This is a genomic window from Pseudolysinimonas sp. (assembly GCF_039912695.1).
Lineage (GTDB): Bacteria > Actinomycetota > Actinomycetes > Actinomycetales > Microbacteriaceae > Pseudolysinimonas_A.
Genome location: NZ_JBDSPJ010000024.1, coordinates 56,095 through 269,632 on the forward strand (window position 1 = coordinate 56,095; position 213,538 = coordinate 269,632).

General features: G+C 66.5%; 224 protein-coding genes, 2 tRNA genes, 1 other RNA gene and 2 pseudogenes (1 of these 229 cut by a window edge). 152 read left to right on the forward strand and 77 right to left on the reverse strand.

The window, feature by feature from the left end; all coding sequences use genetic code 11:
* Positions 1–243, forward strand: partial view of a type II secretion system F family protein gene (locus tag ABIR17_RS11760; protein ID WP_348004587.1) — the 3' end only. It extends 696 nt beyond the left edge of the window; the window shows 243 of its 939 coding nt (coding positions 697–939); its start codon lies off the left edge, out of view; its stop codon occupies positions 241–243.
* Between the two features lie 12 nt (positions 244–255).
* On the opposite strand, the gene ABIR17_RS11765 is transcribed toward ABIR17_RS11760, so the two are convergent.
* Positions 256–558 (reverse strand): hypothetical protein, encoded by a 303-nt coding sequence (locus ABIR17_RS11765; protein ID WP_348004588.1) that lies wholly within the window; start codon positions 556–558, stop codon positions 256–258.
* Positions 559–776: 218 nt separating this feature from the next.
* On the opposite strand from ABIR17_RS11765, the gene ABIR17_RS11770 reads away from it, so the two are divergent.
* Positions 777–1,730, forward strand: coding sequence for an NAD-dependent epimerase/dehydratase family protein (locus tag ABIR17_RS11770; protein WP_348004589.1), 954 nt, complete (start codon positions 777–779; stop codon positions 1,728–1,730).
* 86 nt (positions 1,731–1,816) lie between these two features.
* On the opposite strand, the gene ABIR17_RS11775 is transcribed toward ABIR17_RS11770, so the two are convergent.
* A complete protein-coding gene (locus ABIR17_RS11775) occupies positions 1,817–2,107 on the reverse strand; it encodes a hypothetical protein (protein WP_348004590.1) in 291 nt (96 codons plus the stop codon).
* A 129-nt stretch (positions 2,108–2,236) separates the two neighbouring features.
* On the opposite strand from ABIR17_RS11775, the gene ABIR17_RS11780 reads away from it, so the two are divergent.
* Positions 2,237–2,866 carry a hypothetical protein gene (locus ABIR17_RS11780; protein ID WP_348004591.1) on the forward strand — a complete coding sequence of 210 codons (630 nt, stop codon included), beginning with the start codon at positions 2,237–2,239 and terminating at the stop codon, positions 2,864–2,866.
* Between the two features lie 123 nt (positions 2,867–2,989).
* Positions 2,990–3,442, forward strand: coding sequence for a GNAT family N-acetyltransferase (locus ABIR17_RS11785; RefSeq protein WP_348004592.1), 453 nt, complete (start codon positions 2,990–2,992; stop codon positions 3,440–3,442).
* On the opposite strand, the gene ABIR17_RS11790 is transcribed toward ABIR17_RS11785, so the two are convergent.
* Together ABIR17_RS11790 and ABIR17_RS11795 are read right to left on the reverse strand one after the other, a co-directional pair.
* On the reverse strand, positions 3,414–3,971 hold the full coding sequence (locus ABIR17_RS11790; protein ID WP_348004593.1) for a hypothetical protein: 558 nt from the start codon (positions 3,969–3,971) through the stop codon (positions 3,414–3,416). The two genes, ABIR17_RS11785 and ABIR17_RS11790, sit on opposite strands and share 29 nt — an antisense overlap.
* 72 nt (positions 3,972–4,043) lie before the next feature.
* On the reverse strand, positions 4,044–4,262 hold the full coding sequence (locus ABIR17_RS11795) for a CGNR zinc finger domain-containing protein (protein WP_348004594.1): 219 nt from the start codon (positions 4,260–4,262) through the stop codon (positions 4,044–4,046).
* Positions 4,263–4,389: 127 nt separating this feature from the next.
* Between ABIR17_RS11795 and ABIR17_RS11800 the strand changes: the two genes are divergently transcribed.
* Both ABIR17_RS11800 and ABIR17_RS11805 read left to right on the forward strand, forming a co-directional pair.
* Positions 4,390–4,959: a helix-turn-helix domain-containing protein gene (locus tag ABIR17_RS11800; protein ID WP_348004595.1), complete on the forward strand. Its 570-nt coding sequence runs from the start codon at positions 4,390–4,392 to the stop codon at positions 4,957–4,959.
* A gap of 6 nt (positions 4,960–4,965) precedes the next feature.
* On the forward strand, positions 4,966–5,514 hold the full coding sequence (locus tag ABIR17_RS11805) for a PIN domain-containing protein (protein WP_348004596.1): 549 nt from the start codon (positions 4,966–4,968) through the stop codon (positions 5,512–5,514).
* Between the two features lie 36 nt (positions 5,515–5,550).
* Here the strand turns inward: ABIR17_RS11805 and ABIR17_RS11810 are convergent, their stop codons facing one another.
* Positions 5,551–6,096, reverse strand: a complete 546-nt coding sequence (locus ABIR17_RS11810; protein ID WP_348004597.1) for a CGNR zinc finger domain-containing protein — start codon at positions 6,094–6,096, stop codon at positions 5,551–5,553.
* Positions 6,097–6,180: 84 nt separating this feature from the next.
* Here ABIR17_RS11810 and ABIR17_RS11815 point away from each other — a divergent pair, with 84 nt between their 5' ends.
* The 6 genes from ABIR17_RS11815 to ABIR17_RS11840 all read left to right on the forward strand — a co-directional run bounded on the left by ABIR17_RS11815 (position 6,181) and on the right by ABIR17_RS11840 (position 11,325).
* Positions 6,181–7,128: a DMT family transporter gene (locus ABIR17_RS11815; RefSeq protein WP_348004598.1), complete on the forward strand. Its 948-nt coding sequence runs from the start codon at positions 6,181–6,183 to the stop codon at positions 7,126–7,128.
* Between the two features lie 120 nt (positions 7,129–7,248).
* A complete protein-coding gene (locus tag ABIR17_RS11820; RefSeq protein ID WP_348004599.1) occupies positions 7,249–7,635 on the forward strand; it encodes a RidA family protein in 387 nt (128 codons plus the stop codon).
* Positions 7,636–7,637: 2 nt separating this feature from the next.
* Entirely contained in the window at positions 7,638–8,225 is a 588-nt protein-coding gene (locus tag ABIR17_RS11825; protein WP_348004600.1) for a 3'-5' exonuclease, read from the forward strand.
* Entirely contained in the window at positions 8,222–9,541 is a 1,320-nt protein-coding gene (locus ABIR17_RS11830; RefSeq protein ID WP_348004601.1) for a hypothetical protein, read from the forward strand. Before ABIR17_RS11825 ends, ABIR17_RS11830 begins: the two co-directional genes overlap by 4 nt.
* A 52-nt stretch (positions 9,542–9,593) precedes the next feature.
* A complete protein-coding gene (locus ABIR17_RS11835; protein ID WP_348004602.1) occupies positions 9,594–9,962 on the forward strand; it encodes a helix-turn-helix transcriptional regulator in 369 nt (122 codons plus the stop codon).
* Position 9,963: 1 nt separating this feature from the next.
* Positions 9,964–11,325: a permease prefix domain 1-containing protein gene (locus ABIR17_RS11840; RefSeq protein WP_348004603.1), complete on the forward strand. Its 1,362-nt coding sequence runs from the start codon at positions 9,964–9,966 to the stop codon at positions 11,323–11,325.
* A gap of 6 nt (positions 11,326–11,331) precedes the next feature.
* Here ABIR17_RS11840 and ABIR17_RS11845 read toward each other — a convergent pair whose 3' ends face one another.
* Positions 11,332–11,973, reverse strand: a complete 642-nt coding sequence (locus tag ABIR17_RS11845) for a hypothetical protein (protein WP_348004604.1) — start codon at positions 11,971–11,973, stop codon at positions 11,332–11,334.
* A gap of 135 nt (positions 11,974–12,108) precedes the next feature.
* Here ABIR17_RS11845 and ABIR17_RS11850 point away from each other — a divergent pair, with 135 nt between their 5' ends.
* From ABIR17_RS11850 to ABIR17_RS11865, 4 genes are read left to right on the forward strand one after another with little or no spacing between them, the layout of a single operon-like run.
* Complete coding sequence (locus ABIR17_RS11850; protein ID WP_348004605.1) at positions 12,109–12,288, forward strand: hypothetical protein; 180 nt, start codon at positions 12,109–12,111, stop codon at positions 12,286–12,288.
* 10 nt (positions 12,289–12,298) lie between these two features.
* On the forward strand, positions 12,299–12,676 hold the full coding sequence (locus ABIR17_RS11855) for a TadE/TadG family type IV pilus assembly protein (RefSeq protein WP_348004606.1): 378 nt from the start codon (positions 12,299–12,301) through the stop codon (positions 12,674–12,676).
* Entirely contained in the window at positions 12,651–13,097 is a 447-nt protein-coding gene (locus tag ABIR17_RS11860; RefSeq protein ID WP_348004607.1) for a hypothetical protein, read from the forward strand. Before ABIR17_RS11855 ends, ABIR17_RS11860 begins: the two co-directional genes overlap by 26 nt.
* Positions 13,094–13,537, forward strand: a complete 444-nt coding sequence (locus ABIR17_RS11865; RefSeq protein ID WP_348004608.1) for a pilus assembly protein TadG-related protein — start codon at positions 13,094–13,096, stop codon at positions 13,535–13,537. The genes ABIR17_RS11860 and ABIR17_RS11865 overlap by 4 nt, the downstream gene beginning before the upstream one ends.
* Positions 13,538–13,584: 47 nt before the next feature.
* On the opposite strand, the gene ABIR17_RS11870 is transcribed toward ABIR17_RS11865, so the two are convergent.
* A complete protein-coding gene (locus ABIR17_RS11870) occupies positions 13,585–14,835 on the reverse strand; it encodes an MFS transporter (RefSeq protein ID WP_348004609.1) in 1,251 nt (416 codons plus the stop codon).
* Positions 14,836–14,868: 33 nt separating this feature from the next.
* Here ABIR17_RS11870 and prfB point away from each other — a divergent pair, with 33 nt between their 5' ends.
* The 6 genes from prfB (at position 14,869) to smpB (ending at position 20,961) form a co-directional block, all read left to right on the forward strand.
* Positions 14,869–15,978 (forward strand): peptide chain release factor 2, encoded by a 1,110-nt coding sequence (prfB, locus tag ABIR17_RS11875; protein WP_348004610.1) that lies wholly within the window; start codon positions 14,869–14,871, stop codon positions 15,976–15,978.
* Positions 15,951–17,159: an MFS transporter gene (locus ABIR17_RS11880; protein ID WP_348004611.1), complete on the forward strand. Its 1,209-nt coding sequence runs from the start codon at positions 15,951–15,953 to the stop codon at positions 17,157–17,159. The genes prfB and ABIR17_RS11880 overlap by 28 nt, the downstream gene beginning before the upstream one ends.
* A gap of 4 nt (positions 17,160–17,163) precedes the next feature.
* Complete coding sequence (locus ABIR17_RS11885; RefSeq protein ID WP_348004612.1) at positions 17,164–18,417, forward strand: low temperature requirement protein A; 1,254 nt, start codon at positions 17,164–17,166, stop codon at positions 18,415–18,417.
* A gap of 63 nt (positions 18,418–18,480) precedes the next feature.
* Positions 18,481–19,500 (forward strand): cell division ATP-binding protein FtsE, encoded by a 1,020-nt coding sequence (gene ftsE / locus ABIR17_RS11890; RefSeq protein WP_348004613.1) that lies wholly within the window; start codon positions 18,481–18,483, stop codon positions 19,498–19,500.
* Complete coding sequence (ftsX, locus tag ABIR17_RS11895; RefSeq protein WP_348004614.1) at positions 19,497–20,411, forward strand: permease-like cell division protein FtsX; 915 nt, start codon at positions 19,497–19,499, stop codon at positions 20,409–20,411. Before ftsE ends, ftsX begins: the two co-directional genes overlap by 4 nt.
* A gap of 73 nt (positions 20,412–20,484) precedes the next feature.
* Positions 20,485–20,961 (forward strand): SsrA-binding protein SmpB, encoded by a 477-nt coding sequence (smpB, locus tag ABIR17_RS11900; RefSeq protein ID WP_348004615.1) that lies wholly within the window; start codon positions 20,485–20,487, stop codon positions 20,959–20,961.
* A 6-nt stretch (positions 20,962–20,967) separates the two neighbouring features.
* Here smpB and ABIR17_RS11905 read toward each other — a convergent pair whose 3' ends face one another.
* The gene (locus ABIR17_RS11905) at positions 20,968–21,495 is read right to left on the reverse strand and encodes a hypothetical protein (RefSeq protein WP_348004616.1); all 528 of its coding nucleotides are present in this window, start codon (positions 21,493–21,495) and stop codon (positions 20,968–20,970) included.
* An 18-nt stretch (positions 21,496–21,513) separates the two neighbouring features.
* Here ABIR17_RS11905 and ABIR17_RS11910 point away from each other — a divergent pair, with 18 nt between their 5' ends.
* A complete protein-coding gene (locus ABIR17_RS11910; RefSeq protein WP_348004617.1) occupies positions 21,514–22,161 on the forward strand; it encodes a hypothetical protein in 648 nt (215 codons plus the stop codon).
* Complete coding sequence (locus tag ABIR17_RS11915) at positions 22,161–22,802, forward strand: hypothetical protein (RefSeq protein WP_348004618.1); 642 nt, start codon at positions 22,161–22,163, stop codon at positions 22,800–22,802. The genes ABIR17_RS11910 and ABIR17_RS11915 overlap by 1 nt, the downstream gene beginning before the upstream one ends.
* A 30-nt stretch (positions 22,803–22,832) precedes the next feature.
* On the opposite strand, the gene ABIR17_RS11920 is transcribed toward ABIR17_RS11915, so the two are convergent.
* Entirely contained in the window at positions 22,833–23,729 is an 897-nt protein-coding gene (locus ABIR17_RS11920; RefSeq protein WP_348004619.1) for an SDR family oxidoreductase, read from the reverse strand.
* A gap of 88 nt (positions 23,730–23,817) precedes the next feature.
* Here ABIR17_RS11920 and ABIR17_RS11925 point away from each other — a divergent pair, with 88 nt between their 5' ends.
* On the forward strand, positions 23,818–24,396 hold the full coding sequence (locus ABIR17_RS11925) for a TetR family transcriptional regulator (RefSeq protein WP_348004620.1): 579 nt from the start codon (positions 23,818–23,820) through the stop codon (positions 24,394–24,396).
* A gap of 19 nt (positions 24,397–24,415) precedes the next feature.
* Here ABIR17_RS11925 and ABIR17_RS11930 read toward each other — a convergent pair whose 3' ends face one another.
* On the reverse strand, positions 24,416–25,105 hold the full coding sequence (locus ABIR17_RS11930) for an SIMPL domain-containing protein (protein WP_348004621.1): 690 nt from the start codon (positions 25,103–25,105) through the stop codon (positions 24,416–24,418).
* A 404-nt stretch (positions 25,106–25,509) separates the two neighbouring features.
* On the opposite strand from ABIR17_RS11930, the gene ABIR17_RS11935 reads away from it, so the two are divergent.
* Positions 25,510–25,689, forward strand: coding sequence for a hypothetical protein (locus ABIR17_RS11935; protein ID WP_348004622.1), 180 nt, complete (start codon positions 25,510–25,512; stop codon positions 25,687–25,689).
* A gap of 37 nt (positions 25,690–25,726) precedes the next feature.
* Here the strand turns inward: ABIR17_RS11935 and ABIR17_RS11940 are convergent, their stop codons facing one another.
* Positions 25,727–26,086, reverse strand: coding sequence for a hypothetical protein (locus ABIR17_RS11940; protein WP_348004623.1), 360 nt, complete (start codon positions 26,084–26,086; stop codon positions 25,727–25,729).
* Positions 26,087–26,235: 149 nt separating this feature from the next.
* On the opposite strand from ABIR17_RS11940, the gene ssrA reads away from it, so the two are divergent.
* Positions 26,236–26,605: a transfer-messenger RNA gene (ssrA, locus tag ABIR17_RS11945) on the forward strand.
* A 24-nt stretch (positions 26,606–26,629) separates the two neighbouring features.
* Here ssrA and ABIR17_RS11950 read toward each other — a convergent pair.
* Both ABIR17_RS11950 and ABIR17_RS11955 read right to left on the reverse strand, forming a co-directional pair.
* Positions 26,630–27,025: a hypothetical protein gene (locus tag ABIR17_RS11950; RefSeq protein WP_348004624.1), complete on the reverse strand. Its 396-nt coding sequence runs from the start codon at positions 27,023–27,025 to the stop codon at positions 26,630–26,632.
* A complete protein-coding gene (locus ABIR17_RS11955; RefSeq protein ID WP_348004625.1) occupies positions 27,022–27,636 on the reverse strand; it encodes a nucleotidyltransferase domain-containing protein in 615 nt (204 codons plus the stop codon). Before ABIR17_RS11955 ends, ABIR17_RS11950 begins: the two co-directional genes overlap by 4 nt.
* 634 nt (positions 27,637–28,270) lie before the next feature.
* Here ABIR17_RS11955 and ABIR17_RS11960 point away from each other — a divergent pair.
* The 5 genes from ABIR17_RS11960 to ABIR17_RS11980 all read left to right on the forward strand — a co-directional run bounded on the left by ABIR17_RS11960 (position 28,271) and on the right by ABIR17_RS11980 (position 33,644).
* Entirely contained in the window at positions 28,271–29,155 is an 885-nt protein-coding gene (locus tag ABIR17_RS11960) for a hypothetical protein (protein ID WP_348004626.1), read from the forward strand.
* Entirely contained in the window at positions 29,152–30,249 is a 1,098-nt protein-coding gene (locus ABIR17_RS11965) for a hypothetical protein (RefSeq protein WP_348004627.1), read from the forward strand. Before ABIR17_RS11960 ends, ABIR17_RS11965 begins: the two co-directional genes overlap by 4 nt.
* A 2-nt stretch (positions 30,250–30,251) precedes the next feature.
* Positions 30,252–32,027, forward strand: a complete 1,776-nt coding sequence (locus ABIR17_RS11970) for an Hsp70 family protein (protein ID WP_348004801.1) — start codon at positions 30,252–30,254, stop codon at positions 32,025–32,027.
* 3 nt (positions 32,028–32,030) lie between these two features.
* Positions 32,031–33,359 (forward strand): hypothetical protein, encoded by a 1,329-nt coding sequence (locus ABIR17_RS11975; protein WP_348004628.1) that lies wholly within the window; start codon positions 32,031–32,033, stop codon positions 33,357–33,359.
* Between the two features lie 84 nt (positions 33,360–33,443).
* Positions 33,444–33,644 (forward strand): hypothetical protein, encoded by a 201-nt coding sequence (locus tag ABIR17_RS11980; protein ID WP_348004629.1) that lies wholly within the window; start codon positions 33,444–33,446, stop codon positions 33,642–33,644.
* On the opposite strand, the gene ABIR17_RS11985 is transcribed toward ABIR17_RS11980, so the two are convergent.
* Positions 33,641–34,327, reverse strand: coding sequence for a hypothetical protein (locus ABIR17_RS11985; RefSeq protein ID WP_348004630.1), 687 nt, complete (start codon positions 34,325–34,327; stop codon positions 33,641–33,643). The two genes, ABIR17_RS11980 and ABIR17_RS11985, sit on opposite strands and share 4 nt — an antisense overlap.
* Positions 34,328–34,474: 147 nt before the next feature.
* Entirely contained in the window at positions 34,475–34,726 is a 252-nt protein-coding gene (locus tag ABIR17_RS11990; protein WP_348004802.1) for an aminotransferase class III-fold pyridoxal phosphate-dependent enzyme, read from the reverse strand.
* Between ABIR17_RS11990 and ABIR17_RS11995 the strand changes: the two genes are divergently transcribed.
* Positions 34,695–34,826 carry a hypothetical protein gene (locus tag ABIR17_RS11995; protein WP_348004631.1) on the forward strand — a complete coding sequence of 44 codons (132 nt, stop codon included), beginning with the start codon at positions 34,695–34,697 and terminating at the stop codon, positions 34,824–34,826. The two genes, ABIR17_RS11990 and ABIR17_RS11995, sit on opposite strands and share 32 nt — an antisense overlap.
* Here the strand turns inward: ABIR17_RS11995 and ABIR17_RS12000 are convergent.
* From ABIR17_RS12000 to ABIR17_RS12015, 4 genes are read right to left on the reverse strand one after another with little or no spacing between them, the layout of a single operon-like run.
* Positions 34,823–35,581, reverse strand: coding sequence for a triose-phosphate isomerase family protein (locus tag ABIR17_RS12000; RefSeq protein ID WP_348004632.1), 759 nt, complete (start codon positions 35,579–35,581; stop codon positions 34,823–34,825). The two genes, ABIR17_RS11995 and ABIR17_RS12000, sit on opposite strands and share 4 nt — an antisense overlap.
* A complete protein-coding gene (locus ABIR17_RS12005; protein ID WP_348004633.1) occupies positions 35,581–36,051 on the reverse strand; it encodes a ribose-5-phosphate isomerase in 471 nt (156 codons plus the stop codon). The genes ABIR17_RS12000 and ABIR17_RS12005 overlap by 1 nt, the downstream gene beginning before the upstream one ends.
* Positions 36,044–37,777 (reverse strand): dihydroxyacetone kinase family protein, encoded by a 1,734-nt coding sequence (locus tag ABIR17_RS12010; protein WP_348004634.1) that lies wholly within the window; start codon positions 37,775–37,777, stop codon positions 36,044–36,046. Before ABIR17_RS12010 ends, ABIR17_RS12005 begins: the two co-directional genes overlap by 8 nt.
* Entirely contained in the window at positions 37,774–38,502 is a 729-nt protein-coding gene (locus ABIR17_RS12015; RefSeq protein ID WP_348004635.1) for a FadR/GntR family transcriptional regulator, read from the reverse strand. Before ABIR17_RS12015 ends, ABIR17_RS12010 begins: the two co-directional genes overlap by 4 nt.
* A 121-nt stretch (positions 38,503–38,623) precedes the next feature.
* Here ABIR17_RS12015 and ABIR17_RS12020 point away from each other — a divergent pair, with 121 nt between their 5' ends.
* Genes ABIR17_RS12020 through ABIR17_RS12045 form a run of 6 tightly spaced genes read left to right on the forward strand, consistent with a single transcriptional unit; the run spans position 38,624 to position 45,741 of the window.
* Positions 38,624–39,520 carry a sugar phosphate isomerase/epimerase family protein gene (locus ABIR17_RS12020; RefSeq protein WP_348004636.1) on the forward strand — a complete coding sequence of 299 codons (897 nt, stop codon included), beginning with the start codon at positions 38,624–38,626 and terminating at the stop codon, positions 39,518–39,520.
* A gap of 28 nt (positions 39,521–39,548) precedes the next feature.
* Positions 39,549–40,544: a 3-hydroxyacyl-CoA dehydrogenase family protein gene (locus ABIR17_RS12025; RefSeq protein WP_348004637.1), complete on the forward strand. Its 996-nt coding sequence runs from the start codon at positions 39,549–39,551 to the stop codon at positions 40,542–40,544.
* A 3-nt stretch (positions 40,545–40,547) separates the two neighbouring features.
* Positions 40,548–41,420 carry an SMP-30/gluconolactonase/LRE family protein gene (locus ABIR17_RS12030; RefSeq protein WP_348004638.1) on the forward strand — a complete coding sequence of 291 codons (873 nt, stop codon included), beginning with the start codon at positions 40,548–40,550 and terminating at the stop codon, positions 41,418–41,420.
* A gap of 45 nt (positions 41,421–41,465) precedes the next feature.
* A complete protein-coding gene (locus tag ABIR17_RS12035) occupies positions 41,466–42,728 on the forward strand; it encodes an FAD-binding protein (protein ID WP_348004639.1) in 1,263 nt (420 codons plus the stop codon).
* Positions 42,729–42,769: 41 nt separating this feature from the next.
* Positions 42,770–43,753 (forward strand): squalene cyclase, encoded by a 984-nt coding sequence (locus ABIR17_RS12040; protein WP_348004640.1) that lies wholly within the window; start codon positions 42,770–42,772, stop codon positions 43,751–43,753.
* Positions 43,754–43,800: 47 nt separating this feature from the next.
* Positions 43,801–45,741: a beta-galactosidase gene (locus ABIR17_RS12045; protein ID WP_348004641.1), complete on the forward strand. Its 1,941-nt coding sequence runs from the start codon at positions 43,801–43,803 to the stop codon at positions 45,739–45,741.
* Here ABIR17_RS12045 and ABIR17_RS12050 read toward each other — a convergent pair.
* The 3 genes from ABIR17_RS12050 to ABIR17_RS12060 are packed head-to-tail and all read right to left on the reverse strand — an operon-like array spanning position 45,731 to position 50,495.
* Entirely contained in the window at positions 45,731–47,371 is a 1,641-nt protein-coding gene (locus ABIR17_RS12050; protein WP_348004642.1) for an acyltransferase, read from the reverse strand. The two genes, ABIR17_RS12045 and ABIR17_RS12050, sit on opposite strands and share 11 nt — an antisense overlap.
* A gap of 47 nt (positions 47,372–47,418) precedes the next feature.
* A complete protein-coding gene (locus tag ABIR17_RS12055; protein WP_348004643.1) occupies positions 47,419–48,546 on the reverse strand; it encodes a substrate-binding domain-containing protein in 1,128 nt (375 codons plus the stop codon).
* A complete protein-coding gene (locus ABIR17_RS12060; protein ID WP_348004644.1) occupies positions 48,543–50,495 on the reverse strand; it encodes a heparinase II/III family protein in 1,953 nt (650 codons plus the stop codon). The genes ABIR17_RS12055 and ABIR17_RS12060 overlap by 4 nt, the downstream gene beginning before the upstream one ends.
* Positions 50,496–50,620: 125 nt before the next feature.
* On the opposite strand from ABIR17_RS12060, the gene ABIR17_RS12065 reads away from it, so the two are divergent.
* The 8 genes from ABIR17_RS12065 (at position 50,621) to kduI (ending at position 59,403) form a co-directional block, all read left to right on the forward strand.
* Positions 50,621–52,612 carry a DUF2264 domain-containing protein gene (locus ABIR17_RS12065; protein ID WP_348004645.1) on the forward strand — a complete coding sequence of 664 codons (1,992 nt, stop codon included), beginning with the start codon at positions 50,621–50,623 and terminating at the stop codon, positions 52,610–52,612.
* A gap of 32 nt (positions 52,613–52,644) precedes the next feature.
* On the forward strand, positions 52,645–53,898 hold the full coding sequence (locus tag ABIR17_RS12070; RefSeq protein WP_348004646.1) for an extracellular solute-binding protein: 1,254 nt from the start codon (positions 52,645–52,647) through the stop codon (positions 53,896–53,898).
* A 78-nt stretch (positions 53,899–53,976) separates the two neighbouring features.
* Entirely contained in the window at positions 53,977–54,909 is a 933-nt protein-coding gene (locus ABIR17_RS12075; RefSeq protein ID WP_348004647.1) for a sugar ABC transporter permease, read from the forward strand.
* Positions 54,909–55,826: a carbohydrate ABC transporter permease gene (locus tag ABIR17_RS12080; protein WP_348004648.1), complete on the forward strand. Its 918-nt coding sequence runs from the start codon at positions 54,909–54,911 to the stop codon at positions 55,824–55,826. Before ABIR17_RS12075 ends, ABIR17_RS12080 begins: the two co-directional genes overlap by 1 nt.
* Before the next feature lie 3 nt (positions 55,827–55,829).
* Complete coding sequence (locus ABIR17_RS12085) at positions 55,830–56,489, forward strand: ferredoxin-NADPH reductase (protein WP_348004649.1); 660 nt, start codon at positions 55,830–55,832, stop codon at positions 56,487–56,489.
* Between the two features lie 14 nt (positions 56,490–56,503).
* Positions 56,504–57,691, forward strand: a complete 1,188-nt coding sequence (locus ABIR17_RS12090) for a glycoside hydrolase family 88 protein (RefSeq protein WP_348004650.1) — start codon at positions 56,504–56,506, stop codon at positions 57,689–57,691.
* Positions 57,692–57,695: 4 nt separating this feature from the next.
* Positions 57,696–58,538 carry a fumarylacetoacetate hydrolase family protein gene (locus ABIR17_RS12095; protein ID WP_348004651.1) on the forward strand — a complete coding sequence of 281 codons (843 nt, stop codon included), beginning with the start codon at positions 57,696–57,698 and terminating at the stop codon, positions 58,536–58,538.
* 28 nt (positions 58,539–58,566) lie between these two features.
* Positions 58,567–59,403, forward strand: coding sequence for a 5-dehydro-4-deoxy-D-glucuronate isomerase (gene kduI / locus ABIR17_RS12100; RefSeq protein WP_348004652.1), 837 nt, complete (start codon positions 58,567–58,569; stop codon positions 59,401–59,403).
* Here the strand turns inward: kduI and ABIR17_RS12105 are convergent.
* Both ABIR17_RS12105 and ABIR17_RS12110 read right to left on the reverse strand, forming a co-directional pair.
* The gene (locus ABIR17_RS12105; protein WP_348004653.1) at positions 59,387–60,322 is read right to left on the reverse strand and encodes an EamA family transporter; all 936 of its coding nucleotides are present in this window, start codon (positions 60,320–60,322) and stop codon (positions 59,387–59,389) included. The genes kduI and ABIR17_RS12105 overlap by 17 nt on opposite strands.
* An 89-nt stretch (positions 60,323–60,411) precedes the next feature.
* Positions 60,412–62,199, reverse strand: coding sequence for a glycoside hydrolase family 15 protein (locus ABIR17_RS12110; protein ID WP_348004654.1), 1,788 nt, complete (start codon positions 62,197–62,199; stop codon positions 60,412–60,414).
* Positions 62,200–62,317: 118 nt separating this feature from the next.
* On the opposite strand from ABIR17_RS12110, the gene ABIR17_RS12115 reads away from it, so the two are divergent.
* Positions 62,318–63,001, forward strand: coding sequence for a lysophospholipid acyltransferase family protein (locus tag ABIR17_RS12115; RefSeq protein ID WP_348004655.1), 684 nt, complete (start codon positions 62,318–62,320; stop codon positions 62,999–63,001).
* A 19-nt stretch (positions 63,002–63,020) separates the two neighbouring features.
* The gene (locus tag ABIR17_RS12120; RefSeq protein WP_348004656.1) at positions 63,021–63,599 is read left to right on the forward strand and encodes a hypothetical protein; all 579 of its coding nucleotides are present in this window, start codon (positions 63,021–63,023) and stop codon (positions 63,597–63,599) included.
* Here the strand turns inward: ABIR17_RS12120 and ABIR17_RS12125 are convergent.
* Both ABIR17_RS12125 and dapD read right to left on the reverse strand, forming a co-directional pair.
* Positions 63,590–63,991 carry a hypothetical protein gene (locus ABIR17_RS12125; protein ID WP_348004657.1) on the reverse strand — a complete coding sequence of 134 codons (402 nt, stop codon included), beginning with the start codon at positions 63,989–63,991 and terminating at the stop codon, positions 63,590–63,592. The two genes, ABIR17_RS12120 and ABIR17_RS12125, sit on opposite strands and share 10 nt — an antisense overlap.
* Positions 63,992–64,096: 105 nt before the next feature.
* Complete coding sequence (dapD, locus tag ABIR17_RS12130; RefSeq protein WP_348004658.1) at positions 64,097–65,035, reverse strand: 2,3,4,5-tetrahydropyridine-2,6-dicarboxylate N-succinyltransferase; 939 nt, start codon at positions 65,033–65,035, stop codon at positions 64,097–64,099.
* Between the two features lie 23 nt (positions 65,036–65,058).
* On the opposite strand from dapD, the gene ABIR17_RS12135 reads away from it, so the two are divergent.
* From ABIR17_RS12135 to ABIR17_RS12150, 4 genes are all read left to right on the forward strand, one after another.
* Positions 65,059–65,397, forward strand: a complete 339-nt coding sequence (locus ABIR17_RS12135; RefSeq protein ID WP_348004659.1) for a gamma-glutamylcyclotransferase family protein — start codon at positions 65,059–65,061, stop codon at positions 65,395–65,397.
* Positions 65,398–65,423: 26 nt separating this feature from the next.
* Positions 65,424–66,485, forward strand: coding sequence for a succinyl-diaminopimelate desuccinylase (gene dapE / locus ABIR17_RS12140; RefSeq protein ID WP_348004660.1), 1,062 nt, complete (start codon positions 65,424–65,426; stop codon positions 66,483–66,485).
* A complete protein-coding gene (locus tag ABIR17_RS12145; RefSeq protein WP_348004661.1) occupies positions 66,470–67,681 on the forward strand; it encodes a hypothetical protein in 1,212 nt (403 codons plus the stop codon). Before dapE ends, ABIR17_RS12145 begins: the two co-directional genes overlap by 16 nt.
* Before the next feature lie 104 nt (positions 67,682–67,785).
* Entirely contained in the window at positions 67,786–67,959 is a 174-nt protein-coding gene (locus ABIR17_RS12150; RefSeq protein WP_348004662.1) for a DUF3117 domain-containing protein, read from the forward strand.
* Between the two features lie 37 nt (positions 67,960–67,996).
* Here the strand turns inward: ABIR17_RS12150 and ABIR17_RS12155 are convergent, their stop codons facing one another.
* Positions 67,997–68,629: a class I SAM-dependent methyltransferase gene (locus tag ABIR17_RS12155; protein WP_348004663.1), complete on the reverse strand. Its 633-nt coding sequence runs from the start codon at positions 68,627–68,629 to the stop codon at positions 67,997–67,999.
* A gap of 57 nt (positions 68,630–68,686) precedes the next feature.
* On the opposite strand from ABIR17_RS12155, the gene ABIR17_RS12160 reads away from it, so the two are divergent.
* On the forward strand, positions 68,687–69,073 hold the full coding sequence (locus ABIR17_RS12160) for a twin-arginine translocase TatA/TatE family subunit (protein WP_348004664.1): 387 nt from the start codon (positions 68,687–68,689) through the stop codon (positions 69,071–69,073).
* Between the two features lie 204 nt (positions 69,074–69,277).
* On the opposite strand, the gene ABIR17_RS12165 is transcribed toward ABIR17_RS12160, so the two are convergent.
* Positions 69,278–70,828, reverse strand: coding sequence for a succinic semialdehyde dehydrogenase (locus ABIR17_RS12165; protein WP_348004665.1), 1,551 nt, complete (start codon positions 70,826–70,828; stop codon positions 69,278–69,280).
* 32 nt (positions 70,829–70,860) lie between these two features.
* Between ABIR17_RS12165 and ABIR17_RS12170 the strand changes: the two genes are divergently transcribed.
* The 3 genes from ABIR17_RS12170 to ABIR17_RS12180 are packed head-to-tail and all read left to right on the forward strand — an operon-like array spanning position 70,861 to position 75,234.
* The gene (locus ABIR17_RS12170; RefSeq protein ID WP_348004666.1) at positions 70,861–72,291 is read left to right on the forward strand and encodes an MFS transporter; all 1,431 of its coding nucleotides are present in this window, start codon (positions 70,861–70,863) and stop codon (positions 72,289–72,291) included.
* Positions 72,288–73,742, forward strand: a complete 1,455-nt coding sequence (locus tag ABIR17_RS12175) for an aminotransferase class V-fold PLP-dependent enzyme (protein WP_348004667.1) — start codon at positions 72,288–72,290, stop codon at positions 73,740–73,742. The genes ABIR17_RS12170 and ABIR17_RS12175 overlap by 4 nt, the downstream gene beginning before the upstream one ends.
* 10 nt (positions 73,743–73,752) lie before the next feature.
* Positions 73,753–75,234 carry an MFS transporter gene (locus ABIR17_RS12180; RefSeq protein WP_348004668.1) on the forward strand — a complete coding sequence of 494 codons (1,482 nt, stop codon included), beginning with the start codon at positions 73,753–73,755 and terminating at the stop codon, positions 75,232–75,234.
* A 2-nt stretch (positions 75,235–75,236) separates the two neighbouring features.
* Here ABIR17_RS12180 and ABIR17_RS12185 read toward each other — a convergent pair whose 3' ends face one another.
* From ABIR17_RS12185 to ABIR17_RS12200, 4 genes are all read right to left on the reverse strand, one after another.
* Positions 75,237–75,812 (reverse strand): helix-turn-helix domain-containing protein, encoded by a 576-nt coding sequence (locus ABIR17_RS12185; protein WP_348004669.1) that lies wholly within the window; start codon positions 75,810–75,812, stop codon positions 75,237–75,239.
* A gap of 93 nt (positions 75,813–75,905) precedes the next feature.
* Positions 75,906–76,967 (reverse strand): Mrp/NBP35 family ATP-binding protein, encoded by a 1,062-nt coding sequence (locus tag ABIR17_RS12190; RefSeq protein ID WP_348004670.1) that lies wholly within the window; start codon positions 76,965–76,967, stop codon positions 75,906–75,908.
* Entirely contained in the window at positions 76,964–77,509 is a 546-nt protein-coding gene (locus ABIR17_RS12195) for a DUF1003 domain-containing protein (RefSeq protein WP_348004671.1), read from the reverse strand. Before ABIR17_RS12195 ends, ABIR17_RS12190 begins: the two co-directional genes overlap by 4 nt.
* On the reverse strand, positions 77,487–78,809 hold the full coding sequence (locus ABIR17_RS12200) for a CBS domain-containing protein (RefSeq protein WP_348004672.1): 1,323 nt from the start codon (positions 78,807–78,809) through the stop codon (positions 77,487–77,489). Before ABIR17_RS12200 ends, ABIR17_RS12195 begins: the two co-directional genes overlap by 23 nt.
* A 120-nt stretch (positions 78,810–78,929) precedes the next feature.
* Between ABIR17_RS12200 and ABIR17_RS12205 the strand changes: the two genes are divergently transcribed.
* Both ABIR17_RS12205 and ABIR17_RS12210 read left to right on the forward strand, forming a co-directional pair.
* The gene (locus ABIR17_RS12205; RefSeq protein ID WP_348004673.1) at positions 78,930–80,348 is read left to right on the forward strand and encodes an MFS transporter; all 1,419 of its coding nucleotides are present in this window, start codon (positions 78,930–78,932) and stop codon (positions 80,346–80,348) included.
* A gap of 31 nt (positions 80,349–80,379) precedes the next feature.
* Positions 80,380–80,871, forward strand: coding sequence for a general stress protein (locus ABIR17_RS12210; protein WP_348004674.1), 492 nt, complete (start codon positions 80,380–80,382; stop codon positions 80,869–80,871).
* Positions 80,872–80,880: 9 nt separating this feature from the next.
* Here ABIR17_RS12210 and ABIR17_RS12215 read toward each other — a convergent pair whose 3' ends face one another.
* Together ABIR17_RS12215 and ABIR17_RS12220 are read right to left on the reverse strand one after the other, a co-directional pair.
* Positions 80,881–82,374 carry an aminopeptidase P family protein gene (locus tag ABIR17_RS12215; RefSeq protein ID WP_348004675.1) on the reverse strand — a complete coding sequence of 498 codons (1,494 nt, stop codon included), beginning with the start codon at positions 82,372–82,374 and terminating at the stop codon, positions 80,881–80,883.
* Positions 82,375–82,425: 51 nt separating this feature from the next.
* Positions 82,426–83,445, reverse strand: coding sequence for an endonuclease/exonuclease/phosphatase family protein (locus ABIR17_RS12220; protein WP_348004676.1), 1,020 nt, complete (start codon positions 83,443–83,445; stop codon positions 82,426–82,428).
* 25 nt (positions 83,446–83,470) lie between these two features.
* On the opposite strand from ABIR17_RS12220, the gene ABIR17_RS12225 reads away from it, so the two are divergent.
* Entirely contained in the window at positions 83,471–84,325 is an 855-nt protein-coding gene (locus tag ABIR17_RS12225) for a PHP domain-containing protein (RefSeq protein ID WP_348004677.1), read from the forward strand.
* A gap of 220 nt (positions 84,326–84,545) precedes the next feature.
* Here the strand turns inward: ABIR17_RS12225 and ABIR17_RS12230 are convergent, their stop codons facing one another.
* Positions 84,546–85,976 (reverse strand): DEAD/DEAH box helicase, encoded by a 1,431-nt coding sequence (locus tag ABIR17_RS12230; protein ID WP_348004678.1) that lies wholly within the window; start codon positions 85,974–85,976, stop codon positions 84,546–84,548.
* 217 nt (positions 85,977–86,193) lie between these two features.
* On the opposite strand from ABIR17_RS12230, the gene ABIR17_RS12235 reads away from it, so the two are divergent.
* A complete protein-coding gene (locus tag ABIR17_RS12235; protein ID WP_348004803.1) occupies positions 86,194–86,784 on the forward strand; it encodes a ferritin-like fold-containing protein in 591 nt (196 codons plus the stop codon).
* Between the two features lie 10 nt (positions 86,785–86,794).
* Positions 86,795–87,196: a hypothetical protein gene (locus ABIR17_RS12240; RefSeq protein WP_348004679.1), complete on the forward strand. Its 402-nt coding sequence runs from the start codon at positions 86,795–86,797 to the stop codon at positions 87,194–87,196.
* Here ABIR17_RS12240 and ABIR17_RS12245 read toward each other — a convergent pair.
* The 3 genes from ABIR17_RS12245 to ABIR17_RS12255 are packed head-to-tail and all read right to left on the reverse strand — an operon-like array spanning position 87,117 to position 88,961.
* Positions 87,117–88,388: a leucine-rich repeat protein gene (locus tag ABIR17_RS12245; protein ID WP_348004680.1), complete on the reverse strand. Its 1,272-nt coding sequence runs from the start codon at positions 88,386–88,388 to the stop codon at positions 87,117–87,119. The two genes, ABIR17_RS12240 and ABIR17_RS12245, sit on opposite strands and share 80 nt — an antisense overlap.
* Before the next feature lie 52 nt (positions 88,389–88,440).
* A complete protein-coding gene (locus ABIR17_RS12250) occupies positions 88,441–88,737 on the reverse strand; it encodes a hypothetical protein (protein ID WP_348004681.1) in 297 nt (98 codons plus the stop codon).
* Entirely contained in the window at positions 88,737–88,961 is a 225-nt protein-coding gene (locus ABIR17_RS12255) for a DUF3107 domain-containing protein (RefSeq protein WP_348004682.1), read from the reverse strand. Before ABIR17_RS12255 ends, ABIR17_RS12250 begins: the two co-directional genes overlap by 1 nt.
* 107 nt (positions 88,962–89,068) lie before the next feature.
* Here ABIR17_RS12255 and ABIR17_RS12260 point away from each other — a divergent pair, with 107 nt between their 5' ends.
* The 3 genes from ABIR17_RS12260 to ABIR17_RS12270 are packed head-to-tail and all read left to right on the forward strand — an operon-like array spanning position 89,069 to position 96,893.
* On the forward strand, positions 89,069–92,233 hold the full coding sequence (locus tag ABIR17_RS12260) for an ATP-dependent DNA helicase (RefSeq protein ID WP_348004683.1): 3,165 nt from the start codon (positions 89,069–89,071) through the stop codon (positions 92,231–92,233).
* Positions 92,230–95,451 carry an ATP-dependent DNA helicase gene (locus ABIR17_RS12265; RefSeq protein ID WP_348004684.1) on the forward strand — a complete coding sequence of 1,074 codons (3,222 nt, stop codon included), beginning with the start codon at positions 92,230–92,232 and terminating at the stop codon, positions 95,449–95,451. Before ABIR17_RS12260 ends, ABIR17_RS12265 begins: the two co-directional genes overlap by 4 nt.
* A gap of 11 nt (positions 95,452–95,462) precedes the next feature.
* On the forward strand, positions 95,463–96,893 hold the full coding sequence (locus ABIR17_RS12270; protein WP_348004685.1) for an MFS transporter: 1,431 nt from the start codon (positions 95,463–95,465) through the stop codon (positions 96,891–96,893).
* A gap of 12 nt (positions 96,894–96,905) precedes the next feature.
* Here the strand turns inward: ABIR17_RS12270 and ABIR17_RS12275 are convergent, their stop codons facing one another.
* Positions 96,906–97,568 (reverse strand): hypothetical protein, encoded by a 663-nt coding sequence (locus ABIR17_RS12275; protein ID WP_348004686.1) that lies wholly within the window; start codon positions 97,566–97,568, stop codon positions 96,906–96,908.
* A 121-nt stretch (positions 97,569–97,689) separates the two neighbouring features.
* Here ABIR17_RS12275 and ABIR17_RS12280 point away from each other — a divergent pair, with 121 nt between their 5' ends.
* Positions 97,690–98,190 (forward strand): hypothetical protein, encoded by a 501-nt coding sequence (locus tag ABIR17_RS12280; RefSeq protein WP_348004687.1) that lies wholly within the window; start codon positions 97,690–97,692, stop codon positions 98,188–98,190.
* Positions 98,187–98,489 carry a hypothetical protein gene (locus ABIR17_RS12285; protein ID WP_348004688.1) on the forward strand — a complete coding sequence of 101 codons (303 nt, stop codon included), beginning with the start codon at positions 98,187–98,189 and terminating at the stop codon, positions 98,487–98,489. The genes ABIR17_RS12280 and ABIR17_RS12285 overlap by 4 nt, the downstream gene beginning before the upstream one ends.
* A gap of 33 nt (positions 98,490–98,522) precedes the next feature.
* On the opposite strand, the gene ABIR17_RS12290 is transcribed toward ABIR17_RS12285, so the two are convergent.
* Positions 98,523–98,918, reverse strand: a complete 396-nt coding sequence (locus ABIR17_RS12290) for a DoxX family protein (protein ID WP_348004689.1) — start codon at positions 98,916–98,918, stop codon at positions 98,523–98,525.
* Positions 98,919–99,019: 101 nt separating this feature from the next.
* Between ABIR17_RS12290 and serA the strand changes: the two genes are divergently transcribed.
* The 5 genes from serA (at position 99,020) to ABIR17_RS12315 (ending at position 104,095) form a co-directional block, all read left to right on the forward strand.
* On the forward strand, positions 99,020–100,615 hold the full coding sequence (serA, locus tag ABIR17_RS12295) for a phosphoglycerate dehydrogenase (RefSeq protein ID WP_348004690.1): 1,596 nt from the start codon (positions 99,020–99,022) through the stop codon (positions 100,613–100,615).
* A gap of 146 nt (positions 100,616–100,761) precedes the next feature.
* On the forward strand, positions 100,762–101,739 hold the full coding sequence (locus ABIR17_RS12300; RefSeq protein WP_348004691.1) for a hypothetical protein: 978 nt from the start codon (positions 100,762–100,764) through the stop codon (positions 101,737–101,739).
* Between the two features lie 33 nt (positions 101,740–101,772).
* Positions 101,773–102,825, forward strand: a complete 1,053-nt coding sequence (locus tag ABIR17_RS12305; RefSeq protein ID WP_348004692.1) for a 3-isopropylmalate dehydrogenase — start codon at positions 101,773–101,775, stop codon at positions 102,823–102,825.
* A gap of 44 nt (positions 102,826–102,869) precedes the next feature.
* On the forward strand, positions 102,870–103,970 hold the full coding sequence (locus ABIR17_RS12310) for a branched-chain amino acid aminotransferase (RefSeq protein WP_348004804.1): 1,101 nt from the start codon (positions 102,870–102,872) through the stop codon (positions 103,968–103,970).
* Entirely contained in the window at positions 103,970–104,095 is a 126-nt protein-coding gene (locus tag ABIR17_RS12315) for an LPXTG cell wall anchor domain-containing protein (protein WP_348004693.1), read from the forward strand. Before ABIR17_RS12310 ends, ABIR17_RS12315 begins: the two co-directional genes overlap by 1 nt.
* Here ABIR17_RS12315 and ABIR17_RS12320 read toward each other — a convergent pair.
* A complete protein-coding gene (locus tag ABIR17_RS12320) occupies positions 104,092–104,733 on the reverse strand; it encodes an alpha/beta family hydrolase (protein WP_348004694.1) in 642 nt (213 codons plus the stop codon). The two genes, ABIR17_RS12315 and ABIR17_RS12320, sit on opposite strands and share 4 nt — an antisense overlap.
* Before the next feature lie 39 nt (positions 104,734–104,772).
* Here ABIR17_RS12320 and ABIR17_RS12325 point away from each other — a divergent pair, with 39 nt between their 5' ends.
* The 7 genes from ABIR17_RS12325 to ABIR17_RS12355 all read left to right on the forward strand — a co-directional run bounded on the left by ABIR17_RS12325 (position 104,773) and on the right by ABIR17_RS12355 (position 110,189).
* The gene (locus tag ABIR17_RS12325) at positions 104,773–105,564 is read left to right on the forward strand and encodes a fumarylacetoacetate hydrolase family protein (RefSeq protein WP_348004695.1); all 792 of its coding nucleotides are present in this window, start codon (positions 104,773–104,775) and stop codon (positions 105,562–105,564) included.
* A gap of 10 nt (positions 105,565–105,574) precedes the next feature.
* Complete coding sequence (locus tag ABIR17_RS12330) at positions 105,575–106,453, forward strand: EamA family transporter (RefSeq protein WP_348004696.1); 879 nt, start codon at positions 105,575–105,577, stop codon at positions 106,451–106,453.
* Entirely contained in the window at positions 106,450–107,682 is a 1,233-nt protein-coding gene (locus ABIR17_RS12335; protein ID WP_348004697.1) for an MFS transporter, read from the forward strand. Before ABIR17_RS12330 ends, ABIR17_RS12335 begins: the two co-directional genes overlap by 4 nt.
* A gap of 31 nt (positions 107,683–107,713) precedes the next feature.
* Positions 107,714–109,222 carry a glutamate--tRNA ligase gene (gltX, locus tag ABIR17_RS12340; RefSeq protein WP_348004698.1) on the forward strand — a complete coding sequence of 503 codons (1,509 nt, stop codon included), beginning with the start codon at positions 107,714–107,716 and terminating at the stop codon, positions 109,220–109,222.
* 55 nt (positions 109,223–109,277) lie between these two features.
* A tRNA-Gln gene (locus ABIR17_RS12345) sits at positions 109,278–109,349 on the forward strand.
* Between the two features lie 55 nt (positions 109,350–109,404).
* On the forward strand, positions 109,405–109,680 hold the full coding sequence (locus ABIR17_RS12350; protein WP_348004699.1) for a DUF1778 domain-containing protein: 276 nt from the start codon (positions 109,405–109,407) through the stop codon (positions 109,678–109,680).
* Positions 109,677–110,189 (forward strand): GNAT family N-acetyltransferase, encoded by a 513-nt coding sequence (locus tag ABIR17_RS12355; RefSeq protein WP_348004700.1) that lies wholly within the window; start codon positions 109,677–109,679, stop codon positions 110,187–110,189. The genes ABIR17_RS12350 and ABIR17_RS12355 overlap by 4 nt, the downstream gene beginning before the upstream one ends.
* A gap of 28 nt (positions 110,190–110,217) precedes the next feature.
* Here ABIR17_RS12355 and ABIR17_RS12360 read toward each other — a convergent pair whose 3' ends face one another.
* Entirely contained in the window at positions 110,218–111,018 is an 801-nt protein-coding gene (locus ABIR17_RS12360; RefSeq protein ID WP_348004701.1) for a rhomboid family intramembrane serine protease, read from the reverse strand.
* On the reverse strand, positions 111,015–111,488 hold the full coding sequence (locus ABIR17_RS12365) for a RimK/LysX family protein (RefSeq protein WP_348004805.1): 474 nt from the start codon (positions 111,486–111,488) through the stop codon (positions 111,015–111,017). The genes ABIR17_RS12360 and ABIR17_RS12365 overlap by 4 nt, the downstream gene beginning before the upstream one ends.
* A gap of 79 nt (positions 111,489–111,567) precedes the next feature.
* Here ABIR17_RS12365 and ABIR17_RS12370 point away from each other — a divergent pair, with 79 nt between their 5' ends.
* Positions 111,568–112,782: a RimK family alpha-L-glutamate ligase gene (locus ABIR17_RS12370; RefSeq protein ID WP_348004702.1), complete on the forward strand. Its 1,215-nt coding sequence runs from the start codon at positions 111,568–111,570 to the stop codon at positions 112,780–112,782.
* On the opposite strand, the gene ABIR17_RS12375 is transcribed toward ABIR17_RS12370, so the two are convergent.
* Positions 112,779–113,255, reverse strand: coding sequence for a heme-binding protein (locus ABIR17_RS12375; RefSeq protein WP_348004703.1), 477 nt, complete (start codon positions 113,253–113,255; stop codon positions 112,779–112,781). The genes ABIR17_RS12370 and ABIR17_RS12375 overlap by 4 nt on opposite strands.
* On the reverse strand, positions 113,252–114,151 hold the full coding sequence (locus ABIR17_RS12380) for a hypothetical protein (RefSeq protein ID WP_348004704.1): 900 nt from the start codon (positions 114,149–114,151) through the stop codon (positions 113,252–113,254). Before ABIR17_RS12380 ends, ABIR17_RS12375 begins: the two co-directional genes overlap by 4 nt.
* 79 nt (positions 114,152–114,230) lie before the next feature.
* Between ABIR17_RS12380 and ABIR17_RS12385 the strand changes: the two genes are divergently transcribed.
* The 5 genes from ABIR17_RS12385 (at position 114,231) to ABIR17_RS12405 (ending at position 119,808) form a co-directional block, all read left to right on the forward strand.
* Positions 114,231–115,022, forward strand: a complete 792-nt coding sequence (locus tag ABIR17_RS12385) for a sulfite exporter TauE/SafE family protein (protein WP_348004806.1) — start codon at positions 114,231–114,233, stop codon at positions 115,020–115,022.
* Positions 115,023–115,097: 75 nt separating this feature from the next.
* Complete coding sequence (locus ABIR17_RS12390; protein WP_348004705.1) at positions 115,098–116,273, forward strand: hypothetical protein; 1,176 nt, start codon at positions 115,098–115,100, stop codon at positions 116,271–116,273.
* Positions 116,274–116,295: 22 nt separating this feature from the next.
* The gene (locus ABIR17_RS12395) at positions 116,296–117,561 is read left to right on the forward strand and encodes a toxic anion resistance protein (RefSeq protein WP_348004706.1); all 1,266 of its coding nucleotides are present in this window, start codon (positions 116,296–116,298) and stop codon (positions 117,559–117,561) included.
* 5 nt (positions 117,562–117,566) lie between these two features.
* Positions 117,567–119,162 carry a VWA domain-containing protein gene (locus ABIR17_RS12400; RefSeq protein ID WP_348004707.1) on the forward strand — a complete coding sequence of 532 codons (1,596 nt, stop codon included), beginning with the start codon at positions 117,567–117,569 and terminating at the stop codon, positions 119,160–119,162.
* Positions 119,149–119,808: a hypothetical protein gene (locus tag ABIR17_RS12405; protein WP_348004708.1), complete on the forward strand. Its 660-nt coding sequence runs from the start codon at positions 119,149–119,151 to the stop codon at positions 119,806–119,808. Before ABIR17_RS12400 ends, ABIR17_RS12405 begins: the two co-directional genes overlap by 14 nt.
* Here ABIR17_RS12405 and ABIR17_RS12410 read toward each other — a convergent pair.
* Positions 119,805–120,437: an MBL fold metallo-hydrolase gene (locus ABIR17_RS12410; RefSeq protein WP_348004709.1), complete on the reverse strand. Its 633-nt coding sequence runs from the start codon at positions 120,435–120,437 to the stop codon at positions 119,805–119,807. The genes ABIR17_RS12405 and ABIR17_RS12410 overlap by 4 nt on opposite strands.
* A 71-nt stretch (positions 120,438–120,508) precedes the next feature.
* Here ABIR17_RS12410 and ABIR17_RS12415 point away from each other — a divergent pair, with 71 nt between their 5' ends.
* The 3 genes from ABIR17_RS12415 to ABIR17_RS12425 are packed head-to-tail and all read left to right on the forward strand — an operon-like array spanning position 120,509 to position 123,797.
* Positions 120,509–120,787, forward strand: coding sequence for a metal-sensitive transcriptional regulator (locus ABIR17_RS12415; protein WP_348004710.1), 279 nt, complete (start codon positions 120,509–120,511; stop codon positions 120,785–120,787).
* 26 nt (positions 120,788–120,813) lie between these two features.
* Positions 120,814–122,835 carry a copper-translocating P-type ATPase gene (locus ABIR17_RS12420; RefSeq protein ID WP_348004711.1) on the forward strand — a complete coding sequence of 674 codons (2,022 nt, stop codon included), beginning with the start codon at positions 120,814–120,816 and terminating at the stop codon, positions 122,833–122,835.
* 29 nt (positions 122,836–122,864) lie between these two features.
* Positions 122,865–123,797, forward strand: coding sequence for a diacylglycerol kinase family protein (locus ABIR17_RS12425; RefSeq protein ID WP_348004712.1), 933 nt, complete (start codon positions 122,865–122,867; stop codon positions 123,795–123,797).
* A gap of 23 nt (positions 123,798–123,820) precedes the next feature.
* On the opposite strand, the gene ABIR17_RS12430 is transcribed toward ABIR17_RS12425, so the two are convergent.
* Positions 123,821–124,948 (reverse strand): hypothetical protein, encoded by a 1,128-nt coding sequence (locus tag ABIR17_RS12430; protein WP_348004713.1) that lies wholly within the window; start codon positions 124,946–124,948, stop codon positions 123,821–123,823.
* Between the two features lie 84 nt (positions 124,949–125,032).
* On the opposite strand from ABIR17_RS12430, the gene ABIR17_RS12435 reads away from it, so the two are divergent.
* Positions 125,033–125,105 (forward strand) — tRNA-Glu (locus ABIR17_RS12435).
* A gap of 209 nt (positions 125,106–125,314) precedes the next feature.
* Positions 125,315–125,926, forward strand: coding sequence for a hypothetical protein (locus ABIR17_RS12440; RefSeq protein ID WP_348004714.1), 612 nt, complete (start codon positions 125,315–125,317; stop codon positions 125,924–125,926).
* 36 nt (positions 125,927–125,962) lie between these two features.
* On the opposite strand, the gene ABIR17_RS12445 is transcribed toward ABIR17_RS12440, so the two are convergent.
* Positions 125,963–126,586: a hypothetical protein gene (locus ABIR17_RS12445; protein ID WP_348004715.1), complete on the reverse strand. Its 624-nt coding sequence runs from the start codon at positions 126,584–126,586 to the stop codon at positions 125,963–125,965.
* 124 nt (positions 126,587–126,710) lie between these two features.
* On the opposite strand from ABIR17_RS12445, the gene ABIR17_RS12450 reads away from it, so the two are divergent.
* From ABIR17_RS12450 to ABIR17_RS12460, 3 genes are all read left to right on the forward strand, one after another.
* Positions 126,711–127,385 carry an SOS response-associated peptidase family protein gene (locus ABIR17_RS12450; protein ID WP_348004716.1) on the forward strand — a complete coding sequence of 225 codons (675 nt, stop codon included), beginning with the start codon at positions 126,711–126,713 and terminating at the stop codon, positions 127,383–127,385.
* Between the two features lie 165 nt (positions 127,386–127,550).
* Positions 127,551–128,579 carry a TerC family protein gene (locus ABIR17_RS12455; protein ID WP_348004717.1) on the forward strand — a complete coding sequence of 343 codons (1,029 nt, stop codon included), beginning with the start codon at positions 127,551–127,553 and terminating at the stop codon, positions 128,577–128,579.
* A gap of 79 nt (positions 128,580–128,658) precedes the next feature.
* Positions 128,659–129,393, forward strand: coding sequence for a hypothetical protein (locus ABIR17_RS12460; RefSeq protein WP_348004718.1), 735 nt, complete (start codon positions 128,659–128,661; stop codon positions 129,391–129,393).
* Here ABIR17_RS12460 and ABIR17_RS12465 read toward each other — a convergent pair.
* From ABIR17_RS12465 to ABIR17_RS12475, 3 genes are read right to left on the reverse strand one after another with little or no spacing between them, the layout of a single operon-like run.
* Positions 129,344–130,405 carry a hypothetical protein gene (locus ABIR17_RS12465; RefSeq protein ID WP_348004719.1) on the reverse strand — a complete coding sequence of 354 codons (1,062 nt, stop codon included), beginning with the start codon at positions 130,403–130,405 and terminating at the stop codon, positions 129,344–129,346. The genes ABIR17_RS12460 and ABIR17_RS12465 overlap by 50 nt on opposite strands.
* Positions 130,402–131,586 (reverse strand): ATP-binding protein, encoded by a 1,185-nt coding sequence (locus tag ABIR17_RS12470; protein ID WP_348004720.1) that lies wholly within the window; start codon positions 131,584–131,586, stop codon positions 130,402–130,404. Before ABIR17_RS12470 ends, ABIR17_RS12465 begins: the two co-directional genes overlap by 4 nt.
* Positions 131,583–132,230, reverse strand: coding sequence for a LuxR C-terminal-related transcriptional regulator (locus ABIR17_RS12475; protein ID WP_348004721.1), 648 nt, complete (start codon positions 132,228–132,230; stop codon positions 131,583–131,585). Before ABIR17_RS12475 ends, ABIR17_RS12470 begins: the two co-directional genes overlap by 4 nt.
* Positions 132,231–132,409: 179 nt before the next feature.
* Here ABIR17_RS12475 and ABIR17_RS12480 point away from each other — a divergent pair, with 179 nt between their 5' ends.
* On the forward strand, positions 132,410–133,108 hold the full coding sequence (locus ABIR17_RS12480; RefSeq protein WP_348004722.1) for a hypothetical protein: 699 nt from the start codon (positions 132,410–132,412) through the stop codon (positions 133,106–133,108).
* Between the two features lie 98 nt (positions 133,109–133,206).
* On the opposite strand, the gene ABIR17_RS12485 is transcribed toward ABIR17_RS12480, so the two are convergent.
* On the reverse strand, positions 133,207–133,551 hold the full coding sequence (locus ABIR17_RS12485; RefSeq protein ID WP_348004723.1) for a hypothetical protein: 345 nt from the start codon (positions 133,549–133,551) through the stop codon (positions 133,207–133,209).
* Between the two features lie 152 nt (positions 133,552–133,703).
* Here ABIR17_RS12485 and ABIR17_RS12490 point away from each other — a divergent pair, with 152 nt between their 5' ends.
* From ABIR17_RS12490 to ABIR17_RS12510, 5 genes are all read left to right on the forward strand, one after another.
* A complete protein-coding gene (locus ABIR17_RS12490) occupies positions 133,704–134,060 on the forward strand; it encodes an FHA domain-containing protein (RefSeq protein ID WP_348004724.1) in 357 nt (118 codons plus the stop codon).
* A gap of 165 nt (positions 134,061–134,225) precedes the next feature.
* Positions 134,226–135,767, forward strand: a complete 1,542-nt coding sequence (gene leuC, locus ABIR17_RS12495) for a 3-isopropylmalate dehydratase large subunit (protein ID WP_348004725.1) — start codon at positions 134,226–134,228, stop codon at positions 135,765–135,767.
* Positions 135,767–136,363, forward strand: a complete 597-nt coding sequence (leuD, locus tag ABIR17_RS12500; protein ID WP_348004726.1) for a 3-isopropylmalate dehydratase small subunit — start codon at positions 135,767–135,769, stop codon at positions 136,361–136,363. The genes leuC and leuD overlap by 1 nt, the downstream gene beginning before the upstream one ends.
* A gap of 94 nt (positions 136,364–136,457) precedes the next feature.
* Positions 136,458–137,819 carry a UDP-N-acetylglucosamine 1-carboxyvinyltransferase gene (murA, locus tag ABIR17_RS12505; protein WP_348004807.1) on the forward strand — a complete coding sequence of 454 codons (1,362 nt, stop codon included), beginning with the start codon at positions 136,458–136,460 and terminating at the stop codon, positions 137,817–137,819.
* Between the two features lie 113 nt (positions 137,820–137,932).
* On the forward strand, positions 137,933–138,571 hold the full coding sequence (locus ABIR17_RS12510) for a lysophospholipid acyltransferase family protein (RefSeq protein WP_348004727.1): 639 nt from the start codon (positions 137,933–137,935) through the stop codon (positions 138,569–138,571).
* On the opposite strand, the gene ABIR17_RS12515 is transcribed toward ABIR17_RS12510, so the two are convergent.
* A complete protein-coding gene (locus ABIR17_RS12515) occupies positions 138,547–139,374 on the reverse strand; it encodes an EI24 domain-containing protein (RefSeq protein ID WP_348004728.1) in 828 nt (275 codons plus the stop codon). The genes ABIR17_RS12510 and ABIR17_RS12515 overlap by 25 nt on opposite strands.
* 51 nt (positions 139,375–139,425) lie before the next feature.
* Between ABIR17_RS12515 and ABIR17_RS12520 the strand changes: the two genes are divergently transcribed.
* Together ABIR17_RS12520 and ABIR17_RS12525 are read left to right on the forward strand one after the other, a co-directional pair.
* Complete coding sequence (locus tag ABIR17_RS12520; RefSeq protein WP_348004729.1) at positions 139,426–140,475, forward strand: NAD(P)H-dependent glycerol-3-phosphate dehydrogenase; 1,050 nt, start codon at positions 139,426–139,428, stop codon at positions 140,473–140,475.
* Positions 140,468–141,589 (forward strand): D-alanine--D-alanine ligase family protein, encoded by a 1,122-nt coding sequence (locus ABIR17_RS12525; RefSeq protein ID WP_348004730.1) that lies wholly within the window; start codon positions 140,468–140,470, stop codon positions 141,587–141,589. The genes ABIR17_RS12520 and ABIR17_RS12525 overlap by 8 nt, the downstream gene beginning before the upstream one ends.
* Before the next feature lie 9 nt (positions 141,590–141,598).
* On the opposite strand, the gene ABIR17_RS12530 is transcribed toward ABIR17_RS12525, so the two are convergent.
* Positions 141,599–142,150 carry a DUF3515 family protein gene (locus ABIR17_RS12530; RefSeq protein ID WP_348004731.1) on the reverse strand — a complete coding sequence of 184 codons (552 nt, stop codon included), beginning with the start codon at positions 142,148–142,150 and terminating at the stop codon, positions 141,599–141,601.
* Positions 142,151–142,195: 45 nt separating this feature from the next.
* Here ABIR17_RS12530 and thiL point away from each other — a divergent pair, with 45 nt between their 5' ends.
* Positions 142,196–143,158 (forward strand): thiamine-phosphate kinase, encoded by a 963-nt coding sequence (gene thiL / locus ABIR17_RS12535; protein WP_348004732.1) that lies wholly within the window; start codon positions 142,196–142,198, stop codon positions 143,156–143,158.
* Here thiL and rsmD read toward each other — a convergent pair.
* On the reverse strand, positions 143,131–143,706 hold the full coding sequence (rsmD, locus tag ABIR17_RS12540) for a 16S rRNA (guanine(966)-N(2))-methyltransferase RsmD (protein WP_348004733.1): 576 nt from the start codon (positions 143,704–143,706) through the stop codon (positions 143,131–143,133). The two genes, thiL and rsmD, sit on opposite strands and share 28 nt — an antisense overlap.
* A 66-nt stretch (positions 143,707–143,772) precedes the next feature.
* On the opposite strand from rsmD, the gene ABIR17_RS12545 reads away from it, so the two are divergent.
* The 6 genes from ABIR17_RS12545 (at position 143,773) to ABIR17_RS12570 (ending at position 149,728) form a co-directional block, all read left to right on the forward strand.
* A complete protein-coding gene (locus ABIR17_RS12545) occupies positions 143,773–144,807 on the forward strand; it encodes a magnesium and cobalt transport protein CorA (RefSeq protein ID WP_348004734.1) in 1,035 nt (344 codons plus the stop codon).
* Between the two features lie 13 nt (positions 144,808–144,820).
* On the forward strand, positions 144,821–146,980 hold the full coding sequence (locus ABIR17_RS12550; RefSeq protein ID WP_348004808.1) for an ATP-dependent DNA helicase RecG: 2,160 nt from the start codon (positions 144,821–144,823) through the stop codon (positions 146,978–146,980).
* Between the two features lie 57 nt (positions 146,981–147,037).
* A complete protein-coding gene (gene coaD / locus ABIR17_RS12555; protein ID WP_348004735.1) occupies positions 147,038–147,526 on the forward strand; it encodes a pantetheine-phosphate adenylyltransferase in 489 nt (162 codons plus the stop codon).
* A 181-nt stretch (positions 147,527–147,707) separates the two neighbouring features.
* A complete protein-coding gene (locus ABIR17_RS12560; RefSeq protein ID WP_348004736.1) occupies positions 147,708–148,373 on the forward strand; it encodes a hypothetical protein in 666 nt (221 codons plus the stop codon).
* Between the two features lie 10 nt (positions 148,374–148,383).
* Positions 148,384–148,974 (forward strand): ATP/GTP-binding protein, encoded by a 591-nt coding sequence (locus tag ABIR17_RS12565; RefSeq protein WP_348004737.1) that lies wholly within the window; start codon positions 148,384–148,386, stop codon positions 148,972–148,974.
* A gap of 28 nt (positions 148,975–149,002) precedes the next feature.
* Positions 149,003–149,728 carry a VOC family protein gene (locus ABIR17_RS12570; protein ID WP_348004738.1) on the forward strand — a complete coding sequence of 242 codons (726 nt, stop codon included), beginning with the start codon at positions 149,003–149,005 and terminating at the stop codon, positions 149,726–149,728.
* On the opposite strand, the gene ABIR17_RS12575 is transcribed toward ABIR17_RS12570, so the two are convergent.
* Positions 149,721–150,101 (reverse strand): VOC family protein, encoded by a 381-nt coding sequence (locus ABIR17_RS12575; protein WP_348004739.1) that lies wholly within the window; start codon positions 150,099–150,101, stop codon positions 149,721–149,723. The two genes, ABIR17_RS12570 and ABIR17_RS12575, sit on opposite strands and share 8 nt — an antisense overlap.
* Before the next feature lie 104 nt (positions 150,102–150,205).
* Here ABIR17_RS12575 and ABIR17_RS12580 point away from each other — a divergent pair, with 104 nt between their 5' ends.
* Together ABIR17_RS12580 and ABIR17_RS12585 are read left to right on the forward strand one after the other, a co-directional pair.
* Complete coding sequence (locus ABIR17_RS12580; protein WP_348004740.1) at positions 150,206–151,198, forward strand: TIGR03557 family F420-dependent LLM class oxidoreductase; 993 nt, start codon at positions 150,206–150,208, stop codon at positions 151,196–151,198.
* Positions 151,195–151,965 (forward strand): coenzyme F420-0:L-glutamate ligase, encoded by a 771-nt coding sequence (locus ABIR17_RS12585; protein ID WP_348004741.1) that lies wholly within the window; start codon positions 151,195–151,197, stop codon positions 151,963–151,965. Before ABIR17_RS12580 ends, ABIR17_RS12585 begins: the two co-directional genes overlap by 4 nt.
* Before the next feature lie 10 nt (positions 151,966–151,975).
* Here the strand turns inward: ABIR17_RS12585 and ABIR17_RS12590 are convergent, their stop codons facing one another.
* Positions 151,976–153,595 carry a PQQ-binding-like beta-propeller repeat protein gene (locus tag ABIR17_RS12590; protein ID WP_348004742.1) on the reverse strand — a complete coding sequence of 540 codons (1,620 nt, stop codon included), beginning with the start codon at positions 153,593–153,595 and terminating at the stop codon, positions 151,976–151,978.
* Between the two features lie 282 nt (positions 153,596–153,877).
* Between ABIR17_RS12590 and ABIR17_RS12595 the strand changes: the two genes are divergently transcribed.
* From ABIR17_RS12595 to ABIR17_RS12605, 3 genes are read left to right on the forward strand one after another with little or no spacing between them, the layout of a single operon-like run.
* Positions 153,878–154,810 carry a MoxR family ATPase gene (locus tag ABIR17_RS12595; protein WP_348004809.1) on the forward strand — a complete coding sequence of 311 codons (933 nt, stop codon included), beginning with the start codon at positions 153,878–153,880 and terminating at the stop codon, positions 154,808–154,810.
* Positions 154,811–154,831: 21 nt separating this feature from the next.
* Entirely contained in the window at positions 154,832–156,130 is a 1,299-nt protein-coding gene (locus ABIR17_RS12600; protein WP_348004743.1) for a DUF58 domain-containing protein, read from the forward strand.
* Positions 156,123–158,435, forward strand: a complete 2,313-nt coding sequence (locus tag ABIR17_RS12605) for a DUF3488 and transglutaminase-like domain-containing protein (protein ID WP_348004744.1) — start codon at positions 156,123–156,125, stop codon at positions 158,433–158,435. Before ABIR17_RS12600 ends, ABIR17_RS12605 begins: the two co-directional genes overlap by 8 nt.
* On the opposite strand, the gene ABIR17_RS12610 is transcribed toward ABIR17_RS12605, so the two are convergent.
* The 4 genes from ABIR17_RS12610 to ABIR17_RS12625 all read right to left on the reverse strand — a co-directional run bounded on the left by ABIR17_RS12610 (position 158,343) and on the right by ABIR17_RS12625 (position 162,674).
* Positions 158,343–159,212: an ATP-binding cassette domain-containing protein gene (locus ABIR17_RS12610; protein ID WP_348004745.1), complete on the reverse strand. Its 870-nt coding sequence runs from the start codon at positions 159,210–159,212 to the stop codon at positions 158,343–158,345. The genes ABIR17_RS12605 and ABIR17_RS12610 overlap by 93 nt on opposite strands.
* The gene (locus ABIR17_RS12615; RefSeq protein ID WP_348004746.1) at positions 159,209–160,228 is read right to left on the reverse strand and encodes a putative F420-0 ABC transporter permease subunit; all 1,020 of its coding nucleotides are present in this window, start codon (positions 160,226–160,228) and stop codon (positions 159,209–159,211) included. Before ABIR17_RS12615 ends, ABIR17_RS12610 begins: the two co-directional genes overlap by 4 nt.
* A complete protein-coding gene (locus tag ABIR17_RS12620) occupies positions 160,225–161,196 on the reverse strand; it encodes a putative F420-0 ABC transporter substrate-binding protein (protein ID WP_348004747.1) in 972 nt (323 codons plus the stop codon). The genes ABIR17_RS12615 and ABIR17_RS12620 overlap by 4 nt, the downstream gene beginning before the upstream one ends.
* A gap of 149 nt (positions 161,197–161,345) precedes the next feature.
* Entirely contained in the window at positions 161,346–162,674 is a 1,329-nt protein-coding gene (locus ABIR17_RS12625) for an aminotransferase class I/II-fold pyridoxal phosphate-dependent enzyme (RefSeq protein ID WP_348004748.1), read from the reverse strand.
* Positions 162,675–162,810: 136 nt separating this feature from the next.
* On the opposite strand from ABIR17_RS12625, the gene ABIR17_RS12630 reads away from it, so the two are divergent.
* From ABIR17_RS12630 to ABIR17_RS12665, 8 genes are all read left to right on the forward strand, one after another.
* On the forward strand, positions 162,811–163,662 hold the full coding sequence (locus ABIR17_RS12630) for a nitrilase-related carbon-nitrogen hydrolase (RefSeq protein WP_348004749.1): 852 nt from the start codon (positions 162,811–162,813) through the stop codon (positions 163,660–163,662).
* 50 nt (positions 163,663–163,712) lie between these two features.
* Positions 163,713–165,146: a dihydropyrimidinase gene (hydA, locus tag ABIR17_RS12635; RefSeq protein ID WP_348004750.1), complete on the forward strand. Its 1,434-nt coding sequence runs from the start codon at positions 163,713–163,715 to the stop codon at positions 165,144–165,146.
* Positions 165,147–165,243: 97 nt separating this feature from the next.
* The gene (locus ABIR17_RS12640) at positions 165,244–166,272 is read left to right on the forward strand and encodes a TIGR03842 family LLM class F420-dependent oxidoreductase (protein ID WP_348004751.1); all 1,029 of its coding nucleotides are present in this window, start codon (positions 165,244–165,246) and stop codon (positions 166,270–166,272) included.
* Positions 166,269–167,162, forward strand: a complete 894-nt coding sequence (locus ABIR17_RS12645) for an ABC transporter permease subunit (RefSeq protein ID WP_348004752.1) — start codon at positions 166,269–166,271, stop codon at positions 167,160–167,162. Before ABIR17_RS12640 ends, ABIR17_RS12645 begins: the two co-directional genes overlap by 4 nt.
* Positions 167,159–167,953 carry an ABC transporter ATP-binding protein gene (locus ABIR17_RS12650; protein ID WP_348004753.1) on the forward strand — a complete coding sequence of 265 codons (795 nt, stop codon included), beginning with the start codon at positions 167,159–167,161 and terminating at the stop codon, positions 167,951–167,953. Before ABIR17_RS12645 ends, ABIR17_RS12650 begins: the two co-directional genes overlap by 4 nt.
* A complete protein-coding gene (locus ABIR17_RS12655; RefSeq protein ID WP_348004754.1) occupies positions 167,950–168,744 on the forward strand; it encodes an ABC transporter permease subunit in 795 nt (264 codons plus the stop codon). The genes ABIR17_RS12650 and ABIR17_RS12655 overlap by 4 nt, the downstream gene beginning before the upstream one ends.
* A gap of 43 nt (positions 168,745–168,787) precedes the next feature.
* Positions 168,788–169,954 (forward strand): ABC transporter substrate-binding protein, encoded by a 1,167-nt coding sequence (locus tag ABIR17_RS12660; RefSeq protein WP_348004755.1) that lies wholly within the window; start codon positions 168,788–168,790, stop codon positions 169,952–169,954.
* Positions 169,955–170,036: 82 nt separating this feature from the next.
* On the forward strand, positions 170,037–171,380 hold the full coding sequence (locus tag ABIR17_RS12665) for an aspartate aminotransferase family protein (protein ID WP_348004756.1): 1,344 nt from the start codon (positions 170,037–170,039) through the stop codon (positions 171,378–171,380).
* Here ABIR17_RS12665 and ABIR17_RS12670 read toward each other — a convergent pair whose 3' ends face one another.
* Together ABIR17_RS12670 and ABIR17_RS12675 are read right to left on the reverse strand one after the other, a co-directional pair.
* On the reverse strand, positions 171,381–171,902 hold the full coding sequence (locus ABIR17_RS12670; RefSeq protein ID WP_348004757.1) for a hypothetical protein: 522 nt from the start codon (positions 171,900–171,902) through the stop codon (positions 171,381–171,383).
* Entirely contained in the window at positions 171,880–172,203 is a 324-nt protein-coding gene (locus ABIR17_RS12675; protein WP_348004758.1) for a helix-turn-helix transcriptional regulator, read from the reverse strand. The genes ABIR17_RS12670 and ABIR17_RS12675 overlap by 23 nt, the downstream gene beginning before the upstream one ends.
* Positions 172,204–172,411: 208 nt before the next feature.
* On the opposite strand from ABIR17_RS12675, the gene ABIR17_RS12680 reads away from it, so the two are divergent.
* The 6 genes from ABIR17_RS12680 (at position 172,412) to ABIR17_RS12705 (ending at position 177,573) form a co-directional block, all read left to right on the forward strand.
* Entirely contained in the window at positions 172,412–172,960 is a 549-nt protein-coding gene (locus ABIR17_RS12680) for a DUF177 domain-containing protein (RefSeq protein WP_348004759.1), read from the forward strand.
* Positions 172,961–172,963: 3 nt separating this feature from the next.
* On the forward strand, positions 172,964–173,167 hold the full coding sequence (rpmF, locus tag ABIR17_RS12685; RefSeq protein ID WP_191281622.1) for a 50S ribosomal protein L32: 204 nt from the start codon (positions 172,964–172,966) through the stop codon (positions 173,165–173,167).
* Between the two features lie 94 nt (positions 173,168–173,261).
* Positions 173,262–173,900: a ribonuclease III gene (rnc, locus tag ABIR17_RS12690; RefSeq protein WP_348004760.1), complete on the forward strand. Its 639-nt coding sequence runs from the start codon at positions 173,262–173,264 to the stop codon at positions 173,898–173,900.
* 4 nt (positions 173,901–173,904) lie between these two features.
* Positions 173,905–174,783 carry a bifunctional DNA-formamidopyrimidine glycosylase/DNA-(apurinic or apyrimidinic site) lyase gene (gene mutM, locus ABIR17_RS12695; protein ID WP_348004761.1) on the forward strand — a complete coding sequence of 293 codons (879 nt, stop codon included), beginning with the start codon at positions 173,905–173,907 and terminating at the stop codon, positions 174,781–174,783.
* A 10-nt stretch (positions 174,784–174,793) separates the two neighbouring features.
* On the forward strand, positions 174,794–175,936 hold the full coding sequence (locus ABIR17_RS12700; protein ID WP_348004762.1) for a hypothetical protein: 1,143 nt from the start codon (positions 174,794–174,796) through the stop codon (positions 175,934–175,936).
* On the forward strand, positions 175,933–177,573 hold the full coding sequence (locus ABIR17_RS12705; RefSeq protein WP_348004763.1) for a helix-turn-helix transcriptional regulator: 1,641 nt from the start codon (positions 175,933–175,935) through the stop codon (positions 177,571–177,573). The genes ABIR17_RS12700 and ABIR17_RS12705 overlap by 4 nt, the downstream gene beginning before the upstream one ends.
* Before the next feature lie 2 nt (positions 177,574–177,575).
* Here ABIR17_RS12705 and ABIR17_RS12710 read toward each other — a convergent pair whose 3' ends face one another.
* Both ABIR17_RS12710 and ABIR17_RS12715 read right to left on the reverse strand, forming a co-directional pair.
* The gene (locus tag ABIR17_RS12710) at positions 177,576–177,755 is read right to left on the reverse strand and encodes a hypothetical protein (RefSeq protein ID WP_348004764.1); all 180 of its coding nucleotides are present in this window, start codon (positions 177,753–177,755) and stop codon (positions 177,576–177,578) included.
* Between the two features lies 1 nt (position 177,756).
* A complete protein-coding gene (locus tag ABIR17_RS12715) occupies positions 177,757–178,071 on the reverse strand; it encodes a winged helix-turn-helix domain-containing protein (RefSeq protein WP_348004765.1) in 315 nt (104 codons plus the stop codon).
* Between the two features lie 114 nt (positions 178,072–178,185).
* On the opposite strand from ABIR17_RS12715, the gene ABIR17_RS12720 reads away from it, so the two are divergent.
* Entirely contained in the window at positions 178,186–178,725 is a 540-nt protein-coding gene (locus ABIR17_RS12720) for a hypothetical protein (protein ID WP_348004766.1), read from the forward strand.
* A 9-nt stretch (positions 178,726–178,734) separates the two neighbouring features.
* On the opposite strand, the gene ABIR17_RS12725 is transcribed toward ABIR17_RS12720, so the two are convergent.
* Positions 178,735–179,799 (reverse strand): GNAT family N-acetyltransferase, encoded by a 1,065-nt coding sequence (locus ABIR17_RS12725; protein ID WP_348004767.1) that lies wholly within the window; start codon positions 179,797–179,799, stop codon positions 178,735–178,737.
* Between the two features lie 88 nt (positions 179,800–179,887).
* On the opposite strand from ABIR17_RS12725, the gene smc reads away from it, so the two are divergent.
* Both smc and ABIR17_RS12735 read left to right on the forward strand, forming a co-directional pair.
* The gene (gene smc / locus ABIR17_RS12730) at positions 179,888–183,460 is read left to right on the forward strand and encodes a chromosome segregation protein SMC (protein ID WP_348004768.1); all 3,573 of its coding nucleotides are present in this window, start codon (positions 179,888–179,890) and stop codon (positions 183,458–183,460) included.
* Positions 183,460–184,299 carry a hypothetical protein gene (locus ABIR17_RS12735; RefSeq protein WP_348004769.1) on the forward strand — a complete coding sequence of 280 codons (840 nt, stop codon included), beginning with the start codon at positions 183,460–183,462 and terminating at the stop codon, positions 184,297–184,299. Before smc ends, ABIR17_RS12735 begins: the two co-directional genes overlap by 1 nt.
* A gap of 28 nt (positions 184,300–184,327) precedes the next feature.
* Here ABIR17_RS12735 and ABIR17_RS12740 read toward each other — a convergent pair whose 3' ends face one another.
* Together ABIR17_RS12740 and ABIR17_RS12745 are read right to left on the reverse strand one after the other, a co-directional pair.
* Complete coding sequence (locus tag ABIR17_RS12740) at positions 184,328–184,891, reverse strand: histidine phosphatase family protein (RefSeq protein ID WP_348004770.1); 564 nt, start codon at positions 184,889–184,891, stop codon at positions 184,328–184,330.
* On the reverse strand, positions 184,888–185,514 hold the full coding sequence (locus tag ABIR17_RS12745; protein ID WP_348004771.1) for a hypothetical protein: 627 nt from the start codon (positions 185,512–185,514) through the stop codon (positions 184,888–184,890). Before ABIR17_RS12745 ends, ABIR17_RS12740 begins: the two co-directional genes overlap by 4 nt.
* Positions 185,515–185,528: 14 nt before the next feature.
* Here ABIR17_RS12745 and ftsY point away from each other — a divergent pair, with 14 nt between their 5' ends.
* Positions 185,529–186,398, forward strand: coding sequence for a signal recognition particle-docking protein FtsY (gene ftsY, locus ABIR17_RS12750; RefSeq protein WP_348004772.1), 870 nt, complete (start codon positions 185,529–185,531; stop codon positions 186,396–186,398).
* 395 nt (positions 186,399–186,793) lie between these two features.
* Here ftsY and ABIR17_RS12755 read toward each other — a convergent pair whose 3' ends face one another.
* Both ABIR17_RS12755 and ABIR17_RS12760 read right to left on the reverse strand, forming a co-directional pair.
* Positions 186,794–186,952, reverse strand: a complete 159-nt coding sequence (locus tag ABIR17_RS12755) for a hypothetical protein (protein ID WP_348004773.1) — start codon at positions 186,950–186,952, stop codon at positions 186,794–186,796.
* A 348-nt stretch (positions 186,953–187,300) separates the two neighbouring features.
* Entirely contained in the window at positions 187,301–188,182 is an 882-nt protein-coding gene (locus ABIR17_RS12760) for a PHB depolymerase family esterase (protein ID WP_348004774.1), read from the reverse strand.
* A gap of 84 nt (positions 188,183–188,266) precedes the next feature.
* On the opposite strand from ABIR17_RS12760, the gene ABIR17_RS12765 reads away from it, so the two are divergent.
* Positions 188,267–188,584 (forward strand): hypothetical protein, encoded by a 318-nt coding sequence (locus ABIR17_RS12765; protein ID WP_348004775.1) that lies wholly within the window; start codon positions 188,267–188,269, stop codon positions 188,582–188,584.
* A gap of 17 nt (positions 188,585–188,601) precedes the next feature.
* Here the strand turns inward: ABIR17_RS12765 and ABIR17_RS12770 are convergent, their stop codons facing one another.
* Genes ABIR17_RS12770 through ABIR17_RS12780 form a run of 3 tightly spaced genes read right to left on the reverse strand, consistent with a single transcriptional unit; the run spans position 188,602 to position 191,282 of the window.
* Entirely contained in the window at positions 188,602–189,117 is a 516-nt protein-coding gene (locus tag ABIR17_RS12770; RefSeq protein ID WP_348004776.1) for a gamma carbonic anhydrase family protein, read from the reverse strand.
* 9 nt (positions 189,118–189,126) lie between these two features.
* Complete coding sequence (locus ABIR17_RS12775; RefSeq protein WP_348004777.1) at positions 189,127–190,434, reverse strand: AMP-binding protein; 1,308 nt, start codon at positions 190,432–190,434, stop codon at positions 189,127–189,129.
* Positions 190,431–191,282: an SDR family NAD(P)-dependent oxidoreductase gene (locus ABIR17_RS12780; RefSeq protein ID WP_348004778.1), complete on the reverse strand. Its 852-nt coding sequence runs from the start codon at positions 191,280–191,282 to the stop codon at positions 190,431–190,433. Before ABIR17_RS12780 ends, ABIR17_RS12775 begins: the two co-directional genes overlap by 4 nt.
* A 56-nt stretch (positions 191,283–191,338) precedes the next feature.
* On the opposite strand from ABIR17_RS12780, the gene ABIR17_RS12785 reads away from it, so the two are divergent.
* The 8 genes and pseudogenes from ABIR17_RS12785 to rimM all read left to right on the forward strand — a co-directional run bounded on the left by ABIR17_RS12785 (position 191,339) and on the right by rimM (position 198,522).
* Positions 191,339–191,638 carry a hypothetical protein gene (locus ABIR17_RS12785; protein ID WP_348004779.1) on the forward strand — a complete coding sequence of 100 codons (300 nt, stop codon included), beginning with the start codon at positions 191,339–191,341 and terminating at the stop codon, positions 191,636–191,638.
* A gap of 26 nt (positions 191,639–191,664) precedes the next feature.
* Positions 191,665–193,233: a signal recognition particle protein gene (ffh, locus tag ABIR17_RS12790; protein ID WP_348004780.1), complete on the forward strand. Its 1,569-nt coding sequence runs from the start codon at positions 191,665–191,667 to the stop codon at positions 193,231–193,233.
* Positions 193,234–193,311: 78 nt separating this feature from the next.
* Complete coding sequence (locus tag ABIR17_RS12795; protein ID WP_348004781.1) at positions 193,312–194,127, forward strand: LLM class F420-dependent oxidoreductase; 816 nt, start codon at positions 193,312–193,314, stop codon at positions 194,125–194,127.
* 47 nt (positions 194,128–194,174) lie between these two features.
* On the forward strand, positions 194,175–195,074 hold the full coding sequence (locus ABIR17_RS12800; RefSeq protein WP_348004782.1) for an EamA family transporter: 900 nt from the start codon (positions 194,175–194,177) through the stop codon (positions 195,072–195,074).
* Between the two features lie 92 nt (positions 195,075–195,166).
* Positions 195,167–196,855 (forward strand): hypothetical protein, encoded by a 1,689-nt coding sequence (locus tag ABIR17_RS12805; protein ID WP_348004783.1) that lies wholly within the window; start codon positions 195,167–195,169, stop codon positions 196,853–196,855.
* A gap of 186 nt (positions 196,856–197,041) precedes the next feature.
* Positions 197,042–197,488, forward strand: a pseudogene (gene rpsP, locus ABIR17_RS12810) (30S ribosomal protein S16); the annotation flags it as partial.
* A gap of 174 nt (positions 197,489–197,662) precedes the next feature.
* On the forward strand, positions 197,663–197,902 hold the full coding sequence (locus ABIR17_RS12815; protein ID WP_348004784.1) for an RNA-binding protein: 240 nt from the start codon (positions 197,663–197,665) through the stop codon (positions 197,900–197,902).
* Positions 197,899–198,522 (forward strand): ribosome maturation factor RimM, encoded by a 624-nt coding sequence (rimM, locus tag ABIR17_RS12820; protein ID WP_348004785.1) that lies wholly within the window; start codon positions 197,899–197,901, stop codon positions 198,520–198,522. The genes ABIR17_RS12815 and rimM overlap by 4 nt, the downstream gene beginning before the upstream one ends.
* Here the strand turns inward: rimM and ABIR17_RS12825 are convergent.
* Positions 198,519–199,397 (reverse strand): type IV toxin-antitoxin system AbiEi family antitoxin domain-containing protein, encoded by an 879-nt coding sequence (locus ABIR17_RS12825; RefSeq protein WP_348004786.1) that lies wholly within the window; start codon positions 199,395–199,397, stop codon positions 198,519–198,521. The genes rimM and ABIR17_RS12825 overlap by 4 nt on opposite strands.
* Before the next feature lie 112 nt (positions 199,398–199,509).
* On the opposite strand from ABIR17_RS12825, the gene trmD reads away from it, so the two are divergent.
* Both trmD and ABIR17_RS12835 read left to right on the forward strand, forming a co-directional pair.
* Positions 199,510–200,214: a tRNA (guanosine(37)-N1)-methyltransferase TrmD gene (gene trmD, locus ABIR17_RS12830; protein ID WP_348004787.1), complete on the forward strand. Its 705-nt coding sequence runs from the start codon at positions 199,510–199,512 to the stop codon at positions 200,212–200,214.
* Complete coding sequence (locus tag ABIR17_RS12835; protein ID WP_348004788.1) at positions 200,207–200,692, forward strand: hypothetical protein; 486 nt, start codon at positions 200,207–200,209, stop codon at positions 200,690–200,692. Before trmD ends, ABIR17_RS12835 begins: the two co-directional genes overlap by 8 nt.
* Before the next feature lie 28 nt (positions 200,693–200,720).
* On the opposite strand, the gene map is transcribed toward ABIR17_RS12835, so the two are convergent.
* On the reverse strand, positions 200,721–201,491 hold the full coding sequence (map, locus tag ABIR17_RS12840; RefSeq protein WP_348004789.1) for a type I methionyl aminopeptidase: 771 nt from the start codon (positions 201,489–201,491) through the stop codon (positions 200,721–200,723).
* 206 nt (positions 201,492–201,697) lie between these two features.
* Between map and rplS the strand changes: the two genes are divergently transcribed.
* From rplS to ABIR17_RS12885, 9 genes are all read left to right on the forward strand, one after another.
* Positions 201,698–202,045 (forward strand): 50S ribosomal protein L19, encoded by a 348-nt coding sequence (rplS, locus tag ABIR17_RS12845; protein ID WP_348004790.1) that lies wholly within the window; start codon positions 201,698–201,700, stop codon positions 202,043–202,045.
* A gap of 207 nt (positions 202,046–202,252) precedes the next feature.
* On the forward strand, positions 202,253–202,981 hold the full coding sequence (gene lepB / locus ABIR17_RS12850; RefSeq protein ID WP_348004810.1) for a signal peptidase I: 729 nt from the start codon (positions 202,253–202,255) through the stop codon (positions 202,979–202,981).
* A gap of 10 nt (positions 202,982–202,991) precedes the next feature.
* Complete coding sequence (locus ABIR17_RS12855; protein WP_348004791.1) at positions 202,992–203,663, forward strand: ribonuclease HII; 672 nt, start codon at positions 202,992–202,994, stop codon at positions 203,661–203,663.
* Between the two features lie 13 nt (positions 203,664–203,676).
* Positions 203,677–204,000, forward strand: a complete 324-nt coding sequence (locus ABIR17_RS12860) for a DUF2469 family protein (protein WP_348004792.1) — start codon at positions 203,677–203,679, stop codon at positions 203,998–204,000.
* A gap of 1,351 nt (positions 204,001–205,351) precedes the next feature.
* The gene (locus ABIR17_RS12865) at positions 205,352–205,714 is read left to right on the forward strand and encodes a YraN family protein (RefSeq protein WP_348004793.1); all 363 of its coding nucleotides are present in this window, start codon (positions 205,352–205,354) and stop codon (positions 205,712–205,714) included.
* 28 nt (positions 205,715–205,742) lie between these two features.
* Positions 205,743–207,278: a YifB family Mg chelatase-like AAA ATPase gene (locus ABIR17_RS12870; protein WP_348004794.1), complete on the forward strand. Its 1,536-nt coding sequence runs from the start codon at positions 205,743–205,745 to the stop codon at positions 207,276–207,278.
* On the forward strand, positions 207,275–208,444 hold the full coding sequence (gene dprA, locus ABIR17_RS12875; RefSeq protein WP_348004795.1) for a DNA-processing protein DprA: 1,170 nt from the start codon (positions 207,275–207,277) through the stop codon (positions 208,442–208,444). The genes ABIR17_RS12870 and dprA overlap by 4 nt, the downstream gene beginning before the upstream one ends.
* Positions 208,445–208,500: 56 nt before the next feature.
* A complete protein-coding gene (locus tag ABIR17_RS12880; RefSeq protein ID WP_348004796.1) occupies positions 208,501–209,436 on the forward strand; it encodes a phosphodiesterase in 936 nt (311 codons plus the stop codon).
* Between the two features lie 57 nt (positions 209,437–209,493).
* Positions 209,494–210,402 (forward strand): tyrosine recombinase XerC, encoded by a 909-nt coding sequence (locus ABIR17_RS12885; RefSeq protein ID WP_348004797.1) that lies wholly within the window; start codon positions 209,494–209,496, stop codon positions 210,400–210,402.
* A 4-nt stretch (positions 210,403–210,406) separates the two neighbouring features.
* Here ABIR17_RS12885 and ABIR17_RS12890 read toward each other — a convergent pair whose 3' ends face one another.
* Both ABIR17_RS12890 and ABIR17_RS12895 read right to left on the reverse strand, forming a co-directional pair.
* On the reverse strand, positions 210,407–210,850 hold the full coding sequence (locus ABIR17_RS12890; protein WP_348004798.1) for a M23 family metallopeptidase: 444 nt from the start codon (positions 210,848–210,850) through the stop codon (positions 210,407–210,409).
* Positions 210,851–210,936: 86 nt separating this feature from the next.
* Positions 210,937–211,854, reverse strand: a complete 918-nt coding sequence (locus ABIR17_RS12895) for an RIO1 family regulatory kinase/ATPase (protein ID WP_348004799.1) — start codon at positions 211,852–211,854, stop codon at positions 210,937–210,939.
* Positions 211,855–212,273: 419 nt separating this feature from the next.
* Here ABIR17_RS12895 and rpsB point away from each other — a divergent pair.
* A pseudogene (gene rpsB, locus ABIR17_RS12900) lies at positions 212,274–213,284 on the forward strand (30S ribosomal protein S2); the annotation flags it as partial.
* Positions 213,285–213,538: the final 254 nt, after the last annotated feature.

Here is a 213,538-nt window from a genome sequence, read left to right on the forward strand (position 1 = left end):
CAGCTGCCCGCGCTGAGTCGCACCATCGATCAACTCGTCGGAGCACTCGACCGCGGTACCCCGCTCGTCGAGGTGCTGCGTGCTCAGGCGCAAGATTCCCGAGACGACGCGAAACGCGTGCTGCTCGAATCCGCGGGGAAGAAGGAGATCGCGATGCTCGTGCCGCTGGTGTTCCTGATCCTGCCGGTCACCGTCGCGTTCGCGATCTTCCCGGGGATTCTGGTGCTGCAGCTCGGGTTCTAAAGGCGACCCGCATCAACCCACGGCGGCGTGACCAATCGCTGTGAGAACTTCGCCGATCCAAACCGCTGCGAATCCGATCGTCTCTTCGTCATCCCCGGTGCGCTCGCGTTGAAGGTTCTCCCAGGACCAACTGGTCTGCCCGATCGTGAGAGTGGGCTGGTCCTCCACCGCATAACGGTCGGGGTTGGGCACGGACCAGAAATAGTCGGCACGCAGCTCGAAGATGCTCCCCGAGGTGGACTCGATGTGGCGCATCACTGCGTCGAAGGCAGCGCGAAGTTGTGAGAGTTCAATCTGGATCGCATCGGTGGTCACGAGCCGAGCCTGTCCGACGTCATTCGATTTGTCGATGGGCGGGGTCGGCGGCAAAGGTACCTAAAATCCATGCTCGTCCCGCTGGTGTTCCTCATCCTGCCGGTCACCGTCGCGTTTGCGATCTTCCCGGGGATCCTGGTGCTGCAGCTCGGGTTCTAGGTACTCACCGATCACGCGGGCTATGAAATGGTGGGGTTATGGTCCAGCGGAGGCATCTCGTGGTCGGCGCCGGGCCAATCGGAACAGCTCTCGCGTTGCGCCTGGCCGCGCAGGGCGATCGGGTGCAAGTCGTCACACGCGGGGGCGTTGACCCAACACATCCGAGCGTCGAACACCTTGCGCTCGACGCGTCCGACCGTCCCGCGTTGGCGGCGTGTGCCGACGGCGTCGATGTGCTCTACAACTGTGCCAATCCCGGTCCCTATCCCGTGTGGGAGAAGCGCTGGCCACCGTTAGCGGCGTCGATCTTGGGGGCAGCCGAAGACAGTGGAGCGGTTCTCGTGACCCTGAGTAATCTCTACGGCTACGGGCGCGTCGATGGTCCGATCACCCGGGATTCGCCCCTCCGCGCGTCCGATCACAAGGGTGCCCTGCGCAACCGGATGTGGGCCGACGCACTGACCGCTCACCAAGCGGGAAGGGTGCGGGTCACCGAAGCTCGCGCTTCCGACTATCTCGGCCCGACCGCCACCCACGCGAGCGGCGTACTCGCCCGTTATGCGATGCAGACCTTGAACGGGCAACCCGCGTGGGTGTTCAGCGACCCCGACCAGCCGCACACTTGGACAGCAGTTGACGACATCGCGGCGACCCTTGCGGTTCTGGGTGTGGACGAACGGGCTTGGGGTCAGGCCTGGCTGGTCCCTTCCAACCCGCCCGAAAGCATCCGCAGCGTGTTGGATCAACTGAGCACCCGGGTCGGTGCGCCTCAGCCTCAGCTTCGACAGCTACCCCGCTGGTTGGTGCGCGCAGGCGGCGCGCTCGTTCCTTTGTTGCGCGAATTGAACGGTGTGCTGTCCCAATTCGACTATCCCTTCGTGATAGATGCCGCAGAGACCACGACGACCTTTGGCATCGAACCCACCGATTGGGCCGCCCTCCTCGACGCGACCGCGCGCGCTTGGGCGGCCCGAGCCGGCCACCAATCCGCTCGCGGAACCGGTGCTGGTTGACCCGACCCGCACCGCACGGAGTCGAGGTTCTGCGTGCTCAGGCGAAGGACCGGACTGGGCTGTCTACACGGATTGCGCGCGCGCTGCTAAGGCCGTAATAGCGCCCGCGACATCGTGAGTTGCGTCTCCCCTTCGGTAGTCGACATCGACCAGGGGAGCGTGATCGTCACGAGTTCTCCGCTCTGTTCTTGAGGCTCTGCCTCGATCCAGAACCCGACGGGAAAGTGCGCGTCCTTCCCCAGCGCGAACTCCGTGACGATGTCCTTCTCGATGATCCGGTGGTCGCGGCCAAAGGCGTCGTGGACGGAAATCTCGATCACCCCGGGTTGTGGGTCGTCCGAAACCCACCGCAGCGCGATCGCCTTGAATCTGGGCATGCGAAGGAGCATAAGGCGGAGCCCGTGGCGGGCATCGAAAAGTGTCCCAATTCGATAGAACGCTATGCGCTTCATATGAGGGTGCAGGTTTTCGTGCATCCCGACCTTCTCGGCTGATTTGCTCACGCCATGACGAAGCGACGAAGCATCAACGGCAGCGCACATCCACTCATTCCGGTTCTGATCATCGGCGTTGTTGCGCTGGCGGGATGCTCAGCCATCGCGGCGCCCGGTGCGGCCGAGACGCACCCAACGGCGGCACGCGCGCACGCCACAACCGAAACTGTCACCGTCACGATCGCGGGTGGTCTCGACACCAACCCGGTCGACAGTGGGCGCCCGGTTGTGCTGATCGCTGCGGCACTGGGGGTGCCGACGGATGTGTTCCGCGATGCGTTTAGCCGGGTCACGCCGGCCGGGGCTGGTGAGCAACCGACCGACGCCGAGGCCCAGGCGAACAAGCAGGCACTGCTCACGACACTCGCGCCGTACGGTGTTGTGAACGACCGCCTCGACCAGGTGTCGAACTACTACCGATATCAAGGGTCGGCCGGTGAGAGCTGGCCCCACACTGACGCGCAGGCGGTCGCGACCATCGAGAACGGCGTTGTGGTCGGCATCGTCGTGACCGACCCCGGATCCGGTTACAGCTCAGCGCCCACGATCACGCTGTCCAATGGACAGACGGCGACCGCGATCCTGACGTACGGAACTGACTTCGCCACCAACGGCAGCATCGCTTCGATCACGCTCAACTGAGCGCAGGGACTGCGGCGGTCGCGGCGTTGGGCGCGCGCGAACGCCCTCTAGGTGCCGGTGGGAAGGCCGTAAGTTGCGAGGTGGCCGGGTCGAGCAGCAAGCCCGCCGCGCTTGAATAGCACGGTGGCCGACGACATCCGAATCTCCGACGATCCCGCCGAGCTGGATCGCGACCGCATCTACCGCTGGATTGGCGAGCAGTCGTACTGGGCGAAAGGCCGAGCCCGTGAGCGGCAGGAGGCCGCGATTGACGGGTCGTGGAATTTCGGCGCGTACGACTCCACGACCGGCGAACAGCTCGGTTTCGCGCGACTCGTCACCGACCGGGCGACTTTCGCGTGGCTGTGCGACGTCTTCGTCGACGAGGGCGCTCGCGGTCGAAGGGTTGGCAAGTCACTCATGGCGGCGATCGCCGCTGCACTCGATGAACTCGGGATGCCGCGCACGATGCTCGCGACGGCCGACGCCCACGGTCTCTATGCGCAGTACGGCTTCGAGCCGCTCGCGGAGCCGGAGCGCCTGATGGCTCGCATCCCGAACTCTAGCGTCAGCTCGGCACGTCCATCCATGGGTTGAGGCGCTCGACATTCGCGAGGACAAACTGCATCGAGGCACCGAGGCTGCCGAAGTTGCGGTCGTCGATCGCGATGAAGAACATGTTGCCGGTGTAGTGGTGCTCGACGCGCGGGGCCGGGTGCGGCACGACCGCGAAGTCGGCGGGGCCTCCACCCAACCCCATCAACGGGATGCCGTTGGAGGCGTACCAGGCGCGGATCTCGCGCTGCTCGAAGATGTTGATCCAGGCAACGCTCACCGTGATCGACCGTCGGCCCTTCGCGTCGGTCCATGTGCAATTGCGGTGTACGTCGCCGTTGATGATCCCGGCCTGACGGGGGTTGCTCGCTCCCGTAGTGAGGGTGTCGGAGGTCAGCACCATTCCTGCAGGGAAGAGGCTGCTCCACTGTTTGGCCGTGTACATCTGAGCACAGGTCGGAATGACGATGGTCGGGAATGCCTGCGCAGGGGCGGCGGGGGTGAGGGCGACGGGCGCGAGAAGCGCAGCGACCAAAGCGAGAGAGCTGACAGCGATGCGAGAGGGTTTCATGTCTCTTCGACGTAGAAGCTGGGGTGCGGGGTTGACTCGGTGCGAAGCCCGCGCCGAGTTCGAGGTCGTTTCTCACCCCATCCGCTCGCGGAACCCCTGCTGGTTGACCCGATTCCCGCACCGCACGGAGCAGAACCGTTTCGACCCGTTTCGCGACTGGTCGAGCAGCAGACCGGTGCAGTCGTCGGCGGCGCACACCCGCATCCGCCCGGTTTCGTGAAGTCGCACCACCTCGGCCAACGCGAGCGCACCCTCACCCCGGATGCGGTCGGCGAACGGCGCTGTAGACATACATTCGAATATCTCGAACCGCTAGCGCACCGCGAAGGTGGCCCGCGGGTGGTACGTCGCGAACATGATTGCGATAGTCGACGGCGCATTGCTAGTGGTTTTCGTTTTTTTCGAATAGAGTTGATTTGTGACCCCGACCACTGATACTCCGAGAAAAGCCACGACCTACCTACCTGACAACGACTCGCGTGAAGACATCGTTGACTTCGCGCGTACCCTCCGACAGATCGAGGAATATCTCCTTCGCGAAACAGGCACGTTTGCCGAACTCGTCGCGCCGGACGGCGAACGTCGAGCGATCCCGACTGAGGTCTTCCGTGCTCTTGAACAGGTCGCAAACGCTCTGGCGAGTGGAAAGGGCGTCACAGTCGCGCCCTACAGCTTGCTTCTGACCACGCAAGAGGCCGCCGACTTCCTCGGGATTTCACGTCCGACACTTGTGAAGCTCCTCGATGGGGGCGAGATGGATTTCGAGAAGCGAAATCGGCACCGGAAGGTGACCCTGCGTGCGCTTGTCGAGTACCAGGAGCGGTCGCGCCACGAGCGTAGGACTGCCATGGAGGAATTTACGAGCGGCAGTCAGGCTCTCAAGACCTTCTACGCGCCGGAAGCAACCAGTTCGGATCGGCCCGACGAAGCAAGCAGCACAAACGGCGTGGCGGGGGACTCGCCGACGAAGAGGCACAGAAAGGTGTAGTCCCCCTTGGCGTTTCCTGCATTCCTCGATACCTGCACGATCTTCGGATCTGTAATCAACGACCTCATCCTCTGGCTCGCAGAGGGTGGGGCGTTTAGGCCTCTCTGGTCAGAGGGTGTGATGAAGGAACTACAGGAGAACCTGGTTGAGAAGGGCGTTGACTCGGATCTCGCCGAGAAGCGCGTCCAGCAGATGCGCACCTTTTTCCCGGATGCGATGGTCGACGGCTACGAAGAATTGATCGATCGCATGACGTGCCACTCGAAGGACCGACATGTCCTCGCGGCGGCGGTCCGCGCGAACGCTGAGGTCCTGGTCACGTTCAATCTGAAGGACTTTCCTGACGAGTGCGTCGAGAGCTATGAGATCGAAGTCGTGCACCCGGACGACTTCCTTCTTGACCAGCTCGACCTCTACCCGAGTCTGGTCGTGCGCACGTTGCGACGTCTCGTCGAGCTTTATCAGAATCCTTCGATCACGATGGAAGATCTGCTGGAAATGCTCATCCGATCGGGAGTCCCGAACTTCGTAGACGAAGTTCGCAGACACCTCTGAGCGGCCGGTCAGAGGAAGTCGAACAGGTCTGTGACCTCACCCCATCCGCTCGCGGAACCCCTGCTGGTTGACCCGATTCCCGCACCGCACGGAGCAGAACCGTTTCGACCCGTTTCGCGACTGGTCGAGCAGCAGACCGGTGCAGTCGTCGGCGGAGCACACCCGCATCCGCCCGGTTTCGTGAAGCCGCACCACCTCGGCCAGCGCGAGCGCACCCTCACCCCGGATGCGGTCGGCGAACGGCGCTTCGGATGCTGTCGCGTGCAGGTGCCAGTCGAACTTGTCGTGTCGGATCAGCACCGGCACGGCGTGTACTTCGCGCAGCCAGCGGTTGATTTCATCCACCATGTCGTCGCGGTCGAGTGACCAGATGGTGCGAATCTCGTCCCGCGTGCGCACCACCGAGGCGAGTTCGGCAGCGTCTTCGTCGAAGCGTCCCGTGTAGCCGTGCTGCTCTCGCAGGTCGAATACCTCGGCCTGGGTTGAGAGTTCATCCAGACCGGTTCGGGATGCCGTCGGGTGCGTGTTGGCGAGGTCGACCAGGAAGGCGACCGTGTCCTCGGTGTCAGGAGTGAAATGCAAGTTGAACCCTTACCTTTCGGGAGAGTACCGTCACGATCGTACCCGCGTTTCACTCCTGACAGCCGCCCATCGAAAGACACCGCTGTGAACACCTCCCGATCCGGCATCGGCTACGGCCTCCTCGCCTCGCTGACCTTCGGCGCGACCGGAGCCCTCGTGAAGCCGCTTCTCGAGAACGGCTGGAGTCCTGCGGCGGCGGTGACCTTCCGCGCCGCGCTCGCCGGACTGGTGCTGGTTCCCTTCGCGGTCGTCGCGCTGCGCGGCCACTGGTCGAGTTTGTGGAGGGCGCGCTGGCGCATCCTCGGCATGGCGTTGATTGGCGTCGCCGGCACCCAGCTGGTTTTCTTCGCGGCGATTCAGCGCATCCCCGTGTCGTCGGGGCTCCTGATCGAGTACCTTGCCCCGCTGCTGCTCGTCGTCTGGGTTGCCGCCACGACGAAACGGATGCCGCGTCCCGTCGTCTTCATCGGCTCGGTGATCGCGATCGTCGGTCTCGTGCTGATCATCGGACCAGTCGGGGGCGGCGACCTGCTCGGCTTCGTTTTCGCCGGTCTGGCCGCGGTGGGCTGCGCGATCTACTACCTGATTGCCGCCCGACCCGCCGATGGCCTGCCGCCGGTCGCCTTCGCGTCGGCCGGCCTGCTGCTCGGGTCGCTCTCGCTTGCGATCGTCGGTGTCACCGGTCTGGTGCCGTTCACCATGAACTTCGGCGAGGTTGCTGCGCTCGGCGGGGTCGTCCCGTGGTTTGCGCCGCTGCTGGTGCTCGCGGCGACGACCGCGATCGGCTACTCCACCGGCATCCACGCGTCTCAGTTGCTGGGGTCGCGGCTGATGTCGTTCATCGGGATGCTGGAGGTCGTGTTCGCGTCGTTCTACGCCTGGCTGCTGCTCGGCGAGACGCTCGGCGTCGTGCAATTGCTCGGGGGAGTTCTCATCCTCGCCGGCATCGCGTTCGTACGCGCCGAGAAACAGGTCGACGCTCCGCTCGAAGCACTGCCCGTCGAAGGCGAACCGGTGCCCGCGCGTACCTAACTCTCACCACAGCGGGCACTTGAGCGCTCTACGTCGACAACGGAGCGCCTGCGTGAGAGTTAGGTTGCGGAACGTCGCGTCAACCCGCGAGCCGACAGCGCGGCGCACTAATCTGACGAGGTGCCACGCAGACTGATCAGTTCCGGTTCCACATTCGAGCAGCAGATCGGCTATTCGAGGGCGGTGGTCTCGGGCGATTGGGTTTTCGTGTCGGGAACAACCGGTTTCGACTACTCCACGATGACGATCTCGGAGGACGTCGAGGCCCAGACCCGGCAGGCTCTCAAGAACATCGGCGCCGCGCTCGCCGAGGCGGGGGCATCCTTCGCCGACGTCGTGCGGGTGCACTACCTGCTGCCCAATGGCGACGACTTCGAGAAGACCTGGCCTGCACTTCAGGAGGTTTTCAGCGAGGTCCGTCCGGCGGCGACGATGTTCGTCGCCGGCCTGTCTGGCCCCGAGATGAAGATCGAAATCGAAGTCACGGCGCACGTCGGCCAGGCGTGACCGTGACAGTTCGTCCGGAGCGGTGGATCTCGGTCGACGTCGAGACTGCGGGTCCGACGCCCGGCCGGTACTCGATGTTGTCGATCGGTGCCTGCCTGGTCGATGATCCGCAGCGCGGGTTCTACCTCGAGCTCAAACCCGATCGTGACGAGGTCATCGACTCCGCGCTCGCCGTGAGCGGGCTGAGTATGGAGACCCTCGCGAAGGAGGGCGTCGAGGCCGGTGAAGCGATGAAGCAGTTCGCCCAGTGGGTTCGGGATGCCGTCCCGCCCCAGACGCATCGCCCAGTCTTCCTGGGGTTCAATGCGACCTTCGACTGGATGTTCGTCGAGGAATACTTCGTGCGCTACGGCATCGAGAATCCATTCGGACATGGCGGCGTCGACATCAAGTCCTACTATGTCGGCATGACCGGGTCGACCTGGGAGCAGACGAGCATGAAGCATCTCTCACCCAAGTACCTCGCGGGACGCCCTCTTTCGCACAACGCGCTCGGTGACGCGCGCGACCAGGCGGAGTTGTTTCGGGCCATCTCCGAGGATGCGTCGGCCCTTCGAGCGGTAGTGGAGCAGGCCGAGGAGGCTTCGTGACGGACAGCGCACCAACGTCGGCATTGCCCCAGCCCGACCCACAGGTATCGGCGGACGCCGACGTGGCACGGATCGTCGAATCCGCGAGGCGACTCGGAGTCGAACTCGACGAGGCCGACACCATCCAGTGGCTGGCCGCCATCGCCGCGGTGCCCGACGATGACGTTTCGGTCGACGACGCCAGCGGCACCTTCGGGCACCGCGTCGCGATGCTCGACTTCAGCCCGCGCGACCTAGCCCGCTTCCGGCAGATCGGCACCGTGGTGAAACTGACCGGCCCCGCGGACATCACCGAGGGCGCGCTCGCGCTCTCGGGCTCGGCGGCGCAGTCGAAGATTCAGAGCTTCCCCGGGGATGCCGACTACTTCCAGCGCTTTAACATCAAGGCTCCGACGAGGGATGACGCGAGCGCTATCCTCGCCAGCTCGCTGAAGGCGAAGATCCTCGAGTTCGCGCACGGCGGCTGGTTTCAGTTTCTCGAAGCCAAACTCGGCACGATGAAATCCGGAACGCCGATCTCGTGGAAACTCACCGACATCCAGGCCGGAGTCATCACCACTCCCGACGGCGAGGTGCGTTGGGAGGATGCCGCCCGCGACCCAGGTTGGGTCAAAGCCGACTGGGTCGTCACTGACTCCACCCGCGGAGTGCTCTCCAACGCGAGCAATGTCATCGACGTGACCTGGGAGAGCCCGACCGGCGACATCGTGCCGCTCGACGGCTACCTCGACACGTACTTTCAGGAGGTCTACCTCGACGCGGAAGACCTGCCGACTTTCGCGAAAGTGGTTCACCACGTCTCGACCGACGCTCTCGATGACTACGTGACCTCGCTCGAAGGGGAGGTGCGCAAGTACCTGACCAAGCACCTCAACTACGGCAAGGCCGCGAAGCGCATGTACAACGTCTTCCGGCTGTCGGGGCGGCACCTTGACGCCGCCTTCGTGCGGGAGCTCTTCGACGAACCATCCACGATTCTCTATCAGGTGTGGTCGCTCATCGTGACGCTCGATAACGCCACTCAGCCGGGCAGCGCCATCCCGATTGAGGATGTTCGCGCTCAAGCTGATGCGCTCGTGCTGGATGTCGTCAACGCACTCGATGGCCCGGCGGAAACCGAAATCGTCGGCGCGCTGCAGAGGCTCAGCCGCACTCTCGAAGGCCAGTCCACCGGCGAGCAGCGCAGCGCCGAGGTCGCGGGCGCGCAGGCCGAAGTCGTCAACCTCGTGAATACCTTCTATCGCGATCGACTCGTCGCGATGCCCTCCATCAAGGAGTACATCGACCAGATGCAGGCGGAGCCCGCCGCCCACTGACCACCCCATACCTAACAGCGCAATGTATAGTGCTGTCAGGTAAGGAGGTCGCGTGAACATCGACAAGGATCTGGTCGCCGCCATGGCGACCCCCCTCGTGCTCGCGATCCTCGCCGACGGCGGCCCGAGTTACGGCTACGCGATCCTCAAGCGGGTGCGCGACCTTTCCGACGGCGATCTGGAGTGGACCGACGGGATGCTCTACCCGTTGCTGCACCGGCTCGAGCGCCTCGACCATGTTCGGGCGACCTGGGGTAGCTCGCCCGAAGGCCGGCGCCGCAAATACTACGAACTGACCGAGTCGGGCACCGCGGCCCTCGACGAACACCGCCGCCAGTGGGCGACCGCGACGAAAACGCTCGGCGGAATCTGGAACCTCGTACTGCCCACTCCGTTCCCCTCAGCCCTCGGGAAGGCCTGACATGACTGTGCTCGACACCCGCATTGCCGAATGGCGTGCCGCCGTGGACCGCGGCCCCGCGGTTAGCGCCGCCGACGCCGACGAACTCGAAAACCACTTGCGCGACCAAATCGCGGAACTCGAGACCGCGGGTCTCTCCGACGACGAAGCGTTTCTGATCGCGGTCAAGAGGCTCGGCAGCGCCGACGCTCTGACCGCCGAGTTCGCGCGCGAGCACGGCGACCGCCTCTGGAAGCAGCTGGTTGCGACCAGTGCGGCGCCGGCATCCGGTTCGCCCTCTCGCGGCATCGTCACGATGCTCGTCTTCGCGGCGATCGCGGGTGGTCTGCTGCAGATCGCGCGCCTGATTGCCGAGATCCCGGGCGGTGACCCGACCTGGCTTCTGCGCAACGCGTCGCTGATCGTGCTGACCGTTCTCGCGGCGTACCTGGCCTGGACGCATCGCATCGGCATCCGGATCGCCGTCGTTCTGGGGGCGGTGATCGCCGCCATCGCGGTCTTGATCAACGTGTTGCCGTCCCTACAACCGGTCGCGACCGGGTCGGCACTGATCGCCGGTCAGCAGCTCGTCATGCTGCACCTGCCGGTGGTGGTGTGGTTCATCGTGGGCATCGCCTACCTCGGCACGCAGTGGCGGTCGTCGGCACGCCGGATGGACTTCGTGCGCTTCTCAGGGGAGTGGACGATCTACCTCGTTCTCATCGCGATCGGGGGTGCCGTCCTGGTCGGGCTCACGACTCTCGTCCTCGTGCCGATCGCCGGCGGGGCGGTTGTGCCGGTTCAGGAGTGGGTCATCCCGACCGGGATCGGCGGAGCGACCATCGTCGCGGCGTGGCTGGTCGAGAGCAAGAAGAGCGTCATCGAAAACATCGCGCCGGTGCTCACCGCGATCTTCACGCCGCTGTTCGCCGTGATGCTTCTCGCCTCGGCGGTCGGCTATCTGATCGCCGGGATCGGCCGCGAATTCAATCGTGACCTGCTGACGGTCTTCGACGTGCTGCTGCTCGTCGTGCTGGCCCTGGTGCTCTACGGACTCTCGGCCCGCGATCCGCTGCGCGCGGCAGGACTGATGGATGTCATCCGACTCGTCGCCGTCGTCGCGGCGATCGTTCTCGACACTCTCGTGCTCGGCTCGATGTTTGCCCGCATCGGCGAGTTCGGCTTCACCGCGAACCGCGTTGCAGCGCTCGGGCTCAACCTGTTGCTCGTGATCGACCTGATCGTGACCGCGGCTCTGACCATCGGGATGCTCGCGCGGCGGATTCCGGCGGCGCGGCTTGAGCGGTTCCAGACTTCCGCCCTTCCGGTATTCGGGGTGTGGGCGCTGGTCGTCGTGTTCGTGCTGCCGCCGCTATTCGGGTAGCGGATCTCAGTCGACGAAGGTGAATGAGTCGACGAATTCGTCGTCGCGGCTGTCAGCGGACTCGGAGTAGACCAACAAGTAGAGCCTGGTGCCGTGGCCCGTAAAGATGACGTAAAAACGGGCGGGTGCACCTTCCACTGTCATTGAGAACCGATATGCCGGGTCGCCTGAGAGCGTGATCTGGTCGGGCTCCGTCGATAATGCGTCGTTGATCGCGCTCGATTCGAGGCTTGACGCGCTGACCCCTGGCGCGTCGCTGAGGGCTCCCACCAGGACTTCGCCGAGGAACATCCCCATAAAAGCAGGGCTAGGTGGCAGATTCTTGCGGTCGGCCGAGGACACTGAGTAATAGAGGTCGCCATCGGTCCAGTGCGTCGCCGTCGTGGGGACTGCGAGCGGTTGCACAACCTCTTCTTGTTTCTGTGTCGGCGTGCCGGGAGCCTCCACCGAATAGTGCTCGGCCTCCGAGGCGTACAGGGCAATCGCGTTGGCGTTGACGGCATTGAGCGTGATCCGAACACCGATGAGGGCGACCGCCGCTACGACCAGCCCGGCGCCGATACCGATGACGAGGCGTCGACGCGAACGGATCGGCGAAACTGGATTTGGCGAGGCGGGCTCTATCGCTGTGGGCGTGATCTCGGTCATCTCTCGGACGCGATCTGATCTGATTCCGCTGAAAGGTATGTCGTGCGCATTCCCATGTCGTCATGATGGCAGCTCGATATCGCGCCTGTGGACACATTCCGCGAGCCGGGTCGACTTCCTGCGAACCTTACTGGCATGTTGACATCGATCAGGCAAAGGATGGCGGCGAAGGCCGTGGACGAGGTCGGCGATGTGCCCGGCTGGGTGTTGATCACGCTGATGACGGCCGGGTTGGTCATCGTCCTCTGGGCGATCGCCGGCCCGGCACTCGGGCAGATCTTCCAAAGCGCACTCGACCGAGTCACCGGATTCTGAGGCGCGAGAGGTGCGCGACGAGTCGGGATCGGCGGTCGTCGAGTTCACGCTCGTCGGCGTGCTGCTGACTCTGCTGACCCTCGCCGTGCTGCAACTCGGCATCGCCCTGCACGTGCGCAACACGGTTCTGGATGCGGCCGCCGAGGGGGCACGGTTCGGAGCCCTCGCCGACAACACCCCGGCGGATGGCGTGGTGCGCACCCGAGAACTGATCACCGAGGCGATCGGGGCCGACTACGCGACCGACGTCAATGTGAGTGGCGGAAGTTGGATGGGGCATCCCGCGGTCACGATCACCGTGCACACGACTCTGCCGGTGATCGGGCTGATCGGCGTCGGCGGAGCGTTGGAGGTGTCGGGCCATGCGGCGGTTGAGACTCTCGACTGATGAGGGGTCGGCATCCATCGAGTTCATCACCGTGGGGCTGCTCATTCTGGTGCCGACGGTCTACCTGGTGCTCGCGCTGTCGTCGATCGAGAGCGCATCCTTCGCCGTCGAAGGAGCCGCCCGCCAGGCATCGCGGGTGTTCGTGCAGGCCGACTCGGTCGGTGAGGGTGAGGCCGCCGCGCGGCGCGCGATCGCCGTCACGCTCGCCGACTACGGGCTGGATGCCGGCAACGCCCAGGTCACGATCTCGTGCCGACCCGATCCCGCCGACTGTCTGACGCGTCGCGGGTTCGTCACCGTGACGATCACGACCGTCGCGCCGCTGCCGATCTTTCCCGCGGTGCTCGGTACCGACATCCCGCTCGGAGTAACGATCGACTCCGTCTCAACCGAGCAGGTGTCGCGATTCGCCGGGTCATGAGAGTGATCTCCCGGCTGCGGGATGACGACGGCTCGACCCTTCCGCTGGTGGCGGGATTCGGTGCGCTCGGCCTCGCCCTGGTGTTGGTCGCTGCCGCCGCATCCTCCCTCTATCTGGAGCGCAAGCAACTCTTCACCCTGGCCGACGGCGCCGCCCTGGTCGGCGCCGAGGCGTTCGATCTGGCTGAGGTCGATACCGTCGACGGCGTTCCCGACCTGGTGCTCGAACCCGACGACGTGCATCGCGACGTCGTCACCTTCCTCGCCACCACGCCGAACGGCGGGTTCGAGAGCCTCGTCCTCGAGGAGGCCACCACCCGCGACGGGGCGAGTGCGACCGTCACCCTGTCGGCCATCTGGCGCCCGCCGATCGTGACGGTGTTCTTTCCCGAGGGGTTCCGGATTGAGACGACCGCGACCGCCCGGACGGTCTTTGGATAGGAGAGCCGGATAACAGAGCCGGGTAGCAGTTCGGGGAGGAGAGCCGGCTACGCGGGCGGCTCCTGCCCTGGTTTGAGCGAGACGTGCCGCGACACGAAGATGCGCAGGGTGATCGCGCCCCCGTACCCGAGGATGCCGAGCACGAACACCGCGATCGGCAGCGTCGCGATCGCGGCGACCGTCGTGACGACGATCGGCAGCAGAGCGCCGCCCGCGTCGTTGGTGAACCGCCAGGCGCCGAGGAAGCGCGCGGGATTGCGACGGTCGGCGAGATCGGCGCCGAGCGTCATCAAGATGCCGGAACCCAGCCCGTTTGCGAGCGCGATGAACAGCGCGATGGCGACGAACCACGCCTGCTTCGCGCCCAGGTCATGCGTCAGGGCGAGGGCGATCATCCCGGTCGAGATGCCGATTGCGCAGGGCAGGATCGTCCAGAGTCTGCCGAAACGATCCGTGATCCAGCCGCCGAGGAAGAACAGCGAGAAGTCGACGAACCCGGCGACGCCGAGGATCACGGAAGTGCTGGCTTCGTCGAGTCCGATGCTCGCCGCCCAGACCGGCAGGACGACCTGACGTGCTTGGCGGAGGCCGGACAGGATGGCCGCACCGACCCCCAGCGTGAGCAGCACGCGACGCGATGAGGCGAGGGTCGCCCACAGGCTGTTGGCCTCGGTTCGCACCTCCGTCTGACCGGCGCGCGAGCCGCGCGGAACCCCAAGCACCTCGTCCGGGTCGCGAAGCACCACGAGGAGCAGGCCGGCGATCAGGCAAAGGGCTCCGAGCAGCCAGAGCACACTGTGTGGGGCGCCCGTCAGCGTGAGCAGCCCGGCGCCCGCGAACGGGCCGATCACCGCACCCAACCGGTCGCTGCCGCCGAGCGCAGAGAGCGCACGAGCTCGGAATCGCAACGGCACGAAACTTGTCATGAACGCGTGGCGGGCGAGCCCGAAGGCGGCACCGGCGACCCCGATCACCAGCATGGCCGCGCCGAGCATGATCGCGTGCGGAGCAAAAACCGCAGCGACAGCCCCGATCATGGCGAGTCCGGCGGCAGCGATCATCGCCGTGCGCTCCCCGATACGCGCGATGATCGCCCCGCTCGGGATGTCGCCGATGAGTTGCCCGACCACCAACATGGAGGCGATGAGCGCGGCACCTCTGAGGTCGGTACCAAGCCGTTGGGCGAGCGCAGGAATTACCGGAATGACCGCGTACTGCCCGATTGAGAACACCAGGTTCGGCAGGAAAACGGCCCCGGCGACGGAACGCCACCGGAAGGCGCGGTCGGCGGTGCTCATCGCTTCTCACGTTACGCCTAGGCTGGAAGCGCCATGATCGACCTCGACCTGGGCGTGGAGATCGCCGCCCTGCGCAGCACTTTCGACGACATCCGCAGCGTCCTGGGGGTCGACAGGTTCGAGGCCGAGATCGCCGAACTGAGCGAGAAGGCTGGCGTTCCCGACCTGTGGGATGACCCCGAGGCCGCCCAAAAGGTCACCAGCGCCCTGAGTCATCGGCAGGCTGAACTCGCCAAGATCACCGGCATCCAGAGTCGGCTCGACGACCTCGAGGTACTCGCGCAACTCGCGATTGAGGGCGACGACGAGGCCGCCGCGCAGGAGGCCCGCGACGAGCTGGTCGGCCTGCAGAAGACCCTCGGCGAACTCGAAGTGCAGACCCTCCTCGACGGCGAGTACGACGACCGGGGAGCCGTCGTCACGATCCGTTCTGGAGCGGGCGGCGACGACGCCACCGACTTCGCCGAAATGCTGATGCGCATGTACCTGCGTTGGGCCGAGCGGCACAAGTATCCGGTGAAGGTTCTCGACACCTCGTTTGCCGAAGGCGCGGGCATCAAGTCGGCGACCTTCGAGATTGATGCGCCCTACGTCTTTGGAACCCTGAGTGTCGAGGCCGGCACGCACCGGCTCGCCCGGATCAGTCCGTTTGGCTCGGCCGACAAACGCCAGACCAGTTTCGCGGCCGTCGAAGTCATCCCGGTGATGGAAGAGGCGAAAGAGGTCGAGGTGCCGGAAGGAGACATCCGCATCGACGTCTTCCGTTCCTCGGGGCCCGGTGGCCAGAGCGTTAACACGACCGACTCGGCCGTGCGCATCACCCACCTCCCCACCGGCATTGTCGTGTCGATGCAGAACGAGAAGTCGCAGATTCAGAACCGCGCGGTCGCGATGCGCGTGCTGCAGACCCGCCTGATGCTGCTGCAGCGCGAAGAGGAAGCCGCGAAGAAGAAGGAACTCGCCGGCACGATCACCGCATCCTGGGGTGACCAGATGCGGTCATATTTTCTCTACGGTCAGCAGCTCGTCAAAGACCTCCGCACCGGCTACGAGGTCGGCAACCCGGCCTCAGTTTTCGACGGCGACCTCGACGGCTTGATCGCCGCGGGCATCCGGTGGCGCAAGTCCAAAGTCGAGGACTAGCCCTGCTCTCCCGTCGGGTCGCCTTCGTCGCCTTTGCCGCCACCCTCGTTGCGCTTTATCTCGGGTCGGGCGCGCCGACACCGTTCCTGTTGCAGTGGCAATCGGAGTGGGGCTTCCCCGACTCATTGCTCACCGTCGCGTTCGCCGCGTACGCATTTGCGTTCCTGGTTGCGCTCCTGGTGGGCGGGTCCCTCTCCGACCACCTGGGACGCAAGCCGGTCATCATCACCCTGCTCGCGGTCAGCCTGATCCCGATCGCGATGTTCGCCTTCGGTCCGAGCGTCGAATGGATCATCGCCGGACGCACCCTCGCCGGACTCACCACCGGCGCCGTCACCGCCGCGTACACGGCGGCGCTCGTCGAACTCGCGACTCCGGGATCCCGCACCGGCCCGCTGATCGCGGCGGCCGCTCCGGTCGGCGGCCTCGGCCTCGGCGCTCTGCTGGGCGGGGTCGCAATCGAACTCTGGCATCAGGATGCCGACGTCATCCTGTTTTCGGCGATCGGGGTCGCGCTGCTGATCGGGATCGTGCTCACCGTCGTCGCACCTGAGACCACAACCCGTGTTCCGGGTGCGCTCCGCTCGCTCGTGCCCCAGGTTTTGGTGCCGCGTCCGGCGCGACCGTTCTTCGCGAGAATGCTGCCGATCCTGATCGCCGCCTGGGCAACGGGGTCGCTCTTTCTCGGACTCGCGCCCACGATCGTGCACGAGCTGCTCGGCATCCAGAGTGGTCTCGTCAACGGGGCGACAGCATCCATCCACGCTTTCGGGGTCTGCATCGGAAGTGTGGCCTTCGGCAGGCTGGCGGTGCCCACAGCTCTGCGCCTCGGTGGCCTCGGCCTGGCGGTTGGGGTGAGTCTCGTCGTTGTGGGCGTCGCGACCGGGCAGATTACCTTCGTGGTGATCGGCGGGGTCATCGAGGGCCTCTCGTTCGGCGCGGCGTTCGGCGGGATCTTCCGCGGGCTCGCCCCACTCGCTCCCGACCACGAACGGGCCGGCACCTTCGCCTCGGTCTACGTCGTCGCCTACATCTCGCTGGGCGTACCTGCCGTGATCGCCGGGCAGCTGATTGCCCCTTTGGGGCTGCTGCCGGTCATCCTGGGCTGGGGGCTCCTCATCGTGCTGCTCGCGGCGGCGGGCGTCGTCATCCAGCTCCGGCGCCCTCGGGCTCTAGCCTGATCCCGTGACCGATCCACGACCGGCGACCCGCCGGCAGCACCGGCTCCGGAAGATGGCCGGTCGCGACCCGAGTGAGCATGGTCGTGCCGCGACCCCGCTCGAGCTGCTGTTCGATCTGACCTTTGTTGTTGCGTTCGCGCAGGCGAGCGACCAGCTCTCGCACCTCGTCGCGAAAGGTCACGTCGGATCGGCGCTCGCCGCGTTCGCGTTCGTGATCTTCGCCGTGACCTGGGCGTGGATCAACTTCTCGTGGTTCGCGTCGGCGTTCGACACGGATGACTGGTTCTTCCGGGTGACGACCATGGTGCAGATGGTCGGTGTCATCGTGCTCGCGCTCGGCATCCCGCCGGTGTTCGCGTCGATCGACGCGGGTGCCCCGCCCGATAACACAGTGCTGGTCGCGGGCTACATCGTGATGCGCGTCGCGATGCTCGCCCAGTGGACCCGGGTTGCCGTGCAGGATCCGGAACATCGCCGGGTGGCCCTGGGCTACGTCACGACGATCGGCATCGCGCAGCTGGGATGGACGGCACTCGCCATTTTCGACGTGCCGAACGAGTTTCTCGTGATCGGCTTCGTGGTGCTCTACGCGATCGAGTTGAGTGGCCCGATTCTCGCCGAGCGCCGAGGCGGCGGAACGCCCTGGCACCCTCACCACATCGCCGAGCGGTACGGGTTGCTCGTGATCATCGCACTGGGGGAGGGGATTCTCGGCACGATCGCCACGGTCTCAGCTCTCGTGGGGCGCGTCGGTTGGAGTGTCGAAACCGTGTTCGTCGTGATAGCGGGAGTCGGCATCACGTTCGGCGCCTGGTGGAACTACTTCATCGTGCCCTCCGGTGACTTCCTCGCCCGCCACCCCCGTCGCGCCTGGGGGTGGGGCTACGGGCACATCGTGATCTTCGGCTCGATCGTTGCGATGGGTGCCGGGCTCCACGTCGCTGCCTACGTCGTCGAGGGCGAGGCGACGATCGGCGTCGTCGGCGCGGTGCTCGCCTCGGCGATCCCCGTACTGATCTTCACGATCGCCTACTTCGCCTTGTATTCCTTTCTCGTGCGGGCCATCGACCCGTTCCACGTACTCCTGTTCGTCGGCACGGTGGCGGTGCTCGCGCTCGCTGTCGCGCTCGCTGCGGCGGGATGGACGATGGGAACCTGCCTGGTCGTTCTGATGGCGGCCCCGGTCGTCACGATTGTCGGCTTTGAGGCCGTGGGACACCGTCACATGGCGGCTGCGGTCGAAGCTCTGACGCGCTGAGTGTCGCGCCCCGCTGTGTCGTAACGGACTTGGCGGCGAGCCCGACTTAGCCTGGACCTCGACATGATCAGGTTTGACGGCGTCACCAAGACCTACCCCGGCACCTCGAGGCCCGCGCTGAACAGCGTGAACCTCGAGGTACTCAAGGGTGAATTCGTGTTCCTGGTCGGCGCTTCGGGATCGGGCAAATCGTCGTTCCTGCGCCTCGTGCTCAAAGAAGACCAGCCGACCAAGGGCGCGATCCATGTGCTCGGTCAAGACCTGGGGTCGCTCTCCAGCGGCAAGGTGCCGTACTTTCGGCGCAGCCTCGGTGTCGTCTTCCAGGACTTCCGGCTGCTGCCGAACAAGACCGTGTTCGACAACGTGGCGTTCTCGTTGCAGGTGATCGGCAAAAGCAAGGGCTTCATTCAGGAGGCCGTGCCGGACGTGCTCAAGATGGTCGGACTAGGCGGCAAGCAGGGTCGATACCCTCACGAGCTCTCCGGTGGTGAGCAACAGCGTGTCGCGATCGCCCGAGCGATTGTGAACAAGCCCGCGATTCTGCTGGCCGATGAGCCGACGGGAAACCTCGACCCCGCGACGAGTGCCGGCATCATGACTCTGCTCGCGTCCATCAACGCCGGCGGCACGACCGTGCTGATGGCCACCCACGACGCCGGCATCGTCGATCAGATGAAGCGTCGCGTCATCGAGCTGATCAGCGGGCAGATCGTGCGCGACGAACGCCAGGGTGGGTACACGACCACCATCCCGGTGCAGACCCAGCGCGCGAACAACCCCGACAGCAACATGGTGGATGCGGCTGCCGCCGTGCCCACCCCGTCCCCGACGCCGACCCCCAACCCGGCTCCTGCGACTGCGCCCATTCCGGTCACTCAAGAGGCGGCTGTGACTGCACCGACGGAGGCCGAAACGGATGCCGAGACCGACGTAACGGATGTCGACGAGGCGGCCCCGGCATCCATTCCGATCGTGGCACGTAACGAGAAGGAACCTGTCAGCACGTCCCCAGGCCCGGTTATCCCAGAACCCGGATCCGGTCCGCCGCCCGGGTTCCAATGGCCGAGGGCGCCCGGCTCATGAGGTTCGGGCTCATTCTGAGCGAAGTCGGGCAAGGGTTCAGAAGGAACCTGTCGATGGTGGTATCCGTCGTGCTGGTGACCTTCATCTCGCTGACCTTTGTGGGCTCGGCGATCATGCTTCAGTTTCAGATCGGCCAGATGAAGGGTTACTGGTACGACCGCGCGCAGGTCGCCGTGTACCTGTGCACCGACATCTCACCGACTCCGAACTGCAACGGGTCGGAAGCCACCCAGTCGCAGATCGATGCGGTCAAACAGAAACTCGGCAGCGGCGATCTTGCTCAGTACATCAAGCAGGTGACCTTCGAGACGCGTGAGCAGGCGTACCAGAATGTTCTCTCACAGTTCGGTGATACCCCGCTCGCACAACTCGTAACGCCCGATATTTTGCCCGAAGCGTTCCGCATCAACCTCGTCGATCCCGACCAGGCGGAGATCATCATCGATCAGATGACGGGGCAGCCGGGCGTCGATGAGGTCAAAGATCAACGCGCGTTCCTCGAGCCGATCTTCGCGGTCATCAACGCCATCAGCCTTTCGGCAGTCGGCATCGCCGGGCTCATGCTCGTCGCGGCGGCGCTCCTCATCTCGACCACCATCCGTCTGTCGGCCTTCTCGCGGCGCCGGGAGATCTCGATCATGCGACTGGTCGGTGCCTCCAACCGGTTCATTCAGACACCGTTCATTCTTGAAGGGGTGCTCGCGGCGCTGATCGGTGCCGCTCTCGCCGGCGTTGCGGTCGTGGTGCTCGTGCAGTTCTTCGTGCGCGGATACCTGGTTCGAGCTCTGCCTTCGATCGGGTTCGTCGGGATCGGCGATGCCCTGCTGGTCGTCCCCATGCTTCTCGGAATCGGCGCGCTGCTCGCGGCCCTCTCGGCATCCGTCGCCATCCGTCGGTACCTCAAAGCCTGACCTTCGGCTTAGACTGGGCGGCTGCTCAGCACGCGCTTTTAATATCCGCGCACGAACGAAGGAGGTGAGCACCATGCCCAAAGAGAAGGGCTCGAAAGTTGTCGCGACGAACCGCAAGGCACGTCACGACTACACGATTGAGGACACCTATGAAGCCGGCCTCGTGCTCACCGGCACCGAGGTGAAGTCGTTGCGCGAGGGACGCGCCTCGCTCGTCGACGGCTACGCCTTCATCGACGGCAACGAGGCGTGGCTGGATGCCGTGCACATTCCGCAATGGGGATCTGGCTCGTGGACGAACCACGCCACCCGCCGCAAGCGCAAACTGCTGCTGCACAAGGCGCAGATCATCAAGATGTCGCAGAAGACCAAAGAGGGCGGCTACACCCTCATTCCGCTGTCGATCTACTTCTCGGAAGGCAAGGCGAAGGTCGAAATCGCGGTCGCCAAGGGCAAGCGCGAGTACGACAAGCGCCAAGCGCTGCGGGAGCGGCAAGACAAACGCGAGTCCGATCGTGCGATGTCGACGCGGAGTGTTCGAGGCGAGTAGACCGCGCTAGGGCATCTGCCGGTAGAGGTCAGTCGTGAGGTCGCTGCGATCACGTGAGGCGATCGCGCAGCGCGCACTGGTGTGACCCGCGGCGTATTCTCCAGGCGTTGGCACGTCGATCGCGTACGCGACGTAGTCGTTGGTGTGCAGGTGCTCCATCAGGAACAACCGGTACTCGAGAAAGTGCTCACACACCGAATCGCCGAAGGCGTCGAGCGCCGACCCTTCGGATGCGTAGACGGTGTCGGGAAGGTCGAGGTCGGCGGTCGCGAAGAGCTGTTGAGGGTGGGCGGTTGTGCATGGCACCACGGTGTACTCCGCGAGGTCGACTCCGTTTTCGGCGAGGCATGACCCGTCGCGCAGATCGCCGACAGCCGTCACGCCGAGCGGGATGTTGGGCACTTTGCTCAGGATGCGGAACCCGACGATCCCGACGAGTGCCACCACGACGACGACCGCCGCAATCAGCCCGATCCGGCCCCAGCGCGGCAGCCGTGACCACGCACTCTTTCGGGGCTCGACGGCGTCGCTCACAGCGATACGGTATCGGATGTGCAGACCCGTCCCGTCGGCCGCGGCCTCGAGATCGCAACGGCGATCGCGCTCGGGGTTGTCACGCTCGTAACGGCCCTCGGGGTACTGCAGTCCGCAGCCTGGACGTCACAGGCCACCCGGCTCGCCGAAGACTCGTCGGATGCACGCGACCAGTCGGTCACCAACGGGGTGCTCTCTCAGGTGAGCCAGCGATCCGACTACGGGGCAACCCTTGAGGCGCAACGTCTCACCCTTCTGCAGAACGATGCGATCGCGGCCGACGACTACTCGACGGCGCTGTCTCTTGAGCTCAGCATCCAGACCGCACTCACGGCGGCCTACGAGCTGCCCGACGGATCGTTCGACGCCTGGCGGGATGCCGGCTTCCCGGCCGACGCGAATCCTGCCCAGTCTGCCGACTACCTGGTTATCGGCCAAGGCGAAGCCGATGCCTTGCTGCTCACCTCCCAACGGCTCGGCGCCCTGAGCACGCAATTCACCGGTCGATCCGCAATTTTCGGGCAAGCGACCCTCGTCTACGCGCTCGCGCTGTTCCTCTTCGGCGTCGCGGGCATCAACCGCCTCCGCGTCGCACGGGTCGTCACTCTCGTGCTGGGCACTGTCGTCTTTGTCTTCGGACTGTTCCTGGCCTCGACGGCGTACTGATGATTCCCGATGTCCGCCTGCGCGGAATTCTCGAGATCGCCGCCGCCATCCTGCTCGGGCTGCTGTCGGTCGCGACGACGGCCAGCGCCTTTCAGGCCTCGGTGTGGGCCCAGCAATCCGGCGAGTACACGTCGATTGCCGGGCAGCTCCGCGACGAGAGTTTCAGCAAACACATTCTGTCGGGCCTCGCGACCGACGATGACGGACGCCGACTCGCTCAAGCAACCCAGCTCGAGTTCCAGGCGCAGAACGGCTACGGGGATGCCGACCAACTCCGATCCCAGGCCGCAACCCTCGTTCGCGGCGGCACCCCGGGACTCGCTCAGGACTTCGATACCTGGGTGGCAAGCGGCTTCGACCCCGCACTACATCCGCTCAACTCCCGCACTCACATCGCCGCCAACGATGCCCCGATCTACGGAGCCAACCGTGCCTCGGCGGTTGCCTACGCTCTCGCCGACAGCCTCAGCGCTCGCAGTCTGCAACTCACCATCGCCGCCGTGTTCTTCGCCCTCGCGCTGCTGCTCGTCGGTGTCGCGGGCGCCAACGATTCGGTGAAGGTGATGTTCGGGCTGAACCTCGGGGGAGCGCTCGCTTTCCTCGGCGGCATCACCCTGACGGTGCTCGCCGCGATCGGCTGATCGGGATGCGGTGAACCCGCCGACCATGGCTCAGCTGTCGAAATACCAGCGCCCGGCGAGGTCTTCCTCGAGGGTCGGGCCGGTCGGCGTCCAGCCCAGCGACGCCTGGGTCTGCGCGCTCGAGGCGGGAATGTCCATCGCGAAGAAGCCGCCGATCCAGCCGAAATGGCCCACCGCATCCGCCGCTTCGATCGAACGCACCGGGAGGCTGAGCCCGGCACCGATGGCTTCGGCGATGGTGCGGCTGGCGACACCCTCTTGCCCGATGGCGTGGAGGATGGCGCCCGGCTCCGCGTTCTCGAGACCGAGTCGCACGAGCCGCGCGGCGTCAGAACGGTGCACGGCAGGCCAGCGGTTGGCGCCGTCTGCGACGTAGGCCGAGAAGCCCTTGTCACGGGCGATCTCGGTGAGCACCTTCATGAACCCTGTGTCGCCGACGCCGTGGACGGTGGGTGCGAACCGGGAAATCACCGTGCGAACGCCCTTGGCCACGTAGTCGAGCGCGAGATTCTCGCTCCCTCCGCGAGGCGCATCGGGTCCGTGGAATGGTGAGGCGTCGACCTCGAGCCCGATCGGTCCGATGCCCCGACCCGCCATACCCGACGCGATCACGAACGTCCGCCCCGACCCGGCGAGCGCGTCACCCAGGGCCTGTACTGCGCCGCGCTCGGCTTTGTTCGAAACCGCCTGGTTGCCGAAGTCGTGCTTGTTGGCGAGATGGATGACGGCGTCGGCCCCGGCAGCGCCCGCTCTGAGGCTTGCGAGATCGTCGAGGTCTCCGCGCTGAACGTCGGCGCCCTTTGCTTCGAGCGCGGCTGCCGATGCGTCGGAACGCGCCAGGCCCGTGACCTGGTGCCCCGCGCCGAGCACTTCGTCGGTGACGGCGGAGCCGATCCATCCGGATGCGCCGGTGATGAAAACCCGCATGTGAGATACCTGCTTTCGTGATGTCAGTTACTGTCATCACCGACACTACACCTGATGTCAGCCGCTGTCATCACTGTATGATCGGGCCATGGTGCGATGGGAAGCCGACGGGCGCGAGCGTCTCGCGAAAGCCGCCCTCGAGCTCTACTCGAAGCAGGGGTTCGACGAGACCACCGTCGCCGAGATCGCACAGTCCGCAGGGCTCACGGAGCGCACCTTCTTCCGGCACTTCGCCGACAAGCGCGAGGCGCTCTTCGGGGGGCAGGACCAGTTCGTGCAGGGGTTCATCGACGGGGTCGCGCTCGCGCCGCACAGCGCATCACCCTTCGACGTCGCCGCCACCGCCGTTCTGGTCGGCAGCAAGCCCTTCACCGCCGAGCGTCGGCCGCACTCTCTGCAGCGCCAGAAGATCCTCAACGCGCACTCTGAACTCAGAGAGCGCGAGTTGCTCAAGCTGGCCGGCCTCGCCCACGCGCTGGCGTCGGCACTCATAGCGCGGGATGTCGGCGAGCCCGCAGCATCACTGGCCGCCGAATCCGGCGTGGTCGTCTTTCGCGTCTCCTGGGATCAGTGGCTCGCGGAAGGAAACACGCGCTCGCTCGTTGACCTCGAGCGCGACGCGTTCGCCGAACTAGGCACCCTCGTGATGGTCAGCCGAAAGCCGTAGGCGCTCCGGCAGCATCGCGTCAGCTAGCGCTGAACCTCGCGTCGACGGTCGCGGCGACCTCGATCTTGTCGGGTGTGAAGGTCAGCGCGGGAGCGCCAGCATCCATCGACATCATCTTTTGCGTGCGCATCATGCCGCCGCCCGCGGGGAACGGCTGATCGCCCCCACCGCCGGTGCCGAGCATTCCGGGGTCGGCGATGGCGATTGCCGACACCTTCGTCAGACCCGCGGCACGTGCGTAGGTGGTCGCCTTCACGGTCGCATCCTGAACGGCGCGGGTCTGGATTTCGGTGGTCACCGCGAGGCGCTTCTCTTCGGTGAGATCCCACGAGATGGATGAGATGGTGACACCCTCGACCGTAGCGAAGCGCTCGACCAGGGCGGCGAGAGCGTCGAAGTCTTGGAACCGCGCCGTCGCCGAGAGGCTCGCGTAGTACACGGGCGCGAGTTGTTTGCCCTCGTTGTTCCACGGCCGGTTCGACCAGACGCTGACGCGGTCGCTCGACCAGCGGGTGACCGCGGTGCCGTCAAGGGCCTTGATCGCGGCCGTCACGTCGGCACCGACTCGGGTGGTCGCCTCGAACACCGGCTCGCGCTTGGGTCCATCGTGCTGCACCTGCACCACCAGAGTCGCGCGCTCGGCGTCGTACCAATCGGATGCCGTGCCTTGGACCGTGATCAGCGTCTCGACTGCGTTGTTCAGAGTCATGGCGCAATCATCCCATTCGACTCGGGGAGTCGGCAGGGGAGTCAGTCGATCCGGCGGAGGGAGCCGGGGAGCTGCGTTCGCCAGAATCGCTAACCAATGCTGCCGGTAGAATTCCTCCTGTCGAGATACTGAAAGTTTGTGGTGCCGTGAAGCTAGCGCATGTAAATCTCCGCCCGGATGGCGAGTACGTGGTGCTTACCTACTCGGAAGCCAACGCTTGGGTTCTCGATGGGCCGATTAGCCGCCTGCCTCCCGAGACTGATGCCGAAACACTGGGGATTGCGGTACTCAAGGCTTTGGATCTATCCCGAGGCGGACTACCCGACCTCACGAGAGACTCGAAGCCGTCGAAGCCGTTGCTCGAACTTTTTGAGGTTTCGTCTTACAACGCGTACATGAAACGGATGAAGTCCGTTTCGGTGGCGCTCGAAGAAATCGGCGGCATTTTCAAGGTGACTCCGGACGTGAACGCGGGAACCAACGAGGGATTCACCCCGCTGATCGAACACCGCGTAGAAACACACTTCGACACCCCCGAAGAACTTGGGCAGGCGATACTTGAGGCGTTCACGAAGGCTCGTTGAACTCGCGAATGTGGTGAACTCCGCAGAAGAGTAGGAGTCAGCTGATCCGGCGGAGGGATGCGGGCGCGGGAAAGGGCAGCTGGATGCGTTCGGGATGCGAGCCGACCGCGTACGCCGAACCCCAGTCGTCGGCGACGACGACAACGCCTGACGTGCTGACTTCGCCGATACGCACCGAGCGTTCGACACCCTCTTCGGTGGTCAGCAGGTACTTGTCAGCGAGATACCCGATGCCGAGATCGTCGAGCATCCTCTCGGCCTCGAGCCAGTCGATGGGATCTGTCGTGATGCGACGGCCCAAGAGGTCGACGACGTGGAAGCCGTCGCCCTCGGCAAACATCCATCCGACGCATTCGCGATCAGCGCGTCGGTGTTCGATCCAGTCGGCGGGCAGCACTCGGCGAGCCTAGCGCTGGCGTCCCGCGTGTTACGGGCGTACTCTGAGAGACTGCCCTTCGGGGTAGTTGATAACTCCACAGCGTGCGATACGGCACTCTACTTGCCTTGCTCGCCCTTCGGGCGACGATTTGGCGAGGAGAGTCTCATGGGGATGATCGGTTTCGACATCGTCTGTGAAGCTGCGAGAAGCGGGCCGAGGATGAGGGGTTAACTCGTTAACGATCTCCTCAAAAAACAGGTGCCAATGCTAAGCGCACCGACTTCGCTCTCGCCGCCTAAGGCGTAGACCGAGTCCGTCAGTCCGGGTATGTCCTCGCCCCGGATCCTGACGTCAGCTAGAGGACTTGCTGCGAACCTGAGTCTCAGGGATTCGCGGGACTTTCACTGAGGCTGGGCTTGTCGACCTAGATGCTCGTGGCAAAGGTCGAAGCCGAGTAGAACGATTTCACGAGATGCGCCCGGAGAAGGCGCAGGTCCTCAGCGATGGACGGGGGTTCAATTCCCCCCATCTCCACTCATGCCGTATCGCACGTTGTTGGATCTAACGAGCCGCGATTGCCGATTCGAGCAGCGCCAGATGAGCGCGTCGGGCCTGTGCGACATCCGCCGCCGACACGGGTCGCGTCGAGTATCCGGCTTTCGTCTTCAGCGACAAAAGCCGCTGAAGGTTCGTCGCCGCGGCTTTGTCGACTTGACCCAGCAGCTTCAGCGCCTCATCGTGAGCACCGGTAACGGAGTACATGCCGAGGCGGCGGATGCAGATCACATCTGCGGCCGCAATGCCCGAGTGCACCGCGCTCGTCACATACGCGTCGGGCAGGTCGGCGGTGCCGGCCGCGTCGTTGTAGAGAAGTTGCGCGGCCTCAGCGAACTCGCGGGCCTTCGCGAGACGTGCCTCGGCGTCGCCGCGCTCAGCCGTTCGGGCTGGCGGAGTCACGGGGCACCCACGAGCGCCCTGAAGTCACCGCGGTCGCCAACGATGGTGATGCCGTCGCGCAAGATGTCTCGAATCACACCATCAGTGTGGGCAGCACCCATGACTTCGGCCTTCGAGAATTCGATCGGGCGAGTGTCGTTGCCAGTCCACACGGTAATTCGGCTGATGAGCGTCTTGACTTGCGCGGCCCAAAGATCCGTCGAATCACCCAGACGAACAAGCGCGATGTCGATATCGCTCCCGGGTCGCATTTCGCCACGGGCGGCCGATCCGAACAACGCGACGTAGTGCGGCTGTTCCTGCCACCGACCGATCTCCTCCGCAAGGAGGGCGTGGAACGTCTCGGGTAGCTCGGCGAGTGCGACAATCGCTGGGGCTGAAAGGTGATCGCGGTTGAGAGAGAAGGCTCGGGACGGCCCGACCTGTCTGATGCTGATGACGCCTTGTTCGATGAGCCGGTCCATCGCCAGGCGGATTCCTTCCGCGGACCGAGAGGTGATCTTGCGCGCAAGGTCGGCGATCGTGAACTCGTGCTCAGCGCGGGCGAGAACGGAGAGGATGTCGCCGTCCACGGCTGAGGTGATCACTCGGAACGGACGATCGAACTGCACTTGTCCATCCCTTCTCCTCGTTGGTGCATCCAACTATAGTGGGTAGATACCAACTATTCTTGGTCATCACCAACTTAAGTTGGATGTGGCTAGCTCCAGGCCGCCGCAAGTCATTCTCCGCTTGACCCGACGAGAAGAACCGTCGATGCCGACGTCGACGCGTGGCTCGCGGGTGCGGGTTCATTCGCCTGCGTGAGTTTCGGCAGCTTCCTGTCGGTGCGGGGCGACGTGCTGCGCCGCGTCGTGGCGGCACTCGCGGCGGCGGGGATTCCGGCGGCGGTGGCGCGGATTCATTTCGCCCCATCTCGACCACTGCACTTTTTGCACGTTGCGGCAAGTGGATTTGAGCTCGGTCGCCAAAGGGGTGCTAATCTCGTAGGCTTTGCGACCGCAGAGCACGAGACTCGGGAGCGATGTGGCATTTTGGCAAACCGGCTACTTGGAATTCCATGAGCCGACGGAACCACCGACTCCGGCGCCCGCGCCGCTCCCCACCGAGTCGTGCCCAGTTTGCGGTGTACTTTTCTTCGGTCGTCGCGACCTTGACGTCCATCAGATGAAGGGCCACGTCGGCATTCGACCCACGTTGATCTTTCAGGGACGGGAGGTCGGGCGATCGCGTCTGCACGTCGCGATGACTACCAGAGTCGAGGACTGGGTGTTCCACGACACCATCGCGGTCGAGGTTAACGGCGCTTCGATGACGCCGATTCAGGCGGCCGAGCTGCTGGCGTCCCGGAGGACCGGCCACGTCGACGTGATCGCGACTGGAGAGGGGGCGCGCCGTGAGTTCGAGTTCGAGTTCGTGCTCGCCGAGGAAGCTGACCTCGAAGGCGTTGATGGGGCTCTTGAGCATCTCATTGCCGGGCGAGTGCTGGACCGCGATGCGATCGCGAGCTTTATTACCCGCAGCCGGCCGTACGCCACGGCAAGCCGCTATCTCGACGGCCTCTCGAACTATCTCTACGGTGTCCTCGCGCGGGAGGACCTGAGTGATCGCGGCGGGGAAGCGGAGGCCTACGAACGCCGCTACGACATCTCGGTACGGATCCTTGGGACCTACGACCGGCGGCCCGCCGAGGCGATCTGCGGTCTCGTCGCTTTCCACTACAACCATTTCAATCACGCGGTCGCCAAGACGAAAAGCTGGTGGGTCTCCGACGTGTCGAAGCGGTTTCTGGGGTTGCTGGAGAAGGTGCCGATCGAGCGCTCGGACCTCTCCGACCGCGCACACTCGACTCTCGACGCAGCGCTGAGCGACACGACGACCCAACGCCTGCTCGCGGTCGGGTCCGTCGCACTCGACGGCTCGTACGCGGCGGTGCTCGACGAGGTGCTGGCCGATGTCGCCGCGCACCGTCCTTCCGATCAGTTGAAGATCAGGATGATAGCCGCCGAGTGCGCGCTCGCGGGCGGTCGATTGGAACAAGCTCGCGCACAGGCCGACGAGCTCCGTCAGTCCGTAGTCGCCGAGGGTTGGTATGCGGAGTTCCGCGCGCGATGCGAGGTGCGTCCATGACCGATCATGCTGTTCCGGCCAAGCCTGTGAAGGGGGCCACTTCGGCCGATGAGCGCCCTAAACCGAACACGCTCGCCGAATTGTTCGAGTCCGCGTACGCCTCGACCGGGCGACTCGGGCTCGCTGCGCGCGATGTGGAGGCGCTGAGCCGAGGCGTACTCGAGCCGTCGGTGGCCGAAGAGGCTGAAATGAGGGTCATCCGGGAACACGCGGCGCGCGACATTCAGTTGCGAGGTCTAGTGAACGCGCTGCAGCCGATCGCGGAGCATCGTCGCAAGGGTAAGGATTCGCTGCGAGATCGCGCCGGCGAACTTGGGGTGGAAGCACTTAGCCAGCACCCCGTGTTCGAGGGATGGGCTGCCGCACTTCGTGATCCCGAGAGCGGGGTCCGCGTCAGCGCCGCCGCCGTCTGGGATCGTGCGAAGTTGGTGAGTTCGGATCTACAATCGCCCGACTCGACTGCGCCGTTGAGCGAGGCTGCGGTGGAGCGTCTTCAGGCGAACTCCGTGACCGCACTAGCTCTCGTGCGGATAGTCCGCGGCGACTGGGATCTCGCAGAGTTCATCGCGCAGCTCTCGGGGACCATCTGGCGCGCGCCAGCGCTCGCCGACGCGCGCGACACTGTGATCGCCGGCGTGCTCACTGGACCGGGTCGTCCAGAACCGCTCGCGGCGCTCGCGAGGGCTCTCGGTCGCGCGGCTGATCAAGCGCGCGCCGCGCTCGGCAAGTCCCAACAGGACGCGGCATTCTCGACCCGACGTGCACTCACTGCGGAGGCGCGAGGGGCCCAGCTGGAAGCCGAAGCGCAGGCTCTCGAGGACAGGATCCGCGCACTCGTTAGCGAACTCGAGGGCACGCGAACACAGGTGAAGGCTGAACGGGAGGCCGGCTCCGTGGCGCGCAGTCATCACGCCGATGACTACGAGGCGCTTCGCACTCGTGTGGTCCGCCAGCTCACCAAGCAGGCTGACCTGCTGGGTGACGGGCTCCATGCGCTCAGAAACGACAGCCTGAGGGTCGCGGATGAGTTCGTCGACCGAGCCCTCGCCGCGATCATCCGAGAAGTCTCCGAGCTCAAAGACATGGAGGGTTGACGATGCCGGTCGGCTTCGATTTCGGCACTACCAACAGCCTCATCTCGGTTGTCTCGGGCGATCGAGTAGTCGACGTCCTCGACTCCGAAGGACGCCCGCACCCTTCGGTCGTCCGCTACGAGGGGGAGAGAGTCGTGGTGGGTCGCGAGGCTCGCAACGAACTAGAAGCCGTCGGCCTTGGCGTGCACGGCAACACTGTGCGGTCGCCGAAGGTCTTCCTCGGCGACGACGTGGTCGAGGTGGGCGGTGTTGAGATGAACCCCGTCGACGTAGTGGCGGATGTGCTCAAGCACGTGAAGGCGGAGTCGCTCAAGTCGCGGCAGGCTGAGCGTCTTGACGGGGTCCAGAGCGCCGTCGTCACGATCCCGGTCACTATGGACGGTCGCCGCCGCAGAGCACTGCGAGAGGCCTACGCGTTGGCGGGAATCTCGGTTGCACAGTTCGTGCACGAGCCGCTCGCGGCGCTCTACGGATACTTGCGAGGAGCCGTCGATTCCGAGGACCTGCGGCGACGGTTCGCCCGTCGCAACGTTCTGGTTGTCGACTGGGGCGGGGGCACGTTAGACCTGACGCTCTGTCGCGTCGAAGCGGCGCGTATCCTCCAGCTGCGGAACGGGGGGACGGATCAGGTTGGCGGGGATCGCTTCGACGAGGTCATCCAGAGCGAAGTCGTCCGGCGCTTCTCGCTCGCGAACGGCATCGGGCCGACCGATCAACCGAGCCTTGATTCCCGACTCCGGCTGCGTCAGGATGCCGAGAACAACAAGATTGAGCTGTCGCAGCGCGGGAGCATCTCGTTCTACCGCCCCGCCTACTTCCCGGAGTCAGGCGCGACCCTCGAGTATGAGCTCGCGCGATCCGAGCTCGAGGAGGTCGTGCGCCCGTTGATTTCCGCCGGCATGTCCGAGATCGACTCGCTGCTGAGCAGCGTTGGCTTTGCGGCCGCGCAAGTCTCGCACGTTGTAGTCGTCGGAGGCATGGCCGCGATGCCCGCAATCCGTAGCCACCTCTACGAGATGTTCGGCCCGGAACGCGTGCACGTGCCCGACAACAGTGCGACCCTCGTCTCACAGGGGGCCGCCTGGATCGCGCACGACGCCCAACGGCTGGTGCTCGCCAAGCCGATCGAGCTCGAACTCGCTCGCGGTGACTACCTTCCCCTCCTAAAGGCGGGCGATGCGATGCCGACGAACCGGGAGATCACACGGAACCGGGTGCACCTCTACTGCGCCGACCCCAGTGACGGAATCGCGAAGTTCGCGTTCGTCTCGCCAACAGAACTCCGCGAGCACCCTCAGGCGAGCAGTCGTCGCACGACGCTGGGCGTTGTGACGGTGCGCGTCGACAAGAAGGCGCCGCCGCTGACCGAGCGACTCGAGCTCGAAGTCAAGATCGACGACGACTTGGTCCTTGAGGTTACCGCGACCTCCGCGCAGGAGGGGGATAGCGATAGCGCAGACTACTACGATCTCGAGTTCGGACTAGGGCTGGGCGAGAACGGGCTTGCCTACTCCGTCGTTGAGGGCGAGTCAGCGGGCGAGCGTGCGACGGCGTCGGCGACCGGTCTGGCGATGAGAGTCAATCTCGCGCAGAATGCCGCAGATCAGGATGCGGTGCCTGGCGATGTGCTCTACCTCCACAGGCCGAGCGCCTTCTCGCCGCCGCCAATGCCGGGCCCGCTAGCCACCAACGCACAGAAGCAGGAGCACCTTTACTACCGCCCGTGCTCGGTGTGCAAGCGCCAGTGGGGCGATCCCGAATGCCGATGCGCGGCCTAGCCGATGGCATCTGAGCAGGTCGTGGCGCTAGTCGTCGACTCGGGTGCCGTCGTCGCGCAGGCCATACGACGCCCGGTTCGCCTGACGCCTGACGGCTACGCAGGGATCGTGTTCGAAGGAGCGGTCTTCCCTCTTTTCGACGGGGACTGGATCGATGTCTCGGGCGCCTCCTGGGAGCCCGAGGACGCGCGAAGATTCCTGATCGCTGGCGCCAAAGTGCCGCATGCGCCGGGCCCAAAGTTCGCAACTTCCGAGCCCTTCGCGGGATATGAAGGGGACTGGCACCTCGAATCAACAAGCCTCGGTCACTACCTGCAGTTCAACGGGCCGGAGCGGATCGCGGTCGAGGTGACCGCCGCTCTCGCCCGGGGCGGGTTGCCAGTTCAGCGGTGGGATGTCAGCTACCGTCCTGCCGAGAACGGTAGGCACTACGACTGGTTTGCGCGGCTGCGGTTTCCAGGCACCCGTGTCGATCTCGTAGAAGCGGTCAGGGCGATCTTCGCGGCGCCCGATGTGCAGCCCGAAATCGAGGTGGCAGGCGATGCGAGCCGAATCGCGGACCTCCAGCAGCGCGTTGAGTCGCTTGCCGAACATGTAGTCGAACTTCAAGCCCGTTTGGAGGTCGCAGATGCGCACGCGGTCGGCCTCCGCTCACGACTCGACATCGAGACGGAGCGCGGCTCGCGGCTCGACTCAATGCTCGAGCGAGCTCTTGAGCACCAGAGGGTTATCGCGGATCGGCTCGCCAGCGTGGGTGGCGTCGAATCAGACGTGTCCCGTTCGAAACTCCTCGCGGCCGAGAGATTAGAGCGAGAGGAGATGCTCGAGTTCGTCCTGGCCGAGAATGCCGAACTCGAGCGTCGGCTCGAGGAGACGGAGACGCGAGCGCGTGTGGACGCTGAGCAGGTCGTTGCGCTCACCTCCGATCTAATCGAGTTGGCCGAGCGAGTCGAGGAGTTGAGCGACGACGACCGGGCGCGCTCCCGGCAGACGGCGGCGGCCCCGCCCCGCGGCGTGGTCGCCTGGGTGCTAAGCAGCTTCCCGCGACTCGAGTTCGTTCTCGATTCGCTCGACGAGCTCGTCGCATTCGAGGCTACCCAGGGCCTCAACCGCGTGCTCGTAGAGATTGATAGCGGCGATTCGGTTGGTCGGGACCTGGAGGGTGTCTTCGGCTGGCGCGAGGTATCAAAGGTCGCGACTGGGATCGCCGGTCGCGAAGATATGGGTCGGGTGTACTACCGGCCCGGCGGCGGACGAGTGCTCGTTTGCGTTCACATCAAGCGGAACGACAAAGAGCAGACGCGCCAGCTCCGGCGCCTCGCCGCTCTCTAGCCAAGGAAGCTACTGTGTGCGAGGTGCTGACCTGACCAACCACTCGGCCACTGGCGGCTTGTCGGATGAAGGGAGGATCTCCGAATGCTGGCCCTGGAAAACGTTGTTGACCGGCGGGACGTTGAACTCGCCACACGTATAGACGAGAAAGCGATCGTGCCAGTCGTTCACGCTGTCGACTCGCCACTCAACTGCAACTCCCTTGAGCTTCATTTCCTCCTTGAACCGCTCATAATCCTTGAAGCGCGGGTCTTGGTCGCGTGCGACCAAGACCCGCTTGACTAGATCTGATCTCGCGCCCACGCGCGAACAAAGTCTTGGTAGAGACCCTGAGTGAGCGCGACCTGCTCTTCAGCCCGACCTATGCCGCCGACCACCTTCTGCGCCACAGTCCAAAGCGACCTTCGGAGTGCCTCGCCTGGCACGATTTCACGCTCATTGAGCACGGCATTTGCGAGGTGCAGCAACGTGACCCTGGAGAAACGCGTGCGGCTAGACGCTTGAATGAGCGAGCCGACGAGGAGAGCGACTACTCCGACTGCAAGTAATAGCCAATTTCCGCCCAAGACGAAAAATCCTCCCACGAGAGTAGTGATTGTTCCGCCGATGACGAGGACCCATGTGATCAAAATTGAGAGAGCGTCAAATACTGCACCAACGGCCGACGCTGCGACCCCCACTGGGTAGCTAGCAAGTCGGCCACCGTTCTGGCCAGCACTTTCGATCGCGATCATGAGTTGGGGAGAGGCTCCAGCTACTGCCGAAATCCCGCCCAACAGGTACTCATCTTCTTTTCGTACCGCCGCTCGACGTGCGGCGCTCGCTAGGGCAGAGACCACGAGCGTTGTGATGACCCAAGCGATCACAACCCACCATGGAGCACCATTGAATGCCTGCACGACCGCCGCTAGCGTGATTACACCTGCAACGAGGCTTCCGACCCGCAAAAGTATCGCGAAAATGGCCATCTGCGTACTACTCCTCTCAGTGTTGTCAATCGCTCGGTGTCAGCGACCTGATCTCGCGTGGAGCGTTGATCTGACGTGGCTTCTTGGAGAGGCGGACGAGGGCCGAACTCACAGAGTTACAGCGAACTCTAGGGCTCGACCGCTAAGTCACGGCCCCATGTCGGCCGGTTCGCCCGGATCGCTTTTGCAGTTGTGGTCGCGAGGGCCGAAGTGCTCAGTCTTCTCAGGGCACCTACCGTCGCCCTCGAACGCGTACCAGGCGCCGGTGCGGTAGAGACCGGTCTGCGCTTCGTCGAGGATCAGCAGCATCCCGCGCTCGCGGAACTTCTCGGGCGGTGCCGCGAAATAGCCGAGCGGGGGTTCGATGATGCCGTCCGACGACAGGATCGGTTCGGCGATGAAAGGTGCGAGCGACCCGGTCGAATGCGCGTGGATCAGCCGGAATGCGGCGTCGATGATGCGCCCGGAGAAGGCGCAGGTCCTCGGGCTGGGGGATTAGGGCTGACGGGTCAGCGCGTCGGCGTCATCAACGACTCGCGCCAACTGTGCAGGGTCGTGCGCGAAGCGGCCCAGGAAGAGGCCGTCGACGGCGCCGTTCAGTTCGGTCAGCAGGCCGGGTCCGGCGGATCCGCCGTAGAGCACGGCCGACCCCGCACGCTCTGACTCCGACAGGCTGGCACGCAGGGCGCCACTCACGGCGGCGATGTGCGACGCCGGGGCGGGCTGCGCTGCTCCGATCGCCCAGCCGGGTTCGTAGGCGACCAACACCCGACCGGTGGGCGCTGCGGCGAGAGCCCGCTCGAGTTGCTCAACCGCCGCCCGGCCAGCGTCGTCGTCGTCGCGCTCGGAACCTCCCACGCAGATCAGCGGCGTGAGCCCGGCCCTCAGTGCGGCGGCGGTCTTCGCGGCGACGATGTCGTCGGTCTCGCCGTAGAGAGCGCGCCGTTCGAGGTGACCGACTTCGGCGATCGTTGCGCCGATCTCGGCGAGTTCCGCCGCGCTCACCTCACCCGTGAACGAGCCCTCATCGGTCGCGGCGACGTCTTGGGCCCCGACTCGGATCGGGGTGTTGCTCAACGCCTCGACCGCATCAGCGATCTGGAGGTAGGTCGGCAGCACGAATAGTTCGACGCGTCCCGTCGCGAGCGCGGGATGCCCGCCCAGGCTCGACGCGACCTCGGCGAACCATTGCCGCGCCCGCGCGTGGCTGAAGTACATTTTGAAGCTCACCCCGACGACGAGCGGGGTCGTCATCAGCAGGAGCCGGTCTGCTCGTACTGATCGATGACGGCCACCTTCTCGGCCGATGCCGACGCGGGGTCGAATCGGTACCCGACCCACTCGGCGACGAGCCGCCGGGCCAATTCGATCCCGATCACCCGCTGACCCATCGTGAGCACTTGCGCGTCGTTCGAGAGCACGCCCCGCTCGACGGAGTAGCTGTCGTGGGCTGTCACCGCGCGGATGCCGGCCACCTTGTTCGCGGCGATCGCGACTCCGAGGCCCGTACCGCAGATCAGCAGCGCGCGGTCGGCTTCGCCCGCCGCGACTCGTTGGGCGGCCTCGATGGCGACCTTCGGATACGGCGTGTGTCCGGAGTCGTCGACTCCGACATCGACCACCGAGGCGACGCCGGAGTTCGCTTCGAGGTCGCGTTTGAGGATCTCTTTGTAGTCGAAGCCCGCGTCGTCACTTCCGACGATGATGCGCAGTGGTTCAGCCATGGTGATCTCCTTCGGGTGCGAGGGTATCGCTGACGGCACTCACGATGAGGGCGAGCGAGTGCGCACCCGGGTCGGCGGTGCCGACGCTCTTCTCGGCGTGTGGCCTGGCGCGGCCGAGGCGGGGCAGCAGGGCAGCGGTCTCGGCCGCCGCGGTCGTCGCCACCCCGGCTGCGGCTCGCCAGGCGTCGCGCAGCGAAGCGCCGGCCTCGATGCGGGCGTCGAGGGTGGCGCTGAACGGAACCAGGGCATCCACCATCGTCTTGTCGCCGACGGTTGCCTTACCGTGGGTCGTCACGGCAAGCAGACCCGCTGCGACGCCGCGCGCGACGGTTCGGGCGTCGGGAGTGCCGACGTCGCCGAGCGATGTCGCGAGGGCGTCGAGAATGAGGCCCCAGAGCACCCCCGAGGTGCCGCCGGCCCGATCCGACCAGGCGTCGGCAGCACGAGTCAGAGTGGACCCCGCTCCCGCTCCCGCGGCTTCCGCCGCCCGGGCCGCGGTGAGCGCCGCGTGGGATCCGCGCTGCATGCCGATACCGTGGTCGCCGTCGCCGGCCACGGCATCCATTCGCCCGAGCTCGTCGGCATGTGTGTCGATGACCTCGGTGATCGCCTCGAGCGCGGCCACGACGAGGGTGGCGGTGTGCTGCGAGTTGTCGTCGGTGGGCGCGAGGGCCGCCGCAGGCTCGGCGGTCGACTCGGTGGTCGTCGACACCGCACGAGCCGCGGGAGACACGGCACCGCGACGGTAGGCGGGGGAGTCGACGGGCGTCGCCCAGAGCGTCTCGAGTTCTTCGTCGGGCCAGAACAGCGTGAGCGATGTGCCCGCCATGTCGAAACTCGTGCAGTACTCGCCGACGTGCGGATCGACGATCTCGAGCCCGGCAGCGTCGAGTAGCTGGGCGATGCGTCGGTAGACGACGAACATCTCCTCGTATTTCAGTGACCCCAACCCGTTCAGCAGGGGGACGACGCGCGTACCGGCACCGGCCGGCGTCTCGTCGAGCAGGCGGGCGACGAGCAACTCAGCCAACTCGTCGGCCGTCGGCACGTCGACCTCGTCGATGCCCGGCTCGCCGTGGATGCCGAGGCCGATCGCCATCCGTCCCGCGGGTACCTCGAACAGTGGGGCGGCGGCGCCGGGCAGCGTGCAGCCGCTGAACGCGACGCCGAATGAGCGGGTACGGTCGTTCGCCCGCGCGGCGATTCGGGCGGTTGCGGCGAGGTCGTACCCGGCTTCGGCGGCGGCGCTCGCGATGCGAAAGACCACGAGGTCGCCCGCGATGCCGCGGCGGCGCTCGAGTTGTGTTGCGGGGGCGCTGAAGATGTCGTCGGTGATGATCACGGTCTGGCACGGGATGCCCTCGGCCCGCAGTCGCTCTTGGGCGGCGTCGAAGTTGAGCACGTCGCCGGCGTAGTTGCCGTAGCTCAGCAACACGCCGCCGCCACGATTCGCAGCCACCGCGACGCTGCGCACCTGCTGAGCCGAGGGTGACGCAAAGAGTTCGCCCATGGCGGCGCCGTGCGCGAGACCCTGACCGACGAGCCCACCGAACGCGGGGTAGTGACCCGAGCCGCCACCGATGACGACGGCGACCTGCCCGTCGGGCACCTCGGTGCTGCGGATGACTCCGCCGCCGACCCGCCGCACCTGGCTGCCGTTGGCCGCGACGAACCCGTCGATCATCTCCGCGACGAAGTCGGCCGGGTCGTTCCACAGTCGAGTCATGCCGACTCCTCTCGGGGGGCGAGGCCGCGCTGAAGGTCTTCGCGGGTCTGGGTCAGGTGCTGCCGCATCGCCGCGGCCGCGCGCAAGGGGTTGCGCGCGATGAGGGCGTCGTAGATCTCTTCGTGCTCGGCGATGAGGTCGTCGATCTGCGGGCCGTGGGCCGCGACGTGTCCCCGCAGGCTCTCGAGACGGCTGGCCGCGAGCGGTTGCTCCATGCCATCCATCAGCAGGTCGAACATCCGGTTTCCGCTCGCCGTTGCGATCCGTGCGTGAAACTGCAGGTCGGCCGCGTTGTAAGCGGTGCCGTCGTGCTTCTCGGAGCGCATCCGGTCCAGCGCCTCGCCGATCGCCGCACGTTCCTCGTCGGTCGCGCGTTCGGCGGCGAGGGCGCTCGCGCTCACCTCGATCGCGAGCCGCAGTTCGAGCAGTTCGAGCAGGGCATTCTGGTCGCGCCGCACGGCCGCCGAGAAGAAGGCGTTGAGCGGCTCAGAGGTGGGATGCGCGACGGTCGAACGTCGACCGCGCTGCACCTGCACGAGTCCGCGGGCGGCGAGAAACTTGATGCCTTCCCGCACCGTCAACCTGTTGATGTCGAGGTCTTCGGCGAGTTCGCCTTCCGAGGGCAGGTCGTCGCCGGCTGCGAGGCCGCCGTCGAGGATGAGGCTTTCGAGATGCCGTACGACGAGGTCGGGGCCGGACTCGGCAACGCGTCCTGTGCTCGCCATCGGGCATCCCTTCTCGCGGAACGGATCGTCGCCGCAGCCGTCCTCGCCAATGATGTCAGATATCAGATAGGGTGGCGAGCGCCCGCGCTGGTGGGCACCCTTCGATGACGAAAGGCTCCGGATGTCATCCCCCTCGCGCTGGACCATCGCCGCCGCGATGCTCAATTTTTCGAGCCAGCAGGATGCCGCCCCCGAGGCGTGGGCGCTGTCGCTCGCGCAGGTTGCCCGCGCCGGTTTCGACTTCGTCGACCCGACCGACAGCTGGCTTCGGGTGGGCGACCTTGAGCCATCACGGCTCGCCGACTTTCAGGCGGTTGTCGCCGCGGCCGGGCTGAGTGTTCCCGCGATCTCGACGGCGCGTCGCAGTGTCATCGACCCCGACGGCGACCTCGACAATCTCGCCTACAGCCACCGCGTGATCGACGCCGCCGCGGCGATCGGAGCGCGCCACGTTTCGGTCAGCCTGATGCGGGGGCTCACGCCGGCGCAACGCGCCGTCACCTGGTTCTGGACGGTGCCGGGCGACATCGACCCCGTCGACGAGTCGCTGTGGTCTCTCGCCGTCACCCGGTTGCGCGAACTCGGGCAGCACGCCGAATCGGTGGGCGTCGACCTCTCGCTCGAGATGTACGAAGACACCTACCTCGGCTCGGCCGAACAAGCGGTGCGACTGCTCACCGAGATCGACTGCCCGGCCGTGTGGCTGAACCCCGACCTCGGCAACCTGGTACGGCGGCAGGGTCCGGTCGAGCACTGGCTCGACATCATGCGCGCGACAGCGCCGCACACGCGGTACTGGCACGTCAAGAACGTCCTGCGTCTCGAAGATCCCGCCAGCGGCACAGTTTTCACGGCGCCGGCACCCATGCCGTCGGGGGTCATCGACTACCGAACGGCCGTTGCGGTGCTTCTCGAAGCGGGCTTCTCGGGGGCGTTCCTCGTCGAGAACTACGGCGGAGACGGCCTCGCCGTCAGCGCCGCCAACCGCGACTACCTGCTCTCGCTGCTGCCTGAGTAGCGACCCGCCCCCTTCAAGAGGAGTCCCCGTGATCGACAACATCCGAACCATCGCCGTCGTTGGCAGCGGCTACATGGGCGGCGGCATCGCCCAGTCGCTCGCGATCGTCGGCTTTCCGGTCGTGATCGCCGACGTCTCGGTGCAGTACGCCGAAGCCGCCCGCGCGCGCCTGATCGACGAGGCCGACCGGTTTGAAGCCAGCGGCGTCTTCCCTGTAGGGGCGGCAGACGCGGTGCGCAAAAACCTCACCGTCGCCCGCGACATCGAGACCGCCGTCGCGCACGTCGACTTCGTGCAGGAGGCGGTTTCAGAGGTCGTCGCGATCAAGCACGAGGTGCTGGCCCGCATCTCGGCGGCCGCATCGCCCGAGGCCATCATCGGCAGCAACACGTCGACGATTCCGGTGAGCGAACTCGATGTCGCCGTCGTCGGACCTGAGCGGTTCCTCAACGTGCACTGGAGCAACCCGGCTCCCTTCGTGCCGGGCGTCGAACTCATCGTCGGGCGGAAAACCGACCGGGCGACCCTCCCAATTGTGAAGCGCATGCTGACCCGAGCCGGCCGGTCGGGCGCCGAAGTCGCCGACGTTCCCGGGTTTGTGCTGAACCGCCTGCAGTACGTGTTGCTCAAAGAGGCAGCGTCGATCGTCGAGGAGGGAGTCGCGAGCATCCAGGACGTCGACACGATCGTGCGCACCACCTTCGGATTTCGACTCGCGTTTTTCGGACCGTTCGCGATCGCCGACATGGCGGGGCTGGATGTCTACGCCAACGGGTTCCACACCTTCGAGGAGGGGTTCGGCCCCCGACTGGCGGCGCCGCAACTGCTACTCGACCAGGTCGCGGCCGGCCGTCACGGGGTGAAGAACGGTGGCGGTTGGACCGGGGATGTCGACGCCGACCGCCTGCGTGCCCTCGAGGACTACCGTGCCCGTGCCTACAGCGCCCTGGTGCGCCTGCGCGCCGACCTCGGGCCGTCGCCGCTCGAAGCAGACGCGGTCGCCCCGGCCGCCACGGAGAGCTGAGCGATGCGCGTTCCGTGTGCGGTGACAGTGCTCGACCCGCGCATGGTGGGCGTGCTCAGCGACTCGAACTTCGCGGTGCCGTTCAGTGACGGCCGGTGGCTTGAAGGCCCGGCCTACTCCGCGCAAGGTCGCTACCTGCTGTTCAGCGACATCCCCAACGACCGCACACTGCGACTCGACGAGATGTCGGGAAAGGTGGCGGTGTTCGACTCGCCGTCGCGTTTCGCGAACGGCCGAACCTTCGACCGCAACGGGCGGGCGGTCACCTGCCTGCACGGCGACCGCGCCGTCGTGCGCCGCGAGCACGACGGAACCGAGACGCTCATCGCCGCCGAGTACGCGGGCCGTCGGCTCAACAGCCCCAACGACGTCGTCGTCGACTCGCGCGGAGACATCTGGTTCACCGACCCGACCTACGGAATCGTCAGCGACTACGAGGGCCACGCGGCCGAGCCCGAGCAGCCCGTGCGCGGGCTGTACCGCTGGCACGACGCTGACGGCACCCTCGAACTCGTCACCGGCGACTTCGATCAGCCCAACGGCCTCGCCTTCACCCCCGACGAGAGCTCGCTGTACGTCGTCGACAGCGGTCGCGGCTCGATCACCGAACTCCCGCTGACCGGCGACAGGGTGCCGCGAGTCGTCGTCGCGGGCGACTACCGGTTCGATGGCATCCGCGTTGACCCCGAGGGGCGTATCTGGGCGGCAACCGTGCGCGGAGTAAGTTGCTTCGACGCGGACGGGGTCGAGATGCTGCAGATCGCCGTACCCGAGCGGGTGTCGAACCTCACCTTCGGCGGCCGGCAGGGCAATGTGCTCTACCTCACCGCGACGACGTCGCTGTATGCGGTGCGCACCTCGATCACCGGGCGCTGAGCCGCGGTCGGCGGCATCCCGGCGGGGGCCTGAGAGGATCTACCCATGACCACACCCGGCGCTACCTGGGCACGCACGCACCTGTTCGGCGCCCAAGATCTCATCGAAGCGACCACGGTGGATGAGGTGGTCGCCGCCCTGCAGACGGCCGGCCCGGTGCGCGCTCTCGGCACCCGACACTCGTTCAATGACCTCGCTGACACGTCGGGCACCCTCGTCAGCGTGACCGGCATCCCGATGGATGCCGTGCTCGACGAAACCCGTCGCGAGGTCACCGTGGGCGGCGGCACTCGGTACGGCGTTCTCGCCCGCTGGCTGGAAGACCGCGGCTGGGCGCTGCACAACCTCGGCTCACTGCCGCACATCTCCATCGCGGGCGCGATCGCCACCGGCACCCACGGGTCGGGGCACGGCAACGGCAACCTCGCGACCGCCGTGCGTGCGCTCGAACTCGTGGATGCGACCGGGGCGCTCGTGCGGGTCGGGCAGGACGACCCCGACTTCGCCGCAATCGTCGTCGGGTTGGGTGCGGTCGGCATCGTCACCCGGGTCACCCTGGCGATCGAACCGAGTTACCGGATGCGGCAAGACGTCTACGCGGGACTCACCTGGGATACGTTCCTGGCCGACACCGACGCGGTGACCGGATCCGCGTACAGCGTGAGCGTCTTCACGACCTGGGACGGCGACATCGTCGGCGACGTGTGGCGCAAGTCGCGGCTGGATGCCGACCCGGAGCGGGCAGACCCGGACCTTCCCGCGGAGTGGTTCGGCGCGCGATGGCAGGACGCGACCCGTGAACTGGTCGGCTCGACCGAGAACCTCACCACGCAGCTCGGGACGCCCGGCGCCTGGGCCGACCGGCTGACGCACTTTCGCCTCGACAGTGTGCCGAGCAACGGCGACGAGATCCAGAGCGAGTACTTCATCGCGCGCGCCGACGCCCGCCCGGCACTTGAGGCGGTGCGGGCACTCAGCTCGCGGGTGACCCCGCACCTCATGGTCACCGAACTTCGCACGATCGCCGCCGACCAGCTCTGGCTGAGCGGGGCGTACGAGCGTGACGCCCTCGCCATCCACTTCACCTGGCTCAACCACCCGGATGCCGTTCGCGAACTGCTGCCCGAAATCGAGCGGGTGCTCGCGCCGTTCGACCCGCGTCCGCACTGGGGCAAGTGGCACAGCATGGACCGGTCGCTCATCGAACGCACCGTGCCGCGCCTGGCCGACGCCCGAGCGGTGTTCGAGCGCCGTGACCCGGAAGGGCGGTTCGCGAACGCGCACCTTCGCGCGCTCGGCGTGCGCTAGGGCTCTTCCACCCTGTCGGTGCCCGTGGGTAGCGTCGCCCCATGGCGATTGACCCAGGAACGCTCGACTGGCTTCTCGACTCCGACCCCGCGTTGCGCTGGCAGGTCGAACGTGATCTCGCGGCAGAATCGCCCGAAGTGTGGCAGGCCACGCGTGCGCGGGTCGCGACCGAGGGGTTCGGGGCGCGGCTGCTCGCGCTTCAGGATGCCGACGGCCAGTGGGCGGGCGGCTCCTACTTTCCGGCGGGCTACTTTGACAGCCCCGAGAAAGATGAGCCCGGTCAACCGTGGAACGCGACGACTTGGAGCCTCAATTCGTTGCGCGAATGGGGGATGCCGGCGGAGGCGCTCGGTGACACCGCGGCGAAACTCGCGCTCAACAGCCGATGGGACTACAACGACGGGCCGTATTGGGAAGGCGAGGTGGATGTCTGCATCAACGCTTTCACCCTCGGCAACGGCGCCTGGTTGGGGGCGGATGTCTCGACGCTCGTGACGTGGTTTCCCGAACACCGGATGTCTGACGGTGGCTGGAACTGTGAGGCCGAGGAGGGTTCCGGCTCGACCCGCTCGTCGGTGAATTCGACGTTGAACGCGGTGCGCGGCATCCTCGATTACGAGCGTCGTACGGGGGGTAGCGGCGCGGGGGACACGAGTCTCCGCGAGGCGCGGGCCACCGGCGAGGAGTACCTGCTCTCCCGGCTGCTGCGCAAAGTGTCGACCGGCGAAGAGGTGGTCCGGGGCGTGCGGGCGCTCGCCTATCCATTCCGTCACCACCACACGGTGCTTCGCTCGGCCGATCACTTCCGTCGCGCCTCCCTGCATGACGGCACCGCTCCCGACGCTCGGCTCGAGGAGACGATCGAGATCATCCGTGCGAGACGTCAACCCGACAGCACGTTTCTGCAGGACTACCGCTATCCGGGTCGGATGTGGTTCGAGGTCGACGTGCCCGAGGGTGAGCCGTCGAAGTGGGTTACGTTCTACGCGACCCGTGTGCTCGATTGGTGGGACGCGACGCGCTGAGTCACCCATCTGCATATCCCCCATCTCCACACCGACTGGACGCCCTCATGACCGGCCTGTTTCCTGAGTTCCGCTACGGCGGGGACTACAACCCCGAGCAATGGCCCGAAGAGGTGTGGGACGACGACGTGCGACTGATGCGCGGCGCGGCGGTGACGACGGCGACGGTCGGAGTGTTCAGTTGGGCGCGCCTCGAGCCGCGTCCGGGCGAGTTCGACTTCGGCTGGCTCGACCGCGTGCTCGCCAAACTGGATGCCGGCGGCATCCGCGTGATGATGGCGACCGCGACCGCGTCACCGCCCGCGTGGCTCGCGGTGCGGTACCCCGAGACGCTGCCGGTCGACGAGCGTGGCGTGCGGCTCGGCTTCGGATCCCGCCAGCAGTACTCACCCAACTCGTCGGTGTATCGCGAGCACGCGTCACGGCTGGTGCGGGCGATCGCCGAGCGCTATCGCGGGCATCCCGCAATCGAGGCGTGGCACGTCAACAACGAGCTCGGCTGCCACGTCGTGCACTCTTACGACCCCGAGTCGGTCGCGGCTTTCCGTGCCTGGCTCGAGACCCGATACGGCACGATCGACGAACTCAACCGGGCGTGGGGCACGGCCTTCTGGTCGCAGCGCTACGACTCGTTTGCCGAAGTCGACGCCCCGCGGGCGATGCCCAGTTTCACCAACCCCACCCACTCGCTCGACTGGCGGCGGTTCGGTTCCTGGTCGCTGCTGGAGCTCTATCTCATGGAGCGCGACATCCTGCGTGAGGTGGCACCCGGCCTGCCGATCACCACAAATCTGATGGGGTTCTTTCCCGGCGCCGACTACTGGGAGTGGGCGCCGGAACTCGACTTCATCAGCGACGACGCCTACCCCGACCCGACCGACCCCGACGCGTACGTGACGCTGGCAGCGCAGCGCGACCTGACGCGCAGCCTCGGCGGCGGGCGACCGTGGCTGCTCATGGAGCAGTCGCCGAGCGCCGTGAACTGGCGCGACCGCAACGCGCGTAAGCAGCCCGGGCAGCACCGTGCTCATAGTTTCAACGCGGTAGCGCGGGGCGCGGACGGCATCCTGCACTTCCAGTGGCGGCAGGCGGCGGCCGGGGCCGAGAAGTTCCACGCGGCGATGGTGCCGCACGGCGGCGAACACACGCGCATCCATCGGGAGGCTCGAGAGCTGGGTGCCGAACTCGCCGAGCTGTCGGCCACCGACGTGCTCGGCGCGGCTGTGCCGGCTCGCGTTGCGATCGTCTTCGACTGGGAGTCGTGGTGGGCGCTCGCCCAACAGGCGGTACCGACCCGAATCGACTACCCGGCCGTCGTGCTCGAGTGGTACGCCGCCCTGCTGCGGCGCGGCGTCACCGTCGACTTCACGCGAGCCGGGGCGGATCACGCCGGCTACGACATCGTCATCGCGCCCGCGCTTCAGGTCGCCTCCCGTGCTGACCTCGACGGCCTCGCGGCTGTCGCCGATCGCGGCGCGCAGCTCGTCGTGGGCTACCAGACCGGCATCCTCGACCGTGACCTGCACGCCTACCTGGGCGGTTACCTCGGGGGAGAGGGCAGTGCGTTGCAGCACGCCCTCGGAGTCTCGGTCGAAGAGTTCGCCCCGCTCGCTGCCGGTCAGACCGCCGTGCTCGACGACGGCACGACCGTGACCGACTGGCAGGAAGTCGTGCAGGTCGCGGATGCCGAGGTCGTTGCGCGATTCGCCACCGGCCCGGTAACCGGGGGTCCCGCGATCACCCGGCACGGCTCGGCGTGGTACGTCGCGACCCAGCCCGACTCCGCGAGGCTGGATGCCCTCATCGACCAGATCCTCGTCGCTGCCGGCGTCGATGCGTCGTTCCCGGCGCCGGTCAGCGGTGTCGAGACGGTCGTGCGGGGCTCCACCCGGTTCGTGATCAACCACAGCCCCGACGCGCGAACTGTCGAGGTCGCGGGTCAGCAGGTCGACCTGGACTCGTTCGGCGTCGCGCGGCTTACGGCGTGACCTGAGTCGCCGGCTCCGGGCGATGCACGCCCCGCGGTCGGTAGCCCAGGGCGTCGCCGACGCCGGCCAGCTCGGCGAGATACCAGACGGTGGCGAGCCACATTTCGGTGCCCTGGAGCCCCGGCTCGCTCGCTGGCGACCCGGCACTCGGGGCGTGGAATCCGAAGCCCGCCCCAGCAGTCCAGTGGCTGAGTGCGTCATCGAGCAGAGTGCGGGCCACGGCGCCGACCTCCTCGGCGCGATACCCGGTGTGGCGGGTGAGCCAGAGCGGGTGGGCGACGTCGAGGACGTTGCAGGCATTCTGCGCCGCGGGCTCGAAGAAGCGGCGGTCGCGGGCGTGCCGCAGCACGGTGTCGATGACGGCCTCCGGGTACGGCACCGGCAGACCCGATTGGGCGAAGGTGCCGCGTGAGGCGCGGTAGAAACCGTTGACGATCTGCAACAGCCCCTCGTCCGCTGTCGGGCGGCCCCACATCCCGGTGGCGGGGTCGACGTGGGTGATCAGCCACCCGAACAGCGCCTCACGGGTCCCGATGGGGATGTCGTCACCGCGGCGGGCGCTCCAGTGCAGTGCGGTGCCGAGGATGTCGACCCAGTGCCCGGCATGCCACGCACCGTCGGCCCAGGGCAACGCGTCGACGAACGTGGTCAGCGCGTCGGGCGTCAGCTCGGTCACGAGCCGCAATGGTTCGGCAAACTGAGCGCCGAGCAGGTCGAGGGCGTAGCCGACGCTCAGCACGTGATAGTCGACATCCGGATCGCCCGTGACGCTATTGGGCTGCCCGAGCTCCGGCACCTCGCCCGTTGCGGCATCCTGCCAGCCACGCAACCGCTCGATTTGTGCGACGGCGGGGAGTTGCGGCGGCGCGGTTCCGAGCAACAGGTCGGCAATCTCGATGGTGTCACACTGTGCTCGCACGGTGGGTGGCGTGCCGGGCCGATCGAGGAACAGCTCGCGGTCGGCATCCCAGGATCGATTCAGGATGTCGCCGACCGCTGCTCGGGCGCGGTCCCCGAACTGCGCGACGCATTCGGCGAGATCATGCGCGGCAACCGAAGCGCCCCCGGCCGGCGGGATGCGCCAGCGCAGGACGCGCGCCGGGTTGCTGGCGACAATCGCGCCAGCCTCGACGTTCTTCGTCACGATCGCCCCGGCGGCGAGCACCGTGTGGTCGCCGACGTCGACCCCGTCGAGGATGACGACGTGCGAGCCGATCCAGACGTCGTGGCCGATCGTGATTCCGCGCGATGCGAGGGGCTGGCGAAAGACCGGCAGATCGGGGTCAGCCATCGTGTGAGTGAAACCGAGGATCGACGTGTGGGCGCCGATGCGCACGCCGTCGCCCAGCACCACTCGGCCGCGCACGACCGTGTAGGGGTTCATGCTCACGTCGTTGCCGACCCGGATGTCGCCGGTGAGATAGGCGCCTGCCGCGATGTAGCTGCGGTCCCCCATCCGCAGGACCTCGGTATGCACTGACGCCAACTCGGAGACGAAGCAGTCGGTGCCAAGTGTCGCGTCGGGGAGGGTGGCGATCAGCTGCTGTTGGATCGCTCGCTGCGCAGCCTGGGCGGTGTCGTCGGCCTCGGCCCAGAAGTCCCACGGTGAGTGTTCGAAACGGCCGATCACTCGGCAGCCCCCGTCACTCGGCAGCCCCACTCACTCGGCTGCCCCACTCACTCGGCGGCCCGACGCCGTTCGCCTACGGGGCGAGGTGGGGCCGTCGACGCGCGGACCTGAAGACTCGGGTTAACCAGGATGCGCGACAGCGGTCGATCGGGGTCGGCGATCCGTTTGATCAACAGATCGGCGGCCGCATGCCCGACGGCGCCGCGCGGCGGACTGACCGCGGTGAGGGCCGGCGTGAAGAGCTCGGCGATCTCATCGTCATAGGCGACGATCGACAGGTCGCCCGGCACCGAGATCCCGCGGTTCAGTGCGACGTCGATGAGCGCCATCGCTTCGGGGTCGGAGTGCACCAGAAGCGCTGTCAGATCGCTGTTCAGCGCGTCGTCGAGGGTGCTGTCAACACTCGCCGAGAAGGCGGGGCTGCGTCGGTCGGGCAAGAGTGGCTCGAACCCGCTTGTGGTCATCAGACCCAGCTCGGCGCACGCCTCGTGCCACCCGTCGGCGATCTTGCGCGACGTCGGAGAATTACGCGACATCACCAGACCGACGCGCCGATGGCCGAGGGCGGCAAGATGGCGGGCCGCCAGCACGGCTCCGAGGGTGTGATCGGTGCGCACCGATTCGACCGGTTCGTGCCCCGGAAGCACGACAGCATCCCGCTCGACCAGCACGCTCGGGCGACCGCATTCGGCCAGCCACTGGATCACGTCTTGAGCGTGTTCCGTGTCGGTATTCGGCGCGAGGATGAAGCCGCTGACATTTTCGCCACGGATCAGTCGCTCGAGCACCGGTCGCTCGTCTTGCAGTTCGTACGACGCGCCCCGCAGAACGACCCCGAAGCCCTGCCGACGCGCCTCGGCTTCGATCCCGCGCACGACGCCAGGCCAGTAGTAGTCGAGCGATGGCACGAGCACCGCGATCGTGCCGGTCACCGTCGGCGGGTCGTCGGGGGGTCGCCCACTGGGTCCTGCCGGGAGGGCGACGGCCCCGCCGTGCACCCGCTGGAGGAGCCCCTCGCGTTCAAGTTGGGCGAGGTCGCGCCGGAGGGTGACCGGTGTCACGCGAAGTTCGTCGGTGAGCAGAGAGATGCGGATCGCGCCATCCCGCGCGAGCGCGTCGAGCAGGTGCGCTCGCCGGGCGTGCGCGAATGCCGCCGTTTGGATCGGGTCGCTCATGAGGGGTCTCCGCTGTTTGCTGGGTCAAGTTCTACCGTGATGCCGAGCTCGGCGCGAGAGGTCACGTCGATGTCGACGCGATGCAGGGTCGCGCCCCACACCGCGGACAGCAACGGATCGTCGAGGGCGCGGGTGACGAGCGACGCGGGCGCGTCGGGCGACCACGTCACGACGACGGCGGGAGCGTTCTCGAGCGGGATGATTCGGAGTCGACCGGGGTCCAGCTGCACGGCCCCGGCAACGAGCAGCCGAACGGTCGTCGCGGGCTCCTCGCCAGCGCCATTCCACGGATCGAGCGTCCAGGTGTCGTTGATCACGACCCGCGCCGCCGTGCCGCGCTCGAGTCGAACCGCGCGATGCCACGCACTGAGGCCTGCTACCGCGTACGTCGCAGCCAGGTCGAGCTCGAGGCCGGCGACGTCGGCGGTGAGCATGCTGTCGACGTCGCCGGCGGCGAACTCGACACCTGCGCGCTGTGCCGTACCGCGCACCTCCGGCACGTTGTGCCACGAGCTCTGCATCGTCCAGATGTCGTAGCGATCGGGGCCGAAAGTCGCGGCGGTGTAGGTCGGGCGGCCGGCATCCACGATCACCGGTACGCCGTCGGACGCGACGATGAACGATCCGACGTCGTTGTGGTTGTGGTTCTCGCCGTTGTGTCCGCCCTTGACGGCGAGGGCGAGCCCTCGTGCGGTGCCCGCCGTTTCCCGTGCCACCAGCACCTGAGTGGAGGGTGACCATGAGGTCGCGGGGAGCGAGGACGCGCCGGGGGTCGCCGTGATCCACGACGGGTCGGTGATGGCGCGCAACAGCCGTCCGAGTCCCGCCGTCTCGGATGCGACAGGGCTCCCAGGCGCCCGGTGCGAGGTCGCGTGGTCGCGTGCCGCGTCGTCGTCGAACCGCACCGCCGCGCGGTAGAGCGCATGCCACGGCTGATCACTCGACGGCTTCGCTTGGCTGTCGGCGAAGTTCACGTACCAGTCGCCCCCGAGCTGCATCCGGTGGGGAAATCCGACGGTGGCGCGCAACGCCGGGATCGAGGTGGCATCGAGGCGCCCGTCGGTCGCGTGATTTAGGATGTCGAGCGCTTCGAGGGCTCGACAGGCACCGTTCCACCAGTAGCCGTAACCCTCGTCGATGGCGCCGTCGTCGGGCAGAGCGGCGACGTAACGGTCGATTCCCTCGACGGTGAGGGCGACGATCGCCGCACGTTCGACCGGGTCGTCAAGCAGACGCAGGGCGGCGACGAGGAGGTTGCTGTGGATCCAGGGGTTCCAGTTGTGCACGTTGCCGTCGAGTCCCAGCCAGTGCCAATCACGCCGGTTGATGAAGGGCTGCCACACCCGGACGCGAGCCTCGTGTCGGACGCGAGCGCGGATTCCCGGATAGCGCTCGTCGAGATTGTCGCCCAGCAGCTGGTCGACCCAGGCGAGTTGCCCGACGACTTCGCCGACACCGAGGTCGAGGAACGGGTCGGTTACGTCGGGCAGCACACTGCCGGTGCGGCGATGGATGTCGTCGTGCGCCGGCCAGCACCAGGAACTCTGTTCGCACAGCAGCCACACCCCGTCAGCGACCTCGTCGAGATACCGGTCGTCGAGGGTCACTGCCGCAGCGACCGCGGCCCGGCTGAGGCGGTGTTGACGGGCGAAGGCCTGTTGCTCCCAGCCGTCGCGGTCACCGTCGAGGTGGATGCGCAGCGCGGCGCTCGCGAGCGGCTGAGGCCAGGGGGTGCCCAGGTCGCGCTCGGCTCGGGCCGTCAGCGCTCGCGCCGTGTCGGCGTCGGTCATGCCCTTCGGCAGCTCCCACACCGTGCGATCGGTGGCGGGTGCGACCGGCAGGGCCGTTGCGGGCGGTCGGAGCGCGGCGACTAGTGCAGCGGCCAGATTGTCGGCCGTGGTTCCCAGCTGCAGCGCGTATTTCTCGGTGAGAGAGCCGCCGTTGGTCACAAAACGATCATAACTGAACATGACCTTCTGATCAACTTGTCTTGAAATGTGTGTTTGGGATTGCTAATCTCCCAACGCGGTCGCTTTTAGAGGACGCGCTGAAACCATTCAAAGGAGAAGGGCACGTGGATACTGGCATTCTGCGTGCGGGCGAGATCGACAGAACACGCGATCAGTGGCTCGGCTACGCCGATCGCCTCATCGCCGGGGCGCGGCGCTACGCGTCGCTGAGTTCAGCGCAGATCCTTCTGCCCGGTTCAGAAGGCGGCTACGGTCGCGCCGTTGACGGCCTCGAAGGTTTCACTCGCACGTTGCTCATCGCGGGCTTCCGCATCGCCGGAGAACGCGGGCAGGGCCTCGACGACCTCATTGCGTTTTGTGCGCGGGGGATCGCGGCGGGGGTCGACCCCGACAACGTCGAGCGCTGGGTACGGCTCACCGAACACCCCCAGGCGAAGGTCGAAGCGGCGTCGATCGCGCTGATCCTCGACATGACTCGCCCCTGGATTTGGGATCAGCTCGACGAGATCACCCAGCAACGAGTGATCAGCTACCTCGCCCCCGTCGTCGGCGATGACAGGTACCCGAAGAACAACTGGCTCTGGTTCCGGATTGTCGTGCAGACGTTCCTCCGCTCGGTGGGGGGGCCGTGGTCGCCCGACGACATTGCGGCCGACCTCGCACTTCACGACTCGTTCCGCCGCGCCGACGGGTGGATCTCGGACGGCGTCGAACGTGCCTACGACCACTACGTCGGCTGGGCGCTGCACCTCTACCCCGTGCTGTGGTCGCGGATGCGGGGCGCGGCAGACCTCGCTCCCGGACAGATCGAGCGCGACGTGCTCGATCTCGACCGCTACCTTCAGGATGCGCTCGCGCTGGTCGGCGCCGACGGATCCCCGCTCATCCAGGGTCGCAGCCTGATCTACCGGTTCGCGGCGGCCGCGCCGTTCTGGGCGGGTGTCTTCGCCGAGGTGCCGTCATCCTCCGCCGGTCTGCTGCGGCATGCCGCGGGCCGCATCGTGTCGCACTTCGCCGACCACGGGGTGCCCGGCGAGTCCGAGGTGCTGACCCTCGGCTGGCACGGCGAATGGCCGGCGCTCGCGCAGTCGTACTCCGGTCCCGGGTCACCGTACTGGGCAGCCAAGGGGTTGCTCGGTATCGCTCTGCCGGCCGACCACCCGGTTTGGTCGGCTCCGGCCGAGCCGCTGCCCGTCGAGGCAGGTGACACGCTCCGCGCCGTGGCGGCCCCGGGCTGGGTCATCGCGGGAACGCAGTCCGACGGCATCGTGCGAGTCGTCAACCACGGCACCGATCACGCGCGCGCGGGAAGCCACACCGGCGACTCTCCGCTTTACGCCCGAATCGGATATTCGACAGCGACCAGCCCCCTCCTTGACGAGGAATCCTGGACCACACCCCTCGAGCAGTCGGTCGCGCTGATCGACGGCGCGGGGCGGGCGACTCACCGCACCGCGATGCGGCTCACCGAGGTCACGGTGGATGCCGACGGCGTTGGCCTCGTCGGTTCGGATTGGGACGCGCACTGGCTTGACCCCGAACCGACGGAGCACCGGCACGGCTCCGGTCGGGGCGGCACGAGCACGGTCGCGGGTGTTCTCGCGGTGCGGTCGCTCGTGCGGGGCGCCTGGGAGCTGCGGCTCACCCACATCGTGTCACTCGACCGCGAGCACGAGGTCGCCGGTCTGCGCGTCGGGGGCTGGGCAGTCGCGGGCGCCAACCCCGACATCCGACTCGCCGTCGCCTCGGTCGACGTGACCGCGGGTCAGGTCACCAGCAGCATCCAGAACCTGCTCGGTGCCGGTACTGCCGACGTGAGCGAACGTCGCGACGCCAGCCCGCTCGGGCCTGTCGCAGCGGTGCCGTTCCTCGACTACCCCGCTGTTGTCGGCTCGTGGACGGCCGCGCTTGTCGGACTTTCCGGGTCCTCCGAACGCGACGTGCTGTCAGCGGCAGTGGCATCCGTCGAGGTCGTGGATGCCGGTGATGTCATCGCGCTCACCGTGACCTGGCCCGACGGCCGCGTCACAACCAGCCGCCTCTCAAACCCCCGATCCCCCGCAACGGTGGACCGGCACCAAGAACGGGCCCAATGATGGGCCCGAACTATCGCAAAGGAGCACCACACATGAAGCGCAGAATCGCGCCCGCGATCGGTCTCGCCGTTGCGGCCTCGCTCACGCTCGCCGCCTGCGGCGCAGCCGAGCCGGCTGTTCCGGACGGTCCGGTCACCATCACCGTTTCGGGATGGAGCCTGGCAACCACGCCGGAGTTCCAACTGCTCGCCGACGGCTTCGAGGCGTTGCACAGCAACGTCACCGTCAAGGTTGTCGAGTACGACGCGGCCGAGTACAACACCCTGGTCACCGCTGACCTCGGCGCTGGCTCGGCGCCCGACATCATCACCCAGAAGGAGGTCAAGTACGTTCCCGTCTTCGTCGACGGTGGGCAGCTGCTCGACGTCTCCGACGTCAAGCTCCCGGATGGAATCAGTGGCGCCGATTCCTACAAGGTCAACGGCACCCAGTACGCCGTCCCTTATCGCCAGGACTCGTGGGTGCTCTACTACAACAAGGACCTCTTCGACGCGGCAGGCGTGGCCTACCCCGACGGATCCTGGACGTGGGATGACTACGACAACGCCGCAGCCAAACTGACGACGAGCGATCATTTCGGCACCTACGAGCACCGCTGGCAGTCGGTTACCCAAGGTTTCGCCAACGCGCAGTTTGGCGGCGACATCTTCTCGGGTGACTACTCGTACATGGCGGACCTGTACAACCGGCGTCTCGCACGGGAAGCGGCTGGCGATCAGATCGACTTCGCGACCTCAAGCGCGAACAGCCCCTCCTATCAGGGCGAGTTCGGCAAGCAGCACGCCGCCATGCTCCCGATGGGCTCGTGGTACGTCGCGACGCTCATTTCCCAGCAGGCGTCAGGCGATGCGGACAAGTTCAACTGGGGCTTCGCGCCGATTCCTCAGCGCAGCTCGTCGACCGTCGCCAACCCGGTGACCTTCGGTGACCCGACCGGTTTCGGTATCAACGCGGCCATCTCTGCCGACAAGGTGGCGACGGCAAAGGCGTTCCTGGCCTACGCCGCGAGCGCGGACGCCGCGAAGCTGCTCGCCGGCGTCGGGATCACCCCGGCACTCACCAGCGACGAGGTGGCCACGGTCTACTTCGCCGTCAAGGGCGCGCCGACCGACGACGTGTCGAAGTTCGCGTGGTCGACGCACGACACCAAGCCGGAGAACCCGACCTCGGATAAGACGGCCGCTGTGCAGTCCATCCTCGGCACGATGCATACCGAGATCCTGACGAAGGCCAAGACGGTGGAACAGGCGATCAAGGACGCCGCCGCCGCCGTCGCGGCGCTCTAAGATTCACCATTCCGGTGCCGGACGCATCGCCGTCCGGCACCGGAACCCCCGCCCGATCCAGTTGTTCGAGGAGACGCCATGACGAGCGCAATCGCTGACCCGGCGCGTACCCCAACGCGCCGCCGTCGCTCGAAGCTCGCGTTGCGCAACACGCTGCTCGGCTGGAGTTTCATCCTTCCGAACTTCCTCGGATTCGGGATCATCACGCTCGTGCCCGTTGTGACGCTCTTCTACATCGCGCTCACCAACTTCAACATTTTCGGCAAAGGCAACTTCATCGGTGTCGGCAACTTCACCAAGCTCGTCGCCGACCCGCTCTTCCAGCGATCGCTCCTCAACACCTTCTACTACTCCGTGATGCACGTGCCGTTGACGATCGTGGTGTCGCTCGGACTCGCACTCCTGCTCAACACGAAGATCCGCGGGGTCGCGTTCTTCCGCACCGCCGCGTTCTTTCCCTACATCACCTCGATCGTCGCCATCGCGCTGGTCTGGAACCTGCTGTTTAGCCCAGACGCCGGACCCATCAACGAGGTGCTGCGTTTTCTGGGCATCGCGAATCCTCCCGGCTGGCTCACCTCGCAGGACTGGGCGATGCCGGCCGTCGTCATCATCAGCACCTGGCGGGACATGGGCTTTTACATGATCCTGTTCCTCGCGGGTCTGCAAGCCGTTCCCCGAGAGCTGTACGAGGCCGCGCGGGTCGACGGCGCGAACGTCGTGCAGCGATTCTTCAACGTGACGCTGCCCGGCCTGCGTCCGACGATGTTCCTCGTGACGGTGCTTCTCACGATCGCATCGTTCAAGGTCTTCGACCTCATCATCGTGCTGTCACCCGGCGGCAACGCGGCACCGAACGCTGCGACCGTCGTGCTGTCGCAGTTCATCTACCAAAAGGGCTTTGTCGAGGCGAAGTTCGGCTACGCCTCGTCGGGTGCGGTCGTGCTCTTCTTCCTGTGCATCACCGCGACCATCATCCAGTTCCTCATCAACAAGCGCAGGAGCGTCTGATGGCTGTCACCCAACTCGGCGGCACACCGCCGGTGACGAGCGAGAGTCCGCTGGTCGGGGACCGTGGCCCTCGGGCCGATCGCGACTCCCGTGGGTTCGCGCGCGCCCGGCGGATCATCGCCAGCATCCTGCTCATCGCGTTCGCGCTGGCACTCCTCATCCCCTTCTTCTGGATGGTCGTGAGTTCGCTCAAGGGGCCTAACGAGGTCTTCTCGATACCGGTGCGCTGGCTCCCTGACACCTGGCACTGGGAGCACTACGTCGAGCTGTGGACCGACACCGGGATGGGGACCTGGTTGCGCAACACGATCATCCTGTCGACGGTCGTGACGTTCCTCCAGGTGCTCACCGGATCCTTCGCGGCCTACGGCTTCGCGAAGGTGCGGTTTCCCGGTCGTGACGTGCTTTTTCTGGTCTACCTCGGCACGATCGCGGTGCCGTGGCAGTCGTACATGATTCCGCAATACATCATGCTCGCCCAGGCCCACCTGACGAATACGCTCCTGGCGCTGGTCGTACTGCAGGCGTTCGGCGCCTTCGGCGTCTTCCTGATGAAGCAGTTCTTCGAGACGATTCCCGAGGAACTCAGTGAGGCGGCTCGACTCGACGGACTCAGCGAGTACTCGATCTGGGCGCGCATCATGCTCCCGTTGTCGGTCCCTGCGTTGGCCGCTCTCGCACTGCTGACCTTCGTCAACACCTGGAACGACTACCTCGGCCCGCTCCTCTATCTGCGGAGCAGGGAGAACTGGACGGTCCAGCTCGGGCTGAAGAACTTTGTGGCGAACAACATCACGGCCGACTACTCGATGCTCTTCACGGGCCTCACGATCTCGGTCATCCCGATCGCCGTCATCTTCATGCTCGGCCAGAGGTTCTTCATCGAGGGCATCGCGACCTCGGGACTGAAGGGCTGACCCGTGCGGTTCGAGAAGATTCAGAATGCGATGGATGCGCTCGCGACCGCGCTCGTGGTCAACCTGCTGCTCGCGGTCAGCGCAGCCCCCCTCATCCTGCTGCTCGTGTTCACGAACGCCTTCGAGACCTGGGCGCTCGTCGCGCTCACTGCCGTGATCGCGACTCCCGGACTGACCGGCGCCTTCAGTGCTTTCCGGGATGCCGACGGTCGACCATTCCGAGCCTTCCTGAGCGGCTACCGGGCGACCTGGACGCGTGCCATCCGGATCGGATTCGGCCTCCTCGCGGGATGCGCCGTGGTCGTCGTCGACGCGAAGTTCTTCGCAGACGGGCCCTTCGCGCAGGCCGCGATGGTCGTTCTTGCGGTCGTCATCGTGCTGGTCGTCGGCACGGGGCTGGTCGCGTTGGCCGCGATCGCTGAGGATCCAAAGATCCGGCTCCGCGACGCCGTTCGCCGCGCCGCCTGGAGCTGCGTCCGGTACTGGTACCTCACGCTTGCGAGTCTCGCCGTGCTCGTGGTCTTCGCGGTTCTGTTCGTCAACATCCCGCTGCTCGCGATCTCTGCTGGCGCCTCGCCGATCCTCTACGTCGCGTGGGCGAACAGCCGCTTCTCGCTCCGTGCCGCACCCGTTGCACCCGTCGCTGCCAAACCCGTCCACTGACCCAGAAATCGACAATGACTTCGACGACTCCGACCCGCGCGACGGAAGACCCCGCGATCGCCCCGGCCGTCGCGCAGGCTCTCGCGACCGTGCGCCGCAACGCCGTGACCTTCGCTGGCAGCTATCCCGACGACACGACGCGCGCCGGCCGCTACCCGCTGCGACCGGCGGGCGACGGGTTCGGCGTGGGAGCCAACCGTGGCTGGACGACGAGTTTCGTGCCGGGCGCTCAGTGGGTCGCCTGGGAGCTCAGCGGCGACGACGGGATGCGGGACGCAGCACTCGCCCACGCCCGTGATTTCGCGCGCCGGGTGCGCGAGGGCGACGACCTCGAAACCCACGACCTCGGGTTTCTCTACAGCCTCTCGTGCGTCGCACCCTGGCGGCTGTTGGACGACGAGGATGCGCGCTCGGCGGCGATCCTGGCGGCCGATCACCTGATGCGCCGGCTGCTCGAACCAGCGGGGATCATCCAGGCCTGGGGCGACCTTTCTGATCCGCAGCAGCGCGGGCGAACGATCATCGACAGCCTGATGAACATGCCGCTCTTGACCTGGGCCGCGGAGCAGACGGGCGACGACCGCTATGCGGATGCGGTCCGCCGCCATACGGCGCAACTGCGTGACCACATCCTTCGACCCGACGGCTCGACGTTCCACACCTTCTACTGGGATACCGAGACGGGTGCTGCGTTGCGCGGCGCAACGGAGCAGGGCGCTCACGACGACTCGTGCTGGGCGCGCGGGCAGGCGTGGGGGATTTACGGATTCGCCCTCAATCACCGTGCGCTTCCCGATGCTGGGCTGCTCGAGGCATCCCGCCGCTGCGCCGACTACTTTCTCGACCGTCTCCCCGAAGATGGCGTGCCCTTCTGGGATCTCGTCTACACCGACGGAAGCGACGCGCCGCGCGACAGCTCGGCGGCGGCGATCGCGGTGTGCGGCCTGTTCGAACTCGCCGGTCTCGAGACGGATGCCGCGCGCGCCGCTCGATACACCGAGGCGGCCGACGGCATCCTGACGTCGCTCATCACGTTGTACGCCCCTGGGCAGTCGGACGAATCGGACGCGCTGATTCTGCACGGCGTCTACGACCTCCCCAAAGGTGTCGGCGTGGATGAGGGAACGCTGTGGGGCGACTACTTCTACCTCGAGGCTCTCGCCCGCCGCACGGCGGGGCCGTCGTGGCGTCCGGTCTGGTGACCCGATGCGTCTGGTGACCATCCGCGATGGCGGGTTCGGCGCGGTGCTCGAAGCCGACGGTCGCGACCGCTTCGTCGCCCTGCCCGGGACCGTCGAGCAGACCCTCGCCGATGAGGCGGCGCTCGAGAGCGCGCGCGACCTCATCGCGAGAACCGACACGCTCACGCTGCCGGTGCTCGACCCTGCTGCACTGCTCGCCCCCGTCCGACCCGGCAAGATCGTTTGCATCGGGTACAACTACCGCCACCACGTGCCGGATGGTGCCGATCCGACCGCGGATGATCCCGAGTTTCCGGATGTCTTCCTCAAGTCGCCGAACGTGCTCATCGGTCCCGCCGACTCGGTCCGCCTGCCTGCGGTGCCCGCCGATGTCGACTACGAGGGCGAGATTGCCCTCGTCATCGGACGCCGAGCGAAGAACGTTCTGCTCGCGTCGGCGATGGATCACGTCGCCGGGTACACGCTCTTTAACGACGTCACCGCGCGCGACTGGCAGCGGCGCACGAGCCAGTGGGCGCTGGGCAAATCGTTCGACACCTTCGGGCCGCTCGGACCTTGGATCGTGACGTCGGATGCGGTCGCCGATCCGCACGACCTGCTCGTCGAAGTCGTGCGCGACGGTGTCGTCACGGTCTCCCAGAGCACGTCGACGATGGTGTTCTCGATGGCTTTCCTCGTACATCACCTGAGTCAGGTGATGACGCTCGACCCTGGGGACATCATCTCGACCGGATCCCCGCAGAAGCTGGCGACCGTTCAGGATGCCCACACCCCGCTCGCACCCGGCGACGCCGTCACAATCCGCGTCGCGGGGATCGGCGAACTCACCACCTCGTTCTCGGACTGAGGCAGACACCACCTCGAAAGGGAAACTGATGGAACAGCGTTACGCCACGAACCCGGCCCAGGTGCCGGGCTGGACGACCGAGGAGCTGCGGGCGCAGTACCTCATCCCCGAGATCTTCGTGCCGGGAGAGATCCGGCTCACCTACACGCACCACGACCGCGTCGTGCTCGGAGGTGTCACCCCGGCGGGTGCGGAGCTCAGCCTGCCCGGCTACCCCGAGATCCGTAGCGACTATTTTCTCGAGCACCGCGAGCTGGGCATCGTCAACGTCGGTGGCACAGGGACCGTCACTGCCGACGGAGAGACCTTCTCGCTCGTGACGGGCGCCTGCCTCTATCTCGGCCGCGGCATCCGCGAGATCACGTTTGCCGACGCCGACGCGGGCGCCGAGACCGGAGCGCAGTTCTACCTCTTCTCGGCTCCCGCACACACGAGTTACCCGTCTGCACTCGTCGCGCCGGGAGAGGGGACGGTGCGTGAATTGGGCGATCAGGTCACCTCCAACCGCCGCTCGCTCAACCAGTACATCCATGAAAACGGAGTGAAGTCCTGCCAGATCGTGATGGGGGTCACGCAGCTGCATCCCGGCTCAATGTGGAACACCATGCCCGCCCACACCCACGACCGGCGCACCGAGTGCTACCTCTATTTCGACATTCCTGAGGATGCTCGCGTCATCCACCTGCTCGGCGAACGCGATGAGACCCGGCATCTGGTGGTCGCCGATCGGCAGGCCATTATTTCGCCCAGTTGGTCGCTGCACTCGGGCGTGGGAACCGCCGCTTACTCGTTCGTCTGGGCGATGGCGGGCGAGAACCAGGCGTTCGACGACATGGATCCGGCACCCGTCACCGACCTGAGGTGAGGTCTTCGGTCGACATCACCTCGGCGACGGCCTCTTCGGGGCCGGCCGGTGCGATGACGTCCTTGCGGCGGCGGGTCACCAGGTAGGAGCCGCTCAGCACGAGCGCGAAGCCAAGGATTGTCCACACCGTCACGGCTTCGCCGAGGAAGATCGCGCCGGCGAAGATCGCGACCGCCGGGTTGACGTAGGTTATCGCGCTCATCCGTACCGGCCCGATCTCGCCGACGAGGGCCACCATCAACACGAAGGCGAGCGCGCTGCAGATCACGGCGAGCACAACGATGGCGACGATGACGGGTGCCGACGGCCACGCGGTCGGGAAGCCCCCGGTGAAGGCGACGAACGGCACGTAGACGAGCGCCGCGACTCCCAGTGAGACAGCGGTGACGCCGACACCGGGCAGCTCGGGGACCCATTTCGCCAAAATGGCCGGACCGAGTGCATACCCCACCACGACGACCGCGACTTGGGCGACGGCGATCAGGTCGGACCCACCGATCTCGAAGCCGACGAGTGTGGCGACCCCCGCCATCCCGAGCGTGATGCCGAGCCAGTTGAGTCCCGACATCTTGGCGGGTCGGCCGAGCAAGAAGCCAACGCCGACGCCGGCGAGCGGCACTGCCGAGATGAGCAGCCCCGCAGTCGAGGAGGGAATGCGCGTCTCGGCCGAGCTGAGGAAGAACCACGGGATGACGATCTCGACCACGGTGTAGGCCAAGATCGGTCGCCAGCGGCGCAGCACGGGTGCGAGTTCGCGCCGGAAGAGTGCCAGCGGCAGCAGCAGGATGGCGGCGAGCCCAGATCGGGCGAGTACGACCATCGCCGGTTCGAGTTCGCTGACCGCCACCTTGATGAACAGGTACGGGATGCCCCAGGCGATCCCGAGCGCGATGAACAGGATCAGGCCGCGTCGTGTCACACCCTCATTGTGCCGCGCACCACTGACGTGCACCGTCGCATTCGCGCCAACTCATGGCGACGGGCTGCCGAGTACTCCTGAGCGAGAACTCACCCGCGCGCGGCGTGGGCTAACGAGTCTGCAGCGCGCACCAGGGCGAGGTGTGAGAAGGCCTGCGGGGTGTTGCCCACCTGGCGGTTGTTCTCGGGGTCGTACTCCTCCGACAACAGCCCGACGTCGTTCGCGAATCCGGTGAGGCGAGTCATCAGCGCCTCGGCTTCGTCGAGGCGTCCGGTGCGCGCGTACTGCTGCACGAGCCAAAACGAGCAGGCGAGAAATGGATGCTCACCGCCGGGCAACCCGTCGACGCCGGTGTCGGTGCGGTAGCGGTGCAGCAGACCGTTGTGAAGCAGATCCTGTTCGATGACGGCGACAGTGCGCAGCATCCGCGGGTCGTTGGCGTTGACGAAGCCGATCGACGGCAGGAGGAGGAGGGACGCATCGACGGCTGTCTCGCCGTAGGCCTGAACGAAGATGTCGCGTTCGGGGTCGACGCCGTCCCGTTCGATCTCGGTGCGGAGCCGATCGCGGTAGGCGCCCCAACGGTCGGCGGGGCCGTCGAGCCCGTGATCGCGAACGGCTCGCACCCCGCACTCGAAGGCGGCCCACATCATCGCGCGGGAGTGGGTGAACATTCGGGCGGGTCCGCGAACCTCCCAGAGCCCGTTGTCGGGGCGGTCGAGGTTCTCTTCAAGGAAACCCAGCAGGGCGACCTGCAGCGGCCACGAAAAAGCGTCTTCGTCGGCGCCGGCACGGCGGGCCTGTTCGAGCGCGAGCATCACTTCACCAAAGATGTCGCCCTGAAACTGTTCCGATGCGGCATTGCCGACCCGCACGGGGGACGAACCCCGGTAGCCCGGCAGGGTAGTCAGGTCGCGTTCGGGGAGTTCGCGCTCACCCGCCAGTCCGTACATGATCTGGATGTCGGCCGGGTCGCCGGCGATGGCACGAAGCAGCCAGTTGCGCCAATCCGTCGCCTCGGCGCGAAAGCCGTGCAGCAGGAGTGCTTGGAGGGTGAGGGCGGCATCGCGCAGCCAGACGTAGCGGTAGTCCCAGTTGCGCGATCCGCCGAAATCTTCGGGAAGGCTGGTCGTCGCGGCGGCGACGATGCCGCCGGTGTCCTCATTCGTCAGCGCGCGCAACACCAGAAGTGAGCGCCGCACGTGCGACTCGTACGGCCCAAGGTCGGGGCACGACGCGATCCAGGCGGCCCACCAATCCTGGGTGCGCTCGATGACCGTGTCGACGTCGATCGATCGCGGAGGCTTTCGGTGAGACGGGAACCAGGTGAGCACGGTATCGACCGTCTCGCCCGCGTGCACCGTGAACTCGGCGCGGTGCGACATCCCGTCGGGGTGCATGTGTGGCCCGCGCACCACGACCGAGTCGGGACCGGCGACGGCAACCAGACCATGCACGGGATCGTCGTCGGTGCGTTCCTCCTGGCGCATCCAGGGGAGCGCGTCGGCGTAGCCAAACCGGATGCGCAACACCTGCTCCATTCGCACGGTGCCCCGGATGCCGCGCACCCGTCGCACCAGATCGGCGCGCCGGTCGCCGATGGGCATGAGGTCGATCACCTCGACCTCGCCCTCGTCGCTGCGCCAGCGGGTGACCAACACGAACGTGTCGCCGCGGTACTCCCGTGACGTGCACCGCTCGGCTCCGACGGGCGCCAGGCGCCAGTGGCCGTGGCTGTCATCCCCGAGCAGCCCGCCGAACGTCGACGCCGAGTCGAACCGAGGCAGACACAGCCAGTCAATGCTGCCATCGACCCCGACGAGGGCACCGGTGTGGAGGTCGCCGATGAGGGCGTAATCCTCGATCGCGAGCGGCATGTCGGGTGACCTCCGGGCCGAGAACGAACGTGTTTGTCGAGTTTAGGCAGGGTCGTTCGCCGGGTGCTCGTGACGCGACGAAGAGCCGAATCTTCGGGAGTCTGCTAGACACAATGGCGTGCGCTACTGGCTGCTGAAGAACCTCGTGGTGGTTCCGCTGTTGAAGGTGCTCTTTCGGTACGAGGTGCGCGGCGTGCACAACATCCCGAAGAAGGGACCGGCGATCATCGCGAGCAACCATCTCGCGCTGCTCGACTCGGCTTTCGTACCCGGTGCCCTCCCGCGTCACGTGGCGTTCCTGGGCAAGGAGCAGTTGTTCTCCGGTAAGAGTCTGCGTGCTCGATTCGTGCGCAGCTTCCTGCAGGCGATGGGCCAGCTTGAAATGGATCGCGGCGGCGGATCGGCGTCGGCGGCGTCCCTCGGCGGCGGGGTCGACGTGTTGCGTGCCGGCAAGCTGATGGGGATTTACCCGGAGGGCACGCGCAGCCCAGACGGTCGCCTGCACCGCGGTCGTACCGGTATCGCCCGCCTGCTGCTCGATACCCCGGTGCCTGTCATCCCGGTCGCGATCTCCGGCAGCGACGCGGTGCTGCCGAAGGGCGCGAAGTTTCTCAAACTCGGCACTCGTGTCATCGTGACGTTCGGCGAACCGATGGACTTCTCGCGGTATGCGGGCCTTGCCGAAGACCGTTTCGTGCTGCGCTCGATCACCGACGAGATCATGCTCGAAATCAACCGGCTGAGTGGCCAGGAATACGTGGATGTCTACGCGGCCAACGCTCGGCGACCGGCCCGCGTCTGAGCGCACCTAGGCTCGGATCATGGGTAGATCTCGCATTTTGGCCTCAATATTCGTTTTGATCCTCGGGGCGGCGACGCTCTCGGGATGCTTCTTTCTTCCCATCCCCGGGCCCGGTGGGGGCTCCTCGCCGAGTGCGTTGCCGATCTCACCCGGCGACGGAGCCGAAACCCCGACAACTACCGACCCGACCATCGTCGTGCTCACCGACGACGAGGTCGTTCCGATGCCGGTATTCGTACGGTCCACTCCGGCCGGTACGTGGCAGGTCGGCGCGGGCGTCCCAGCAGGGTTTCCGGCGGGCGTTCCGGTCTTCACCAACCGTTGGATCAAGGACAACGTGTTGGAATTCGATTCGAGCGGGCGGCCCGGCTATTCGGCACTGTTCTGGGGCGGATATGACGACGTCGACCAGCTGGTCGCGCGGCTCACACAGCTCGGGTTCGACGTCGACGATCGGCACGACGACACGAAACGTACCGTCGTGGCCGACAGCGAGCGGTATCGCGTGGTTATCACGGCGACAGAAAGTGCCAAGAACCCGGGGGAGGACGAGCTGCTCGATCCGGCGTACACGCTCATCGTCGTCGTTCAAGACTGAGGAGGATCGACATCCCGGCGTCTCGCGTCGGAACGCGCCTGCCACACGTCGAGGTCGGCGGAACGTCGATTGATCCACTTCGTGACGCGGCGGGAGATCCGCTTCGACCACTCCTGCAGCTCCAGGTGTGCTCCGACCTTCGCGACGTTGTCCCAGCTGTCGACGATGTTGTAGCTCGGCGGGATGTCGGCATCCCGCTCGAGGCCGCTCACCATGTCGAGGCCCAGGTCGTCCAGATAGTCGTCGTAGCCCGCGAGCAGTTGGGTCGCTTCGGAGGTGAAGTCGTCGGCGACCAGCTTCGAGTCCGAGTACGTCTCGAAATGTTGCGTGGGGGTGCGGGAGAGATCGAGTGGCACCTCAACCCCGAGCTCGTCGCGCACCCGATCGCGCATCAAGCCCGAGTCGACGAGGTGGGCCCAGAAACAGCGCAATGTGCGTGGCCGCCCGTTGCGGCGTCGTCGCGTCGCGAAGGTGCCAGTCTGCGTTGTCAAGGGCCATCAGGGATGCAGCATCGCGTTGAGGGTGACGCCGTGACCTTCCCGTGGGGTCGCCTCGACGGCGCCGCTTTGCGAGTTGCGGCGGAACCGGATGCCGTCGGACCCGCTTAGCTCGGACGCCTTGACGATGCGCGCCTCCTCGCCGGGCATGAGGAGTCGCACCTTGGTACCTCCGGTGACGTACAGGCCGGCCTCGACCACGCAGTCGTCACCGAGCGAGATGCCGATGCCCGCGTTCGCGCCCAGCAGCGTGCGCTCGCCGACTGAGACTCGATGCGCGCCGCCCCCAGAGAGCGTGCCCATGATCGAGGCGCCGCCACCGATGTCGGAGCCATCGCCCACGACGACCCCCTGCGAGATGCGGCCTTCAACCATCGACGCGCCCAAGGTTCCCGCGTTGAAGTTCACGAATCCTTCGTGCATGACGGTCGTGCCCGGGGAAAGGTAGGCGCCGAGTCGAACCCGGGCCGGGTCGGCGATGCGCACCCGCTCCGGGGTGACGTAGTCGACGAGTCGCGGAAAGCGGTCAAGGCCCAGGGACGAGATGCCCGCCCGCTGGAGAGCCGGGCGCAGTCGCGCGAAGGCTTCGGGCAGCATCGGGCCGGCGGTCGTCCAGGCGACGATCGGCAGGTGCGCGAACAACCCCTCGAGGTTCAGCTCGTTGGGTCGCACCAACAGATGCGAGAGGGCGTGGAGGCGGAGGTAGGCGTCCGTCGTCGAATCGGGGGCGGCATCCAGGTCGATTCCGAGTGAGACGTGCTCGACCCGCACTTCGCGGCGCAGGTCCGGGCCGAGGTGGCCTTCGAACTCCGGGGGCAGTCCGTGCCCCGCCGGTTCGGTCAGCGACGGCGACGGGTACCAGGTGTCGAGTACCGTGCCGTCGTCGGTGATCGTCGCGAGGCCGTGGCCCCACACCTGTCGGGACGCGTCGGCGGGCATAGTCCCAAGATATCGTCGTACCGATGACCAGCAGAGTCTTCTCGTACGGCACGCTCCGTCAACCGCACGTGCAGCGCGCGCTCTATGGCCGCGAGGTTCCGACTGTTGACGACACGTTGCCGGGCTATCGGCTCGACTGGATCGTGATCACCGACCCGCAGGTGATTGAGACGAGCGGATCAGATCGTCATCCGATCCTGCGCCGCGGTGGGCCCACAGACGAGGTGGCGGGTGCCGCACTCGAGCTCACTGACGCCGAGCTCGCCGCGACCGATGACTACGAGGTGGATGACTACGTCCGAGTCGCGGTGCTGTTGCGATCGGGCGTGGAGGCTTTCGTCTACGTCGCGATGGAGGACTGACCAATCCGGCTGGTTAGGCTCGACTCGTGCCGAGCCTCGACCTCACCGCGTCCGCCGTCGACCTGACCGCTCAGCTGGTCGACCTCGAATCTGTCTCGGGTAACGAGACGGCGATTGCCGACGCCGTCGAGCAGGCGCTGCGCGCCTACCCGCACCTCGAGATCATCCGCGATGGGGATGCCGTGATCGCCCGCACGAGCCTGGGTCGCGAACGTCGGGTTGTCATCGCCGGGCATCTCGACACCGTGCCGGTGAACGACAACCTTCCCTCGCGGCTCGATGCGGGCGAACTCTGGGGCCGCGGCACCGTCGACATGAAAGGCGGCTGCGCGGTGATGCTCGTGCTCGCCGCCTCGGTGTCTGCACCGATCGTCGACGTGACCTGGGTTTGGTACGACCACGAAGAGGTGGCGAGCGACCTGAATGGCCTCGGTCGCATCGCCCGCAACCGCCCCGACCTGCTCGAAGCGGATTTCGCGATCCTCGGCGAACCGACCAACGCCGAGATCGAGGGCGGCTGCAACGGCACCCTGCGCGCCGACGTGCGGGTCACCGGCAAGCGTGCTCACTCGGCCCGCGCCTGGATGGGCTCGAACGCGATCCACGCCGTCACGCCGGTACTCGAACAACTCGTCGCCTACGTGCCGCGCGAAGCCGAAGTCGATGGGCTGGTGTACCGCGAGGGGATGAACGCGGTATTCATCAGGGGCGGAGTCGCCGGCAACGTCATCCCCGATGAGTGCGTTGTCGAGGTCAACTATCGCTTCGCTCCCGATCGGGATGCCGCGGCGGCCGAACGTCACGTGCGCGATCTGTTTGCGGGTTTCGATGTTGAGGTGACCGATGTCGCCGAGGGTGCTCGCCCGGGGCTGAATGATCCGATTGCACAGCAGTTTCTCGCGGCAGTCGGGGGCGAGGCGCGACCCAAGTTCGGCTGGACCGACGTTGCCCGCTTTGCGGCCCTCGGCATCCCGGCGGTGAATTACGGTCCCGGCGATCCGTCGCTCGCGCACGCCGATGACGAGCGCGTGCCGGTTGAACAGATCGAACGCGTTGAGCGGGGCCTGCGGGCGTGGTTGACCTCTTAACCCGCGTGAAGCGCTGGCCGTGGTGGGGCCACGTGCTCGCGATCTTTATCACGTCGCGCGTCGTCACTACCGTGATCATGCTCGCGGTCGCGAGTGTGCAGCACCGGAGTGACCGAACCGGCGAGCAGCCGAACATTTTCGAGTTCTCGAACATCTGGGACGGCCAGTGGTACTGGACGATCAACCAGTCGGGCTACCCGGATCACATCGATCGGGATGCCAACGGGCACACCGGCGAGAGCGCGTGGGCATTCTTCCCGGCCTTCCCGTTCCTGCTTCGGATTTTCACCGTGTTCGGCATCCCGTTCCCGGCGATCGCTCCGTTCGCGTCGCTGCTTTTCGCGGTCGGCGCGGCGCTGATCTTCTTCAAACTGATGTCGAAGTTCCTCCCGGAAGGCTCCGCGCTCTTCGCGACCGCGCTGCTGTGCTTCGCCCCGCTCTCAACCGTGTTGCAGGTGTCGTACGCGGAGTCGATGCACCTGTTTCTGCTGTTCCTCGTGCTGCTTCTTCTGGTCGAGCGAAGATACGTGCTGATCATCCCGGTGGTTCTCGTGATGGCGTTCACGCGGCCGAGCGGACTGGCATTCGCGCTGCTGATGCTTCTGCACCTGGTGCAACGATTTGTGACGAGGAAGCGCGATCCGTTCCCGTGGCGCGAGCGTGGCTGGGTGGTCGTCGTCGGGCTCGTGAGTGCCGTGGCGGGAGTCGCCTGGATCTTCATCGCCTGGGCCGCCACCGGTGACCCAGGCGCTTACACCGACACCGAACTCGTCTGGCGCGCCGGCTACATCGGACCGGACCTGTTGCCATTCACGACCCCCTGGACTTTTGGGGCGCAGTGGTGGGTCGACAAGTGGTGGCACCTTCCTGACCTGTGGAACCTGGTCATCGGCCTAGGCCTCCTGGTGCTGCTGGTCGGCGGATTCGTGGCTTTCCTGCTGTCACGGCCCGTGCGCAAACTGGGCCCCGACATCCGGTTCTGGCTGATCTCCTACGCGCTGTACCTGCTGGCAGTCTTCTTTCCGCAGTCGAGCACTTTCCGGTTGCTCGTGCCGCTCGCCCCTGCACTCGGCGCGCTGGCCGTGCCGAAATCGCGCATCTGGCGCGCCGGGCTTCTCCTGGCGGGGGTCATCGGGCAGGCCCTGTGGACCTATTGGCTGTGGCGCGCAGACCTCAACGATTGGACCCCGCCCTAGCATCCGACGCTGGGCGGGACCCCTCGGATCGGGCTCTGGGTTTCGAGAGCCCTCAGAGATACGAGATAATGGAGCTTCAGGGCATCCGAAAGGGGAACCAACGCATGGCTGCGATGAAGCCGAGGACCGTTGACGGGCCGATGGAGGCCGTCAAGGAAGGGCGTCTCATCATCGTCCGCGTTCCGCTCGAAGGTGGAGGCCGTCTCGTGGTCTCCGTCAACGACGCCGAAGCCAAAGAGCTGTGGGAAACCCTCGGCAAAGTGGTCAACCCCGCCTGAGCTTGTGGCGTCGCGCTTCGGGCGATCGCGTCAGTCCTTAGTCGGACAATTTTACTAGCTGCAGCAGGCCGTCTCCGGCTGCGCTCAGCGATGCGATGACGGCGGACGACTCCGAGATCGTCGCCAGCAAGGCACGGTAGTCGGCAACCGTTTCGTCGCGCGCGGCGGGGTCGGCCACGCGTCCGCGCCAGAGCGCGTGCGCGACCACGACGATGCCGCCGCGTCGAGCAATGCGCAGGCCGTGTTCGACGTAGTCGAGCAGCGATTCGGCGTCGGCGTCGATGAAGATCAGGTCGTACGCGCCGTCGTTCATCCGCGGCAGAACGTCGAGCGCGGTACCCGTGATGAGCCGGATGCGGTTGGCCGGCACATCTGCCTCAGCGAACGCCGTGCGGGCGGCCTGCTGGTGCTCGAACTCGATGTCGATCGACGTGAGAACCGCCAGCGGTGCGCCGCGGAACAGCCACAGCCCGCTCACGCCAGCGCCGGTGCCGATCTCGAGGATCGAGTGGCTCGTGCTCGCGGCGGCGAGGAGGGCTAGTTGTGCGCCCATCGCGGGGCTGATCGCTTCGATACCCAACTCGAGTGAGTGCTGGCGGGCAGTCGAGATGGCCTCAGGCTCGACGACAAACTCTTCGGCGTAACGCCAGCTCGTCTCCTTGTCGGCCATCGGCTCAGCGTATCGCCGCACCCGGTCGCGCCCAGGCAGCCCCGCTATCCTGAGCCCGTGTCCTTCGGACTGACCTTCGACAAGCTGCTGATCATTTTGGTGATCGCGGTCTTTCTGATCGGTCCCGAACGGTTGCCCGGCTACGCCGCACAACTCGCACGCCTCGTGAAGACGCTCCGGGGTTTCGCGAACGGCGCCCGCGACCGCATGCGCGAAGAGATGGGTCCCGAGTTCGACGAGGTCGACTGGAAAAAACTCGACCCCCGCCAATACGACCCCCGCCGCATCATCCGCGAGGCCCTCCTCGACGACGACCCCACCGCAAAACCCGTCTCGACAGGCGGCCCCGCCCCCATCCCGGCATATCGCGAAACGGCCCACGAGCAACGCCTACGCCGCCAAGGCAAAGCCCGCCCCGCCCCCTACGACCCCGAATCCACCTAACCCCGAATCCACTTAGCCCCCACGGCTAACCCGCACCTGCGTATCACGCGAGCGCCCGCCGTCGTTCGTAACCCGCACCGGCCTATCACGCGAGCGCCCGTCGTCGTCCACGACGCGGGCTGCGAAAGGTTTGCGCGGGTCGATCGGGGTAGGGGTCCCCGCTCCTTCGGCCCGCGCAAATCTTTCGCAACCCGCGCCCCCGAGTTACCGAATGTGGAACACGCGCAAACCCTTGAGGACGAAGGTGATCAACCCAACCATGCCCTTCCACTCTTTCCCCGTGCGGGGCAGTTGCAGAATGCCGGTGGCGTTGGCGATGGTGTGCGATTCGACGAAGCGCAGCAGCCCTTCAGGCCCGTTGCGGCGGCCGAGGCCGGAGAGTTTCACCCCACCCATCGGGGCGTCGACGGCGGAGAAGGATGCCCTGTAGCCCTCGTTGATGTTGACCGATCCGGCGTCGATTCCGGCGGCGACTCGACGTCCGCGGGCGATCGAGCGGGTGAGCACCGACGCGTTGAGCCCGAACTCGGAGTCGTTGGCGAGGGCGACGGCGTCGTCGGCGTTGTCGACGACGTGGATGGCGACGAGGGCTCCGAAGGTTTCGTCGCGGTCGCACGACATTTCGCTCGTGACATTCGCGAGCACCGTGGGCTCGATGAAGTACGGCCCGATCTCGGGGCGCGGCTTACCGCCGGCCAGTACGGTCGCGCCCTTCTTGACGGCATCCTCGATGTGGGCGGTGACGCGCGTGAACTGCGCTTCGGTCGCGAGCGAGCCGACATCGGTCGAGTAGTCGAACGCGGTGCCGAGCACGAGCGACGCGGTGCGGGCGGCAAACGCCGTCGTGAAGGCGTCCGCGACGCCCTTCTCGACATAGATGCGCTCCATCGACACGCACAACTGACCGGATGCCGCAAAGCATCCATAGGCGGCGTCCGCGGCCGCTTTGACCGGGTTGACGTCGTCGAGCACGATCATCGGGTTCTTACCGCCGAGCTCGAGTGAGACCCCGACGAGTCGGCGCGAGGCCCGTTCGGCGACGACCTTTCCGGTCGCGGTCGACCCGGTGAAGCACACGTAGTCGGCCACATCGACGACGGCGTTGCCGATGTCGGCTCCGGGGCCGGCCACGACCGCCCACAGGTCGGCGGGGACTCCGGCGTCGATGAATGCGCGGCGGGCCATCAGAATCGTGAGCGCACCCTGGTCGTCGGCTTTCTGCACGACGCCGTTACCCGCGGCCAGCGCCGGTGCGATGTCCATGATGGCGAGGGCGAACGGGTAGTTCCACGGGGTGATCGCGCCGACGATGCCCTTCGGCTTGAAGATCACTCGCGTGCTCATCGCGACCGGCAGCCCGGGGCGCCGGCGCTGAGGTGAGAGAACCGGCTTCGCGCGAAGCGCCGCGTACCGGGTGGAGCTTGCCGAGATGGCGACCTCTTCGAACGCCTGACCGCGCGTCTTTCCGGTCTCGGTCTGCACGGCATCCAGAAGTCGCTCGGTGCGGGCGAGCAGAAGGTCGTGCGCTTTGAGCAGCACCTTCTTGCGGTGTGCAAAGCCCGCTGCCGCCCAGGCTTTCTGCGCCACCCGAGCTCGGGCCGCGGCGGCTTCGACGTCGGCGACGGTGCTCTGCGGCAGATCGTGCAGCGGCTTGCCGGTGAACGGTGCGATCACGGTCTTCGGAGTCTTGCCCGAAGCCGTGAGATCCCGGGTCAGCTCTTCGGCGAGCTTCCGGTCGAGCGGTGATCCCGACATGGGATGAAGCCTACTTTCTCTACACTCTCCCCATGGGGGCTCAACGATCCACACTGCGCCGGGGAACCATCGTCAGGTACGCGGTCGGTTCGGTCGGTACCGGGGGATTCGGAACCCTCCCCGGTCTCGTGCTGCTCATCTATATGACCAACACCCTTGGGGTGAACCCGATTTTTGCGGGGGCGGCATTCACGGTCGCCAAGATTTGGGATGTCATCATCGACCCCTGGATCGGCGCACGCAGCGACCGCAGCCTGGCCCGAACCGGCGCTCGCCGTCGGTTCATGGTGATCGGGGCGATCTTCCTGCCGGTGTTCTTCATCCTGACTTTCGCCGTGCCGCCGGGACTCCCCCCTCTGGTCTCGGCGGCGTGGGTGCTCGTTTCGTTCTTGCTCGCGGCCACGGCTTTCAGCCTGTTCCAGGTTCCCTACATCGCGCTCCCGGCCGAACTCGTCGACTCCTACGACGATCGCACCCGGTTGCTCTCGGCACGGGTGATCGTCTTGACCCTGTCGATTCTTGCCTTCGGCGGCGGGGCGACCGAGATCGTCAACCAGGTCGTAAAGGCTGGGGGCACCGAGTACCTCGGGTATCTCGTGATGGCCGCGGTGGCCGGCGTGATCTTCCTCGTCGCCTTCCTGATCACCTCAACCGTGGAGCGGAGCGCACGCGGCACGAAGGTTCCGGCGGTTCCGGTATCGGAACCCTTCGACGGCCTTGATGGCCCCGGCAATTCGGTATTGATGCATTTCCGTCGCGGCTGGTCGGCCGTGCGTGACAGCCAGCCCTACCGGGCGCTGCTTTTCACCTTTGTGATGCAAGCGCTGGCGATCGGTCTGATGTTGGCCGGGGCTGCCTTCGTCGCGGCCGAAATCCTCGGCACCGGAGTCATTTTCTTGTTCCTCTCGTTGATCGCCCCGGCAATCATCGTGACCCCGGTGTGGTCAGTGATCTCACGTCGCATCGGCAAAGAGCGCGCCTTCCGGATTGCGACCGTAATTTTCGCTCTCGCCGCCCTGTCGTTGCTTCTGCTCATCTGGTTCCCCGGACCGTGGCTCTACCTCCCGGTTGCGGTTGCCGGCGCCGCGTACGCGGGGCTTCAGTCGCTCCCGCTCGCGATGCTGCCCGACACCGTCGCCTTCGACGCCCAGAAGAACGGACCCGGCCGGGCCGGAACCTTCAGCGGAGTCTGGACGGCAGGCGAGACCGCTGGCCTCGCGCTCGGCGGCACGATCCTCTCGATCGTGCTCGCGGCGACCGGCTTCATCCCGACCATTGCCGGCCAGATCGCGGACCAGCCGGCGAGCGCCGTCATCGGGATCGTCATCAGCTTCAGCGTCATCCCGGCCCTGCTGATGCTGGGCAGCCTGATCTCGCTGGCGCGCTACCCGTTGCGCAGGGCCGATATCGACGCTCTCGTGCGCGATGAGCCCGCGCCGCCGGCCGGGGCACCGGTGCTATGACTAGGTTCGCTGAAGACCCGACCGCGATCCTCGATCGGTTGCGCGAACTGCGCAGCCACGACGCACCGACCCACGGTGGGCACGTGCTCTCCTACGTCTACGACCCGGGGATCGCCGAACTCGACGAGCTTGCCGCCGACGCCGCGAAGCTGATGCAGCCCGTCAACGGACTCGATCCGACCACCTTCGGCTCGGTTGCGGCACTCGAGCGCGACCTGCTCGGCTTCGTGCGCGGACTGCTGCACGGCGACGACTCCGTCGTGGGAACAGTCACAACCGGCGGCACCGAGAGTTGTCTGCTCGCCGTGAAAACGGCTCGGGATGTCTGGGCGCTCACCCGCTCCGGCACTCCCCGGTTGATCATGCCGGTGACGGCGCATGCGGCGTTTCAGAAGGCCGCCCACTACTTCGGGCTGACGCTCGACCTCGTCCCCGTGTCTGCTGAGGGTGTCGTGTCGCCCACGGCAATCGCGGAGCGACTGCATTCAGGCGACGGACCGGATGACGTGGCGCTCGTCGTCGTGTCGGCGCCCTCGTATCCGGTGGCCGCTCTCGACCCGGTTGCCGCTGTTGCCGACCTGACGTCGGCACTCGGGATCGCGCTGCACGTCGACGCGTGCATCGGCGGCTTGGTGTTGCCGTTCTGGCCGGGCCTCCCCGCCTGGGACTTCGCGGTACCGGGCGTCACGAGCGTGAGCGCCGATCTGCACAAATACGGCTACGCCCCGAAGGGCGTCTCGGTGCTGCTGCAGCGCGGCCGCGATCGTCAACGCATGCAGTACTTCGCCACCACCCGCTGGCCCGGCTATCCGGTCGTCAACTCGACGATGCTGGGCTCCAAGTCGGCCGGCCCGCTCGCGGCGGCCTGGGCCATCACCCACGCCCTGGGCGCCGACGGCTTTCAGCGTCTCGCCGATTCCTGCCTCCGGTCAACTCGGGCGATCGTCGAGGCGATCGACGCGATCGAAGGACTTCGCGTGCTGGGGAATCCGGTCGGTCCGCTTCTGGCCGTCGCGACCGATCCCGACGTCGCCTCCGGAAGCCAAGTCGACCCACATCACTGGGCCGACGCGGCGAGAGGTCTCGGCTTCATCCTTCAACTCCAGCCGGCCAACGCTGGTCTGCCGCCGACAACGCATGTGACGATCACCCCGGTCACAGAATCGGTGTTGCCTGACCTCGTCGCCGTGTTGAGGGCGGCCGCAGAATCAACGCGCGGCATCCCTCATGTTGATGCGGCCCCGCTGCTCGGCAACCTTCCACCCCTGACAGGGCCGCTTGACTCGGACACCGCGGCCGCCATCCTCGAGGGATTTGGAATCGGCGCCGGCGGAGCCCTCCCCGATGCCCTCGCCCCCCTGCTGGCGATCATTGAGGCAACGCCGCCGCCGCTCGCGGAACGGTTACTCACAGAGCTCCTCGCGCGGTTGGTCGAGCCCCGTGCCCGATAGCATCGGCCACGTGAGACCTGTCCCACCTGGAGCCACCCGGCGTACCCGCGACCTGAGCCTCGGCGTCATGGCGCGGTATGCGACCGGCGAGTTCGTGACGAGCGGTTTCGCCGCACTGCCGGGCCTGGTGCTCGTCTTCTACTTGACCGACACCCTCGCGGTGCCGGCATTGCTCGCCGGCGTGGTCGTGACCGCGGCGAAGGTCTGGGACATCATCATCGACCCGATCATCGGCGCGTACAGCGACCGGGAGTTCGCAGCTACAGGGTCTCGCCGACGCCTGATGACGCTCGCGGCGGTCCTGCTGCCGGTCTTCTTCATTCTGACGTTTGCGGTGCCGCCGGGCACCAACCCATTGATTGCCTCAGCCTGGGTGTTCGTGGCATTCGTGCTGGCGGCGACCGGATTCTCGTTCTTCCAGGTGCCGTTCAACGTGCTGCCCGCCGAGTTGGTCTCGGGCTACGACGCCCGTTCCCGTCTGCTCTCGGCGCGCGTCGTTGTGCTGACCGCCGCGATCCTGCTCTACGGCGGTGGCGGTCCGGCGCTGCGCTCGCTCGGCGTGGACATCTTCGGCACCGACTTCGCTGGTTACTTGACCATGGCGGTCGGATCGTCGGTGATCTTTGTCGTCGCGATTCTGATCACCTCGTCGGTTGAGAAAGCTGCGCGCGGCAAGGCTGTTGCGTTGCCCGCCCCGGTCTCGCGCGCATTCACCGAGCTCGCTCCGCCGCGCGACTCTATCGCCGTGCAGGCACGTCGCGGGCTCCGGATGCTGCGCTCGAGTCAGCCGTTCCGGGCGCTGCTGGGGACCTTCTTCACCCAGGCCCTCGCGACGGGCGGCATGCTCGCCGGGACGCAGTACATCGCCACCTGGGTGCTGCACGACACCGATGCTGTGACGACCCTGTTCATCGCGCTCATCCTGCCGGCGATCATTGCCGCACCGCTCTGGGGCGTCGCGGCTCGGCGCTTTGGCAAGGAGCGCACCTATGTCGCCGCGACGACCTTGTTTGGCGCCGCCGCGCTCTCACTCTTCGCCCTGCTGATCGTGCCGGGGTACTGGATGGTCGTACCGATCGGTCTCGTCGGGATCGCGTACGCCGGGCTTCAGGCGCTGCCGCTTTCGATGCTGCCCGATGTGATTGCGCACGACGCACGCACGAACGGACCCGGACGCGGTGGTTCATTCAGCGGGATGTGGACGGCCGGTGAGACGACCGGTCTCGCGTTCGGCACCACAATCCTCGCGGTCATGCTCGCCATCTCTGGCTACCTTGAGTCGTCGTCCGCAGTGACAGTGCAGGCTCAGCCGCCGTCGGCGATCTTCGGGATCATCCTCAGCTTCAGTGTCATCCCGGCATCTCTGATGGCGATCAGCCTGATTCCGTTTGGTCGGTATCCGCTGCGCAAGAAGGATGTCGACCTCGACGTTGCGTCCGATTCGTCGATGGCGCCACCGGCCGGCCCGACGATGCCTCCGCCCGTCGCCTGAACTCAGGTGGCGGTCGACGCCGCAAACTCGGAGCCGAAGAGGTCGAGGGTCTCGTCGATCAGTTCTGACAGGGATCGGGTTTCGCCGGTGGCGAGCCAGCGGTCGTAGGCGAATCCGAACAGGGTCGAGCCGATCTTTGCGGCGACGTCGGCGACTCGTCCGTCGGTTCCTCGTTGCCGAAATCCCGCGACCATCGCTGCCGACATCACCGACAGTTTCCGCAGGTACCGTTCGCGCAGACTGTCGTCCGATTGGATGATCAACAGTCGGGCGCGGAGTTGATCGCGTCGCGGCTCATAGTCCGACACCAGCCCACGAAGGCCTCCACCAATGACCTCGATTGTCGGAGTGGAGAGGGGCGCGACGGCGAGAAGCCCGGTGATCGCGAGCGGGATCTCGTCTTCGTCGGCGAACAGAACGTCGCGCTTATCGGCGAAATGCCGAAAGAAGGTGCGGGTCGTGAGTCCGGCCCGGGCGGTGATCTGCGGAACCGTCGTCGCCGCGAAGCCGCCCTCAGTGAATAGCTCCAGGGCGGCATCCGCTATCCGGTCCCGTGCACCCGGTTCCCAACGTCCCATCCGGGAATCGTACGTGATGACACGTCATGTCATCAACACTGAGGAAGTGATGACATCCCGTGTCATCGGGTCGATGGTGAAGGCCGCGATGCGTTACCGCGGACTGATCGGCAGTTTCCGCCCGGCAAGGTCGCGGGTGCGGGCAGCCAACGTCGCAGCGAGCGACAGGATGGCGACCGCGGCCGGGTCTGACGGATCGGCGAACACAACCGGGGTGCCGGTATCGCCGCCCTCCCGAAGTCCAACGGAGAGCGGTATCCGCGCGAGCACTGGCACGTCGAGTCGGGCCGCAACAGCATCCCCGCCGCCCGAGCCGAACAGTTCACCCGTCATGTTCTCGATCACGCCGATCACGGTCTGACCGGTCTGCCGGGCGACCAGTCCGCTGCGCTCTGCGACGTCGGCCGCTGCGGGCTGCGGCGTCGTCACGACCAGCACTTCGGCGTGCGGCAGCAACTGCCCGATCGAGATGGCGACATCTCCCGTTCCGGGCGGCAGGTCGAGCAGCAGCACATCGAGGTCGCCGAACCAGACATCCGTCAGAAACTGCTGGATGGTGCGATGCAGCAGCGGTCCACGCCACGAGACCGCGGTCGAGCCGTCGACGAACATTCCGATCGAGATCACCGAGACGCCGTGCGCGACCGGCGGCATCATGAGGTCGCCGACTTTCGTGGGCTTCTCACCGACGATGCCCAGGATGCCGGGAATCGAGAAGCCGAAGACATCCGCATCGATCAACCCAACCTTCAATCCGGTTGCGGCGAGGGCGACGGCGAGGTTGGCGGTAAGCGTCGACTTGCCCACCCCGCCCTTGCCGCTCGTCACGGCGTAGATCTTGGTAAGGGTGTCGGGGCCGAACTGAGTGGTGCGGGTGCCGCGCAAGCGGGCGACGAGCGCCTCGCGTTCCGGCACCGTCATGACTCCCACAACGAGGTCGAGCTCGTCGATGCCGGGCACCGTCAGAACCGCGGCTCGGATGTCGCGTTCGATCGTCTCGGCGGCCGGGCAGCCGATGATCGTGAGGCGCAGATCAACCGTGGCGCGGGATCCGTCGACGGTCACAGCACGCACCATGTCGAGCTCGGTGATCGGCCGCCGGATCTCGGGATCGACGACGTGGGCCAGCGCCGCACGGACGGCGTCAGACGTCATTTCGAGGGCGACTTAGAGGGTTGTGACGGTGCCGACTTGGGCTCCCTGTCCTTGTCGAGTTCCTCGAGCAGAGACCGCAGTTCGGCACGGATGAAGTCGCGGCTCGCCATGTCTTTCATCGCGAGCCGGAGGGCGACCACTTCGCGCGCCAGGTACTCGGTATCGGCGAGGTTGCGTTCGGCGCGCTGACGGTCCTGTTCGATCTGCACGCGGTCGCGGTCATCCTGCCGGTTCTGCGCCAACAGGATGAGGGGCGCCGCGTACGACGCCTGGAGGGAGAGCACCAGGGTGAGCACGGTGAAGCCGAGCGCCTGCGAGTCGAAGCGGTAGCCCAGGGGGGCGAGGGTGTTGTAGAGCATCCAGAGCACCACAACGACCGAGAGAAGCAGGAGGAACCACGGCGTGCCCATGCCACGGGCGATCGCCTCCGTGAAGCGTCCGAACCGGTCACGCCGTTGGAATCGAGGGAACGGCGCAAAGGACTGCCGGGCGCCCTTGGGCTGATCGAGACGCTGGTCGCTACGACGATCGGGGCGTGCCATGTGTCGTCCTCCTTCCGCGGGTCGGGATGGTTGCGGTGCTGGTGCTGACTCTCAGGTCGGCTTCGGACTCTTCGCCCGAGGTACTTCGCCAGTCGTCCGGCAGCAGATAGTCGAGGACGTCATCGATGGTCACCACCCCGACGAGACGGTGTTGTTCGTCGACGACGGGCAGCGAGACCAGGTTGTACGAGGCCAGGATGCGCGACACCTCGGCCGCGCTGGTGCCCGGGTGCACGGGTTCGAGGCTCGTGTCGAGCAGGGTGCCGAGCCGCTCGTGCGGCGGGTAGCGCAGCATCCGCTGGAAGTGCACCATGCCCAGGAACCGTCCGGTGGGCGGCTCGTACGGCGGGAGGGTCACGCAGATCGCCGCACCGAGAGCGGGGGCGAGTTCGTGTCGACGGATGAGGGCCAGGCCCTCGGCAACTGTCGCGTCAGCAGAAACGATGATCGGTTCGGTCGTCATCAGGCCGCCCGCGGTGTCAGACCCGTAGGCGAGCAAGAAGCGCACGTCCTCGGCTTCTTCGGGTTCCATGAGGTCGAGGAGCGCTTCTCCGCGCTCTTCCGAGAGCTGCGCGATGAGGTCGGCGGCGTCATCCGGCTGCATCTGGTCGAGCACATCGGCGGCGCGTTCGTCGTCGAGCTGACCGATGAGATCGACCTGATCCTGCTCGGGCATCTCCTCGAGGGCATCGGCGAGCCGGTCATCGGGCAACTCTTCGGCGACTTCGCGGCGCCGACCTTCCGGCAGATCGAGCAGGGTGTTCGCGAGGTCGGCGGGCAGCAGGTCGGAGTAGGTCGCCACCAACTTCTCAGCAGACTGCGGGTCGCCCGACGTGTCTTCGCGGATCTGCAGCCAGGTCGCGAACGTCGTCGCACCCTTACTGAAGGGGGATGCGGTGCGCGGCCGACGCAGGAAGAGGTCGCCGATCTTCCACTCGCCGGCGGGCGTCATCTCGATTGCGACGTCTTCGATCGTGGCCTCGCCCGATCCATCGCGCAGGGTCACCTTGCGGCCGATCAACTCCGCGAGTGCACGTACCTCGCCACCGCGCTGTTCGAATCGTCGGAGGTTGATCAGGCCGGTCGTGATGATCTGGCCCGAGCCGATGCTCGTGACGCGGCCGATCGAGAGGAAGACTCGACGCTTCCCGGGGATCTCGACGATCAAGCCCACCACGCGCGGAGCCTCGGACTCGCGGTAGACAACCACGACATCCCGAGCCTTGCCGACCTTGTCGCCCGCGGGGTCGAAGACAGAGCACCCGGCCAACCGGGCGACGAAAACTCGCGTCGCGCTCACGGTGAAACCCTACCTACCGCGCGCCACGTTATGAGCCGAGGCGCTTTCGCGCCTCGGCACGGCGCTAGCGCCGACGCCCGTCACGGGCGCCGGTGTCGGGTCAGGGAGCAGACTAAGAGCGTGATCCGTTCTCAGAGACTCGTGTTGGCGATCGCCGTGCTGGCGTCGTTCGTGGCGTTCCTCGACGGCACCGTCGTGAACGTTGCGCTTCCCGCGATCCTGCGCGACTTGGGCGGCGGCATTGCCACTCAGCAGTGGGTGGTCGACGCGTACCTGATCACCCTCGGATCGCTGATCTTGGTGGCCGGGTCGATCTCGGATGCGCTCGGCCGCATCCTCGTGTTGCGGATCGGGCTGCTGTTGTTTGGGATCGCGTCGATTGGCATCGCGGCTGCGCAAGATCCGCTCTTTCTGATCATCGCCCGCGGGCTCCAGGGTGTCGCGGGAGCGTTGCTCGTCCCGTCGTCGCTCGCGCTCATCACGTCGACCTTCGACGGAAAGGCACGCGGACGGGCGATCGGGATGTGGACCGCCCTGACCAGCACGGCGATGATCGTCGGACCGTTCCTAGGCGGCGTCTTCGTCGATCTCGCGTCGTGGCGGTTGGCGTTCCTGATCAACGTCGTGCCCATCACCGTGACCTTTGTGCTGCTCGCGATGCTCGCGCACAAGGACGTGCGAGTGCCCGGGGTGCGCATCGACGTCCTCGGAGCGGTGCTCTGCACCCTCGGGCTCGGCGGCATCGTGTTCGCGCTCATTGAGCAGGGGAATCTTGGCTGGACGCATCCGGCGATCTACCTGTCGATGAGCCTCGGCGTACTCGCGTTTGCCGGGTTCCTGGTGCGGCAGCGGTTCGCGCAGAACCCGATCATGCCGCTGGGCCTGTTCCGCGTGCGTAACTTCTGGACGGGCAACCTCGCGACGGCTTTCATCTACGGGGCGCTGGGACTTTCCTCCGTCGTCGTCGGGGTGTATCTGCAGGAGGGTGCCCACTTGCCTGCGACGCTCGCCGGACTCGCGTCGCTGCCCAGCATCCTGCTGATGATCGGGCTGTCGTCTCGATTCGGTGCGCTGTCGGCTCGCTACGGCGCACGGGTTTTCATGACGGTCGGTCCGATCCTCGCGGGCCTCGGCACGCTGTGGTACCTGATGGTTTCGAGAGACTTCAACTACTGGTGGCAGGTGCTCCCGGGCGTGCTGATCTTCGGCCTCGGACTGACGATGACGGTGGCCCCGCTCACCTCGACGGTCCTCGGAGCGATCGACCACGCCCGCGCGGGCACGGCCTCGGCGGTCAACAATGCTGTCGCGCGCGTCGCGGGCCTGGTGCTGACCGCAATGCTCGGGGTGATCGTCGGGGGTCAGCTCGATCTCGACGGGTTCAAGCGCGCGACGATCGTGACCGCGGCGTTGCTCATCGCGGGCGGGGTGGTGTCGTTCCTCGGCATTCGCGCGGACCCCGCTGAGAGCGACGACGCTTTCGCGTCGTCGCCGCGGTCCCAGCGCCGCGGGCCGTCCCGGCCCGCGGTATCCGGGTAGAACCGGAAGCCGAGAGTGAGATACTGACGGCGTGAGTAACCCCGGGATGTTCAGTAGAGGCCCCATTCAAACGCGCGTTCCCACCGGCGAAGTGCTGGGCACGTACGAGACCTACGCCGAGGCGCAGCGCATCGTCGACCGACTCGCGAAGGCCGACTTCTCGATCTCTGACCTGTCGATCATCGGCAACGACCTGAAATCGGTCGAGCGGGTGACTCGCAAGCTCTCCTGGAACCGCGCGGCCCTCGAAGGTGCCCTGAGCGGAGCCTGGTTCGGCCTGTTCATCGGCCTGCTGCTGTCTTTCCTGCAGCCCAACATCAACTGGACGCTGTTCGTCGCGGCGATCCTGATCGGTGCCGTCTTCGGGATGTTCTTCCGACTCGCCAGCTACGCGGTCGCCCGGCGCAACCGTGACTTCGAGTCGCAGACTCAGGTGCTGGCGACGAATTACCAGGTTCTCGTCGCCGAGGGTCACCTGGCGAAGGCGCAGGACGTGCTCGCGCGGCCCGCGCCCTCCAACTAACGCAGACCTCTACCGGAGAGCCTGCATCCAGGCTTCGACGTCGTCGGCGGTGCGCGGGATGTCTCCCGACAGCAGGTCGCAGCCGGTAGCAGTCACGACGACGTTGTCTTCGATCCGGATTCCGATGCCGCGCAACTCTTCGGGAACGGTCAGATCGTCGGGCTGGAAGTACAAGCCGGGTTCGATCGTGAAGACCATGCCGGGCTCAAGAATCCCTTCGGCATAGAGCTCGCGGCGGGCTTTCGCGCAGTCGTGAACGTCGAGACCGAGGTGGTGCGAGGTGCCGTGGATCATGTAGCGGCGGTGCCACTGGCCGTCGCCGTCGAGTGACTCTTCGGCGCTCGCCGGCAGGAGTCCCCACTCGGCGGTCTTCTCGGCGATGACGCGCATCGCTTCGGCGTGAATGTCGCGGAACCTGATTCCGGGCTTCACGATCGCGCGGGCGGCATCCGTCGCCTCCAGCACCGCTTCGTAAACCTTGCGCTGCACCGGGGTGAAGGTACCGCTCACCGGCAGGGTGCGGGTGATGTCGGCGGTGTAGAGGCTGTCGAGTTCGACACCCGCGTCGACCAACAGCAGATCGCCGGGAACGACCGGTCCGTCGTTGCGGGTCCAGTGCAGGTAGCAGGCGTGCGGGCCGCTCGCGGCGATCGTGTCGTAGCCGACGGCGTTGCCCTCGATCCGTGCCCGGCGGTTGAAGGCACCCTCGACGACGCGCTCGCCCCGGTCGGTTTCGATCGCTTCGGCCAGGTCGGCAATGATCTGGTCGAAGCCGCGTTTGGTGGCCTCGATGGCCGCGGTCATTTCGGCGAGTTCCCAGTCGTCCTTCACGAACCGCAGTTCGCTGAGATCGCGAGCGAGAGTGACATCACGGGTCTCGTCGACAGCATCCGAGTCTTCAGCAGCCAACAGTCGTCGGCCGTCGAGCTGGTCGGTCAGACCGGGGTCGGCATCCCGCACGATGAGGGTGGTGTCGTCGGACGCGTCGAGCACCGTTTCCAACCCGGCGAGCTCACGGGTCGCGAGGCCTAGGTCGGCGGCGACGTGGGCGAGCGACGGGCGTGGGCCGGTCCAGAACTCGCCGATCGCCGCGTTGGCGTAGAACTCCTGAGTGTCGCGGCCAGCGGCCCCCAGAAAGTACAGAGTTGCGTCGTGACCATCGGCGGTCGGCTCGAGCACCAGCACTGAGTCGGGCACGGCATCCGAACCCCAGCCGGTGAGGTGGGCAAAGGCGGAATGCGCCCGGTAGGCGTAATCCGTGTCGTTCGAGCGAACCCGGGCGGGGCCTGCAGGCACGATCAACCGCGTGCCCGGATACAGCGCCGAGAGCCGAAGGCGGCGGGCGGCGGCGTACTCGGCGGCAACCCGCGGCGACGGCGGAAGATCGGGATGCTGCGCCCAGTTCGAGGAGATGTACGCGCGAAACTCCGGCGTCTGAGGAAGCGTCGAACGGTTCGAGGTGAGACTCGGAGCGGGCTGCGAGTCGGTGCGGGCATCGGCCATGCGATCCATCATCTCACCGGCGTCGCACATCTCACCGACGTCTCCGTGGCCTCAGCCGGTAGGTCGCAACTGCGCGACGACGGGGCGGTGGTCGCTGCCTGCGTCATCCTCTGAGGTGATCACCCGAAATCCGACGAAGGTCCAGTTCGGGGTCGCCATCACGTGGTCAATCGGCGCTCCGAGCAAACTCGGCAGGATGGTCGGCCAGGATCCCACAGCGGCGTTGCCGGTGACGCGCGCACCGTCTCGGCAGTTGCCGATGCCGCCGCCGGCATCCGATGCAGCGTCGAGCCCGGTGTAGTGGTCGAGGGTCGAGTTGAGGTCGCCGGCCAAGATGACGTTGTCGCCGGCGCAGCGTGCCGCGAGCCACTCGAGGCCCTGGCGCCATCCCGCCATCTCTGCGGGAACGGGAGAAACCGGATGCGCGCCGACGATGACGGGCCCGGTGCCGTCGACCGGGACCGCTAACACTGAGGGCAGTTGGTCGGTTCCACCCTTGCTGTCGTCCCGCACGTAATCGCCCAGGTCGCTCGAAATGAGCAGCATCGTCGAGCGAGCCTTCGAGATCTGGTCGTAGGAGAGCGGGATGAGCTTCATCGACAAGCCACTCGCGCTCAGCGCATCCTGAACTTGCCCCGCGTAATCCGCGCTGGTCTCGGGCAGCACGATGATGTCGGCATCCTGCTCGATCGCGAGGGTCGTGATCGCGTCAATGCTGGGGGAGTCGCCGAGGGTGTTCCAGGAGAGCACCGTCAGATCGCCCGGTGCCTTCGTTTCGAAGGCGAGATCGCCAACGCCGCGGGTCGTGAGTACGGCGACCTCGATGCCGGCGAAGGCCAGCAGCAAAAGCGCGATGGCTCCCGCGAATCGGCGCAGGCGGCTCGACATGAGGGCAATGAGGGTGAAGAACACGACGCACAGCAACGCGATCGCGGCCAGCAATCCGCGCAGTGTCGTGACCTGCACCACCCCAACCTGGCGCTGGATGCCGAGCAACTGAGGCCAGGCCGCAAGCAGCAGCGCAACGCCCAAGACGACGAGCACGACGGCGGAAAGGACGCGGCGGAACATAGCTCTGCGAGCCTACGATGGGCGGATGCGTCCGGGCCCCATCGACCTCCATGCCCACAGCAGTGTCTCGGATGGTACTCAGACTCCGGCGCAACTGGTCGCTGCGGCGGTGGAGGCGGGTCTGAGCGCCATCGCCATTACGGACCACGATTCGACAGCCGGCTGGGCTCCCGCGTTCGACGCAGCGCGCGGGACGGGGCTCACGGTGGTCCCGGGAATGGAACTGTCGACTCAACTGAACGGCGCGAGCGTGCACGTTCTCGCGTACCTGATCGACCCCGCCCATCCGGCACTGCTCGCCGCGACCGAGAGCATCCGCGCCGAACGCCTGCACCGGGCCGAAGCGATGGTGACCCGGATCGCCGTCGACTATGCGTTGGACTGGGATGACGTGCTCGCGCAGACCACGCCGGGTGCGACGGTCGGGCGCCCGCACATTGCCGACGCCTTGGTCGCCCGCGGACACGTTGCCGACCGCTCGGCTGCGTTCGACAGCATCCTGCATTGGCGCGGCGGCTACTACCGACCTCACGAGGCTCCGAAGCCGATCGACGGTGTGCGACTCGTCGTCGAGGCCGGGGGAGTGCCGGTGCTCGCCCATCCCGGTGCTCGCGGTCCCGATCACGTGTTCGACGATCGCCGCATCGCCGCCCTGGTGGACGCCGGATTGTTCGGTGTCGAGATCGGGCATCGTGACAACCCGCCGGCAGCGGTGACCCGCTGGGCCGAGATCGCGCGCAAGTACGGGCTGGTGAGCACCGGGTCGAGCGACTATCACGGGGCGGGCAAGCCCAACCAGCTTGCCGAAAACACGACCTCGCCCGAGGTCTACGCCGCGATCGTGGAACGCGCGAACGGATCGAAGCCGTTCTTGGAGTGAATCAGGGTGAGGCTGGGTCAGTGGATGGCAAGCAACAGATACTGCATGACTGCCATGGCGCAGGCCGCGACGAAGGCAGCTGTCAATGCACCTGCGGCAACGATCCCCCCGGATTTCACACCTCCAGGTTAGGAGCGACCCCGACGCAACCGCCCGCCCCGGTTCGGGGGGTGCGGCCGCATCGGGATGTCGTGGTGCGGTGCGCGGGACCGAACTGCGCTCAGGCCGCGGGAGGCGTTGTTGCCCCGCCGGAGCCGCTGCGGCGACGTCGGGTGCGGTTGCGTCGCGCGGGGGTGGTGCCGTCGTGGGTTCCGCCGCCCTCCTGACGCGGGGCAGCAGTAGCGCCGCTTGAACTCCCGCCGCCGCTGGTGTGGGAGCGCTGACGCTGCCGCGGGGGACGATCGCCGCCACCGCTTCCGCCGGAGGATGACGAGCTGGGCTCGCGTTCAACGTGCGGCGCGGCGGGAGTGCTCCTGAGCCGTCCCTTCACTCCGACCGGAATGTCGAGGTCGGTGAAGAGATGCGGTGACGACGAGTAGGTCTCCGTCGGGTCGGGCTGCTGAAAGTCGAGTGCCTTGTTGATCAATGCCCACTTGTGCATGTCGGCCCAGTCGACGAAGGTCACCGCGATTCCGGTCTTGCCGGCGCGGCCGGTCCGGCCGGCGCGGTGCAGGTAGGTGTCGGGGTCATCCGGGATGGTGTGGTTGATCACGTGGGTGACGTCATCCACATCGATGCCGCGCGCGGCGACATCCGTGGCGATGAGGACGTCTTTCTTGCCGGCCTTGAAGGCAGCCATCGAGCGCTCCCGCGACTCCTGGCTCATGTCGCCGTGCACGGAGGCGGAGTTGAAACCGCGGTCCTGCAGTTCTTCGGTGAGCTTCTGGGCGGCGCGCTTGGTGCGGGTGAAGATGATCGTCTTGCCGCGACCTTCGGCCTGGAGGATGCGGCCGATGACCTCGTCTTTGTCGAGGTTGTGGGCGCGGTAGATGAGGTGCTTGATATTCGCCTGGGTGAGGCCCTCATCCGGATCCGTCGCGCGGATGTGGATCGGGCGGTTCATGAACCGGCGAGCGAGCGCGACCACCGGGCCGGGCATCGTCGCGGAGAACAGCATCGTGTGGCGGGTCGGCGAGGTCTGCGCGAACAGCTTCTCGACATCGCCGAGGAAGCCCAGGTCGAGCATTTTGTCGGCTTCGTCGAGCACCATCACCTTGACGTTGGCGAACGAGATCAGCCGCTGCCCGGCGAGGTCGAGGAGGCGTCCCGGGGTGCCGACGACGATCTGCGCGCCAGCCTTCAACTCTTCGATCTGGCCCTCGTACGCCTTGCCGCCGTAAATGGCGACGATCTTGGTGTCGCGGTGCGAAGCGGCGACGGTGAGGTCATCCGCCACCTGCACACACAGTTCTCGCGTGGGCACGACGACGAGCGCCTGCACTCCCGGTTCCGGGTGCAAGCCGAGCGACTGGATCAGCGGCAGACCGAAACCGAAGGTCTTGCCGGTGCCTGTCTTGGCCTGGCCGATGATGTCTTGCCCAGCGAGGCCGAGCGGGATTGTTTGCGACTGGATCGGGAAGGGCTCGATGATGCCCTTCTCTGCCAACGCGTCGACCATGTCCTGGTCAATATTCAAATCGCGAAAAGTCAAGGAATGCCTGTCTTGTCAGTGCGCCCCTTCACTCAGGAGCGCGGGTTGGTGCCGTGGGCCAGGGAGTGAAAATCCACTGACTAGGCTGGATGCTGTGTGGGCTTGGCTGCGTCGGAGACGAACCCGTGCCCGGAGCGTTTCACGGCCGGTTCGATCGGAGGCCGTTGAGGCCACGCGCGTAGAACTCGCCGAGCTCGCCCCCGGTCCTGAAGCTTACCTGGGTGAACTCGCCTATCTCACGCTTGTGCTGTTCGAAAACCTCGGACGCGGCGCGACAGTGGCACCGACAGCATCCGCGAAGAGCCGTCTGGGGCGGGTCGCCGCCGAGGTGCTCGAGGTACACGAAGCGGTTTTGGCCGAGCTTCACGACCGTCGAATCGATCCCGCAGAGGCGATGGAGCCGTTCCGCGCCGGCCTCGACGACTTCCAGCGCCGCACTCAGGGCGACGACTGGCACGAGATTCTGATCACCTGCTATCTCACCTCGGGCTTCCTGCTCGATTTCTTCGCAGGGCTCGCGGCCGGTCTGCCTGGTGGTCTCTCCGACCGTATCTCCGCGCTCCTGTCGGACGACGAGGCCGAGGGGCTGCTGGTCGACGAACTGCGCGAGGCGATCGACGGCAACCCGCGCTTGGCTTCGCGGCTCGCGATGTGGGGTCGTCGTCTGGTCGGCGACACGATGCTGGTCGCTCGCTCAGCCCTGGTGATCGGCGGTCAGGCGCCCGGCGAGGAGCGCATCGAGCCGATCTTCACCGAACTCATTGCGGCGCACACGCGTCGGATGGATGCCCTCGGCTTGACGGCGTAAGACGCGCACCGTGAACCCGAACGTCTTTCGCTACATCGGGATTGGCGCCGTCGTCGGTGCCGTGATCTTCGCGGCGAACACGATCCTGTCCGTGGGTGCCACGGGGTCGTTGTCGTCAAACGTCGGCATCGTGGCGGCCGGCGCCGTCTTTGGTGCCGTGATCGGCGTGGTGGCCGGAATCGCGGTGACCGTCATCCAACCGATCATCAAGCGCGCCACCAGGATCGCGCGAGCCGTGCTGGTGGGCTTGGTCGGCGGGATCGTCTTCTTCGTCGGAACCTGGCTGTTGACCGGGTCCCCCACCTCGGGAGTTCTGGTGTTGACCGCCGCCGTCAGCTCCGCGGTGTTCGCGCTGGCAATGGGGTTCGTCTACGCAAGCGCACAGCGAACAACAGGAACGCCCCCGCGATAAGCAGCAGGGTCGCGATCGTGGGTGTATCGCCGATCGGGCTGCCGGTCGCCGCGAGGGCAGGCTTCGTCGTCCAGGTCGCTTCGAGGGCGAGGTCGCCCGTGACCAGAGTTGCGAAGTCGAACGAGGCGCCTCCCGGTGAGACTGTCCAGCCGGCGAAAATCAAATCGGGGTCGGTCGGGGCGGGTGGCTGGGTGACGGCTGTTCCGACCAGGACGTCCTGGTCGGTCGGTGCGGCGCCGTGTCCGGCCGAGTCGAAGGTGATGGTCGCCACGGCCTGCGCGGGGTATCCCTTCCAGGTCGGCGAGGTGTAGCCGCCCGCGGTCTGCGGATCGCCGAACCGCCAGTAGTAGCGAATGCTCGGGTTGGAGACGGCGAAGACGCCCGAACCGAACGTGGGAGGGGCCGCTCCCTCGAAGGTGGCCAGCAACGAGCCCGACGAGTTGTTCTGGAAGACCGAATTTCCCACCGTGGTGACTGATGCCGGGATGCGGACAGTTGCGAGCCGGTTGTTGTACGCGAACGCGAAGTTGTCGATCGTCGTCACTCCCGAGCCGATGACCAGGTCCCGCAGGTCATCCGCCGCGAACGCAGCGAAGGCAATCGAGGTGACCCCGGGCGGGATGACGACGGACTGGAGCCGGTTGTTGTTCGAGAACACCTGCACGCCGATCGCCGCGAGACCGCTGCCGATCGTCAGGGTGCGCAGATCCATCGAGTCGAACGCCCACTGCCCGATCGAGGTGACCGAATCGGGGATCGCGATCGCGAGCACGTGCCCCGAGTTGGTGAAGGCGTAGTCACCGATGGTCTGCACACCGTGGCCGAGGTCCACGGTGACCAGGGAGTTCGCGGCACGGAAGGCTTGTGCCCCGATCGTCACCACGGTGTCGGGGATCGTGATCGATATGATCGTCGCGTTGATGAAGGCCGAGGGTCCAATCGCGGTGACCGCGTAGGAGACCAGGTTGATCGTGACGTGGTCGGGAATAACGATGACCGCCGGACCCGGGGTGTAGGACGTGGCGGTGGCACCGGCTCCCGGCAGCGAATCATCGGCGGTGTAGGTGACGCCGTCGATCACCGTCGAGACGGTCGCGGCCGACGCGGGGGCGACGATGACCAGGGGGAGGGCCAGGAGGGTCACACCGACGAGCGTGAGAAGGGCCGCGCGTGCGGCGAGCGGTGCGGACATGCCTCATGATGGCACCGCGCCTCACGAATGAGGGGATGCGGGTCACAACTAACTAAGCGCGACCGCCGGAGAGTACGTGCCGCTCGCGGGCGTCTTCAGCCATGCGGATTCGCGAGACGATGACATCCACGACCAGGGTGATGCCCACGGTGCCGGCGAAGGTGATGACCCAAATCCACGGCTCGCCCGCCTTGAAGCCGAGCCAGGTGAAGCCTGTCCAGAGGAGCGCGGCGACGATGGCGCCGATTGCGGGGATGAGGGCGACGCCGTGCATCCGGCGACCCGGCAGCAGGTAGCGCAGCAGCAGGCCGATGCCGAGGCCGACGACGGTGACGTAGGCGAGTTCCATCAGGCCACGAAGCCCACGCGGCGGGAACTCTCCGAGCCCACCTCGAGGTACGAGAAGGAGGCGGTCGGCACGATGTAGACCTTGCCCTTGTCGTCGCTCAACTTGATGAACTTGGTGTCGGAGTCGAGCGCGGCCGACACGATCTTCTCGATGTCGGCAGCGGACTGCGACGTCTCGAAGCTGAGTTCACGGGGAGAGTTGGCGATGCCGATGCGAATATCCACGAGTGCAGCTTAGGAGTCGGGGCTTCGTCAGTTTGGCGCGGTTCGCTTGCGGCGGAAGAAGACGCGAAGTGGATGCCGCTGTCGGCGCTCGCAGATAAGTTCAGCTAGTGAGTGGGCTGGGTTTCGATCGCGACCTTTCGGGTCCCGATTTCATCCCTGCTGCTTTTCGTTTTACTTCTGGGTTTGCTTCTGTTGCTCTTGATTCGAGTCAGGCCGCTGTAGTGGCCCTTCCTGATGGGGCGTCGGCGGCGGTTCTGGGGTGTGCGGGGTCGGGCAAGACGACCACGATCGTTGAGCTGGTCGCGGACCGCGTGCTCGTCCGGGGCTGGGATCCGTCGTCGATTGTCGTGCTGACGAACGCCCGGGCGGCCGCGACGCGACTTCGAGATCGGATCGCGCTGCGGTTGGGCGTTCCCACCGACGGCCCGATGGCCCGCACGAGTCTGTCGTTCGCCTACGAGATCGTGAGCGTCGCGGCCCGCGCGTCGGGCGTCGACGTGCCGCGGCTGGTCACCGGCGCGGAACAGGATGCCGACCTCGGCGCGCTTCTGGCCGGCCACATTGAGTCGGGAACCGGGCCCGCCTGGCCCGAACCGTTGACCCCCGATGTGCGACGGATGCCGCGCTTCCGTTCGGAGTTGCGTGACCTGTTCGCGCGAGCGACCGAACTCGATCTCGACCCGAGCGGGATGCGGCGCCTCGGGCAGGCGACGAGCCGACCGGAGTGGGGGGCGGCATCCGAATTCTGGAGCGAGTACCTCGACGTGATCGCGTCGGCCCGCGAGGAGCAGCTCGACTCAGCCGAACTGGCACGCTTTGCCGCCCGAATCCTCGACGACAGTGAAGGGTCGGCCGAACGCGTTGCCGGGCTGCGCCTTGTCGTGGTCGACGACCTCCCCGAGGCGACAGAGGCGACCCTCGGGCTGCTCGCGGCACTGGCGCGACGAGGAGTGCCGGTCATCGCGTTCGGGGATCCCGACGTTGCGGCGAATGCCTTCCGCGGCGGCGAGCCCGACGCGCTGGGCCGGCTGTCGAGCGTGCTCGCGCGCGGCGAACGCGGCCGATTCGAGGTAAGCGAACTTGTTCTCGAGACCGCGCATCGACCAAATTCGGTTCTGCGCGAGTTCACTACAACGGTCACCGGCCGGGTCGGCACGGCGCTCGCGGGCGCGCAACGCAAAGCGACCGCCGAACGTGTCCCCGGCCCGCGTCCAGCGCTCACGCGGATCGAAGCCTCGACTCCCGCCCGGATGGCGTCGGCGATCGCGCGGCTGTTGCGCGAAGAGCATCTGCTGGCCGGGGTTCCCTGGCGGCGTCTCGCGGTCATCGTGCGATCGGGTGCGCTCGTGCCGTCGCTGGCACGGTCGCTCGCGCTCGCCGAGGTGCCGACGCGAACCAGCGGGGCCGGGGCGGCGCTTCTGGATGACGCGGCGGCCCGCGCTCTCATCACCATCGTTGAGGCGGGGATCGGCCTGAGCCCGCTCACCCCCGAGCTCGGGGCCGAACTGCTGCTCGGCCCGTTCGGCGGGCTCGACCCGATCGGCCTTCGTCGCTTGCGGATTGCCCTGCGCACCGACGAGGCCGTGGCCGGCGGATCCCGACCAAGCGGCGAGCTGCTCGTCGAGGCGCTCTCAGCTCCGGGACGCTTCGCGACGATCGACGCCGGCGTCGCGCGGTCGGCCGAGCGGGTGGCCGGCACCCTCGATGCCCTACGCGAGAGCGATTCCGCAGCCACGATCGAAGACCTGCTCTGGCTCGCCTGGGAACGCAGCCGGCTGGCCAAGCCGTGGCGTGAGCAAGCCCTCGGCACCGGACTCGCCGCCGCGGAGGCCAACCGCGACCTCGACGGGATCGTCGCCCTGTTCGCGGCAGCCAAACGCTTCACCGAGCGGCGCCCCGGCGTGCGTGCGAGCGAGTTTCTCGCCAATCTGCGTGAGGCCGAGGTTGCCGAAGACCTCATCGCCCCCACTCGAACTGAAGACGCGGTCTTCATCACGACCCCGTCGGGCGCGGTCGGGCTCGAATTCGACACCGTCGTCGTCGCGGGCCTGCAGGAGGGGGTCTGGCCGAACCGGCGTCCGCGCGGATCGCTGCTGTCACCCCAAGCCCTGGCCCGCGCCGCAACCGGAGCTGAGTCGCCACTGGATGAGCGCAAACTCGTTCTCGACGACGAGCTCCGGATGTTCGCTCTCGCGATCTCCCGCGCGAAGGACCGCGTCGTGCTGGCCGCCGTCGTCAACGATGACGAGTCACGCAGTGTGCTGTTCGACCTATTGCCGTCAGGCACCGGGTTGCTCGCCGAAAGCGCACCGCTCTCGCTGCGCGGAGCGACCGGGCGGCTGCGTCGCATCCTGACCTCGCGCGGGCAGGAGCCGACCGCTCGGGCCAACGCCGCCACCTCACTTGCGCGACTCGCCGAACTCGAGGTGCCCGGGGCCGATCCGGCTGACTGGCATGGGCTGTTGGAACTGTCGACGACGGCGCCGCTGTTCGAGGGGTCGCAGGTTCCGGTGTCGCCGTCTCGGGTCGAGCGTTTCGAGGAGTCTCCGCTCGACTGGTTTCTGGAAACCGTCGGCGGCAGCACGTCGACGACCCTCATGGAGGTCGGCACGATTTTGCACTGGGCGATGGAGACCACGGAGTCTCCCGACGCGGCCGCGGTGTGGGAGCGCGTCGAGCAGCGCTGGGGCGAGCTTCTCTTCGAGTCGCCCTGGCTCGCCGAGCATCATCGCCGAAGTGCGCGGGTGCTCGCCGACGGCATCGCCGCCTACCTGGGCGACTTTCGGGCCGGCGGCGGGACGGTCGTGGGGGCCGAGAAGTCGTTCGAGTTCGACATCGACAGTGCCCACATCCGCGGCACGATCGACAGGGTCGAGCGCGACGCCGACGGTGCTGTGGTGATCATCGACCTGAAGACCGGCAGTCCGATCACCAGCCAACCCAAGATCGACGCCGCCGCCCAGTTGGGTGCCTATCAGCTCGCCTATCGCGCCGGGTTGCTCGACGACGTGCTGAGCGATCTGGGCGCACATCACCCGGGCGGAGCGAAGCTGCTGTTCGTCAAGTCGGGTGTCGCGGGAAAGAAGTACCGCGAAGCCGTGCAGGCGCCGCTCGACGACGCGGGTCTTGAGGCGTTCCGGGAACGCATCCGCCAAGTGGCGATCGGGATGGCAGCGGCATCGTTCGCCGGCGTCCTCGAAATCGCGGGGTACGGCCTCGGCACGGTTCCCGCCCTCCGGCTGCACCGGGTCGGGGCGGTGAGTGCGGAATGACGACCGAAACCCGGAAGCCGGAGTCTGCGAGGTACAGCGCGATCGACATCGCCGAGGCTCTCGCGAGCGTGCGAGGCAAACCGGTTCCGCATCCCACCCCGCAACAACGGGCCGTGATCGAGGCGCCGCTCGCCCCCGCCCTCGTCGTCGCGGGTGCCGGCTCGGGCAAGACCGAGACGATGGCGAACCGGGTGCTGTGGCTGCTCGCGAACGGGTTGGTTGCCCCCGCCGAGGTGCTTGGTCTCACCTTCACCCGCAAGGCGGCGGGGGAGCTCGCCACCCGCATCCGGGAGCGCATCGCCGAACTCGACACCGCCGGTCTGCTTCCCGAACGGGATGTCTTCGATGCCCCGGTCGTTGCGACCTACAACTCGTTCGCGAACACCCTGTACCGCGATTCGGCGATCTTGCTCGGGCGGGAAGGTGACGCCCCCGTGCTCGGGGAGGCGGCGGCCTGGCAGCTCGCACGCGGAGTCGCGATGCGGAGCCGGGATGATCGCCTGCCCGACCTCGGCAAGAGCCTCGACGCCGTCACCAAAGCTGTGCTCGCGATCGCGCGGGGGGTTGCCGAGCACGCCGGTGATCTCGACGACCTGCGCGCTCTGGCATCCCAACTGGCTGCGCTCGGCGAGCTGCCGACGGGGCACGCGAAGTACGAGTACGCCGACGCGGTTGATCTGGCGCAGAACCTCGGGGCGCTCAATGTGCTGGCCGACCTCGCGGCCCAGTACGACGCCGAGAAGGTGCATCGCGGGGTCGTGGAGTACGCCGATCAGGTCGCTCTCGCCCTGCGCATCGCGGTCGCCCAGCCGACGATCGGGGAGGGGCTGCGCGAGCAGTACCGGGTCGTTCTGCTCGACGAATATCAAGACACCTCGGTCACCCAGACCCGGCTGCTCGCGCAACTTTTCACCGGGCATCCGGTCATGGCGGTCGGCGACCCCAACCAGTCGATCTACGGCTGGCGCGGAGCGAGTGCCGCGAACCTCGACCAGTTTGCGGCGCTGTTCCACGCAGGGGAGGCCCGTTTCGCCCTTTCGACGTCGTGGCGAAATGGCACGAAGATTTTGGATGCCGCGAACACCCTGGTCGCCCCGTTCGCCGGGGCGGGAGTGTCGAGTGTGTCGGTCGAGCGTCTCGAGCCATCGCCGGTGGCATCGACTCACGCCGTCGACACCGTGTTTTGCGAGACGGTTGCCGAGGAGGCCGCCGCTGTCGCGGACTGGCTTGCGACCCGGGTCTCCGCGAACACCTCGGCCGCGATGCTGATGCGTACCCGCGCGCAGCAGCCCTACTTTCTCGCGGCGCTGCGCGAGCGCGGGGTGCCGTTTCACGTTCTCGGCATCGGGGGGTTGCTGTCGGAACCTGAGATCGCTGACCTCGTCTGCGCGCTCAGCGCGATCGACGACCCGGCTGCCGGCATCCCGTTGCTGCGGGTGCTCGCCGGGTCGCGCTGGCGAATCGGCGTGCACGACCTGCACGCTCTCAGCCGGGTCGCGTCCTGGTTGCGTGACCGGGACCTCGCGCAGCGCCGCCTCGACGCCGACGTCAAGGCGAAACTGCGGGTCTCGGTTGGGGCCGGCGAGGGCGGTTCGATCGTCGATGCCCTCGACTTCGTGGCGACGGCCCCCGATTCGCACTCGCAGCTCGCGGGGTTCAGCCCGGTCGGACTTGAGCGGTTGCGAGATGCCGGGTCCACCCTGTCGCGGCTGCGCGCGCGTGCCCGCCTTGACCTTCCCGATCTCGTCGCCCTCGTCGTCCAGGAGTTGAGGCTCGATATCGAGGTCGCGGCGAACGAGTTCCGGGTTCTCGGGTCGGCGAACCTTGACGCATTCGACGACGCGGTGTCGGGATACCTAGCGATCGCCGAGGTCGCGACGCTCGGCGGCTTCCTGGCCTGGTTGCGTGAGGCCGAGCTGCGCGAAGACCTGTCGCCGCGCCCCGAGCCGCCCGAACCCGGCACCGTTCAGGTGCTGACGGTGCACGGCGCGAAGGGTTTGGAATGGGATGTCGTCGCGGTGCCGCGGCTGGTCACCGACGAGCTGCCCGCGAAACCCCGTGAAGGGTTTCAGGGCTGGCTGTCGTTTGGACAGTACCCGTGGCCGTTGCGGGGGGATGCCGCGGAGTTGCCGCACTTCGCGTGGGAAACCGTCACGACTCGCAAAGAACTGCTCGATGCGCAGAAAGAGTTCAGTGTCGGAGTGCGACGGCGGGCACTCGACGAGGAACGACGTCTCGCCTATGTCGCGCTGACCCGCGCTCGTCACGAACTCCTGCTCTCCGGGTCGTTCTGGGCGACCCAGACGAAGGCCCGCGAACCGAGCGTGTTTCTGCGCGATCTCGCCGCAGCCGGGCTCATTGCTGAGCCCTCGATCGTGAGCGCGTTCACCGAGAACCCGCTCGGTGACGACCTGGAGCGTCTGATCTGGCCGCTCGATCCGTTGAAGGGGAGGCGACCGTTCGTCGAAGCGGCAGCGGATGCCGTGCGCCGTGCGACCCCGAAGCTCGCGGGGCCATGGGCGCGCGACCTCGAACTGCTGCTGGCCGAACGCAAGGCCCGACTTGCGGGAAGCGCCGTCGCCATCCCGGCGCGAGTGCCCGCGTCTCGATTCCACGACTTCGTCACCGAACCCGGTCGGGTCGCAGGCGAGCTTCGGCGACCGATGCCCGAGCGCCCGTTCTCAGCCACCCGGCTCGGAACGCTCTTTCACTCCTGGGTCGAGCAGCGGTTCGGGTTCGGTGCAGGAGCTGACGAGATCGATGCGGTCGAGATCGACGCCACCGAGTCGGGCGAACTCGGTGAAAAGGCGGATCTCGATCGGTTGCGCGCCGTGTTCGAAGCCTCGGAGTGGGCGAGCCGCCGTCCGCTGGAAGTCGAGCGCGAAATCCATCTGCCGTTCGATGGTCGCATCGTGATCTGCAAGATCGACGCCGTCTACGCAGTCGAGGGCGATGGGGGCGCCGAGGGCAGGGTGCAGATCGTCGACTGGAAGACGGGTCGCGCGCCGAAGGATGCCGCCGATCTGGAACGTAAGCAACTGCAGCTCGCGCTCTACCGGGTCGCCTACGCGCGTTGGGCGAAAATCGATCCGGCTCTTGTCGATGCGGTGTTCTACTTCGTTGCCGAGGACCGGGTGCTCGCGCCCGAACGGATCGACTCGGAACCTGAACTGCTCGCCCGCTGGCGCGCCGCGATCGGCGGGGAGCGCGCGGAGTAAGCTGACGTCACGTGAGCGATGCAGGATCTCCCCCCGCTCCCGAACCCCCCGCCGCTGAACCGCCCGCTCCCAAACTCCCCGAATCTGACTTCCGGGCCGCGCGTCCAGTAGGCACTGATCCGACGGTCACTGCGCCGCTCCCGATCCAGACGATTCGGCCCAGTTTCAGCACCGTGTTTGCGACCTTCGAGTCGCGCAACTTTCGGCTGCTGATCATCTCGCTGTTCGCGAACAGCCTCGGCAGTTGGATGGCGCGGGTCGCCGTCGACTGGCTCATGCTCGAACTGACGGGCAACGTCGCTCTGGTCGGCCTCGCAGTCGCGTTCCAGTTCGCCCCACAACTGCTGCTCGGCATCTGGGCCGGACTACTCGCTGACCGGCTGCCGCGCCGCAACGTCGTTCTGGTCACTCAGTCGGTCACGGCGTTCGGTTTCGCGGTTCTCGGCACCCTCACGATCCTGGGCGTGGTCGCCGTCTGGCATGTGCTGTTAGTTGCCGCGGTGATCGGCGTCGCGGGTGCCCTCGAGGGTCCGGCGCGCAGCAGTCTCACCTCGCAGACCGTGGCGGCTGGGCGTCTGCCCATCGCGATCAGCATCAGCGGCATCACCTTCCACCTGGGTGGGCTGATCGGTCCCGCGATCTCGGGCGGACTCATCGGCTTCATCGGGCCGGGCTGGTGCATCGCGATCAGTTCGCTCGGGTCCCTGATCTGCGTGGTCGGATTCGCCCTGATGCGCTCGCGCGAGCTCACGCCGGCCCCGCGGTCGCGCCCGCAGCGGGGCCAGATTCGGGAGGGCTTCCGCTACGTGGCAGGCAAGCCGCGAATTCTCTGGCCGATCGTGTTGATCGGCTTCATCGCGACGTTCGGGATGACGCTCCCCGTGCTGTTCACGGCGGCCGCGAGCGAGCGAGGCTACGACACCGGATCGGCGGGCTACGGACTGCTCACGGCCCTCGCCGCAGCGGGAGCGTTCACGGGGGCGATTCTTTCCACACGTCGGCGCTCCCTTCGACTGCGATCGCTCGTGCTGCTCGCGGGGCTCTACGGTGCGGCGATCGTGGTGGCTGGCGGCATCCCGTTCTATGGCGCTCTGCTCGCCGGGGCGCTGGGGCTCGGCATCTTTCGGCTGCTGTTCGCGACCGGTGCCGAGGCGATGGTGCAACTGTCGACCAACCTCGGCATCCGCGGGAGGGTGGTCGCGATCTACCTGCTCGTCCTCATCGGCGGGCAAGCGCTGGGTGGACTACTCGTCGGGTGGGTCGCCGAGACGTTCGGGATGATGCCCGCGTACCTGCTCGCGGGCGGCGTGCCGATGGTCGCGTCACTGGTCGTTGCGCTCATCCTCGGGAAGCGAAACCAGTTGCGGCTGCGGGTGAACCTGTTCGACGTGCGACGGCTCATCCGCATCGTGCCGCGCGAGCAGATCATCGTCGACCGATAGGCCGGAAGCGGCCTAGACGCGTCGGATGTTGACGACCGCCTTGACGATCAGCGCTGCACCGATCAGGAGGGGAATCAGCGCCGAAAAAGGAGCAGGCCACGAGGCCGCAATTCCCACCACGAGGCCAAGAACCCCGATGGCGGCAAGCCCGATGCCCCAATACAGGGTCGCCTTGTTGCTCCTGCTCCCGGTCTTCGCAATCATGCTGCTCGCCTGAGCTGGGGTAAATCCGAGGTTGGCTGTGGTTGGTGCTGCCACCGCGGCCACCGGCGCTCCCGGAACCACAGGACCCATCGATGCATATTCGGCGACTTTGGCGAAGAAGGCGTTGACGCTGGTCACCGTCGAGACCACGCTCGCGACCGTCGCCAAGCCGCCAACCGCGAAGACGGGGTGCTGCGCAGCGGCATCGGCGATGAAGTACGACTTCTTGCCGTCGATCGTCACATTCACCGAATTCGCGGTCATGAGGCCGCCCTTCTTGGTGACCATGTGACTGGCTGAGGTATGAACGAGTTCGGCGCCCTTGGAGTCATACAGAACAACAGAGCCGTCGGAGTAGAGCACGAAAAACGACAACGGTGTCGTGATTGTGTTCGCGAACAGACTCTTTGAGAAGAGTCCGGCGGGCGAAATTGCGACCGCTGTGGGAGCACCGGGGGTTGCGGCATCCATGGAGTATTCCTTCCAACACCTCTGAGGAGTCGTGCACGTGGGAACGCTCACCCTACCGGCGGTCTGCCGCCGAACGCAGCCACGTGTCCGCAACGCGACGTCGCTCGGCGACAATGGACAGATGGCCCGCGCAACGCCCGACCACGACGGGGCGCTCGACGACGCCGCGGGTGCCGACGACGACGAAGCCCTGCATTGGGCGGGCGACGAAGAACGCGGTCGGGATGCTCCCCGCCTCCGCGGTTCGCGGGCCCCCGATCCGGCCGCCGCCGTCGCCCACGATGGTGATGGTGAGCGCGAGGTTGTCGGCAGCCGCTCCCGCGGGGCTGCAACGGTGGCGTTCGCCCTGCCCTACCTCGCCTGGACGATCTGCTGGATTTTCGTCGTGCAACGGCTGTCGTCGGGATCCACCGATCTGGCCACCCAGGTGCTGTGGCAGTTTGGCGAATTTCTTGCCATGCTCGCAGGCCCCCTGTGGTTCGCCGCGACGCTGACCCTCACGCGCGAGTCCCGGCCGTTGGTGCGTGTCGGCTGGCTCGCCCTCGGTCTCGGGGTGCTGGTGCCCTGGCCGTTGGTGTTCGACTTTCTCGTCGCACTCCGGGTTGCGGGGTCGCTCTCGTGATCGTCGTCGCCGTGGTTTTTGCCGTCCTGTTCGGCTTCGCGCTCGTCTCGCCGGTCTCGGAACTGATCGCGCTGCCCGGGGTCTACGACGCTTACGGGATCGGCGATTCAACCCCGTGGGTGCTCCTGATCGTGAACGTTGCGCTGCCGGTCGTGCTCTACGTCGCGGCGCTGCTGCTCGGCCGGGGCCGCCCGCTCTTCGCTCGGGCGCTCATCCTGACGGTCGCCCTCGCCGCCGCGTTCGCCCTGCACTTTGAGCTGGTTGCCCTCGTTGGGGCGATCCAACCCGCGCTGACCTAGCGGTTCGCGGGGCGGGTAGCTGGTCGCGCGGCGCTAGAGCGGCCACGCCGCGAACGCGACCGCGACCATCAGCAGCACCTGCGCCGCGAGTCGCGGCCAGAACGGCACCGCGGTTCGCCCGAAGCGCTGGGGATCGTTCGCGGCGTACGCGTTGGCAGGAAACACGGCGATCAGGAACACGATCAGGCAGATGCCGGCGGCGAGCCGAAGTCCGTTCCACGGGGCGAGTAGCCCGGCGGCGCCGGCAAGTTCGCAGAGCCCGGTCACGACGACCAGGACGGCCGGCCACCCGGCTCGGCGCAGCGGCGGCGGAATCATTGCCCGCATCCCGCGCGCAACACTTGGCACGAAATGCAGCACCCCCATCGCGACGAACACGGCGGCGAGGATGATGCGCAGCACCAGTTGCGCGACTTCGAGACCCTGCATGACGTCATCGTCGCATCCCAGCAGTCAGGCCCGCCTAGACTCGGGTTGCTCGCTGCGGCTTTTGCCGCCCTCGCCCGGCCGTATTGCAGAGGAACCACGTCGTGACCAAGCCGATCGTGCTGATCGCCGAAGAACTTTCCCCGGCCACGGTCGAGGCCCTCGGACCCGACTTTGACATCCGTTCGATCGATGGCACCGATCGCGCCGCACTGCTCGCGGCGCTCCCGGAGGCCAGCGCCATCCTGATCCGGTCGGCGACTCAGGTCGACGCCGAAGCGATCGCCGCGGCACCGAACCTCAAGGTGGTGGCTCGGGCCGGAGTGGGGCTCGACAACGTCGATATCAAAGCCGCCACCGAGGCCGGTGTGATGGTGGTCAACGCCCCGACGTCCAACATCGTGAGTGCTGCCGAACTGACGATCGGCCACATCCTGTCGTTGGCCCGTCACATTCCCGCCGCCCACGCCAGTCTTGCCGCGGGGGAGTGGAAGCGCTCGAAGTTCACCGGCGTCGAACTGTACGAAAAGACTGTCGGCATCATCGGCCTCGGTCGCATCGGCGCGCTGATCGCGGCACGGCTGCAGGCGTTCGGTGTCGAGATCCTTGCCTTTGACCCGTACATCACGACCGCTCGCGCTCAGCAGTTGGGTGCGACCCTGGTCGAGCTGGATGAACTCCTTGACCGCAGTGACTTCGTCACGATTCACATGCCGAGAACCCCGGAGACCCTCGGGATGATTTCGACGAAGCAGTTGAAGCGGATGAAGAAAACGGCCTTCGTCATCAACGTCGCACGCGGCGGTCTGATCGACGAGGACGCGCTGTACGTCGCACTGACGACCGGCGAGATCGCGGGAGCTGGGCTCGACGTCTTCGTCAGTGAGCCGCCCGTCGACAAGAAGTTGCTCGACCTTCCCAACATCGTCGTGACCCCGCACCTCGGTGCCTCGACCGATGACGCCCAAGAGAAGGCCGGCGTCTCGGTCGCTCGCAGCGTGCGGCTCGCACTCGAAGGCGAACTGGTGCCGGATGCTGTCAACGTCGCCGGCGGTGTCATCGACCCGTTCGTGCGGCCGGGGATCGCCCTGGTCGAGAAGCTCGGGCAGGTGCTGGCGGGCGTCGCCGGCCACGGCGCACTCACGAGCCTCGAAGTTCAGGTGCGCGGAGAACTCGCCGCCTACGACGTCAGCGTCTACCGCCTTGCGGCGCTCAAGGGCTACTTCTCCAACCAGGTCACGGAGAACGTTTCGTATGTGAATGCTCCGGTGCTTGCTGAGCAGCGCGGCATCTCGTCGACTCTCACCGTCTCGGAAGAAAGCGCCGACTACCGCAACGTCACCACCCTGCGCGGGGTTCTCGGTGACGGCACGGTCGTCGAGGTCGCGGGCACGTTGTCTGGCACGAAGATGGCCCAGAAGATCGTCGGGCTGAACGGGTACGACATCGAGGTTCCGCTCGCCGATCACCTTCTGGTGATGTCGTACGAAGACCGCCCGGGGATCGTCGCCGTCTACGGGCGTGAATTTGGCGAGGCCGGCATCAACATCGCCGGGATGCAGATCGCGCGGCAACGTGCGGGCGGCACGGCGCTCACGGTGCTCACCCTCGACTCCCCGGTTCCCGAAGAACTGCTGGCCAAAATCGCCACCGAGATTCAGGCGATCTCGATGCGTGCGATCGACGTCGTCGAGGCCTGAATCAGGATTTCGGCCGCGGGTACCTGGGTACCCAGGGACCTGCTCGGTCGCGACTCGCGAATGCGTTAGGTTCGGTCTCAGATTAGGCACCCCCTAGACGAGGGCCCCCCATCCTCGGTCTGTGCCTCCGCCCGAACGGAACCCGCATGACCGTCGTCGCCCGAACTTCTGCACGCCTCCTGCTGCTCGCATTCGTCATTCTTGGTCTGCTTGCCGCCCAGTCATGGAGCGCCGGATCCGCCCGAGCCGCCGCGGCCCCCGCCTACGACTCGCTTCCTACGACACTTCCGGCCAACTGGCCGAGCCTCGGCTACCAGGCGACTCAGACGGTCGAGTTCGGTGACCTGGTTCAACTCGCTGGCAGCGACCGCGAGCTGACCACCATCAAGGTCGGATTTGCCGATTGGGCGTGCGAAACCGGCGGCGGCGCGACCTGTGTGACGACTCCGGGCGCCACCTGGACGCATCCCATCACGGTCAACCTCTATGCCCAAGGCACCGATCCCACGCCCGGCGCGTTGCTCGCCACCGTGACCGAAAATGTGACGGTTCCGTACCGGCCTTCGGCAGACCCGGGGCGTTGCGGCGGCGCGACGTCATGGTTCGACGAGACGTCATCGAGCTGCTACAACGGCCTCGCATTCACGTGGGAATTCGACTTCACAACACTCGCCGTGCTTCTTCCCGAAACTGTGATCGTCGGCGTTGCCTTCGATACTCAGACCTACGGCACCCCGCCGATCGGCGCCGACGGCCCGTACAACTCGCTCAACGTGGGGCTCATCGAGAGCGCACCCGCTGTCGGCACGGATGTCGATCCCTCGTCGATGTATTGGAACACGGGCTTTGCTTCGTTCTACAACGACGGCGGGACTGCCGGAACGGGAACGTTCCGCAACGACACCGGCGGTTGGGCTGGGTTCGGGCTCGCCGTGCAGATCAACGCGCAGACCAGCCTGACCACCCTGCCGTTCCCTGCCGACGACCCCGCGGCGTTGCCGACACTGGCCGCGACCGGGAGTGCTCCCGGACCGTTGCCGTTGATCGCGGTCGCCGGGTTCCTGACCCTGGGTGCGGCGCTGGTCATGGTGGGCGGTCGCCGTCGGGCGGCTCACCGCGGCTGAACTCAGGGGTAACGCCCGAATAGGGTGGGGAGCGTGACTCGCACCCTCGACCTCGCGCTCATCCCCGGTGACGGGATCGGCCCTGAGGTGATCGAGCAGGCGCTTGCCGTGCTCACCGCTGCCCTCGGCGACGAGGGAGAACTGCGCACGACGACCTACCCCTACAGCGCGCGGCACTACCTCGAGACCGGGGTCATCCTGGGCGACGACGACCTCGCCGCGCTGAAGGCCCACGACGCGATCCTCCTTGGCGCTGTCGGCGGCGACCCGCGGGATCCGAAGTTGGCGGGCGGCATCATCGAACGCGGGCTGCTGCTCAAGTTGCGGTTCGCGTTCGACCACTACGTGAACCTGCGCCCCACTCAGTTATTTCCCGGGGTGGTGAGCCCCCTGAGCGATCCCGGCACCGTCGACTTCGTCGTCGTGCGAGAAGGCACCGAAGGGCCGTATGTCGGCAACGGCGGCAGCATCCGGGTCGGTACTCCGCAAGAGATCGCGAACGAGGTGAGCGTCAACACCGCCTTCGGGGTCGATCGCGTCGTGAAGTACGCGTTCGAGCTGGCCGAGAAGCGCCGCAAGAAACTCACCCTCGTACACAAGACCAACGTGCTCGTGAATGCCGGAAGCCTGTGGGCCCGCACCGTCGAGCGCGTGGCCGCGCAGCATCCCAACGTGGTCTGGGACTACCTCCATGTGGATGCGGCGACGATCTTCTTCGTCACCGATCCTGGTAGGTTCGACGTGATCGTCACAGATAACCTCTTCGGCGACATCCTCACCGATCTGGCCGGCGCTATCAGCGGCGGCATCGGACTTGCGGCCTCGGGCAACATCAACCCCGACCGCACGTTTCCCTCGATGTTCGAGCCGGTACACGGTTCCGCTCCCGACATCGCGGGGCAGCAACGCGCCGACCCCACCGCGGCGATCCTTTCGACCGCTCTGCTGCTCGATCACCTCGAGTTGCCGGAGGTCGCCCGACGGATCGAGGCGGCGGTGATCGCCGACCTCGCCGCTCGAGGAACCTCCACCCGCACCACCGACCAGATCGGCACAGCTATCGCCGACGCAGTCGCGGCACACTAGACCTCTACCTCTCGGAGCCCACCATGACGATCAACCTCCTGCCGATGGCCACGCAAGATCTGCTCTGGCAGGTCATCCCGAACCCCGCCGCGAAGACGGTCAAGGAGCGCACCGCGATCCTTTCGTCGCCCGAACTCGGGTTCGGCAAGTCGTTCACCGACCACATGGTCGATATCTGCTGGTCAGAAAAGGGCGGCTGGCACCGCCCGCGCGTGCAGGCCTATGGCCCGATCTCGCTCGACCCTGCGGCTGCCGTGCTGCATTACGCCCAAGAAGTGTTCGAAGGTCTCAAGGCGTACCGTCATGCCGATGGTTCGATCTGGACGTTCCGCGCGACGGCTAACGCTGCGCGGATGCAGCGGTCGGCGAAGCGGCTCGCGCTTCCCGAACTGCCGGTCGAGTACTTTCTCGACTCCCTCAAGCAGCTCATCGCCGTCGACGGTGGCTGGGTGCCGACGGCCGACGAGACGAGCCTGTACTTTCGTCCGTTCATGTTCGCCAAGGAGGCCTTCCTCGGGGTGCGCTCGGCGAACAAGGTCAACTACTACCTGATCGCCAGCCCCGCGGGTGCCTACTTCAGCGGCGGGATCTCGCCGCTGTCGATCTGGCTCTCGACGACCTACACCCGGGCCGGCCACGGCGGAATGGGCGCGGCCAAGACCGGCGGCAACTACGCCGCGTCGCTCGTCGCCCAGCAGGAGGCGTACGAGAACGGCTGCCAGCAGGTGCTCTTCCTCGACGCTCAAGAGGGCAAATATCTGGAAGAGCTCGGCGGCATGAATCTCGTGCTCGTCACCAAAGACAAGCGACTCATCACCCCCGACAGCGACTCGATTCTTGAGGGCATCACCCTCGACTCCGTGCTGCAACTCGGGCGCGACCGCGGCTACTCGATCGAGCAGCGCCGGGTCTCGATCGACGAGTGGCGCGAGGGCGTCGAGTCGGGCGAGATCGTCGAGGCGTTCGCCTGCGGAACGGCGGCCGTGATCGTGCCGATTGACCAGATCAAGGCGGCCGATTTTGAAATCCGGATGCCGGAGCCCGAAGGCGAGCGCGTCGCATTGTCGCTGCGGCAGGAGCTCACCGACATCCAGTACGGCCGGGTCGCCGACCGTCACGGCTGGCTGCAGCGGTTGGACGCCTGATGGAACTCGCAGCGACCGGGTCGACGGTGCCCTGGTGGATCATCGTGATCGCGGCCGGTGTGGTCATCCTCGGGGTCGTCGCGCTGGTCCTCAGTCGCCGCGCGCGCGGAAAGATCGACAGCTAGCGCTCGACTTTCGTAACGCGGCGTACGAAGTCGCCCACGGCATCCGCACCCGCATCGAGGTGTTGCGCAACGGTGAAGCCGCTGACGGCTTTCCGCGGTCGTAGGTCGTGGTCGCCATCCTCGAGCCAGAGCAGGTCGATCGTCGCGGGGAGCCCGTACCCGGCGACCTCGTCGGGAGTCCCGAACGGGTCGCGCGTGCCCTGCACCACAAGGGTGGGCGTGCGCATCCCGAGCAGGTGCGCCACCCGCGGTTGGTCGGGTCGAGCAGGTGGATGCCACGGGTAGCTGAGACAGGCGAGCCCGGCGATCGCGCCGGCAGCGAACAGCTCGTCGGCGACCATGCTGGCGACCCGCCCGCCCATGGACCGCCCGCCGATGACCGGCACCGCGCCGTCACTCCCGACCTCGGCGACGACGGCCCGGAACTCGTCGAGGAGCGTGTCGGCGCGCGGCGGCGGCCGCCGCACCCCCTGGCGTCGACCGGCCAGGTAGCCGAACTCGAAACGCACCACCCGGATGCCGCGCGCCGCGATTCGGGATGCCAGCGCCGTCATCCCCGCCGAGTCCATCGCCGCCCCAGCACCGTGGGCGAACAGGTAGGTCGGGTCGCCGGGAGAGCCGTCGACGAGGAAGTCCATGCGGCCATTCTGGCGCGGGGGCGGGTCTAGGCTCGAAAGGTGAAGGTCGCCCGGTTCGCGATTCCGGATGCGTCGCCCCGGTACGGCATCGTCGACGACGACGAGATCGTCGTTCTTTCTGGCGACCCGATGTTCGCGGGTTTCGACACCACGGGGGAGCGTCTGCCGCTCGCCGACGTGCGACTGCTCGCCCCGGTCATCCCGCGCTCCAAGGTCGTCTGCGTGGGGCTCAACTACCCCGAGCACCGCACCGACATGGCGACAATCGACGCCCCCAACAACCCGCTCATCTTCCTGAAGCCGAACACTGCGGTGGTCGGTCCGGGCGACCCGATCCAGATTCCGCCGGTCGAGGGTCGAATCGTGCACGAGGCCGAGTTGGCGATCGTCGTCGGTCGCATCGCGAAGCAGATCAAAGCCGAGAACTGGGCCGACTACATCTTTGGCTACACGATCGCGAACGACGTCTCTGCCCGTGACCAGATGTTCGCTGACGGTCAGTGGGCGCGGTCGAAGGGGTACGACACCTTCTGCCCGATCGGCCCGTGGATCGAAACTGAACTCGACCCGACGAACCTCGAGATTCAGAGCTACGTCGACGGCGAGCCGCGCCGCCACGGCAACACGAAAGACCTGATCTACAAGATCCCGGAACTGATGGAGTTCATTTCGGGCGTCTGGACTCTGCTGCCCGGCGACATCATCGCAACCGGAACGCCGTCCGGTATAGGCGGATTCCTCGACGGGCAGACGATCGACATCACGATCGAGGGAATCGGCACTCTCAGCAACCCGGCGCGTTACCGCGACGGCGCCCCCACGGCATCCTGAGCTAGTCCCGATGCCCCTCGCGGCGCTGGTCGCCCTTCTCGGTTTCGGCAGCGCGGTCATCTACGGCGCCTCCGACTTTCTCGGCGGCCTCTCCTCGCGCCGCATGACATCGTTGCTCGCCAGCACGATCGGGTCGATTGTCACGATCGCGATCGGCGGCATCTCGGTTCTCGTCACCGCACCCGTCTGGTCGGTGGATGCTGTCGTGCTCGGTGCTATCGGCGGAGTGTGCGGGGCGGCCGGCACCTGGGCTCTCTACGCGTGCCTCGCCCTGGGTCCGATGAGCGTGCTCTCGCCAACGGTCGCCGCGATCTACGCCATCGTTCCGGCGACGGTCGGCATCCTGCTGGGCGAGAGGTTCGGCCTCCTCGGCTCGATCGCCCTGGTCGTCGTCGTGGCTGCAGGCATCTTGCTCGCAGCCAGTCGGGATGCCGAACGCACCCGGCCAGCGCCCCGCGCACTGATCATCGCGGCGGTCGCGGGGCTCGGCTTCTCGGGCTACATCGTCGCGATCGACCGCACACCGCCGGAGTCAGGCTTCATCCCGATGTTCATCGACTTGGTGGTCGGCGGGGTGATCTTCGTCGCGGCGTTGGCGATCGGCCGGCTCCGGTCGGGACCCGCCGAGCTCGCGGGCATCCGTGATCGTCGGGCAGTGCTCCTCGCCCTCGGGGCGGGGGCGCTCCTAGTCACCGGCAATCTGCTCCTCGTCGCGGGACTGCACATCGGCGATCTCGCGGTGCTCGCAGTTCTCAACTCGCTCTACCCGCTCGGTACGGTCGCGCTGGCGATCATCGTGCTGCGCGAACGACCCACCCGACTGCAGTTCACCGGCATCGGGCTCGCCATTGTCGGCGCCGTAGGACTCGCGGTCGGCAGTTCGGGATGACCGTGCTGACCGATGAGGACGTCGCGCGCATCCGTCGTCGCAGCCACGTCGCGATCATTGCGGGGCAGGCGCTCGCCGGCATCGGGATGGGCGCCACCTTCTCCTCCGCGGCGCTGCTCGCCGGGCAATTGTCGGGCTCCCCCGCGTGGTCGGGAACCGCGACGACGATGTCGACCCTCGGAGCGGCAGCCGCATCCATCCCCCTCGCCGCGCTGGCTCGCCGCTCAGGTCGATCCCCGGCTCTCGCGACCGGTGCCGGTATAGCGGCCCTCGGCGCGGTCGTCGGAATCTTCGCCGTCGCGCTTGACGTCTTCCCGCTCTTCCTCCTCGCGATGGCGATGCTCGGCGTCGGGACCGCGGTCAACCTGCAGTCGCGGTTCGCGGCGACCGACCTCTCGGAGCCGGGCAAGCGTGGCCGCGACCTCGCCGTCGTCGTCTGGGCAACGACGATCGGCGCCGTCGTGGGTCCGAACCTGATCGGGCCCGGGGATTCTCTCGGACGATCGTTCGGGTTGCCCGCACTCGGCGGGGTGTTCATCTTCACGATCGCCGCGCAAGCGGTCGCGAGTCTGGTTTACCTGTTCGCGCTGCGACCCGATCCGTTGCGTACCGCTCAGCGTCTCGGGGTTGAGCGCGCGTCGGCGACAGTGTCGGCTGCGCCGGAGAATCGCGCGGGGGTGCGCACCGGCATCCTGACTCTCGCGCTCAGCCACGCGACGATGGCGTCGGTGATGGCGATGACTCCCGTGCACCTCGTCGATCACGGTGCGACCCTGGTGATCGTGGGGCTGACGATCAGCTTGCACGTCGCCGGTATGTACGGCCTCTCGCCGGTCTGGGGCATTCTCTCCGACCGCTTCGGTCGCGAACCTGTCATCGCGCTCGGGCAGGGGATGCTGCTCGCCGGTCTTCTAATGGCATCCTTCGGTTCCGAGTCGTCGGGTTGGGTTTTGGCGGGCCTCATCGCACTCGGTCTCGGGTGGAGCGCGTCGACCGTCGCGGCATCCGGTCTCGTGGCCGACAGCGCCGGAAGCGCGCGTCGCACGATCATTCAGGGCCGTGCCGACCTCTCGATGAGTCTCGCCGGAGCGGTCGGCGCCGGGGGAGCAGGGGTCGTGCTCTCGTTCATCGGCTACGCAGGGCTTGCGCTCAGCGTGACCGCGCTGGTCGCCGTCGTGCTCGGCGCCCTCGCGATCCGCACTGCCGGTCAGCGCAGCGCAACGGACTGAGCTCCGAGCCGCGCTCGGTAGGCTGAGAACGATGGCCCTCCCTTTCTCGACCGCGACCGGCTCCGACGTGCGGGTGCGCTTTTGCCCCTCACCGACCGGAACGCCCCACGTGGGCATGATCCGTACCGCCCTGTTCAACTGGGCCTACGCCCGGCACACCGGCGGCAAACTGATCTTCCGCATCGAAGACACCGACTCAGCCCGCGACAGCGAGGAGAGCTACCTCCAGTTGATCGACGCCCTGACCTGGGTCGGCATCGACTGGGATGAGGGTGTCGAAAAGGGCGGCCCGCACGCCCCCTACCGGCAGTCCCAGCGCACGTCGATCTACCTCGATCTCGTCGAGCGCATGAAGGATGCCGGGCTCCTGTACGAGTCGTTCGTCACGCCGGACGAGATGGAGGCGCGCAATCTCGCGAATGGTCGCGACGCTCGCCAGGGCTACGACAACTTCGAGCGCGACCTCACCGCCGAGCAGCGGGATGCGTTCCGCGCCGAAGGCCGCGAGCCGAGCCTGCGCCTGCGGGTGCCTGACACCGACCTCTCGTTCGATGACCTCATTCGTGGCGAGATCACTTTCCCTGCCGGGTCGTTCACCGACTTCGTCGTCGTGCGGCCCAACGGCGCTCCGTTGTACACCTTCGTCAACCCCGTGGACGATGCGCTGATGGGTGTGACCCACGTGTTCCGCGGGGAGGACATCCTCTCCTCCACCCCGCGACAGATCGCCCTCTATCTCGCGCTGATCGAGTTGGGGGTGACCGACTTCATCCCGGTGTTCGCGCACATGCCGCTCGTTCTGGGCGAGGGTTCGAAGAAGCTGAGCAAGCGCGACCCGGAGTCGAACCTCTTCCATCACCGCGAGCGCGGTTTCATCCCCGAGGGGCTGCTCAACTATCTCGCGCTGCTCGGCTGGTCGATCGCGGCCGACCGCGACGTCTTTACCCAGGCGGAGTTCACGGCGGCCTTCGACATTCGCGACGTTAACCCGAACCCGGCCCGCTTCGACCAGAAGAAGGCCGACTCGATCAACGGCGACCACATCAGGATGCTGTCCGCCGACGACTTTGCCGGACGCATCGTGCCCTACCTCGGTGACTATCTCGCCGAGCCGTCGACGCCGACACAGCAGGCGATCCTGCGCGAGGCTGCCCCGCTCGTGCAGGAGCGAATGGCCGTGCTTTCCGAAGCCCCCGGACTGCTTGGGTTCCTGTTCACCCCCGACGACCTGATCGAGTTCGATGCCGACGCGATGCCGAAGGATGCCGACCAGGCACGCCTCGTACTCGATGCGTCGATCGCGACCCTTCAGCAGCTGACCGACTTCTCGGCGACTGCGATCGAAGAAGCTCTGCGGGCCGCGTTGCTCGCGCCGGTCGAGGAGGGTGGCGCCGGCCTCAAGCCGCGGGATGCTTTCGGCCCTCTGCGCACCGCGATCAGCGGCCGCCGGATCAGCCCACCGTTGTTCGAATCAATGGAGATTCTCGACAAGGAATCCACGCTCGCGCGCCTCGAACGCCTGCGCATCGCACTCGCTTGAGCCTCCCTACCCGTGCGGTAGAGTGGTCAGTCGGTCCACTCCCGGGTGGCTCCGATGGGGTGTGGTGTAATTGGCAACACGGATGATTCTGGTTCATTTGTTCTTGGTTCGAGTCCAGGCACCCCAGCACTGAGTGGCAAAGCATTCTCGCAATGTACGGAAAATAGCCGTACATTTGTTTCATGACCACCGCGCTGAAGAACGAACGCATCGAACTTCGACTCACGCAAGAGCAGAAGCGAACGATCGAGCAGGCTGCCACGATTTCTGGGCGATCCGTGACCGACTTCTCGGTTCCATTGCTGGTCGAACAGGCGAGCGAAGTGATCCGTCACGATCGTGAACTCCACATGTCTGCTGAAGCCTGGGATGCGTTCAACGAGATCCTTAATCGTCCGGCGAAATCGGTCACGGGGCTTGCCGACTTGCTTGCTCGACCGTCGGTGTTCACTGAGTGACGTCGTTCGCTCCGCCGCGGCCGATCACGCCGCACGATGACACCTCCACATTCGGATGCGATGAGCCGACGCTCGACAACTGGCTGACTCTTCGCGCCATTAAGAATGAAGTGGCAGGCAACTCCCGTACGTTCGTCTCGACCGAACGAGAGAGTGGCCTGATCGCGGGCTTCTACTGCTTGAGCGCCTCCGCGCTGCTCCGGGAGGAAGCCGGCAAGGTCCTTGGGCGCAACGCTCCCGATCCGGTTCCGGTCATTCTCATCGGGAGATTGGCAGTCGACAACCGCTTCACAGGCAAGGGGGTGGGGGCTTCATTGCTTCAGGATGCGGTGAAGAAGGGCATCGAAGCATCCCGGCTGATCGGCGCCCGCGCGTTGCTCGTCGATGCCCTCAATGAGGCGGCAGTCTCGTTCTACCGGCGGTTCGGCTTCGAGTCAGTTCCGCTGTCGCCTCGCGTGATGTATCTCCTCACGAAGGATGCGATCGCCACCGTCGAGGCATCACGATGACCGCCGTTCACGAGGGGTTCTCGCAGAACTAGAGCCCGTAAGACTGCGGTGAAGTCGCGACGAACGCCGCGAACACGATCAGCAGCACGGCTGCGACGGCGACGATCCCGATGACCTGCGCCCGCCCCTGCGACGGCCTTCGGGTGCGCATGTAGATCGTCGCGATGACGAATCCGACGATCAGACCGCCAACGTGCGCCTCCCACGCGATCCCTGCGGCGAAGAACCCGATGGCGAGGTTGATCAACAGCACGATCACGAGTTGGTAGAGGTTGACGCCGATTGCTCGCCGCAGAGGAAACAGCGCACCCATGAGCGCGAAGATCGCACCCGACGCTCCGAAGGCCGAGATCGGGGTGAGGAATCCGTCGGTCGCCGTGGCGAGAGTGCCGTGGGTCAGGATGTCGAGCTCGTACAGCGTCAGCACGCCGATCGAGCCGCCCAGCGCCCCGATGAGGTACAGCGCGAGAAACCGCGCACGCCCGAGGAACCGCTCCAGCATCGGGCCGAACACGTAGAGCGCGTACATGTTGAACAGGATGTGCAGGATCGACGTCGGCGAGTGCAGGAACGCCGACGTGATCAGCCGCCAGGGTTCCGAGCCGGCGACAGACGGGTCGAGCAGCCACGCTTCCGTCAACGCTTGTCCTGAGAGCCACTGCGCCGCGTACGCGACCAAGTTGAGTCCGATGAGCACGTAGGTGACGACCGAGCCGCCCGGACGTAGGGAGCGCGTCCATCCCGAGCGGGGTGGGGCGGTCGGCGGTGTCGCGGGCGCTGAGGGCGGCACGTACCCCGGAACCCGTTCGCCGTAGCGGGGCTCGCTCATGCGGGGCTCACCTCCGGTCGTCCTCGGTTGCGGCGTCGCACCAGTCGGGGTGCACGACCTCCCAGAAATGACCGTGCGGCGGCGACCATGAAGCCGTGACGCAAAACCTCGCGGCCGATCAGCATCCGGAATCCCATCGCATCGCGGTTGCTCAGCGTGACCTCGGCGGTCACGTCGTGTCCGACCAGGGTCAGCCGCATCAGCACCACGAAACGTTTCTCGACGTGTCCCGATGAACTCCGGATCGCACGCCGATCGTGCACGGGAAGTTCGACGACCACCTCGTCGTCGGTCGACTCCTGCCAGGGTCGAACCCGAAAACGCACCCATTGCGTGCCATCACGATCGAACTCTTTGATCTTGTAGGCGTGCAGCGACGACGTGCGGGCACCGGTGTCGAGTTTCGCCTTGATCCACGGCACGCCGATTTCGGGCAACTGCACCCATTCGCGCCACCCGGCCAGGGTCATCCCGCCATCCCGGGTGTTTGAATGGGTGGGCTCACTCACATCACCATCTTGTCAGGGCCATCACCAACGGGGGCTTCCTATGAAACTCGCGATCCTGTCGCGTGCCCCGAAGTCGTACTCGACTCACCGGTTGCGGACTGCCGCCGAACAACGCGGACACGTCGTGCGCGTGCTCAACACCCTGCGGTTCGCGATCGACCTCTCGGGCGACGAACCCGACCTGCAGTACCGCGGCAGCCAGTTGAGCGACTACGACGCGATCCTGCCGCGCATCGGCGCCTCGATCACCTACTTCGGTACCGCGGTCGTTCGGCAGTTCGAGCAGATGGATGTCTACACGCCCAACACCGCGAACGGCATCTCCAATGCGCGCGACAAACTGCGGGCCACGCAGATTCTGTCGCGCCACAACATCGGGATGCCGGCCACGGCTTTCGTGCGCAATCGGGCCGACGTGCGCCCGGCGATCGAACTGGTCGGCGGAGCCCCGGTCGTCATCAAGTTGCTCGAGGGCACGCAGGGGATTGGGGTCATCCTCGCCCCCGAGGTGAAGATCGCCGAAGCCATCATCGAGACCCTGCAGTCGACGAACCAGAACGTGCTCATCCAGCGGTTTGTCGCCGAGAGTCGCGGCCGCGACATCCGGGCACTCGTGGTCGGTGATCGGGTTGTCGCCGCGATGCGTCGCACGGCGCAGGGTGACGAGTTTCGCTCGAACGTGCACCGCGGCGGACTTGTGGAGCCCGTCGAACTGACCCCCGACTACGAGCAGATCGCGGTGCGCTCGGCTCAGATCATGGGGCTCAAGGTCGCGGGCGTCGACATGCTCGAAGGCGCCGACGGCCCTCTCGTGATGGAGGTCAACTCGTCTCCCGGGCTGCAGGGCATCGAACAGGCAACGCAGTTGGATGTCGCGGGCGCGATCATCGACTACCTCGCCAACCAGGTGTCGTTTCCCGAAATCGACGTGCGGCAGCGGCTCAGCGTTTCGACCGGCTACGGCGTCGCCGAACTGCTCGTGCACAACAATGCGGAACTGGTCGGGCAGCGTCTCGGCGACTCCGGCCTCTGGGAACGCGACATCACCGTGCTGACCCTGCACCGGGGAGCGACCGTCATCCCGAACCCGCGGAAAGGCGTCGTACTCGAGGCCGGCGACCGACTGCTGTGCTTCGGGAAACTGGAAGAGATGCGTTCGATGATCCCCGAGCGACGACGACGCCGCCCGAAGGTGCGCAAATTGCCCAAGCAGCCGCTCCCGCCGGAGAGCCCGACCTCGGCCCTCTCGGTCTAGGCGTCCCGCGCCGCCAGGTATCGCCGCACGGCTTCGGCCGAGGTGGCGTGGTCGACGACATCCGGTTCGCCCGAGGTCGTGATCGACCCGACAACCTCACCCTTCACGAGAATGGGAATCGACCCGCCGTGAGCCTTGTGGGTGTCGTGGTCGACATCCGTTCGCTCTTCGAAAGGCGTGCCCGACTCCTCGTGGCGACGCTTGACCAGCAGCGACGGTTCGCCAAAGCGCTCGACCACCGCGTGCTTGCCGGCGAGCCAGGTGTCATTCCCCGGACCCGAGGTGCCGAGTTTCGCCTGGAACACGATGTCGCCGCGCAGCATCACCCGCACCGCGAGATTGAGCTCACGCTCGTCGATCACCTCGACGGCTGTGAGCCCGAGGTCGACCGCATCGTCGTTGTCAAAGGATTCGACGTCGAGCACGTCTTCCCGCTCCAGGTCGTCAACGGTGAAGGTCGGCAGTTCGGTCATTTCCGTACCGTACCGCCGAGAGCGGCCAAGCGTTCAAGCACCGCGGGTCGCGCGACAACCCAGGCGACCAGCATCAGGATCAGCAGGCCGGCAAACACGATCAGCCCGATCCACGATTCGTCGTCACGCCCGGCGTACATGTGGTTGAGGTTGCGCAAGGCTCCGGTCGCGAACACCAGTCCGACGTGCACGGCGGTGAAGCCCAAGAAGTAGAGCATCACCAGCACGTGGAGGGTGCGCACCGGCTTCTCGGGTGGGAACATCCAGGTCGGCTTCCACAACCCCGAAAGCCGAATGCCGGTGAACAGTGCGAGCGGGGCCGCCACGAACACGGTGAATCCGTAGAGCAGCAGTTGCAGCGAGTTGTACTGGATCCACCCGTTGTGCGTTGGCCAGTCGAGCGAGAGGTATTGGATGCCGACCGAGAGCGCGTTCGGCACGACATCCCACGAGAGAGGCACGAGTCGTAGCCACTGACCGGTCGCGAAGAGCAGCACCCAGTAGAGCACGCCGTTGATCACCCAGAGGGTGTCGAGCGAGAGGTGGAACCAGGTGGTGAGGCCGTATCGGCGGGGAGGGTTCTTGGTGCGGATCAGACCATCGTTATTGCGGGTCCAAAAAGTCGATGGGCGGGTGCGCGACCCGATCTGCCAACCGGTGCGCACGATGAGCAGCAGCAGAAACGCGTTCAGTCCGTGCTGCCACTGCAGCCACCACGGGAATCCGACGGGCGAGTCGGGCGGGATGGTGGGAGCCCCGGGATACTCGATGATGAACGCCGCGACCTCCGGGAGTTCGCGCGCCCACCGAGCGACCAGCACGGCGGCAATAAGCAGCACCACGCCAATCGGGATCAGCCAGAGCAGGGGGAACCAGCGACGGCTCCGGATGCTCACGCCTCCACCGTACTCGGCGGCGAGGTCTGCTTAGAATCGAGGTATCGCGACTCTCGCCCCCACTCCCGAGCCCGAGCGGCTGACGCCTCGCCGCATCCTGCTGCTGCTGTTCGTCGGTGTCATCGGCGGCACGTTCTCGGGAGCCCTCGGTGTCGGCGGTGGCATCGTGATGGTGCCGCTGATCCTGTGGTTGCTGCGCTTTGACCAGCGCCGAGCCGCGGCGACGTCGCTCGCCGCGATCGTGCTCTCGTCGCTCTCGGGCAGCATCACCTACCTCATCGCAGGGCACACGGATGTCGTGGCCGGTTTGCTGATCGGCCTCGGTGGCGTAGCCGGGACACTCATCGGAACTCGACTGCTGAAGGTTCTGCCGCTCGCGATTCTGCGCTGGGGTTTTATCGCGCTGCTCCTGGTGATCGCGGTGCGGGTTCTTCTGGTCATTCCCGACCGCGGCGAAGGTATCGAGCTCTCGCCTGGCGTTGTCATCGGCTTCGTCATCACCGGCGTGGTCGTCGGCATCCTGGCTGGACTGTTCGGAATCGGCGGCGGTGTGCTCATCGTTCCCGTGCTGATTACCGTGTTCGGGGCGAACGATCTCGCCGCGAAAGGCACCTCGCTGCTGGCCATGATCCCGATCTCGATCAGCGGCTCGATTGCGAACTACCGCAACGGGATGCTCCGAATCGGTGACGGGCTAATTATCGGGGCTGCGGCTCTGGTCGCCTCCTACGGGGGAGCGTCGCTCGCCTTCATCATGCCGCCGTGGCTCTCGGCGCTGTTGTTCGGAGTCTTCCTGATCGCGACCGCCGCGCAGCTGGCGTTCCGTGCGGTTAAGGCGCAACGGGCCGCGAAGTCGGGCGACGCAACCTAACTGCCCCCGATTGGTTACCGGGCGTTCACCTGCCCTGGTTAACGTGAGCCGCTTTACCGAACGTCGGGAAGACTCATGAGCTCCGTTGCCAAACGTGCCCTCGGGATCGTGCTTGCCATCGTGCTTGCCGGTGGCATCGTTGCGATCGTCGTCTTAGGGCGCGGTTTCGGCGGCGGGATCCTTCCCGGCCCCAGCGGCGCCCCGGCCGATCTCACTGTCGTGCGAGGCGTTATCGGCTCGGAGAAGAAGCCGTTCTTTCAAGATCCCCAGGTGCAGGCGATCTTCGCGGAGTACGGCCTCGACGTGCAGGTGACCACCGCCGGCTCCCGTCAGATCGCGACCAGCGTCGACCTCACCGGCGTCGACTTCGTCTTCCCGTCGTCAGCCCCTGCGGCCGAGAAGATCAAGCGCGAACTGAATATCTCGACGGTCTACGCGCCGTTCTACTCGCCCATGGCGATCGCGACCTTCAAGCCGATTGTGCAGCTCCTGAGCAACGCGGGCATCGCGCACCAGCAGGCCGACGGCACCTGGATCCTCGATGTGAAGGCCTACCTCGCGGCCATTGCCGCGGGCACGCGGTGGAACCAGCTCCCGGGCGCTGCCGACCTCTACAACTCGTCGCGCTCGATGCTGATCTCGAGCACCGACATCCGTCAGTCGAACTCCGCGGCGATGTATCTGTCGATGGCGTCCTATGTCGCCAATGGCGACAACATCGTCTCGAGTCCAGAGGCCCAGAACGCGATTATCGACGAGATGGCGTCGCTCTTCTTGGAGCAGGGTTTCTCGGCGTCGTCCTCGGAGGCACCCTTCGAGGACTACCTGTCGCAGGGCATCGGGTCAAAGCCCATGGTGATGATCTACGAGGCGCAGTTTCTCGGTCGCCAGATGAACGACGCGACCGCGGGCGCGATCACCGACGACATGGTGCTGATGTACCCGTCACCGACGGTGCTGTCGAAACACACGGTCGTGCCGCTCACGCCGAACGGCGACCAGGTCGGGCAGCTTCTCGCCCAGGATCCGCGGTTGGCCGCGCTCGCCGCTCAGTACGGCTTTCGACCGGCCGACCCGTCGGTGTTCGCCGACACCTTGACCCAACACGGCATCCCCGTGCCGCCGAGCCCGGTGGATGTCGTCGAGCCGCCCTCCTACGAAACCCTCGAAGCCATGATCACGGCCATCAGCGAGCGGTACGACCAACCTTCGCCGTCGGGCTCGCCGACCGGCACCGACCCCGACCAATAGCCCACTCACTAAGGAGCAGACCATGACCGATACCCCCCTCGACCTCGCCGCGCCCGACGTTCCGCCGAGCACCGCTCCGGCACCGGCTCCCGCGCCGGAGACCGCAAACGCTCTGGTGTTGACGCCGCCGACCGCTGTGCCCGCGGTCGGCCCGGCTCAGGCCAGCTCGATGATGCCGATCTCCGAGCAGCGCAGCGCCGAACTTGCCGAACGAGCAAAGACGTTCATCGCGGGCTTGAAGGACCTCGACCCTCGCGCGCCGGAGTTCATCACCAAGATCAATGACGTCTCGGCGATGGGACGTGACGACATCCGTAGTGCTGCCGCCGTCACCAACCGCATGCTCGAACGCCCCGTTGCTGCCCTCGCCGCCGCGCGCGGCAACGGTGACGAAGCCGACCCGCAGCGCAAAGTCGCGAAGACTCTGATCGACCTGCGGATGACGATCGAAGACCTCGACCCGTCAAAGAATGACAATGGGCTGCGCAAGTTCTTGATGGACCTCATCCCGTTCCGGAAGCAGATCCAGGGCTACTTCGCTAAGTACGCGTCCTCCCAGGCGACTCTCGACAAGATCCTCCGCGCGTTGCAGAACGGCCAGGACTCGCTGCTGAAAGACAACGCGGCGGTCGAAGGCGAGAAGGTTCGCCTCTGGGACACCATGAATCGGCTCCAGGAGTACGCGGTGCTCACCGCGGCTCTCGACGCGCAGCTCGAGGACGAGATTCAGGGGGTGCGGGCGACCGACACCGCGAAGGCCGACCAGCTCACCAGCGACCTGTTGTTCGCTGTCCGCCAGAAGCACCAAGACCTGCTGACCCAGCTCGCCGTGAGCGCGCAGGGCTACCTGGCTCTGGATGTCGTGCGCAAGAACAACGTCGAACTGATTAAGGGCGTCGAGCGGGCCTCGACCACGACGATTTCGGCCCTGCGCACGGCGGTCATCGTCGCCCAGGCGCTGGCCAACCAGCGTCTTGTGCTCGACCAGATCACCGCGCTCAACACGACCACCTCGAACCTGATCGTCACGACGTCGCAGATGCTCAAGCAGCAGTCGGGTGAGATTGCCGAGCAGTCGACGTCGGCCACGATCAGCCTGGATTCGCTGCAGACGGCGTTCCAGAACATCTACGACACGATCGATGCTCTCGACACCTACAAGATCAAGGCCGTCGAGACGATGGGTCAAACCGTGACAGCTCTGCAGGCTCGCCTCAACGAAGCGAACGCGTACCTCGACCGCGCGAAGCCCGATGAGCAGAGCGCCGAAAACAACGCGGCGGGCTAACCGCCATGCGCCGTCGGATCCTCGCTGCCGCGGTCACCGCCGCAGCGCTCGCCCTGCTCACGGGCTGTTTCCCCACCGGAGACAACGGCCCCTCGCCGGACGACCCGAACACGCTGCGCGTGCTCGCCGGCAGCGAGGTCAAGGACATGGTGCCGATCCTTCAGGATGCTGCAGCAGCCACCGGCGTGAATGTGCTGTTCACGTACACCGGAACCCTCGCGGGTACCGAGCTTGTGGCGTCTGGCGGCGCGGAGGGCACCTACGACGCGACCTGGTTCCCGAACAACCGTTACTTGGCTCTGCTCCCCGGTGCTGACAAGCAGATCAAGACCGCGACCAAGATCATGACCTCTCCGGTCGTCTTCGGGTTGAGGTCATCCATCGCCCATCAGCTCGGCTGGGACACCGTGTCGCCGACCTGGGGTGAGATCGCGCAGGCCGCGGCCGCGGGCAAATTCAGCTACGGGATGACGAATCCATCGGCTTCCAACTCGGGCTTCAGCGCGCTCGTGGCTGTCGCGACCGCGCTCTCCGGAACTGGCTCCGCGCTCACGACGGCCGACATCGACGCGGTGACCCCGGCGATGACCGACTTCTTCTCGGCGCAGAAGCTCACTGCCGGGTCATCGGGGTGGCTCGCGGATCGGTTCGTCGAAGACCCGACCCTGGTCGACGGCATCATCAACTACGAGTCGGTGCTGCGCGGTCTACAAGACCAAGGCGAAGACCTGACCATCGTCATCCCGTCGGATGGCGTCGTGACGAGCGACTACCCGCTCACCCTGCTCAGCAGCGCCGACTCCAACCGTGCTGCCGCGTACCAGAAGCTCACCGCCTGGCTGACGACGCCCGAGGTGCAGAAGCGGATCGCCCTCGAGGTGCATCGCCGTCCCGGCATTCCGGGGATCGACACCGGCGACGAATTCCCGTCTGACGTGCTGTTCGAGACGCCGTTCCCGAACACTCTCGAGGTCGCCAACACGCTTATCGCGACCTACCTCGATACCGCGCGGGCGCCCTCGCAGGCGATCTTCGTGCTCGACACCTCCGGCTCGATGGAGGGCGACCGCATTACCGAGTTGAAGACGGCGGTCGCTGATCTGACCGGATCCGATACGTCGACCCAGGGCTCGTTCACCCAATTCCGTGGCGGTGAACGCATCACGCTGCTGCCATTCTCGACAACCCCGGGCACCCCGGTCATCGTCGATGTGCCCAAGAGCGACACCGACGCCGCACTCGGCCAGATTCGGGATGAGGCGAACTCTCTGGTCGCTGATGGCGACACGGCGATCTACGACTCGTTGCACGCCGCGTACCGACTCGCGATCACGCAGAAGCAGCAGCGGCCCGACACTTTCGTGTCGATCGTGCTGATGACCGATGGCGAGAACACGGTCGGCTGGGAACCTTCGGACTTCGAGCAGTACTACAACTCGCTTGGCGCGGAGGCCGAGGGCATCCCGGTGTTCGTTGTGCTGTTCGGCAACGGCGACGTCGACGCCCTCACTCATGTCGCCGACATCACCGGCGGCCAGGTCTTCGACGCTCTCAACGGCGATCTCGCGAAAGCGTTCCAGGAGATCCGTGGCTACCAGTAACCCCGGTTTCTGGCGCACCCGGTTGGGGCGCTGGCTGTCGTCGACCAAGAACATCGTCGGATCGATGCTCGCGATTGGCGGGCTTGTCGTGCACGCTCTGTTCGGTTTCGGCGTGTTCTGGCCGCTCATCGTGATCGGGGTCTATCTGATTGGCGCACTCGTTGCGCCGCGCGACCGTGTGGATCTGCGACTCGGCCTCGACGAGGGAGCCCCGCCGGAAGACATCGCCGCGCAGGTGCGCATTGTGCAGCGAGAGACCCGCAGGCTCGACCCGGCCGCCGCCCAGCATCTCACCGGCGCCCTCGCCGCCCTGACCGACATCACTGAGCGGTGGCACGAACTCGACGGTGCCGTCGATCAGCAGCACACCGTCGAACAGATCGCCGGCGACTACCTGCCGACCTCGCTGCAGACGTACCTCAACCTGCCCCGCAACCTCCGCGCTGTGGGTGGCCCCGCGCATCATGAGCTCGTCGGGCAGTTGGTCATTCTCGAGCAGCAGAGCGTGCGCATCCGGGATGCTGTCTACTCGCGAGCCGTGCAAGCGCTCGACGACCAGGGCCGCTTCCTGCGCGAGAAGTTCACGCGGTCCGAGCTCGACCTGGGGGGCACCGACTCGGCAGGAGCGGCGAAGCCGACCGGTTAGACGTCGATCGATTCGCCCGGCTGCAGCTCGGTGAAGGTGCCACCGTTCTCTTCGGTTGCCCATTTCAGACGAGCGGCGCTCATGCCCTTACCCGCGGCAGACAGGGTCATGTCGTGAATGTAGAACGTGCGCCGCGGTTTGATCGCCAGCACGTAATCCATCGCGTCCCCGATCTTGAGCCAGGGTGCACCGACCGGAGCGGCGAGAGTGCCGACGGGAACTCCCGGAATCGTGTACGAGTCGCCGCCGTAGTAAAACTCGTCGTTGACCATCACGCCGAGGTTGTCGACCGTAGGAAGCGACTCGTGGATGGTGGCGTGTTCACCACCGAAGAACTCGAGTTTGAACGGACCGACCGACACGATGTCGCCCGCATTCACGACCTCGACCGCATGGTCAGTGGCTGCCTTCACAACTCCCTCGGGGCCGAGGACGCGCGCGTCAGGGTTTTGGCCAAGGATCCGCTGTACGTGTTCGGCGGTCCAGTGGTCGGCGTGTTCGTGGGTGATCACGATCGCGAGCACGCGGGTGAAATCGGGCGGCGAGAGAAAGACTCCCGGGTCGATGACGATGCTGTCGTCGTCGATGGAAACTTGCAGGCAGGCGTGTTCGTACTTAGTAATTCGCACGATGTGACCCTACTCGGCACACCGCCCGCAGTGCATCGACTCGGAATACCCCCAGGGGGTATCATGGCCAGATGATCGATGATCTGAAGAAGCGCGCGCTGCACCGTTCCGCCATCCTCGAAGGGCAGTTGCGGGGCGTCACGAAAATGATCGAAAACGAGGACTACTGCGTCGACATCATCACGCAGACCCTCGCGATCCAGAAGTCGCTGCGCAGCCTCAACAAGCTGCTGGTCGAGAACCACCTGCGCACTCACGTCATTGAAATGTTTGCGGAGGGCGGGGCTCGGCGCGACGACGCTGTCACCGAATTGCTCACCGTGTACGAACTCGAAAATCGGAGCAAGTGATGCCGTCAGCCGAACACGATCACGCAGTGCACGACCACGCAACGCACGACCACGCAACGCACGATCACGCCGCGATGGACCACTCGCACCATGGCGCGAACTTCCGCCTGCTCTTCTGGATCTGCCTCGGGCTCACGGTGCCGACCCTGGTGTTCTCGACGGGACTCCAAGACATCCTGGGGCTTCCTGGCCCGCGATTCCCGGGCAGTCAATACGTCGCAGCCGGCTTCGGGGTCGCGGTGTTCCTGATTGGCGGCCGGGTCTTTCTCTCGGGGGCGGTGAGCGAACTGCGGGGCCGATTGCCGGGGATGATGACCCTCATCTCGCTCGCCCTCCTGGTCGCATTCGGATATTCGCTCGCCGTGCTGCTGGGTTTCCCGGGCATGGACTTCTGGTGGGAGTTAGCGACGCTGGTCACGATCATGCTGCTCGGTCATTGGATCGAAATGCGCGCGATCATGAGCGCGAGCGACGCGCTGGGCGAGCTCGCACACCTCCTGCCCGACGAGGCAGAAATGGTGCATGGCGACCACGTAATGACGGTGCCGACCGCGCAGCTAGCGGTCGACGACCTTGTTCTGGTGCGACCGGGTGCGCGAGTACCTGTCGATGGGACTGTCACTGAGGGGGAGTCCGCACTTGACGAGTCGCTGCTGACCGGTGAGTCCGCGCCGGTGAGCGCATCCGTCGGGTCATCAGTGGTTGCCGGCAGCGTCAACGGGTGGGGATCGCTCACCGTGCGCGTGACTCGGATCGGCGATGACACCGCGTTGGCCGGTATCGGCCGACTGGTGGCCGACGCGCAGGCAAGCAAATCGGGTGCGCAGTTGCTCGCCGACCGCGCCGCGGCGCTGCTGTTCTACGTGGCCGTCGGCGCGGCCGCGATCACCCTGCTGGTCTGGCTAATCCTCAAGCCTGACGACTCCGCGTTCGTTATTGAGCGGGTCGTCACGGTGCTGGTCATCGCGTGCCCGCACGCTCTCGGTCTGGCAATTCCGCTGGTCGCCGCGATCTCCACCGGCCTCGGCGCCAAGCGCGGCATCCTGGTACGCGATCGGGCGGCCCTTGAAGTCGCCAAGGACATTGACGTCGTGCTGTTCGACAAGACCGGAACGCTGACCGAAGGTCGTCAGGGGCTGGTGAGCATCACCGCTGCGCCGGGAGTGGATGAGGACGAGGCGCTCGCGCTCGCCGCCGCCGTCGAGACGAAATCCGAACATCCCATCGCCCGTGCACTCGTCGCGGGGGCTGCCGAACGTCGGCTCAAGGTTGCGCGCTCGTCGAAGTTTGTCTCGCTCGCGGGGCGGGGTGCGAGCGCAACGGTCGGGGGCCGCGAGTTGAGCGTCGGAAGCGCTCGGGTCGTGACCGAAGCCGGCATCCATCTCGATCCGGTGCTGGTTCACGCTGCGCGCGCGGCACAGGGCGAGGGCGCGACCGTGGTGTACCTCGTGGAGGGCGACCGTGCGCTTGCGTCGTTCGCGCTTGCCGACATCATCCGGCCCGAGTCGCGGGAAGCAGTTGACGCCCTGCGGCGGCGCGGCATCCGGGTCGCGATGCTCACCGGAGACTCACACGAGGTCGCCAACTGGGTCGCCAGCCGACTCGGCATCGACGAGGTGTTTGCGGAAGTACTGCCCGCACAGAAGTCGGCGACAGTCGAGAGGCTGCAGGATGGCGGTCTGCACCAGGTGGCGATGGTCGGCGACGGCGTGAACGATGCGCCCGCGCTGGCTCGCGCCGACGTCGGAATCGCGATCGGCGCCGGAACGGATGTCGCCATCCAGTCGGCCGGTGTCGTGCTCGCCTCGAGCGACCCGCGTGGCGTTGTCGACACCCTCACCCTTAGTCGGGCGAGTTACCGCAAGATGCTGCAGAACCTCGCCTGGGCCACCGGCTACAACGCGATCGGTCTGCCACTCGCCGCCGGGGTGCTCGCCGGAGTCGGCTTCCTGATGCCGCCGGCGGTCGGCGCCGCGGTGATGTCGGTATCGACCATCGTGGTGGCACTCAACGCTCAGTTGCTGCGGAGGTTGCGCTTCCGCCGCTGAACCCGCCATCGCGCTGCCATACTCGTGCCATGACAACGGTGTCGCGCAAGAAACTAGTCGTCGCGATCAACCCGTCGGCCTCCTTCGGAGCCAGCCGCCACGTCGGTCCGGCAGTCGTACAAACGCTGCGGGCGATGGGGCACGAGGTCACCTCACTGACCGAACCCGATTTCGAGCAGTTGCTCGCTTCAGCCCGCGCGGCCCTCAAGAAGCACCCCGACGCGCTCGTGATGGTGGGCGGTGACGGGATGGTCAACCTCGGCACCAATCTGGTGGCGGGCACGAGGGTTCCGCTCGCGATCATCCCCTCCGGCACCGGCAACGACATGGCACGCGCGCTCGGCATCCCGTTCGACAACACCGAAGCGGCCATCGCGTCGCTCAATGCCGCTCTCGCCGTCGGCCCGCGCACGATCGACGCCGGGCGCATCAGCTGGACCGACCCGGTCACGGGCGAGGCCGGGGAACGTTGGTTCGCCTGTGCCCTCAGCGCCGGATTCGACGCAATCGTCAACGAACGCGCCAACAACATGGAGCACCCGAAGGGCCCGAGCCGCTACATCATCGCGATGCTCGCCGAACTCGTGAAGTTGAAGCCCCTCTCGTACCGGCTCACCATTGATGGCACGGTGCTCGATTCGAAGGCGGTGCTGGTGGCGATCGGTAACGGCGTCTCGCTCGGCGGGGGCATGAAAATTACCCCCGACGCGAAACTCGACGACGGCCTTCTGGATGTTCTCGTGGTGCAGCCGCTCTCGCGCACCGCGTTCCTGCGGATCTTCCCGAGAGTGTTCAAAGGCACCCACGTCACCGACCCGAGAGTTCAGATCACCCGGGCGAAAAAGGTGCGGATCGAAGCAGAGGGGATCGCCGCCTACGGCGATGGGGAGCGAATCGCGCTCCTTCCGATCGACGTTGAGGTCGTTCCGGGAGCTCTGCGCGTGCTGTCGCCCCTGCCCTGATCCGGTCAGGATGGCCGATCCGGTCAGGATGCGCGCAGGCCGTAAAGGATCAGCAGCACGATCGTGGGCACGACGATCGCGACCCCGCTAACGATGAATCCGCGGATCGCACCGCGCGGAATGCGTCGTTGTCGCATCCGCGGGGGAGTCCCCACAGCGAGCGCTTCGACGCTGTAGCGCGCGTCTCCTCGTTGCATCGAGACCGCACGGGCCTCCTCGCCGATGACGGCGGCCATCCGAAACAGTCGCGCCAGGGTCGCCGGGTAGGCCAGATCGTTCATCGTCGGAGAAGTCATCGACAAACGGTCGCCGCGCACCTCGAGGTCGAAGCCCGCGATCTCGTCGACGATCGCCGCCATGACATCGGGGGTCAACAGTTCGAGGGCGGTCGCCCGGTTCTCCTCGTCGGCGTAGACGCGGGCGTAGTGCGGAAAGTCGCCTTCCAATTCGAACGCTTGGGATGCCGACATCCCGTAATCGCTGACCGCCCGGCCGCGAGCCGTGGTTTCGACCACGATGTGCGGGAGTGACCGGTCGAGGCGAAGCTCGACAAACCCCCACCTGCGCTCGCCGGCGTTGAATTCGTCGAAATCACCCCCGATCACCAAGGTCGCAATAGTGAGATCCTCGGGAGCATCTGTGGGGCGGAAACCGTCCTCAAACCAAAACCTCTCGTTGCCGCGTACGAGGCTGGTGGTCGAGTCGGTCACCTCCGCCCAGGGGCGGTAGGTGAGTCCGTTCGCCGTCGCGAATCTCAGGAGTCGCCACCACAGGTAGCCCCGATTGCGCGCCTCACGAAGGCGAAAGGTGCCCCAGATTGCGGCACCAATGAACACCCACAGCATCACCCCGAAGATGATGAGGATTGGCGTAGGCGAGACGCTGCCCGGGTACGAGCGACCACTCGCGGTGGCAAGCCCGATCAGCGACGACAGCCAGACCGGCAGGAAGATCAAGCTGCTCAGGTAGCCGGTGATCACAATGATCCACTGGAGCCAGATCAGAGAGTTCCACGCAGGCTTGCCCCGGGGGATTGTCGGCCAGAACGACGCCTGAACCTCTTGGTCTTCAACCGGTTGGTTCGGCACCGAGAACGCGGAAAAGTCGAGGGTTCCGGTGCGCCAGTTAGGGGCGGGGAGAGGTTCGCTCACGTGTCCATCTTCCTTGTCGCCGGACCCTGTTCCGGCCGATCGGGATGCTGAAAGGCGCGTGTATACTCGAACGGTTGTCGTGACGGCCCCATCGTATAGTGGCCTAGTACGCCGCCCTCTCACGGCGGTAACACGGGTTCGAATCCCGTTGGGGTCACTTCATCTCTCACGTTGTCTGACGATTCCGGCCAATTGGGGGCTACCGCCTCGGATAGCGGCAACCTAGTCTCAAGAAGTCGGCCAACCCACCGACGATGTTTACCCGATTGACGGCATCCGACACCCCCGTAGGATGCCCTCCCGTCGCGCACCCTCGCGACAACCCCAGCCAGCGCGGTGGCAATTCCGCGTGGAAATACCTCCCCCATGTTTCGCACCCCCCTGTCCGTTGTCGCGCGCACCCGAACTGTCGCAACGACAGCTACGAGCCTGGCGCTCGCCCTCACCTTTCTCTGGTGCGGGTCAACCGTCGCTCTCGCCGCTCCCGCGTCCGCGGAGGCTGCTCTCGCCGTGCCCCTCACGCCGCCTGCTCAGGTCGACTCCGGCAAGGTCAATTCCGGCAAATACGCGCCGGTCAAGACCCAGTTGCCCACCCTCGCGGTTGACACGGCGCCCACCTGGAGCATTCAGGTCGACACGACGGGCTACCAGAACGAACTCGACCGATGCCTCTGGGTTCGGATGGACTTCATCGACGTCGTCCCGATTGTCGGCAAGCACAACTTCTGCGGCGGGGACATCATCCTCGACATGACTCTCGGCCAGACCGTGCAGCTCTCGGGGTTGGGTGTCGACGGTACCTATGTGGTGACCGGGGATCGCCAAGTGTTCAGCGGCGAGCCGGCCACGGAGGCAACCGCCAACCTGACGGCCACCGTGATTCTGCAGACCTGCTATTTCGACAAAAGCAAGGGGATGCGATTCGTGACGCTGTCCCTTTTGCCGGAGGTTCCGCGCGTTCTGGTCGGCGTTTCCTGACCGCAGGGTAAAGCGGCGTCAGGGTACGGCCCGGGGTCAGGGCCGCTGAGCGTTGACCGTCGTGACCAGATCGGCGCTGTCGACGGCATCCAGCGGCATGGTGACGAGTCCCCACGCGTAGCCGACCTCGACGGTGAGGGGAAGGACGTAGGGCCGTACATCGACGATCACGCTCAGGTGGGAGTCGCCGTCGACACTTCGGGTGTGCTCGGCGCGCACCTCGCCCACCTCGATCCAGTCGACTAACACCAATTCCCGCGGGTGCCGCCCGGGTGACCATGCCGAGATACCGCGATAGTCGGCGAGCGCGGGGTACCAGCCTTCGCCGATCACTCCCGTCAACCCTTTCGCCCTCATGAAAGCGGGCAGGTCGGATACCACAGGGGGCATGCGTCGCCCGAGAAATACGACACCGTCGGGATGCGCGACCGCCAATGCGTGCAGCCCCGCGGTCAGTCGTGCCGTGCCTCGCCACAGAACCAGCGCGGTCGTGACAACCGCGATCACGGCTGTCACGTAGGCGAGCAGCAGTCCTCCGGCGGGGACGGCGGACGCCGCGGCCCAACCACCGCCGACGACGATAGCGATCGCCAGGGTCAGGACGGCGGCAGTGATGATGCGGGCTCGCATTCGGAAGCGACGGCCGACGACGTGGTCCACGTGATCCCTCTTATCCCCAGCGGGCCGCGGGATGGGCGACCCAATCCAATGGTGGGGTACGAGGCCGGGGTACACGCGGCGACATGCCGCATCGGATGTCAGAGCTGGGGGAGAGACTGGAGGCATGTGCGCCAGTTACGGGCTCCAGATCACGGCCGAAGATATCCACTACGGGTTCTCGGTGATCGATGACCGAAGCTCGATGGTCGCCCTGTCGGGATGGCTCGAGGAGTTCCGCGATGAAGCCGCGAAGCCGACCGGGGTCAATCGTCGCAACCTCAACCCGATCATTCGGGAAAGAGAGAAGGCGGGCGAGCACCGGCGCACCGTCGACCTGGCCTGGTGGAAACTCTGGATCGGCAAGGCGCCCGCGAAGTTCCCGGCGATTAATGCCCGGGTCGAGGGGCTTGTCGGGTCGGGAGCCTGGGGCGCGCCACTGAAGAGCCGCCGCGCGCTCGTGCCGGCGACCGAGTACTACGAGAAGGGGCACCGCTTCGAGCTGCCCGATGAGCCCAACGGTCTCTTCGCTTTCGCCGGGCTATGGAACGTGGCAAAGACATCAGATCCGACGACCGGCGATGACGAATGGATGCTGTCCTACGCGATCGTCACCCAACCGGCCTCGTCGCACATCGCATCCATCCACGACCGGATGCCGCTCATCCTGCCGCGCGACCTCTACGACGAGTGGCTCGACCCGGAACGCGTCGGCGATCAGAATCTGCTTGACGACGTCGTCGCGGAAAGTCGCTCGGTCAGTGAGCGGCTGAAGATCTCTGAGGGGACGAGCCCGCGCTAAGCTCGGGATCGCGAAGGGGAGTATCCCACCTCGTCGCGGCCGTCAGCACGGGTTCCAGCGTTGTAACCCCGGTCGCGATCGTGACTCAGCCCGAGAGGCACGTCGCGCGGGAGAGACGTTCGGCACCTGACCCTGCCCTGACGTATCGCCCCGAAAGGTCCGATTGTGGAACTCTCCATCCCGCTCTGGTTCGAAATTGGCACCTACGTTGTGCTCGGTCTCATCCTCGCGTTCGACATCGTGCTCGCCTACCGTCGGCCGCACATTCCGTCGACGCGCGAGTCGGCGCTCTGGATCGCGTTCTACGTCGTCCTCGCGCTCATATTCGCTGGCCTGTTGGCGCTGCTGGGCGATGTCGAACACGCGAGCCAGTTCGTCGCGGGGTGGCTGACCGAGTACAGCCTCTCGGTCGACAACCTGTTCGTCTTTCTGTTGATCATGGGCCGGTTCTCGGTGCCCCGGAAATATCAGCAGGAATTGTTGATGGTCGGCATCATCATCGCGCTGGTGCTGCGCGGAATCTTCATCCTGCTGGGTGCTGCGCTGATCGAGAACTTCTCGTGGATCTTTTATCTATTCGGGCTGTTCCTGATCTACACCGCTGCCAACCAAGCGTTCACCGGTCACGATGACGAGACCGCTAACGAGAACCGGTTGATCGGGTTCTTGCGCAAACGCGTGGCGATCACCGACCGCTTCGAGGGCGCGAAACTCCGCACGACCGTCGACAGTCGTCGGGTGTTTACGCCCGTCCTCATCGTGCTCATCGCCCTCGGCACGACCGACCTGGTGTTCGCGCTGGACTCAATTCCCGCGATCTTCGGCATTACGCAGCTGCCGTTCCTCGTGTTCACCGCCAACGTGTTCGCGCTGATGGGCCTGCGGCAGTTGTACTTCTTGCTCGGCGACCTCATCGACAAGCTGGTCTACCTCAAGTACGGAATCGCGTTCATCCTCGCCTTCATCGGCGTGAAGTTGTTCTTGCACGCACTGCACACCAACGAGCTGCCGTTCATCAATGGAGGGCAGAACGTGCTGGGGGCTCCCGACATCTCAACAATGACCTCGCTCGGCGTGATTGTCGGGGCGATGGCGGTCGCCGTTGTTGCCAGCCTGATCAAACTGCGGTCTGACCGTCGTAAGGGAATCGGCATCGACCACGACGCGATCGACGAGGACGCGGGCGCCGAGTAGCGCCGCAACCAGGTAGTCAGGCGGGTGAACGCTCCGCTAGCCTGAGGCCTCTACCCGCAGGGAATCGGGGAGGCATCAGATGGGCGATTCGACGACGTTGCATGTCGAGTTCGCTGGCGAGCACTACGTTGTGTCGCCCGACACGGTCTTTGCGATCGGTCGCACCGGCGACCTCATCGTGGACGACAACCCGTATCTGCATCGTCGTTTCCTGGTGCTGCGGCAGGTCGGCGACCTCTGGTGGCTTGAGAACGTCGGTGCGCGAATTGCGGCGACAGTTTCTGATTTCTCGGGCACCGTGCAAGCGGTCCTCGCACCCGGAGGTCGACTGCCGCTCGGCTTCGACGCGATGCACGTCGTCTTCGGTGCCGGCTCAACGATCTACGACCTCCGGATCCGATCCGACCGGCCCGCGCTCAGGGCCGACGAGTTGGATGCCGACGACTCGGACCTGCATGACGGCGAAACCACGATCGGCGTGGTGTCGCTGAGCCCGCCGCAGCGGCTGCTGCTGGTGGCGTTGAGCGAGAACATCCTGCGCCTGATCGATGGCGGGCGGGGCGGCATCCCGAGTTCGGCTGAAGCGTCCGCTCGGCTCGGCTGGACCCTTGCCGCGTTCACCCGTCGCCTCGACTATCTCTGTCAAAAGTTGGAACGCGCAGGGGCGTCGGGGCTGCGCGGAGAGAAGGGTCAGCTCGCGACCGATCGGCGGATGCGGCTGGTCGAGCACGCCGTTGCGACGCGGTTGGTGACGCGCGACGACCTCATCCTCTTGCAGCGTGTGCCGGTGCGTTCGGACTTGCAGCCGGAGTGAACTGGGCGACCCCGCCATCCGCCGTCGCCACGGTGACCACCGGGCGGCCGTCGATGCGGGCGAGTCGGATTGTCGCGCTTCCCTCAACGATCGTGCCCAGGCGTGAAGCAGCCCAGGCTGCTGCGTCGGCGATCAGTGTGGAGTCGTCGGTCGTGCCGCTCGCCACTTCGCCCCGAAGGTCGTCGAGCATCGTCACCTCAAGTCCGCGGGTTCGTGCCGCGCGCGCGGCTGTGGTCAGTACCGGAAGGGCAAGCGAGCGGCCGCGAATTTGGTCGCGAAGTTCTGCCTCTAGCAGTCCGTGTTGTCGCCGTTGCGCGGCTGTCGTTGAACCTCGGGCAATCTCCTCCAGCGCGGGACCCGCGAGGCGACGGATGCGATCCAACTGCGTTCGGCGTTCATCCGCGGTTGCTTCCTGAGTCTGCTCGGCGGCCACCAGGCGACGCTCGGTCTCTTGGAATTCTGCGATCCGCTTCGCCGTGCGGCCCAACCATGACGCGAAGAAGGCGCCGGCCGCGTAGGTCGCGAGTTGGCGGTAGGTGAGGTCGAATCCGTGCCACCAATCACCCGAAGTGGTGAGGGTCCAGTGGATGGCGAGGGCCGACATCAGCACCATCCCCGCGGCGCCCCACCAGAGTCGACCGCGCAACGCGACCATGAACAGCAGGAAGGTGTCGGCGCCGAAGTTCCACACCGCGTACCCCGGCCACCCCGTCGGCCAGGTGTGCCAGATGATCGCCTCGGTCGAGAACACGACGACCCCCAGCACCGCGAGGGTCAGCGGCAGAGGGAGCGGGTAGGGCAGCGGCGACACGAGGATGATCGCGGCTGCGACGACGAGGGCGAGCGCCACCCAGCCTTCGACGGTTTGCATCGCGGGCCCATCCGAGGTCGCGGCCATGACGACCATCGTCACGATGTACAGGGCGGCAACGGCCCACGCGCCGGGTCCGCTCAGGCCGAGCAAGCGTCCGATATCGGGTGCCAGCTTGGGTGGGCGTGACGCGGTGCTCATGCCGCCCGCCAGCCGATCGAGACCCGGGTGCCGACCCCCGGACGCGAAACCACGGCGGCCCGGCCGCCGGGAACGGCGTGCATCCGATCGAGAATGCTGATGGCCACCCCGAGTCGGCCGTCGCGCACCTGAGAGGTCACGAACCCGACGCCGTCGTCGAGCACGGTTACTTCGACGACTCCCCGCGCGACGTGGGCGTGCACGGCCCGTTCAGCCGGCCCGGCATGTTGGATGCTGTTGCGGAGCGCTTCGGCCGTCGCCTCGACGATCGCCTGCGCGGCATCCGCCGGGATGGTGACCGCTGGATCCTCGTCATGGCTGAACCGGGCCTGAGGAGCCAGCTCGGTGGTGAGCGCCTGAAGTGCCCACACCCAGTCGGTGCTGGCGCGCGTCGCGTGATCGGACTGCGCGACCACAGCATCCAACTCGTTGCGAGCGTTGCGTGCCTCGTCGGCTGCCCGCGCCGAACCCCGTGCAGAGGCGAGGAGAGCGACGAGAACGCCGTCATGCAACAGCGCCTCGACGCGGGTGCGCTCGCGGGCGCGTGCTTGGGCTGACGCACTGGTTCTCGTCTCGGTGATGGCGGCGTCGGCGATTCGGTCGAGGCGCCGTCCGGCACTTGCGGTCGCGATCGCCAGGGCGGCGAAGACGGTGTCGAACATGATGGAGAACAGGGCGTCCTGGAACGCGATGATCGGCACCAGATCGCGGGTGGCGAACAAGCGATCAACTCCGAGCAGCACCGCGCACGCGACGACGTACGGCCACACAATCGCGGGCCGCCACGCGACGGCGGCGGCCGACGTGCCGATGGTCGAGACTCCCAGCAGCCAGGGCGTTCCGGCATCCGATGCGAGGGTGCCCGCAGAAATGGCCGGCACGAGAAAGATCAGGCCCGCCAGGTGGCCGATTGCGGCCGTCGCGGCCGCCCTCCGCAGCACGCGCGGCGAGAGGATTCCGGACAGAATCGCGCCGACGATCAGGCACCCAAACAGTGTCAGCGCGACCCCCCAGGACCAGACCGGCGCAAACTGGCCGTACTGACCCAGGAAACCCGGAAGGGCGAGGAGGCCGTAGATCGCCGCACCGACGCCAAGGGCAAGGGCCATCGTGCGGGTGACGCGGTCGAGGGCTTGCCCGCGCCCGGCGTCGCGATGCGGAGCCGCCCCCACCAGGCTCATGATCCGGAATCGGGGAGCGGCAAGAAGCCGTCTTCGATCGCGCGCTTGTAGAGATCGATCTTGGTGGATGCCGAGCGTCCGATGCGGGCGTACTTACTGCGGATGCGGCGCACGTAGTCGTCGACCGTCGGCACCGCGATCCCCATTGCGGCCGCAACAGACTGTGACTTCAGCCCGGTCGCGAACAGCCGCAGCACCTGCTGCTCCTGAACGCTCAGTGCCGCATCGTCAAGCCCCGGGTCGGAGTCGATCGCCGCCGCCCACTCGGTCGACATGACGGCGCTGCCGTCCGCTGCTCGTCGCAGGGTGTCGACCAGAACACCGAGTGGATCCGACTTGCGCACGATCCCGAGGATGTCGGTCGTCGCAACCAGCCGCATCAGATAGGGACTCTCGCCCGAGGTGTACGCGATGACCGCGGCCCCGTGCTCGACCAGTCGTTCGACATTGCCGATAGGAGAGGACCCATCGGCGAGGCGGAGGTCGAGCACGATCATCCCGGCGTCGGGGTGGTGCTCGAGAAGGTGGTCAACGGTGGGGGAGACACCGTCGAAGCGCAGATCAGTGACGCCCGTGATGGCCTCGCGCACGGCGAGCGCGATCACCTCGTGGTCATCAACGAGTGCGACGAGTTGGGGATCCATGCTTCTCCCTGAATCAGCATGAGGCCGCGGTGGCGGTTCGGGGGAGGGGCTTGCGTGCTAAAGGGTAGTGGTACGGCCTCCCCGCCGCAGTGCTATGACCCCCAAACGGGTGCCACGGAAAGCAACGGCTTGGGCTGCGAGCTGCCCGTGGACAAGATGGGCACCGGAAGGGGACCCGCTTGCCACCCGCACTTCGCATCGAATATTGCGGGGAGTGGCATGACCTTCGCGCCGGAGAGATCCTCACCATCGGCCGAGATGCCGACCTCGTGATCGACGACAATCCCGAACTCGACGGATGCCTGCTCGAGATCTTCGAGGAGCACGGGATGTGGTGGATCGCCAGTACCGCAGCGTCTCGGATCGTGCAGATCAGCGACCCCAGCGGCCGAGTGTCGACCGAACTCCTGCCGGGCTCACGAGCGCCCCTGGTCTTCGGGCCGACCCACGTCGTGTTTACGGCTGGCCGAACCACCTACGAGTTCGCCCTCCACGGAGAGCTTCCCTACCTGGCGTCAGCGACATCTGCCGAACTGCGACCCGAGCGCGTCGAACTGCCCAGGCTGACCCACAACCAGCGGCTGTTGCTCATCGTGCTGTGCGAACAGTCTCTGCGCCGACCCTCAAGCGGCGGCGGGGACTTCCCCACTTCGGCTGAAGCCGCTACCCGCCTCGGCTGGAGCCTGACGGCCTTCAACCGCAAACTCGACAACGTCTGCGACCGACTCGACCGTGCGGGCGTCGCAGGGCTGCGCGGGGGCCGTGGCAACCTCGCCACCCGGCGCCGAGTCCGGTTGATCGAGTACGCGCTTGCCGCCCGCCTCGTGCGCGCCGAAGACCTGTTGCTGCTGCCCGATCCCGTCGTCGCTGGCGCGTAGTCGAGCATGGGGAGAACTCCCCCTGGTGCCAGCCGGCGGCGTTCGGCCGGTGTCTTAGAGTTCGTGCATGTCGTTCTGTGAGAGCTGTGGCCAGCCGCTCAGAGCTGGCGCAGCCTTTTGCGGCACATGCGGCGCCGCTGTCGGCGCCTCGACGTCGGTGCCGAGTTCGGCAGCGGTGACGCCGCCACCCCCACCCCCGCCTCCTCCACCCGCCCCGCCGGTGCCCCCCGCTCCGACAACAGCACCGCCCCTGCCACCACCACCCCCTCCACCTCCACCACCCCCTCCTGCCCCGGCGCCACCCGCGCCCCCGGCACCACCGGCGCCCCCGCCAGCGCCGCCGCTGACTCCGCCTCCTCCTGCCCCGCCAGCGCCTCCTGCCCCGCCAGCACCTCCTGCGCCGCCAGCGCCTCCGGCGCCACCTGCGTCGCGCGAAACCGCACCCGCTCCGGATGGCTCGCTGTTCGCCCCGCCTGCCGGAGCGCCGGCGGCGAACGCGAGCGATGCCTCGGAGCCGGCTGGCGCATCCATCGGGTTGCCGCCCGTTCCCAACGTTGACCTCACACCGGTCGATGATGACGATGACGATCGCACCGTGGTCGCGCCGCCGCGCGTGCCGCGAGCAGCCTGGGTTCTCGTCACGCCATCGGGGGATCGCGAGGCGCTCGCCGGCACTGTCGTGGTTGGCCGTCAACCCGCGAAGACAGCCTTCAAGGGCGCCGACAAGACGCTCAAACTGGTCGACCCCACCGGGCAGATCTCGAAGTCCCACGCTGTGTTCGAGGCCGACTCCGACGGCCTCTGGATCCGTGATCTCGCGTCGACCAACGGCGTCGTTGTGGTTGCGCCGAGCCACGAGGAGACCGTCGTTTCCGGCGACGCTCGCATCTCGGTCGCGAGTGGCTCGCAGGTCGAGTTCGGCCCCTACGTGCTGACGGTCGAACGGGTCTAGCCGGCCCACCCCCCTCGGCCCTGGCGGTGCTACCCTCGGGAAATGCTCATGCAGACCCAGGATCGGCGACTTCTTATGCGCCGCGACGAGGCCTAAGCCACCGGCCTCCCTCGTCGCGGAGTTCCCTTCTGGGCCAAACTTTTCGACGACTAAGGACATCCACGCATGAGCAGCAAGACCCTCGCCGAAAAGGTCTGGGAAAAACATCTGGTCGCCAAGGGCGACAACGGTGAGCCCGACCTGATCTATATCGACCTGCACCTCGTTCACGAGGTCACGAGCCCGCAAGCGTTCGACGGGCTGCGGCTCGCCGGTCGGCCAGTGCGCCGCCCCGATCTCACGATCGCGACCGAAGACCACAACACGCCGACCCTCGAGATCGACAAGCCGATCGTCGACCTCACGAGCCGCACCCAGATCGAAGCCCTGCGCGCCAACTGTGCCGAGTTCGGCATCCGGTTGCATTCGCTTGGAGACATCGAGCAGGGCATCGTGCATGTCGTCGGTCCGCAGCTCGGGTTGACGCAGCCGGGAATCACGGTGGTCTGCGGTGACAGCCACACCAGCACGCACGGCGCGTTTGGCGCGATGGCGATCGGGATCGGTACGAGCGAGGTCGAACACGTCCTGGCGACGCAGACCCTGCCGTTGCAGCCGTTCAAGACGATGGCGATCACGGTTGAGGGCACGCTGCGTCCGGGGGTGACGGCGAAGGACATCATCCTGGCCGTCATCGCCAAGATCGGCACCAACGGCGGTCAGGGCTATGTGCTCGAGTACCGCGGATCGGCGATCCGCAATCTGAGCATGGATGGCCGCATGACGATTTGCAACATGTCGATCGAGGCGGGCGCCCGGGCCGGCATGGTCGCCCCCGACCAGACGACCTACGACTACCTCAAGGGTCGCGCGCACGCTCCCGAAGGCGCCGACTGGGATGCGGCCGTCGCCTACTGGCAGACCCTCGCGACCGACGACGACGCGGTTTTCGACGCCGAGGTGTATCTCGACGCGAATGAACTCGAACCGTTCGTGACCTGGGGCACCAACCCCGGGCAGGGCGTCTCGCTCAACGAGAGCATCCCGGATCCGGCGTCGTTCAGCGACCCGAACGAGCGCGCCGCCGCCGAGCGCGCTCTCGAGTACATGGATCTCGAGGCCGGCACCCCGCTCAAAGACATCCGCGTGGATGCCGTCTTCATGGGCTCATGCACCAACAGCCGACTGGATGACCTGCGCACCTTCGCGGCGATCATCAAGGGTCACAAGAAGGCCGACCACGTGCGTGTGATGGTCGTGCCCGGTTCGGCACGGGTGCGACTCGAGGCGGAAGCCGAAGGCATCGACAAGATCGTCGAAGAGTTCGGCGGCGAGTGGCGGTTCGCTGGTTGCTCGATGTGCCTCGGCATGAATCCCGACCAGTTGGCGCCGGGCGAACGGTGCGCGAGCACGAGCAATCGCAACTTCGAGGGTCGGCAGGGCAAAGGTGGTCGCACGCACCTGGTGTCGCCGGTGGTCGCCGCGGCGACCGCGATCCGTGGGACGCTGAGCGCCCCGTCCGACCTGAGCGCTCCGTCCGACCTGAGTGCCCCGTCCGACCTGAGCGCCGACTTGGCTCCATCCAGGGGCGGCCGGACCCAGATCGACGGGGGTCCAACCGCGCACGGCTCCAGCCAAGCGGGACGGATCGCGGGGGTGAGCGCGTAATGGACAAGATCGAGCTGATCGAAGGCGCCGCGGTCGCGCTGCCGCGCAGCGCCGTCGACACCGACCAGATCATCCCGGCGGTGTTCCTCAAACGGATCACGAAGACTGGCTACGAGGATGCGCTCTTCCACGAGTGGCGCAAAGATCCCGAGTTCGTGCTCAACCAGCCGTCCTCGGCCGGAGCGACCGTGCTGTTCGCCGGCCCCGACTTCGGCACCGGATCGAGCCGAGAGCACGCGGTCTGGGCGCTGCGCGACTTCGGGTTCAAAGCGATCATCGCGCCCCGATTCGGCGACATTTTTCGCGGCAACGCCGGCAAGCAGGGGCTGCTCGTGGCCACGGTGACGGAACCCGAGATCGAGAAATTCTGGGCGGTGATCGCGGCTCAACCTGGTGTCGCGGCGACGGTCGACCTCGTCGCCCGCACGGTTGCAATCGGTGATCTCCAGGTCGGTTTCGCGATCGACGATTACACTCGCTGGAGATTGCTGGAGGGGCTCGACGACATCGGGCTCACCCTGCGCAACGAAGCGCGGATCACCGAGTTTGAGGCCACTCGCGAGAAGTGGCGGCCGAAAACTCTTCCCGTTCGGTAGTTCCCCTCCCGAGGGCAGTAAGGCAGTAGGTGTATCAGTGGTGGAAGCGATCGCGTTGAGCGACGACGACGAGTTGAATCGTGTCGAGGACGGCCTGGCGAAGGATGCCGCGACGGCGGGCGAACATGTCGGCCTGAAGGCAGACGGCATCGTCATCCGCGGGGGCAAGCCGCTGACGGGTCGCGTCAACGTGCGCGGCGCGAAGAATCTCGCAACCAAGGCGATGGTCGCAGCCCTGCTCGGCCGCACCCCGAGCGTCCTGCAGGATGTGCCGCAGATCAGCGAGATCGCGATCGTCACGAAGATGCTTGAGGCCTACGGCGTCGCCGTCACCAGCCCCGAAGACGGAGTGCTCGTGCTCGACCCGTCGAACGTGGAACGCGCCCACTTCGCGGAGATCGACGCTCTCGCCGGGTCGAGCCGCATCCCGATTCTGTTCTGCGGACCCCTGCTCCACGCGCTCGGTGAAGCCCTCATCCCCGACCTCGGCGGCTGTCGCATCGGCGACCGGCCGATTGACTTCCACCTCGATGCCCTGCGCGCGATGGGAGCAGTCGTCGACAAGTCGTACGAGGGCATCCGCATCACCGCGCCCGACGGTCTGCACGGAGCCGACATCACTCTGCCGTTCCCGAGCGTGGGCGCGACCGAACAGGTGCTGCTCGCCGCCGTGCGCGCCAAGGGTGTCACCGAGCTGAAGAACGCCGCGATCGAGCCTGAGATCATGGACCTCATCGCGATCCTGCAGAAGATGGGCGCCATCATCTGGATCGAGCCGAACCGCACGATCTTCATCGAAGGTGTCGACCAGCTCACCGGGTACACGCATCGTGCGATGTTCGACCGCAACGAAGCTGCCTCCTGGGCTTCGGCGGCGCTCGCGACCGGCGGCGACATTTTTGTGGGCGGCGCGCGGCAGCAGGAACTGATGACCTTCCTCAACGTCTTTCGCAAGGCCGGTGGTGCATTCGAGGTCGAAGAGGATGGCATCAGGTTCTGGCATCCGGGCGGCGCGCTGCATCCGGTGCAGGTCGAGACGGATGTGCACCCCGGCTTCATGACCGACTGGCAGCAGCCGCTCATTGTGGCTCTCACCCAGGCCGAAGGCGTCTCGGTCGTGCACGAGACCGTATACGAGAACCGGTTCGGCTTCACCGACGCGTTGGTCGAGATGGGCGCCGACATCGTCGTGCACCAGGACGGCCTCGAGTCGGTTACCCGTCGGGTTCCGCATCGCAAACTGGAGCAGGCGGCGGTCATCACCGGGCCGACGAAACTGAAGGGTGCGGATGTTCGCGTGCCCGACCTGCGCGGCGGTTTCAGTTATCTCATCGCGGCGCTCACCGCCGAGGGCACCTCGACGGTGACGAACCTCGGTCTCATCAGCCGCGGGTACGAGCACTTCGTCGAAAAGCTCGAGGCACTCGGGGCGGACTTCGACCTGATCGAGGTCTGAGCCTGGCGCAGTCGATCGGGTCGACGCCTCGGCGTAAGCCCGAGAAGCTCGCCCGGTGGTACATCCTCGCCGCGATTGCGACGGCCATCTGCGAGTTTCCCGGCCGCTACCGGATGCGCGGGCTCGACAACATCCCGAAGACTGGCGCGTTCGTTCTGGCGCCCAACCACATCTCGAATTTTGACCCGCTGACAACCGCGTATCTGGTCTGGCGGGCCGGCCGAGTACCGCGGTTCCTCGCAAAGGCGAGCCTGTTCCGAGTTCCGGTTTTCGGATGGCTCCTGCGCTTCACCGGGCAGATTCCGGTCGAACGTGCCGGAGGCGGAGCCGACCCGCTCGCGGCCGCAAGTGGGCTCATCGGGAATGACCTCGCGGTGGTGGTCTACCCGGAGGGCACCTTCACGCGGGATCCCGACGGATGGCCGATGCGCGGCAAGCAGGGCGCCGTGCGGCTGGCGATGACGCACGGCATCCCGCTCATTCCGGTGGCGCACTGGGGGGTGCAGAAGATTTTGCCGACCTACAGCGGCGGTTTGAGTCTGGTCCCGCGGAAGAAGGTCGAGATGCTGGTTGGCGACCCGATCGATCTCTCGCCGTGGGCCGGTCGCACCGACAACGAGGCCTACAAGCAGGCGACCCTCGCCCTGATGGATGCCATCGCGGCGCTAGTAGGAGAGCTACGCGGTGAGAAACCCCCGCCGCATCGATGGAACCCGGCCGCACACGGTCAGTCGGAGTTCGGCCGACTCTGAATCGGGCGGATCTCACGCTCGCCCATCGCGTGCTTGGCCAGAATTGTCGCTCCGGCGACGGCCGCGGGCATGACGACGATCGCGCCGAGCGGTACCAGGAAGCAGAGGTGCACGGCGACGCCGAAGCCGAGTACCCGCGGGCTGCGCGTGCGCAACAGGTCGCGGCGCTGAACCCGGGTGAGACCGCGGGCCTCGAGGGGTCGGGTGGTGAGCTCGATCGCGACCAGTCGTCCCGACAGGAAAAGGCCCAGCACCACCGACGCGATCGTGCCCACCACCGGGATGAGTCCGATCACCGCGAGCAGGATGCCGGTGAGGATTGCGCGCACGCTCAGGCTGACGGCATCCAAGTTTGAGCGCCAGAAGCCGGGCTCGTGCGAGGGGACGAACTCGCCGTACTCCTGTTCGACCGCCCGCCAGATTTTCTCGTAGAACCAGTCGCCGACGAACAGCGTCAGCCCGGTGAAGGTGAACGCAAACAGGAGCACCAGCCCGATGATCATCGCGAGGCCCAGCAGGATGCGGAACAGGGTGCGCGGGCTCTCGCTCCATCCGTCGGCAAACGGGGTGAGGAACGCGGCGACCGCCATCAGGTTTGCCGCGAGAAACACCAGCAGCGCGAGCAGCACCGCGAACACCAGGGCGGCCGGGATCAGGCCGAGCCACATCACACGCGGCGCGCGACGCCACAGCGCGAAACCCCGGGCGAGGGTGGCGAACCCGAGCGCGAACTCGGCCCCGGCACGTGGCGGTCGTCCCGACGGCGCGGGCACGGGACTTGCCGACGGTGAGCGTGAAGACACGGAGCAAGGCTATGTGGATGCCGTCCTCAGGGGATGCAGGAGAATGGGCGAGTGCCGACCGACGCCCCGCTCGACCCCGCAGCCGGGCCCCCGCGCCACGGCGCCCGGGTTGCGGTCCTGGGCGCCGGATCGTGGGGCACGACGTTTGCCAAAGTGCTCGCCGACGGTGGCGCGCAGGTTTCGATCTGGGCGAGGCGACCTGAGATCGCCCGCGAGATCGTCGAGTCGCACCGCAACACGGCGTACCTCCCGGGTATCAACCTCCCGCGCCAGATCTCGTCGTCGTCGGAACTTGCCGACGTGCTCGACGGGGTCGAGCAGCTCTACATCTCCGTTCCGTCGCAGTCGTTGCGGGAGAATCTGCGCCTGATCCGCGACCTGGTGCCGGCCGACATCCCGATCGTCTCCCTGATGAAGGGCGTCGAACGCGACACCCGGATGCGCATGAGTGAGGTGATCGAGCAGGAGCTCGAGATCGACTCCGGACGTATCGCTGTCGTGTCGGGTCCGAACCTCGCGCTCGAGATCGCGAAGGAACAACCCACCGCGGCGGTCGTGTCGTCGCGCAGCTTGGCCACGGCATCCGATGTCGCGGTCGTGTCGACCAACCGCTACTTCCGTTCGTTCGTGAACACGGATGTCGTGGGCACCGAATTCGGCGGGGTGCTGAAGAACCTGATCGCGGTCGCGATCGGCATCGTCGACGGGGTGGGCTACGGCGAGAACACCAAGGCGTCGATCATCACGCGCGGGTTGGTCGAGATGACCGACTTTGCCGTCGCTTACGGCGGCCTGACCGAAACCATGAGCGGGCTGGCTGGCCTGGGCGACCTCATCGCGACCTGCGAGTCGCCGCTGTCGCGCAACAACACGGCCGGGCGACTGCTCGGGCAGGGGTACGACTACGCCGAGGTCATCGCACAGATGAACCAGACCGCCGAGGGGATCGCGTCGGTCGCGCCCGTGCTGGAACTCGCGGCCGCTGTCGGCGTCGAGATGCCGATCTGCAGCCAGGTCGCCGAAGTTCTCGCGGGTACCCTCGCCCCGAAAGATCTCGCCCCACACCTCACGACCGACACGAAGGAGCCGCAGGGTGAGTGATTCCCCGACCACGACCGGCAAGATCCGCGTGGCGCTGTTCTTCGGCGGCCGTTCGAGCGAGCACGGCATCTCGTGTGCGACCGCCGGGGGAGTTCTTGGTGCGATCGATCGCGAGCGGTACGAGGTCATCCCGATCGGTATTACTCCCGACGGGGTCCTGACGCTTCAGCCGGATGACGCCACCGGGCTGACCCTCGCCGCCGAGTTGCCGACAGTTCACGACAACGGCACCCGCGTCTTTCTGCCCGAGTCGGCCGCGACCCGCGAGTTCACGGTGCGGCTCGCCGACGGCAGCTACCAGTCATTGGGTGAGGTGGATGTCGCCTTCCCCATCTTGCACGGACCGTTTGGGGAAGACGGCAGCATCCAGGGTCTCTTCGAACTCGTCGGCCTGCCCTACGTCGGCAACGGTGTGCTCGCCTCCGCCCTCGGCATGGACAAGCACTTCACCAAGACGGTGCTCGCCGGCGCGGGCATCGCGGTTGCCCCGTGGGTCACGGTGACGCGGGCACGGCTCGCTCAGGATGTCGGACGCGCGGCCCCGATCTGGCGCCGCCGGATGGAGGCACTCGGGCTGCCGGTGTTCGTGAAACCGGCCCGCGCCGGCTCGAGCGTCGGAGTGACGAAGGTGAAGTCCTGGGACGATCTGGATGCCGCGCTCGACTTCGCCTTTGCGGAAGACCACACGGTGCTCGTCGAACAAGCGATCGTCGGACGCGAGGTTGAGTGCGCCGTTCTTCAGGGTCGGGATGCCGAGCCCCCGCGCGTGAGTGTGGCCGGCGAGATCGTGCTCACCACCCGAGAGTTCTACGACTTCGATGCGAAATACCACGGTGCCTCAGGAGTGGAACTGGTCTGTCCGGCGGACCTTGGCGAGAGCGAACTGGCCGAGATGCAGCGCATCGCCGCGCACGCGTTCGAGGCGATCGGTGGAGCGGGGCTGGCCCGCGTCGACTTCTTCTTCACCGGCGAGGGCTTCGTGCTGAACGAGATCAACACGATGCCCGGGTTCACGCCGATCTCCATGTTCCCGGCCTGCTGGCAAGCGTCGGGAGTGACCTATCCCGAGCTGATCGACGAGTTGATCACACTCGGCCTCAGCACCGCCCGGTAACCGCAGCCTCTACGGCGTGGGTGTCGGTGTGGGGGTCGGGGTGCTGTCGCCTCCGACAATCCCGTTGACATCCGAACCGGAAACGGTGTCTTCCAACGAGGTGCATACCTTCCCGTTGGTCGGCAGGTTCGCGACGGCGAGGGCGACCTCGTCGAGCACGATGCCCGGTCCGATCGTCGAGGTGTCAACGACGACCCGCGCGGCAGGGTCGCGGCCGTAGCTGGTGAATGCAAGGTCGGTGGTGCCATCGTCGCGTGGCACTTCTTCGCGCAGCCACTGGATGCCGTTGACTTCGACGCACGGCAGGTCGGATGCCGCGGGCACCGGCACCCCACAGAACAGCAGGGCGATCGCCGGGTCACCCCAGGCTGCGGTGGCCTGAGCATTCGTCTGCCGCAACGCGTAGACATCCACCGTCTTCGGCATGTGCACGATCGCGTCGGCGCATCCGGGGTTGTTCGCGTCGGCGGCTGGTTCCAGGGTGAGGATTGGCGTGCAGCCCGCGAGCACCGCAAGCAGGGTCAGGGTCGCCAGGATGAGGAGGGGGCGTCGCGCAGTCATGGCGCCTTCAGGGTATCGGCGCGCAGCCACTGGTTAGCTGTGTGCATGGCGACCCTCGGCGAGCTCGGCGAAGCCGCCGTGCTGAGTCGGATCTTTCCCCGACTCCCGGCCGCCGCGACGACGCTGGTCGGCCCCGGGGATGACGCCGCGGTCCTGCGTGCTCCCGATGGTCGGTTCGTCGTCACGACAGACACGATGATCGAGGGGCCGGATTTTCGGATGGCCTGGTCGACGCCGCACGACCTCGGCTGGAAGGCCGCAGCCACGAACCTCGCCGACGTCGCGGCGATGGGGGCCGTGCCCACCGCTCTCGTCGTCGCCATTGCCGCGCCCCCGGAAACCGACATCTCTGTGCTCGAAGGCCTAGCCGACGGACTGCGGGGTGCGTGCGAGGCGATGGCACCCGGGTGCGGTGTCGTCGGGGGCGACCTGTCGTCATCCTCGGTGTTCACGATTGCGGTGACGGCGTTCGGTGACTTGCAGGGCCGTGCCCCGGTCTTGCGTTCGGGTGCGCGACCGGGCGACGTGCTGGCGGTTTCGGGGCCACTCGATCTGGCGGCTCGGGGCCTTGCGCTGCTGTTCGAGCGGGGCGTGGTGGACGGCATCCCGGATGCCGAACTTGCTGCCGCGCTGAGGGGTGAGTTTCCCGACGAGGTCGACGCTCAACTCGCCCCCACTCCACCCTTGGCCGACGGGCGAGCCGCTGCCCTCGCGGGAGCCACCGCGATGCTCGACGTGAGCGACGGTCTCGCGATCGACGCCCGTCGCATCGCGGATGCTTCCGGCGTGCAACTCGATCTCGACTCAGCCGCGGTGGGGTCGGCCGCCTCCCTGACCGGCGGCGAGGCGCACGCGCTGCTGGCGACGTTCCCCGCGGATGCGGCGTTGCCGAGCGGGTTTCGGGCGATCGGGCGGGTCGAGGCAGGCCGGGGGGTCACGGTCGACGGGCAGCCCTATGACGAGCGCGGCGGCTGGGACCCTTACTCCGACTGGGACGGCGACAGGTAGTAGACAGCAGTGTCGCCGTAGTCTTTGCGACGCTCGAGGGCGAGTCCATCCGGCCAGGCCGGGGCGGCATCCCGTGCTGATCTCTCGACCACGACCACGGCGTCGTCGCTCAGGCACCGCAGGAGCGCGGTGAGGTTGTGCACCAGTTCCGCTGCACCCAGCTCGTACGGCGGGTCGACGAAGACGACATCCCATCGCGCCCCAGCGCCGTCGAGAAAGGTCTGCACAGGCGCCGAGGACACGGTGATCTCGGGCACCGCCCCCGCGGGCGCGGCCTTGCGCACGAGGGCGGCGTTGGCACTCGTGACCCGGTGGGCGGCTTTCGCGTTGTCAACGAGCGTGACCTGGGCCGCACCGCGCGAGGCGGCTTCGAGTCCGACCGCGCCGGATCCGCAGTACAGGTCGAGCACCCGCGACCCAGGAAGGATGCCGCGGGCATCCAGCGCCGAGAAGATCGCCTCGCGCACCCGGTCACTCGTCGGTCGCGTACCGGTCGAGGGCACCGCGAGCCGGAGGGATCCAGCGAACCCCGCGATGATCCTGGTCATCAGATCACCATAGAACCCCGCCACGTCCTCCCCGGAAGCGCACGTTCCCCGGCCTACCATTCAGGCGTGGCGACGCGCGAACCCGGGGTGGTCAACAACGCCGTCTACGTCGACGGCGAGCGGTTCGCGACCCCGGCGACGCTGGCGGAAACCTTCGCGGTTCTCGCGAAGAAGCCCGGCGCGCTGGCGTGGATCGGGCTCTACCGTCCCGAGAGTTCACTCCTTGCCGAGCTCGCGCAAGAGTTCGGTCTGCACGAGTTGGCGATCGAGGATGCCGTGGTCGCCCACCAGCGCCCCAAACTCGAGCGGTACGGCGACACCATGTTCATGGTGCTGCGCGCCGCGAGTTACGACGACGACGACGAGCGGGTCGACTTCGGAGAACTGCACGTATTCGCCGGTGCCAACTTCGTGATCACGGTGCGGCACAGCGAAGGCCCCGACCTGTCGCTCGTGCGGCGAAACATGGAGTCGACTCCCGACTCCCTCCACGGCGGTACGGAGGCGGTTCTCTACGCGATCCTGGATGCCGTGGTCGACGGCTACAAACCGGTCATCGAGGGTCTCTCGAACGACATCGATGAGATCGAAACCCAGGTCTTTGACGGCGACCCGCGCGTGTCGAGGCGCATCTACGAACTCAATCGCGAAGTGATCGAGTTTCAGCGCGCTGTGGTTCCGCTCGGCGCGATTCTGGAGCAGTTCGCGAAGGGTTTCGCCGACGGACATGTCGACGACCACCTTGAGCCGGTGCTGCGCGACATCGCTGATCACATCACCCAGGCGACGGAAAAGATCGAGGAATTCCGAGTGCTGCTGCGCGACATCCTCGCTGTGAACACCTCGCTCGTCGGGCAACGCCAGAACGACGAGGCGCAGCGGCTGTCGGAGGCCAGCAACAGTCAGGCCGACCAGACGCGTCGCATTTCGGGCTGGGCCGCCATCCTGTTCGCCCCGTCGCTGATCGGGTCGATCTACGGGATGAACTTCGACAACATCCCGGAGCTTCATTTTCAGTGGGGGTACTTCGGCGCGCTCGGCCTGATGGCGGCGTCGAGTCTCGTGCTCTACATCGTCTTCAAGCGCAAGGGTTGGCTGTAGTAGCTACCCTCGGATCGTGACCGGTCCGCTCGACACCCGCCTGCTGACGGCGCTCGGTGCCCGGGTCGCGCCCCAGTTTCAGAAGGCGTTCGGGTTCGAAACCGTCGGCGATCTGCTGTCTCACTACCCGCGCCGGTATGCGGTGCGGGGAGAACTGACCCCCCTGGATGAACTCAGGATCGGCGACTCGGTTGTCGTTGTGGCGGAGGTGCGCAGCATCTCGACGCGCGAGATGCGTCAGCGCAAGGGCAAGCTCATCGAGGTCGTCATCACTGACGGCACCGGCACGCTGCAACTGACCTTCTTCAGCCCGCGTGCCGCATACGCCCTGAAGCCCGGGATGCGAGCCATCTTCGCCGGCAAGGTCGGCGCCTACAACGGCGTACGGCAGCTCGCGCATCCGGTGTACGAGCCGTTCCCCGACGAACTCGAAGCCGACTCCGACGCCGCCCGCGCGTGGGCACAGCGCCCGATGCCGATCTACGCCGCGACCTCGGCTCTCGACGGGCAGAAGATTCGGGATGTCATCTCCGGAGTGCTCGACACCTTGCCGCCGCTCGACGACCCGGTGCCGCCGAGAGTGCGGGAGGAGCGCAAACTGCTCGGTTTTCGGGAGGCGCTGCAACTCATCCATGTGCCTGCGACCGAAGCGGATTGGCACGCGGCTCAGCAGACCCTGAAGTTTCACGAGGCACTCGTGCTGCAGACCAGCCTGTTGAAGCAACGTGCGGAGCGCCGCTCAGAGTCAGCCGCCGCCCGGTTGCCCGGAAAGGCGTTCGCCGAGTTCGAGACTCGACTCCCGTTCGTTCTGACTTCTGACCAGGTCACCGTCGGGGAGTCGATCGCGGCAGATCTGGCGTCGGGAATTCCGATGAACCGTCTCGTGCAGGGTGAGGTCGGGTCGGGCAAGACCCTGGTCGCTCTGCGGGCGATGCTCGCCGTAGCCGACTCGGGCGGGCAGTCGGCGTTTCTGGCGCCGACCGAGGTGCTCGCCGGGCAGCATCTGCGGTCGATCGTCGCGACCCTCGGCCCTGACCTGGCGGCTCGGCTGCGGCCGACCCTGATCACCGGACAACTGCCGATCGCCGACCGGCGGCGCGCTCTGCTCGCGAGCGCGTCGGGTGGGGCATCCATCGTCGTCGGCACCCACGCGTTGCTCGGGGATCAGGTGCAGTTCGCCGAACTCGGTCTGGTCGTTGTCGACGAGCAGCACCGCTTCGGTGTCGAGCAACGTGAGGCGCTGCGCTTGAAAGGCCGGGAGGGCGCCCCGCCGCACGTGCTCGTGCTGACGGCCACGCCCATCCCGCGCACTGTCGCCATGACGGTCTTCGGCGACCTCGACGTCTCGACCATCGCCGAGTTGCCCAAGGGTCGGCCGCCGATCGAGTCGCACGTCGTGGCGCTCGCCGAGCATCCCGGCTGGATCGGTCGCGTCTGGGAACGTCTGGCCGAAGAGCTGGAGAAGGGCCACCAAGGTTTCGTCGTCTGCCCGGCGATCGACGCGAAGACTGTCGAAGACGACACCACGACCCCGGATGGTGGCGACGAAGGGCTGCCGCCGCCGGCCGCCGTGATCGCGACGCTGGCTGAACTTCAGAGCCACCCGCGGCTCACGGGAAAGCGCATCGAGGCGCTACACGGGCGGATGTCGTCTGACGAGAAGGACTCGACGATGCGGGCGTTCGCCGCCGGTGAGATCGACGTGTTGGTTGCCACCACCGTGATCGAGGTCGGGGTCGACGTGCCGAACGCGTCGACGATGGTCGTGCTCGACGCCGACCGGTTCGGCATCGCCCAGTTGCACCAGTTGCGTGGTCGGGTCGGGCGAGGAACCGTGCCGGGGCTGTGCCTGTTCGTGACGCACGCCGAGCCCCTCTCGCTCGCACGCGAACGGGTGGATGTCGTGGCCGCCACCCTCGACGGCTTCGAACTCGCACAAGCTGACCTCGAACTGCGCCGCGAAGGCGATGTGCTGGGCGACTCCCAGTCGGGCGGACGCTCGTCGCTGAAACTCCTGAGGGTCACGCGGGATGCGAAAGTCATCGAGGAAGCGCGAGCGGTGGCGGAAAGCATCCTGGATGCCGATCCGACGCTGAAGGATCACCCGGCGCTCAAAGATGCGCTCGAGCGACGACTCGACGAGACGGAGCGCGCCTTCCTCGGCAAGAGTTGAGGCGTCGAGGGGCGCGGTCGCCGGTTACCGTTCACGTCGGTTCGCTAGGGTGAGCTCGTGAGCCGGATCGCTGTCGTCCCGGGGTCGTTCGATCCGGTGACTCTTGGGCACCTCGACGTGATCGAGCGTGCGGCCGGGCTCTTCGATGAACTGCATGTTCTGGTGGTGCACAACCCCGCGAAGACCGCTCTGTTGCCGATCGCGCAGCGGGTGTCGCTCATCCAAGAAGCGGTCATCGAGGCCGGTCTTCCCGCCAACATCGTCGTCACGTCCTGGTCGGTCGGGCTGCTGGTCGACTACTGCACCGACGTCGGCGCGAGCGTGCTGGTGAAGGGCATCCGGTCTCAGATCGACGTCGCTTACGAAACTCCGATGGCGATCGTGAACCGCAATCTGGCGAGGGTCGAGACGATCTTCCTGTTGCCCGACCCCGCTCACGCGCACGTGTCGAGTTCGCTGGTGCGGCAGGTGGCCTCTTTGGGTGGCGATGTCGCACCCTACGTTCCGCGGGTTGTAGCTGACTTCCTCCAGAAGTCGCGCGGCTAGCCGTGGTCGCTTGGGCCTTCGCGCACAGTCGCCCCTCGTTTGTGGGGACGACTTTCGGGGTTACCAGGCCTAAAGTCGGAACACGAGTTCGGGGTGACTCGCTCCGGTCAAAGGATCGGGAACCGCGACGACGGGGAGCTGGCACCATGCACGATCCGATGAGCGACGCCTCGAGGATCTGATGTCCAATTCGACCCGCCTGGTCACTGACGATCAGGCAGACGCACAACCCCCGGTGGTCCGACAGCAACCGCTGCCGAGCACTGCAGGCTGGGCGAGCGCTGCCGTTGCGATTCACTCGGTGCGACGCATCCCGACACCTGTTCTCTTGCGACTGGATGTCGTGGGCCACGGTTCGCTCTCGATCGACTTTCGCCACCACGCCTACGCGTGGGATGTGCCGCTCGATCACTTTCCCGAGGCTCCCGCGGCCGTGCTGGTCGAAACGCATCCGACCACCGAGGACGCACCGCCGCCGTTCGCGCTTCCAGGCCGCGACCTCGACGGTCTGCTCTGGCTGATCGGCCGACACGCTTTTATCGACGAGCCGGCATCCTGGCTGTGGGCCGATGACCGCTACCGCTTGACCCGGTGGCCGAATCTTGCCCAACTGCCGATCACCCTCGACGAGGTTCGGATGACGGCGATGCTCGGCAACGCCGACGCGACACCGGCCGAACTCGCTGCTGCGGGCGGCGTCACCGAGGCGGCGGCACAGCGTGTCGTGAACGCGTTTAGCCTGATGGGCATTCTGCGTGCGTCGGCAGTTGCGCCGGCACCGGTCGCCGAACCGCAGGTACAGGTCAGCGGACTGTTTGCCCGCCTGAAGGCCCGACTGGGTCTGTGAGGACCGGGCAATGAGCGAACACGTCATCCTGTTCGCCGGCCCGATGGGCGCCGGCAAGACGACTGCTATTCAGACTCTGAGCGAGACCAAGGTCATCGCGACCGAGGCGACGAACAACGATCGTGAAACCGCCGACAAGCCGACGACGACAGTCGCACTCGACTACGGCACGATCCTGCTGGGTGGGGATGGCGACACTGAAGACGAACTCGTCAGGCTCTACGGCATCCCCGGGCAGCGGCGTTTCTCCTTCATGTGGAGCATCCTGAAGCGCCGAGCCACCGGCATGGTGCTTCTCGTGCACAACGACGCCCCGAAGCCGTTCGACGCGATGCTCGAGTTTCTCGACGAGTTCGGCGACCTGTACGACAAGGGGGGGATCGTCGTGGGAATCACCCGCGCCGACGTCTCCAACCGCCCGCTGGTTCCCGACTACTCCGAGGTCATCGCCTCCGTCTACCCGAACCGTCTCATCCCGGTCTTCGCGGTCGACCCGCGCAACGCAGACAGCGTGCGGATGGCGCTGATGACCCTCATCGCGAACATCGAGATGCGGGCGATGTTCCGCAGCATCGCGTCGGGCGCCCAGGCGGCGGTCTGACGTCAGGCGCTACGGGTAGCGTCAGCGCATGCCGACTCCTCAAGAGCGCCCTGCGGCCATTAGTGCGAAGCAGTTTCACGACGCGGTCGGATACGACGACTGGCGTGTCATCGGAAGTTCGGCGATGACCGTCTACCGCACGACATCCTTCTCGCAGGCGGTCGGGTTCGCGGTGCTGATTGCGGATGCCGCCGCGCCGCTCGACCATCATCCCGATCTCGATATTCGGCCGACGTCGGTGACCGTGAAGCTGACCACGCACTCCGAACGGTCGCTCACCGAGAACGATGTCACCCTCGCGCATGCGATTACTGAGGCGGCGAAGTTTCTCGAGATCCCGGCCGACCCGTCACTCGCCCAGTCGATGATGATCGCGGTGGATGTGGTGGATCCGGATGCCGTCATGCCCTTCTGGCAGGCGGTGCTGGGTTACACCGACCGCGGCGGCGGAGTATTCGTCGACCCCCGCCGCAGGTTGCCGCTGATCTGGTTCGACCATGTCGACCAGCACCGACCGCCGCGCAACCGGTTTCACCTCGACATTCAGGTGCCGCCGGATGTCGCGGAGGCTCGCGTCGCCGCAGCGCTTGAGGCTGGCGGTCGAATGCTGGGCGACAAGTACGCGCCCGCCTGGTGGTCGCTCATCGACGCCGAGGGAAACGTCGCCGATATTGCGACCTGGGAAGGTCGCGACCAGTGGGATGAGGACGCCGAAGAGCAGGACTCGGCCGACGAGGATCCAGCCGTTAGCTGACCGGTCCCGAAAGTTCCCAGGCGTGGCCTGACGGGTCGAGAAACGACGCCGTGCGAATGCCCCACGGCCGATTCATCGGGCCGTTGAGAATCGGGATGCCTGCATCTTTCAGTTCGGCGACACGGGTGTCGACGTCCTCGACGTCGATCGTCATCAGGGCCCGCACCCCGGCGGTCGCGGTGCCAACCTGTGCCGGCGCCATCAGGTCGGGGGCCTCGGTGACCTGCAGCAGGTTCACGATCGTCTCGCCGACCTTGAAGGCGGCCGCCACGTCGTCGCCGAAGTACTCGGGGGGCGAGAAGACCCGGTCATACCAGTCGCGCGCGACGGCGAGGTCTTCGACGAACAGAGTGATGGCTGAGATCCCGGTCATGTCGAGCACGCTACGCGCGTTCAGGCGGTGCAATCGGTCCACCTCAGCGGCTCGGGTGGACCATTTTCGACGCCGGAACGCGCAGCGAGGGCCAAACTGTACCTATGAGAGCAGTCGTCGGATACGCCGCGATGCTCGAGCAATTCGCACCAAACGCGATCCTCGCCATCGCGAAGACCGCCGAACTCCACGGGTTCCAGGGCGTGATGGCCGCCGATCACTTCCAACCGTGGACGCCGCAGCAGGGGCAGGCATCCTTCGTCTGGAATGTTCTCTCCGCCCTCGGTCAGACCACGAAGGGCGATCTCGGTACCGGGGTCAGCACGCCGACGTTCCGCTTTCATCCCGCAGTCGTGGCCCAGGCCAGCGCGACGCTTGAGGCGATGTATCCCGGCAGGCACTGGCTCGGGTTGGGCAGCGGTGAGGCGCTCAACGAACACGTGGTCGGGCAGTACTGGCCGGATGCCCCGGAGCGCATCGACCGCATGTTCGAGGCCATCGACATCATCAAGAAGCTGTTCACGAGTGGCCTGACCGACAAAGACGTGCGACACGAGGGCAAGTACTACCGCCTCGAGTCGACCCGGCTGTGGACGATGCCCGAACACGCGCCGCCGATCCTGGTCGCCGCGTCGGGACCGGTCACCGCGAAGCGAGCGGGCCGCACGGTCGACGGCATCATCACCGAGGCCGGTGCGCCCGAGAAGGTCGCCACCCTCTTCCAGCGGTTCGACGAAGGACGTCGGGAGGCGGGTCACCGGGGCGGCACCAAGATCATGCGCGTGCACGTGAGTTGGGCGCCGACGGATGAGGAGGCGATGGCGAACGCGCTGGCCGAGTGGCCGAATCTCGGGCTGCGATTTGGGAAGGCCGACATTCGCGATCCCTACGAGATCGAACAGATGGCGCGGATGGTGCGTCCCGAACATTTCGAGGGGCGCTTGGTCATCTCGGCCGACCCCGACATCCATCGTGCTTATCTGCAATCGTTCTTCGACCTCGGGGTCGACCGCCTCTACCTGCACAACGTCGGCCGCAATCAGGCTGAGTTTCTCGACGTCTTCGGTCGCGACGTGCTGCCGAAACTCACGCGATGACCGGGGCCGCGCTCACCGTCTGGGCGATCGAGGGGTTGCCCGAGTTTCACCCCGGTGACGATCTCGCCCAGCTGCTGGGTGACGCCCTTCACGGGCAGGTTCAGGATGGCGACATCCTGGCGGTGACCAGCAAAATCGTGAGCAAGGCCGAGGGTCGCATCATCCACGCCACCGATCGCGAAGAGGCGATCACCGCCGAGACCGTGCGCGTTGTCGCCACCCGCGGAAGCACCCGCATCGTGCAGAACGAGTGGGGTCAGGTGATGGCCGCCGCCGGCGTCGACGCGAGTAACGCGCCCGACGGGGTGGTGCTGTTGCTGCCCAAGAATCCCGACGAGTCGGCTCGCGTACTGTGCGTCGCCCTGCGGGAGCGTTTCGGCATCCGCATCGGCGTTCTGATCACCGACACCTTCGGGCGCCCCTGGCGCGAAGGGCAGACCGACGTCGCGATCGGCGCGGCCGGACTGCGGGTCGTCGATGACCTTCGCGGGACGATGGATGCCGAAGGCCGCGAACTTCACGTCACGGTGGCCGCAGTGGGCGACGAGATCGCCGCTGCGGCCGACCTCGTGAAGGGGAAGGCGAACGGAACGCCGGTCGCCGTGGTGCGCGGGCTTGCCCGCTACGTCACCGACGGGATCGACCAGGTCGGAGCTCAAGCGCTCGTGCGCTCAGCCGACACCGACATGTTCAGCCGAGGTACCACCGAAGCCTGGGACGAGGGGTACCGCGCCGGCCTTGAAGCCGGCGGCGGCATCCACTCGTAAGAAACTCCGATCAGCCGATGCCCTCGAGCACGACTTCGCTCGAGTAGTCGGTGTCAGCCGAGTCGAGGGTGTGTTGCGCGACAAGATGACCCCCGAGCAACGCGAACTGGTAATAGTCGTCCGCACCGGAAGGGGTTGGCAACGACCACAGTTGAACGCCGGTCTGCGGGTTGTACGCCTCAAGCGCCGAGCCGCCACTGACGTACACGACGTTGCGCGTGCCGCCGATCAAACTGCCGCTTTGGATGATGTCGCTGTTGCGGTACAACTCGACTCCGGTTCGGGCGTTGATGCCGGTGAACCCATCTCCGCCGGAGCTGACCCAGACGACGTCAGTTCCATACTGCGTGTAAAGCTGGCCATCGTTCTGGCTGAAGTTTGTTGTCCACAGCACTGAGCCGTCGGCCATTGAGATCCCCGTCAGGGTGCCCGATGAAGGGTCTCCGGTGACAATCACATCTGCGGAAGCGATCACTGAGGTGCTGGACAGGGGCGTGCTCCAGGTCTCGTCGCCATCGGTAGTCAACCCGACGATGTCGTACGAGTCGCCGTCTTGTTTGCTCGCGATCAGGCGTTGCCCGAGGGGCAAGACGTAGAGGTCGGAGCCGCCCTTCCACGTGACTGACTTACCCGTACTGAGCGAGTAGGCGCTGTCGCCGATGATGACGCGGTCGGGTGTGACGGCGATGTTGCCACCCCCCTCATCAATGCTCCAGGCCGCCTTACTCAGGTCGTTGGCCGACAACCGCGCCAACGAATTGCCATTCGTCGCGAGCACATCGCCATCAATCATGACGGCACGCGTGCGGAACGACGAGGTCACATCTCCCGCCGTGTACAGGGAGTAGCCATCGTTCGGCAATGTCGCGCTGACCTGCTTGCCGTTGCGGTCGATCGCGATCAATTGCCCGTTATCGCCTTGGTCATCGCTGAGCGCGAGCACCGTTGGCCCGTTGCCGACCCCGCCCACTGCGGCCACGACCGAGCCCGCAGTGTCGACTACCCACATCGTCGCGCCGGTGCGGGTGTTGACGAGCGACGCGCGATTGGTGGACGTCTCCGACGCGCCGTAGTCGCTGCTGTTACGGCTGTACCAGCTGAGCACGGCGAGGTCCTGGCCGACTTCGAAGGTGTTGAGGTCTACAACCTCGTCAGGCGATCCCGCGCCATCGAACGGGTTGGTGATCCTCCAGGCGTCGAGCTTGGGCTCATGCAAGATCTCCGCTGTCGTGATGTTCCCCGGGCCACCGCCACCGCCGATCAGAGACGGGATGACGAGGGCAGCCACCACGCCGAGCGCGACGACAGCGAGCGCCCCGCCGCCGATTGCGAAGACCCGTGGCGAGAGGTGCGGGCCGGCACCAGCAGTGACGGGCGAAGCAGGCGGGAGCGACGCTGCCGGAGCGAGGCCTGCGGGCGGGGGCGGGGGCGGCGTCGCCGAAATTCCCATCCGCACCCGGGCTGCCGCTTTCGCCGCGTCGTCGCCGTACTGAACGATCCACTCGAGCAGACCTGGGTACGTTGTCGGATTCGCCGCCACCGTCGCCGCGAGTTCGGGACTCTGGTGGGCGATCTGCGCCAAACGTGCGGGATCGGTGGCCGGGTCAGCGGCCTCGACGGCGGGATTCATCCATACTCCTGGGAATTCTCGGGTGACCTCTCACCCTATCGACGCCACCGAAGGGGACGGTGGGCACAACTCCCCATCGCGATCGCTCGTGCGGGGGCCGGTGATCCGGCAGATTCCCAGCCCCTTCGGGCGCATTCCAGTGGCAGACTTCCGAAGATGAGTGATTACTCCGCTTCAGGGGCAGGTTCAGGGATCAGCTCGGACGTCGGCGCCAACTCGGGCGATCGGTTCGGGCCGGAGCCGTTGGCGCCTTCCGAATTCCTCCTCGACGCCCGAGCGGTGATGGCCGCGATCGAGACGGTCATCGACGGCAAACGTCAGGCCGTCGAAACTGCGGTGACCGTGTTGCTCGCGGAAGGCCACCTTCTGATGGAAGACGTGCCCGGCGTCGGTAAGACGATGCTGGCCCGAGCGCTGGGTCGCAGCGTCGACTGCAGCGTCAACCGCATCCAATTCACTCCCGACCTGCTGCCGGCCGATATCACCGGGGTGTCCATTTACAACCAGGCTGAGCGCGAGTTCGAGTTCAAGCCCGGCCCGGTGTTCGCGAACATCCTGATCGGGGATGAGATCAACCGCGCGTCGCCGAAAACCCAAAGCGCGCTGCTGGAAAGCATGGAAGAGCGACAGGTCACGGTGGATGGCGCCAGTTACGCGCTGCCGAATCCATTCACCGTCATCGCGACCCAGAATCCGATCGAGATGGAGGGCACCTACGCCCTCCCCGAAGCGCAGCGCGACCGCTTCACCGCCCGCATCTCGATGGGGTATCCCGACCAGGCGGCCGAAGTGACGATGCTTCGCTCGCGCGAGACCGGCAGCCCGCTCGACGCCCTCGCACCCGTCGTCACCCTCGAGCGTCTGCGTCAGATGATCGCGACGGTGCGGTCGGTATTCGTCAGCCCCGCGGTCGAGCACTACGCGGTCGCGATCGCGGCGGCCACCCGCGTCGACCGTGAACTGAGGCTCGGCGCCAGCCCTCGGGCAACGCTCCAGCTGGTGCGAGCTGCCAAAGCCCGAGCCGCCCTCGACGGCCGCGACTTCGTGTTGCCCGACGACATTGACGCGCTCGCCGTCTCGGTGATCGCCCACCGCCTGGTGGTCGCGCGTTCGGGTCTGGGCAGCAACGCGGATGCCGCCGACATCACCCAGCGAATCGTCGCTGCCACTCCGGTGCCGCTGGGCGCTTCCGGGGTGCAGCCATCGACGCGCTAAGACTCGCGCGCTGAACCGCTGATGACCTCCACCCCCGCATCCCGCGAGAAGCACTCGTTGGTGCGGCTCACCTCGATCCGCCCGAGACTGCGCGCGTTCGTGTCGTTCGCACTCGGGGTAGTCGTGGTGACGTTCGGCTACACCGCCGGGCGGCAGGAGGCCCTGGTTCTCGCCGGTGTCGCGTTCCTGTTGCCGTTGTGCGGGGTCATCTACGTACGCATTCGCCGCCCCAAGATCTCGGTCACCCGACTATTCTCTCCGCCGGTCGTCGCCGCAGGCAGCCGAGTGCGGATGACGATCCGGTTGCGGAACGAAGGCACCGTGTCGACGATTCCGTTCGCGGGGGATGACGCCATCCCGTGGCAGGAGTCGCTCGCCTCCCACGAGGTGCCGGGCCTGGGAACCACGGCGGCAACGAACCGCACCCGCGTGGTCGAAGACGACGTCCACCCGCCGCGCCGCGGGCTCTACGTCGTCGGACCGTTCGTCGTCGAGTACGAAGATCCCTTTGGAATGTGGCGGGCCTCGGTCGCCGTGGGCGAAACCGATCGACTCGTGGTTGTGCCCCGACTTGCCGCGCTCGGCGACGATGGACCGGCACTCGCCGACGGTGATGGTTCGGCGCAACTCGTGCGGCACCGCGTCACCGGCAACGACGACGACTTGACCACCCGCGAGTACCGGGTGGGCGACGCCCTGCGCCGGGTGCATTGGCGGGCGTCAGCGCGGCGCGGCGAGCTGATGGTGCGCCAAGAGGAGCACCGCAGCCATCCCGATGCGCGCGTCCTCGTCGACACCCGCCGCTCGGGCTACCCCGACGCGAGCCGCGACCGTAGCGTCTGGTGGTCCGACTGGTCGAGCGAATCCTTCGAGTGGGTGGTGGCGATGAGCGCGTCCCTCGGCATCCATCTCGACGGAGCGGGGTTCCGGCTCGAGGTTGAAGAGAGTTCTCGCGGTCAGATCGAGCAGTTTGGGCCGCGAACAGAAAGTCGTCGCGGTGACGGGTTTCTGACCAGCCTCGCCGGGGTGCAGCTCTCGGACGAAGACGACCTCGACCAGATCCGACTCGGGGATGCCGTGGGCCCGCTGTTCGCTGTCGCGGCAGACCCCGACGACGCGACCATCGACTGGATGATCCACCGCCGCGCCCCGAACGCTCCGGCCTACGCGTTCCTCGTGGAGCCCCGGCAGGCGGTGGTCGTGAGGTTGCGGAACGAGGGGTGGACCGTCGTCGAGGTCGACCCCGACAGTGAGCCGATGGATGCCTGGCGTGGCTCTGCTTCGGCGACACGGGCCGTTACTCCGGTGTCTCGTGGTTGACACCCGAATCGCGCCGCCGCCATCCCGCGCCGTCGCCACCCCGAAGCCGGGTGCGGCGAAGGGCACGCTGTCGACCACCGCGCGTCCCGAGGTGCGGCCCACGATCATCCGCCTGGTGCTCTTCGCGGTCGCCCTGATCGCGAGTATCGCGGGGTTGTCCAAGATCTTCGACGGCACCACCTGGCTGGTGACGATGGTGTCGTTCGCGGTGCTGCCGATCGCCGCTGCCGCCGCAGCCGTCGTGTTCTCTCGTCGGGCCTGGCTGCCCGCCGTCGCTGCCGTCGTCGTCGCGGTTGCGAGTCTCACCTTCACGTTTGCGCGCGACGACGCGGTGCTCGGATTCATCCCGACCCCCCAGGTAGTGGCCACCTGGGGCGACCTCGCCCAGGGTGGTGCGGAGGCGATCGCCAATCAGAGCGTGCCCGCGATCACGGTCGACGGGCTGCTCTTCCTGCTCGGTGGCCTCGCCGCAGCGTGCGCAATCATCGGCGTTCTGGTGATCGACGTCGGGCGGATGCCGGCAGCAGTCGCGTTCCCCCTCGCGACGATCCTGGCCATTCCGGTGATGATCCGGTCGGATCTCGCCCTCCCGCTTGCCTACATCGTGGCGGTCATTGCGTTCCTCGCGCTGCTCCGCGTCGGCCGTCGCCCGGCAGGCCGCGCGGCCGTTGTCGCCACCGCGGCAGTGGTGATCGCCGGGTCTCTGATCCTGCCGACGATCACTCCGCAAGCCGACGAGGTCGCTCGCACGGGTGGCGTCTTCGGGTCGGGCACCCCGTCGGTCAACCCGTTCATCGACCTCGGCGCCGACCTGCGGCGTGCCAAGCCCGTCGAGGTGCTCACCTACTCCACCAACGCACCGGGTGGGGCGTACCTTCGGCTCGCGACTCTCGACGACTTTCAGGGGAACGACTGGGAACCCGCTACCGAGCCGTGGGTTCCGTCAGACTCGGTAGACAAGTTTCCGGCTCTGCCTGGTCTGGCGTCGACGATCATCACGAACTCGTACACAGTCGATGTGCAGGTTCAAAATCTTGCCGGCCGGTGGTTGCCCACCCCTTACGGAACCTCGTCGATCAAGGGTCTGTCCGGCGACTGGTCGTGGGAACCTGACAGCCTCGCGGTGCGCACCCGAACAGGCACCGTCTCGGGTGAGAGCTACGCATCCGCGTTCGTCGTGCCGCAGCCCAACCTTGACCAACTGCGCGATGCGACCCCTGACGGCACCGACCCGAAGTACCTCGTCTTGCCGAGCTTCATGCCGGCCTCGATCGGTGAGATCGCGCAGCAGGTCACCAGTTCGGCAACCACGCCCTGGCAGAAGGCCCTGGCCCTTCAGGACTATTTCACGAGCGGAGACTTCGTCTACTCCGAAGAGTCGCCGGTTCAGGGCCACTACGACGGCAACGGGATGCAGGCAATCGAACGATTCCTGCAAGAGAAGTCGGGATACTGCGTGCATTACGCGTCAGCAATGGCTGTGATGGCGCGCACTCTCGGCATCCCATCGCGCATCGCCATCGGCTTCCAGCCCGGTGAGCCGGTCGTACCCGATGCGGGTGAAAGCCCCGCGCCGTCGACCGAGGGGATGACGAACTACACGGTCAGCTCCGACGACCTGCACGCGTGGCCCGAGCTGTACTTCTCGGGAATCGGGTGGCTGCGCTTCGAGCCGACACCCGGTCGCGGTTTCCTACCGACCTACTCCACTGTCGCCGGAGTCGATGACCCGACGACCCCGCAGGTCGAGGGCCCCCAGCCCGCGCCAACCGGGGTCGCCAACCCCGGCACCGGCCCGTCGATCGCTCCCGACGACCCGACCGACCCCGGCACCGTCGTGCAGACCGAGGCCGTCAACCCGCTGCCGATCGCGATGCTGATGTTGCTGTTTATCTTGCTCGTGCTGCTGACCCCGGCCATCATCCGTTTCGTCATTCGCTCGCGGAGGTTCGCGGCAATGACAACCGGTCGGGATGCCGCAGCAGCCGCCTGGGACGAGGTGCGAGATACGGCGCGCGATCACGAATGGTCGGCGCCCGACTCCGAGACGCCACGACAACTGGGACGACGGCTCGAGATCATCGTCGGGGAAGGCACGGTCTCGCGGCTACGTCTCGGCGTCGAGCAGTCCGCCTACGACCGGCCGGGCTCGGGTGCCATGACCGTCGACGACGTGCGCGAGGTGCGGCACGCGATTGCTGTCGCCGCGTCCTCAGGGGTGCGGCTGCGGGCGGTCTTCCTCCCGCCATCCCTCCTCGACCGGGTCGGCATCACGTTCCGCCGTCGGCCCGATTCCGCGGGGTGAGGATGACATCCCGACCGCTAGTAGCGGCTTCTTCGTGATCGGGTTCGTTGTCCAGGCGGCACGCACGCCGTAGACATCCTGGATGACCTCGGGCGTGAGCGTTTCGGACGTCGATCCCGCGGTGACCACGCGACCGCGTGAGAGCACCACGACGTGATCGGCATGGGATGCCGCGAGGGCCAGATCGTGAAGGGCCGCGACGATCGTCACTCCCTCGTCGTGTGCCAAACGGGTGAGTAGCGCGAACACCTCGAGTTGGGCGGCGATGTCGAGGTGGTTCATCGGCTCATCCAGCAGCAGCAGACGGGGTTGCTGGGCGAGGGCTCGGGCGATGAGCACCCGCTGACGCTCTCCGCCCGAGAGCGACGGCAGCTCGCGATCGGCGAACTCGAGCGCGCCGGCCGCGGTGAGAGCGGCGGTGACCACGTCATCCGATGCCGGATCGGTTCCGCCGAGGAACGACGAGTGCGGGGTCCGACCGAGCGCCGCGACGGCTCGGGATGTCAGCGGCAGTTCGGTCGTCGCCTCCTGCTCGACGAAGGCGACGAGTCGCGCGCGGTCGCGGCGGCGCATCGCGAGGAGGTCGGCTCCCTCGAAAGACACGGTCCCGGCATCCGGTCTCGCGACTCCCGACAGCGCACGGAGCAGGGTCGACTTGCCGGCGCCGTTTGGGCCGAGCAGCGCCGTCACCGCACCGGCGGGGGCGACGAACGAAGCACCGTCCACCAGCACGGCGGCACCGGCCCTCACGGTGACACCGGCGACCGAGAGGCTCATGCTTCACTCCGTCGCCGCACCAGAAGTACTGCGAACACCGGTGCCCCGATGATCGCGGTCACGATGCCGACAGGGAGTTCCCGCGGGTCGAAGATCGTGCGCGCGAGAGTGTCGGCCCAGACCAGAAATACTGCGCCGACGAGGGCCGAGAGCGGCAGAAGTGCTCGATGCCCCGCTCCAACGAGAAGGCGAACCGCGTGCGGGAGCACGAGTCCGACGAACCCGATCGAGCCACTCACGGAGACCAGCGCACCGGTCAGCACGGCCGACGCGCCGAGCAGACCCCACCGAACCCCCTGCACCGGGATGCCGAGCGACGCCGCGGTCGTGTCACCGAGGGCGAAAGCATCCAGAAGCCGCCCGGTGAGGGTGAGGGGTACGCCGATCACCAGGAACGCGATTCCCGCGATCGCGACCGCCTCCCACCGCGCGCCGGCGAGTGAGCCGAGCAGCCAGGACAGCACCTCGCGGTAGGAGTCGCCGGTTGCCGCCCAGAAGATCGCGAACGAGGTGAGAGCTCCGGCGAGGGATGACACCGCGACCCCGGCGAGCACCGTGCGGGTCGGGGTGATGCGACCGAACGATCCCGCCAGGGCCAACGTGGCCCCGAGAGCCAGGATCGCGCCGATGAACGCCGCGACGGGCAACAGCACCGCGACCCCGAGCAGCAGCACGCTGACGGCGCCGAGGGAGGCACCGGATGAGATGCCGAGCAGGTAGGGATCCGCCAACTGGTTGCGCGTCAGGGCCTGCATGATCGCGCCGACGAGCGCGAGACCGGCACCGACGCACGCGGCGGTCAGGATGCGGGGGAGCCTCAGCTCCCAGACGATCCCGTCACGCAGCACGGAGAGTGGCGACCCGGTGCCGAACAGGTGCGACCAGATCGCACCCCACACCTCGCCGACGCTGAGGTCGGCCGGGCCGATCGTGACAGCGACGACGACGGAGGCGACGAGGACGACCGCGAGACCGACGCCGATGGCGCCGACTCGAATCGTCCCGGTGCGCTTCACGGGAGCTTGAGGGTCTTCAGTTGGTCGGCAATAGATGCTGCAGCGTCGACGCTGCGCACTCCCGCCTCGCTCGCCGCGAACGGGATGACGATGTAGCGCGAGTTCTTCACCGCGGTCAGGTTAGCGGTCGCCGGGTTGGACGTGAGGTACTCGATCTTGTGGCCGGCGGTGTTCCACGAGGCGTCGACCAGAACGATCACATCGGGGTCAGCGGCGAGGATCGACTCCCAGCCCAGCGGACTCCAGGTCATGTTGATGTCTCCGGCAATATTGGTCAGGCCCGCGGTTTCGAGCAGCAGTTCGGGCGCTCCGATCCCGGCGCCGACATAGGGCGTGTCCTTGCCCGACGACCACCAGAGCGCGGTGAGGTTTCCACTGGCGGGGTGGATGGCATCCAGCTTCGTCTTCTGCTGCTCGAGCAGAGCGGTCGGGTCGACGTCGAAGATTTTGGCGGCCTCGGCGATCTCCCGGAAGATCTCGTCAAAGCTGAGTTTCGCGGGCTGATCGGCGCTCTGGCAGGCCGCAGGTTGCACGTACGTCGCGACTCCGAGGGACTGCAGCTCGGCTCGGTTGCCTGCGGCATCCGGCGCGAAGGCCGACTCCCAGCCTGAGTAGACCAGATCGGGTTCGGCGTTGAGGACGACCTCTTCGCTGGGCATCTTGTCGGCCAGCACCGGAATTGCGGCGGCACCGGACGCCCACTCATCGGGAACCGGGCCGTCCTGGTAGGCGGTGCCGACGATCCGGTCGCCGACCCCGAGCGCGAGCATCATCTCGGTCGACGTCGACTTGATCGTGATGACGCGCTGCGGGGGCGTGGCGAAGGTGACGGCAACGCCGCAGTTCTCAACCGTCACGGGACCGGATGTGGTCGGCGAGTTGGTCGGGATGGCAGCGGGTGTGGTGCAGGCGGCGAGCACCAGCACGGTTGCCACAGCGACGAAAGCGAAAGGACGGCGGACGGTCATGGGATCTCCTGGAGGGCGCAGCAAACGGGACGCGCCGAAACAGACGCGGGTCGCCGCTCCAGAAAAGGATGCGCACCACGGATCACACACGACCCGGGGACCTGTCAGCGATTCTAGCTTCGAACGTGAGCGCCGATCACGGAGGGCTCCTAACGCTCTACCGCCGCGGCGGCGAGAGCACCAGCGACGAACTGAGCCGACTCGACCGGCACGACACCGACCGTGACCCGCACGTGCGGCGGCTGGTCACCGAGTTGAAAGAGAGCACCTGGAGCGACCCGGATGCCGGCCGCCGCGAGTTGCACGATGGCCGCGCGTTCTTCGGCGACCGGAAGCCACGCGTTGATCCCATCGCCGAGTGGCAGGTGCACGCCGAGACGGGCGAGTTCTGTGACGATCGCGGCACGGCGTTCGCCGTAGACGACTCGGGCTGACTCGACTTGGCCGACCGCGACCGGATCGGTCAGCAGCGCGTGCAGGATCGCCTGAACGGTGCGCGAGGTCCAACCGGGGCCAAGCAACCGCCGCGCCACCACCTGGTCGACGAGTGCCCGCGGGCCGCCGAGGGCGCCGATGCGCAGGTCGGGTCCGTGCGACTTCGAGAAGCTGCGCACGTGCAGCACGCGTTCCGGCACGATCGTCGCCAACGTGAGGTCAGGCGCCGAGCTGATCGCACCCGAGTGATCGTCTTCGATCACGATCGTTGACGTCGCGGTGCGGCTTCGCTTGAGGATCGTCGCGAGTTCGTCGGCCCGCGCCTGGCTCAGTGAAGAACCGGTCGGGTTGTGCGAGCGCGTCTGCATCAACACGATGCTCGGGTTACTGCCGAGTGCGGCGGCGAACTCTGAGGGCCGCATCCCGTACTCATCGACGGGAACGCCGATTGCCTCGAGCCCGTAACTGTCGATGAGGTCGAAAAACGGCGCGAAGGTGGGATTGCCCACGACCACCCGGTCGCCATACCGCACGAGCACGGCGAACGCGCGGTCGATCGCGTCGAGTGCCCCGTTGGTCACGGTGATCGACTCGACGGGGCTCGGCCAGGTCGAGCGCAACAGATTGTGCAGCTCCGGGATGTCAGGCTTCTGCTGGTACGAGGCCGTGTCGGCGTGCAGACGGAGGTTCGCGAGCACCGGACCGAGTGCGGGAAGCAGCGCCGGATCGGGGGTGCCGCGGGAAAGGTCGAGGGCGGCATCCTGTGCCCCGTCGAGTTCCTGGTAACGACGGGGCAGCCATTCGCGCGGCAGGGAGCGCACGAAGCTGCCCGACCGACCGCGACTCGTGATGAGGCCGGCAGCTGCGAGGGTTTGCCAGGCGTGACTGACGGTGGCGGGCGAGATTCCGAGGTCACTCGCGAGTTCCCGGACGGTGGGCAAACGATCGCCGGGGGCGAGGTCGCCCGTGGTAATCAGCCGCGAAATCCCGCTCGCGATGCCGTGCGGTGTGCGCTGTTCGATCGCGAGAGCTACCGACTTCACTTCAGAACCGCCTAGCTTTGTTGGCACTGCGCGCTTTGTTTACGGCGACGACACGGTCGGAAACGACAAAGAAATGTTTACGGCGAAGAATAACAAAAGACAACCCTCGGGTTGGGTAAGCAGAGGGAGGAGCCGCATGAGCAACATCGTGCGCGCCGCGATCACACAGACCACGTGGACCGGCGACAAGCAGTCGATGCTCGACAAGCACGAGCAGTTCGCGCGTGACGCCGCGGCTCAGGGGGCGCAGGTCATCTGCTTCCAGGAACTCTTCTATGGCCCGTACTTCGGTATCACCGAAGACAAGAAGTACTACCGCTACGCCGAACCGGCCGACGGTCCGATCGTGCAGCGGTTCGCGGCATTGGCCGCCGAGTTGCAGATGGTCATGATCCTGCCCATCTACGAAGAAGACATCACCGGCGTTTACTACAACACCGCGGTGATCGTCGAGAAAGACGGCACGATCCTCGGCAAGTATCGCAAGCACCACATCCCGAACCTTGACCGCTTCTGGGAGAAGTTCTACTTTCGCCCCGGCAACCTGGGGTACCCGGTCTTCAACACCTCGGTCGGCAAGATCGGCTTGTACATCTGTTACGACCGCCACTTTCCCGAAGGATGGCGTGAGCTCGGCCTCAACGGCGCGCACATCGTGTTCAACCCGAATGCGACGAAACCCGGACTCTCCAACCGGCTCTGGGAGGTAGAGGGTCCCGCCGCGGCCGTCGCCAACGGGTACTTCGTGCTGCAGCCCAACCGCGTGGGTCGCGAAGATAACGAGTACGGCGAACTCGCCGTCGACTTCTACGGCACCAGCCAAGTCATCGACCCGCGCGGCAACTTCGTCGGTGAGCGGGGTTCGGGGTCGTCGGAAGAGCTGCTGATCCGTGACCTCGATATGGACATGGTGCAGCAGATGCGCGACGACTGGCAGTTCTACCGGGACCGTCGTCCCGAGTCCTACACGTCGATCCCGAAGCCCTGATTTCGAAGACCTGATTTCGAAGACCTGATTTCGAAGACCTAGGAGAAGCCATGGCGACCACACTCATCAAGGGCGGCACCGTGGTGTCGGCCACCGGCCGTTCCGAGGCCGACGTGCTAATCGACGGCGAGAAGATCGTCGCCGTACTCGCACCCGGCGCGGTGCTGCTCGGTACCGACCTTGCGACGTCGGTCGACACCGTGATCGATGCGACGGGTAAGTACGTCATCCCCGGCGGTATCGACGCGCACACCCACTTCGAGTTGCCGTTCGGCGGCACCGAGGCATCCGACACCTTCGAGACCGGTACTCGGGCTGCGGCCTGGGGCGGCACAACATCCGTCATCGACTTCGCCGTTCAGACCACCGGAACGAGAGTTCAGGATGGCCTGGCTAAGTGGCACGAGAAAGCCGCCGGCAACTGCGCCATCGACTACGGGTTCCACCAGATCGTCGGCGGGGTTGACGACGAGTCGCTCGCTTTCATGAAGAAACTTCCGGATGAAGGCATCACGAGTTACAAGATGTTCATGGCCTACCCGGGGGTGTTTTACTCCGACGACGGGCAGATCCTGAAGGCGATGCAGGTGGCGGCGGAAACGGGGCTGCTGACGATGATGCACGCCGAGAACGGCCCAGCGATCGACGTACTTGCCGCCCAGCTTGTTGAGGCTGGCAAGACGACTCCCTACTACCACGGCATCGCGCGGGCCTGGCAGATGGAAGAGGAGGCCACCCACCGGGCGATCATGTTGGGCAACCTCACCGGGGCGCCGCTGTACGTCGTGCATGTCTCGGCGAAGCAGGCGGTCGAACAACTCGCTTGGGCGCGGGACAAAGGACAGAACGTGTTCGGCGAGACCTGCCCGCAGTACCTGTACCTCTCGCTGGAAGAGCAACTCGGCGCGACGTCGGAAGAGTGGGGCGCCTTCGAGGGTGCGAAATGGGTGTGTTCGACGCCGCTGCGCTCCCGCGAGGAAGGCCACCAAGACCACATGTGGCAGGCGCTGCGCACCAACGACCTTCAGATGGTGTCGACCGACCACTGCCCGTTCTGCATGAAGGGTCAGAAGGAACTCGGCAAAGACGACTTCCGCAAGATCCCGAACGGCATCGGCTCGATCGAACACCGAATGGACCTGATGTATCAGGGCGTCGTCACCGGCGAAATCACGCTCGAACGGTGGGTTGAGCTGACATCCACCACCCCCGCGCGCATGTTCGGCATGTACGGACAGAAGGGCGTGATCCAGCCCGGAGCGGATGGGGATGTCGTCGTCTACGACCCGAAGGGGCACACCAGCATCTCGGCCGACACCCACCACATGAACATGGACCATTCGGCGTGGGAAGGCTTCGAGATCGACGGACACGTCGACACCGTGCTGAGCCGCGGCAAGGTTCTCATCGACAAGGGTCAGTACCTCGGCGCCAAGGGTGACGGTCGTTTCGTCAAGCGCGGCCTGACCCAGTACCTGGTGTGACGATGCGCTTAGATCCAGCCATGCGCGCCCGGACCCCCCTCGATCAGGGTCCGAGTGCGCCCGGATCCAGCCAAGCGGGCAGGAAGTGGTGCAGCTGATGGATTTCGGAGCAGTACTTCAGACCAACCCGCCGGCGTCGCGGACAATTCACCTGGCGAAACTCGCCGAGCAGTACGGCTTCAGCCACGTCTGGACTTTCGACTCGCATCTGCTCTGGCAAGAGCCGTACGTCATCTACAGCGCGATCCTCGCGGAGACGCGAAAGGTGAAGGTGGGCCCCTTCGTCACCAACCCGGCCACGCGTGACTGGACCGTCACGGCATCCGTCTTCGCGACCCTCAACGAGATGTACGGCAACCGCACGGTCGTCGGCATCGGCCGCGGCGACTCGGCGGTGCGCGTCACCAACGGCAAGCCGACCACGCTGAAAGAACTGCGCGAGTCGATTCACGTCATCCGCGAACTGGGCAACTCCCGCAGCGTCGAGTACAACGGGGCGCAGTTGCGGTTCCCGTGGAGTGTCGGGTCGGAGCTCGAGGTCTGGGTCGCCGCCTACGGCCCGCTCGCGTTGAAGTTGACGGGTGAGGTCGGCGACGGCTTCATCCTGCAGCTCGCCGACGTCGAGATCGCCACGTGGATGATCGCGACCGTACGAGCCGCCGCCGAAGCCGTCGGCCGCGACCCCGACGCGATCACGTTTTGCGTCGCCGCTCCCTTCTACATCACCGACGGAACGGATGCCAGCCTCGCCCACGCCCGCGAACAGTCGCGCTGGTTCGGCGGAATGGTGGGCAACCACGTCGCCGATATCGTCGCGAAGTACGGCGACAGCGGCACGGTTCCCCAGGCGCTGACCGACTACATCGCTGGGAGAACCGGGTACGACTACAACTCGCACGGCAGAGCCGAGAATGACCATGTCGACTTCGTCCCCGACGAAATCGTCGACAGGTTCTGCATCCTCGGCACCGCCGAGCAGCACATCGCGAAGTTGAAGGAACTCGAGGCGATCGGCGTGCACCAGTTCGCCGGATACCTCCAGCACGACAACAAAGAGGAGACCCTTCGCGTGTACGGCGAGACGGTCATCCCCGCGATGTCCGACCACCTGACGGCCAAGGAATGAGTCGTCGCAGGACTGCCGTTGCCTGGGGAGCACTCGGCGTCCTGCTTGTCGCTGTGGTGTGGGAGGCCTACAAGTTTCTCGGCCCCCAGGACGGTCTCGTGGTCGGTGCCGTCGAAGGCGAGACCGGTTCGGGCGTGATGATCTTGCCGCGCACGCACGATCGCGCGATGCCGCACATCTGGCAGATGATTGCTCGGCTGTTTCAGTCGACGAGCGGCGGCGACACCCCACCACTCGGGGCCTCGGTCGCAACCGCGGCGCTCACGACTCTCGGCATCGCGGCGGTCGGCTGGTTGATCGGCGTCACGGTTGGGATGCTGCTGGGCATCATCATGCAGCGCTGGCGCCTGGCCGAGTGGGGCATCCTGCCCTGGGTCGTCGTCAGTCAGACCGTTCCGCTGATCGCCTTCGCGCCGGTCGTCAACGCGATCGGCAACCAGCTCAACCGGGGCGGACTGCCCTGGGAGCAGTGGGCATCGGTCGCGGTGATCGCTTCCTACCTCGCGTTCTTCCCGGTCGCCGTCGGAGCCCTGCGCGGACTCGGATCCCCAGATGGAATACATCTCGATTTGATGCGAAGTTACGCCGCCGGATACTGGCCGACGTTGGTACGACTGCGGCTACCGGCAGCCGTTCCGTACCTGCTGCCCGCACTACGGCTCGCGGCCGCGAACGCCGTCGTCGGCGCCGTCGTCGCGGAGGTATCGATCGGGATGCGGGGCGGCATCGGTCGCATGCTCATCCAACTCGCCGGCCAAGGATCGAGCGATCCTTCGGCGCCGTGGGGCCCGACTTTCGGTTCGATTGTGCTCGGACTGGTCGCGGCCGGCTCGGTCGCACTGCTCGGGCTCGGCCTGAAGAACTATCGACGCGGAGAGGCCACGGCATGACCGCGGAGCTCGCAGTACAGGCGACCGCAGTCGGCAAGACATTTCCGACGAAGGCGGGGGATGTCGTTGCCCTCACCGGTGTCGACCTCGAGGTCAAAGTGGGCGAGTTCGTCTCGCTCATCGGCCCCTCGGGATGCGGCAAGTCGACTCTTCTGCGGCTGATCGCCGATCTCGATACCGCCTCGACCGGAAGCCTGGAAATCTTCGGCAAGTCGGCGCAGCAAGCTCGGATCGACCAGGACTACGGGATCGCGTTTCAACAAGCAGGGCTGCTGCCCTGGCGCTCGGTGGGCGCGAACATCGCGCTGCCGCTCGAACTGCACGGGTTCAGTGCCGCCGACCGCAAGGCACGCGTCGCTGAGCTCGCCGAGCTCGTCGGGCTGACCGAATTCATTGACCGGTATCCCGACCAGCTGTCGGGTGGAATGCAGCAGAGGGTCGCGATCGCCCGAGCCCTTGCGGAGCGGCCGAGGCTGTTGCTCATGGACGAACCCTTCGGCGCGCTCGACGAGATGACCCGCGAGTACCTCCAGACTGAGTTGGCCCGCATCGCAGCCGAGACCAAAGCAGCGGTCGTCTTCGTCACCCACTCGATTCCCGAGGCGGTCTTTCTCTCCGATCGAGTGATTGTGATGAGTCCGCGCCCCGGCCGGATCACCGACGTCATCCCGATGTCGTTCAAGGGGAAGCGGGGCGACGCGTTGCGCGAATCGCCTGCCTATTTTGTGAAGGTCACTGCTGTTCGTGAGGCGCTGCACGGCACGCCTGTCGAGAGGGCGAACGAGCGATGACCCTTCGACAGGCTCAGGGGCCGGGGCCGCGGGAGCTGCCCGGATGGTTGCGATTTGTCGCGCCCGTCGTGGTGGGCGCGATCATGGTCGCCGTCTGGGTCATCTGGGTCGATGTGCTCAAGACCGCCCCGCGCGGGCTCCCGAGCCCCTCCGCGATCGGCACCGAGTTGGTGCTGCGCTTCGGCATCATCAGTGACGATGTCGTGATCACGGGACGAAACGCCCTCGTCGGACTGCTGATCGGCGGCATCTTCGCGATCGTGTTCTCAGCCCTTGCGTCGACCTGGCGGCCGCTCGACGGGATGCTTGCCCCCCTGGTCGCTGCCTTGGCGGTCGTTCCGATCGTCGCCCTCACGCCGATCTTCAACACGATGTTCGGCGCCTCAAGCCAGTTCGGGCGCCAAGCGGTCGCGGCGATCGCCGCCTTCGTGCCGATCTTCATCAACGTGGTGCGTGGACTCCGCCAGACGCGGCCTGTGCATCGCGACCTCCTTCGAGCGTCGGGAGCTACGGGCTTCCAGACGTTCCGCAAACTGACCCTGCCCACGGCGTTGCCGTACCTCATGACCGGCCTCAAGATCGCGGCATCGCTCGCCGTGATCTCGGCGCTGGTGGCTGAGTACTTCGGTGGCCCTGCGGACGGTATCGGAACAGCGATCGCGACCTATGCGAAATCGGGCAGAGCCGCCCTCGCTTGGGCCTATGTGGCTGGTGGCATTGCCATCGGTCTCGCATTTTTCCTCGTCACGACGCTCCTCGAGCGACTCGCGACGAGGCGATCGCCGGTCTGACCGGCACCCCCGCACACCGCACCAACGACGAAAGGACACAGCAATGAGACACAGCATCAGGCGCCGGCTTCTCGCCGGTACCGCCGCTGCCGCGGCAGCCTTTGCCCTCGCCGCCTGCACAGCCCCGACACCCGCCGCGACGGATGCCAACTTCACGCCGATCACCGACATCAAGTTGCAGCTGCAGTGGCTGCCGCAGGCACAGTTCGCCGGGTATTACGTCGCTCTCGAGAAGGGCTACTTCCAGGACGAAGGGTTTGACAGCGTCGAACTCGTCCCATCGGGCGGCGACATCGTGCCGCAAGATGCGCTCCTCAACGGTGACGTCGACTTCGCGGTTGCGTGGGTGCCGAAAGTGCTCGGAACACTCGAATCCAGTGGCGCCGAGCTCACCGACATCGCCCAGGTGGTCCAGAAGTCGGGAACGCTGCAGGTCTCGTGGGCCGACAGCGGAATCACCTCCGTGTCGGACTTCGAGGGCAAGCGCATCGGCTCGTGGGGCTTCGGCAACGAGTGGGAGATCTTCGCGGCCATGGCCGACAAGGGTCTCGACTCGACCAAGGTCTCGATCACGACCCAGGACTTCAGCATGAACGCGCTCCTGGATCACGACGTCGACGCCGCACAGGCGATGACCTACAACGAGTACGCGCAGATCCTCGAGGTCGTGAACCCGGCAACGGGCAAGCTGTACCAGCCGTCGGACTTCAACGTCATCTCGTACGAGGACACCGCCGGCGCCATGCTCCAGGACGCAATCTGGGCCGACACGACCCGTCTCGCTGACCCGGCGTATGCCGACGCGGCAGTCCGATTCCTCAAGGCTGTTATCAAGGGGTGGATTTACGCCCGAGACAACCCCGAGGATGCAGCCAAGATCTCGTACGACGCAGCGATCGCGGCCGGTGACGGCGGGGCCTTCCCCGTCGGACCGACACATCAGCTCTGGCAGATGAACGAGGTCAACAAGTTGATCTGGACCGGCGGCAAGTTCGGTCTCATCGATTCGTCAGCATGGGATAAGACGGTCAAGGGTGCGCTCTCGGCCGTCAATCAGGATGGGCTCCCGCTCATCACGAAGGATCCCGCGGCGTCTGCGTACTCCAACGATTACATCCAGAAGGCGCTCGACGAACTGGCAGCCGAGGGTGTCGTCGTCGACGGCGCCTACACGCCGATCGATGTGACCCTCACCGAGGGCGGCAAGTAGCACCCTCAGAGATACCCGGTGCGGGGGCGGCTCGCCGCCCCCGCACCACCCAACGCACCACGCTCCACATGAAAGGCCACCGATGTCCGACCTCCATTCCGACCTCGATCCCGCCGACGGCACACGCGCTTACGACCTCGACCGCGCGCACGTCTTCCACTCCTGGTCGGCGCAGGGTTCGCTCCATCCCTTCGTCGTGGCCGGAGCGCACGGCTGCGAGGTGTGGGACTACGACGGCAAGCACTACCTCGACTTCTCGAGCCAGCTCGTCAACATGAACATCGGCCACACGCATCCGAAAGTTGTCGCCGCGATTCAGGAGCAGGCGGCGCTGCTGCCGATGATCGCCCCCGCGCACGCCAACCTCGCCCGCGGAGAGGCGGCATCCCGAATTCTGGCCAAAGCCGGCAGCGCCTTCGGCAAGGTCTTCTTCACCAATGGCGGTGCGGATGCCAACGAGAACGCCATTCGCATGGCACGGCTCACGACCGGTCGCGACAAGGTGCTCAGCCAGTACCGCAGCTACCACGGCAACACCGGCGCGGCCGTCGTCGCGACCGGCGACTGGCGCCGGGTGCCGAACGAGTACTCCCGGGGGCACGTGCACTTCTTCGGACCGTTCCTTTACCGTTCCGAGTTCTGGGCGTCAACTCCGGAAGAGGAGTGCGCGCGCGCCCTGCACCACCTCGAGCGGGTCATCGTTTCCGAAGGGGCGTCGTCGATCGCCGCCATCCTGCTCGAAGGCGTTCCCGGAACAGCCGGGGTGCTCATCCCGCCGCCCGGCTACCTCGCGGGCGTTCGCGCGCTGTGCGACAGGCACGGCATCCTGCTGATTCTGGATGAAGTGATGTCAGGCTTCGGTCGCACCGGAACGTGGTTCTCGTGGCAGCATCCCGACATCAATCAGGATGACGTCACCCCCGACCTGATCACCTTCGCGAAGGGCGTCAACTCGGGCTACGTGCCCGCTGGCGGCGTGATCATCTCGGAGTCGATCGCGAGCGCCTTCGACGACCAGGTTTTCCCCGGCGGCCTCACCTACTCCGGACATCCGCTCGCCATGGCCGCCATCGTCGCCACGATCGATGCGATGGAGGAGGAGGGAATCGTTGAACACGCCGCGATGATCGGTCGGGATGTTCTCGGCCCCGGCCTGCTCGCCCTCGCCGCGAAGCATCCCCTGATCGGCGAAGTCCGGGGGACAGGCGTCTTCTGGGCGCTCGACCTGGTCACCGATCGCGAGACGCGGGAACCCGTGCCCAGCTCGACCATCGGGGAGCTGAAGGGCGAACTCATGGCGCGGGGGCTGCTGCCGTTCCTGAGCGACAACCGCCTGCACGTCGTGCCCCCCTGCATCGTGACGGTGGAGGAGTGTGTGCGCGCCCTCGCGATCTACGACGAGGCGTTCACCGCAGTGGAAAACTAGCTAGGCGCGGTTGCGCGGATTGCGTGAGGCGAGAATTTCGCGCAGGGTCGGCAGCACGCGCTGATCCTTGGGGCGGTTGGCGGCCTGCTTCGAGCGGATGATGTCGGCGAGGGACGCCACCCGCAACTCGACGCCGTACAACGGGTCGGTCGTCGCGTCGCGAGTTAGGTCGTCGAAGCCAGTCGTGCCATTCGGGACGAACGAGATGTCCAGATCGCCGTGGTCGGTGACGAGATTCCAGACGCCGGCATCCGCAAGAGAGGCCCCGGTGTGCGAAAACGGGAGCCCGTCAGGTTCGGACGAGGTACGAATCCGCGCGTTGATCTCGGTGAGAGCGGCCGAGAGCAGTTCGAGATTCGCGATGCTGCGTTCAGGGGTGATGTCGACGTCCTCGGTCGGGAACGGCGACCCCCAGTGGATGGCAGCGAGCCCGCCGATCAGCACAAAACGGACTCCGTGACGACTCAGGGTTTCGAAGATCGCCCCGAAGTCGGGTTCGTCATGCGGCATTTCTGGTTCCACGGATCGCACGATATTGCGCCGTGACGCGATCATGGCGCGCAAGTCGCTCGGCTGTGGACAACCGAAGCGTGCGCTGCGCCTGAATCCAGTCGGAGTCGTCGCGCTCGACGAGCATCAGGTCGAGGTCCATCCCCATCAGGCGCAGCAACCGGATGACCTCGTCGAACGCGGGGGAGGTGCGGCCGGACTCAAGCCGTGCGATCGCCGACTGCGTGGTGCCCGCCGCCTCCGCGAGTCGACTCTGCGTCCAGCCGACCCGTCGACGTGCCTCGCGGACGAGATCGTTGCCCATGCCCTTCATGGGGTAAGCATAGCAGGAATGCTATATCGCATCCATGCTATGTCGCCCTGTCCCACCTCCCTCAGCGGCTCACAAGATTCAGGCTGGGATGACGAAATCGACCCGTTTTCGACCGATTAGGACGATTCATCCTGAATTTCGTACCGGCAAGGCACCCATACGGCAGCCACACGGCACCCAACCGCCGTCCCACGTAGAATCCCTGATCGTGTCCGTTTCCCCGTACCTCGTGAATGTCCGCGACCTCGTGCACCGTCCCGGTGACATGCGGGAGCGCACCCTCGACTTTCCCGCACCCGAGCAGCTCGGCGAGGGTGCCGCCGTCGTGCGGGCGGGGGAGAACATCCACATCGACCTGCGGTTCGAGGGCCTTCACGAAGGCATCCTGGTGTCCGCCGAGGTCGACACAGTCGCCTATGGCGAGTGCGTTCGCTGTCTCGACCCGGTCACGATCCAGGTCGAAGTCGAATTCCAAGAGGTTTTCGCCTATTCTGTGACCGAAGCTTTCGACTTCGTGGTTCGAGACGATCAGCTGGATCTCGAACCCGTAGTCAGGGATGCGGTGGTGCTTTCACTGCCGTTCCAGCCGGTCTGTCGTCCGGACTGTTCAGGCCTCGACCCGGTCACCGGGGAGAGGCTTCCGGACGGGTTCGAGCAGGAGATCGTGGAGGCGCACGACCCACGTTGGGCCGCGCTCAAAGACCTTCAGGTCACTACCGACAGCACGACTGACACAGACAACAACGAGAAGAGATAGATCATGGCCGTTCCCAAGCGCAAGCAGTCGCGCTCGAACACGCACTCCCGCCGCTCGCAGTGGAAGGCGACCCCGGTGCAGCTCGTGAAGACGATCGAGAACGGCAAGGTCACCTACAGCCTCCCGCACCGCGCGAAGGTCGTCGAAGACTCGGCCGGCACCCCCCTGTACCTGGAGTACAAGGGCCGCAAGGTCGCGGACGTCTAAGACGTCTCCTCGTCGCACCACCGGGGGCTCTGCCTCGGAGAGCGTCGCGCCCGCGGACGGACTCGCTGAAGTTCTCGGGATCACGATCGATCCCGTGCTCCTTGAACTCGCACTGACTCACCGGTCGTTTGCGTACGAGAACGGCGGACTTGCTCATAACGAGCGCCTGGAATTTCTGGGTGACTCGATTCTTGGGCAGGCCGTAACGGTCATGCTCTACCGCGAGAACCCGAACCTCGACGAGGGTGAACTCGCGAAGCGTCGCGCGAGTCTGGTGTCGTCGGTGGCTCTCGCCGAAATCGCCGTGATCATCGGCCTGGGTCGACACATTCGGCTGGGCCGCGGTGAAGAGCTGACCGGAGGGCGCGAGAAGTCGTCGATTCTGGCCGACGCCCTCGAGGCGGTCATCGGTGCCTGCTACCTCTCGGAGGGTGGGGATGCCGCGACGGCCCTCGTGTTGCGCCTGATTCAGCCGTTGCTCGATGACCCCGAACGCTTCGGTGTCGCGATGGATCCCAAGACCAGCCTGCAAGAGCTCTCGACCCGCCTCGGCAAAGGGCTTCCGCAGTACCTGGTGACGGACTCCGGCCCCGACCACTCGAAGCGGTTCCACGCGGTGGTGGCGTTCGCTGGCGACATCATCTCGTCGGGGGATGGCTCGAGTAAGAAGCAGGCCGAGATGGCGGCAGCGCTCGCCGCCTGGGCAGTTCTCAAGGTCAAGCGCGAGAACTGACGGCATGCCCGAGCTTCCCGAAGTCGAAGTTGTGCGGCACGGGCTCGAACCCGCCGTGACCGGCGCTCGGGTCACCCGCGTCGAGGTCCTCGACTCCCGTTCCCTGCGCCGGCACGAGGGCCCCGCCGAAGATTTCGTCGACCGCCTGACGGGCACAACCCTCGGCATCCCGCTGCGACGAGGGAAGTTTCTCTGGGTGCCCCTCGCCGGGGGCGCCGACCACGCCTTGGTCGTGCATCTCGGGATGAGCGGTCAGGTGCTGCTGCGCGACCCCAGCGCCCCGCGCGACCGACTCACCCGCATCGTGCTGGATGTCGTTCACCCTGAGAACGGCCCGGTGCGAGTCGACTTCGTCGATCAACGCATCTTCGGATCGATGGCGCTCGACACCCTGGTGCCGACGCGGGACCGACCGGATGACCTCATCCCGAGTCAGGTCGTGCACATCGCTCGTGACCCCGTCGACCCGCTGTTCGACGACGCCGCGTTTCTGGCGAAACTGGCGCGCAAGGACACCACGATCAAGCGCGCACTTCTCGACCAGTCGCTGATCTCGGGCATCGGCAACATCTACGCCGACGAAGCACTCTGGGCGGCGCGCATCCACTACGACCAGCCGACCCGCACACTGACCCGTCCGCGTGCGAAGGCGCTGCTCGCCGAAGTGCGTCTCGTGCTCGGGCGGGCGCTCGCCGAAGGTGGCACTTCGTTCTCGAGTACCTACGTCAACGTCAACGGCGCGTCGGGGTACTTCTCCCAGTCGCTGAACGCGTACGGCCAGCAGGGCAAGCCGTGCCCGCGCTGCGGTCGGCCGATCGTGCGCGAAGACTTCATGAACCGCGGCTCGCACTTCTGTCCGCGGTGTCAGAAAATCAGAGGATGACAGGGGCGCGATGACGGTGGCGCGGCGGTGGGGGACGCTGACGACGGCGGCCCTGGTCGTCGCGCTCGCGGGCTGCGCGGGAGCCTCGACGCCCTTCGTCTCGACGCCCGTTGTTGAGCCGCAGTCCTGGACGCAGCTCGCGTTGCCCGACGGATTCACGGCATCCACTCTTCTCCTGCTCAACGGTCAACTCGTCGTCGGAGGTTCAGAAGCCGGAGGGCCGGACGGCGACGGACAGCCCGCGTTCTTTGCAACCGGCGGATCGGGCTCGACCGCGTTCACGCCGGTGCCGGTCGCTCCGGAGAGTTTTTACGGCGCCCGAACCCTGTGGTTCTCGGTGATCTCCGACGGTTCGCAGATTTTCGCCCTGGGTGGCAAGACCGGGGGTGGGCACGGTAACCCCCGGTGGACAACCTGGGCGGGTGACCTCGCAGGTGTGGTCGAGGATCCAGCTCCGGGAATCGAGGTGTTCGGCGGCTGGGGCGCGGGCGGCCTGGCGGGGATGGCGGTCGTCAACGGGCAACCGGTGATCGTCGGAGGGCACGCCAGTTCTCAGCCCGGGCTCGACATCGCGGTGTGGCTGCACCAGGGCGACGACTGGGTGCGGCAATCATCCGACGCTACGGCGCTGGCGGCGACTGGCGACGTCCTCCCTTTTCCGACTGCCGTCGCGGTCGAGGAGTCTGAGCTGGTGATCGCAGGGTTCGCCCAACACCTCGGCGGGGGCAAAGTGTGGGATGCCGCCGCCATCTGGGTGGGCGGCCAGGCCGGGCCCTGGTCCCGCATCGACCTTCCTGGCGACGCGGCCGCAAGCTCGGCACAAGCCGTCTCTTGCGACGGTGAACGGTGCATCGTCACGGGTGAAGCCGACGGTGCGCTGGTCGCATGGACGTTCGCCAACGGGACGGTCGCCTCGATTCCCATCCCGGTGCTCGAAACCACCGACCGGGATGTGCTGGCTTCCGTGACCTGGGGAGGGCGAACGACCCTCGTCGCACCCGGCGGGGTCGCGACCTCGACCGACCTTAACACCTGGTCGCTTCACGCCGGACCCTCCGGCACCCCGATCGCCGCCACGTCGTCGGGATCGATCCTGTACGTGCTCACGAGCGATGCCGACGGATCGGTGCGGTTGTGGTCGGCGGCCGGATGAGGCGCGCCGACGTACTCACTTCGGCCCTCGACCGGATCTTGGATGCCGACCCTGTGGGCGCCGGCGTGCTCGTCGCGTCCGAACGTGCCGCAACGGGCGACCTCTGGTTCGCGGCGCTGGAGTCGTACGCCGCCTTCATGGCGGGCGACTTCGCGCGCGCCGCCCGACTCGCCGATCACGCGATTGCTTCGGGTGACCCTGAGGTGCGGCTGCTCGGCCTGGCCGCGCGGGGGCTCGCGTCGGCGGGCTGGTGGCCGGGTGCTGCCGCGGGTTGGACGGATACCGCTCCCGTTGTGACGCCCACCGGTGACCCGCTGAGCGAAGTGCGCGACGGGCTGGCGGCGCTCGGGAGTACGGGCACGATCGAGATCGCGTTCCTGCACTATGTGGCAGCCGAAGGTGCCATCGCCTGCGGTCGCCTGCTCCTCGCCGAGGACTTCGTCGGGGCGGCGGGGCCGGTTGCAGCATCCGGCTCCCTGCGTTTCATCGAGACCATCCTGCGCGTGCGCCTGCTCGCCTTCCGCGGCGAGGTCACCGGTGCCGCCCAGCTCTTGACCTCGATCGATCGCGGCAAGCTCTCGCCGCTCGCCAGCCTTCTCCTCGACGCGACGGGATCCCTGGTCGCGGGCAACGCCGCGCAACGTTCCGCGACCCGCACCCTCGCCGCCCGATGGGATGCCAGCGCCATCCCGCCGACGGACCATCTCTCCCGCGGCTGCCGAGTGCTCGTCGCCTTCGGACTGATCGCGATTGGCGAGCTCGAACGTTCTGCGCGCATGATCCTGACCGCCGGTGAGGATTCCGATCTCCGCGCCCTCACCATCGTCGACCGGGGTCTCGGCCTGGAGTTGCTCGTCGCTCTGGCCGCGGCATCCATGGATCGGGATGCCGCAGAAGCTTGGCAAGAGGTCGCCTCGCCACTGCGGGGGCATCCGATTTCGGGGTCCGCGATCGCCCGACTCGACAGCCGGGTTGCGCTGATGGCGGGCCGCCCGGCCGACGCCGTCGCCTTGGGGCAACTCGCGATCGACCTCGCCGTCGCCGAAGGACGTGCCGTTGAGGCGGCCGAGGGCGAGATCGTGACCAACCGTGCGCGCCTCGAGCTCGCCGCCTCCGGCATTGCGATCGCGCGGCTCGAGGCAGTTGTCGCCGAGGCCGATCGGTCGGGGTTCAAGGCCGTGCGAGTCTCGGCCGCACGGGAGTTGCGGTCCCGCGGTCGACGCCTACGCCCGCTCGCCGGCGCGGGATGGGCGGCACTCTCGCCTCGCGAGCAGAATGTCGCGCTGTTGGTGGCACGCGGTGATTCCAACGCGACAATCGGGCGAACGCTGCGAATCTCCGATCACACCGTGCGTGTGCACGTGTCTCGGGTACTCGCGGCGTTCGGAGCCGCATCCCGTGTTGCCATCGGAGCCGCGCTCGCCGAGCAGGTGCCGCCGAACGGCATCCGCGCCGCGCTCACCGAGCGGCAGAGCGCTGTCGCGATTCGGGTCGCGGGCGGACTCGGCAACTCGGCGATCGCCGACGACCTCGGGATTAGCGTCAAGACAGTCGAGAAGCACCTGGCCGACATCCGCGCCCGCTGGGGCGTTTCGTCACGAGCCGAACTTGCTCGGGTGGCTCGCGCGACGGCCTAGGGCTACGGGATGTCGTTGAGAGTCTTCTCGACGGTCGCGAGTCGCGCGTCGATCGCGTCGAGCCGTGCGATGACCGCGTCGGGGTTTCCCCTGCGGTGCCGGGACACGACCGCGGTGATGGCGACGGCCGCCCAGGCGATGACGCCCAGGATCGGAATGAAGGCGTACCAGGGCCAGTCCATGTCAGTTCTCTCTTTCTTTGGTGGGGGTTTCTTGCTGAACCGCGGCCACGATCGTGGCGAGGTCGATCTCGATCGCGAACGGCACGATCTCGAAGAGCTTGAGCGCCTTGCCGTCGTCGCTGAGGTCGAATCGGCCGCTCACGAAGCCGGCTTCCTCGAGTCGTTGCAGGTGCATGTAGAGCAGGGCGCGCGACATCCCGACGCGTCGTGCGAGCTCGCTGACGTGCGTCGTTTCGGCCGCGACGGCGGCGATGATGCGCATCCGTTGCGGACTGGCGATCGCCGTGAGACGTGAACTCAGCTGCTCTGCGTCCATCGCTACACCTCCTCTTGCACGAAGTATTGCACATGTCAGAGAAAACTTACAGGTGAGGCGGAATAAGCGCTTTCCCTACTGTCCTTCACCCGTCAAAAACCGGGACGATGGAGCATGCAGCTCCGTACTCGTCTCGCCGCGCCCGCGCTTCTTGCCCTTCTCGTACTGGCCGGATGTACTCCGGGGGCGGCGAACCCCGGCTCAGGCCCGGGCACGTCGGGTGCTGCACCGGGCGCGGGCTCAAGCGCACTCAACTGCTCCGGTGCGAAGACTGACGGGTATGACCTCTTCGTCGACCCGGCGATCACCATCGACCCGCAGAACAGCGTCTACTCGCTCGCCGCGGGCGATTCGATCGGCTTCACCTACTCGAAGCACGATGACGGCCGGTACCCGCAGTATGACTGGACCTCGTCCTACATCCAGCCGTCCGACGGTTCGGTGTTCGACAACGACGCGTCGTTCTTCTTCGACGCCGCGGATGGCAAGTTCCAGCTCGACGGTCCCCAGGCACCCTCGGGGATCGATGGCGGACCGTACGCGGGCTTCATCACGATCGGGGTCACGCAGGACGAGGCTTCGAACGGCGACGCCTACGACGCAGCGCGCATCGTGCTGGCCCGCATCTGCGTGGTCTTCGCAACGTCGCAGTAGCGCTCGCTGTCACAGCACCTTCTGCCAGGCGCCTTCGGAGGCGATGGGCACGAAGCCGAGCGCCTCGTTGGTGTCGAGCATCGGCCGATTCTCTTCGGCGTTGAAAGTGATCACGCTCGGGTGCCCCGGAGACGCTTCCTCGAGGTACGCCAGGTTCGCGAGCTTCAGCAGCATCCCGAGCCCGTGTCCGCGGTATTCGCGCAGGACGAGGGTCATGTACTGCTGAACGGCCCGCGAGGTCTGCGGCGGGAGGGAGAGCACGCTCTTGCCGACGAGGTGGCCGGATGGGAGGTGCTCAACCACGACGGTCATCCGGCGTCGCGGACTGGTGCGTTCGGTGCGCAGCTCCTCAGTCACCAGGCGCTCGGCAGTCCAGACGTCTTCGGGTTCATCGAGTCCGGCGGTCGGAGCGTCGATGCTCATCCGAGTGTTGATGAACGCCGCGTCGTCAATGAAGCGTTCGGGAGTGCGACCGATCCAGCGGTGCACGCGGTAGTCCGGGCCGCTGCGCTCCTCGGCGGCCGCCAGTCGGTCCGCGAGTCCGTCGACAGGCAGCGCGAGCCTGCTTACCCGCTCGACCTGCTCGAGCTTGAACCCGCGGGCCAGCGCGAACCGGGTGTCGCCGTGTTCGCGCGGCACCGAGCCGAACCCGGTCGGCGAGGGGAGGCGGTCGCCGTCCTGGCCGACGCTCGCGACGTAGGAGATCGCGTTGCGGCGCCCCGCCTCACGCGCGACGCCCTCGACGGCGTCGGCGAGTGCGGTGCCGATCCCGCGGCGACGAAAGTCGGGGAGCACCAGGCAGGTCACCCAGGCGGTCGCGTCGTCGTCGCGCAGCCAGTCGACTGTCGCACTTCCGACGACGACGCCGTCGACTCGTGCGAGCCACATTCGCCGGGGCTGGTGAGGGTTGTGAAAGTCCGAGAGCTCCTCGTCCGGCGCGTAGGCGAGGTCGGGCGTGCCGAAGGACAGCGCCTCGACCGCGTTGCCGACTTCGATCGCACGCACGAAATCCGCGCCCTCGGGGCTGTCAACGGATGCGGGCAGGGGCAGTTCTTCGATGGTCAGGTTGCTCACGGCGTCTCCTCGGTCCGCCGCCCGAGGGCAGCCGACCAGACTACACAGCTCCGGTACCGTAAGGGGAGTCATCCCGGATGGAGCCTGTGTGTATCTGAAGAGCCTGACCCTCAAGGGGTTCAAGTCCTTCGCGACGCCCACGACGTTCGCGTTCGAACCTGGCGTCACGTGCGTCGTCGGTCCTAATGGGTCGGGCAAATCGAACGTTGTCGACGCGCTGGCCTGGGTGATGGGCGAGCAGGGTGCCAAGACCCTCCGTGGCGGCAAGATGGAAGACGTCATCTTCGCCGGCACCACCACCCGAGGTCCACTGGGTCGGGCCGAGGTTCTGCTCACGATTGACAACGCTGACGGCGCCCTGCCGATCGAGTACAGCGAGGTCACGATCTCGCGCACCCTGTTCCGCAACGGGGGCAGCGAGTACGCGATCAACGGCGATCAGTGCCGCCTTCTTGACGTTCAAGAGCTGCTCTCCGACTCCGGCCTCGGCCGCGAGATGCACGTCATCGTTGGCCAGGGCCAGCTCGACGCCGTGCTGCACGCGACCCCCGAAGATCGCCGCGGGTTCATCGAAGAAGCGGCCGGCATCCTCAAGCACCGCCGTCGCAAAGAGAAGACTCTGCGCAAACTCGACGCGATGCAGGCGAACCTGACCCGTCTGTCCGATCTGGCGGGCGAGATCCGGCGGCAGTTGAAGCCGCTCGGACAGCAGGCCGAGATCGCGCGTGAGGCCGTCACGATCCAAGCCGCGGTTCGGGATGCGCGCGCCCGCCTGCTCGCCGACGAGGTCGTCGGGCTCCGGGCCGCGATCGACGACCTCAGCCGCGGCGAAGGCGAACGCAAGACCGAGCGCCTCATGCTGCAGGAGCAGGTGGATCAGGCCCGCCTGCGCCAAGCCCGCCTTGAGCAGGCGATGGGCGGCGACGCCGTCGACGGGGCGCGTCGCGTCGCGTTCGGTCTTGAGCAGGTGCAAGACCGGATGCGGTCGCTCTACACTCTCGCGAACCAGAAGCTCTCGCTGCTCAGCCAACAAGCCGAACTCCCGGGGATGTCGTCAACGATCTCGCAGCGCATGGTCGACGACGCGCGGGAAGAGATCGGGCGGCTTGGCCTCGGCGTCACGACCGCCGAAGAGACCCTCGGGAGCGCGAGCGCCGCGACAGCGACAGCGCGCGGCTCGTTGGATTCGCTCGACGAAGAGATCAGCGCCCAGAGTGCCTTGGTTTCGGCCCACGACCTCGAGCAGGGGCGCCTCGCCGGCGTGGTCACCGCGGCCGAAGCGAGAGTCGTCGCGACGCGCGCCGAACTCGACCGGCAGAAGGCGGCGCTCGCGCAGGCCGAAACCCGCCGCGAATCGGCACGTGACGAACTGCTCGCCCTCGAAGGCGACGCCGACGCTGTCACCGAAGACGACACCCTGGCCGCAGCCGTCACGGCAGGTGAGGCGGCCGTCGAGGCGCTGCGTGCAGAGGTCGAGGCGCTGCGCGAGCAACTGCACGCCTCCGAACGTGAGCGCGACTCGCTCGCGGCCCGCACCGGTGCCCTCTCACTCGCCCTCGACCAGCGCGACGGGTCGGGCACCATTGTCGGAGCCCGCGGCATCCGGGGTCTGCTCGCCGAACACATCCAGGTGCGGCCCGGATACGAAGCCGCCATCGCTGCCGCGCTCGGGTCCCTCTCGGATGCCGTGCTAGCTGACTCTCGGGATGCCGCGCTCGCCGCCCTCGACCAGGTTCGCACCGCCGAAGCCGGTCGCGTCGAAATCGTGATCGCCGACGCCGTCGCCACCCCCCTCCCCACCGGGTTGCCCGCTGGAGCCACCTCTGCGGCCGAGCTGGTGACAGCGCCGTCGGGAGTTCTCGGGCTGCTCGCATCGGTCGTCGTCGTGGCGGACCTCGCGGCGGCCCGGTCGGCGTGGGCCGCCGTCGCGAAGATCGGCGGGCTGACGATGATCACCCGCGACGGCGATGTGCTGACCGAGCACGTGGTGCGCGGCGGCGGAGGATCGGCGCACAGCACCATCGAACTCGCGGCGGAGCGGGACGCCGCCCAGGTGCAACTCACTCAGGTCACCACGGCACTCGAGCGGCACCGATTTGCGCTGGCCGAGAAACGCGAAGCCGTCGATGTTGCGCAGATCGATGCGGCTCAGGCAGTCGCGGCGCAGAAGGCGTTCGACACCCGGCTGGCCGAACGCAGCGAGGCGCTGGGTCGCTCGCGGGTCGCACTCGAAGCCGCCCAGGGCGAGGGTGAGCGCTTCACCGAGTCGCTGCGCGTTCTCGCGACGACGGTTGAGGAGGCCGAGAACGTTCTCGATCGCGCCCGTTCGGACCGCGATGCACACGCGGCGAACCCGCGTCCCATCCTCGATATTTCTGCCCGTGATGCGGTGCTCGCTGAACTGGAGATAGCCCGTTCCGCTGAGGTGCAGGCTCGCATCGAGCTCGAGACCGCTCGGGAGCGGGTGCGCGCTCAGCGTGCGACCGCTGACTCGCTGAAAGTTCAACTCGAGGCTGAACGAGCTGCAGCCGAGGAGTCAGCCAGGATCGCTGTGCTGCGCCAACATCAGGTTGCCGCAGCCCGGCGGGTGCTCGCGGCCCTGCCCGCCGCGCTCGACGTCGCTGACCGTTCGGTCTCCCAGGCCCGCGTCGCGCTGACTGCCGCAGAAGCCGACCGCAGCAAGCAGAACGCCGAGCTCGGCGAACTGCGCCGCAACGAGAGCGGCTTGCGCGAGCGGTTGTCCACACTCAACGAGAACGTGCACGGTCTCGAGATGCAGGCCTACGAGAAGAAACTGCACCTCTCGACACTGCTCGAGCGCGCGGCCGAAGATCTGTCCCTCGATGAAGAGGTTCTCGTCGCCGAGTACGGCCCCGATGTTCCGGTTCCTTTCCCAATTCAGGAAAGTGTGGGGCTGGAGTCCGGTAGTGAGGCCGTGGAGCCTCAGGATGAGACATCCATCCCAGATCTTCCTGAAAACGGAAAGCAGGGCAGGCCGTTCGTCCGCGCGGAACAGGAGTTGCGTCTAGCTGAGGCCGAACGCAAACTCGGTCACCTCGGGCGGGTCAACCCGCTCGCCCTCGAGGAGTTCGAGGCCCTTGAGCAGCGTCACCGCTTCCTGACTGAGCAACTCGCCGACCTCAGCGCCACCCGAAAAGACCTGTTGACGATCATCGACGAGATCGACGAGAAGATGCAGGACATCTTCGCCTCCGCTTTCGAAGACACGAAGGCCGCATTCCACCAGGTGTTCCCGGTGCTGTTCCCCGGCGGAACCGGCAGCATCCATCTCACCGACCCGGACGACCTGCTCACCACCGGCATTGAGGTCACGGTGAAGCCTGCCGGCAAGAAGATCGAACGCCTCTCGCTGCTCTCCGGTGGCGAACGGTCGCTCGCCGCCGTCGCCCTGCTGATTGCGATCTTCAAGGCACGGCCGAGCCCGTTCTACATTCTGGATGAGGTCGAAGCAGCGCTCGATGACGCCAACCTCGGGCGCCTGCTCACGGTTCTTGAAGACCTCCGGTCGCACTCGCAGTTGATCGTCATCACCCACCAGAAGCGCACGATGGAAATCGCCGACGCCCTCTACGGGGTCTCGATGCGGCAAGACGGCGTGAGCGCGGTTGTCGGTCAGCGCATCGCGGAACGCGCGAACTGATGAGCATGGCCGCACCCGGTGCGTCGAAACCCGGTCCCTTCGGCTACGACTTTTCGTCATTCGATGAACCCATGTCGCGGGCAGAGTCGGCTCGCCGTCGCCGAGAGATCCTCCAGGGCCGGTCAATCTTCAGCGCGATGGAGAGCGAACACCAGGCAGCGCTCATGTTGATGGTCGTCCCGTGGTTCCTCGTCGGCGTCGTCGTGTTCAGTGTCTGGAGTACGGCGCTGAGTTCGCTTACCGCCTATGCGGCGGGCTACTACCGTTTCACCGGCAGCGAGCTCGTGCTCACGATCGTGCTCGCGATCGTGGTCACGGTCGTCGGAGTGGCTGGCTGCGTGTTCCTCACCCGGCTCTGCATCATCCCGCCACGCTGGCGTGACTGGGTGCGTATCTACCGATTCGCCGAATTGAACGGGATGCGGTTCATTCGCGTGCAACCCGGAGTGGAACTCCCACCCGCCTTGGTCAAACCTCGATCGGGGGCGACGAGGATCTTCGACACCCTCGTTGATGAGCGGATCGGTCTCACGGTCGGTAACTGGGTGCGGCCGACGTCGACGGGACGGGGGATCGCGGACTGGCGGAGTTTCATCCTGGTGCGCACGACGTGCGCCGATGTGGACTATCGGGATCCGATGGCACTCGGAATTGTCGCTTCGGCCGAGACTGCGCTCGACGACCCGCGTCTCGCCGATTTTGAGATCCAAGTGGGTGCCGGTCAGCTCTCCGCGGTGAAGGGGCTTCCGCCCGTGCGGATGCGATCAGCCGCCACCATCCGACGCATGTTGGAGTACGCCGAAGCGCTTCGCACGGCGGCGGACCTCGCGCGGCCCTAGCGGCATCGACCCGTTCGCAGGCGTCCGGTCACGAATCGACGGGGTGTCCGTTCACGGTGAGCACATCCCAGTCGCCGTCGCCTTCCGAGCGCGCCACCGAGATCGCGCCGTTCGCGATCGACTCGAACGCTCGCCCGGCGATCTTCTCCAGGGTGTAGCGGATCAACGTGCCGTGGCTCACGATGATCAGGTCGCCGCGGGGAAAGTCGTCGGCGATCTGCTCGAGCGCGCGCACCCCGCGCGTTTTCACGGACGAGAGCGGTTCTGCTCCCGGGTAGTCGCGAGAGGGATGAGCGGCGATCGCGTCATCCGCCGGCGTCCCCTCCAGTGGTCCGTAGTCCCGCTCGACGAGGTCCTCGTAGGACGGCCCCAACTCGATTCCGAGTCCGTCGGCGATGATGCGCGCACTCTCGCGCGCGCGGGCCAGGGGAGAGCTGACGACCGCCGACCAGGAACCGGCGGAGGCCAGCATCCCGATCAGCTCCTCAGCTTGCGCACGCCCGACGTCGTTGAGCGGGATGTCGCTCGACCCCTGCAGGAGTCCTTGGGCGTTCCAGTCGGTCTGGCCGTGCCGGATGAATGCGACGATCACCGGGTGAAGAGGGGAATGATGCTGACGGCGCCGATGGTGCCGAACACCAGGAGTGCAGCCAGAGCGGTCAACAGGAGGAATGCACCACGGTGCGATTCCCACCAATAGAAGACTCCAGGAAACCGGCTGTCGAACTGCTTCACGGTTAGCCGTTCTTGCAGGTGTTCGATCGGGACTCCCCTCGTCACCAAGTCGTTGATGAGCAACTCCATCTGAGGTCGCTGGAAGGTGAAGTCGGTCAGCCGAGCGAGGTGCCGGTCAAGCTTGCCGACGATGAACAGGTGGGCGGGGCTCCGAGTTCCGTAGTCGATGGCGTCGACAGCGATGATCTTGTCGATGTCGGCGACCGAGAACTGGTGGGTCAGCAGGGCGAACTGCTGACGGTATGAGCCGTCGCGAAAAACGAAACGGCTGCGAACGGCGAACGCGATCGCGTACGCCGAACCGACGATCCCCGTCGCGAACAGGCAGTACGCGATGGGTCGCACCTGGTGCAGCGAGCTCGAGAGCAAGAGCTGCAGCGCGCCCAGCGCAAGGATGAGAAACATCGAGACCAGGAGTGGCACACGCGCACGGTTCGTGAGACGAAACTCCGTGGTGGGCGCGGTCTGATCGTGTGACATGGGACCATGGTGCCATGGCGGCGACGTGGTCTCTCGGCTCAGCGCTGCGCGGCATGTTCACCCGCGCCACGATCGATGACGAAACGTGGGAAAGCCTTGAGGATGCGCTCATCCAGGCTGACTTCGGTACCGACCTGACCGACGCAATCATCGATGAGTTGCGCGGCAAGGTCGCGAAGTACCGCACCACCGACCCGGCCGACCTGCAGCGGATGCTGCGCGAGACCATCGAGGAACGGCTCTCGCGACTCGACTCGACCCTCACGCTGTCGAACCGTCCGGCGGTGGTGCTCGTCGTCGGAGTCAACGGCGTCGGCAAGACGACCACGATCGGCAAGTTCGCGAAGTTCCTCACCAACTACGGCCGTTCAGTCGTCGTTGGAGCGGCCGACACCTTCCGCGCGGCGGCCGTCGAGCAACTGGCGACCTGGGCCGAACGCGGGGGCGCGTCGATCGTGCGGCCCGACGCTCATGGTCAGGACCCGGCATCCGTCGCGTTCCAGACCGTCGAGAAGGCGAAACGCGACGGCATCGAGATCGTGCTGATCGACACCGCGGGCCGACTCCAGACCAAGAGCGGCCTGATGGATGAGCTGGCCAAAGTACGCCGGGTGATCGAGAAACTCGAACCCATCGCCGAAGTGTTGCTGGTGCTCGATGCGACCACCGGCCAGAACGGGCTCGCGCAGGCCGAGGCGTTCATCGAACACGCCGGGGTGACCGGACTCGTGTTGACGAAACTCGACGGTTCGGCCAAGGGCGGGTTCGTGCTCGCCGTTCAAGAGAAGACCGGCATCCCCATCAAACTGGTGGGCCAGGGGGAGGGTATCGGCGACCTGACCGGCTTCACAGCGCACGTCTTCGCCCAACAACTCGTCGGCTGACTTTCCGCCTGCTACTGTCGCAGCATCCTGGCTCCCACCCGACGCCAGAGAACCGATCTTCAGGGAGATCAGGTCATGCCTCTCAGGTCAGCACTTCGAGCCATTCCGGCCGTCGTGGCCTTCGCGGGAATGGTGGTCGTCATTGCCGCGGTGTCCACCGGGAGCGCGGCACCCACCGGCCCACAGAATCCATCAGCTGTGGCCCCGGCACCGGCCGGCGGGTTGACGGTCGGCTTCTCAGCACCCACCGATTCGCCGACACCGGGGGTCGCAGGTGATGGCGGGTCGTCGACTCCCGTGGGGGAGTCCGGTACCGGCACCGAAACCGGACACGGGGAAGGTCCCCGATCGTCGCCCGGACTTAACATTCAGTGGCGCGTCCCAGAGACGTCGAGTCAGGTCGCCGCCGGCATCAATGCGTACCGCACGTCCCACGGCTTGCCCGCCTTCCTATTGGAAGAGCCGTTGCCGAACGGCGGGTGCGTGTGGGGACCGGGCGGAATGATCCCCCCGAACAAGATTCCGACCTCGGAGTCGTTTGCGAACGGGATCATCAGACTGATGAACGGGACGGTCATGTACAACGGTCCTGGTGGCACCGCAACCGTCGCAGTGATCGTCGCTGATTCGTTCATCGATGAGAACGGGGTCGCGCACCCCGGTCAGACTGCGGGCGTCTTCACTAAGTACTGCGCACCATGGAATGGCCCGGCTCCCGGCGATTCAGGCACCGGCCCATCGGCGCCGCCGTACCCCACAGTGCCGCCGTACCCCACAGTGCCGCCGGAAACCTCTCCATCGGGTCCCTCCCCGGAGCCGTCGTCTCCGGCCGACCCTCCACCGGCCGACCCTTCACCCGCCGACCCGGGGCCGAGCGACTCACCGACCCCGTAGCGCGCGTCCTACGCCGCCTCGAAGAACGCCCAGATCGTGGTCGTCGCGTCGAGGGCGGTCGACGGGGTGTCGGCACCGTCGCGGGCGCTCGATCCCGGCCATTGGTGACCGGCACCGGCGATCGTGATCAGTTCGACCGTCCGGCCGTCGGGACAGGCGCTGATCGACGTCGTGACGGGGTCGGCCGACGTGATGACCGGGTCGCCGCATCCATCGACTCCGCGCCACAGGTCGATGACATCCTGCACCGGCATCCCGTCAACGGTCGCGACACCGCCGCCGGGCTCGCCATCCATCCGCACACTGCCGTCGTCGAGCCCATGAATCTCGAGAATGGATGTCGGGGCCGGGTGATCGCAGGTCGTCACGATTGTGCCGGCGACCGGAGCGATCGCGGCGAACAGTGTCGTGTCGCAGGCAAGCCGGTACGACATCAGGGCGCCGTTCGACATCCCGGTCGCGAAGGTGCGAGACGGGTCGATGGCGAATTCATGCTGAAGGTCGCCAACTAAAGCGGTGATGAAGGCGACGTCGGCGACATCCTCCCGGGCGCCACGGCCACAGCAGTCGCCCGCATTCCACGATCGACCTTCGCCGTCGGGGTACGCGACCACGAACCCGTCGGAGTCGGCGAGGGAATCCCAGCCGTAGGCGTCTTCGGCCTGTTTCGCCGACCCGAAACCGCCGTGCATCATCACGACGAGTGCGGGGTCACGGCTGAGCGACGCGGGAATGTGGACGCGGTACTCGCGGTCACTACCCTCAACCGAAATCGTGCGCACCTCGGTGCGATCGGGCTGGCCGGTGGGAGCGTGATTTGACCCGCAGGCGGCCAAAGCGAGAGTCGTGGCGAGTACGGCAAGGAGGGCGAGCGATCGGCGAGGTCTCATGGGTTCGAGTCTTGTGTGCTCGTTCAGCCGTGTCGTCGTCCCCCGGGCCGTAAGCGGTTACTCCGTCGGGAGTACGGTGTGGTCATGAACGACACCGACGTCTATGTCAGCCCGACCCGCGTCCCGGCGGGGATCGCCCTGTTGCTCACCGTGGTGGGGGCCGCAGCCATGGCCATCGGATTCTTCCTCGGCGTCCCGGCGGCGCTCGACGGCAGCGGTTCGGGTGCGGGGATCTTTCTCTGGATCTTCGCGGGCGGCGCGGGACTGGTACTCGTCGGCTTGGCGATCAGCATCATTTGCCTGGCACGCGGCCTTGCGCGAGGGATCGCGGGTCTCGCGCTCGTCATCGCGCTGGCCGTAATCGTGACGGTCGTAGTCATCCGCATCACCGCGATGGCATAACTCGGCGAACGCGACTGCTACTCCGCGGCGCGGTAGACCTTCGACCGCGGTACGTACCGTGCGGCGTTGCCGTGCAGTGCGGCGACTTCTTCGTCGCTGAGTTGCCGACGCACCTTGCCGGGCACTCCAGCTACAAGTGATCGCGGTGGCACGATCGTGCCTTCGAGCACGACTGCTCCCGCCGCGACGAGGGACTGCGCACCGATCACGGCGCCGTTCAGCACAGTGGCGTTCATCCCGATCAGGCAGCCGTCTTCGACGACGCAGCCGTGCACGATCGCGCCGTGGCCGATGCTCACGTCGGATCCGATGATCGTCGGGGACCCGGACTCGGTATGAATCACCGCGTTGTCTTGCAGGTTGCTGCGAGCGCCGAGCACGATCTCGTCGATGTCACCGCGTAGCACCGCCCCGAACCACACACTGGCGTCGGCGTCGATTCGGACCTTGCCGATTACTGACGCGTTCGGGGCGACCCACGCTTCGGAAGAGATCTCGGGGTGGTGGCCGTCGAAGGGCAGGATCACCGGCATGCGCCCAGGCTAGTCGGCTGCGATCGGGCCGAACTCGAGACGCCTTGGATGCTCGGCGCGGCTCAGTTGGGCAGCGAAGGCATCGCGCAGAGCAGTCTCGAGTGCGGGATCGGCGTCAACTCGCGCGTGGAGGACCGCACCCAGCAGGTCGTCGGGCACAACCCGCACCTCGGCGCACGCCACTCCAGGATGTTCGCTGAGCAGGCGGCGCAGACGTGCGGGGTCGACGAGTTCGCCGCCGGAATCGACGAGCGAGCCGACCCGCCCTGTCGCGTGGAGGCGACCGCCCCGCACATCGACACGATCCCCGGTAGCGATCCAGCGCGACGCTCCCAGTGGGGTGCGTACCTCGAGGGATCCGTCGGGCGCCGTCCGCAGGCGAACGCCGGCGACGAGGCGGCCATCGATCGCGAAGGTGCCGGTCTGGGTTGACCCGAAACCATCGTGCACGACTGCTCCGCCGGCCTCCAAGCGCGTGCGCAACTCGGCCGGCAGGGGGGCCGAACCTGACACGATCACCCGTGCGGTTCGGATGCCGTCGGCGTCGACCAGCCGCGCAAGTTGAGCCGGAACGCCGCTGATCGATACGGGGTGATGGCGTTCAACAAGTGCGACCTGCTCGTTGACGCTCAACCCCGCCGCAAGGATCACCGGGATGCCGTGCAACATCGCACCCAGAAGCGTGCTCAGGCCGTGGCCGTGATCCGGCGGTGCCAGCAGCAGGAGTGGGCCGTGGGGAAGCCCGACCCGCCGGTCGGCGTCGGCAAGTTGGGCGAGCGCACGCACGGGCATCCGTCCGCGGGCAGTCGCGACCGGCGTGCCGGTGGTTCCGGTGGTCAGTAAGAGCAGACGACCCGATCGTCCGGACGTCGAACGGAGGTTCCTACTCCCCACCGACCGTGCGGTTCCGCGGCGAGGTTCGAGCACTTGAGCGAGGCCGAGGGCCGCAAGGTCGGCGGGCGCGAGACGGGGACCGAGGGGAACGACATCCCCTCCCGCGTCAATCGCGGCAGCGAGGGTCACGACAAAGCCAATTCCGCCGTCACTTCGCACCCCCACCCGTGCGCCGCGCACGCGCGCGAGGGCCACCGTGAGCGACCGCACCTCGTCGTCGAGCTGCCCCGCCGTGACGGTCTCGTCACCCCGAAGCAGCGCCACGGCATCCCGATTCCGCCGCGCCGCGAGACTGATCACGCCGGGAAGCCCGCGCCGGGCGGCGTTCCGAGCGGCGAGCGGATGCCGAAGGGCTCCCGAGCGAATCCCCAGCTGAACGAGTGCGACCAGTCCGGCACCCGGCACCGCACGCAGGGCACTCACCGGTCGCCCCGGTCAATCATCCGGTCCCACCCGCCGACCACTGGGTCGAGGAGCCTCGGTTCCACGGCGAGCAGCACGCTGGCCAGTCGCGACCACCAGGGCGAGATCAGCAGCGGTCGATCGACGATCGCGCGGGCGACGAGTTTTGCGGCGTCGACGGGCCGCAGTGCCGGCACCCGGCTGTAGGCAGCGGTGGGGGCACTCATCGCGGTGTGCACGAGAGGCAGCCGAATCGTCGTCATCGCAACTCCCGAGGAGCGCACTTCGAGGGCAACCGCTCGGAGCCACGCATCCATCGCCGATTTCGAAGCCCCATAGAGCGACCACCCGGGTGCCGGAATATCGACGCTCGTTGACGCGACCGATACGACGTGGCCGCGACCGGCATCCACCATCGCCGGAATCAGCAGCCGCAGCAGCGCGACCGGTCCCGTGTAGTTGGTTCCGATCGTGCGTGCAACGTCGCGAGGGCGGTCGGCGGAGGCGAGCAAGGTTCGACGTAGCGAGAAGCCGGCATTAGAGACCACCACCTCCGGTGCGCCCCACCGTTCAAGAATCGTCCGGCCGGCACCTTCGGCGGCCTCGGTGTCGCCGACGTCGACAGCCAGGCAGTCGGCGTCGCCGCCCCGTCGTCGAATGCCGTGCGCGACAGTTTCGAGAGCCTCGGATCTGCGGGCGAGCAGCACGATTCGCGCACCGGCCAGGGCGAGTCGCCCCGCGGTCTCGGCACCCACGCCGCGCGAGGCGCCGGTCACGACAACGAGCCGACCGGCGACGCGTGCCCGCAGGGCGGCCGACGATGGGGCGGCCGGACGCAACCCCAGCATCCAGGGCAGCGAGTCGACCATGCGCCCAGGCTACCGACGGGCTCTGCCAGACTGGCCGCGATCAAAGGAGGCTTTGCGTGCAGGAACCCGTTGACCCCGAGGTGCAGCAAGTGATCTCGCGGCAATTCGTTTTCATCGCGCTCGCGGCAGCGCCGTCGTACCTGGCGATAGCGCTCGTTCGTTTCACCCAGTTTCCGCTCGTCGGTTGGATACTCCTCGCCGTGAGCGCCGCGGCGTGCCTTCTGCTGATCGCCCGTGCGACCCTCCAGTTGAGCGCCGACCAACCCGCGCTGCGTCGGGCCGCGTTGGCGACGATCGCTATTTGTGCGACCAGCCCATTGGTTGCGATCCTCACGATCCTCTTCCTGCCTGTTTGAACGGCCCCGCCTAAACTGGTCGCGACATGGCCACCTTCTCGTCCCTCTCCGACCGCCTTACCGCGACCTTCCGCAATCTCCGCACCAAGGGCAAACTCACCCCGGCGGATGTCGATGGCACGGTGCGCGAGATCCGTCGCGCTCTGCTCGACGCTGATGTCGCGCTCGAAGTCGTCAAGGACTTCACCGGGAAGGTGCGCGAACGCGCCCTCTCCGACGAGGTGAACAAGGCGCTCAACCCGGCGCAGCAGGTTGTGCAGATCGTTAACGACGAGCTCATCGCGATCCTCGGCGGACAACAGCGTCGCCTGGAATTCGCGAAGAAGCCGCCTACCGTCATCATGCTCGCGGGCCTTCAGGGTGCCGGTAAGACCACCCTCGCCGGGAAGCTCGCGAAGTGGCTCAAGAAAGAGGGCCACACGCCGCTCCTGGTGGCGAGCGACCTCCAGCGTCCGAACGCGGTCACCCAGCTCCAGGTCGTCGGCGAACAAGCCGGCGTGCCGGTGTTCGCCCCCGAGCCGGGCAACGGGGTCGGCGATCCGGTGAAGGTCGCCCGCGACGGCGTCAAGGAAGCCGAACGTAAGCAGTACGACACGGTCATCGTCGACACCGCCGGACGCCTCGGCATCGACGCCGAGCTGATGAAGCAGGCCTCCGATATCCGCAGGGCGGTCGACCCCGACGAGGTGCTGTTCGTCATCGACTCGCTCATCGGACAGGACGCGGTCACGACGGCCCGCGCCTTCCAGGAGGGCGTCGACTTCACCGGAGTCGTGCTCACCAAGCTCGACGGCGACCAGCGCGGTGGCGCGGCGCTCTCGGTGGCATCCGTCACCGGACGACCGATCATGTTCGCCTCGACCGGTGAGGGGCTGGATGATTTCGAGCCCTTCCACCCCGACCGCATGGCGTCGCGCATCCTCGACCTCGGCGACATCCTCACCCTCATCGAGCAGGCGCAGGGTGCCTTCGACGAAGACGAGGCCCGCAAGGTCGCCGAGAAGTTCGCGACCGACACGTTCACGCTCGACGACTTCCTCAAGCAGATGCAGCAACTGCGCAACATGGGCTCGATCAAGGGAATGCTCGGGATGCTGCCCGGCGCCCGCGGGATGCGCGAAGCGCTCGACAACTTCGACGAGCGCGAAATCGTGCGTACCGAGGCGATCATCCAGTCGATGACGACCGCCGAGCGCACCACGCCAAAGTTGCTCAACGGGTCGCGGCGCGTGCGCATCGCGAAGGGCTCGGGGTCGACGGTGACCGATGTCAACCAACTCGTCGCCCGATTTGAGCAGGCCGCGAAGATGATGAAGACCGTTGCCAAGGGCGGCGTGCCGCAGGTGCCCGGAATGGGCCCCGTGCCCGGCGCGACGTACGCGGGTCGGTCGACCAAGGGGAAGCAGCCGCTGAAGAAGGGCTCTCGCAGCGGCAACCCCGCAAAGCGTGCCGCCGAAAACGCCGCGATTGCGGGCGGCGTCGCGCTCCCCACGAGTGGAGGCGGTTCGGGCTTCGGGTTGGGTAAGGGAACGGGCGCGAAAGGTAACCCGACACCGGAAGAACTGGCCGCCCTCCAGAAGATGCTCGGTCGCTGACCACGGGCCAGGAGTGCCAGTCGCGGCCCGCTGAGAAAGTGTCACTTTGAGACCATGCGCCGCCCCTATGGTGTGAAGATGACCTCTTCAGGGAAACGCAACATCAGGGTCGGCGTTCAGGTCTCCAACCAACACGCGCCGTACCCGATCATCAGAGACACCGTCCGCCAACTCGAAGACCTCGGCGTCGACATCGTCTTCAACTGGGACCACTTCTTTCCCCTGAGCGGCGATCGCGACGGCCTGCATTTCGAGGCGTGGACGATGCTTGCGGCAATCGCTGAGCAGACCACGCGCGTCGAGTTCGGCCCGCTCGTCAACTGCAACGCGTACCGCAACCCCGACCTCCAGGCTGACATGGCACGAACGGTCGACCAGATCAGCGCGCATTCCACCGGCACCGGACGTTTCATCTTCGGCACCGGCTCAGGATGGTTCGAGCGCGACTTCACCGAGTACGGCTACCCGTTCGGTACTCCGGGAAGTCGCCTCGACGCGCTCTCCCAAGATCTCCCGCGCATCCGTGCCCGTTGGGAGCTGCTGAATCCCGCCCCAACGCGGCAGATCCCGATCCTGATCGGCGGCGGTGGGGAACAGAAGACCCTCAAGATCGTGGCGCAGCACGCCGACATCTGGCACTCGTTTGCCGACCCCGAGACGATGATGCGCAAGATCGGCGTACTCCGGCATTGGTGCGAAGAGATCGGCCGGCCGGTCGGGGAGATCGAGATCTCGACGGGTACTTCGATTCGCGGCTTCGGGTCGACCGAGCTCGCCGAACTCGACGTCTACCGCGAGCTCGGTGTGACCCTGTTCGAGGTCGCGATCGACGCCACCCACGATCTCGCGGTCGTCAAAAAGATGCTCGCCTGGCGGGATTCCCAGCAAGACTGACCGTGACCGACGTATCGCGCGTCTGCGGTGATCCGTAGCGTGGGCGCGTGAGCTTCTCCCGTTGGCTGTTGTTGGGTGCCGTCGTCTTCACGTTTGTGGCGTGGGCGAGCGCCTTCGTCGTCATCCGTGGCGTCAGCCAGCACCTCGACGGAGGGGCACTCGCGCTCGGGCGGTTGGCTGTCGGCACGGTCGCTCTCGGCGTCGCGGCGCTTATCGCGCACCGCTGGGTTCCACCGACCCGTCGTGAGTGGATTCAGCTCGTCGTCTACGGCGTCGCCTGGTTCGGGGCGTACAACGTCGCACTCAACACCGCGGAGCACACTCTCGACGCGGGGACAGCCGCGATGATCGTCGGCATCGGCCCGATCCTGATTGCGCTCGGCGCGGGAATCTTCCTGGGCGAAGGCATCCCCAAGTGGCTCGCGATCGGGGCGGTTGTTGCGTTCGCGGGCGTCATCCTGATCGGGGTCGGCACGATCCTGCGCTCCGGCACCGCGCATCCGGTGGATGTCGTGGGCGCCCTCCTCGCGCTCGCCGCCGCAATCGCCTACGCGATCGGGGTGATCACCCAGAAGCCGGTCGTTCGACGCATCCCGGCGATCCAGGCCACCTTCATCGGCTGTGCGATCGGACTCGTCGTCTGCCTCCCGTTCGCCGGGTCACTCGTCACCGAGCTTGCGGTCGCGCCAACATCCGCGTGGCTCGGCACGCTGTATCTCGGCCTGGTGCCGACAGCTCTCGCCTTCACAACCTGGGCCTACGCGCTGAAGCGGATGCCGGCCGGCCAACTCGGAATCTCGAGCTACCTGTCACCACCGCTCGCGATCCTCATGGGGTTCCTCGCGTTCGGGGAGATCCCGCACGTTCTCGCGCTCGTGGGCGGGCTCGTGTGTCTGGTCGGAGTCGCCCTGTCACGGCGACGCCCGCGGGTCGCGGCGGCCGCGTAGTCGCCAGGCGCGTCGACCAGTAAAGTGAGGCGACCCCAGCAGATCGAGGCCCCGTGTCGCGTCATTCCGAGTCCGTCGTTGATCACCGTTCCATGCCCCGTCTCGTCCGGCGCGCGCTCGCGACGTCGGTGGCCATTGCACTCGGCCTGGCCGGTGTCCTCGTTCCCGTCGCAAGCGCGTCGGCCGACGCTGTGGCAACAGGATTGGTGCTCGATCTAGGGGGTCAGCCGGCGGCAGGAGTCGCCGTGCGCATCCTCGACCTCAATGTGAGCCCGGTTACCGACGTCGAGACGGTGACGACGCTCGCCGACGGCTCATTCACGACCACTCAGGTGCTGGGCGATGGGATATATCAGGCGTTCGTGGCAGAGGGGACGGTGGGCACGGACGGAACGTTCGGCATCGGCCTTCAGAACGTCACCGTGGCGGGGAGCTCCGCCGCGTTCCCGACCCTTGAGCTCAACCGCTACGCACCCATCAGCGGCGAGATCCTCAACTGGTCGGCGACGATGGGGAATATCCGGGTCCAGCTGTATCGGCTCACCTCGGCTGGTTGGCAGCAGGTCGGCTCCCCGGCCAGCAGCGTCACCTCGACGGACGGCAACTTCACGATCAACGTTCCGATCGCGTCCACCCAGTACACCCTCAACTTCATCGCTGAGAGCGAGTCGTCTCCTTACGCCGACGCCTTCCTCGGTGGCGAGCTCGAAGACCCGGCGCTCGCTACGCACTTCGCGGGCACCCCGGAGCAGCCCGTTTCGGGTCTCGAGATGACCATGCCGGACGCGGTCTCCATCAGCGGAACCGTCACGGATGCCGGCGGGCATCCCATCGAAGGCATCTGGGTCTGGACCGAAGACCATCCCGACTTCCACGAATACGCCGAAACGCAGACGGATGCCGACGGCCACTACACGCTTTACGTCCGGCCGGGCCTGACCTACGCCGTGTACGCCGAGGACTGGGATAACAGCATCTACGAGTCCAAGGTTTACGACGGCTGGGATGGCTGTGGGTGCGACCCGGTCTTCACCCCCGTGGTCGGAACGAAGTCGGGGATCGACTTCGTTCTCTCCGATGGCTCGTCACCCCCGACCGACATCCAGATCATCGGGGGCGTCGCCGATCTCGACAGCAACTTCCTGTTCGGCATCGACGTTCGCCTATTCAAGGCGTCGGGCAGCTCGTGGGTTCTGGTCAACCACTTCACGTCATTCGACTTCGGGACATTCTTTGCGAACTTCGGATTCGTGATCCACACGCTCGGGGACGGCTACCGACTTCAGTTCGTGGACGGGGACGGTCACATTCTGAGCGTGCTGAATGGGGCCACTTCACCCGATTTTGCTACGTCAACGCCACTCGACCCGCTGCCCGCGTGCTACGCCAACCTCCCAACCGTGTCCGTTGATACCCTCGTCTTCGCGCTCGTCGATCCCGATACCGGCGCCGGCGCATGCGCTGCGCTCGATGCCGCCGTCATTCCCGCTGGATCAGGCGGCTCAGGCGGCGTCGTGGCACCTGGTCCTCGCGGCACCGGTTCGGGCACGGGCGTCGTGGCGGCAGGATCCCCGTCCCCGTCCCCGACTCCGAGCCCGACCCCGACGCCCTCGGCCACGCCGCGACCGTCGGCCAGCCCCGCCCCGAGCGCGACGCCCGCAGCCGAGCCAGCCCCCGCATCCGCACCCGATTTGTGGTGGTTGCTCGTGGTCGGGATCGGGATTCTGCTGCTCGTCGTCGTTGGTGCCGTTGTGTTCTTCGTCCGTCGAACCTCGATCTGAAGCAACCTGCAGAAAACCCGTGGTCGCAGGATGCCGCGGAGTCTGCCAGAATTGTCCGTTGGACCGCCCGAACAGCCCGACCCTCTATCCGGCCCGGACGATCTCCCTTAGAGCTACCTGCCGAGTGTGCCCCACGCGCACGGGAGCAGTTCGACCGTCATCGCACACACTTGTAGGAGTTTTTTCTTGTCAGTCAAGATCCGTCTCAAGCGCCTCGGCAAGATCCGCGCGCCGTACTACCGCATCGTCGTCGCCGACTCGCGCACCAAGCGCGACGGTCGTGTGATCGAAGAGATCGGTAAGTATCACCCCACCGAGGAGCCCTCGTTCATCGAGATCAACTCCGAGCGTGCCCAGTACTGGCTCGGCGTCGGCGCTCAGCCGACCGAGCAGGTCGCGGTGCTGCTGAAGCTTTCGGGCGACTGGGGCATCTTCAAGGGCGAGAAGGGTGCCAAGAGCACCATCCGCTACAAGGAGGTTCCTGCGCCGTTCTCGATCGACGCGAAGAAGAAGCCTGTCCTGAAGCCGAAGGCCGAGAAGGTCGCGCCCAAGGTCGAAGCCGTCGTTGAGGCGCCGGTTGAAGCCGCCGAGCCCGAGGCTGCCGTCGAAGCGCCGGTTGAAGCCGTCGAGGCTCCCGAAGCTGCTTCGGTTGAGGCCCCTGCGGTTGAGGCCCCTGCGGTTGAGGCCGAGGCCGTCACCGCTGGCGAGGTTGCCGAAGACGAGGCAATGGGCGAAGGCGCGGCTGCCGACGAGGTCGCCGCCGAGGCCCCTGCGGCCGACGAGACTCCTTCCGACAAGGCGTAGGTCATGCTGGCTTCCGCCCTCGAGCACCTCGTCAAGGGGATCGTTGACAACCCGGACGACGTCCAGGTCGAGTTGTCGAACTCACCGCGTGGCGAGCTGCTCGAGGTGCGGGTGCATCCCGATGACCTCGGTCGCGTCATTGGACGGTCTGGTCGCACCGCCAAGGCACTGCGCCAGCTCGTGACGGCGCTCGCCGATGGGCGGCGCGTTCGCGTCGACGTCGTCGACACCGACGAGGCGTGAACACTCCGAAAGCGCAGCCTTTGGGCACGACGCAGCTTCGTGTCGGGCGTTTGACGAAAGCCCACGGACTCAAAGGCGCCCTCAAGCTCGAACTCTTCACCGACGAGCCCGAGCGTCGGTTCACACCGGGCGCGATCTTCACCCTGCAAGTGCCGACGTCATCCCCGTGGCATGGCAAGACGCTCGAACTCACCGAGTTGCGCTGGTACAACAGCCATCCGGTCGGGTTCTTCAAGGATGTTGACGACCGCAGCGCGGCCGAGACACTGGTGCGCGCCATCCTCTGGATCGATCACGATCTCACCGAGGTATCGACGGAACCTGACGCCTGGTACGACCACCAGTTGGTCGGCTTGCGCGTTCTGCGCGACGGACAGGATGTCGGCCGCGTCGCCCGCGTCGAGCACTTCCCGGCGCAAGACCTGCTCGCGATCGACGTCGGCGACCGTGAAGTGTTGGTGCCTTTCGTCGCCGCGATCGTTCCGGCAGTCGATATCGCCGCCGGTACCGTCACGATCACTCCGCCGCCGGGTCTCTTCGAAGACCTGCCGGACGATCCCGCAGACACCCCCACGGCGCCCGCTGCCACACCCGACCCCGCACCGGCACCGGCGCCCTAACTCTCGGAATCTCGAGCCGCCGCATCCGATACGTCGATGAGCCTGCCTAATTCCGAGAGTTGGGCACGGTGGATGGGCCGCCAGAGGTGCTCCCGTCGGCGAATGACGGCCAGCACGGTCTCCGTCACCGCGTCGAGGTTGGTCGTCACCTGCTTGTAAGACGCCCGGATGACCACGTACCCGCGCCGTACCAATTCACGGTCACGTTCCCGGTCGGCTTCGAACCGAGCCGAGTCGGCGTGCCACTCGTAGCCGTCGGCTTCAATCACGAGCCTCTGCCCGATCAGGAAGTCGACACGACCGACGCCGACGATGACCGCTTGACTCCGCAGGCGGATCCGGAGGCGGCGAAGCGCGAGTCGCACGAGGGTTTCGATACCTGACTCGGCCGCGGGATCGTGCAGCGTTAGCGCGCGCCGTCCTCGCGCTGAGGCGTTGAGTACGGCTCGCGCCTCAGATTCACTCAGGATCCGACGATTGACGAGGGAGTCGACGGCGATCACGACCGCACGAAGATCGGCGCAGACGATGGCGACCTCGAGCGCCTCAGATGGCGAGTCGATTCCCGGGGTCACGCGTTCGCTCGTCCAATGGACGGTGCTCCCAGGTACGCGCACGATGGAGACCCCGTCGGCGACCCGGACATCGATCGGCGGGGTAGTGAGCGTCCATGCCCCGTGGAGTTTCAACGCCGCTAGACCGGTCAGTCGTCCACCGATTTTCGCCGCAACGACGATCGCCGGCGGAGCTGTCGAAGTGGCGTACCACCCGCGACGTACTCTCACGAGCGTGCCGTCGTCGAGCGCGCGGTGGAGGTCGGCACGGCTCATCCCGTGAGTTCGGAGGGCCAGCGTCGAGAGCAATCCTGTTTGCACGGTCCGAGCATCGGACCGAACTCTCGGTCAGGAGGGGTCTCGGCCCCGATGCGTGGATAACCTGCCCTCTGGCCGAGAGTTAGGGACGGAGCTCGCCGGATACCCTGAAGCCGTGCGCATCGACGTCGTGACGATCTTCCCCGAGTTCTTCTCGGTGCTCGACGTCTCACTCCTGGGGCGCGCGCGGCAGACCGGCGCCCTCGACATCCGGGTGCATGACTTGCGCGACTTCACGCACGACCGCCACCGCACCGTCGACGACACTCCGGCCGGCGGGGGAGCCGGGATGGTGATGCGCCCTGAACCGTGGGGCGAGGCTCTCGACAGCTTGCTCACCGACGGCAGCACCGTCATCTTCACGACCCCGGCAGGCACGCTCTTCACGCAAAAGACCGCACGGGACCTCAGCATTCGCGAGCATTTGATCTTCTGCTGCGGCCGCTACGAGGGCATCGACCAGCGGGTCATCGACCACACCAGGACGCGAGCGGATGTCCTCGAGCTCAGCCTCGGCGACTACGTGTTGAACGGGGGTGAGGTCGCGGCGATGGCGATGATCGAGGCGGCGGGTCGGCTCGTTCCCGGGGTCGTCGGAAATCCCGAATCGCTGATCGAGGAGAGTCACGAGGACGGACTCCTCGAGTACCCGAGTTACACAAAGCCACCCGTGTGGCGCGACCTCCAGACTCCTCCTGTGCTGCTCGGCGGCAACCATGCCGCAATTGCGGCCTGGCGCCGCGAGCAGCAGTTCGAACGAACCCGTCGCGTGCGTCCCGATCTTCTGCCGCCGATCCAGGATGATTCCCCGTATGCCTGAGTCGCGACTGTCCGATACCAAGCTCTGGTTCTGGATTCAGATGGGTGTCGCCGTCGCCCTCGTGGTGGTCGCGGTGGCGACCTACGTGCTCACAACGCCTGTCCAGAACTCCAGCGAATTCGGCGTTTTTGCGGCTCAGGTCGATGCTGTCTTCGTTCTCCCCGCGCTAGCCGTCTCGGTCACGGTGAATGCTCTGGTGATGAGGATGCACGGACATGCCGGACTTTCGATCGCGGAGAAGGCGCTGCTCACCATCGAGTTGGGCTTCATCGTTCTGACGATCACACTGCAAGTACTGTGCCCCTGGCTCTTCAGCCCGGTGATGCTGGTCTGGCCGCTTCTGATCATTGTGGCGATCGTGATCGTCATCGTCGCGGGAGTGCGCAACGCGCAGATACCGCGTGAAATCCGCTCTCGGGTCATCCCGATGGCGCCGCCGCCGGTGCCGATGATGGGGCCACCGCCTCCACCCGCCTGACCCGCCGCGGTAACACGACCCGACGGGCCTACGAGGATCGCGCCGTCAGCACTCGCGGACCGGCGTCGGTGACCGCGATCGTGTGTTCAACGTGCGCGCCGCGCGAGCCGTCCTTGCTGCGCAGCGTCCATCCGTCGGCGTCGGTGGAGATCTTGTCGGTGCCGAGCATGAACCAGGGTTCCACCGCGAACACGAGTCCTGGTCGCAGCACGAGACCCCTTCCGGCACGCCCATCGTTGGGAATGTGCGGGTCGCCGTGCATGATGCGCCCGACCCCGTGTCCGCCGAAGTCGAGGTTGACCTTGAGTCGGGCGGAGTGCGCGACATCCCCGATTGCGGCCGAGATGTCGCCGACCTTGTTGCCGACGGTCGCCGCCGCGATGCCGGCCGTCAGCGCGGCTTCGGCGGTCGCGATCAGGGCGAGGTCGACATCCCGTGGCGTCCCGACGACGATCGAGAGTGCGGAGTCGGCGACCCATCCGCCGACCGAGGCTGCGAAGTCGAGCGAGAGCAGGTCGCCGTCTTTCAGAACGTAGGAGTGCGGCAGTCCGTGCAGCACGGCGTCGTTGACCGAGAGGCAGATCACTTTGCCGAACGGCGACCCGCCGAACGACGGGTGGTAGTCGATGTAGCAGCTCTCCGCACCCTTGGTACGAATGAGGTCGTGCGCGAGGGCATCGAGGTCGAGCAGGTTCACTCCGACCGCGGCGGCGTCGCGAGTGGCTTCGAGCACCTGGGCGACGAATGCACCGGCGACCGCCATCTGGTCGATCTCGGCAGGGGTGCGCAGTTCAATCACCGCAGAAGCCTAGTTCGGATGCCGCCTCCGCGGCTTTGGCTCCCGGCCCAGATGTGGCAGGATGAACGTTTGTGTCCGGCACGACCCTGCCTCAGGGGGGTCAGCGGTGCCTACCTTTCGGTCAGGTCACGATCTCGTAAGAACATCTCACTCCAACCACCTACACCCGCGCCCGACCTGAGAGCGGTCGCAGAGAGCGATTCACCATGCATATCCTCGACGACGTCGACGCCGCCTCTCTGAGGTCGGACATTCCCGACTTCCGCCCCGGTGACACCGTGAAGGTGCACGTGAACATCATCGAAGGCACGCGCGCGCGCATCCAGGTCTTCCAGGGTGTTGTCATCGGCCGCACGAACGAGAGCGTCCGCGAGACTTTCACGGTCCGCAAGGTCAGCTTCCAGGTCGGTGTCGAGCGCACGTTCCCGGTGCACTCCCCGGTCATCGACCACATTGAGATCGTCACGCGCGGTGACGTTCGTCGCGCGAAGCTCTACTACCTGCGCAACCTGCGAGGCAAGAAGGCGAAGATCAAGGAGAAGCGGGACAACTAGTCCCGCACCGCTCTTCGCGCGTCGCCCGTCGCGTTTCGCGGCGCGTCGTATGCTGTCACGGAACCCAGGGGTGACATGACAGACGAGGATGCGCCGCCGCCGGCGCGTGTGAGCAATATTCTCCAGAGCAGTGAGCCCGAAAAGGATTCTGCGGCATCGAGCGACGTCGCTACAACGACCCGGTCGGGGCCTGCCAAGCGCAAGAAGCTGCAAGGCTGGCGGGCGTTTCTGCGCGACGTCGCGCTCATCCTGCTCGCCGCGATCGTCATCTCGTTTCTGATCAAGACGTTCCTGATCCGCTCGTTCTACATCCCGTCGGCCTCAATGGAGCCGACTCTCTACACGAACGACCGCATCATCGTGAACGAGTTGGTTCCCGACCTGATGCCGATCGAGCGCGGCGATGTTGTCGTATTCAAGGACCCCGGTGGATGGCTGCCGCCCACTCCGCCCGCCGCCGACCAGAACCCGGTTGCTGCCTTCTTCGACTGGCTGCTGTCGATCGTCGGTCTGACAGCTCCGGACTCGAATGATCACCTCATCAAGCGCGTCATCGGGCTGCCGGGAGACACCGTCGCGTGTTGCAACGACTTCGGCCAGATGACCGTCAACGGCGTGCCGCTCGACGAGACCTCTTACGTGCAGTTGCCCGACGGTGTGACGAAGGTTTCGCGCGACGACTTCTCGGTCACCGTTCCCGCGAAGTCGCTCTGGGTGATGGGCGACAATCGCTACAACTCGAAGGACTCCCGGTACAACCAGGACACCCCGAGCAAGGGATTTGTTTCCGAGGATCTCGTCGTCGGCCGCGCCATCCTGATCTCCTGGCCGGTGAGCCATTGGAGCTGGCTCGACAACTACCCGCTGATCTTCTCGGGCGTCCAGGAGGGGCAGCCGGCAGGCTTTCCCGCCCTGATGGCGCGCCCCCACGACTGACGGTTTCGGCATGACTTCGACGGTTCCCACTCTGCGACACGAGCGGCAACTGTTGCGCGATGGTGCACGCCTCGTGATCGGGATGGATGAGGTGGGTCGCGGCGCGATCGCCGGCCCGGTCGGGGTGGGGCTGGCGATCGTCGACATTGACACTCGCACGGCACCCGAGGGTTTGAAGGACTCGAAGTTGCTCGCCGAAGCCAAGCGCGAAGAACTGCAGCCGAAGGTGGCGAACTGGGTGCGGCACGGCGCCGTCGGCCTGGTGTCGAACGAACGCATCGAGCAGATCGGAATCATCGCGGCGCTCGGGCTCGCCGCGAAGCGAGCTCTGGATGCCATCCGCGAGCAGGGTGTCGATCTCACCGGGGCGATCGTGTTGCTCGACGGTTCCCACGACTGGCTCTCGCCGGCCATCGACCGCGCGCTGCCGGTGACGATGAAAGTCAAAGCCGACCGGTTTTGCGCGGCGGTGGCTGCGGCATCCGTTCTGGCGAAAGTGCATCGCGACCGGCTGATGATCGAGGCGGATCCGGTGCATCCGGGCTACAACTGGACTTCGAACAAGGGCTACGCGTCGGCCGACCACTACGCCGGCATCGACGCGATCGGGGCGAGCCCGCTGCACCGCTGGAGTTGGCTGCGGCAGCCGGGGCTGTTCCAGCTCGATGAGCACATCGCCTAGCTAGACTCGCCTGATGGACGAGGACGAGTTCGAGGACTACGACCGCGAGGTCGAACTGGCCCTCTACCGCGAGTATCGCGACGTGGTGGGGCAGTTCACCTACGTCGTCGAGACCGAGCGACGCTTCTACCTCGCCAACGAGGTCACCCTCGAGCGCAAAGACACCGCCAACGACTTCTACTTCGAACTCACGATGAACGACGTCTGGGTGTGGGATGTCTACCGCGCCGACCGCTTCGTGAAGAGCGTGCGGGTGCTCACCTTCAAAGACGTCAACGTCGAAATGCGGGGCGAGAAGGATCTCGAGCTGCCGAAGGAACTCGCGCTCGACGAGTAGCCCGTCTCGGCGGAGATGGGCACCGCTACACATGGCGCGTCAGTCATCCCGGGCCTAGCCTGGCCGCGTCGCGTACCCAGCGGCACGGCCCGAGAGGGACGATTGTGTCCATGTCTCCCGAAGACGGCGTCCCGCAGCCACCCCACTCAGTACGTGCAGCCGCAGCACACGACCGGGTGGGAGAAGGCAGAGAAGGTCGCCTCCGCGGGCGAATCAGTCGCACACGGTATTGGCTGGGTGCTGACCAAACTCTGGGGTGTCGTGCTGATCATCATCGGCATTGGGGTGCTCGCCGGGGTCAACAACCCCGGCGAGCTCTGGGGCGTTCGCCGTTCCGTCGCTAGTGGATGGGCCTTGCCACTAGATGGAACAAGTCGCGTACACCGAGATCTTTACGGGGCTCACCACCGAGTAGGAGTACGCTCCGCCAGCTGGAGCACGTAGGAGGTAGGAATGAGTCTTATTAGTTAGCGTGAAATTGGAGTAATACATCTTTGAAGTACCCGGTTTCCACCAACGGACGGAGCCGCCCTCGGAGCCCACTGTGGTGAGGCTCGGATCGCTGCCCGAGAAGGAAACTTGGGCAGTCATAAAGCTCGGGCAGTTGAGCGTGCCTCCGTATGTGAAAGAGGAGGTCGCATCTGCGGGCGCCGCGACACCGATGCTGAGCGCGAGGCTCGCCGCGGCGGCGAGCAGGACGGTCAAAGGTTTGCGGAGTTTCATAGGTTGTTGGCCTTTCTCTGTCGAGGTGTTTGGCGAGGTAGAAGACGTAGGGTAGCAGGCCCCTCGTTGGAGCACCGATAATCCGATGTCGAACCAACGGGCCCTCTGGCTGGGGAGCTTTGCCGCCCCAGCAGTGAGTCCGCACGGCGACCCGCGGCGACGATAAGGCGGTTCACCGACCATCGCGCGCGGTCGAAGGGTGACGGACTAGATCGCTGTCCAGATGAGGGACGCCAATCCGGCGAGGCCGCCGACAATGCCCGCGACGGTCACGAACGCGCTATGGGTTGCCGGTTCGACGACACGAGGCTGCCAGTTGCACTGGGCCGACCTGGTTGTGGTGATGGAGAAGGCGCATCGCACGAAGCTCCGGCGTGGCTACGCACGGGCACTGGGGAGTACTCGTGTTGTCTGTCTCGACATTCCTGACCGGTACGCGTTCATGGAGCCGGCGTTGATCGAGCTACTCGAGGCTCGAATGCGGCCTCATCTGCCGGGGCGTTAAGCCTCCCGCTTCGCGAATAGCCTGTACCGCGCCAGCGTCCTCCCCATCCTTCGTTTTTGCGCGAATTGCCCGGCGGGCGGGCGCTCTTCGCTCGACCGTGACCCCGATCGGCACTCTTGCCCCATGGCAGAGAAGGACGAACTCGGGATGCGGGGCGAGCGCATCGCAGAGAACGCGCTCGCGCGGTTGGGCTACGAGATTCTCGATCGCAACTGGCGTTGCCCCGAGGGTGAGGTCGATCTGGTGGCGCGCGACGGCGATGCCGTCGTGGTGATCGAGGTGAAGACCCGTTCCTCAACGATGTTCGGTCATCCGTTCGAGTCGATCACGCCACGGAAGCTCGCCCGCCTGCGGCGACTCGCGACGTCCTGGCTGCATGCCCACGGGCCGGTCGCTGGCACCACGCGCATCCGCATCGACGCGATCGGCGTGATCGCCCCGCGCGACGCACCCGCGTCGATTGAGCACCTTGAGGGCATCTTTTGAAGCGCGCCGGTCTGATGGGCGCGCTCTGATGCGCGTCGCACGCACCCACGCGATCGCCCTCCTGGGTCTTGAGGGGACCGTCGTCGACATCGAGGCCGACATTTCCGCGCACCTTCCCGGCTTCGTGCTGATCGGACTCCCCGACTTGGCTCTCGGGCAAGCGCGCGAACGCGTGCGGGCGGCCGCAGCAAACGCCGGCTGCCCGATCACCCACCGCAAACTCACGATCAACCTCTCCCCGGCGGCACTTCCCAAGCACGGCACGGCCTTCGATTTGGGCATCGCGATTGCCGCCCTAGCCGCGGATGGTGTCGTCTCGGGGCCGTCGGTCGACCGGGTCGTGCACCTCGGCGAACTCGCTCTCGACGGGCGACTGCGGCCGACACCCGGCATCCTCCCGTCGGTGCTGGCCGCGGCGCGAGCCGGATATACGACGGTGCTCGTGCCGGCGGGAAATGCGGGGGAGGCCGCCCTCGTTCCGGGAATCACCGTGGTGCCCGTCACGAGCGTTCGCGACGCGGCGATTTGGCACGGTGCTCAACTCGAACCGCGTGAGGCGGCCCCGCTTCTTCTGCCACCCGCGACGGCTTCCGACGACGCCGAGCAGGGCGACCTCGCAGACATCGTCGGCAATCGGGATGCCGTTGAGGCACTGCAGGTCGCGGCTGCAGGAGGACACCACATCTTTCTGCTCGGACCTCCCGGTGCAGGCAAGACCATGCTCGCCACTCGGCTGCCCGGCATCCTGCCCGATCTTGATCCGGAAGCAGCGCTTGACGTCTCGTCGCTTCGCTCGCTTTCGGGTCTGCCTGTCGGCGACCAGTTGCGCACCCGACCGCCCCTGGAAGCACCGCATCACACGGCGTCGCCCGCGGCGATCATCGGCGGCGGGAGTGGAGTGCTGCGTCCCGGGGCTGCGGCGCGGGCGGCTCACGGCGTGCTTTTTCTCGATGAAGCTCCCGAGTTTTCGCCCCATGCCCTCGACGCCCTTCGGCAGCCGCTCGAATCGGGCATCATCACGATCGCTCGGGCGGCGGGTACCGCGCGGTTCCCCGGACGGTTCCAACTCGTAATGGCGGCCAACCCGTGTCCGTGCGGCAATGCGGGCTCGCGGGACAAGGAGTGCCTCTGCACTCCGTTCGCCCAGCGCCGCTATCTCGGTCGACTGAGCGGTCCGTTGCTCGACCGTGTCGACATCCGGTTGCGGGTCGAACGCATCACCGCCGCCCAACTCCGCACGGCGGGTGACGGGCCTCAGGTCGACACGACAACCGCTCGGCTCCGCGTCGAACGGGCTCGTGCGGTAGCAGCGCAACGGTTGGCGTCGACACCCTGGCGGTTCAACTCCGAGGTTCCGGGAACCTGGTTGCGGTCGCCCGCTGGAGTGCCCGCTCGCGGTGCGACGGCCGCACTTGACCGTGCGCTTGAACGCGGCGGGATCACGATGCGCGGCTACGACCGGGTACTCCGAATGGCGTGGACCCTCGCCGATCTCGAAGAGGTCGAGCGCCCCGCCGAGTCGCACGTTGGTCGCGCACTTCTGATGCGGAGGGCGGCAGCATGATCGCCGGAGTACCCGCGTCTGAGGTCGCCGCGCTGGTGCGTGCGGTGTCGCCACCCGAGTTTGATCGCGACTCAATCCTCGAACGGTTCGCGCGAGCACGCTGGTCAGGCATCACCGAACCCGGAGATGGGGACGCGGGTCGACTGATTGCCGCCGTCGGCGCGGTCGAGGCGCTCGAACTCCTCGACGCCGGCGCTTCTCTCGACGACCGCGCGGGCGGGTCCTACTCGGCGGCTGCGGAACGGTGGCGCCCGCGCCTCGCCCACGTCGACTCCCTGCTACACCTGCGGCAGGCCGCCAGGTTCGGGGCGCGACTCGTCATTCCGGGCGACGAGGAGTGGCCAACAGGGATCGACGATCTCGGGGTGCACGCGCCGATGGCACTGTGGGTGCGGGGTGTTCCGGGAGTCTTGGGTGCGCTCGACCGATCCCTCGCGATTGTTGGTGCGCGAGCGGCAACCGGGTACGGAGAGCACGTCACCATCGAAGTCGCGAGCGGACTGGTCGACCGCGGGTTCGCCATCGTTTCCGGTGCAGCGTTCGGCATCGACGGCGCGGCCCATCGTGCAGCTCTCGCCAGTCGGGGCACCACCGTGGCGTTCCTCGCCGGTGGGGTCGATCGCTTCTACCCGAGTGCGCACGAGACTCTGCTCAACCGCATCGTCGAGCACGGGGCCGTTGTATCCGAGGTGCCCTGCGGAACGGCGCCAACTAAATGGCGGTTCCTCCAGCGCAACAGGTTAATCGCCGCGGCGAGCCGAGCCACTGTCGTCATCGAAGCGGGATGGCGTTCTGGTTCGTTGAACACGGCCGGTCACGCATCCCAACTCGGGAGGCCGCTCGGCGCGGTGCCGGGACCGGTCACGAGTTCAGCTTCGGCAGGATGCCACCGCCTCATCCGCGAGTACGACGCCGTCTGCGTGACGTCTGCGCAAGAGATGGCCGAGCTCATCGATCCCGCGACCCCCTCAGTCGGTCCGGCGAGCGGTCCAACCCCGACCCGAACGAGAGTGCTCGACGCCCTGGCTCGCACCGGTCGAGACGTCTCTCGGGTCGCGGCGATCTCGGGACTGTCGCTCGACGAGGTACGGGCAGAACTTGGCCTGCTCGATCTCGACGGGCTCGTTACCGAGAGCCCGACGGGATGGCGGCGAGCAACCCCGTAGCGCCCCGACACCCGTTCCTCATCCGTCGCGACACCGGCACCGCGTAGAGTGCGCGCATGGTGCAACTGGGCCAGTTCCCTCCGGCGCGACACGTAATCGCCCACATTAGCGACACACACTTTTTGGGGGCACGTCGGCCGCTGTATGGCGCCGTCGACACCGACCCGCCGCTGGCCTTCGCCCTACAACTTCTCGAACGCTCGAACCTGCCGATCGAGGCGATCGTGGTCACCGGCGACCTCGCCGACCTCGCCGAGCCCGATGCCTACGCGCGGCTCAAAGCGACAGTAGAACCCGCGGCCGCGAAACTCGGCGCGAGCATCGTCTGGGTGATGGGCAACCACGACGAGCGGCCGGCGTATTCAGCCGGCCTGTTCGGAGAAGAGAGCACGGCTCCGCAGGATCGCGTCGAGATGATCGGCGGCCTGCGCATCATCTCCCTCGACTCCACGGTCCCGGGCTATCACCACGGTGCCTTGCTCGACAGCCAGCTCGAGTGGCTGACCGAAGTGCTCGCCGAGCCCGCCGCCGACGGCACCCTGCTCGCGATGCACCACCCGCCACTGCCCTCGCCGGTTGAGATCATGGCGATCCTCGAACTGCAGCAGATGGATCGGCTGGCGGACGTCATCCGGGGCACCGATGTGCGCGCCATCCTGGCCGGCCATCTGCATCATGCGATGTCGGGGATGTTTGCCGGCATCCCGGTGTCGGTCGCTGCCGCCACCTGTTACACGATCGATCCGAGCGCACCAGTCGGCAGCCTGCTCGGCGTCGACGGCGCCCAGTCGATCAACCTCGTGCACGTCTACGACGACCAGATTCTGCACTCGGTCGTTCCCGCCGTCGAGACCCGACAGGTGTCAGGGTTCCCCGACTCGGTGCTCGGAGCCCTCGCCGCGATGTCGCCCGACGACCGCATCCAGGCCTTCTCGTACAAGAAATCGACGTTCAACCTCGCCGAAGTCGAGTCGAGCGCCGCCCCCGAGTAGCCGACTCACGCGGCGATCCTCGGGCGGGACGGCCGTCGATCGCGGGACCATGGGGATGTGGATCTGCTGGCGGCGATCGACGGGTACGCCCGTCATCTCGAGCTCGACCGCGGGTTCAGCGTTCACACCCTGCGGGCCTACCGCAGCGACCTCGCTGACCTCGCCGGGTTCGCCGCGACCACCGGGGTCGACGATTCCGCCGGGATCGACCTCGAACTTCTGCGCGGCTGGTTGTGGCGCGGGTCGACGGCGGGGCTCGCGAAGTCAACGCTCGCTCGGCACAGTGCCGCGGCCCGTGGATTCACGAAGTGGCTAGCGGCAAGCGGCTGGTCGGATGGCGACCCAGGCCACCGGCTGAAGGCACCGCGAGCCGACCGACACCTTCCGCGCGTGCTCACGCGCACCCAGGTCGACGGGTTGCTCGACGGCCTTGCTGAGAAGGCTGCGATCGGCGAACCCGCTGATGTGCGCGATCTCGCCATCATCGAGCTGCTCTACGCCTCGGCGTTGCGGGTCAGTGAGGTGGTGGGTGCGAGAGTCGCCGACCTTGATCGCGAGCGGATGACGGTGAAAGTTCTCGGAAAGGGTGACAAAGAGCGGGTGGTGCCCTTCGGCATCCCGGCCGGTCGTGCCCTCGACGGGTATCTCGACGGCGCCCGACTTCTGCTGCTTGGCAGTAACCCCGACCCTGGCACGATCTTTCTCGGTGCCCGCGGCACGTCGATGAGCACCCGCGCGGTCTACCAACTCGTCGCAGGGCTGCTCGTCGACCTTCCCGGATCCGGCCCGTCCGGCCCGCACGCGTTTCGGCACACCGCGGCGACCCACCTGCTCGATGGCGGCGCCGATCTGCGGGCCGTGCAAGAACTGCTTGGCCACGCGAGCCTCGCCACGACGCAGATCTACACCCACGTCTCGGCCGAGCGACTCAAGGAGTCGTACCGGCTCGCCCATCCCCGCGCTTGAGCCCTCAATCCAGCGGATAGAGCACGGCCCGCTCGAGACCACCCAGGAACAGCAGCGGGTTAACGTACTCGCCGTCGATCCGTGCACCGAGGTGGAGGCAGGGCGACGCGCAATGCCCGGATAGCAGGATGCCGATCACTTCGCCCCGGGTCACTCGGTCGCCGGTCGCGACGAGAGGCTCGACCGGCTCGAACGACGACAACACCCCGCCCGCGTGTTCGATCGAGATCACGGGCCGATCGACGACGACCCCGGCGAAATGCACCACCCCGTCGGCGGGTGCCCGCACCTCGGTACCCGCGTCGGCCCGGATGTCGATGCCGCGGTGTCCGCTCGAGTATGGCGTCGCGGGTGCCACGTACGGCCGAGCCAGCACGTGGGGCGATGGCACCGGCCATGCCCAGAGCGCAGCAACGAGTAACCCCACGAGGAGTCGACGGTTTCGCATCCCCTCACCCTCGGAGATTCCGCAGGCTCGAGTGCTGGGTGGCGGGCGACCGTGGATCGCCCGCCACCCAGCGGTCGGGGGAGGACTCAGAACAGCTCGCCCAGCGCCCGCGCAAAGAGTTCGTCCGCATTCGCTTCGATCAGACCGCGCCGCACGAACCAGTCGCACACGTTGCGGCAGTCGCGTTCGAGCAGGGCGAGCCCGTTCGGGTTGGCCACGACATCCACGAGTTGGGGGAGGTCGATCGCGATCACCCGACCGTGATGCACAAGCAGGTTGTAGGGCGAGAGGTCGCCGTGCGCGTGCCCTGCCCGGGCGAACCCGAGCAGGATCTCGGAAGTCTGCGCGAACAGGTCGGCGAGTTCGCCGCCCGAAGCGTGGGATGCCGACATCCGGGGTGCCGCGACGAGGCCGTCGCCGATGAACTCCATCAACATTTCGGTCCCCGAAACTTGCACGGGGTACGGCACGGCGACGCCGAGTTCGTACATCCGCGACAGGGCGCCGAACTCGGCGCCTGACCAGGTCACCGCGGCTAGCGCGGCGCCGTAGTTCGTGCCGCGGTCGATCGCGCGCTGGTCACGGCTGCGACGAACCTGTCTCCCCTCTTGGTAGATGGTCGACCGATGGAAGTCACTGTGGTCGCGACCCCGGTACCGTTTCGCGGCCAGCACCACCCCCGGCGAACCGGGCACGGCGCGCTCGATCAGGAAGACATCCGCTTCCTTCCCGGTTTTCAGGATGCCGAGCTCGGTATCGACTGCGGAAGCCGAGGTGACGACCCAGTCGGGTCGCGGTTCTGGGCCACGTTCGGTGGGCATCGTCGATGGCCACGTCGAAGCGCGTTGCCCCGCCCCGAGGCGCCCGTCGGCGAATTTCGGCACGGCGAAGGTGTCGCCGAAGAAGCTGGTATCGGTGAGATCCTGCGAGGACCAGGAGTCATAGAAGGTGTCGAACCGTCCGCGGTTCTTGCGTGACGGGGTATTGCCATGAGAAGAGTTCAACGGAGTCTCCGATTGGGAGACCACCGTGGCCGCGTTGGTGAACGCGTCGCTGAGTTGTGAACGCGTGTTTAGGCGGCGGTGGCCCCGAGGATAAGGGTGAAGGTTCCGGGTACGACAGAGTCGTTGTTCATCGGGTCCTCCTTTGCTCCTCGGTATTGCATCGGATGCCGGGCATCCGGCAGGGCCCCAGCGTAGTCCGCGGGAGGCGCCGCTGCTACACTGAATCCCGCACTTCCTCCACGGAAGTGACTTCGCGTGCCCCCAGCTCCGTTTCGACGGGGTGGCCGCCTCCCACCAGTCACACCTCACGGTGTGCGGGACCGCGTCCGGGTACCAGGGATTCCGATCATCCGGTCGAAATCGACACAACTGAGAAAATGCAGCACGGTTTCGCCGTGCTCGCGAAAAGGAGAACGGCCATGGCCGTCGTCACCATCCGCCAGCTGCTCGACAGCGGCGTGCACTTCGGACACCAGACCCGCCGGTGGAACCCGAAAGTTAAGCGTTTCATCCTGACCGAGCGCTCCGGCATCCACATCATCGACCTTCAGCAGTCGCTGGGATATATCGACAAGGCGTACGAGTTCGTCAAAGAGACGGTCGCTCACGGCGGCACGATCCTCTTCGTCGGCACCAAGAAGCAGGCTCAAGAGACTGTCGCCGAGCAGGCACAGCGTGTCGGGCAGCCGTTCGTCAACCAGCGTTGGCTCGGTGGGCTGCTCACCAACTTCCAGACCGTCTCCAAGCGCCTCGCGCGCATGAAGGAGCTCGAAGAGGTCGACTTCGATGACACCACCCGTGGTTTCACGAAGAAGGAGCTGCTCATCCAGAAGCGCGAGCTGATCAAGCTACAGAAGAGCCTGGGCGGTATCCGCAACCTCACGAAGACCCCGTCTGCCGTGTGGATTGTCGACACCAAGAAGGAGCACCTCGCGATCGACGAGGCGCACAAGCTCGGCATCCCGGTCATCGCGATCCTCGACACTAACTGCGACCCCGACGACGTGCAGTACCCGATCCCGGGTAACGATGACGCGATCCGCTCCGTTGGCCTGCTGACCCGCATCATCGCGGACGCCGCAGCCGAGGGCCTCATCCAGCGCCACCAGAAGCCGGAAGAGGGTGACGCACCCGTCGAGCCGCTCGCCGCATGGGAAGCCGAACTGCTCCAGGCCTCTGAGACCCCGTCCACCGAGGCCGAGAAGATCGAGACCGCGGTTGCCGCCGGTGGAGATGTCACGGCAGCAGTCGCCGAGGTAGTCGCCGCCGAGATCCCCGCCGCAGAGAACGACGCGGACGCCGTTGTCGCCGAGCACGAGGCCGCTGCCGACGAGACCATCGTCCCGGTGCACGCGACCGAGTCCGAGGCTAAGGCCGAGGCTCGCATCGAAGCCGAAGCGACCGAGGCAGAGAAGGCGCCAGCCGTCGAAGCCGAAGCCGCGCCTGTTGCCGAAGCCGAAGCCGCTCCTGTTGCGGAAGCCGCACCCGAAACCGAAGCCGCGCCGGTCGAAGAAGCCGAGACCACTCCCGTGGCCGAGGCGCCGAAGGCCGAGCCCGTAACCCCGAAGGTCGCGGCCAAGCCGGCCGCCGCCAAGAAGCCCGAAGCCGCTGCTACCGCAGCAGCCGAAACCAAGTAAGGAATCAGCAATGGCAGATTTCAGCCTGGAAGACCTCAAGACCCTGC

Excerpts from the sequence above, each read along its gene's own strand:
- ABIR17_RS11775 (WP_348004590.1), bottom strand. The coding sequence starts at position 2,107 with ATGCCCAGATTCAAGGCGATCGCGCTGCGGTGGGTTTCGGACGACCCA.
- ABIR17_RS11780 (WP_348004591.1), top strand. The coding sequence starts at position 2,237 with ATGACGAAGCGACGAAGCATCAACGGCAGCGCACATCCACTCATTCCG.
- ABIR17_RS11790 (WP_348004593.1), bottom strand. The coding sequence starts at position 3,971 with ATGAAACCCTCTCGCATCGCTGTCAGCTCTCTCGCTTTGGTCGCTGCG.
- ABIR17_RS11795 (WP_348004594.1), bottom strand. The coding sequence starts at position 4,262 with ATGTCTACAGCGCCGTTCGCCGACCGCATCCGGGGTGAGGGTGCGCTC.
- ABIR17_RS11840 (WP_348004603.1), top strand. The coding sequence starts at position 9,964 with ATGACTGTGCTCGACACCCGCATTGCCGAATGGCGTGCCGCCGTGGAC.
- ABIR17_RS11845 (WP_348004604.1), bottom strand. The coding sequence starts at position 11,973 with ATGACCGAGATCACGCCCACAGCGATAGAGCCCGCCTCGCCAAATCCA.
- ABIR17_RS11850 (WP_348004605.1), top strand. The coding sequence starts at position 12,109 with ATGTTGACATCGATCAGGCAAAGGATGGCGGCGAAGGCCGTGGACGAG.
- ABIR17_RS11860 (WP_348004607.1), top strand. The coding sequence starts at position 12,651 with ATGCGGCGGTTGAGACTCTCGACTGATGAGGGGTCGGCATCCATCGAG.
- ABIR17_RS11865 (WP_348004608.1), top strand. The coding sequence starts at position 13,094 with ATGAGAGTGATCTCCCGGCTGCGGGATGACGACGGCTCGACCCTTCCG.
- ABIR17_RS11870 (WP_348004609.1), bottom strand. The coding sequence starts at position 14,835 with ATGAGCACCGCCGACCGCGCCTTCCGGTGGCGTTCCGTCGCCGGGGCC.
- prfB (WP_348004610.1), top strand. The coding sequence starts at position 14,869 with ATGATCGACCTCGACCTGGGCGTGGAGATCGCCGCCCTGCGCAGCACT.
- ftsE (WP_348004613.1), top strand. The coding sequence starts at position 18,481 with ATGATCAGGTTTGACGGCGTCACCAAGACCTACCCCGGCACCTCGAGG.
- ftsX (WP_348004614.1), top strand. The coding sequence starts at position 19,497 with ATGAGGTTCGGGCTCATTCTGAGCGAAGTCGGGCAAGGGTTCAGAAGG.
- smpB (WP_348004615.1), top strand. The coding sequence starts at position 20,485 with ATGCCCAAAGAGAAGGGCTCGAAAGTTGTCGCGACGAACCGCAAGGCA.
- ABIR17_RS11915 (WP_348004618.1), top strand. The coding sequence starts at position 22,161 with ATGATTCCCGATGTCCGCCTGCGCGGAATTCTCGAGATCGCCGCCGCC.
- ABIR17_RS11920 (WP_348004619.1), bottom strand. The coding sequence starts at position 23,729 with ATGCGGGTTTTCATCACCGGCGCATCCGGATGGATCGGCTCCGCCGTC.
- ABIR17_RS11925 (WP_348004620.1), top strand. The coding sequence starts at position 23,818 with ATGGTGCGATGGGAAGCCGACGGGCGCGAGCGTCTCGCGAAAGCCGCC.
- ABIR17_RS11930 (WP_348004621.1), bottom strand. The coding sequence starts at position 25,105 with ATGACTCTGAACAACGCAGTCGAGACGCTGATCACGGTCCAAGGCACG.
- ABIR17_RS11935 (WP_348004622.1), top strand. The coding sequence starts at position 25,510 with ATGAAGTCCGTTTCGGTGGCGCTCGAAGAAATCGGCGGCATTTTCAAG.
- ABIR17_RS11960 (WP_348004626.1), top strand. The coding sequence starts at position 28,271 with ATGACTACCAGAGTCGAGGACTGGGTGTTCCACGACACCATCGCGGTC.
- ABIR17_RS11965 (WP_348004627.1), top strand. The coding sequence starts at position 29,152 with ATGACCGATCATGCTGTTCCGGCCAAGCCTGTGAAGGGGGCCACTTCG.
- ABIR17_RS11970 (WP_348004801.1), top strand. The coding sequence starts at position 30,252 with ATGCCGGTCGGCTTCGATTTCGGCACTACCAACAGCCTCATCTCGGTT.
- ABIR17_RS11975 (WP_348004628.1), top strand. The coding sequence starts at position 32,031 with ATGGCATCTGAGCAGGTCGTGGCGCTAGTCGTCGACTCGGGTGCCGTC.
- ABIR17_RS11980 (WP_348004629.1), top strand. The coding sequence starts at position 33,444 with ATGCTGGCCCTGGAAAACGTTGTTGACCGGCGGGACGTTGAACTCGCC.
- ABIR17_RS11985 (WP_348004630.1), bottom strand. The coding sequence starts at position 34,327 with ATGGCCATTTTCGCGATACTTTTGCGGGTCGGAAGCCTCGTTGCAGGT.
- ABIR17_RS11995 (WP_348004631.1), top strand. The coding sequence starts at position 34,695 with ATGCCGTCCGACGACAGGATCGGTTCGGCGATGAAAGGTGCGAGCGAC.
- ABIR17_RS12000 (WP_348004632.1), bottom strand. The coding sequence starts at position 35,581 with ATGACGACCCCGCTCGTCGTCGGGGTGAGCTTCAAAATGTACTTCAGC.
- ABIR17_RS12005 (WP_348004633.1), bottom strand. The coding sequence starts at position 36,051 with ATGGCTGAACCACTGCGCATCATCGTCGGAAGTGACGACGCGGGCTTC.
- ABIR17_RS12010 (WP_348004634.1), bottom strand. The coding sequence starts at position 37,777 with ATGACTCGACTGTGGAACGACCCGGCCGACTTCGTCGCGGAGATGATC.
- ABIR17_RS12015 (WP_348004635.1), bottom strand. The coding sequence starts at position 38,502 with ATGGCGAGCACAGGACGCGTTGCCGAGTCCGGCCCCGACCTCGTCGTA.
- ABIR17_RS12020 (WP_348004636.1), top strand. The coding sequence starts at position 38,624 with ATGTCATCCCCCTCGCGCTGGACCATCGCCGCCGCGATGCTCAATTTT.
- ABIR17_RS12030 (WP_348004638.1), top strand. The coding sequence starts at position 40,548 with ATGCGCGTTCCGTGTGCGGTGACAGTGCTCGACCCGCGCATGGTGGGC.
- ABIR17_RS12035 (WP_348004639.1), top strand. The coding sequence starts at position 41,466 with ATGACCACACCCGGCGCTACCTGGGCACGCACGCACCTGTTCGGCGCC.
- ABIR17_RS12040 (WP_348004640.1), top strand. The coding sequence starts at position 42,770 with ATGGCGATTGACCCAGGAACGCTCGACTGGCTTCTCGACTCCGACCCC.
- ABIR17_RS12045 (WP_348004641.1), top strand. The coding sequence starts at position 43,801 with ATGACCGGCCTGTTTCCTGAGTTCCGCTACGGCGGGGACTACAACCCC.
- ABIR17_RS12055 (WP_348004643.1), bottom strand. The coding sequence starts at position 48,546 with ATGAGCGACCCGATCCAAACGGCGGCATTCGCGCACGCCCGGCGAGCG.
- ABIR17_RS12070 (WP_348004646.1), top strand. The coding sequence starts at position 52,645 with ATGAAGCGCAGAATCGCGCCCGCGATCGGTCTCGCCGTTGCGGCCTCG.
- ABIR17_RS12075 (WP_348004647.1), top strand. The coding sequence starts at position 53,977 with ATGACGAGCGCAATCGCTGACCCGGCGCGTACCCCAACGCGCCGCCGT.
- ABIR17_RS12080 (WP_348004648.1), top strand. The coding sequence starts at position 54,909 with ATGGCTGTCACCCAACTCGGCGGCACACCGCCGGTGACGAGCGAGAGT.
- ABIR17_RS12090 (WP_348004650.1), top strand. The coding sequence starts at position 56,504 with ATGACTTCGACGACTCCGACCCGCGCGACGGAAGACCCCGCGATCGCC.
- ABIR17_RS12095 (WP_348004651.1), top strand. The coding sequence starts at position 57,696 with ATGCGTCTGGTGACCATCCGCGATGGCGGGTTCGGCGCGGTGCTCGAA.
- kduI (WP_348004652.1), top strand. The coding sequence starts at position 58,567 with ATGGAACAGCGTTACGCCACGAACCCGGCCCAGGTGCCGGGCTGGACG.
- ABIR17_RS12110 (WP_348004654.1), bottom strand. The coding sequence starts at position 62,199 with ATGCCGCTCGCGATCGAGGATTACGCCCTCATCGGCGACCTCCACACC.
- ABIR17_RS12120 (WP_348004656.1), top strand. The coding sequence starts at position 63,021 with ATGGGTAGATCTCGCATTTTGGCCTCAATATTCGTTTTGATCCTCGGG.
- ABIR17_RS12125 (WP_348004657.1), bottom strand. The coding sequence starts at position 63,991 with ATGCGCGATCGGGTGCGCGACGAGCTCGGGGTTGAGGTGCCACTCGAT.
- dapD (WP_348004658.1), bottom strand. The coding sequence starts at position 65,035 with ATGCCCGCCGACGCGTCCCGACAGGTGTGGGGCCACGGCCTCGCGACG.
- ABIR17_RS12135 (WP_348004659.1), top strand. The coding sequence starts at position 65,059 with ATGACCAGCAGAGTCTTCTCGTACGGCACGCTCCGTCAACCGCACGTG.
- ABIR17_RS12150 (WP_348004662.1), top strand. The coding sequence starts at position 67,786 with ATGGCTGCGATGAAGCCGAGGACCGTTGACGGGCCGATGGAGGCCGTC.
- ABIR17_RS12155 (WP_348004663.1), bottom strand. The coding sequence starts at position 68,629 with ATGGCCGACAAGGAGACGAGCTGGCGTTACGCCGAAGAGTTTGTCGTC.
- ABIR17_RS12165 (WP_348004665.1), bottom strand. The coding sequence starts at position 70,828 with ATGTCGGGATCACCGCTCGACCGGAAGCTCGCCGAAGAGCTGACCCGG.
- ABIR17_RS12170 (WP_348004666.1), top strand. The coding sequence starts at position 70,861 with ATGGGGGCTCAACGATCCACACTGCGCCGGGGAACCATCGTCAGGTAC.
- ABIR17_RS12175 (WP_348004667.1), top strand. The coding sequence starts at position 72,288 with ATGACTAGGTTCGCTGAAGACCCGACCGCGATCCTCGATCGGTTGCGC.
- ABIR17_RS12185 (WP_348004669.1), bottom strand. The coding sequence starts at position 75,812 with ATGGGACGTTGGGAACCGGGTGCACGGGACCGGATAGCGGATGCCGCC.
- ABIR17_RS12190 (WP_348004670.1), bottom strand. The coding sequence starts at position 76,967 with ATGACGTCTGACGCCGTCCGTGCGGCGCTGGCCCACGTCGTCGATCCC.
- ABIR17_RS12195 (WP_348004671.1), bottom strand. The coding sequence starts at position 77,509 with ATGGCACGCCCCGATCGTCGTAGCGACCAGCGTCTCGATCAGCCCAAG.
- ABIR17_RS12215 (WP_348004675.1), bottom strand. The coding sequence starts at position 82,374 with ATGGCCGATGCCCGCACCGACTCGCAGCCCGCTCCGAGTCTCACCTCG.
- ABIR17_RS12220 (WP_348004676.1), bottom strand. The coding sequence starts at position 83,445 with ATGTTCCGCCGCGTCCTTTCCGCCGTCGTGCTCGTCGTCTTGGGCGTT.
- ABIR17_RS12225 (WP_348004677.1), top strand. The coding sequence starts at position 83,471 with ATGCGTCCGGGCCCCATCGACCTCCATGCCCACAGCAGTGTCTCGGAT.
- ABIR17_RS12245 (WP_348004680.1), bottom strand. The coding sequence starts at position 88,388 with ATGTCCGCACCGCTCGCCGCACGCGCGGCCCTTCTCACGCTCGTCGGT.
- ABIR17_RS12250 (WP_348004681.1), bottom strand. The coding sequence starts at position 88,737 with ATGGAACTCGCCTACGTCACCGTCGTCGGCCTCGGCATCGGCCTGCTG.
- ABIR17_RS12265 (WP_348004684.1), top strand. The coding sequence starts at position 92,230 with ATGACGACCGAAACCCGGAAGCCGGAGTCTGCGAGGTACAGCGCGATC.
- ABIR17_RS12275 (WP_348004686.1), bottom strand. The coding sequence starts at position 97,568 with ATGGATGCCGCAACCCCCGGTGCTCCCACAGCGGTCGCAATTTCGCCC.
- ABIR17_RS12280 (WP_348004687.1), top strand. The coding sequence starts at position 97,690 with ATGGCCCGCGCAACGCCCGACCACGACGGGGCGCTCGACGACGCCGCG.
- ABIR17_RS12290 (WP_348004689.1), bottom strand. The coding sequence starts at position 98,918 with ATGCAGGGTCTCGAAGTCGCGCAACTGGTGCTGCGCATCATCCTCGCC.
- ABIR17_RS12300 (WP_348004691.1), top strand. The coding sequence starts at position 100,762 with ATGACCGTCGTCGCCCGAACTTCTGCACGCCTCCTGCTGCTCGCATTC.
- ABIR17_RS12310 (WP_348004804.1), top strand. The coding sequence starts at position 102,870 with ATGGCCACGCAAGATCTGCTCTGGCAGGTCATCCCGAACCCCGCCGCG.
- ABIR17_RS12315 (WP_348004693.1), top strand. The coding sequence starts at position 103,970 with ATGGAACTCGCAGCGACCGGGTCGACGGTGCCCTGGTGGATCATCGTG.
- ABIR17_RS12320 (WP_348004694.1), bottom strand. The coding sequence starts at position 104,733 with ATGGACTTCCTCGTCGACGGCTCTCCCGGCGACCCGACCTACCTGTTC.
- ABIR17_RS12330 (WP_348004696.1), top strand. The coding sequence starts at position 105,575 with ATGCCCCTCGCGGCGCTGGTCGCCCTTCTCGGTTTCGGCAGCGCGGTC.
- ABIR17_RS12335 (WP_348004697.1), top strand. The coding sequence starts at position 106,450 with ATGACCGTGCTGACCGATGAGGACGTCGCGCGCATCCGTCGTCGCAGC.
- gltX (WP_348004698.1), top strand. The coding sequence starts at position 107,714 with ATGGCCCTCCCTTTCTCGACCGCGACCGGCTCCGACGTGCGGGTGCGC.
- ABIR17_RS12350 (WP_348004699.1), top strand. The coding sequence starts at position 109,405 with ATGACCACCGCGCTGAAGAACGAACGCATCGAACTTCGACTCACGCAA.
- ABIR17_RS12360 (WP_348004701.1), bottom strand. The coding sequence starts at position 111,018 with ATGAGCGAGCCCCGCTACGGCGAACGGGTTCCGGGGTACGTGCCGCCC.
- ABIR17_RS12365 (WP_348004805.1), bottom strand. The coding sequence starts at position 111,488 with ATGACCCTGGCCGGGTGGCGCGAATGGGTGCAGTTGCCCGAAATCGGC.
- ABIR17_RS12370 (WP_348004702.1), top strand. The coding sequence starts at position 111,568 with ATGAAACTCGCGATCCTGTCGCGTGCCCCGAAGTCGTACTCGACTCAC.
- ABIR17_RS12375 (WP_348004703.1), bottom strand. The coding sequence starts at position 113,255 with ATGACCGAACTGCCGACCTTCACCGTTGACGACCTGGAGCGGGAAGAC.
- ABIR17_RS12390 (WP_348004705.1), top strand. The coding sequence starts at position 115,098 with ATGAGCTCCGTTGCCAAACGTGCCCTCGGGATCGTGCTTGCCATCGTG.
- ABIR17_RS12395 (WP_348004706.1), top strand. The coding sequence starts at position 116,296 with ATGACCGATACCCCCCTCGACCTCGCCGCGCCCGACGTTCCGCCGAGC.
- ABIR17_RS12400 (WP_348004707.1), top strand. The coding sequence starts at position 117,567 with ATGCGCCGTCGGATCCTCGCTGCCGCGGTCACCGCCGCAGCGCTCGCC.
- ABIR17_RS12415 (WP_348004710.1), top strand. The coding sequence starts at position 120,509 with ATGATCGATGATCTGAAGAAGCGCGCGCTGCACCGTTCCGCCATCCTC.
- ABIR17_RS12425 (WP_348004712.1), top strand. The coding sequence starts at position 122,865 with ATGACAACGGTGTCGCGCAAGAAACTAGTCGTCGCGATCAACCCGTCG.
- ABIR17_RS12440 (WP_348004714.1), top strand. The coding sequence starts at position 125,315 with ATGTTTCGCACCCCCCTGTCCGTTGTCGCGCGCACCCGAACTGTCGCA.
- ABIR17_RS12450 (WP_348004716.1), top strand. The coding sequence starts at position 126,711 with ATGTGCGCCAGTTACGGGCTCCAGATCACGGCCGAAGATATCCACTAC.
- ABIR17_RS12460 (WP_348004718.1), top strand. The coding sequence starts at position 128,659 with ATGGGCGATTCGACGACGTTGCATGTCGAGTTCGCTGGCGAGCACTAC.
- ABIR17_RS12465 (WP_348004719.1), bottom strand. The coding sequence starts at position 130,405 with ATGAGCACCGCGTCACGCCCACCCAAGCTGGCACCCGATATCGGACGC.
- ABIR17_RS12470 (WP_348004720.1), bottom strand. The coding sequence starts at position 131,586 with ATGAGCCTGGTGGGGGCGGCTCCGCATCGCGACGCCGGGCGCGGGCAA.
- ABIR17_RS12475 (WP_348004721.1), bottom strand. The coding sequence starts at position 132,230 with ATGGATCCCCAACTCGTCGCACTCGTTGATGACCACGAGGTGATCGCG.
- leuC (WP_348004725.1), top strand. The coding sequence starts at position 134,226 with ATGAGCAGCAAGACCCTCGCCGAAAAGGTCTGGGAAAAACATCTGGTC.
- leuD (WP_348004726.1), top strand. The coding sequence starts at position 135,767 with ATGGACAAGATCGAGCTGATCGAAGGCGCCGCGGTCGCGCTGCCGCGC.
- ABIR17_RS12510 (WP_348004727.1), top strand. The coding sequence starts at position 137,933 with ATGCGCGGGCTCGACAACATCCCGAAGACTGGCGCGTTCGTTCTGGCG.
- ABIR17_RS12530 (WP_348004731.1), bottom strand. The coding sequence starts at position 142,150 with ATGACTGCGCGACGCCCCCTCCTCATCCTGGCGACCCTGACCCTGCTT.
- thiL (WP_348004732.1), top strand. The coding sequence starts at position 142,196 with ATGGCGACCCTCGGCGAGCTCGGCGAAGCCGCCGTGCTGAGTCGGATC.
- rsmD (WP_348004733.1), bottom strand. The coding sequence starts at position 143,706 with ATGACCAGGATCATCGCGGGGTTCGCTGGATCCCTCCGGCTCGCGGTG.
- ABIR17_RS12560 (WP_348004736.1), top strand. The coding sequence starts at position 147,708 with ATGTCCAATTCGACCCGCCTGGTCACTGACGATCAGGCAGACGCACAA.
- ABIR17_RS12565 (WP_348004737.1), top strand. The coding sequence starts at position 148,384 with ATGAGCGAACACGTCATCCTGTTCGCCGGCCCGATGGGCGCCGGCAAG.
- ABIR17_RS12570 (WP_348004738.1), top strand. The coding sequence starts at position 149,003 with ATGCCGACTCCTCAAGAGCGCCCTGCGGCCATTAGTGCGAAGCAGTTT.
- ABIR17_RS12575 (WP_348004739.1), bottom strand. The coding sequence starts at position 150,101 with ATGACCGGGATCTCAGCCATCACTCTGTTCGTCGAAGACCTCGCCGTC.
- ABIR17_RS12580 (WP_348004740.1), top strand. The coding sequence starts at position 150,206 with ATGAGAGCAGTCGTCGGATACGCCGCGATGCTCGAGCAATTCGCACCA.
- ABIR17_RS12585 (WP_348004741.1), top strand. The coding sequence starts at position 151,195 with ATGACCGGGGCCGCGCTCACCGTCTGGGCGATCGAGGGGTTGCCCGAG.
- ABIR17_RS12590 (WP_348004742.1), bottom strand. The coding sequence starts at position 153,595 with ATGAATCCCGCCGTCGAGGCCGCTGACCCGGCCACCGATCCCGCACGT.
- ABIR17_RS12595 (WP_348004809.1), top strand. The coding sequence starts at position 153,878 with ATGGCCGCGATCGAGACGGTCATCGACGGCAAACGTCAGGCCGTCGAA.
- ABIR17_RS12600 (WP_348004743.1), top strand. The coding sequence starts at position 154,832 with ATGACCTCCACCCCCGCATCCCGCGAGAAGCACTCGTTGGTGCGGCTC.
- ABIR17_RS12610 (WP_348004745.1), bottom strand. The coding sequence starts at position 159,212 with ATGAGCCTCTCGGTCGCCGGTGTCACCGTGAGGGCCGGTGCCGCCGTG.
- ABIR17_RS12620 (WP_348004747.1), bottom strand. The coding sequence starts at position 161,196 with ATGACCGTCCGCCGTCCTTTCGCTTTCGTCGCTGTGGCAACCGTGCTG.
- ABIR17_RS12630 (WP_348004749.1), top strand. The coding sequence starts at position 162,811 with ATGAGCAACATCGTGCGCGCCGCGATCACACAGACCACGTGGACCGGC.
- hydA (WP_348004750.1), top strand. The coding sequence starts at position 163,713 with ATGGCGACCACACTCATCAAGGGCGGCACCGTGGTGTCGGCCACCGGC.
- ABIR17_RS12640 (WP_348004751.1), top strand. The coding sequence starts at position 165,244 with ATGGATTTCGGAGCAGTACTTCAGACCAACCCGCCGGCGTCGCGGACA.
- ABIR17_RS12645 (WP_348004752.1), top strand. The coding sequence starts at position 166,269 with ATGAGTCGTCGCAGGACTGCCGTTGCCTGGGGAGCACTCGGCGTCCTG.
- ABIR17_RS12650 (WP_348004753.1), top strand. The coding sequence starts at position 167,159 with ATGACCGCGGAGCTCGCAGTACAGGCGACCGCAGTCGGCAAGACATTT.
- ABIR17_RS12655 (WP_348004754.1), top strand. The coding sequence starts at position 167,950 with ATGACCCTTCGACAGGCTCAGGGGCCGGGGCCGCGGGAGCTGCCCGGA.
- ABIR17_RS12660 (WP_348004755.1), top strand. The coding sequence starts at position 168,788 with ATGAGACACAGCATCAGGCGCCGGCTTCTCGCCGGTACCGCCGCTGCC.
- ABIR17_RS12665 (WP_348004756.1), top strand. The coding sequence starts at position 170,037 with ATGTCCGACCTCCATTCCGACCTCGATCCCGCCGACGGCACACGCGCT.
- ABIR17_RS12675 (WP_348004758.1), bottom strand. The coding sequence starts at position 172,203 with ATGAAGGGCATGGGCAACGATCTCGTCCGCGAGGCACGTCGACGGGTC.
- rpmF (WP_191281622.1), top strand. The coding sequence starts at position 172,964 with ATGGCCGTTCCCAAGCGCAAGCAGTCGCGCTCGAACACGCACTCCCGC.
- mutM (WP_348004761.1), top strand. The coding sequence starts at position 173,905 with ATGCCCGAGCTTCCCGAAGTCGAAGTTGTGCGGCACGGGCTCGAACCC.
- ABIR17_RS12700 (WP_348004762.1), top strand. The coding sequence starts at position 174,794 with ATGACGGTGGCGCGGCGGTGGGGGACGCTGACGACGGCGGCCCTGGTC.
- ABIR17_RS12705 (WP_348004763.1), top strand. The coding sequence starts at position 175,933 with ATGAGGCGCGCCGACGTACTCACTTCGGCCCTCGACCGGATCTTGGAT.
- ABIR17_RS12710 (WP_348004764.1), bottom strand. The coding sequence starts at position 177,755 with ATGGACTGGCCCTGGTACGCCTTCATTCCGATCCTGGGCGTCATCGCC.
- ABIR17_RS12715 (WP_348004765.1), bottom strand. The coding sequence starts at position 178,071 with ATGGACGCAGAGCAGCTGAGTTCACGTCTCACGGCGATCGCCAGTCCG.
- ABIR17_RS12720 (WP_348004766.1), top strand. The coding sequence starts at position 178,186 with ATGCAGCTCCGTACTCGTCTCGCCGCGCCCGCGCTTCTTGCCCTTCTC.
- ABIR17_RS12735 (WP_348004769.1), top strand. The coding sequence starts at position 183,460 with ATGAGCATGGCCGCACCCGGTGCGTCGAAACCCGGTCCCTTCGGCTAC.
- ABIR17_RS12745 (WP_348004771.1), bottom strand. The coding sequence starts at position 185,514 with ATGTCACACGATCAGACCGCGCCCACCACGGAGTTTCGTCTCACGAAC.
- ftsY (WP_348004772.1), top strand. The coding sequence starts at position 185,529 with ATGGCGGCGACGTGGTCTCTCGGCTCAGCGCTGCGCGGCATGTTCACC.
- ABIR17_RS12755 (WP_348004773.1), bottom strand. The coding sequence starts at position 186,952 with ATGATCCCGTTCGCAAACGACTCCGAGGTCGGAATCTTGTTCGGGGGG.
- ABIR17_RS12760 (WP_348004774.1), bottom strand. The coding sequence starts at position 188,182 with ATGAGACCTCGCCGATCGCTCGCCCTCCTTGCCGTACTCGCCACGACT.
- ABIR17_RS12765 (WP_348004775.1), top strand. The coding sequence starts at position 188,267 with ATGAACGACACCGACGTCTATGTCAGCCCGACCCGCGTCCCGGCGGGG.
- ABIR17_RS12770 (WP_348004776.1), bottom strand. The coding sequence starts at position 189,117 with ATGCCGGTGATCCTGCCCTTCGACGGCCACCACCCCGAGATCTCTTCC.
- ABIR17_RS12780 (WP_348004778.1), bottom strand. The coding sequence starts at position 191,282 with ATGGTCGACTCGCTGCCCTGGATGCTGGGGTTGCGTCCGGCCGCCCCA.
- ffh (WP_348004780.1), top strand. The coding sequence starts at position 191,665 with ATGGCCACCTTCTCGTCCCTCTCCGACCGCCTTACCGCGACCTTCCGC.
- ABIR17_RS12795 (WP_348004781.1), top strand. The coding sequence starts at position 193,312 with ATGACCTCTTCAGGGAAACGCAACATCAGGGTCGGCGTTCAGGTCTCC.
- ABIR17_RS12805 (WP_348004783.1), top strand. The coding sequence starts at position 195,167 with ATGCCCCGTCTCGTCCGGCGCGCGCTCGCGACGTCGGTGGCCATTGCA.
- ABIR17_RS12815 (WP_348004784.1), top strand. The coding sequence starts at position 197,663 with ATGCTGGCTTCCGCCCTCGAGCACCTCGTCAAGGGGATCGTTGACAAC.
- ABIR17_RS12835 (WP_348004788.1), top strand. The coding sequence starts at position 200,207 with ATGCCTGAGTCGCGACTGTCCGATACCAAGCTCTGGTTCTGGATTCAG.
- rplS (WP_348004790.1), top strand. The coding sequence starts at position 201,698 with ATGCATATCCTCGACGACGTCGACGCCGCCTCTCTGAGGTCGGACATT.
- ABIR17_RS12855 (WP_348004791.1), top strand. The coding sequence starts at position 202,992 with ATGACTTCGACGGTTCCCACTCTGCGACACGAGCGGCAACTGTTGCGC.
- ABIR17_RS12860 (WP_348004792.1), top strand. The coding sequence starts at position 203,677 with ATGGACGAGGACGAGTTCGAGGACTACGACCGCGAGGTCGAACTGGCC.
- ABIR17_RS12865 (WP_348004793.1), top strand. The coding sequence starts at position 205,352 with ATGGCAGAGAAGGACGAACTCGGGATGCGGGGCGAGCGCATCGCAGAG.
- ABIR17_RS12870 (WP_348004794.1), top strand. The coding sequence starts at position 205,743 with ATGCGCGTCGCACGCACCCACGCGATCGCCCTCCTGGGTCTTGAGGGG.
- dprA (WP_348004795.1), top strand. The coding sequence starts at position 207,275 with ATGATCGCCGGAGTACCCGCGTCTGAGGTCGCCGCGCTGGTGCGTGCG.
- ABIR17_RS12880 (WP_348004796.1), top strand. The coding sequence starts at position 208,501 with ATGGTGCAACTGGGCCAGTTCCCTCCGGCGCGACACGTAATCGCCCAC.
- ABIR17_RS12890 (WP_348004798.1), bottom strand. The coding sequence starts at position 210,850 with ATGCGAAACCGTCGACTCCTCGTGGGGTTACTCGTTGCTGCGCTCTGG.